The organism is Paenibacillus sp. FSL K6-2441, from assembly GCF_037964765.1.
In the GTDB taxonomy this organism is placed as follows: Bacteria; Bacillota; Bacilli; order Paenibacillales; family Paenibacillaceae; genus Fontibacillus; species Fontibacillus phoenicis.
In genome coordinates this window covers 1484433-1715118 of record NZ_CP150174.1, presented here as the reverse complement: position 1 = coordinate 1715118, position 230686 = coordinate 1484433, and the positions used below count along the sequence as shown (strand labels likewise).

Genomic DNA, 230686 nt, shown 5'->3' with positions numbered 1-230686 from the left:
CTCCAAAGCCTCCCGCCGTTCTTTCGCAGCACCAAGACGCAGCAACTCTTCGCCGTCTGCAGCGCCCGCTTCGGCGAGCAACGCCTGCTCCGATTCAAGCACTTGCCGCAAGCGGTCGTCTAAGCGCTGTCCTTCCTCCTCCAGCGGTAACAGCTGGGCGGAAAGCTGGTCGTGATGTTTTTTCGCTTCGAGCGCGCCGTCCAGGTGAGATAAGGCTGCTCGCAGAACTGCCGCGGCTTGATCGGAGGTTGCTTGGTCGCCATAAGCCAAGCATTCCTGTTCAAACCGCTCGTTCTCCGCACGGAGCGCGGCCATCTTGGCCGCCAGCCCATCCAAGCGGGCCAGCCAGTCCCGGCCTTGCTCCGCGAGGCGGAACACGTCCGCAGCCGCCTCCGGGGACAGATCGGCAGACAATTTTCGTTCGGTCAGCCATGTCTCCCACTGCCCGGCCAACTCCTCAAAGGCGGCTTCGCGGCGCGCCAGCTCGCGTTCGGCAGCCGCGAGCTCATCCCGGGCGGCGGAGGCCTGGCTCAAGGCGGCCTCCGCCTCGCTCTGGAGCGCGGCGTGGCGCTGATCCCACAGCTGCCACGCCTCCATCAGCCGGCGCAGCTGCCGCTCCTCCTCGTCCCAGTCCACCGGACCGGACGAAGGGGCGGCCCCGCTGCGCGACCGGGAAGCGGCCGCGGCGCTCTGCGGATGGCGGACGAGCCGGGACAGGAGCGCGCCAAGGCGCGCTTCCGGGCCGGCGTCGTCCCCGGCGCCAAACGCGGCCGCACCGCGGCGCAGCCGCCGCTCGCCGGCAGGCGGTGCGCTGCGGAAGGCGGCCCGCGCCAGGGCCGCGTCCAGGCCCAGCAGCGCCGCCGCTGTGGCTGCGGCCGCCCAAGGCGCGTCCGCCGTCAGCCACAGGATGACGGGCAGCGCCACCGTCAGCAGGCCGCAGCCGGCGAGCAGCTTGCGGTACAGCGCACGCATCTGCGCTGCGGCCAGCGCCCTGGCGTCAGCCGCCCGCTGCTCGGACGCGAGCCGCCCTTGGCCTTCCCGCCAGCGGTCCAGCTCGCCGCGCAGCTCGCTCCAGAGCGCGCGGATTTCGCTCGGCTGCTGCGGGACCAGCATGGCGAACTGCCGCCGCCCCTCCGCCGCGCTGGCCTCAACCCGCGCGACCGCCGCCGAGGCGGCCTTCTCCGCGGTTGCCGCGGCCCGCTCCTGCTTGGCACGCTCGCTCCGCAGCAGCTCCATCTCCTTGTCGTACGCGGCAAACCGCGACGCAAACCGGCGAACGCTCTCCCGTTCGCCCACTGTCCCGGCAAAAGCGCGCAGATCCTCCGCGCCCCATGCCGGGTTGATGCTGCGCAGGCACTCGGCCAGCCGCCCTTCGAGCTGGAGCGCTTCCGCCGCCAGCTCGGCGAGCTCGCCCTGCCGGGCCTCGTAGCCCGGCAGGCGGCCGGCCAGCTGCCGCAGCGCCGGCTCCTGCGCCAGCACCGCCGCATCCGGGCGGTGCCGCGCCAGCTCCGCCTGCAGCGCTTCCCGCCGCCGGGCCCACTCGCTGCGCTCGAGCTGCAGGCGCTCGCGTTCCGCCTGCAGCGCCTGCCAGCGCGCCGCCCCCTGCGCGGGGAAGCGGGCGACCGGCGGCAGCGCCGCCAGCTCCGCGCGGAGCGCCTCGCGCTGCAGCCAATCGGCCCGGCTGGCCGCCGCCCGCTGCAGCCGGGCCGTCTCCCGGCCCCGCGCCGCGCGGGCGGCTTCGGCTTCCGCCAGCTGCGCGGCCAGCCGCTCCAGCTCCTCCAGCACGTCGTTGTACCGCGGCAGCAGCGCTTTGGCCGCCTCGGTCTCGCGCTCCAGCCGCTCCACCGCCTGGAGGAGCTGAGCGATTTCCTGCGTGCGCCCGCGCGGCCGGTACAGCTTGTCCATGTCCTGGACCAAGCGTTTCTCCCCGCGCAGCACCGCCGCTCCGCCGCCGATCCCGGCGTGGAACAGGTAGCGGCTGAGCTCCTCCGACTGCAAGGCGCCAACTTCTTGCAGCTCCGTCAACGACACGGCGAACAGCTGCTTAAACATCGCCTTGGACAGACCGCCGAGGAGCTCCCGCTGCATCTCCTCTTGCGACGCCTCCCGCACGCCGCCGCGTTCATCGCTGCGCGTGATCCGCAGCCGGTCGCCGCGTGTGCCGGGCAGGTTCCGCCCCTCCGGCGGCTGCGAATACCGCTCGATCATCCAGCGCGTCCCGTCGTCGCCCAGGATCTTCAGCACCCCGCCATGCGCTCCGCCCCGCAGCGGCTCATACCGTTCGGCCGCCGCTGCCCGGGTGGGGATGCCAAACAGCATCGCCCGGACGAAGCCAAGCAGCGTGCTTTTGCCCGCTTCATTGGGGCCGTACAGCACCGTCACCTGGCCGGGCAACTCCACGTCGAGCCCGTTCAGGCGGCCGAAGCCGCTGATCTGCATCCGTTCCAGCTTCATGAGACGCTTCTCCCTTCCCGCGACGACGGCGTATCTTCATTCAGCAAGGTAGCCGCCAGCTCCTCAGCCCGGCGTACCAGCTCCAGCTTGGCTTCCGAATTCAGCTCCTGCAATATACGCCGCAGCTGCCGGTTGTCCGCCAGCGGGGCCAACGCGGTGCCAACCAGCTCCTCCACCCGTTCAGGCTCCGCTGCCGTCCGTTCTCCTAACCGGAACAGCTCACCGAGGAAGCTGTCCTCCGCAAGCAGCCCCTCGCGGTCCAGCTCCATCCCGGTTTCCAGCTTGAAGCCCGCTGGCCATACGATTCCTTCGCCCAGCCCTGCAGCCTCGAAGCGTCCCAATTCTTTGCGCCGCAGCTCCTGCAGCAGCTCCGCCGCTTCCGGTCCTGATTGAAGCATCCCATGCAGCGGCCCGCGCCCGGTAAAAATCAACCGAACCACCGTGATCCGATCAGGCTCGGCTTCCCGCAGCTCGTCCAGCCGCTCCTCGACGCTCACCTTCAACGCTTCTTCCGTAGCCAGACCGTCGATCGCCAGGCCGCTCTCCAGCCACAACACTTGATCGAGGCGCCGAAAGGACAACTCCGCTTCTCCGTTCTCCGCAACCTCCACCAGATAGCAGCCCTTCGGGCCGGTTTCCTTTAAGCTGCGCCCTTGAATGTTGCCTGGGTACACGACCCACGGCGAGTCGCAAAGAATCTGCCGCTTATGGATATGACCCAGCGCCCAATAGTCGTATCCCGAGGCCTGTAAATCGCGAAGCGAGCATGGCGCGTAAGCGTCATGCCCTTCCTGGCCGTCCACGTTGCCGTGCAGCAGCCCGATGTGGTAGAGCGCCGAGCCCGGCTCGCGCCGATACTGGATCGCCAAATTCTCATGCACCGCCGGGGTCGGATAAGAAGCCCCGGTCAGCACCGCCACCGGCTCCCCGTCGCTGCGCCGTACAGCGATCACGCTTTCCGCCTTGGGACCAAACTGCGTCACATGATCGGGCAAGGCTAACCTGAGCCTCCGGCCGGACAAAGGGTCATGGTTCCCCCGGATCAAATATACCGGAATGCCGTGCTCCCCCAGCTTGTCCCAGCCCTCTCGCAGGCGCAGCTGTGCGCGCAGCGAAGAATCTGAAGCGTCGTAAATATCGCCGCTGATCACCACGAAATCAACGGCTTCCTCGATCGCAAGCCGAATCAACCGCTCGAACGCGGTAAAGGTAGATTCCCGCAATAACTCGCGCAGCCGATCCGGCACACCGGACATCCCCGAAAATGGGGTATCCAGGTGCAAATCGGCCGCGTGTAGAAAACGAAAGGCTTTCATCCGCACAACAACTCTTTCCTATTTGAATTGCAGGTACAGCTTCTTCAACTCGTGGACCACCCGGTTCAGCGAGTAATGAGTTTTGGCCTTCTCCGAGCCGCTACGGGCCAGCTGATAACGGTAATCCGGATCCACGATCACTTTCTCCAGCGCCTCGGCTAAGGCCTTCGGATCTTCCGGAGGCACCAGCAGACCGTTCACACCGTCCTCAATTTGCTCGGCAATCCCGCCGATCCGCGTTCCGACGAGCGCAAGACTGCACAGCGCCGCCTCGGCAAACACATTGCCAAATGCCTCCGCCCGGGAAGGCAGCACGAAGATATCAAAGAACGGCATAAATTCCTCGGGATGCAACGTATACCCGTAAAAAATCGTCTCGTCATAAATGCCCAATCGCTGCGCCAGCTGCTCCAGCTCCTGACGGATCGGACCGTCGCCGATGATGTGCAGCACATAGTTATGACCGCGCTTCTTCAGCTCCGCGCATGCATGCAGCAACGTATCCAGTCCTTTGGCCGGCACGAGACGGCAGACGGTGACGAGCTGAGCGACTTCATTTTCATGAGGGACCGGTTTAAACCGCTTCTCGTCAAACCCGTTGGGAATCACGCCGATGGCCGCAGGATCGTCCACGTACGGCGCCAAATATTCGGCAAAGGATTTCGATACGGTGAACAACCGGTCGGTGCGATGCTCCAGTTCGCGATACAGCGACGTAAGAAACCGGTGCTCCGGCCCGTTCTCCCGGATGCGGCCGTTTAGAATAAGTTCTTTTTCATAACTCGAATGAATGCTTTGGATGACCGGCGTCTGCGGAAACACTTCCTTCATCGCCAGCCCCGCGATCGGGTGATGGGCATGGATGAGATCGTACGGCTGCTTCAGTCGCAGCTTGGTCCACCACAGATAGTCGCGATAGGTTTGCACGTATTTTTGCACGATCGGGCTGTCCCCGTATTGCTGCCAATCAAAGGTATGAAAAATAACGGGATCGCTCCCCTTCGAACGGATCCGTTTTGGCAGAGAAAACAACTCCATCTCCCAATGAGGAGGATTAAACCGGTCTTGCAGGTACGGAATCATCGACGATACGCCCCCGGGCTGTTCCGGTGGAAAAAATAAAGCCTGCAGCAGTTTCATTGTGCTTCTCCTTTGCATGTCGTTACGTTTTGGCGAAAAGTCCGCTTCTTTTTCCATTATGCCATAGGCAGGAAGGAACATCCATTCCCCTTTTTTGCGAGTCATCAAAAAGTCACTGCTTTATCAACTGCCTCTTTTGTGAATAAAAAGCGATATGATAAACTGCTGAAGTAGAGATGATCCGGCCTCCGATGGCCTTTTTTAGATTTTGGAAGGAGCAACAACGATGAGTCATCCATCCCTGCCGGCCGCATACCTTGAGGCGGTAACGGCCCTGCTCGGCCCGGCCGAGACCGAGGCGTTTCTGGCAAGCTATGATGCGCCTCGCACCTATGGACTAAGATTAAATACGCTAAAAATCACCCCGTCCTCCCCGGCGGCAAACCAGCTCGCGGAGCTGTTCGCCTTGCGTCCGGTGCCCTGGTGCGGGACGGGCTATTATTACGAGGAATCCACGCGGCCGGGGAAACACCCATACCATGCTGCCGGTCTCTATTATATTCAGGAGCCGTCAGCGATGTCCGCCGTGGAGCTGCTTGACCCGCAGCCCGGTCAGACGGTGCTGGATCTAGCGGCTGCGCCCGGCGGCAAAACGACCCAAATCGCTGCAAAAATGGCCGGGCAAGGCCTGCTGATCAGCAACGAAATTCACCCGCAGCGCGCGCGCATTCTAGCGGAAAACGTGGAGCGCCTGGGCATCCGGAACGCCGTCGTGACGCAGGCGGCACCGCCGGCGCTCTCCGCCCGCTTCCCGCTTGCCTTCGACCGCATCATGCTGGATGCCCCTTGCTCCGGCGAGGGGATGTTCCGCAAGGATCCCAACGCGATCAGCGAGTGGTCGCCGGAGGCCGTGGAGCTGTGCGCTGCCCGGCAATGGGACATCCTTCAGGACGCGGTCGCGATGCTGAAGCCCGGCGGCCGGCTCGCCTACTCGACCTGCACGTTTAACCGCCATGAGAACGAGGACACCATCGCCCGTCTGTTAGCGGAGTACCCGTTCCTGCGGCTGATTGCCGAGAAACGGATCTGGCCGCACCGCGAGCAAGGGGAAGGCCATTACGTCGCCCTGATCGAACGGGATAATGACGAGAGGGACAGCGCGATCACACTTGCCGGCGCCGGACGGGCGGGGGCAGACGGAGTTCGCAGCGGCGGACGTGAGCGCGACCGCAAGCGCGGCGCCCGCTCCGGTCCGTCCGAGCGAAGCGCCGCCGCGGCCTGGGACAGCTTCCGCGCTTGGGCGGCGGACGAGCTGCCTGCCTTCGCGCCTCCCGCTGGAGGCACCCCGCTCCTGTTCGGCGAGGCGCTTTATCTGCTGCCAGCCAGCGGCGGTTTGGCGCTGACGCCGGAACACCTGACCGGCCTGAAGGTTCCACGCGCCGGGCTGCACCTCGGCGACGTCCGCAAAGGCCGGTTTGAGCCCGCCCATGCGCTGGCCATGGCGCTGAGCGCGAACGAAGCCGACCCGCGTCTGTGGACGCTGGACGAGAATTCGCCTCTCGTCGCGGCCTACCTGCGCGGCGAGACGCTCGAAGTGCCCGCCTCCTTGCGCGGCTGGCACCTCGTGACCGTCGCCTGCGGCGACGGCCAATACCCGCTGGGCTGGGGCAAAGCCAGCGGCGGACAGCTGAAAAATCACCTGCCCAAAGGATTGCGGCATTAAAATTTCGGATTTGCCTATTTGCAGGTCACTCCTGCCGGATGTCCAAACGTATACCTCCTTGGCAACATACAATGCACTATCTCGTTTTTAAACGGGAAACCATCCTGACGTAAGAGAGGAATAACAATGAGTGGAATCTACGGAGGGGGCTTCACTTCAACGGCAGCCATTCTGGTCCTTTTCATCTTGCTCGTTATCGTTTCCCGTTCGCTTCTGGTTTAATGCTGCAATGAGCCTGTAAAGCGGTTGGAATCCGGCCTGGATTCCACCGCTATTTTTTTATCCCTTGACAAGAAACAGCTGAGGATGAAATAATACAGTCATCTAATTAAACGATTATCGAATTAGCGAGGGATGAGTATGCAGCTCGACCGGTTAGTTAATTTTCATAAAGCCGTTGGCGATGTGACCCGCATCCGGATTATCGCCTTGCTTCAGAACGGCCCGTTGCACGGTCAGGCGCTGGCTGGAAAGCTTGGCGTCACGCCGCCGACGATTACCCATCATATGACCAAGTTAAGGGAGGCGGATTTGGTGTACGAACGCCGCGATAAGAATACGATTTATTTTTATTTGAACGAAAAAAGCCTCACCCAACAAGCCCAAGCGATTCTGAAAGTCGGCAAGGCGAATCCCGCAGCCGAGGACAAGCACGATGAGGCGGCACGTAAAGCTGCCATCCAGGACAACTTCTTTAATCGAGACGGTACCTTAAAGCATCTGCCGGCCCAACGCAAGAAGAAGCTGATCGTGCTTGAGCGTCTCGTCAAGGGCCTGGAGCCGCACCGCAAATATACGGAGAAAGAAATCAACGAATATATTCGGCAATACCACGAGGATTATGCTACGATTCGCCGCGAGTTTATCATGAACCATTTTATGTACCGCGAAAATGATATTTACGAGCTGAACCCGCCGGAGCTCTGGGACAAGAGCCCATCCTGATCGCAGCAGCAGCGCATCGGGTTATATCTCGCCATGCAATAAGGCAGTGCCTTTTCGCCTTGTTGCCTTTTTTCGAACTAGTAATTAGATAACTATTTAATTAGATTGATATATAAAAGGAGTTGGCCTCATCCCATGAAATCTTTACGAATCCTGCGCCAGGAACCCTCCTATCGCCGTCTGTTTGCGGCTGGTCTGGTCAACGGCATCGGCGACCGATTCAGCCAGGTTGCTGTCCTCGGCTTGCTATTATCGTTGACCGGCTCGGGTCTGGCCGTCGGCATCACCTTTGCGGTTCGCCTGGTTCCCTACCTCGTCTTCGGACCGCTTGGCGGGTGGCTCGCCGACCGTTTCACCAAAAGAACGATCATGCTCTTCACCGACGCGATCCGGATCTTCTTTGCGTTAACACCGCTTCTTGTCCACGATGCCGGAGACGTCTGGATCATCTATGTCAGCTCGTTTGCCTTGTCTGCGGGCGAAGCCATCTACGCCCCGGCCCGCATGTCGCTGATTCCCCGGCTCGTCCGTCGGGAGAACTTACTAGCAGTAAACAGCTTGGAGCAGGCCATGGTGGGCTTTGTGCTCATCGGCGGCTCTGTCACGGGCGGCATCCTAGCCGCTGCGGTTGGCAGCCAGGTGTCTTTTGTGCTTAACGCCCTGTCCTTCCTCGTCTCCGGCCTGCTGCTTCTTCGTTTGAATCCTGCCGAGCAGCCCGCAGCACGGGCAGACGCGACAGCAACGGATACCGCTGAGCCAAGCCCGAAACCCGCGATTCACCCGTCCACCGCATTTCGCCGGCTGGTGAGCCAATCCTTCTTTTTGCGAATCATGCTGATTGTCTTTACCATTTGGCCGATCGGGGACGGGATCTTTAACGTGCTGATCAGCGTATACGCCTCTGAAGTGTTCCACATGGGAGACGTCGGCATTGGGCTGTTGTATGGGGCGCTGGGGGCCGGGATGCTGATCGGTTCCGGACTCGCTGGCAAGATGGCCCGTCATATGCGAACTGCTGCGGTTCTTACACTTGGGCTCGAAGGAATCTTTCAAGTGATCAGCAGCCAATCGCCTTCATTTCTCCTGCTGCTTGGGCTGCTGGCTTTCTCAGCGGTCATCACCAGCGTAGGCAACGCCTGCAACGAAACGGTTCTGATGCAGTTGATTCCAAGCGAATGGCAAGGCCGGTTCTTCGGCGGCCTGGCCACCCTGCAAAATACCGTAATGGGCGTCGCCATGCTCGCTTCCGGTTTTCTGCTGGAAGCCGTGACCCCTAGAACGTTGGGACTCGCCGGGGGAACGTTCCTCGCTTTGCTGGGCTTTGGCCTAGGCCTCGTCTGGCTGCTGCACCGCCCCAAATCCCGTCCCCTGCCGGACGCCGAGCAGCCGCGAATCTCCCTAGACTGACCATTTATGAGCACCCAAAAAAGCCGAACCCGTTTCCGGGCTCGGCTTGATCTATCTTCATGCAGTTAGACTTCTAAACAATATTTTTCCAACGCCCGCTTCACGCCTTCCTCGTTATTCGAGGCAGTTACGGCATTGGCGGCAGCTTTCACCTCGAGCGGAGAATTGTCCATCGCCACGCCCAGTCCGGCATAGGTGAGCATCGTTAAGTCGTTATAATAATTACCGATCGCCATGACGTTTTCCGCCGGGATTCCGCGTTTTTCCGCCAGCTTCCGCAGAGCCGCTCCTTTCGAGGCCTCTTTATGCATCAAGTCGATAAAAAAATCGCCGCTGCGCAGCATATTAAACTCCTGCGTCCACTGGCTCCAGTCGGCGTACACCCGATCCAGCTCCTCCATCCCGCCGGCCGCGGTGAACTTTACGATCGGTTTGCTGAAATCCGCCCAAGCCGGCATATCCTCCGGTTCCATAAAAAATTGGTGGTACACGTCCAGAGTCTCCTGGGTCAGCCCAGCCAAATTTTCCACATACAATGCAAAGGTGGTATTCACGTCAAAATGGACGTTGTGTTTGCGGCAATACTCCATATACGGTTCCAGCCCATGCGGATTCATCGCAAATTCGTGGACGACCTCCTCGGTCCGCACATCCACCGTGGCCGCGCCGTTATGGCAAATCACGTAACCGTCCAAGCCAATTTCGCGCATATACGGAATCGAGCTCCGAGGAGCCCGGCCGGTGCACAACACGAACTCCGTCCCTTGCTCCGCGATGGCGCGGATCGTCTCGATGGTTCCCGGCGTCAGAACATGGTCATCCGTCAGCAGCGTGCCGTCTACATCCAAAGCAATCAGTTTATATTTCATGTATGGTGGTGTCTCCTTTCTGTCTCAACCCTCCCCATCCCTCCCTTACCGTAAGGGAGGGGGCCCGAGGGCCTGCTGCCCTCTGGTCTCCCGCAATGGCGAGGAACGTGGGAGGCACAGAGGCGCTCCTGCACGCTCTCCCCTTTGGGGAATCGCTTAGGTTGGCTCGTGGAACGCTTTTCCCCCTTCGGGTACGTCTTACTTTTGGCGCTCCCGGGTACCCTGGTAAACCGTGCTGCTCAACTCTGCTTCTGTCGGCGCACCCGGGCAGACTTCGTGCGTTTAGCCGCTTGTCGCCCTGCGGGCACGCTCTGCTTGGGGCGCTCCTGCTAACTGGCGAACACTGCGACGTAGGGCTTTTTATCCTTCTACTCCGTGCAAACAAACCGCTGTCCCTTCGGGATTCGCTTACTGTGGTGCAAACCGCTGGTTTGTTGATGCTACTGTGTGCTTCTTTCCCTCATCCCTGCTAACCCGGCGCTCTCCCTACGGGATTCGCTTACTGTAGCGCAAACCGCTGGTTTGTTGGGGCTACTACGTGCTTCTTTGCCTCATTCCTGCAAACCCGGCGCTCTCCCTGCGGGATTCGCTTACTGTGGTGCTAAGTTTGAGTTACTTTGAGGGCTACTTTTTTGTCGCTCCGGGGCTTTTGTATGTTCGCAGCGACTGTAGCTCGGACTCGGTCAGCTCGCGGAAAGCACCAAGCGGCAGGCTCTCGTCGAGCACGAGCGGGCCCATCGATAGGCGCTTGAGGTAGGTGACCCGCGAGCCGATGGCCTCGAACATCCGCTTTACCTGATGGAACTTCCCTTCCGAGATGGTCAGCTGGACGCGCGAAATGCGGGTTCCGTCGGCATCTACGCTGTGCTCCAGCACCTTCAGCTCGGCGGGTAAGGTGACATAACCGTCGTCGAGCTCTACGCCTTCCCGGAACCGGGCGGCTTCCTCATCGCCGACATGGCCGAGAACAACGGCTTCGTACGTTTTAGGCACATGCTTGCGCGGAGATAACAGGTCGTGTGCCAACTGACCATCGTTGGTCAGCAGCAGCAGGCCCTCCGTATCCTTGTCCAACCGACCGACAGGGAATGGGGAGAACACTTGAAAATCCACCGGGAGCAAATCAATGACGGTTTTCTCCCTCATATCCTCCGTAGCTGAGATGACGCCGGGCGGCTTATGTAACATCAAATAGACGAATTCGCGGTAAAAAATCTGCTCCCCGTCCAGCTCCACAACATCGACATCAGGATTGCATTGAATGCCGCTGTCCTTGACAACCACACCGTTGATCGTGACCCGGCCTTGTTTGACGTATTTTTTAATCTCCGATCGGGTGCCATAACCAAGATGGCCTAAAATTTTGTCCAGCCGCTGCGTCTTCTTGCCCTTACTCATCTTATGTCCACCTCCACCCGGCGGGATATTCGTTCTTCAGCAAGCCATCCTGCCATTTGCCCCAGCCCAGCGAATAGCCGTCGACCGTGACCAGCACGTAGCCTTTGGGGCTGGCGCCTTCCCGGCAGCGAATCCGCTCCTTGTCCACCTGCAGCGTCTCTCCCTTCAGGTATCGGATCACCTCGCCGTCCGAAGAAGGGAGATCCAGCACCCGCACCGCTTCGGTTGGCGACAACGCCGTTGCCAAAGGTTGTCCAGGCGTCAAACGCCCGTTTTTCACAGTTCCCACATACCAGCCGGGGCGCACGACTTTTAAGCCGTCCAGCCGCTCTTTAGCCAGCGGGGACAGATAGACGTTGCCGCCAAATAGCAACGGTTCCCCCGGCAATTCCGCTCCATCGAGTTGTTCCTGGGCAAAAGTCCGCCAGCTCTCCAGCACCTCCCGATCATCCACAGCCTTCGAATCACGACCAGTACCGGGACGGGACCGATGGGGGTGACGGGGATTCCGTTTATCTCGAGCGCCCCCTCCCCATTTCGAGGAGACGTTACGATCTTCTTCGGCTTCCTTCTGGAACTTCTCCGCCCCATGCCGCTCCAGCACAGCGAGAAAATGTCCCTCGCCCTCCACTTTGTGCGGCCAGAGCCTGCCGCAGCCGGCGGTTTGTGCGGCGATTTCCGGCGGATACATCTTGCCCTCACCCCACTCAGCGAGCCAAGTGAGCCACTCCGGCCGCCCGGGGGCGATGCCGTCATCTAAGCGCAAAGGCACAACCCGAAATTCCGGGTGCTCCAGCAGGAACTCGGCGATCGTCGCTTCATTCTCTTCCGGCGCAAACGTGCAGGTGGAATACACGATTCTCCCGCCCGGCGCCAGCATCGACGCAGCCGATTTCAAAATCTCCTGCTGCATGCCGGCATATTTCCGAACCCATTCCGGTTCCCAATGCCGCGCCATATCCTCGTCCTTCCGGAACATGCCCTCGCCGGAGCAAGGCGCATCGATCAGAATTTTATCGAAAAAAGAAGGAAACGCCCGCGCGATCCGCTCCGGCGACTCACCCAGCACGACGGCGTTTCGGACGCCGTACAGCTCGATGTTTTTGGCCAACGCCTTCGTCCGCTCCGCGTTGATGTCGTTGGTGACCAGCATACCGCGTCCGCGCAGCTTCGCCGCGATTTGCGTTGACTTCCCGCCGGGGGCCGCGCAAAGGTCGAGCACCCGCTCCCCGGGAGTGACGTCCAGCAGCTCCACCGGCGCCATCGCACTCGGCTCCTGAATATAATATAGCCCGGCATGATAATACGGATGTTTGCCCGGCTTTGCCTGCTCCTCGACGTAGTACCCTGTCTGGCACCAAGGGATCGGCCGCAAATCAAACGGCACCACCGCCTTAAATGCCTCCGGATCGATCTTCAGCGTATTGACCCGGATTCCTGCAAACCTGGGACTGTCATAGGAAGCGTAAAAGTGCGCAAACTCTTCCTCGCCCAACAGCTCGCGCATCCGTTCTATAAATTCCTTTGGTAGTTGTACCGCCATGCCTGTCCCATCCAATCTTTATCTCAATCCTATTGCAGCCTTGCGCAAACGGCAAATAGCAAACAGCATACGGCATACCGCAAAACGCCCGTCTCCCCAACACCGGGGGACGGGCCGCTCTCAGCCTTGTTCACGCGCTTTCCTTTGCTCCAGCTTCTGCTGTCGTTCCTCATGCTTCTCCCCGCGCTGCGGCGTGCGCCGCTGCGGAATGTTCGGGGCGATGTTTTTCGAGGCCTCCGCCACCAGGCGAACCAACTCCGGGTCCAGCACATGGATCGTGAGGTCGTAATAAGTAAAGGCTTGGGGATCCCCCTCCGTCAGCTGCCGGACGTACACTTCCGTGTCCCGGCGCAGCTTCCCCAGCTCAATACCAAGCGTGTGTTCCGGATAGGGTGCTAGCCGCTCTAAAGCGGAACAAAGCATCTTCCGCCCGCCGGACAAATTGCCGCGCCGCGCATGGAACAAGCCGACAGCGACCTGCAGCAGCCCCTTGTACAGCGGATCATGCCCCTGCTCCAGCCACAATTCCTCGAGCACCTCATGGCACTCGAAGTAATCGCGGTCACGGTTGAAGTAAACGAGATACGCCACAAACAGCGGCTCATAGCTCATCCCCGGGCTCCTCCACTTTTTTGTGCAGCTTGATCAGATCCTTCAGTTCGACCTGCAGCTGCTTCAGCCCATCAAAATCCTTCGCCTCCCACAGCCGGTTAAACCGATCCTGTGCTTCGATGGCTTCTGAGACCAGATGGTAAAAATATAATTGATGAATCGACGCAAGCACGGAGGAAACCACGTTGGATTCATCCTCGAAGCTCTTCTGCGCCTGCAAAATCTCCTGGCGGATGCTGGACATTTCGTTATCCAGTACGAATGCAGCTTCGGCAGCCTTTTTGAGCCGGCCCCGCATTTCTTCAGGCAGACTTTCCCGATACTTGTAGTTCAAAGAATGCTCAATCGTCGCCCAAAAATTCATCGCCAGCGTACGAATCTGAATTTCAGCCAGCACTTGCTTTTGACCCAGCGCGGTTTGCACCGGGTATTCCACGATCATATGGAAGCTGCGATAGCCGCTTTCTTTGTAGTTCGTGATGTAGTCTTTTTCGTAAAGAACCTTAAGATCCTTACGCATGCGAATATATTCCGCAACCCGGCGGATATCCTCAACGAACTGACACATAATGCGAATGCCCGCGATATCCTCGATCCCGGTCTCCAGATTCTCCATCGACACATTTAACCGTTTCGCCTTGTCCAAAATGCTGGAGATTTTCTTGACCCGTCCGGTCACGAATTCGATCGGTGCATACTCTTCGCGTTTCTTCAGCTCGGAGCGCATCGTCTTGAATTTAACCTTCAGTTCTTCTACGGCTTGTTCATATGGAAGCAAAAATGTTCCCCAATCCCTACTGTCCATCCTTATGCCTCCTGTCTTCTGTCCCCCGGCTTAAATCTATGCCGGCCCGCTTATCGGTGATCCGCCCCAACCGCCTCGGAGATATGGCGATAGCCGTCCCGGCGCAGCAATTCCCGCAGGCCGCGATGCAGCTTGCGATTGATTTCCGGGCCTTCGTAGATCAACGCAGTGTAGATTTCAACCAAGCTGGCCCCAGCCCGGATTTTGGCGTAGGCATCTTCCGCCGTGAAAATCCCGCCCGATCCGATGATCGGCAAGCGGCCTTCCGTTTGCCGATAGACGCGCGAGATGATCTCCGTTGACCGCGCGTTCAGCGGCTTCCCACTTAGGCCTCCGGCTTCCCGGGCGTTCTTGTGTGTGATCCCGTCCCGCGACAACGTCGTATTCGTGGCGATTAAGCCAGAAACGCCGCTGTTGCGGATGGTGTCGACGATATATTCCAGCTCATCAAAGCTCACGTCCGGCGCGATTTTAACCAGCACTGCCTTCGATTTGCCATGCCGCTTTGCTTCGGCCGCCATCCGGTCCTTTACAGCAGTCAGCAGCGAAGCCAACTCATTACCATGCTGCAATTTACGTAAGTCCGGCGTATTTGGTGAACTGATGTTCACAACGAAAAAATCGGCGTATTCATATAAGTCCGAAATGCATTTCTCGTAATCACGGTAGGCTTCTTCGTTGGGCGTGATTTTATTTTTGCCGATGTTGACGGCGATCGGAATCGGGCGGTGCTTCAGCGCCTTCAGACGCTGTGCCATCGCCTCTGTTCCGCGGTTATTAAAGCCCATCCGGTTAATCAACGCTTCGTCGGAAGGCAAACGGAACAACCTTGGACGGTCATTGCCGGGCTGTCCCAGCGGCGTCACCGTACCCACTTCCATAAATCCGAATCCGATCGCGGAGAAACCTGGCACCGCGTCGGCATTTTTATCAAGACCGGCAGCTAACCCCACCGGGGAAGGAAAATGAATTCCAAATAAGTCCGTCGCCAGTTCCGGCGCTTCCGGCACGCCGTACATTCCGCGTAAGAGCGGCAACACTCCAGGGACGGCAGCGGCAGTATGTAATCCGTTGATAACGAGATGATGGGCATTCTCCGGATCCATCCGGAAAAACACCGGTTTTCCCAATGCGCGATACAACACGTTGTACAATTCACTCCGATCTTACGCTTTGCATTTTTGCTATTATCAGTTTAGCTGTTTCTGTTAGAAAAGAAAAGTTTAACCTAAACCGCACGTGAAAGAAACAACAAGGTGATGGAATTTTGCCGTGAAAGCCGTTACAATAAGGGAGAAAGCATCTCTAATATCGCTTTAAACTAGGCTAGAGAGGGGAAATGTTCATGTCTGCCAAGCGCAAACCGCCTACACTCCAGAAGAAAAAGGACGAAGTCAACAAGAAAGCGCTCATCTGGTCCATTTCCATCGTTGCCGCGCTGGTCATCGTGACTACCGTCCTATTGATCGTAACCTAAGCTAGTTCAGCCAATGGTAAGTGCGGTGGGGATTAGTCTGATCCTGTCTATCGCCCAGGGCGAAACGCTCCGCCGGGACGTTCTTCAGCTTCGGCAAAATCCCCTTCCCAATCCTCACCCTCGTCCCCTTCGGAACCAGATCAAACAGCTCTTCCACATCCTTCTTGCCCATCCGGATGCAGCCTAGCGACTCATCCTTTCCAATACTGTCCGGCTCATTCGTTCCGTGAATCGCGTAGTTTGTATCCGACAGCTGCATGCCGCGGCTGCCAAATTCCCCGCTATCCCTTCCGTTCGGGTTGATCACTTTTTCGGAGATGACAAACGTGCCCTCCGGCGTTCGCGAGCCGCCCAATCCAACCGGATAACTCCGAATCAAGACGTTCCCGCTGACCACCGCCAATGTGTGCGTTTTCGTATCGACGATAATTTCATAAGGTTCGGCAAAAAAAGGCCGCTGCCCCGGAGCCATCCCCTCCGCGAGCACTTCTTGCGCATTCGCATTTCCCGTTGCGCCTGTACCCTCGCGTTTTAATTGCGCAAGCAGCGGTTTAAACGCCCGCACCATGGTCGGATCGGTCCCGGCAATCCAGTTGTCGGGATACGGCCCGGCCAGGTCTTGCAGGCTAGCAGGCCATACACCGTTAGCCTGCTTGTAGTGGATCATCGCCGAGGCAAGCACGCCCAGCGATTCCTGCTGCGGGATCCACTGCCGCGCGCGCTCCTGCAGCGCGGCCGAATCCGGCGGCGCGCATTCGCACGCGCGCGCATCATAGGCTTGGAGCGCCGTCCGACCATCGGCCGGACTCTGCTCCAAGCCAAACGCGACGGGCAGGTCGTCCGACCAGACCAGCCAGTCGCCAGCCTGCTCCATGCCCAGCGCTGCGGCATGGAGCAGGGGGACGGCGGTTTGCCGCTGCAGCGCGAGCAAACCGCCCAAGGCCTCCGCCTGCGTCCCGGCAGGGTCGCCGCCGAAGCCGATGGCGGTGAACGCCGGCTCCGAGAAGGCCGGCGTCCCCGCAGGCGCACCTTCGCCCGCCTCATCCCCGGCGGGCTTCTGCGCTTCCGCCGATGCCTCCCCGAGGTCGGCATCGTCACCGGCACCTGCATCGGCGGCGTTCACGGGCACCGCCGCCTGCCGATCCCCCGGCGCATGGGCGGAAGGAATCCACACCAGCAGCGCAATCAACAGCGCAAGACTGAGCTTGCGCAGGAAGCGGCTTCGTTTCTCCTTCCGGTGTGACTCCTGCAACAGCCCTTCCTTATAGCCGGCCAGCACTTCCTCCGGTAGCGGAATTTTGCTGGATTCAAACGCCTCGTACACGTTGCCCGCCTGAATATAACAATAGTGGGCTTTCCCCGCTTGCCCGTTCGCTTCATATTCTTTGCCCAGCAGGTACCAGGCCATTTTATTGTTCGGGTGGTTTTCCACGTATTTTTTAAGGTAAGCCGAGTTCCCCATCAGTTCCTCCAGATTAGAGAGTAGTTGAGAAATCCCCTTTCATTACTTATATCGGCAAAAAAATCCGCGTTCCTAACCCAATTCTCGCCAATCCCGCAATTTTGCGACTTAGTACCTACCAGCAGGTCGGTATCAAGGTAAAAACGCCGCCGTTCCTCAGTCGTATCACTGCACAGCTCTTTGCATGATTATCCCTTTCGTTCAGAACTCATCAGGACCCAACGGGATAATCCCTCAAAGAGCCGCACAAAGCGACCTGAGCCAGCGGGATAATCGTGCAAAGGGGGGCAGCAGAGGTAGTAGACCCCAGCCCCCGATCGCGATCACCGCATCATCTAATAAAAAAGAGCACCCCCGCCAAAATCGGCGCAGGGTGCTCCTTATCCCAGTTATTCCAAAGGTTTAGCCTTCTTTATTAAATGGCTCATCTGCAACTTTGATGGAATCCGTTGGGCAGCCGTCGCAAGCGTCTTGGAGATCGTCGTACAAATCTTCCGGAATCTCCGTGATCCCGCGGTTGCCGTCATTACCGTAAATCACTTCGGCCAAACCCTCATCGTCATAATCGTAGATATCCGGTGCTGTTGCGCCGCAAGCGCCGCAAGCGATGCATGTGTCCTTCTCAACCCAAGTATATTTCGCCATCTCTTATCTGCCTCCTGAATAAACGGTACGAGTCCGGTGCTTTTTATATCACCATGACCAATATAATATAAATAGTTTACAATTTCAATGCGTTTTCCGTATTATTCCAATTCCAATACGTGATCATTCCTACTCCGAACGTGGACCGTCCGAATCGTCCCGGTTCTGGCGAAGAAAGTCGGTTTGCAGCGAAGTCCCGCGAATGCGATGATTGCGGATCAATGCCGATGGATCATCGGTCAGCATTCCTGCCGTCAGCACGGCGTCTTCCCCGAACTTGTCTCTTAGCATGTCCATTGTGCGCGTTAATGACTCTTTTTTGGGCTGCCGCTCATAATCAAACAGATCGAGCTGCAGCGCGGATTCCTCCTTTGGAACCAAATTTTGTAAAGTGATCCCTAGGAGACGAACCGACTTGTCTTCGCTCCAATGGCGGCGGTACAACTCACAGGCTTCCCGGTAAATCACCTCCGCCTGCTCGGTTACCGTATCCAGACTGTGCGAGCGGGTGATCGTCTTCATGTCCGGGGTGCGGATCGTAATTTGGATCGTCTGTGCCATCAGATTTTGCCGCCGCAGTCGGCGCGCGACTTGATCCGCGATGTTCAACAGCACGCGTTGCACGTCCTCCATCCGGCTAATATCGCGCGGCAGTGTGGTGGTGTGGCCAATCGATTTATTTCGCTCGCGCTCATCGCTCACCGGCGAATCATCCCTGCCGTTCGCCGCCTGTTTCATCCAAGAACCGGCCACCCCAAATCGCTCGATCAGCTTGCGCTCGTCCGCAGCCGCCAGCTGCCCGATCGTATAGATCCGCATCGACTTCAGCTTCTCGGCCGTCTTTCGGCCGATGCCAAACAAGTCGCTGCACGGTTTGTCCCAAAGGAGCTTCGGCACGTCCCGGATGCGCAATACGGTGATGCCGTTTGGTTTTTTCATATCTGAAGCCATCTTGGCTAACAGCTTGTTGGGAGCAATCCCAATCGAACAGGGAAGGCCCAGTTCGTGACGGATCCGCTGTTGGATTTGACTCGCAATTTCGAGCGGGGTTCCAAATTGCTTGGAGCCGGTGATATCGAGATAACATTCGTCGATGGAAACCGCTTGAAGGAGCGGCGTGTATTCGTACGCAATGTCCATAAACGCCCGGGAATATTTGCGGTATAGATGGAAATCCGGCTGGATGACGATCAGCTCGGGACATTTCTTCAGCCCTTGGCTGACGGTCATTCCGGTCGACACTCCCATTTTACGCGCGGTATACGAGCAGGTGACGATCACTCCTTTGCGCAGCTCCACGCTTCCCGCTACCGCCGTAGGACGGTTCCGATATTTCTCCGGTTCTTCCGCCTCATGGACCGAACAATAAAAGGCGTTCATATCGACATGCAAAATGACTCTTCCCCGCGCAGGGTAAAAATCAGCGGTATCTCTCATTTCCTACCCCTCGTTTATCATACGTTACTCCTAAGTTCAGCATACCTGTCCCCGGAAAGACGGTCAATATCGCCTGATATCTTAAAAAAGCGTGTTCCATTTAACATGTTGATGTTATAATTATTAATTAAAAACTAAACATTCGGGGAGAGCTAACCACCCTCATCCACGGCTAAAGGGGGATACTTCGATCATGTCAAAGCCAATATCCATCTTCGACACAACCTTACGCGACGGTACCCAAGGCGAGGGCATCAGCCTGTCGGCGGACGATAAGCTGAAGATCGCCAAAAAGCTGGATTACCTTGGGGTCCATTATATTGAAGGTGGAATTCCGGGCAGTAACGGGAAGGACATTGAATTTTTTAAGCGGGTCATGGAGCTGAAGCTGCAGGCCAAGATTACCGCTTTTGGCAGCACACGCCGAAAAGACAGCCTAGCCGAACATGATGCTGGTCTCAATAAGATGATCGAAGCCGGTGTTCCAGCGGCGACGCTGGTCGGAAAATCGTGGGATTTCCATGTGCATACCGCGCTGCAAACCACGCTAGAGGAAAACCTCGCCATGATCTCCGATTCGATCGCTTATCTGAAGCGGCAGGGGCTGGAGGTCATTTTTGACGCGGAACATTTTTTTGACGGGTATAAAAACAATCCGGAATACGCCCTCTCCGTCTTACGCAAAGCGGAGGAGGCTGGTGCCGACTGGCTGGTCATGTGTGACACGAACGGCGGAACGATGCCGCATGAGGTGTATGATATCGTCAGCGCATTGTGCGAAGTGATTCCCGGCTCGAAGCTGGGCATCCATACCCACAACGACTGTGAGCTGGCCGTCGCCAACTCGCTTAGCGCCGTCCGGGCCGGCGTAACCCAAATCCAAGGGACGATGAACGGGTACGGGGAGCGTTGCGGCAATGCCAACCTTTGCTCGATTATTCCAAATCTGCAGCTGAAGCTGGGCTACGAAGTGCTCGAGCCCGACCGGTTAAAGCAGCTGACCAATACCGCCCGTTACATCAGCGAGATCGCTAACGTGCACATGCCGGTCAACCAGCCGTATGTCGGGAACGCCGCGTTCGCCCACAAAGGAGGCATTCACGTCTCCGCCATCCTCCGCGATTCGCGGACATATGAGCACATCGCTCCCGAATTGGTCGGTAACCGCCAGCGCGTGCTTGTCTCCGAGTTGGCCGGGCAAAGTAACATCCTGTCCAAGGCGCAGGAGATGGGAATCGAATTCAATCCGGAGAACGAGAACACCAAACAAGTGATCGCCAAGATTAAGGAACTGGAGCATCAAGGGTATCAATTCGAAGGTGCGGACGCCTCGCTCGAATTGCTGCTGCGTCAGGCCAATGGCGATATGAAGGAACTGTTCGTCTTTGAATCGTTTAAGATGCTCGTTGAGAAAACCGCTGACCGTCCTGTCGTTTCCGAAGCCTTCGTCAAGCTGAAGATTGACGGAGTCAGTGTCTACACCGCTGCCGAAGGCAACGGCCCGGTTAACGCTCTCGACAATGCGCTTCGCAAAGCCTTGATCACTTATTACCCGGGCTTGAAGGATATGCATCTGTCGGACTACAAGGTGCGCGTTCTTGACGACAAAGATGCCACCGCTTCGAAGGTACGTGTACTGATCGAATCCCAGGATTATCACAACTCCTGGAATACCGTTGGCGTGTCCAGCAACGTCATTGAAGCGAGCTGGGAAGCGCTCGTTGACTCGATCCGTTACGCGCTGCTGGGGCAGACAAAACGGGAGGACTATGAAGAGATTCCTTCCGCCGGATGGGGACTCGTCAACCATTAAGCATCACCTCTTAAGCGAAAAGCCCAAATCTCCGTTACTGACGGCGATTCGGGCTTTTTACTTGTTAAATCAGGCTTTTAATCTTGGCTTCCAACTCTTCCGGCGAAATGACACCAACGATGACGTCGCGAATCACGCCTTGCTCGTCGATCAGCACGTTGGTTGGAAAGGCAATCCCGTTATATTTCCGGTAAAGCTCCTCCTTTTCGTCCAAGAGGACCGGGAAGGTGTAGCCATATTTTTTGACGAAGGCCTTAGCCTCATCCAGATTATCGTACAATGTAACGTTCACGGCATAAATGTCCAGCGAATCCTTGTATTTCTCAGATAACGCCTTCAGCTCGGGCGCTTCCTCCTTACACGGATCACACCAGGAAGCCCAGAAGTTCAGAAGCAGCACTTTATCCCGCTTGCCCCCAACCTCATATGTCTTGCCATCCAATCCTGTCAACGCGAAAGTTGGCGCAGCCGTTCCCGGCTTTGGAGCCCCTTCTGCTGCCATAGCGCTAAGCGAAGGTTCGTTATTGTCCTCCTTGGAGCCGCTGAGGAAGCTGCCAAACCAGCCCTCCTGCCCCCCGCGGTCCAGCAAGGCGATAACCAGCAACACCAGCAACCCGGCGAGTATCCATCGATTACGTTTCATCTTTTGCCCGTCCTTTTATGACCTCATCTGGTTTTGAAGATTTAGGTTTACCGTAATTATTGTACCCTTTTTTAACGATTTGTTACAATGGATCGAGAAAAAGGTGAACTCTATCATTTCATCGACGGGAGCATGCAAAATGAATCAATCCTGGATATTGCCGCCGGATATTCGTGACGAAATGCTGCAGGATGGGCAACATCGTTACCCGGAGGAAGCCTGCGGGCTGTTGCTCGGAACATTTGACGGCCGCATCGGCAGAATCGAACGTTATTTCCCCGTGGCGAACCATTCGCAGACTCCGTTGCACGCTTTTGAACTCGACCCGGTCTCCTGGGTCCGAAGCTGCTTTGATCCGCAGTTGATCGGCGTCTATCATACCCACCCCAACTCACCGCCGCGGCCTTCGCCAGAGGATCTGCGCCAGCTTCCGAATTTTGCCGATCGCCTTCGCTTGTACCTGATCGGTGGTCGGATGCACTCGTTCAACGACAAGCCAAACGCAAATCCGTCAAACGATAAGCCGCCCGGCGAACCGGACGGCTTCACGCTTCAAGCATATGGTATAAGTGCTCATACAGGAGGTTATAGTCTGCTGCCCGTCAAGCTTCGGGAAGACTAAGACGGCAAAGGCTTACGTTCTGCTTAAAAAAGTGTACAGATCACCCAAAGTAATCACGTTTTGTTCTTTCAACCGTGCGATTAACGCGGTCCACAGCTGAGCCGTCATCTTGGAGTCCTCCAGCGCGTGATGGCGCTGGGCCACTGGAATCCCATACACTTCCAGCCATTCGTCCAGGCTGCCGGAGATCCGCCGATCCGGTTCCAGCTTACGGGCGATCATCATCGTGTCCAGCACCCGATGCCCGAGATGAGCTTTGCTTGTTTTCCATAACGCCACGTCCAGAAAAGCTTTGTCATGCGCACTGCCGTGGGCAACAAGCACCCGGTCATCCACAAATGCCATAAATTCGCGCAACGCCTCCAGCAAGGATGGAGCCGACTGGGCCATCTCCTGCGTAATTCCGGTTAGATCTATAATCCGCTCAGGAATTTGGCAAGCGGGTTTGGCAAGCGAGTAATACACCTCATCGGTGATCCGCTCCCCTTCCACTTTCACGGCTCCAAAGGACAAGATTTCATCACCATAATGGTAATGAAATCCTGTTGTCTCCAAATCGAAGACGGCCGTTTTTAATTCAGCCAGCGGAACGTGAAGCGTCTCCGGACGGCGCTGTCCTTTGGTTAATGAACGAACGAAAGCGATCTGCTGTGCGCTGGGAGCACCAAGCATCGAGGCGATCCTTGGCGACACTCCGCCGCCCTTAAAAGCATCCCAAAAACCACCATTTCCCTTCATCGGTTCTTTCATAACCATTTCCTTTCCGCATACCGGTGCTGCCTTTGGAGTGTGCGGTACATGACCTTGACCGTACTGAGCGATTCCCGCAGCTCGCGCCGGAGCTCTTTCTGTTTTAGCATGTCTTGGGGCAAGTAGTGAGAACCCGTGAGCAAGCCGTCTTCGATAACCGGCGATACAAGCGATCTCAACTTGACCGCCGTGTTAAACGCGCGACTGCACGATTCCAGCCACCGCGTCGGAACAGCCTCAAGCTGAAGCAGTTGAGCGATCCGTTCCCAGGTGTTCGAGGCTTCGATCCCGTATTGCAAAGCCAAATAACGCACGGCGTTCACGATCGGGATGTACAGCCCGTATTTCACGTCAAATTCCCCGGCATGTTCACCGCTTTGCTCTGTGATCACTTGCCCCAACACATTTAGTGCCGCTTTGTGACGGACGGTATTACGCAGAATTGCCGCCACCACATCGCGTTCTCCGCCTTGATCCGCCTCCATAATCCGCTTCATGGTCTTGCGCAAGCCAGCGGTTAGCTCCGCATTCCCGCAGATATGGCGCAAATCGGCGGCAATCATCAAGTAGCGAACCTGTTCCCAAGCCAGAATGTCCCGCCATTCCAGCAGTTGCTTCTCCCACGAAGCGAGGTTGCCGCGCCATAACGGATTGGACACCATGACCCTGCCCGGGCATGGGGGATAACCAACCTGCTCGAGAATCTCTGACAGCTTCTGACCAAAGATCTCAAAGTAGACTTCCAGCTGATCCGCATCACCATCCCCGTAGATCAAACCGTTATCCTGGTCGCTCCATAACGTGGGTTCCGCCCGACCGGCGCTTCCAAACGCAATAAAGGCATAATGCGAAGGAGGAGGGCCGAAGCCCTCCTGGATCATTTCTTCTTCACAGCATCGGCAAGCTTGGGTCATGACGGCATCATGCAGGTCCGAGACCTCACGGTTCCAATCCTGAATCGGCATCGATGTCAGCTTGCTATACAAGCGATTCTGCTCATCGATTCTGGCCGCTCTTAGCAAACCGGGAGTTGCGGCGGACCGGATCTCGCTTAAATTTGCGTTGTTCATGGCCGTCTCATGACTCATAAGCCCAACTTCCTTTCTCTTCCGGACGCCTCACGTCAGGATATCAATCTTCAATTATTCTGCAGGAATACCAGACGAAGTTGTTTTATTCAGTAAGCTCATTTGCTCCGGATATCCGTAAGTACCGTGTTCGCTGATATCCAGCCCCATCGTTTCTTCTTCTTCCGTGACGCGCAGCCCCATCGTCCATTTCATAATTCCGAGAATCAGGAACGACAGTACCAATACGAAGGCGAAAGTCCCGATCACGCCAAGCAGCTGAACCCCTAATTGTCCAAAACCGCCGCCATAGAACAAGCCTGCTTTACCTACACCTGTAGTCTCAGCCAGCTCCGGCGTTGCAAAGAGACCGGTAGAAATCGCCCCCCATACCCCGGCGATCCCGTGTACAGAGAAGGCATAAATCGGATCATCCACACCAGCGCGTTCAAACCATCTAGCCGTAAAGAAGGTCAAGATCCCAGCAACCGCACCGATGATGACGGAAGCCCAAGCATCAACGAACGCACAAGAACCAGTAATCGCTACGAGAGCCGCCAGCACACCGTTCAGCATGCTTGGAATATCCGACTTGCCCAGAACTGCCCAGGAAATGAGCAGTGCAGCAACTGCACCAGCTGCAGCAGCCAGGTTTGTTGTCATCAACACATAACCAAAGAATCCATCACCCAAAGGAGTTAATGCACTACCTGGGTTGAAACCAAACCAGCCAATCCACAAAATGATCACACCGAGTACCGTCAACACTTGGTTGTGACCTGGAATGTTGTTCGGTTTACCATCTTTATTGTATTTGCCAAGACGCGGTTTGAGCAGAATGGTTGCTGCAAGCGCCGCTGTAGCACCAGTTAAGTGAACTACCGTCGAACCAGCGTAGTCTTGCATCCCCAAGTTACCAAGCCAGCCGCCGCCCCATACCCAGTGAGCGACAATCGGATAAATCAGAACGATAAAGATCGTGCCGAAGATAATATAAACGCTGAGCTTCGCACGTTCTGCCATCCCGCCGCAAGCGATCGCCAGCGATACAGCAGCAAATGCCATTTGGAACAGGAACATCAGATTTAACGGTACGCCAATTTCAGCAAATACGCCGAACGAACCGATATCCCCTTCGCCGCCGAACAGGAACCCGGTTGTACCCAGGAAGCTGTTGCCGTCGCCAAAAGCGAAGCCAAAACCAAATAGCCACCAAGCAAGAATAGCAATTCCCAAGGTGAGGACGGTTTTGCCGGCAACGTGTCCGGCGTTCTTCATCCGAACCGTACCTGCTTCAAGAAGAGCAAAGCCTGCTTGCATGAAGAATACCAGCATGGCTGCGACGAATACGAAAAGCGAGTTCAGGCCGAGCTCCAGAACCGGAGCGGTAACCTCTCCCTCCGCTGCGAATGCCGAGACCGGAAACGCAAACGATGCAAGAAAAATGAGTACTCCGTAAAGCCATTTCTTCTTCATTTTGAACACTCCCCTAATGTTAAGTTTCCTAACACATAATGAATTGTTAATGTGATTATAAGAGAAAGCTTCAGGGATGACAATACTTTTTTCAAAAAAAATCGCTAAATTGTATGTATTATTACATTGAATGTAATGTTTTTTAATGAATCCTCCTTTAACGAATCCTCCTATAGTTACTGACAAAAATAAAGTATGACGTTTGACTGTATGCTTGTTGTTAAGTATTATGGGGATAAATAGAATAAATATAGAACTCAATCCTTTGGAATTGTCGGGAGAGGTGATGAACTTGGAGTAAAGAAACTGTACCGGATCGGAGAGTTAGCGAAGGCAGCTGATGTGAGTGAGCGTACAATCGATTATTATACGAAGCTCGGGCTGATCTCCCCGGAGAAGCGAACCCAGACAAATTATCGTTTATACAGTGCTGAAACCTTGATCAGGCTGGAACGTATTAATCAATTGAAACAGGAGAAATATACGTTGGAAGAGATCCGTGAGAAGCTGGACCAGTGGCACCGAGTTTCTCCGGAAGAACAAGTGACGGAGAAGCTAAGCTCATTAGAGCTCCATATGCAGCAGCTGGAACGCGAAGTCAAAGAGCTGGAGCCGCTCATTTCCAGCTTGCAGCCCAACCAGGCCAAACGCGCCTTCGCGAATTTGCTGCCGCAAAGCTTGGCCTGCATGGAAGCCATCCGGCTGTTATTGAATCACGGACCCTTTTCCTAACTTTTACTCCTGAAACAACCTCAGTTACTTCTTTGATAACTAAATCATATGGAGGAATGATTCATGTATTCAGACGTGATGCTGATCCCCATTCTGCTCGCATTTGGGTTGTCCCTGTGGGCGCAGTTTCGGGTCAAAGGCACATTTAACAAATGGGCGAAGGTCCAGAACCTCTATGGCTTAACCGGCCATGATGCCGCAAGACGTATGCTGGATGCGAACGGTCTCTATGATGTCCCGATCGAGCCTGTGCACGGCGCCCTGACGGACCACTACGACCCGATTCACCGCGTGGTCCGCTTGTCAGAGCCGGTGTATTATGAGAGCTCCATCTCTGCGGTAGCCGTCGCTTGCCACGAGGTAGGACACGCAATCCAGCACAAGCAGAAGTACCCGATGCTGGTGCTGCGTCATCGGATGTTCCCGGTGGTGAACTTCGCCTCGGGGGTTGCTCCTTTCTTGCTTCTGGCTGGTTTCCTGTTCGGCGCGCTGAACCTGATCGGTCTGGGGATTATCTTCTTCTCCGCGGCCGTTTTGTTCCAGATCGTGACGCTGCCGGTCGAGTTTAACGCCAGCAACCGGGCCCGCAAGATCATGCTTCAACAAGGCTTTATTTCGCCTAATGAAGCACGCGGAGTTGGCAAAGTATTAAACGCCGCGGCTTTGACTTATGTAGCTGCCGCTTTGATCTCCATTTTGGAGCTGCTGCGTTACATCCTGATTTTCACAAGCAACCGCGAATAACAAGTAAACCAAACAAAGAGGCTGCACGGTACCGAGCCCATGGGCTCGAGATCGTGCAGCCTTTTTTTTCGTCCCCACATCTCGGAGAACGTTCCATGATGATTCAATTACTGCTGCTGGTTTGGCGGCGTATCCACCTGAAGCCCAAAGTATTCCAGCAGGAACATTCGGAACGATTGGGCTACCAGCGGCAGTTTCTCGTCGACCCGATGAATCAGCCCAATGGTACGGGTGACCTTAGGTTCCGAAATCCGCACACGGATCGGCTGAAGCGTAAAGCTCTGAAACAGCGCCATTTCCGGCAGCAGACTTACGCCCATCCCAGCCGCAACCAGCCCCCGGATCGTATCGGTCTCTTCGCCCTCGAAGGCGATTTTTGGCGTAAACCCTGCCTCCAGGCAGGCATGCCAAACGATTGGCCGCAAGGAATAGCCTTTGCTGAACAAAATAAACTTCTCGTCCTTAAGCTGGCTGAGCTTGATGCTTTGCTCACCAGCCAAAGGATGCCCCGGCGGAAGGATGGCCACCAAATCCTCGGTTAATACCACATTGCCGGTGACTTGATCATGATTTTCCGGAAACGGAGAAATAAAGGCTAAATCCACTTCCCCTGAAACCACATCCCGAATTAACGTAGGATAAGTGCCTTGCCTAAAACGAAACTTCACATTGGGATACAGCTTGCGGAATTCCGCCACCACGCTGGGAATCATATGAATACCTAGGCTATTGGGGAAGCCTAAGCGAATTTCCCCTTGCTCCGGATCGAGAAATTCGTGCACCTCGCTCACGGCCCGGTCGAGATCCTTCAGAATCATCTCCACCCGGCTGCAGAATAGCTGCCCCACAGCGGTAAGGTGGAGATTCCTGCCCTTCTGCATAAACAAATTAACGCCAAGCTCCTGCTCGAGCTGGTGAATTTGCCGGCTTACCGCCGATTGGGCGACGTGCAGTTCCTCGGCAGCCTGAGTCACGTGCTCTTTCCTCGCCACTTTTACAAAATACTGCAGTTGTCTTAATTCCACGAATCTGATCGCTCCATTTCGCATGTGCTACGAACATCGAACATCTTCTGATGACATAATACTCTAAATTTAATGTACCATTTACAATCCATTGGTTCAACGCCGTTTTAACAAGCGGACAATGAGTCCATAGATAAAAAAGCCGCCGACAAGCCCGCCAAAATGAGCGGCCAGGTTGATCTTGGGAACCAATACCGAATAGATCACCCCGATAATGAGAAGGCTGTACAGCGTTTTTCGCGAGCTTTCATCCATCAGGTGACGCTGCAGCAAGGCAATGTAGAGAAACGCGCCATACACACCATAGACAGCGCCTGAGGCCCCAACCGAGATATGAGGGACCGAGCTAAACTGGTACACCCCCATACTGATGAGGTTTCCGACCAGTCCGCTGCCCAAATAGACCAAGGCATATCGCCACCAGCCGAGCAGACGCTCCAGCGGCGGCGCAAATACCAGGATCGCAAACGAGTTGGAAAACAGGTGATCAAACCCGTTGTGAAGAAACATCGCCGTAAACAACCGCCAGCTTTGTCCGGCAAAGGGCTCGATGTCGCTCATTGCCCCGAACCTTAGCAGGGTGAGCCCGTTCCTCGATCCCCCATTCAGCGTAAGCACGATAAACATCACGATGTTGGCCGCCAGGAGCAAGCAGGTAACGGGATAATATCGCAGGTAACTTCGCCAGTTTTCGTATCGTATGAAAATCATCGGATCCCTCCTTACCGTTGTTTTTCCTAATGTTGGACATTTTCTTTTCAAAACGATTATAATTAAATTTGATTGAATAAATCCATCTGACTAGGAGGAAATAAACATGGCCCAAGAACGCGCAAATGTAGCTACATTTAAAGGCAATCCGATCACGCTGATCGGCCCGGAACTTAAAGTTGGCGATACGGCTCCGGATTTCCGCTTGAATAAAAACCTGCTGGAAGAAGCCACACTCCAGGACTTCGCCGGCAAAATCAAACTGATCAGCGTGGTTCCTTCGCTGGATACAGGCGTCTGCGACGCGCAAACGCGCCGGTTTAACCAAGAAGCTGCCGGCCTTGGCGATGACGTCGTTGTGCTGACGGTCAGTGCCGACCTGCCTTTTGCCCAAGCCCGCTGGTGCGGCGCCGCTGGCGTGGATCGCGTCATCACGTTGTCGGATTACAAAGACAACTCCTTTGGCAAAGCCTACGGCGTGCTCATCAAAGAGTTCGCGCTCGACATGCGTGCCGTGTTTGTCGTCGATAAAGACAACAAGATCCAATACGTCGAAGTATTGAAGGAAATGACCGAGCATCCGGATTATGAAAAACCGGTGGCTGCCGTTAAAGCGCTGCTTTCTTAATCGAAGGCCCTTCGGCACAAACGAAAAGCGAGTAGGAGAGGAATCTCCCTGCTCGCTTTTTTTTGTCGTAGTCAAGCGGATTTACTGGTTCGAGGACACTTTATAAGCCGCCAGCTTCTTATCCAGCACAGAGAAAAGTTGAAGAATGTTACGGTAATTTGCGCCGAGATCCCCCATCGATCCACGTGTCGCCGAGTAAATATCAATCGCGCTCCGTACCGGCCCGGTGCCCACGATCGATACGGTAATGTCCATCACGCGTCCGAGGCTGGTCCGTTTCTCCAGCGTAATCTCGCCGACGGACGGCACTTCATGCAGCACCTTATAGCCCGGAATTTTCTTTAAGGTTGAGGAAACTTCCTCCCAGCATTTCTCTTTGGATAATTGATAATATCTTGTTTTGAGTTCGGGCATCTTCGCACGGTCGCTGGTCCCTTCTTGGCTGCGGAAAATGCCGATTAACGTTCGCTTGAATGACAACTGTTCTTCCTCCTTCACGATCCTGCCCCATGTGACTTGGGTATGCGTTTTCTTAATTTCTAGTTTAACATTCTTGGCAGACAAACAAAAGCGAGGCTGAACATTTTGGCACAAACAAAAAAGCACCTTGTCCCTTTTCTCAAGCGAAAAGAGTACAAGGTACCATTCTCATGCTTCATCATAGACCCGCCTATGCCGTCCGATTACATTATCTCGAACCTGCACCCGCAGGTGGGTGACCGCAACGACGCTTTTGAAGTCCCCTCATCCGATGGATAGGGCCTTTCAGCGGCGGCGCAATGTAGGTCTCCCGAGATAACTGTCATTGGTTCAAAATAACGGAAACCGAAACGCACATCGCAGGACGTACACCTATTATACGGCTTCATTAAGCAAATGTAAACTCATCTAACAAGGAAGATGATGGCAATTTAAGCCATTTTTCAATCCTTCTCTTTTTCCTCACTCGAAGGAAGTTCAAGCGCCAGGTCCTCGTCGTCTTGCTGGGTGCTACCATTATTCGAAGCGTCTTCGTTTTGGCGCATCCGCTCCACCTTCTCCTGGATCTTGTTATAAGCGATGTAGAAGTTATAAAACGCCACGAAGGCAGTTAAGCTGCCGAACCCGAAGAAGATCAACCAGCCGAAGCGTAAAGTCAGAAAACCAAGCACACCCGCGCAGATCAGCGTGGACAAGGTCCGAAACGGCCGAAGAATTGTAAACAGGATCGCATTCTTGATCAACTGAAGCGCACCCAGATGGTAATGCGCCACCAGCGAGAAGAAGTTAAACAACGACAGGGATAAGATCAACAGGAAGAACAGCATCACCATGCCAATCATCTGCAGGTTGTTCATCTGGTTCATGTAGACTTCATAGTCCACATACATAATCGCGAACAGGATCGTATAGAAAATACCGCCGACCATGCTTTGCTTGTAGTTCTCTTTGTACCCTTTGAAGTAGACTTTGATAATACTCAAGTCGCTTTCCCCCATCACCCATTTCCGAGTCACGGAAAATAAAGCGGCGGTTGCTGGAAACAGTGTAAACGGTGCCAAAACACCCATAACCCAAATCGTCAGCGTCTCCGGCTGAGGCGTCGGTGATTGCAACACCAAGAGCAGCTTCATCGCAAGGACGATCATAAATGGCGATGAGCACAGCAGCCACAGCAGGTTACTGCCGGCAATCCGCATAATCCATTCGGTAATTTTATAAAATCCGCCCATTAAACCTTTGTATTCCAAGTAAAGTTCCCCTCTCAAGCGTTGTATAGTGGATCGCTCTGCCTATATTAACTATACATGATTCGTCCAGCTCGTTCCAGCGCCTAATTTGTACTGCTTTGGGTAAGCGTCTAATCTCAACAGGCCGCTGTGCCATAGTATATACCGTAACTTCAAACCATCAACATCATCAAAGGAGGTTATCACATGTCCGGCGTAGGATATGGCGGTGGATTCTGGACTTCCACGGGTACGATTCTGGTTCTGTTCATTCTGCTCGTAATCGTGAGCCGTACAATTCATCTGTAATGAACAAACAAGAAGAAGACGGAGGTTCCTCCGTCTTCTTTCATTAATAGGATATTCGGACAACCTCCAGGATCCGCTTAATTGTCGAACGAGGAGTTGTCGTCGTATTTCGAAGGTCTGCGGTCTCCGCCGCCCGAGCTGGTACGCGGCTTGCGGTCGGAGGAACGATAGTCACGGCCGTCGCGGTTGTATCCGCCTTTGCCATAACCTCCGCGGCCGCCTTGGGAATCACGCCGGTATCCACCGCCGCGATTGCCGTAACCTGACGGTTTCCGCCCGCTGGAGCGGATGTCCGGGTTGCGGCGTTTCACGCGGATCGGTTCTTCCGGTGTCAGCTCGATGCTAACTTTCTCATTCTTGTCACCCGTGATCAGCTTAAACGCAGCCGCCAACAGGTTCACCGAATCGTATTGCTCCAAGAGCTGGATCGCAATGCCCTTGTTCTCGTTCAGTTCACCGTTCTCCACCAGCTCGATCAAGCGTTCCGCAATAATCCGTTGCTTGCCTTCGATCGCTTCAGCAATACTTGGCAGCGGCTTGCGAGCAATCTTATGACGGGTAATCCGTTCGATAAAGCGCAGGTGATCCATTTCGCGCGGCGTCACGAAGGACCACGCTACCCCTTCTTTCCCGGCACGGCCCGTACGGCCGATCCGGTGAACGTAACTTTCCGGATCCTGCGGCAGGTCGAAGTTCACGACATGGGTAACCCCGGAGACGTCCAAACCGCGCGCAGCCACGTCGGTTGCAACGAGAACGTCGATGCTGCCGTCACGGAATTTACGCATGACGTTGTCACGTTGGTTCTGCGACAGGTCCCCGTGCAGGCCGTCGGCGGAATAGCCTTGCTTCTGCAGCGCTTCGGACAATTCATCGACGCGGCGCTTCGTCCGGCCGAACACGATCGCCAGCTCTGGCGACTCCATATCCAGCAACCGGGTCAAAGCATCAAATTTCTGCCGTTCATGAACCTCGATGTACGCTTGATCAATGAGCGGCGCGCTGACCTGTTTCGGAATAACGGACACGTGCTCCGGATTTTTCAGGAACTGCTGAGCCAGCTTCTGGATATTAGCCGGCATAGTTGCGGAGAATAGCATCGTTTGACGATCTTCTGGAACCAGCTTCAGGATCGATTGAATATCGTCCATAAAGCCCATGTCGAGCATTTCGTCAGCTTCGTCCAGAACGACGGTTTTCACATCGTCAAGCTTGATCGTTTTCCGGTTGATGTGGTCAAGCAAACGGCCCGGCGTACCGATAATAATTTGGGGCTTCTTCTTTAATGCGCGAATTTGGCGTACGATGTCTTGTCCGCCGTAGATGGGAAGAGAGCGGGTACCCTTAAAGCGGGACAGCTTGCCGATTTCTTCAGCGACCTGAATGGCCAGCTCCCGAGTTGGGGTCATAACCAGCGCAACGATACGGTCTTCTTCCTTAGGGATCTTGTTGATCAGCGGCAGGCCGAAGGCCGCGGTTTTCCCCGTACCCGTCTGGGCTTGTCCGATTAAATCGCGACCGGACAATGCGATCGGGATGGATTTCGCCTGGATCGGTGTTGCTTCTTCAAATCCAAGTTCCGTAATAGCTTGCAATACTTTAGGCTCTAGGCCGAAATCTGCAAATGTGTTCAATGTATCATACTCCTTCTATATAGTGGACATTCCACCAGCTTAACGGTATTCTTAAGTAGCGTTTAGTCCTGCTTTGCCCACACTCAAAACCTGACCTCGGGGACCTTCAAACGTATATAGGCTGTCCAATCCGCCTGTAAATTTTACATAGTACTAGCTTGGTACTAGCTTGAAAAATGGAAAAGAGTACCTACTCAAGAATATCTCAAACATTATAGCACAAAACATAAATGGAATACCAGCAAGCAGGTTGGGATACTTCCTCTATTTTCGTGAGGTGAACGATGGTGTTAAAGGAAATTCGAAATGCGGTTGTCATTGTACTCGGGGCGGCTTTGATCGCTGCGGGTTTTAATCTGTTCCTTGTACCGCTTCATTTGCTCAGCGGCGGCGTGTCGGGGTTAGCGATGCTGACAGCCTACTTCACTCCACTCGATATTAGCACGATGTATCTGGCTTATAACGTGCCGCTCCTGATCGCCGGATTGTTTCTGCTAGGGAGACGATTTATCGGACTTAGCATCCTGTCGGTTGCCGCCACGACCTGGTTCATCGCCTTGATCCCGTCGCCGGACAAGCTGCTGTCGTCGGATACCCTGCTCTCTGCGGTATTCGGCGGCGTGCTGGTCGGCATCGGCAGCGGGATCTCGTTCCGCGTCGGCGGCTCGTCCGGCGGGTTCGATATCGTGGGTTCGATCGTGACCCGTTTCCGCGATTTCCCCGTCGGCAATGTGATCGTCGGATTAAACGGCTTCGTCATCCTAGCGATGGGGTATCTCGAGGGCAACTGGGATCTGGCTTTGGCTTCCATGGTCTCCATTTATATTACCGGCAAGGTCGTTGACCTGATCCATATCAGCCATATCAAAGTCACGTTGTTCATTATCACCGACAAAACTGAAGCGCTGCTGGAACGACTGCTGACGCTGCCGCGCGGGGTAACGCTGATGAAAACCCAAGGCGCCTTTTCCCATAAGGAAAAAGATATGCTGATGACCGTCACGACCCGTTATGAGCTGGCTGAACTGCGGGAAATCATCAAGCAAACCGATCCCGCTGCCTTCGTCAATATCGTGGAAACGGTCGGGGTCATGGGCTCGTTTCGCCGTCATTAAGTGTTTTCTTGAAAGAAGCGGTCGTTTTCAAACAGCCGCTTCTTTGTTATAATAGTCACAGCGGTTCCTTCACAATTTCAAAGGGTTCAGCTTTACCCCGTATTTCACAGGCTTTTTGCTTTTCCGATTTAGGATTGATTCCGCGGCGAATGATTCTGAAAGGAAAGGGTGATGGATGTGGAAATGGAAACGGTAAGACTGGAACAAATCGTAAAGAAATGGTTTCCGGATATGCTGCCTTTTCTGAACCAAAAGGAACTGAATTCTACGATTCTCCTCCGGGATGGCCTGACCATCTTGGAACCGCAGGATGCGCTGGAGATTATTCAATTCAGCATCTGCGAGCATCAAAACCCGGCGTTGCTTCATTAATATGTAACGCTTCCATGCAGGATGAGTCGTTTCTTCTGCTTATGCAGGGGAAACGACTTTTTGCGCTTTATCGTCTATGAAACTCTGAAACTTTTTACCAATTATGACATTCCTGTTCCCTCTGAGGGCCGCTCTTCCGATATAATTAACAGCGAGTGCAAACAAGGGAGAGATATCATGTGAACATCATCTGGACATTACTACTTCTGGCCTTGGGAACAGGCAGCGGAGCAGCGCCTCAGGAGCAGGCAACGGGGAACGAAGCCATACAGGCGGACACGATGTGGGCATCGGTCGCTCACACTTTTAAGGTAAATCTAGCAGAAGGCCGCCTGGACAATCCGATCAAACCATCGGAACTGAAAGTAAACCCGCAGGTGGATGCCCCTAAAGTGAAAGGCATTTACGTTACAGCTTATAGTGCCGGGGGATCCCGTATGGATCAGCTCGTTGATCTCGTCGACCAAACCGAGCTGAATGCGATGGTCATCGACATTAAGGACGATTTGGGATATATCACGTACAAGACCGATAATCCCGAGCTGAACAAATGGGGGAAACCGCAGCCGTTCATCCGTGACATCGATGCGTTAATGGCCCGATTGCAGAAGCATGATATTTATCCAATTGCCCGGATCGTCGTGTTTAAGGATACGATTTTGGCCAAGAAGCATCCGGAGCTCTCCTTCCGCCATAAGGACGGATCGGTATGGAGCAACGGTAAAGGAGACAGCTTCGTAAATCCTTATAACAAAGAGGTCTGGGATTACAATATCGCAATCGCGAAGGAAGCAGCGGAACTAGGCTTTAAGGAAATCCAATTCGACTACGTGCGTTTCCCGGAAGGCTTCGAGAAGCGCGCAGACAGTCTGAGCTATACGAAAAATGAGATGAGCCGCGTCGACGCCGTCTCCTCGTTCGTCAAATACGCCATGGAGCAGCTGGAGCCGTTAGGGGTTCGAGTATCCGTTGATATTTTCGGGTACGCCGCATCCGTGCCTTCGGCCGAAGGCATCGGCCAGGATTTTGTGAAGATCTCCGACAACGTGGATGTTATTTCTCCGATGATTTATCCTAGCCATTATACAACCGGTTGGTTTAATGCGAAGGACCCCGACAAAGCACCTTATCAGACCATTAAGGGTGCGGTGCAGGATACACAAACGAAGCTCGCGGAACTAGGCGATAAGCAGCCGATCATTCGTCCGTGGATTCAGGACTTTACCGCCAGCTGGCTGGGAAGCGGTCATTATATCAAATACGGCAAGCATGAAGTGGAAGAACAAATTCGGGCGCTGAAGGAAATGAAGGTGGATGAGTTCCTGCTCTGGAACGCCTCCAACCGTTATACTTCCGGCGTCGATTATGAATAATAAAGCTGCACCGCCGTCAAACCCGGGCCCGCTGCCCGGGTTTGACGGTTGGTTGGGCTTGTACTCAAGTAACTAAATGATCGGAGTTAAGTTGGTTTATGAAACAAACGCATACGCTAAAGCAAAAATACGCTCAATTTTTACGCATATTGGTTCCGATTCTGATCACCCAGGTCACGATGTCGTTGATGACTTTCTTCGATACGATGATGTCCGGCCATGCGAGTCCGGCAGACCTGGCCGGCACAGCGATCGGTTCAAGCCTGTGGATTCCGGTGCAAACCGGACTCAGCGGCATCCTGATGGGCATCACGCCCATCGTTTCTCAGCTGATTGGTGCCGGGGCGAGGGACAAAGTAGGCTATCACGTCATCCAGGCGTTATGGTTATCGGTAGCCGTGAGCCTGGTCGTCCTGCTTGCCGGTGCGCTGTCCGTCTCCCCCGTGCTGAATTCGATGGATCTGGAGCCTAAGGTCCACCATGTTGCTTTCTATTTCCTAGTGGCGATTTCCTCGGGAATCGTACCCTTGTTTGGTTACATCGTGTTGCGGTCGTTTATCGACGCGCTGGGGCAGACCCGGGTATCGATGATGATTACGCTGATCTCGCTTCCGTTAAATGTGGGCGCCGGATACTTGCTTATTTTTGGCCACGGCGGCTTCCCACGTCTTGGCGGCATCGGCTCCGGGATCGCTACGGCTTTTACGTACTGGTGCATTTTTCTCATCGCCTTGTGGATCGTGCATCGGCAAGAACCGTTCGCGGCGTACGGCGTCTTCCGCAAGCTGCATCGCGTCTCACTGGCAAAATGGCGTGAGCTGATGCGTCTCGGCGTCCCGATCGGCTTCGCCATCTTCTTCGAGACGGCGGTCTTCGCCGCTGTGACGCTGCTCATGAGCCGGTTCGATACGGTGACGATCGCCGCCCACCAAGCGGCGAACAATTTCGCCTCAACGCTGTACATGATTCCGCTCAGCATCTGTCTGGCGCTGACGATCCTCGTGGGCTTCGAGACCGGAGCCGCCCGGCTGAAGGATGCCCGGCAATACGCGGCGCTTGGCATCGGCACCGCCGCCGCTATGGCTTTGGCCACCGCCGTCCTGCTGATGCTGTTCCGTCAAGGCGTCGCCCAGCTCTACTCAAGCGAACCCGAGGTCGTATCGCTGATCAAGCACTTTCTGGTGTACGCAATCTTCTTCCAGATGTCCGATGCCATTGCAACGCCAACCCAAGGCGTGCTGCGCGGTTACAAGGACGTCAGTCCCGGCTTCTGGATCTCGCTGCTCGCTTATTGGATCATCGGACTGCCGCTGGGGTTCGTCCTGGCCAACTACACCTCGCAAGGCCCTTACGGATACTGGATTGGTCTCATTACCGGTCTGGCCGTCGCCGCCGTTCTGCTGCTGTATCGCCTGATCGTGATCCAGCGCCGCCTGGCCAGCCGTCAGATTCATCCTGCGGAAGCGCAATAAAAGCAGAGAAGCCCGTGACCTTCATTCGGTCACGGGCTTCTGTCATTAGCGCGGTTCGCCGATAGCCACCACGTACCCGGCCCCGGGCACGATCCGCTTCTTCTCCACAATCGACAGCTCCGTGATTGTGGGAGCGGGCAGCACCTGCCGCTGCAAATGCTCTTCCGCCGCAGCAAACGCCTTCTCCTCCCCTTCGGCAGCAATGATGATCGTAAACGGACCGGCGGAGGTGTCGGCCTCCAAACGATACAGGTACATGTGAGATCCTCCTCTGACCCTTAAGCTCAACTTATTATAGCAAACTTCCCCATATCGTGGAGTTTCATCAACGGGCATCAAGAAGAGGCCGCCCCAACAGGGAGCGGCCTCCTTCATCCATATCGGTTACTTGGCATAGGGATTAAATTCGTTGGTATACAGATCCTCCGGTTTCAATTGCCCCTCCTTCAGTTCACCCTCGTTAACCAACCAATCGATCCAGCGCTGGTATTCCTCCGGAGTAATCACTCCTCCTTCCGTAGCAATCCCTGGACTCTTCCAGTATTTCAGATTCAGGCTTGCGTCCTTGCCGTCTCTCTTCTCTACGATGCTTTCCATTCGCTTGATCACTTCTTCCCGCGGCGTGGTGCGTTCCCATTCGATCGCTTTTGCGACGCCTTCAACGAATTGCCTTACCGTGTTCGGGTTATTCTTAATGTACTCCTCGGTAAAAAGTAATCGCCCGCCGTAAACTCCGTCTGATAAACGTCGATATCCCTGAATAATTCCACGAGGCCGCCCTTTTCCAAAGCCCGGTCTCTGGCCACGCCGCTCAATAGGACGACTTCGATCTGCCCGCTGCGCAAAATTTGCTCCGCGTTTCCAGAGGGCACCGTAACCAAGGTGACTTGGCTGATTTCTTTCTCGGTTAATCCGCCTAGACGCAAGTAATCCTTGGTCATAAATTCCAAATGCGCGCCTAACGTGTTCACTCCGACCTTTTTGCCGATAAAATCTTTGGCCGTCCGGATGGAGCTGCTCTCCAGCACATAAGCGCCGATATACGTATCTTTATCGCTGCCGTACGAGCCGACCACGGATTTGATCTTTACGTTCTGGGCCACCGATTTAATGATCGCCCCGTTAAAAGCCGATCCAAAATCGGTCTGCTTCGTCGCCGTTAATTGAATGCTTTCCGGACCACCTGTCGTACTCCCGATCGACTCCAGCTTCACATCCCCCAGATAGCCGAGGTCCTCTGCCAGCTCCGGGAATGACACCGTGCCTGGGGACGAATTGTATTGGAGGACCTTATCTTCTCCTCCGTTCGCCTCGGCCCTGCCCCCAGCGCAACCCGCCAGCAAGGCCCCGGCAACCAGCACCACCGCCAGCAGCGTTATGGATTGTCTCCTTGGTTTATGCATTTACTTACACCGACCTTTATTTTTCGTTTGGATTTAGATCAAAGCGGATGGCGCTTCTTTGCGAGAGGGATAAGCGGGAACAGATAACCCTAGATTGCCGCGTAATGTGGTGCTCTCATATTCCGTGCGAAACAATCCGCGCCGCTGTAGCTCCGGAATGACCAGTTCGACGATATCCCGAAATCCTTCCGGGAACGTAGGCGGCATGATGTTAAAGCCGTCCGCCCCTTCATTCAGGAACCATTCCTCCAGTTGGTCCGCGATCTGTCCCGGCGTGCCCACAATTTCCCGGTGCCCCCGTGCTCCCGCAATATGCTCATACACCTCGCGGATCGTAGTTAACCCTTCACGTTCGGCCAGCGCACGGATCAGATTGGAGCGAATCTGCGGATTCGTCTTGTCCTCTGACGCCGCAAATTCCGGCAGCGGTGCATCCACATCATAGCCCGTCAGATCCGTCCCGATGAAGTTGGATAAATACTCCAAGCCGACTTCAGGCAAAATGTAGCTGTTTAACTCCTTCCGCTTGGCGATCGCTTCCGCTTCCGTCTTCGCCACCGTAATGAACACCCCCGGCATGATCTTCAGATCGTCCGGTTTACGCCCATATTTCGCAAGGCGGCCCTTCACATCCCGATAGAACGTTTGGGCTTCCTCCAGCGTTTGCCATGCGGTGAAGATAACCTCTGCGGTTTTGGCCGCCAGATCTTTTCCCGCCTCCGACGATCCCGCTTGTACGATGACCGGATGCCCCTGCGGCGTCGAAGGTGCGTCAAGCAGCCCCTGAACTTTAAACCACTCGCCTTCAAAATCCAACGGGTGGAGCTTCTCTACGTCCAGGATTCGGCCGCCTTCCTTGTCAAGAACAATCGCTTCCCGTTCGATGGAGAGCCAGAGCTTCTTCACGACTTCCACAAACTCATCCGCCCGTTCATATCTGCGGGCATGCTCGAGATGCTTGGGCTTTCCGAACAGCAGTGATTCCCGCTCATTGGCAGAGGTGACGACATTCCAAGCCGCACGCCCCTTGGATAAGTGATCGATCGCCGCAAATTTGCGTGCCACTTGATAAGGTTCGTTATAGGTCGTCGTCAGCGTCGCGGTGAGGCCAATATGTTTCGTGACGGACGCGAGCGCTGCGAGAATAATCAGCGGATCCAGCTTGAGTGCCGAAGCGGCCTGGTTACCGGAAGGGCGCAAGCCAAGGACGTCGGCGAAGAAGATCATATCAAATTTCCCCCGCTCAGCTAACCGCGCCAAATCCTGCAAATACTCGAGGTCGAACGTACGGTGAGCCTCGGTTTGCGGATGCCGCCAGCTCGCCACATGATGCCCTGGCAAATTAAAGAAAGCTCCCAATTTCATTTGCTTGTTTGACATCGTTCACCACTCCTAGTTTTCCAATTTGTTTAGTCATATTTTGACTACAAGAAAAACGTCGATTGACGTTATTCCAAACCCTAAATCTCGCCAATTAACTGTTCGTCTGCGTATTCCATTTCGATAACTTGTGCTCCAAACTCACTAAACCGTAGTTAATGATCAGACCAAGCAAAGAGATGGCGAGAATCCCCGCATACATTTTAGGAATTTCGAAATTGTACTGCGAATACGTGATCAGATACCCAAGCCCTTCCTTCGCCCCGACCATCTCGGCGGCAATTAATACGAGAATCGCCCCCGTCCCCGCCATGCGGATACCGGTAAAAATCGTTGGCACGGAGGCCGGTAAAATCACCTTCAAAAACAGCTTGGAAGAGGATAACTTCATTGACTTGGCGGACTTGATGAGCAAGGGGTCAACGTTACCAACGGCCGCGATCGTATTCAGAAGGATCGGCCAGGCGCAAGCGAAAAGGACAATCGCGATTTTGGAAGTCTCCCCGATGCCGAGCAGCAGCATAAACACCGGAAGCAAGGCCAGCGCCGCGGTATTCCGGAACAGTTCAAGGATGGGATTCAGCAGTTCTCGGGCTACCGGATACCAGCCGATGATTAGTCCTAGCGGAATGGCCACAATCAGTGCTAACAGAAATCCGGACAGCGAACGGACAATACTCGCCGAAAAGTGTTGGAGCAATTCTCCCGAAGTAATCAAGTGAACCAGCGATCGGATCACATCAGTGAATGGCGGCAAAAATGCCGGATCCACCAGCCCCAACCGGGGTGCTGCTTCCCATAACAGAAACAAACCAATCAGAACAATCGATTGCCGTACCAATTTGCGCAGACCTGCAACAAGAGCCACTTTTATATTCCTTGCCGGCAGGCTTGCAGGGACGGACTTTGCGGTTTCCATTCGTACCCACTCCTTTTTCGTTTAGATATAAGCTCCTTGATACACCGGCTCGTGAAGCAAATTCCAGACTTCATGACGGATCTTTACGAAATCGGGATGAGAGCGAACATCCGCATCGTCGAGTCTCGATTTGAGCGGTACATCAACGATATGTCTTACCGTACCCGGGCCCGGTGTGAGAACGACAACGCGTTCCCCCAGATAAACGGCCTCATCAATCCCATGGGTGATAAAAATAATCGTCTTTTTCGTTTGCTCCCAGATTCTCAGCAATTCCCCCTGCAAAGATTCCCGCGTCTGAGCATCCAATGCTGCAAACGGTTCATCCATAAGCAGCACATCCGGGTTAAACGCGAGGCTGCGAGCGATGGCGACACGTTGCTTCATCCCGCCGGACAGCTCATGCGGATATCGGTCGCCGAAGGAAGCAAGCCCGACAAGGGAGAGGAAATGATCGGCTTGTTCCTTCCGTTCCTGCTTGGGTACCCCTTTGGCCTCCAATCCAAACTCGATGTTGCCCCGGGCCGTCTTCCAAGGAAATAAGGCATATTGCTGAAACACGATGCCGCGATCTAAGCCGGGACCTGTAATTTCCTCGCCGTCCATCAGAATTCTCCCGCGGGTCGGAGCGGACAACCCGCTGATCATATCCAGCAGCGTAGATTTTCCGCAACCGCTTGGCCCGACTAGCGTTAGAAATTCCCCTTCCCTGACGGTGAAGTTCAAATCTTTGACCGCCGTAAACAGTTGAGCTGCCCCGCTTTTTTTAGGGTCACGGACGGTGAAAGTTTTCGTCACGTTCTCGAACCTGATTTTTGCGTTGTCTGACATCCCATCTACCTCCCCACAGTTTTTTGGAACAAAAAAAGAGCCAGGTTATAAACCTGACTCCCCTTAGTCAATTAGGCCTAACTCTGAGCAATCCGTGCGGATGCTTACTGCGACAACCGCGACGCCAGCTCGTACAGTTCCATGTTAAACGGCTTCTTCGTGCTGACAACCTTCTCGATGTCGGTCAATACCATTTCGCCGCCGATCACGCCGCAGGCTTTGTTCGATTCGCCGGCAATGAGGCTGCGCACGGCGAAGTCACCGAGACGGCTGGCCAGGTTACGGTCAAACGGCGTTGGCGATCCGCCGCGTTGAATGTGACCAAGAACCGTCGCGCGCGGTTCAACGGAAGGTTGGCGCTGCTTAATCGCCTGCACAACGTCCTCGCCGCTGCCAACGCCTTCGGCTACGATCACGATGCTGTGGCGTTTCCCTTTTTCAAAGTTTTGCTTCATGCGGTCCGCTACTTCGTCCAGGTCAAACGGTACTTCCGGTACAAGGATCGTCTCCGCCCCCGCAGCCAAACCGGCATGCAGCGCGATATCGCCGCAATGACGGCCCATAACCTCAACGACGGAAGCCCGTTCGTGAGAGGACATCGTGTCGCGCAGCTTGTTGACCGCGTCCACGACGATGCTTACTGCGGTATCAAAACCGATGGTGTAGTCCGTAAAGGAGATGTCATTGTCGATCGTCCCCGGCAGTCCCATCGTCTTAATGCCCAGCTTGCTCAGCTTCTCTGCCCCTTGATAGGAGCCGTCGCCGCCGATGACGACAAGGCCGTCGATGCCGTGCTCACGCAAAATTTCCGCGCCGCGTTGTTGGCCTTCCGGTGTCTTGAACTCCAGGCAGCGTGCGGATTGAAGAATTGTCCCCCCGCGTTGAATGATATCGCCAACGCTGCGGATGTCCATTTGGAAAATGTCATTATTCAGCAAGCCTTGATAGCCGCGTTGAATCCCGTACACTTCCAGGCCGTAGTACAACCCGCTCCGGACAACGGCGCGTACAGCTGCGTTCATCCCCTGGGAGTCTCCTCCGCTGGTAAGCACTGCGATTTTTTTAACTGCTGACATGATAATTCCTCCTAATTCAGTTGTAAGTAAGTTAACAATGCACTAAATCTTAAAGATGCTTGCGAATCCACAGGCTGTTAGCGAAAAAGAACAACCGCATCAGCGGGCTCCGGCGCATCAACCGTTTGGATACCTCGCGGATTTCGTCCTGCTGGCTGACCTTCGGATCAGATAAATACAAGGCCAGCAGGCCTTCAATGATCATTTTATGAAACGAGGAAGCCGGCAGCTTCCGGATATCCTGCCGCGCTCCCTCGACGATCAACGTGATTCGGCTCAACATCGTTTCCTTGCTATCGTAGTAACTGCAAAAGTTCAAGTCCCCGCCAAGCTCATCCTCCGCTTGGTCAATCAAGTAGTCCAGCAGGATATGCAGCCCGCAGACATGCGGAAAATAAGCCGCGTGGATCGTTTGTGCGCTTCGTTCATCCAGCCCTTTGTGGCTAGACGCCAGGAACAACATAAACACCCCAAGGGTGGAGCCTGTCGCTGCCGCGAACTCATTCCATCGCAAATGCGGGGCACGGTGCTCGTGCTCAGCCCACCAGCTCAGCAGCTTCGCTTCGCGTTCCTGCGGATCGATGTGCTTGTACACCTGCAGGTCGGTATAAAGTCCTACAAGATCAACGATGTACGGCATGGCAGCCGGGTAACCCTGCAGCTCGGCAATTTGCGTCTGACAAGTCTTCACCAGCCGGTGCAAATAACCTCCATCGTCCTGCTCCTCGCGAAGGGCGTAGTAATTTCGCAGCTGTGCCGCTGGATTCACCGCGTCGAGCATGCTCTGGTGCAACAGCCGGAAATCCTCAGGATCCTTGGAGGTGCTTCGGTCGCATAAATTGTCCAAATAATCGCTGATCGTTTGAAACGCAACGATAAGCGGAATCAAGACGTGACGCATCGGTAAATTGGCGGCCGCATACACGGAACCGCCCTGGCAATGGAACTTCTTCGTCGCGATGCTGGCCAAAGCCTGTCGCCTTAGCTCAGGATCGGGAATCGCATCGGCATCCTTCCGCCAACGCTCCAACTCCTTATGGACATCCGGCAAAATAAATTTATAAACCCGACTCATCAGCCGGAGCGGCTCCTTCGGGAATTGGTTTCGGCTTTGCTCAAGTTCTATCAATGGCTTGCCTCCACTGCGTTGTTAATACGGCCTGTCTGAAAACCATTCTATATTATAATATGATCCAACTTTAAGCACAAATAAACAAAATCACATATGTCTTTTGGCCGAGGGCTCTTCCTGGACCGTACGGTACCAAATCAGCAAATCGTTGATCCGGCTGGCCAGCTCGGCAATCTCCCCATTCAGACGGCAGCTGCGCTCAAAGTCGGTCTCCTCGTTCATTTCGTTCAGCTTGTGCTCAATGGACTGTTCCAGCACCATCACTTTCGTTGGAATCCGGCCGCGGACTTCCTCCCAGTAGGCGATCATCGCCAGCCGTTCATCCAGCTCATATTCGTCAAAAGGGCGCTCCAGCATCGGCACATGGATATCCAGCCGCTCATCGTATACAAATCCTTCGATCATGGCGTTTCGCCTCCTTCTTAAGATTTAGTATAAAGGATTTTCGTCAATGAAAAGGAATTTTTATTGCCGCCGAACCTCTGGATTTCTGGTATACTTGCTAGCATAACGCAAAAAAATGATGTGACTGCAGAAACGGAGTACGTAAACCCCATGAATCGGAAAACCACGGCCCGCATGGATATCGCATGGCTGCGCGCCTTTACCTTTACAATATACGGAACAAGTGTCCTTGTTTCCTCCTACTTCCCGCTGTTTTACGCCCAGCTGGGATTTTCGACCAGCCAGATCGGCTTGCTGTACGCGCTGGGACCCATGATCTCCGTCGTCTCCAATTTGCTATGGAGTCTGGCCAGCGACCGTTATCAAACGATTAAGAAAGTCCTGCTCATCCTGTTGATCGGGCAAATTGCGCTGACGTTTCTTTTATCGGCGTCGACCTCGTTTTCTCTCATCATGGCGGTTATTACGTTGTTTTACTTTTTCTTCTATCCGGTCTTTCCGCTGTCGGATACAATCTCGATCACAACCGCCAAGCAGCATGGCATCCATTTCATCTCCATCCGGCTGTTTGGCTCGTTTGGATATGCTTTCTTTGCCTTGCTTATCGGTTACGTGCTCGCCCGGATCGGCTCCTCCAATACGATGTGGGTGTCGATTGCCATCGCCGGACTTGCACTCGGGTTCATCCTGTTCGTCAAGGACCAGCCAACAACCGTGGCGAAGATGGACCTGTCGGGCATATGGGGCATTCTGCGGCAAAAAGAGCTGCTATGGTTCTTTGGCTGCGTCTTCTGTCTGGCGATCGGCATGCGGATGAACGAAGCGTTTATCTCGATCAGCCTGAAGGAGCTGGGGGCTAACGAGAATCTGATCGGCTGGGCGATGCTGGCCTCGTCGCTGTCAGAAATCCCCGTATTCATCTACCTCAGCTTCCATGGGGAAAAATATAAAGAGCTGCCGCTCCTGCTGCTAGCCAGCCTGCTGTTCGCCGTCCGGTTCCTGCTGATGGGGCTGACGGGGTCGCCATACGGCATCCTCGCGATCCAGGCGATGCACGGCGTGACGTTTGGCATCTTCTATGTCACGGCTATCCGCATGCTCACCCGGCTGATCCCCGACGAATTTCGGGCAACGGGCATGGCCTTGTACACCATCGTCTGGTCGAGCCTCGCCGGACTGCTCAGCGGAACCTTCGGCGGCGTGATGTTTGAGCAGCTCGGCCGACAGCCGTTCTACCTGACGGCGATGGGAGCGGCGCTGGTCGCGTGCGTCGGGTTCGCCAGCCGTTATTTTCAGAAGGGGCCGGGAGAGAACACCCCCTCGAAATTCGAGCATAAAGCCTAATGAATCAAGGCGAAGTGCCGTCACGGCGCTTCGCCTCTTGTTTGTCTCTGTTCAAAGGACAAGTCTTCCTATATAATAGTTATTATCAGATGATAGTACCTGGTGTTAAATTTGATAAAGCAGGTGAAAACGCATGGATTTCGCTTTGTTTCGGGACATCCTTCAAACCCGCCGCAGTATCCGGGAATTTACCCAAGAGCCTGTCAGTGTCTCCGATATCAAGGATCTCATCGACTGCGCTCGCTATGCGCCCAGCGACACGAATTCGCAAACCTGGGAATTCATCGTCGTCATGAACGCAGATAAAATCAAGCAGATCGAGGATTTTACCTGGGAAAGCCTGCATGAAATCGCAGCACGCGCCACAGAACAGGGGAAGGATCGGGAAGCCAAGCTGCTTGTGAAATCGTTTGGTCCTTATGCTACCGCTTTTTCCGGCGCTCCGGCGTTAATCGTAGTTTTGTCTGCGCCGTACACCTCGAAGTTCCGTGAGCGAATTTTTGACCCGATCTCCTTCGTCACTCCTGAAATTTGGGACGAAGAAGGCCTCAAGAGCAGCTGTCTGGCCGCGCAGAACCTGATGCTGGCCGCGCATGCCAAAGGCCTCGCCACTTGTCCGATGACCGGTCCGGTACTGCTCGCGGAAGATAAGCTGCGCGAATTCCTCGACATTCCTGCCGATCGCGGAGTGAATATGGTGATCGCACTGGGCCATCCGGCGATCTCACCGAAGCCGGTGCCGCGGAAGGAAGTATCCGAGATTTTGCGGATCGTTGAGTAAAGTCCATACATGAAGAGGCTCTTTCCAGCAACATGTTGGAAACGAGCCTCTTTCTAATCTGGCTTAGGACAAGCGGCCGTAAGCCTTCAGCGTCTTCAAATTCTCTATGGTCAGCCAACCGCGCCATTCCTGCTCGCCCGCCGGGCTTACTGCCGGAAACGTGAGCGCCCAACCGCCATCCTCCTGCTGCGTGCTTATCAACCAATTCAAGTGCTTCTCGATGTCTTGCTCCGAGATGAGCTTCGCCGCGTAACTCTCCGGCGTTGGTGCGTAGTCCAGCACTTTATGGACGTACCCCTCCGCCAGCGGATCCCGCTCAATCCCGTTTGGTCCGGTCAGCCAGGCATCCAACCTGGATAGCGCCTTCGCCGCCCGCTCCTGATCTGGCACATGCTGCAGGAAGGAAATCCACTGAACCGCGTCATGATAATCCTCGGGAAGGCCTTGCTCTACACATCCCCACAGATAGGCGACATTATTTTGGAACCAATCCTCACGGAAAAAATCGGTGCGTTCCTGTTGCCCCAGCAGCATGCCGATGATGCTTCCCGTCGGGTTGATCGAGGGGCCCCCGTCCTGCTCGGTCGTCCACCACGGCGCATGCGGATATCGATTCACTTCCGTCGTTGCCCGCGGCAAGCCGCCTCCCGGCAGTGTCAAACTGCGCAGATAACGGATCACTCCGTCCAGCAGATCCGACCCGAATCCGCCCACCTCGCGAATCACCAGCAACGCCGTTTCGGTTGCCACCGGCTGGCTATGCGGACCGCGCATATCCGGCTCCAGCGCATGACCAAATCCGCCATCCCCGTTCTGGTACGGGCGAAGCGCGCGAAGCACCTCCTCCGCGCTCCCTCCTTCAAAGTGGTAAGCAAACCGCTTGCGATCCAACAGCCGGGCATGCGAATAAATAAAAGTACTGGCCCGTTCCAATACGTCCCGTTTTTTCATAAAATTCTCGTCCCCTTCGCCACTCAGGCTTCGAATACCCATTCAGGATTGAAGACAACCTCCCACAAATGCCCGTCGGGATCTTGAAAATATCCGGAGTACCCTCCCCAAAACGTATCGTGAGGCGGAACCACGATCTTAGCTCCAGCTGCTTTCGCTTGCCCCATCACTTGATCCACTTCCGCTTTGCTCGCCACATTATGACCCAGCGTAATTTCCGTTGGACTTGGGGCATGAAGCGTTAGACCAGTGTCATGGGCGATATCCGCCCGCTTCCACAGCGCCAGCTTCAGTCCCGCCTGCAAATCGAAGAAGGCAACCGCCCCGTGCTCGAACTCTTGACCTACGATCCCCTCCGTCGCCCAGCCAAGGCCATCTCGATAAAATTGCACCGCTCTTTCCAAATCCTCCACACCAATCGTTAACACCGACACTCTAGGTTTCATGCATTCACCCACCGTTCTTCTTCGAAATAAATAGGTCTAAGCTAAGCGTTCAAGTCGGCGGTATCAGCTTAAGTCCGGTACCGCTCGGCCAGCTCCAACGCGCGCTGATGCAGCTCCTCGCGCATCGCCTGGGGCTCGAGGACTTCCGCATCCCGGCCAAGACCAAAGAAATAGGAAACCGCCCAATCCCATTCCGAACCCGGCAGGGTGCAGTCGAGCTGCCACTCGGCCTTCTCCACCTGCTGCACCTCCTGACCAAAATGCGGATCCTGCTCCGCCAGCAGCGAACCGCGATACGTCAATTTCACGCGCAGCCGGAAATCCTCTCTCCCGGTTGCCGCCCGGGGAGGAGTCCCTTTGGCGGCCTCTCCCCTTCCGGCACCCGCACCCGGTGGGGGAGACGTCTCGGCCGCCTCGACGAAGCGATCGACGCGGAACGTTCGCTTCTCCCCATGCTCCAGCGACTCGGCTTCGCAGTACCAGAAGCCATGCGCGGCGTACACGCGCAGCGGCTTCAACGTCAGCTGCCGGCGATAATTCAGCGAGCGGTACTCTGCTCGGATCCACTTCCCGCCGGCAGCATATGCCATCAAGGCGCTGAGGAACGGCGCCTTGATGCCGCGCTCCGGCACCTCCATTTCCACGTGCCGGAGCAATGGAGCAATTTGCCCTAGCATTTGCTCGGGCAAAGCGGAGCGGATCTTGTCGGCGACAGTCCTTTTCGCCTCGCGAAAGGGGCTGTCGGCGTATTTGCCGATGCCGTCCAAAGCCAGCAGGACGGTCAGCGCCTCGCCGGCGTCAAGCTGCAGCGGAGGCAGCCGAAAGCCGTCCATGAGGCGGTAGCCGCCGCCCGGTCCTGGAAGCGCAACCAAAGGAATGCCGATTTCCGCCAAAGCCTGCATATCGCGAAGCACCGTCCGCTTGGACACCTCCAGCTTGTCCGCCAAGGATTGTGCGGTCTCCGGGCGCTGCTGCAAGGCTATCACAATCGCCATCATCCGGTCCATTCGCTTCATCGCGTTTGGTTCCCCTCCCGTTAACATCACTATAGCAGAGTAATGGTGACAACAGATTGTCACCAATTAATTTTATTCTATCTATGTATACAAAAAAACACAGCCCTATAAAGAGCTGTGCCTTTCATTATCGCGCTTAGTACCAAACTTTATAAGTGATCCGCTAATACGGAAGTGATCTTATAATTTGATTACGTTAGCAGCTTGAGGACCACGGTTGCCGTCAGTAATTTCGAACTCAACGGCTTGGCCTTCTTCTAGAGTTTTGAAACCTTCGCCTTGAATAGCGGAGAAGTGTACGAATACGTCTTCGCCACCTTCAACTTGGATGAAGCCATAGCCTTTTTCTGCGTTAAACCATTTAACTGTACCTTTCAAATGAACAACCTCCTAAAAATAATCGCCATCATTGACGAATACCCATATTATACTCTATGCCCACCGACAATGCAACGTGTCAGTTCGCCCATAACTTTTCGCGCCAAAAACCGCCGCCAGAATCGTATGGTTTCATTTGCTTTCCTCGGGGGCGTGAGTTATCATTTTACATAAAATATTCCCAATATCCCGCGGGTTTCATACCTGTGGTGCAAAGCCAAAGATTGGAGAACGTCAGAGATGATCAAAAAACACGAAATATACAAAAAAGACAAATGGAATATGATGACGGTAGAGGTTCAAGGCAGATACATCGTTCTCCGCGAAATTTCCGACCAATGGGGCGAGGAATCGCATACGTTCCTCAGCCGCCCTGCCATGATGGATTGGGTGAAGCGCCGGTTCCCAAAAGAGGAATATGCCGGCAACGAGGCGGAATGGAATGAAATTATGAACGCGTTTAAGCAGGTGTAGCCCGCCGTCCAATCTCGTACGAAACGGAGCATTGATTTTGATGGACACTTCCAATCTCTTGATCTTCATCATTTGCGCTTTTGCGCTGGGCGTCGTGGTCATCCTGAACAAGGATCGGCTGGAGCCGCGTCTAAGGCGCAGTCTGGCCTTGGCCTCCGTCGTGCTAATTGCACTGGCGTTTGGGCTGATGATCTACAGCTTCCTTGCTTGATCCCCTATATTTCCCGCAGCAGGCGGCCATACTAGGAAAATGCCCAAAGCGAACCGGACCCTAAGGTACGAAAATCGCGTTGGGCTCCCGACATCCATAAGGGAGGTTTTCTTGGTATGCGACCTAAGCGCATCTCACGTGCGATTCCCCTGTTGCTCACCGGCGCCCTGCTAGCTGCCGCATTCCCTGGCAGTGCTGCGATGGGCCAGCCGGCATCATCATTTTACCCAGTCCAAAGGAGGATTCCGATGAGCACCGTAATGAAACGTTCTGAAGTACCGAAGGAGCACACATGGCAGCTCCAGGATTTATTCCCTGATCAAGCCGCTTGGGACAAATCGTATAACGACCTCAAGGCGCTGAAAGACAAAGCCGCCGAATTCGAAGGCAAACTCACGGATGCACAACATATCAAAGCCGTTTTCGAGCTGGAAGATGAACTCTCTTTGCAAATTGAGCGGCTTTACGTATACGCCCATCTTCATCACGATGAGGATACGACCAACCCTACATATCAAGCCCTTGTGCAAAAAGCGAAAAAGTTAAGCGTTGAAGTCAGCGAGGCCTTGTCTTTTATTACGCCGGAAATTTTGGCCCTGCCGGAGCAGGAGCTCGACAAGTTGATCAACGACCCTGTGCTGGCGGATTACAAGTTCACCTTGCAGGAAATCAAACGCGAAAAGGCGCATGTCCTGAGCAAAACGGAAGAAGCGCTGCTGGCCCAAGTAGGCAATTTGTCGCAGGCGCCTCAGCAAATTTTTGGCATGATTAACAATGCCGATATGAAATTCCCGAAAATCAAAGACGAAAACGGGAACGAAGTGGATTTAACCCACGGCAGCTACATCCAGTTCCTGGAGAACCCCAACCGCGAAGTACGCGAGCGGGCATTCAAAGCCGTCTACGAAACCTATCGGAAGCAGAAGAATACCATCGCCGCTACACTGAGCGCGAACGTGAACAAGAACATGTTCTACTCGCGGGTCCGCAAATATCCTTCCGTGCTGGAAATGTCCCTATATGGCGACAACATTCCGAAGGAAGTGTATACGAACCTGATCGACGCGGTGCATGAGAGCTTGCCGCTCCTGCAACGTTACATGAAGCTGCGCAAGAAGCTGCTGGGCGTTGACGAACTGCATATGTACGATTTGTTCGCTCCACTCGTTGAGGAATATAAGTGGGAAATCCCTTATGAAGACGCTAAGAAAATGGTCGAGGAAGGGCTGAAGCCGCTGGGCGAGGAATACCTGAAGGTCCTGCGTGAAGGCTTCGAAAACCGCTGGATCGACGTGTACGAGAACGAAGGTAAACGCACCGGCGCTTATAGCTGGGGCGCTTACGGCACCCATCCTTACGTGCTGCTGAACCATAAGGACAATCTGAACAGCATGTTCACCTTGGCGCATGAGATGGGGCACGCGTTGCATTCCTATTTTTCGGATGAAGCCCTGAAGTACCGTGATGCCCAATATACTATCTTCCTGGCTGAGGTCGCCTCGACGACCAACGAAGCGTTGCTGATGGATTATCTGCTCAAGAAATCCACCGATCCGAAGCAGAAGCTGTACCTGCTGACCTACTACGCCGACCAGTTCCGGACGACGTTGTTCCGGCAAACGATGTTCGCCGAATTTGAGAAGCTCATCCATGAGCGCGCGGAAGCCGGCGAATCGCTCACACCGCAGGAGCTGTCGGAAATTTATTACGACTTGAATGTGAAATACCATGGCAAAGACATGGTCGTTGACCAGGATATCGAAATGGAATGGGCACGGATCCCTCATTTCTATACGAGCTTCTACGTCTACAAATACGCTACCGGCTTCTCTGCAGCGACCAGCTTCTCGAAGCAAATTCTTGAGGAAGGCAAACCGGCGGTTGACCGTTACCTCGGCTTCCTAAAGAGCGGCGGCAGCGACTATTCGATTAACATTCTGAAGAAAGCCGGGGTCGACATGTCCTCGCCGCAGCCGATCCGTGAAGCGATGAGCGTGTTCGAGAACGTGATCGAGCAAATGGAACAGTTGACGAGTTAACATGTCCTGGGCCATAGCGACTACAAAATCCCTTGCTCCAAGCGGACAAGGGATTTTATACTGTCCTAGAAGGAGGTGTACCCTCATGAAAATCCAATGGTCCCTAATTCTGGCTTTGTTCTTTGCCTTGATTACCGCCGTATTTGCGGTGATTAACGTCGATCCGGTGCAGGTCAATTTGCTGTTTGGCTCCGTCAGCCTTCCGTTGATTTTGCTGATCCTTGGCAGTACGCTGCTTGGCGGTATTATCGTCGGGGCGTTTGGCATTTACCGCGGTTACCGGCTGCAGCGTGAAGTCAAAGGCTTGCATGCCAAGCTTGTACATATCCAGGAGGCTACCGGCTATGTTTTCCCGGAACCGGAGAAGCCAGAGCGCGGCAAGAAGAAGAAATCTGCCGGCAATGAAGCTGAAGCTGAAGCTGGAGCGGGAGCCGAATCGGCGGAGGAGGACTCCCCCATCCAGCCTTAACGCGTAATGAAGAGTCCGACCTAACCCATAAAGGAGGTTTCCCATGAATATCCAACCGAATGAAACCTATATTTTAAATTTGCTCAAATCCTTGCTGGACACCCCAAGCCCAAGCGGGTTTACACACAATGTCATGACGTTCATCGGGCGTGAGGCCGAAGCCTTGGGTGTACCTTGCAGCTTTAATGAAAAAGGTGGAGCGATCCTGACCGTGCCTGGCCGCGATTCGTCGCGGCGCATTGCACTCAGCGGCCACGTTGACACGTTAGGCGCCATGGTGCGCGCCATCCGTTCGAACGGTACGCTGGCAATCACCTCCGTTGGCGGGTTCATGATGAACAGTATCGAGAACGAATACTGCCAAATTCACACCCGCAGCGGCCGAGTATATACCGGCACGATTCTGTCGACCCATCCTTCCGTTCACGTCTACAGCGATGCCCGCGATTTCAAACGTGAGGAGAAGAACATGGAGGTCCGGATCGACGAGGTTGTGGAAAGTAAAGAGGACGTGCTGAAGCTTGGGATCGGGGTCGGCGACTTCATTTCGTTTGATGCCCGCGCCGTGATCACGCCAAGCGGATTCATTAAATCTCGCCACCTGGACGACAAAGCCAGCGTAGCGGCCATGTTCGGGCTGATCGAATCGATCCGCCGTGAAGGCTGGACGCCGAGACATGATCTGGTGTTCCTCATCTCCAACTACGAGGAAGTGGGGCACGGCGCCTCCTGGATTCCGGACGGCGTGAACGAAATGATCGCCGTTGACATGGGCGCTATGGGCGATGATCTGAGCTGCAAAGAGACCGATGTCTCGATTTGCGCGAAAGACTCCAGCGGCCCTTATGACTACGAGATGACCACCCGGCTGATCGAGCTTGCCAAGGGCCTTGGCATCCCGCATGCGGTTGATATTTATCCGTATTACGGCTCCGATGCCTCGGCTGCCCTGCGCGGCGGCCACAATATCCGCGCTGCGCTGATCGGACCGGGCGTGCACGCCTCGCACGCCATGGAGCGGACACATAAACTGGCGGTCATTAATACGACCCGCCTGCTAGCCGCTTATGTTGCCGATTAAGGGGCAACGCTGGGGAATCGCCATGGCTTCGGTCATGGCGATTTTTCTCGTCATCCTGCTGATGATCGGTTGGGGCAGCCGCTACCTGCTCCCCCGCCATTATGAATATCATGAGACTACCGCAGCAAACGGCGTCAAACTGCATGCCTTAGTTGTAGATCCGGAGCGCATTGAACTGCGGGCGGCGGATCAGCGGCTGGGACGTTACCGCGTATATGGGATGAACGGCGGATTCTTTTACAACGAAGCCGTATTGTCGCTGGCGGTGAACAACGATCAGCCGGTCCAAGGCACGGCCGGCGCCTACGGGTCCGGGTGGTTCAACGCTAAATACGCCCGCGGCACGCTCGTGTGGGACGGCGCCACGGGCAGCTTCTCGGTGCAAGTGGTATCCGCCGCAAGCGAGCTGGCCGTTACGGACCGCACCCGCTATTTTGCCCAAGGCGGCGTCAGCATGAAGCTGCCGGATGACGCCGGATGGCGGGCTGCGGCGGTGGAGGCTGAGCACCTGCCGAATCCCGATGAGAACCGGCTCCGCTCCGGTCTCGCGTATGACGCGAACGGCCAGCTGTGGCTGATCGTCACCCCCACCCGCTGCACCGCCGAAGCGTTCCGCACCGCCGTCAAGGCGGCGTTAGCCGACGGCCAGCTCGTCGACGGCATCTTCCTCGACGGCGACGGCTCCGCGCAGCTGAACGCCGCCGAAACCAAGCTAAACGGCGATTCCCGGGATTTGCGGCAGATGATTGTGATTCGGTAAAAGAAAAAACGCCTGTTCGTTAAACTTAACGAATAGGCGTTAACTCTAATAGTCTCTTATGTAAGTTTTTTATGCGCCACCATTTTGAACATAAGTAGTGTAAGCAGGTTGATCTAAGTGAATCGCGCTAGGAGCAGTAAAAACTAAAGAAAAAAGTACCGCTAAAATAACAACGACTTTAGATTTCATAAACCTCGTTTCACCTCACTTACAATATTCTTAAAATTCTGACAGATCTCTACTGAAGCCATGTGCCTATGAAGTTCAAATAATATCATAAAATCTAGAAGGCCTTCCTTATTATTTATTATAACTGAATTCTCAAGGCCTTGCAGCAAATAATTAAACCCCAGTCTGTAATCTTTTTTACGTAGATAGTAATTGGTAAGATCATACAAAAATTGATTGTAACTATTAGGTAGAACCTGGTCTTTATATAAGTCATTCGTTTGTTTACGATTGATATATACCTCAATTTCCGACTTAAATTGATCTAGAATATGATCTACATTAATATGGTATCGGTTCGCAGCATACATCACATTCGAAATCGAATGTATGAATTCATCAGGGTTTTCTACCATAAACTCTACGTATTCAGGTAGATATTCGATTTCACCGCTCTTGAGTCGATTGACACAGATGTTGGCCCTCGACCATTTTTGGAATAAACTTAACCAATGCTTGGTATCCTCATCCGTTTCTCGTACCCAGCTCAAATCAGCATATTGATAAGTGTACTCCAACGCTTTAGCATAATCTTCTCTACCATCATACACTTCTGCACATAATAGTTTAGCATAAACAATGTATACAAACATCGGTCTGCTAAGCCGACGTTGCATTTCGTAAAATTCCTTTTCTGAGCGTCTGTTGCTGAAATAGAGGAGGCGTGCCTTGCGTTCCATCTCGAGAGCTAGAACCTCAAGCCGGTCCCACTCACGAAGCGAGCGGTACAGGTTAGCCAAGTCCTTTAATGCGTCCAACTGCGTAACCTCATCCAGCCGATCTACGTAGGGTTCAAATTGGTAAGCAATTTTGAGATTGTGAGCCTGGTCCGACCCAATCCGAATCTTAAACAGCCGATACTGGCATAAAGCTAACCGCTCAGAATGTTGCTTTGTTTCGCTCATGGCCACATTTTCATACAGAATCTCCGCAGCACCATATAATCCCTTCTCATAAAACTCCTCGGCCAGCTCGAATAAGGACGTAGAGTACGTCAAATTATCCAACAACATGCATATCGTTCTGCGAATGCAATCCAGCTTGTTCAATTCAGCACATTTCCGAAGGAAAGGGGCCACTCTCCGCCAATCTGGATTTCTCTCTTGGAGATAATCGTTAATATAATGCTCATAATAATGCCCCATGGGTAAGCCCATGACCTCTGAAATCCGATCCAAATGATCGATGGTCAAGGTACGGTTACCGTTTAAAATATAACTTAACGTACCCGCATTAATATTTAACTTTGCCGAGAATTGACTTAAACTTAGCTCATTTTCTTTCATAAAGGAGTGAACTTCCGCCAGAATCGTAGCTGTACTCATTGGCTTTCTCACCACGCATTCTTTAGATAAAATGAGTTTGGAATTATATGTATGAAATAAATATATCTTCTTTTTATACTGCGGTCAATTTTGCATTTAATAGGAAGTAAAAAAATCCTTACTCTCCCTGTTTAAGAGATGGCAAGGATTTTCTAATTCTATGAAGTTATCCTAGTTGGCGTAAAAATAGCCCTTGTTTCCTTTAAATCTTAGCGCGTATTACCCTAACTTACTTTTAAAAACTCTACTCGCAAAGAAATATGCGATAACCGTGATGCCTACACACCAGGCAAGCGCGATCCAGATCTCATTCCCAACCGTCCCCTTGTACAGCAAGGCACGAACGGCATCGACAATGGAGGTAACAGGCTGGTTCTCAGCGAACGCGCGGATCACTTTTGGCATGGTTTCGGTGGGAACAAAAGCCGAACTAATAAACGGCAGAAAAATCAGCGGGTACGAGTAGGCCGTCGCCCCTTCCATCGATTTGGCCGTCAAGCCAGGAATAATGGAAAGCCAGGTTAACGCCAGTGTGAACAGACCTAGTATCCCAGCTACCGCAAGCCACTTCAGAAGAGAGGCGCTGGAGCGGAAGCCCATCAAGAGGGCGACCAAGAACACCACCACGAGCGTTAACGCATTGGAAAAGAGCGAGGTCAGCACATGCGCCCACAATACCGACGAGCGCTTGATCGGCATGGTGATGAAGCGCGACATCAGTCCGCTTTTGATATCATTAAACAGCCGCAGCGAGGTGTACGCGACGCCGGAAGCGATCGCCATCAACAGGATTCCCGGCAGCAGATAATTCACGTAGTTGTCCGTACCTGACTCAATGGCGCCGCCAAATACGTAGACGAACAACAGCATCATCATGATGGGCGTAATCGCCACCGTAATGATCGTATCCGGACTGCGCAAAATGTTGCGCATCAAATTTTCATTTTATATGAAAAATCGAACAGAATTCTCCCGTTTTGGGGATTTCGACGAAATGTATATGAAATTTCATATAGATTTCGGCTTCCGAAGGACAAATCCCTCAATTCTATATGAAAAATCGAATAGAATACGGGTTATCGCCGCAAAAGGGAACAATTGTATGCGAAAAATCGAATACAATGTTGTTGCTCTCATTGCTGTACCTGCCGCAAGTGTAACATCCAATGCTGAATTGCATCGCCGCATCCCGAAAAAGTTGCAACCACCCTCACCCGTTCCGCTGGGCTTCGATCTTCTCCGCCAGCTCGTTCAGATACGTCCAGCGCTCCATCAGCCGGTCCAGCTCGGCCTCCGCTTCCTGCTGCTGTTGCATCAGCTCCTGCAGGCGAACGGCATCGCTCGCCGCAGCTTCCATTTCCTCGGAAATAGCGGCAAGACGTTGCTCGGCTGCTTCGATGGTCGCGTCGATCGTTTCGAACTCCCGCTGCTCGTTATAGCTGAACTTCAGCTTCTCGCCACGCCCTGAATTGCGGTTGCCAGTGTTGGCTTGGGAGGCTGAATCTCTGGCAGCCGCTGAGTCCGAAGAACCTGCCTTCCGCGAGCCCGAAGCCGCTGAACTACCTTCGCTCCCTTTACCCGCGCCATTCGCACCGCTCTCCTGCGTCCGTTCCTCGTAATCGCTATAGTCGCCCACATGTACAGCAACGACTCCGCCGCCCTCAAACGCCATAATCTTGTCCACGGTCCGATCGAGGAAATACCGGTCATGGGAGACAACAAAGACGGCGCCGGGGAACTCATCCAAATACGCCTCCAGCACGGTCAACGTCTGGATATCGAGATCGTTAGTTGGTTCGTCCAGCAGCAAAACGTTAGGCGCTCCCATCAGCACACGCAGCAGATACAGTCGCCGCTTCTCACCGCCCGACAGCTTGCCGATCGGCGTCCATTGCATCTCCGGCGGGAACAGGAACCGCTCCAGCATTTGCGATGCGGTAATCCGCGAGCCGTCCGCCGTCGTCACAACCTCCGCTGCTTCCTTGATATATTCGATCACCCGTTGCTGACTGTCCATTTCCCGATGCTCCTGAGTAAAATAACCCAGCTTCACCGTCTGGCCCAGCACAATATGGCCGGCATCCGGTTCGATTCGACCGGCGATCATGTTCAGCAGCGTCGATTTCCCGCTGCCGTTAGGCCCCACGATGCCCACGCGGTCGCCCGGGACCGCCGTGTAGGTCAGATCCCTGATGAGCAGCCGACCTTCAATTGATTTACGCAGCCCTTCGATCTCCAAAATTTTGCGCCCCAATCGAGTTGAAGCCACCGAGATTTCGAGGTTGTCGCTTTTGTATTCCGTCTTGGCCGCTTGCAGCTTCTCAAACCGTTCGATCCGCGCCTTCTGCTTGGTCGAACGTGCCTTGGCTCCGCGGCGAATCCAAGCGAGCTCACCCCGCAGCAGATTTTGCCGCTTCTGTTCGGAGGCGGCTTCACGCTCCTCACGCTCGCTCTTGAGCTCCAGGAAACGGCTGTAATTCGCCTCGTAGCGGAACAACCGGCCGTGATCGAGCTCCAGCATCACATTGCAGACGCGGTCCAGAAAATAACGGTCATGCGTAATCAGGAGCAACGCCCCGCGCCGTTTCTGGAGATACGTCTCCAACCAAGCGACGGATTCATTGTCGATGTGGTTGGTGGGCTCGTCCATAATCAATAGCTCCGATGGGAGAATTAACGCTGAGGCGAGCGCAACGCGCTTCCGCTGACCCCCGGACAAGCTGCCCATATTCTGGGTAAAATCGGTGATGCCCAGCTTGGACAAGACGCTTTTGGCCTCGCTGACCAGGGTCCATGTCTGCAGTCGGTCCATCTCCTGGGACAGCCGCGCCAGTTCCGCTTGCCGCCCCGCATCCCCCGGTTCCCGTTCGATCGCTTCCTCTGCCTCCATATAAGCAGACACCAATTGGAGCTCAGGCCCGCCGCCTTGGAACACGCCGCGCAACACGGAGATGTCCGGATCATAGTCGGGATTTTGCGCCAGAAACGTCACGCGGACGTCCCGGTTGATGGCGACTTTGCCGGAATCGGCTTGTTCCAGACCGGCGATGACCTTCAGGAACGTGGATTTGCCCGTTCCGTTGACGCCGATGATGCCGATTTTATCGTTTTCGTCCATGCCAAAGGAAGCGTCCTGAAACAACACTTTCTCCCCATAGGTTTTGGTCAGATGCTCCACCGTTAATATGTTCATGCTCGAATCCCTACTTTATCCTATCATCCCGATTCCCCAAGCCAGCAAACCCGCCGCCAGGGAACTGAGTAAATTCACCATATCATTATCCATCCAGCGAAAACCTCGCAGCACCACGGTCTCCTGACCGCAATGCGTCGCCACCTCAACCTCTTTGCCGCAAACGACGCAGCGATGCATATATTGAACCGTCGCGCCCAGCCAGGAGTCGGCAAAAGCCCCGGCCAAGCCGGAAATCCCGCCGATCAGCCCCCATTTCACCAGCGCAAGCAACGCGGAACCTACTCCGGCATAAGTGTCATCTCCGGTCCACATGCGCAGCAGCCATGCAGCCCCGCCGATGCATACGGCCCCGGCCAGCGCCGCCGTGCTACCCAGCATCGTCACCCCGCCCGATGTTCCCGGAGGAACCCGGCGGCCGTTCAGAATCGAACGCGGCACGCTTTTGCTAAGGCCGCCCCATTCCGTTGCCCACGTGTCCGCCGTTACTGCGGCCATCGTGCCTACGAAGAAGTAGGCCCACGCCGGATCCGGCCAAAACAGGTTGCCAAGGCAAGCTAGCATCCCCAGTCCGCCGTTCGCCAGCACCTGCCCCGCGTCCCGGCGGCCGCTCTTGGCATACGATTTTTCTAGCTCCGCCTTACGATCCCCGCGAAAATGCGAAAAGACCGACGAGCTGACGAAAAATAGCAGCAAGATCCCAAACCAGAACAAGTTGCCGGCCCCGTAGTATACGGTTCCCATGATCCATGCGGCCAGCATGCCGGAGAGCGATAACGATCGCTTCTTATAGGCGGCTGCAGACACGATTAGGGCGCAAAGCGCCCCAATAATCCAATCCATCATCATTTTGCCGAAGGACCGACAGCCACTGTGCAGCTGCCAAGCACTTTATCGCCGTAGGACAGCTCCAGCTTGTCCCCTTGATATACCGGGCCTACCCCTTCAGGCGTTCCGGTGAAAATCAAATCGCCTTCGCCCAGCCCATAATGCTCAGCGATATAATCAACGATTTGCTGCAGCGGGAAAATCATCCGGCTGATATTGCCGCGCTGCACAATCTCCCCATTCTTCCGCAGCACAAAATCTTCATTTGCCGTCTCCACCGCGCCGGGGAAAGCGATGTATGGCGTGATTGGCGCCGATTGCAGGAAGCCTTTGGCCGGCGTCCACGGATTGCCCTTGTCTTTGACGATGTTCTGCACGTCGCGCAGCGTGAAGTCGATCCCAAACGCGATCACATCCACCAATTCGTCGACCGTCATCCCCGGCTTATAATCGCGGGCGATACGCAGCACCAGCTCAGCTTCATAATGCACCGAGCCCCGGTCCGCCGGAAGCTCCAGCCCCCTGCCGTCCATGGCGGTCACCGCATGGGACGGTTTCAGGAAGATCATCGGCTCAGTAGGCACCTCATTGCCAAGCTCCTCGGCATGTGCCCGGTAATTTCGGCCTACGCAATACACATTAGCGATTAATTTGTTCATCGTCATCTTCTCCTCCAGGGGATTGTGATTTCCCAATCGAATTTTTCACTTTCCCGTTACCGATCGCTTGGCGCCAGACATCCGGCCGGTTCGTGCATAGCAGGATTTCAGGATGCATCGCCGCCACCTTCCGCAGCGACTTCACATCATCCATCGTCCAAGCCATCACCTCAATGCCGTGTTTAAACGCTTTGGCAGCCATCTCTGCGGTTAATGCGCGATAATAAATCGATAAGAACGAACAGTGCAACAGCTTCAGCCGCAGCAGCAAATCTTTGGGCTGCCGGTCGATGATCAGACCCGTGCGGATCCCCCGGCCGATCTCCTTGATCTTCGCCAGTATCCGTGGTTCAAACGAAGTCAGTACAACCTCGTGCTCCATATGCCGCCGTTTGACCGCAGCGACCACCTTTTCCTCCAGCCCCGGGTACATATTCCCTTCGGTCTTGATTTCCAGATTAACCCGCAGTCGTCCGGCAACGGCATCCAAAAATTCATCAAGGCTTGGCAGCCGTTCCCCACGGTAGGCCTTGGATTTCCAGCTCCCGGCATCCAGCGTTTGCAGCTCCGCCCAGGTTTTATCCTTGACCGGTCCCTTTCCGTTTGTCGTGCGGTTCAGCGTAAAATCATGAATCAGCAAAGGCACGCCGTCCTTTGAACATTGTACATCAACTTCGATCCAGTGGACATCCTCCTGCTCCATGGCGAGCTGGACCGCAGCCATCGTGTTCTCCGGGGCAATTCCAGAGAAACCGCGATGGGCAACGCATGGGTTACGCATGCTCTCGCCTCCTTCTTATCGGAAACGAACCTTCCACTTATGTCCGGTCATCCGCTGACAGCGAAGTACCGGATTCTTGAATCCGCCCGGTCTTCGAGGCGCTCACATCTCCGTCCTCCGAGATCCGTACCCCCGGCGAGAAGCCTTCGATTTCTTTCAACAGTTTATTTCCGTCCTCGGCGCTCATCGGCACGGGCTGGCCCAGTTCTGTACGAAACGGGATCAGCTTGAGATCGCAATCCCCGTCGCGTGTGCAGGAAGCGGCAAACACTGCAGTTTCCCACGTCTTCGGATCCTTTGATTTCGTAAAAATAAAGTTACCCGTACTGTATGCAATCCATTTGCCTTTGTATTGCTCCAGCCCTTGCATCACATGCGGATGACCGCCGATGACCAGATCCGCCCCGGCATCAATGAAGGCGTGCGCCAGCTCTTGCTGGTGCTTCTCCAGTTTGGTCGTCCGCTCCTTGCCCCAGTGGGCGATCACGAACACAAGATCTGAGTTCTTGCGGGCCGCCTTAATGGCGTTCAGCGCAGCTTCCGGCGCATACACGGAGGCTACCCCCGGTTTGTTTGCTCCAGCGACCCACCCTGGCTCCGGGACGACCCGGCTAAAGCCAAACAGGGCGATCTTGATTCCTCTACGTTCGAGATAAACCGGAGCGTACGCTTCCTTGCTGTTCTTGCCAGCCCCGACATACATCACGTTTTGCTGCCGCAGAGCTTTCATCGTATCCAGGAGACCGGGAACGCCTTGGTCCAACACATGGTTATTCGCCAAATTCACCGCGTCCACGCCGGCCTGAACCATCGGTTCAATCGCCTTTGGCGGCGACTTAAACACATAGGTTTTATCCTCCGCCGGCTCCCCGCCGGTCGTCACAGGCGTCTCTAAATTCAGTACGCTTAAATCGTCGTTCTGGAACAATCCCCGCACGTACTCATACGGGAGCTCGTATCCCGCTTTCTCTAACCGCTCCTCCACTTTGCCGGAGAACATCGTATCCCCTGCAAAATGAACCAACAGCCGAGCCGCATCGCCGCCTGCCTCGCTTAAGTCTGCACCAGCATTGGATGGCAAATTCGTTGCTCCATCTTCATCCTCGTTACCTGTATCGGTGTTATTTTCTCCGGATGAGTTCTCACCTGTATTCGTTGGATTCTGCTCGCTCTCGTCTTCCGTTTCCGTCGACGCAGCATCGCGATCATCCGGCTGCACAATCGGCGTCTCTCCGGTCGTCGGATCGCCAACATCCGATCCGGTGTCGCTCCATGCGCCTGGCAGCTGCTGCTCCGTTCCCGAGTCCAATCCAGCCTGCCCGGTGCGTTCCTCCAAATAAAAGTAAGCTCCCAGCACGAAAATTAAAGTGATGAGAGTCAAGTTTAACGTCAGCCAAATCCGGTTTTGACGCCGCTTTTTTTCCTGCTGTTTCTTCTTGTATTTTTCCGATCTTGATGGGTACATTACGGACTCCTTTTTGCATAGATCTATCGTTACGATGGAAGGCGCTGTCTCCATTCCTTCGTGCTTAAAAGCCGACCGTTTGATTTTATTATATCAGGTCTCCGGAAATAAATAGAACCCCTCGCCTATTTTGCGGGCAAGGGGTCAGGAAGTCCTATGTCAGGCCGTTTAGCCGGCCTTTGGCTTAAGCTTGAGCGACCTTCAGCTGGTCTGCCATCTGCTCCGCCAGCTCCTTCGCTTGCTTGATACAGTCGGGCAGGCCAACGCCGTAAAATGCCGCCCCCGTCGCATATACGCCAGGCAGCTTCTCCTCCAGTTGGCTGCGCAGCTCAGCAACCTGCTGCAGATGGCCCACCGGATACTGCGGCATCGATTTTGGCAGGCGGGTAATTTCTGTGAACAACGGCCGGGCCGTGATGTTCATCAGCCGCTTCAAATCGCCGAGCACCAGCTCCAGCAGTTCCTCGTCAGGCAAAAACGTTTTCTCCTCGTCGCCGGAACGGCCAACGTAGCAGCGCAGCAGCATTTTGTCTTCCGGGCTCGTGTGCAGCCATTTGATGCCGGTCCACGTGCAGGCGGTGATGTTCATGCCTTCCTTGCGCGGCACGAGGAAGCCTGAGCCGTCGAACTGGCCGGTGACATCCTTGCGATCAAAAGCCATGACAACGTTAGCCACGGACACGTAGTTCACTGCGTCCAGCGCGGCCACATCCACATGCGGCCGCAGCAGCTCGGCGGCGGCAAACGCCGGCACCGTAACGATCACGTCATCCGCCGGGAGCGATTCGCCTGAGGCGAGTACGACCTCGTACGCGTCAGTTCCGGTGCGGCGAATTTCCACCACCTCGGTCCGCAAGCGGCAGTCCACATCCGACAGCGACTCGACCAGGCCGTTGACCAAGGTCTTCAGCCCTTTGCGGAACGTGAGGAAGGCGCTGCGTTTTGTGCCGGTGTGCGTCTCCGTGGGCTTCTTGCCGGACATCATGCCTTTAATCAGGCTGCCGTATGCCCGTTCCACCTCGCCAAACTGCGGGAAGGTCGATTGCAGGCTGAGGTTGTAAGTGTCGCCCGCATAAATGCCGGCGAGCAGCGGCTCGGTGATGTTTTGCAGCACCTCGGCACCCAGCCGGCGCTCGATAAATGCGCCAAGCGACTCATCCTCTTCGCTTTGCCGTGCCGGCATCACGAGGTCCAACATCGCCCGGGCTTTACCGCTCCAAGAGACAAGACCGCTGCGCAAGAACGGTCCCAGCTCGGTCGGGATGCCAAGCACCAGCCCCGAAGGCATCGGATGCAGCTTCCCTTCGCTGACGATGTACGTCTTCTTAGCCTCTGGGTTCATCGACACGAGCTCGCCTTCCAGCCCCAGCTCCTTCGCCAGGTCAATCATGGCCGTCTTGCGGGCCAGGAAGGAATCCGGACCTTTCTCGATCACGAAATCGTCCTTCTCCAACGTTTCAATTTTGCCGCCGAGGGTGTTCCCCTTTTCCAGCAGCGTAATTTGCGGGGTCACGCCCCGTTCTTTGTAGAATTTACGAACGTAAAAGGCCGCAGACAGACCGGTCAGCCCCCCGCCGATAACGACCACTTGACGTGAAGAATCACGCATGCCCTCTCATCTCTTTTCCCAAGATTTGATAATGACGTCGCTGAGCGCTTCCATATACAAAGGTTCGGTGTTCAGCGATTCGATCCGCTCCAGCCGCATATCCAGCTCTTTGGCGATCGTTTTGGCTTCGATGTCCAGATCGTACAGCACTTCCAGATGGTCCGACACGAAGCCGACCGGAGCGACCAGGACGTCCTCTACCTGCTCCTCGCTTAATTCCTTCAGCGTGTCCAAAATATCCGGCCCGAGCCACGGATCGGCGGTACGCCCGGCACTTTGCCACGTAAACTGCCAGTTCTTCACGCCGGCTTTCTCGGCGACGGCTTGGGAGGTCTCCAGCAATTGATCCCGGTAAGGATCGCCCATTTGCAGGATTTTCTCCGGCAGGCTGTGGGCGCTGAACAGCACTTTCACCTCATCCCGCAATGCGCCGGCTTCCTCGAACTGGTCCAGCTTGGCGGACACACGCTGGGCAAAAGCCTCGATCAGCTTCGGATGCAAATGATAGCTCTCCACGAAGCGTGCCGACACTCCCAGCTCCTCCGCTTTTGCTTGCGCCCGCTTGATATACCCGCCGATGCTCATTACGGAATAATGCGGTGCGAGCACGATGCCAATCGCCTCACGGATGCCGTCCTTCGCCATCTGCTCTACACCATCTTCAATAAACGGATAAGCATGCTTTAATCCTTGATAGCAGATGAATTCGACGTCCATGTCCGCAGACATCCGGTTCAACGTTTCCTGCAAAGCAGCGACCTGCTTATCGGTATTGGCACGCAGCGGGAACACTCCGCCTACAATCGCCTCATACCGGCTGACCAGTTCCTGAAGTTGTTCCGCGGTTGGGGGATGTCCACGCCGAATATGCGTATAATACGCCTCGACCTGGTCCAAGCTCTGCGGCGTGCCGTAAGACATCACCAAAACTCCGATTTTTGTTTTCACGATATCAGTTCACCTCAAGTTGAAAGTTGTGTGTCCTTCATCCAATGCGGCTTATTCTTACGCACGCCGTACAGGTTGATGCACGATCGCTTCCGCAGAATATTCGTGCACGAATTCCGTCAGCTCGCGCAGTTTATCCAGCGAGGCCTCCGGGAACAGACCGTGGCCCAGGTTAAAAACAAATCCAGGGGCGTTCAGGCCGTCATCGATAATTTCCTTTGCCTGCGCCTTAATGACGTCCATTGGCGCGGTCAGCACATACGGGTCCAAATTGCCTTGCATTGCAAACTTTCCGCCCGTCCGGCGCCGGCCTTCCGAGATCGATACCCGCCAATCAAGACCAATGGCATCGGCAGCGATATCCGTTAACGTCGGCAGCAGCTCTCCCGAGCTGACGCCAGGAAAATAAATTTTAGGTACATCCAAATCCTGAAGTTCGGTAAAAATACGGGTGATCGTTGGGAGTACATACCGCTGAAAATCTTTTGGAGCGAGCGCGCCCACCCAGCTGTCAAACAGCTGGAACGCCTTGCCTCCACTTTCCACATGGGCCCGCAGGTAGGTGATTACCATATCGCCCAGCTTGTCCATCAGCTTGAACCAAGCTTCCGGATCGCCATACATCATCGCTTTGGTGCGGCTGTAGCTCTTGGACGGCCGCCCTTCGATCAAGTAGCTGGCAATCGTAAACGGCGCGCCGGCAAATGTGATCAGCGGCACATCCAGTTCCTTGTCCAAAATCGCGATCGTCTCCAAAATATGCGATAAATCCTTGTGAACGTCGATAGGCCGAAGCCGCTCAATATCCGCAAGCGTACGGATCGGTTGTTCGATGACCGGACCGATATTTTTGACGATGTCGAATTTGACGCCCAGCGAAGCAACCGGATTCATAATGTCGGAATACAAAATAGCCGCGTCCACGCCAAGCTTACGGACGGGCATCATGGTCACTTCCGCCGCCAGCTCCGGCTGCCGGCAAATTTCCAATAAGCTGTATTTCTCTTTGATTTTCCGGTAATCGGGATCATACCTGCCCGCCTGGCGCATGTACCAAACCGGAAAGCGATCCACCTCCTGCTTCCGCAGGGCCCGGATCAAGCGATCATTGTAAACCAAACCGCACGCCTCCAATACTCGTAGAAACCAAATTTTGATAACAAATCATTAAAGCTACACTATAAACATTCTAATTTACATTATGCCCTACTTAAAAATAAGTAACAACTATCACAACGTGGCGAACCTATGACAATCGGATGAAGATGCTATGAAGAATGCCCCGGACCCGGTTTTCAATGGTGTATACTGGTATAACTCTGATCTGGTTTCTCGCATCCTAGAATCCCAGCGAAAGGAAGTGAAAGCACAATTGAATACCTGGAAGATTAATCTCATTGTGCTTTGGTTCGGGCAGTTTCTGGTCAACGCCGGGATGACGATGATTACACCGTTTCTCTCGCTGTACCTGGCGCGGGATTTGCACGTGCAGGGAGAGCAGGCGATTGGGCTGTGGGCAGGAATGATTTTTGCCGCTAACTTCGCGACTTCGTTTATTTTTCAACCGATATGGGGGAAGCTCGCCGACAAATACGGCCGCAAAATTATGCTGCTGCGCTCCGGCTTCGGCATGGCCATCGTCATTACGTTGATGGGCTTCGCCACCCAACCGTGGCACCTACTTGGCCTGCGGCTCCTGAACGGGACGATCTCCGGCTTTAACCCGGCTTCCGTCGCGTTGATCTCAGGTACGGCGCCGAAGGAGCGGATGGGCTTTGCGATGGGCACGATCCAGTCCGGCAACGTGGCCGGTACGATCCTCGGACCTTTGATTGGCGGGCTTATGGCGGAGCAGATTGGATTTCGGCCGATTTTTTACATTACCGGGGTGCTGCTGTTTATCGCATCCATGCTGGCGCTCCTCTTCGTACGCGAGAAGTTCGACCGGGAGGAGGCGCTGCATACGCCGCAGCCTTCTGTGTTGCAAGGTTTCCTGGAGCTGAACAAAACACCGCAGCTCACCGCGTTGTTCGCCGTAACATTCTTGCTGCAGTTCGCCATGCTGAGCCCGATGTCGCTGCTGCCTCTCTATGTAGAGAAGCTGCATGGACAAACCGCCGATGTGGCATTCTGGGCCGGGTTCGTCAGCGCCGTCACGGGCATTTCCAATATGATTACCTCGCCGGTTCTCGGCAGAATCAGCGACAAGCTGGGGGCCCACCGCATTCTGACCTATTGCCTGATTGGAGCGGCGGCCACGCTGATCCCGCAGGCGTTCGTGCAGACGGTATGGCAGCTGATCGCCGTTCGGTTCCTGATGGGCGTGTTCATGGGCGGATTGCTGCCTAGCGTCAATGCGCTGATCCGCTATTATACCCCGGACGGCATGGAGAGCCGGGCGTTTGGTTTCAACAGCAGCACCCTCGCCCTCGGCAACATGATGGGCTCGCTGATTGGCGGCTTTCTCGCCGGGTACATCGGCATCGAGGGCTTGTTTGTGATCTCCGGCATCCTGCTGCTGATTAATATGCTCTGGGTGCGCGTGAAGCTGTACGCCCGGCCGAAGGTGACGGCGCCGAGGTAAGCTGCAGATTTGCAGGCTGCCTCCCGGCTTATGTTTGAATAATATCGGTTGCCGATCTCTTTGCTCGGGGAAATGAGACAACTAACTGGAAATCCTACTGTTATTTTGAAGCCAAACCGCTGTTTTAGCTTAATTAACTGGAAAAAGTAACGTTATTTCAGGCGGTTTTCCCCAGAAGTGCACATTTCCTCAAAATTAACGGTAGGATTTACTGTTATTTTCTGAATACGAGGAGAATGTTAGAAATTAGCTGTAGGATTTACAGTTAAGCTTCCCACGTAAAAAAAAGCCGGGACATCTCCCGGCTTGACTACTAAATGTAAGATTATTTTCGCACCGTTACATTATACTGCCTGATCTTCTCGGTAATTTGCTTGGCGGCGTCTTCCAGCGCCTGCTTCGGAGCTTTTTGTCCGTTCAGCACTTCCTCAATTGCCGCTTCCACGAATTGCCGCGCTTCCGGGAAGACGCCCATCAACGCACCGGAGGTTGCTGTAGATTCGGTCGACGCATGCAACTGATCTACGGCAGTTTGGAATTGCGGATATTTCACCATATTATCCTTCAGCACCTGCTCGTCGTAAGCCGCCTTCGTAATCGGGAAGTAGCCGGTGTTTACGCTCCATTTCGCCTGCGCAGCCGGGGAGGTTACATATTTGATAAATTCCCAGGCCGCTTTTTGCTGTTCTTCCGATTTGTTGTTCATGATATACAAGCTGGCGCCGCCAATGATCACGCCGCCTTCTTTGGCGCTGGCTGGTCTTGGCAGGAAGGCGGTGCCTACTTCGAATTTGTCGCCAACCGCTCCCACGATGTTACGCAGCGCCGCAGTTGAATTTAGGGTCATGGCCACTTGGCCTGCAGCAAAGGCGGCGTCCGTATCATCGGTTTTGCGGCCCAGATTGGCTACCACCCCATTGTCCACCATCCTTTTCCACCATTCCAGTATGTTCACGCCCGCCTCCGATGCGAGCAGCGACTCGGTGGCATCCCCTTCACGCCCATTGCCGTTATTCACGTAATCGGCATTTTGGCTAGCAAACCACTGCTCGATGAGCCAGGCATAAACGGCGATCGCAGCGCCTGGCTGCCCCTTCTTGGTCAATGCGGTAGCTGCCGCTTCAAACTCCTCGAACGTTTTCGGCGGGTTTTTAGGATCGAGTCCGGCCGCTTTGAAAGCGTCCTTGTTGTAGTAGAGAATCGGGTTGGAAGTATTAAAAGGCATTGCGTTTAATTGGCCGCCGATCGTGTAGTAGCGAATAATGTTAGGCTCTAACTGCGAGAGGTCGTAGCCATCCTCATCAATAAACTTCTGCACCGGCGTGATCGCCTTGGAGTCGATCATAAATTTGCTGCCGATCTCGTACACCTGGATCAGGTCCGGGCCGCTTTTTGAGCCAAGTGAAGCTTTCAACTTATTTAAGCTTTCGTCGTAACTTCCTTGGAATACCGCTTCGACCTCAATATCGGATTGGCTGGCATTGAAATCCGAGACTAGCCCGTTAATCGCCTTCTCCCCAGCCCCCGACATCGAGTGCCACCAGGTTAGATGCACCGGCTTCTTCCCAGAACTGGCGCTGGCCGAATCTTCACCGCGAGTATTGGTTCCCCCTGTTGCCGTGCTGCTTCCTGCGTTATTCGTATTCCCGCCGCATCCGGCTATAACGATCAACAACGCTGCCATGAGCAGCAGAATACTTTTGAAGCGAAAGCTTTTCATTATTCGAATCTCTCCCTCATCAAATGATTTGGATATCCCTTATCCTTTCAGCGCTCCCGCCGCCATCCCGCGAACGAGCTGCTTGAGTCCAAACACCAATAGCAGCAAGGACGGCAGAATGACCAGCGTAATCCCCGCGAATACGAGGTTCCAGGAGGTTGTCTCCTGGAATTCCAGCATGGAGATACCGATCTGCACCGTGCGCATCGATTTGCTGTTTGTGATCAGAAGCGGCCACAGATAACTGTTGTACATGCTCAAAAAAGAGTACACCGCCAACGTTCCAAGCGCCGGTCTAGCCAGCGGAAGCACATGAAACAGGAAGTACCGGACATGCCCGCAACCATCGATCTTCGCAGCCTCGAACAGTTCCTTCGGCAGCTGCAGGAAAAACTGACGAAGCAGAAACGTCCCGAAGGCGGTAGCCAAAAACGGGACGATCAGCCCCTGGTAGCTGTCCAGCCAATTTAAGCTGCGTACGGTTAAATAGTTGGGAATCATCGTCACTTCCCAAGGCACCATCATCGTGGCGACAAACAAGCTGAACATCAGGCCTTTGCCCTTGAACTCCATTTTGGCGAAGGCATAGGCTGCCAGGCTGGAGGTGATCAGTTGACCGACCATCACAATGCCGGAGACCAGGAAGGTATTCCCGATAAACACGGCGATCGGAACGATACGAAGCACCTCGGTGAAGTTGGTCAAATGCAGCGAATGCGGCACCAAATGCGGTGGATAGGCGCTGGCTTCCTGTGGCGTCATCACGGACATAAACAGGCTGTAAACAATCGGATAAAGCACAAGTACGGCGGCAACGGTCATGAACAACAGAACGACAATTTGGCTTAAGGTCAGCTTGTTCATTGATAGTGAACTTTCCTTTCCACCCAATTGAACTGGATCAAGGTCAACAGCAGGATTACCAGGAATAGCAGAAGCGCTTGGGCGCTGCCCGTTCCAAACCGGAAGTTCACGAATGCCTCCTGGTAGATCGTGTAGACGAATACGTTCGTACGGTTCATCGGCCCACCCGATGTCAGAATGTTGATCTGCCCAAACGACTGGAAAGCGCTGATGATGGACACAACCAAGAGGAAAAATAACGTTGGTGACAGGAGCGGCAGCGTAATTTTGCGAAACGTTGTCAGCGGTCCGGCTCCATCGATCTTGGCACTTTCGTACAGCTCGTCGGGAACTCCCTGCATCCCGCTGGACAGGATGATGTAATTAAAGCCCATATTCATCCAAACGGTCATCAGCGACACGGACCACAAAGCCCAGTCAGGACTGATCAGCCAAGGTACCGGACGAATACCGGCCAAACCAAGCAAGTAGTTAAGCATGCCTAATGTAGGGTGAAACAGAAACTTCCAGATGACAGCCGCTGAACCAACGGAGAGCACCAACGGCAGCGAGTAGGCGAACTGGAAAAACCGTCTTCCCCGCCGAAGATGATGCGTTAATGCCGCGAGCACCAAGGCGATCAGCATTCCAGTCGGCACGGTGAATAAGGCAAAGAGCGCCGTCACCTTCATGCCGCTGGCAAACAAGCCGGAAGTAAAAAGGCTAGTAAAATTGTCGAAGCCAACAAATGAGGCGATCCGGCCAGTCGGGTCGGTGCTGTGTAAGCTCAAGTACACCGACTTTAGCAGCGGGTAGAACAAAAATACGCCGAACAGGAGCAGCGATGGAGCTAGAAACGTGTAGGCCAGCGCATGTTCTCGATATTTCTGTTGTCTTAAGGTTGCGGCATGGGCAGGGCGACGAGTCGCAGCAGAGGCAGACGGCACGGAATGGCCCCTAGATGGCAGACTCACCTGGTGATCCAGCTCGCTCATGACGGAAGCCTCCTTTTTTGTGCAGGTTGATGTGGGTTTGTTCGAATTCCTCTGCCAGTGTATAGCTTGGATGTCAGCGGAACGTTAGGCATAGATCAAGGGGGCATCAAAATCGTTATCGCACGGTAAAGAAAACGCAAAAAAGCCGCCTCACGCGCGTTTGCGGTGAAGACGGCTTATAAGACAATGGACTTTTTCATCATGCTTTGGATTCGCTAACGATCAGCCGGAGTGAACCTGTCATGGCGGGCATGGTTCGGTAAGCTCCGTATTTGCGGTCCCATTCCCCGGATTTCAAAGCGTCGGCCAAGTGTTGGACAAGCCGCTCCTCCACGATGGAAGGGGCTAGATGGAATGAATTTGCATGCTTTACGGCTGTTTCACGTCATTGCAGAGACGGGCAGTGTGACGCGCGCTTCGGAGCTATTAAACATCAGCCAGCCGGCCATCTCTACCCAGATCCGAAAGCTGGAAAAAGAGCTGGGGTTGCCCCTGCTGAAAGCACAGGGACGCGGCATCGCCTTAACCGACGTCGGGAACAAGCTGTTTACATACAGCAGACGCCTCTTTGCGGTAGAGCAGCAAATCGAGCAGTTTTTACAAAATTACAAAATGGGGGAGCTGGGTCATATCCGGCTGGCAGCCACCTATTTGCCCGCGCACTTCCTCGTCCCGACCTGGATCGCGAAATTCAAATCGCAATACGAGCATGTGGAGATGAGCATCAACACCACAAATTCGACGGATGCGCTAAAGCAACTGCTGAATTTGGAGGTGGATTTGGCGATCTACGGCGGATTGCCGGAAGCTCACCCCGAATCCGTTTACGCGGAGGAAATGTTCCGGGACGAATTGTGGTTTGTGGTCTCCCCAAAACACCGATATGCGGGACAACGCGTCTCCTTACACGACATGGTCAAGGAACCTTTTGTTATGAGGGAGATCGGCAGCTCGACGCGGGAGCGATTTATGGCGTTATGCCGTACCTACAATGCTCCTGCGCCACGCATCGCCTTGCAGTTTAACGGGTTAAACGAAACCGTCAAAGCCGTGATTGCCGGGTACGGGGCCAGCTTCGTTTCAGCGCTGGTGGTGAGGGAATACGTGGAGCGCGGACAACTGAGCCGCGTCTTCGTTGAAGGCGTGGACCTGATGAATACGATCTCGGTCTATACGCGAAAAAATGAACCGCTGTCTCCAGCGGTTCAACGTTTTGTCGATTTGATCCGTGAGCATCCGCATGGTTGACGCCCGGTATTTTTCATTACAGCCCTTGTTTAACAAACTCATAAAATGTGAGCGCATCCTCCCAGCTGCTGAATCCGGCCTGTGCCAGCTTGTCGCTGCCGCCGCCTTTGCCTCCGTATGCAGAGAGATGCTCCTTGAAGAATGCGCCGCAGGACAGCGAACGGCTGCCGTTATGGGCCAGCACCACCTTCTGCTCGGCTTCCGTTGCCAGCAGGACCGCTGCATCACTATGCGCCGTCAGCTTTTGTGCGAGGATCTGCAAATCCTTCAAGGACTTGTTCGCGAAAATTTGCGCAATGATCCCGCCTTCCCGCTTGGTAAGCAACTCACGAACGGTCATTTCGTCCATCGCTTCTTTTAACGTATCGAACTCCCGTTGCAGTCGCTTCTGCTCGTCCTCCCATTTGTCGAGGCGCTCTAGAATGCTGTCCCGGCCTGTTCTTAATTTGGCGGTGATGGAGCCTAAGATGTGTTGCTGCTCCTGAAACTCTCTTAAGGCTCGGTATCCACATTTGAAAAAGATCCGGACATTCCCTTTCTGCTTCTCGGTCTTCAGCAGCTTAATCATCCCGATCGCGCCGGTCGCCGCCACATGCGTACCTCCGCAACCGTTGTACTCCACATCTTCCATCTCGACGATGCGGACGCGGTCCACCGCCTTCGGCGGCTTCACGAGCGGCAGTCGGGACGCCTCCTCCTGCGTGACAAAGTAGCCGGAGATTTTGTGATTCAAATAGATATGGCGGTTTGCTTCGCGTTCAATGGCTTCCAGCTGTTCCGATGACAGCTCGGGCCGGTCCACATCGATGGTGCAATAATCTTCACCCAGGTGAAAGCTCAAGGTCATCGCCTCATAAAGCTCGCGGCAAACCGCAGATAACAGATGTTGTCCGCTATGCTGCTGCATATGGTCAAACCGGCGGTTCCAGTCGATTTCGCAGCGCACCTGGGCCTCCTCTGGGAAACGCTCCACCTTATGCAGCACCTCATCGCCTTCACTAATCACATCCAGAACAGGAATCCCGCCAATCCTTCCGGTATCGTTGGGCTGTCCGCCCCCATGGGGGTAAAAGGCGCTCTCTTCCAGCACGACGTAAACGCCGTCCTCCCGCTCCAGCTTGTCCTTGACGCGGGTGGTCCAATCGGTTAAATAGGCATCGTCAAAATAAAGTCTTGTCGTCATCACTTGGTTCCCTCTCTTTTAGGTAACGGTCTATAGGATCCTCATCACCAAACTTCTTCCATCTACTATACCGAATTATCGCCGGACTTTACACCATCCCCCACTCATATAATGAGGTGACAGGTAAAGGGAGGGAGCAAGGATGGCACTGAGCAACGGCGAGATCCGGGAAGAAATACAACGATTATCCGAGGAACTGATTCAGCGGCAGGAGCCGGACGGTTCGTGGCGCTTTTGCTTCGAAAACGGCATCACGATTGACGCGTGCACGATCATTCTCCTTCGCACGTTAAATGTCGACAAGGAGGAATTGATCCGACAGCTGCACGATCGCATCGTCGCCGCCCAGCAGCCGGAGGGCTGCTGGCGATGGTATCATGACGACAAGGAGGGCCATTTGTCCGCTACGGTTGAGGCATACTACGCCTTGCTGTGCTCCGGATACAGCCGGCCGGAGGATGAACCGATCCAACGGGCGAAACGATATATCCTGGATCGGGGCGGCATTGGTCAAGCGCGAAGCCTGCTCACCAAAGCCATCCTGGCCGCCACTGGACAAAGAAAATGGCCGGCCTCCTTATCGCTCATCCCCATCGAAATCCTGCTGCTGCCCGAATCGTTACCCCTGAACTTTTATGATTTCTCCGGATATTCGCGAGTTCATCTCGTGCCGCTTCTGATCATGGCCGAGCGAAACTTTCGCACCAGATCGGTGCGGACGCCCGATTTAAGTGAGCTGTTTCTCGACGCCCGCAACGGGGAGGAAGACCCGCTCACGCTAACCCCGGAAAGCCGGGAACCGCTGAAGCTCATCCAATCGGGGCTGGCGCATCTGGTAGGTACACCCCAGCGCATCCGGCAAGCTGCTGTAAACCGAGCCGAGCAATACATGCTGGATCGGATTGAAGGCGACGGGACGCTGTACACGTACGCCAGCTGTACTGTGCTGATGGTGTTCGCCTTGCTGGCGCTGGGATACGAACCGCAGCATCCGGTGATCCAACGTGCGGTTGAAGGGTTATCTCAGATGAAGTTTACGGTGGACAGCACCGGCCAATGGGGAACCCGCTATGTCACGATCCAGAACTCCCCTTCCACCGTTTGGGATACCGCGTTGATCTCCTACGCTTTACAGGAAGCAGGGGTTTCATCTTCCCATCCGGCCATTCAACGGGCCGCCGATTACCTGCGGAGCAGTCAGCATCGCCGCCCCGGCGATTGGCAGATTCATAATCCGGGCATCGTACCCGGCGGCTGGGGTTTCTCGGAGACAAATACGTTCGTCCCTGACGTTGACGACACCACCGCCGCCCTCCGTTCCCTATCTGCCTTACACGGCAGCGAACCTGCGGTCTTAGACGCATGGAACCGCGGGCTCAACTGGGTCTGGTCGATGCAAAATAACGACGGCGGCTGGCCCGCTTTCGAAAAAAACACCAACAAAGAAATGCTCACCTGGCTGGCGATTGAAGGGGCGAAATCCGCAGCCACGGATCCTTCCGAAGCGGACTTGACCGGAAGGACGCTGGAGTATTTGGGTAACTTCGCCAAGCTGAGCGTTCGGCAGGATTGGGTTGCCCGCGGGGCTGACTGGTTGCTGAGCCATCAGGAGGCGGACGGCTCTTGGTATGGTCGCTGGGGGATCTGTTACATCTACGGGACCTGGGCGGCACTCACCGGGCTGATGGCCGTGGGCATGCCCGCCGATCACCCGGGCATCGCCAAGGCGGCTAACTGGCTGATCCGCATCCAAAATGCAGATGGCGGCTGGGGCGAATCATGCCGCAGCGATCAGGTGAGACGGTACGTCCCGCTCCATGCCAGCACGCCGTCCCAAACCGCCTGGGCGTTGGATGCGCTGATCGCCGTCCACGATCGGCGGGCGCCGGAGATCGAGCGAGGCGTTGCCCGGTTGATCGCGCTATTGCATGAGGATGACTGGCCCTCCACTTATCCAACGGGAGCCGGGTTGCCGGGTTATTTTTACGTGCACTATCACAGCTATCGATATATCTGGCCGCTTTTGGCCCTTTCGCATTACGTCAACAAATATGGGGACAGTTCGCCTTAGCGGTGAATCTGTCCCTCACGACACAGGCTGCGAATAAGATAGTTTCCAAGACGTCTTCTGCCAGGTATAATGGCCATAAGACGAAGAACGTCCCGATCCATTTAGATTGATGGAGCCGGGGCGTTTTCTTTTTTTCCTGGGAGGGATGGAATGATGGGAACGGAGATGGCGTTTGAACAAGCGCACGCCGCATTTATTGAGGAGCACCTGAAGCGTAGGACCGGTGAACACAAAGGACGTTTGGAACGCGGGCATCGAGAGGCCGAAAAGCTCTTTTGCCGAAAGGTGTGGTGGGAGGTTCAAGGTAACTTCGAGGGGCTGCACCCGGAGTACGAAGTGTTGGACTGGAGGGGATTGTCCTATTTTTGCGATTTCGTTTGGTTAGCTGGGCCGGTCAAGCTGGTTATTGAAATTAAAGGCTATGGCCCCCATGTCAAAGATATGGACAGGCAAAAGTATTGCTATGAGCTGAACCGGGAAACGTTTTTGGCCGCGATGGGGTTTCAGGTGATTTCTTTCGCCTACGATGATGTCGCCAACCGGCCGGAACTGTGCGTCACCCTGCTTCGTATGGTGCTCAACCGCTACTTGCCGGCCGCTTCCCCAGCCGATCCGCTTACGCTAAGGGAGCGGGAGATTTTGCGCCTAGCCTGCACGCTTGCCCGGCCGCTGCGACCCGTGGATGTTGAGACCCACCTGGGCCTCAATCATCGGACCGCTGTACGTACGCTGCAATCGTTAAGCGCGAAAGGGGTTCTCCTCGCAGTCGCGGGACCGGAAGGAAAGCACGTTACAAAGTACGAACTCCATAAGGATGCGATTTTGCGGTTATAGGGGGAGATTGAGGGGAGTACCCCTCCCTCCCTGCAACTTTCATCACTGGCAGGCCGCCGAAGTATAAAACTGCAAAAGATTTTTGCAGTTTTATGGAGGCGGCAGAAGCGAACAGCCAAGCAGCCAGTTCTTGGATGGAGGGTCTCCTCCCTAGATGGATCACTTCATAAACCACCGAATCACGGCCATGATTATAGAGAACACGACACTGAGCACGATACACGTTACGATCGGGAAGTAGAACCGAAAATTGCCGCGTTCGACCGAAATATCCCCCGGAAGCCGCCCCAGTTGCACAAACCTCCCCAAGAACATCCACAGCAAGCCAATCACGATAAGAACCGCACTGGCAACGATCAGTATTTTCGGAACGTTACTCATGACCTGTCTCCTTTAATGTAAATGCTGTTTTGACCTCATGATACAAACCGTCTGCCGAAAATGCAAACCCGAGGGCTCCTATAAGATTCCCCAAAACATACATATCAACCAGATTTCAAACATAGATATTCTGTAGAAGCAATAGCGCCTATACATCGGAAAGGCAGGGAACAACATGGCGGTTTCTTATATGGATTTCACGTCACCAAACGCACAGTTCACGTTCGACGTCAACCGGAACACGACATTCCGCAAGGATCAACGTAACTTCATCAACACACTATCCATTCAGCAGCTAAATACGCTGGGCAATATGTCGTTATTGGATACCTACCTCGACAAAGGTAACGTCATCGAAATGCATATTCACCAAAACGCCTCGGAGCTGGTGTATTGCATTTCGGGTGAAGTCGTCGTCTCGATCATCAACCCGTTTACCAAAGAACTGAAACACTACCCCACCCGTCCCGGTTGGGCGACCAGCGTCCCGCAAGGCTGGTGGCATTATGACACCGCGACGATGGATGGGACGCGTTTTCTGGCTATTTTTGATCAGCCGATTCCGGAGATCATTCCCGCTTCCGATATGTTGCGGCTAACTCCGCCTGAAGCGTTCGCCCACACCTATTGCCTGGATGTTGAAAAAGTGAGAGCCGCGTTCGCACCGCTGAATCAAACCGTAATCATCGGTCCTCCGCTAGGCTGTCATCAACCGAACCCGCAATTCCAGGCGCAACAGACTTCTGCGTCACATTCCTATCATCCGCCGTATAACCAGGGTTACGGGCTGCGGCCTTACCAGCAAAGCGACGGCAATCCCCGTCGTCCGCAGGTCATTGGCAACGGCTGGGCGCATTTGTACCACGACGGACCCTAAAGGCAGCGGAGAGAACTCCAAGCATTCCATCAAATTTCTTAGTGTGGATAACAAGACCCCCAAGCGAAACTTGGGGGTCTTAATCTTGATATACCCTAGGTTTAGGGGTTCCGGGTTTATCCAATCTTCTCAATACTCACCTGCGTCCGAAGCTCCTCGATCAGCCCGCGCTCGGCCAAATCGTCGGAAAAAGCGGTGGCGCTGCCCGAGGCAACGCCGGCCCGGAACGCCTCCATCAAGTCTCCGCCCAAGGCGAGCATCCCCGTAAATCCGGCGATCATCGAATCGCCGGCACCAACCGAGTTGCGCACCTTGCCGGGTGGGACGTTCGCATGGTAAACCTCGTCGCCGCTGATCAGCAGAGCGCCTTCCCCGGCCATCGAAATCAACACGTGCTGTGCCCCTTCTTCCAGCAGCTTGCGGCCGTAAGCGATCAACTGCTCCCGGGTCTCAATCACGACGCCAAACAGCTCGGCCAGTTCATGATTGTTCGGCTTCACAAGCAGCGGGTGGTACGCCAGCGCCCGGCGCAGCGGTTCACCCGTGGTGTCGATGACGAACTCAGCCCCTTGCTTTTGGCACATCCGGATCAGCTGTTCATAGAAATCACCGGGAAGCGTTGAAGGCAGACTGCCGGCCAAAATGACCAGGTCGCCTTCCCTCAAGATGGACAGCTTCTCCACCAAGGCATTCGCTTCTTCCGCCGTGATAGGCGGCCCTCCGCCGTTAATCTCGGTTTCCTCGCCATGCTTGAGCTTAATATTGATACGGGTCTCTCCGCCGCGAATGCGTACAAAATCGGCAGGAATCCCCTCCTTCTGTAAAGCTGCTTCAATAAAATCACCGGTGAAGCCGCCAAGAAACCCCATAGCGGTCGTGTCCGCCCCAAGCCGCTTTAGAACGCGGGAGACGTTAATACCTTTCCCGCCGGGGTGCTTCAGGTCCCGTTTCATACGATTAAGTCCGCCGAGCTGCAGGTCGTCAACCTCCACGATATAGTCAATGGAAGGATTTAAAGTGAGGGTATAGATCATCATGGGTTTATCCTCCAATTAGGTTTGTGATTTCCGTGATGGGCTTGCGCCAGCGTTCCGGAACCTGCTCCGTAATAAGCGTCGCCCGCTCCAACTCGAACATCTTGGCAAAGGCAATGTTCCCGATTTTGCTGGAATCGGCAAGTACATACGTTAGGGAGGACTGCTCATGAGCGCGGCGTTTTAACGCAGCTTCCTCCGGATCCGGCGTCGTATACCCCGCATCGGGATGAACCCCATTCGCCCCAAGGAAACACCGGTCAAACCGAAAATGTGCCAATTGCTCCAACGCCAGGTGGCCGACTAGGGCTTTCGTGCGTTTTTTGGCCAGACCTCCGAGCAGATAAGCCGGAATGTCCGCCTCCAACAGCGCCTCCACTTGCGGCAAGCCGTTCGTCACGACGGTGATCGATTTCCCTCGCAGATAAGGGATCATGGCCAACGTCGTCGTTCCCGCATCCAGATAAATCGCCTCCCCGCTGCGTACCAAGCCGGACGCCATTTCAGCAATTTGCTGCTTTTGCGGGAGATTGACGGCGGACTTCTCCACCATCCCCGGCTCCAAGCCTCCGGGCATCATCGGGAGCGTCGCACCGCCGTGCACTCTGCGAAGCAGCCCCTGTTCTTCCAAATCGGCTAAATCGCGCCTTACGGTGGATTCGGACGCTTCAAGCAAGACGCAGAGCTCCTGAAGCTTAACGGTGCCTACCTCCTGCAACCGTCCCAGAATCCGGCGATGTCTTTCTTCGGTTAACATCGTTCCCCCTCCCAACTCCAACCATCGTATCATATCCTACGCAAAAATCAATCATATTCTATCATAATCAATCATTTTCAATCAAATTCTATCATCCTTCATCACAAGTTGTGAACGCCGCTTCCGTTCCCCTGCAAATCCGACATATGCAATACCTAGCCCGATCCCCACCATCGTAGCTGCCAACCAAGGGTGGAAGTGAAGCGTCGATACCTGCTGGAACAGCACTCCCCCGGTCCCGGCCCCCGCAGCCAAACCAATATGGGTCATGGACGTATTGATGCTCAGTGCCATACCGGAAGATTCAGGCGAACGTTGAATAAAATAGCTTTGGATCGCCGGCCCGGTCATAAACATGGCTACAACCATCAAACCGATAAAGCCAATCCCAGGAAAAACCGCTCCCGCCGTGAAAGGTAAAACGGTCAAAGCCGCGGTTTGTGCAATTAGCCCTGCCGCAATCGTGCGGGTTGCTCCCCAGCACCTTAAACTGTTGAAAATAAGGTACAGGCGCATCCCCTTCTATAGGTGGCAGCAGCTTGGTAATCAACCAGGCGACTCCGGCGCTGATCAGACCAAGCAACAAGAAGATCGCTTTCCAGTTCAACCAATCGGCGATGGCGATCCCAATCGGAACGCCCAATATCATGGAAAGACTGAAACCCAGAACCAGGGTGCTGATGGCACTTCCGATTTTGTACGGAGCGATGTTTTTGGCAGCCGCCGCAAAGGAAACGACAAGGAACACGCCCGAGCTCGCTCCTAAGATCACGCGCGAGATCATCAGCACGGCGATATTCGGGCTCACCCAAGCCACGAGGCAGCCGGCGATAAAGGCAAGCTGAGCATAGAGAAGCAGCTTTTTGCGATCCCAACGTGACGTGAGGGAAATCAGCAGCGGGGTCCCGATGGCATAAGCCAATGAGAAAACCGTGACCAGTTGCCCGGTAAGGCCTAATGTAATACCAAAATCCCCCGCAATCTGGCTGATCACCCCTGAGACGGTTAGCTCTGAGGTCGCGGTTAGAAAGACGCCAAGCGTTAGCATCCATATCGTTAAGTTTTGGGAACGTAACGACGACGAATTCGGCAATATCTGCTCTGTGCTGCAAATTCTTGGGGCGAAATGGTCGTTTCTTGTCATGTTCGAGCTGTCTAAAGGACCGAAACGGTTCCAGGAACTTCGGCGCGCCTTGTCCATCGTCCGGACGCAGTCATTGACCGACACATTGCGTCATTTGGAGAAGAGCGGCATCGTTCACCGCCAGGTCTTCCCCACCGTCCCCGTCACGGTTGAATATTCACTAACTCCTAAAGGCCTCGATTTCCAGAGTGCGCTGAAGGAGATGGAAAATTGGGCAGCCAGATGGAATAACCCCCCTGTTCAGCACCATGACAACTAAATGTCCGGCGAAAAAAAAATCCCTCGGCGGCAAGCCGAGGGATTTTAGGTTATTCAGGTTATTTCAGCAGCCACAAAGCCGGTACGTTCGGCGGCTCCCAGCCTACTAGGGAAGTATGGGCCTGGCGGCATTCGTAGATCGCCCCGTTGTAACTGACCAATTCCCCTACCGCATAAGCGGTATTGGGGGCCCAAGGCTGCGCAGCGGGGGCTGACGCTGTCGTCACTTGCACCGCGTTGCTGGCTGCCGATTCGTTGCCGGCCGCGTCAATCGCACGAACGGTGAACGTATACGAAGTCGCAGCGCTAAGTCCCGTTACCGTAAAGCTGGTCTGCGTCCCAGGCACAGTGACGGACAAGGTGGATCCGCGATAAATCCGGTAGCCTGTTACACCCACATTGTCACTGGAAGCATTCCACATTAACGTCACGCTGGAGGACGTAGCTGTCCCCATGACATGCAGGTTGCCGGGAGCCGAAGGAGCCTCGGGATCGTTAGCGGCCGGGCTTGTCGTCACCGTCACCGAATTGCTGGGCGAGGAGCTGTTGCCCGCTCCATCCACCGCCCTGACGGTAAACGTGTAGGACGTGTTCGCATTCAGCCCGGTCACGGTATGGCTAAGCGTCGATCCCGATACAGTGGCGACCAGGTTGCTGCCGTTATAAATCCGATAGCCGGTGACGCCAACATTATCACTGGAGGCGTTCCAGCCCAGCGTAACCGAGTTCGAGGTGACCGCCGTAGCCGTCAGACCAGTCGGCGCCGTTGGAGCGGTCGTGTCCCCTGAATTGCCGCCGCCAAAATCCACGTCAATGACGTTGTAGAAGGCATTCGCGGTATCGGCGATCTCCCAAACGGCTAAGATGACATGGTACCCTGTCCGCGCCGGTACGTTGCAAGTATGCGAATACGTAAACGGAGGCTGCACACCGCCATAGTTAACCGTGCAAAACGGTGTCAGATCAAAGGAATTGCGCGTTAACGGGGCATTAGGGTCCCAGCCCGGCTTCGTCATGTAATATTTCCAGTTTGCCGTAGCATGGGGAGCGGTAAATTTCCAGGTGAAGGTGTTCGTACCAGCCGAGATGTTCACTTTGGTCCAGCGGTTAGCCGACTGCTCATCAAGTTTGGGGAAAGCTCCATTTGCGCTGGCGATCTTCCCATCCGCCGGGCCGGAATTGGGGAAGCCCTTGGGCGCTTCCAAGCTTTGAGGCTCGTACACGATCGCACCGCAGTCCGTATTCTGGCCGTTTTTGCACAAGATCGCCCGGCTTGCCGGCCCGTCCACCCAGCCGTGGGCCGAAGCTTGTTCCGATAACAGGATCATTCCGATTCCAGCAATCACCATGACCAACAAAGAAGTAAGCGCCTTCAAAACTAACGATTGTGCTAGCCGTGTTGAAGTCATGCTTGTCCCTCCTTTGAAATTGGAAATGTGCCTTGTGTCTGATCCTTGGCTGTGCATTTCAGATTCTACCTTCTACATACCTTCTGCAGGAACCCTAAACGCCCCCCTTTCTGAAGGAAGTATATATAAACCCCCAAAGGAGCTTATACCGTAAGTTCATTTCGCCGTGAGATCATGAAGGGAATTAACAAGAATAGAAGAGGATGTTAATTATGGGGAATATTGCTGATGTCCAAATTATACACGATTTGCTGCATTTTTGTGAACAATTATTTATTTTTTTGTAAAAAATAGTGCATTCTTGGCAACTTGCCACATCAAAAAACCCGCCATTCCAGCAGGTTCTTGTCTATCTTATGTTTCTTGTCGGATGCCTTATTTCACCATCGCCAGCGCCAGCCCGTCATACGCCGGCAGCAGCGTGCTGATCAGCCGCTCGTCTCGGGCGATCATCTCGTTGAACCTGCGCATCGCCTGCACCGACGGCCCGTTTTTGTCCGGATTTAACGTCCGACCGCGCAGCAGGATATTGTCGCCGGCAATCAGCGCCCCCGGTTTCGCCAGCTTGATCGCATATTCGAGATAGTTCGGGTAGTTTTCCTTATCCGCATCAATCAAAAAGAAATCAAACCGCTCCCCCCGTTGCTCCAAGGTATGCAAGCTGTCTAGCGCGGGGCCTACCATATATTCCACCATCTGCCCGAATCCAGCTTCTTGCAAATTGCTCCGCGCCAGCTCGGCGTTCTCCTCCTTCAGCTCCAGGGACACGAGCCGCCCGTCCGCAGGTAATCCCCGCGCCATGCAGATGCCGCTGTACCCGCCCAGCGCACCGATCTCCAGCACGGATTTGGCTCCAGCCAGCTTAACTAACAGCGTCAGCAGCCGCCCATATCCCGGTGCAATCGACACATCCCGCATCCCATGGTTTGCGATCGATTCGGTCACCCGTTCCAGCACTTCATCCTTGGCATATAATTCATCACCGTATTCTTCCGGTGTCAGCATGGATTAATCTTCCTTTCATCCGTTCATTCCTTAATCGAAGAACCGTTTGTAACTTGTTGGACATTGGCCTATACTGAATTGTATGGTTTTTCCGCTATTCTCACAAGTCTATGCGAAGCTGGAGTGATTGACGTAAATATGGCTGGACCTTTGCAACTGATCGCAACCGCCCCGATGGGCCTGGAAGCCGTGGTGGCGCGTGAATTAAAAGAATTAGGTTATGAAGATACGGCTGTGGAGAACGGCCGGGTGAATTTTACCGGAGATTTGATCGACATTTGCCGTTGCAATTTGTGGCTCAGAACCTCGGACCGCGTCCTCATCAAAATGGGCGAGTTTACTGCCGTCACCTTTGACGAGCTGTTTGAGGGTACCAAAGCACTGCCTTGGCAGGATTTTATCCCGGCCAACGGGGAGTTTCCGGTGGAGGGCCGCTCGCACAAATCGCAGCTCAGCAGTGTGCCGGCGTGTCAGGGGATTGTTAAAAAGGCAATTGTCGAAAAGCTGAAGCAATCCTATCATACCGAGTGGTTCGAAGAAACCGGACCGCGCTACGTGATCGAAGTGAACCTGCTCAACGACAAGGCGCTGCTGACACTGGATACCACCGGTCCGGCGCTGCATAAGCGCGGCTACCGCAAGCACGCGACCGAAGCACCGCTCAAGGAGACGATGGCGGCGGCGATGATCCTGCTCAGCCGCTGGAATCAAAACCCGGTGCGCCCGTTCTACGACCCGTGCTGCGGTTCGGGGACGCTGCCGATCGAGGCGGCGATGATCGGCTGGAACATCGCGCCGGGCTTGCGGCGCACGTTTAACGCCGAGCTTTGGCCGGTTGTACCGCCAGAGCTGTGGCAGCAAGCGCGCGACGAGGCGATTGACGCGGTACGGGATGACGTGCCGCTGAACATCGCAGGCAGCGACATTGACCCGGCCGCGATCGAAATCGCCAAAGCCGCGGCCAAAAGCGCCGGGCTGGCGAACGAAATCCGGTTCGCCTGCATGCCTGCCGCCAAGATCCAGCCGCAGGGCGATTACGGCGTGATGATCACCAACCCGCCTTACGGAGAGCGGATTGGTGAAGAGAAGGAAGTGCGCAAGCTGATCGCCCAGCTTGGGAGAGTGATGGCCGGACTGCCGACATGGTCCTTTTTCGCGCTGACTCCGACCAAGCAGTTCGAGCACGACTTCCAGCGCAAAGCGGACAAGCGCCGCAAGCTGTACAACGGGCGTATCGAATGCCAATATTTGCAGTATCTTGGGCCCCTTCCTCCGCGCCATTAGGTGCAGAGGGAGGGTCTCTCCCTTTTACACCTTTGCAAGGAAAGGAGCTGACATGTCGTCATGCTGCGTTTGACATCTCCTCGCGGTTTCGGCAGTCGATTCAGCATTCGGCTGCAGTACCGCCATTTCGTCTATTTCTTTTTTGTGGCCGCCATCTTCATGAAACTTGTCATTTTGCATAATAATCTGCACGCCCGCTATATCGACATGAACCTGCTGGACGATCTGATCGCCGTCGGTTCCATCCTACTGGCTTCGTTCTGGACGTTGTGGCTGCCCCCGCGTGGCAGAGGGATCGCGTTAGGCGTGCTAAACGTGCTGCTCACCGTACTCATCTTCGCCGATTTGATCTATTACCGCTATTTCGGCGATTTTCTGACCGTGCCCGTCCTGCTGCAGGCCGGACAAGTCGGGGATCTGGGCGGAAGCATTCGCGAGCTGATCCGCGTAGCCGATCTGTGGCTTATCGCCGATTGGGCCGTTTGGGCGGCGTTTAAGGCTGTCCGGCGCTTGATACGCGGTGGCGGAAGCCGCCGTCAATCAGGTTGGCTTCGCAGCTCCGGCGGCTACAACGCCTACACCGGCCTGGGCGGCGGCTCCTTCGCGCCCGTCTCCTTTGGCGGCACCGCCCGCCGCTCGGTCGGCTGGCGCCGATTCAGCCGCCTCTATACGGGGATCGGCGTCTTTGTGCTCGGCTTTGCGCTCACGATGGGGCCCATTCGCTTCTATACCCAAACCTGGGCGGTGGGGCTGTTCGAAAACAACTGGTGGAACGTCTCCTTATACAATGTGACCGGCTTGCTAGGCTTCCATTACTATGATACGAGCCGGTTCCTCAAGGAGCATCTCGGAGGCGTCCAAACGGTCAGCGCCGAGGAGCAGGATGAGATCCGCCAGTGGTTCAGTGAAGCCAGCCAGCGCCGCCATGCGGATAATGACCTGTTTGGGGCGTACGCCGGCAGCAATGTGATCGTCATTCAGGCCGAAGCCTTTATGAATTTCATGATCGGCAAGACCATTGGCGGCCAAGAAATCACGCCGAACTTCAACAAGCTAATGGATGAGAGCCTTTATTTCTCGAATTTCTATCATCAGACGGGTCAAGGGCGCACCTCGGATGCGGACTTCTCCTCCAACAGCTCCCTGCATCCGTTGCCAACAGGCTCGGTTGCTGTCCGTTACCCTAACCATACGTTCGACGTGCTGCCGCAGATTCTGAAGACGCAAGACGGCTATACCGCCGATGCTTTTCATGCGTACGAGGGCAGCTTCTGGAACCGTAACAATATGTATCAAGCGATGGGCTACGACCGGTTTTTCAGCAAAAAAGATTTCCAACTGGACGAGCCCCTGGGCTGGTCGCTGGGGGACAAATCCTTCTTCCGGCAGTCGCTCACGATCATGGCTCAGGAGAAACAGCCCTTTTATTCGTTTATGATCACCTTATCGAGCCATCATCCCTATTCGCTGCCGGCTGCGGTACAGGAACTGGATACCGGTGAGTTCAAAGGCACTATTTTCGGCGATTATTTGCAGGCCGTGCATTACGTGGATGCCGCGCTTGGGGAGTTCGTGGAGGGCCTAAAGCGAGAAGGCTTGTGGGAGCATACGATCTTGGCATTTTACGGGGACCACGACAACTCGATCACCGACAAAGCGGTGTATGAGCAGTTCTTCGGCAAGTCGCTAAGCGATCTCGATATGCACCAAATCATGAATCAGGTGCCGCTGCTCATCCATCTGCCGGACGGCCAGCACGCCGGCGTCTACGAGGAGCCTGCCGGTCAGCTCGACTTGGCGACGTCGCTGCTGCATCTGCTGGGCATATCCTCGGATTCCTACTACATGATGGGGCATAATCTGTTTGCCGGCACCGGAAATGACCACGCGCTGGATCGTTTGGTCGTGCTGCGCTCAGGCGCGTTTACGGACGGCGAGCGGTACTACATTCCGTCCGACGATAACTTGTTCACGAATGGCAGCTGCTACGACTTGACCAGCCGGAACGCTACCGACATCGAGGCATGCCGCGCTCCGCACGAAGAAGCGATGAAGCGCCTGCGCATCTCAGACGAAATCATCACTTCCGATTTGATTGCGACGTTCCGCAAGGAGGATTAAGGGGCCGCGCGGCGAGCAACGCGAGCGAGTGGAATAGCGGTAATATAGGGCGTTATTTCGTCCAATTGTTGATCATATCGCGAAATAGCGCCCTTTTATGGTGTTATTTTCGTGGACAGTTGGCTAAATCGCCATTTGGAGCTATACTACCGTTAGATAGAGCCAAAAAAGTCCGTTATTCTCGGTCAGTTACGTAAATTGGCCGATATAGCGAACTTTTTTACCGTTATCGGGAAGAACGAAATGGAGTGTCGCCAGCGTCGCTCTTTCCCGCTTTAAGGCCTTGGATGATTTATGGATTATCGGTAGGTCTTATTTGGGCTGCCCATCTTTGGAGCCAGTTTAGATCAATGGCGTTCGGGGTTATATTTTCGGAGGGATAAGTATTAAAGTGCTCTGCCCCTATCTCTTTATCATCGCGGCAGCCGGACTGCTGTCCAGGGTCGAGAAGAATGAGGGGTACGGGAAGGCTTTAGGGAAAATCATTCTACTCGGTGTCCTTCCTTTACTGCTGTTTGCATCCATTCCGTCGTCTGCAAGCCTTCTGCTATATGCCGCCACGTTCACCTTCATGTTAGCCATCTCCAGGTATGCACGTCCCTGGGCAGCCGCTTACCTGGCATTCGTCACAGCGGCCTACCTCTTGCCGATGCTGCTAAGCGAACGCAGTCACGATCGGCTGCTCGGATTTTTGCTGCGCCAGCGATACTTATGGGAAAATGCTCATTTCCGGACTTGGAGCTTTATTCTGGAGCATGGGCATGTCGCTGGGATTGCTCCCGATTTCTGCAGTTTCGTTTCCTTTTCTTAGTTTTGGAGGAAGCCAGTTGTTGGCTCAGTTAGCTGCCATCGGCCTCATCTACAGTGTCTATCGCAGGAAAGACATGATTAGCTTAAAAGGCAGAATCCGAAACGGCTGATACCCTTAAAAAAACCGCCGGAGCCCAGCTCCGGCGGTTTCAATTCCTTCCCTTACTTCGGTTTCTTCACAAAAGGCGCAGCCTTCGCCAGCACCTCGTCCTCTGTCGGTGCGCTGACGTATCTGCCGTTGATATATACGAACGCTCTTTTGCCGCACGGACCGCAATACGATTTGCAGCCGATTTTGATCTCGGCATCCGGCGCGAGCTTTTGCAGCTTCGGTACAAACGTCTTCATGCGGATATGATTGCATTTATCGCAAATCCGAATATCGTTAGCCATGCCAGGTCCCTTCTTTATCGTTAGCTAAAGCTTAGCTTAGTGATCCCCGTGATTGCCTTTGGAAGGGTTGGTAATCACGAAGCCTTCCTCCGGAAAATACAAATAATCGATCTTCACGCCATCCAACAACGGATCCGTTCCTTCCACGATGACATCGATGTCCTTATCGGTCTTGACGATTTGGTCGTTCTCGGTAGGCTTGACCAAATCCAGGCCGTAGTGAGCATGGTCGCCATGAGAATGGGTGATGAATACCTTCAGCGTCAACCCTTGGTTTTCTTCCTTGGCCAGTTCCTTTTGTATCACTTTCGCCGCATTGCGGGTAATTTTGACTCTCATATGATCTCTCCTATCGCACAAAATGGCTTCCCCTAACATTCCTATTGTAAAGAAACACAGCTCAACAAGCAAGGCTCAACGCTAAGCACCCGGATATTTCCGCTCTGCCCGGGTCACAAACCAATCCATCAGCAGCATCGTCACCGCCATGTCGTCGATCGGAATCCACGGCAGCACATCCGGCAGAACCCAATAAGCAAGCGCCGGCACGACCAGCAACAGCTTATCGGTAAGCGGAATGTTGCCCGAAGTGAGCAGCGGGAGAGTCCGGCGAAAAATATGGGACCAACGACGAAGCGACCACCAGCTTTTCCATTTCATTTCCATCCCTCCCGTTTCGGCGTAAGTATTGCGCTGCTACTTAGGATACCCTATTGTACCATGGTTCATGGCCCAATAAGAAAAACGTCTATCGACGTACATTCAATGTAGCCAGACCGCGTTTAGCGGAAGTTTTTCTTGCGATATCAGGATGCCGATCCCCCGAAGTTTATACTTTCTGATATCTTAAAAAAAATCCGAGAAAAACCCCGGATTTTTCCACCCCCAAACTTGGCTCCATTCTCTCTTTACAACAGGTACACCAAGATCGCCAGCACCACTAAATGCGCAGGATAAAAAGCTCTCCACACCCAGCGGGGCAGCCGCCAGGCTTCGAGCTTTCGCCACAGCCCCGGCCCGTAGGCAATCACCAGCGTCGGCAGGATGCTGGCCAGCTGAATCACCCAGCTGTAGGCGAACAGATACACGAGGTTCAGGAGCAAGTGCATCGCCACCGCTTTTCCTTGATTGGCAAATTTGAAGATCAGCACCAGCAGCAGGCCGTAAGCGCCATAATCAAACGGAAGTACCTCCATGATCACGCAGACACCGGCGATAATGATCGCGGACAGCGGCCCCGGTTTCGATGAATCCAGCATGCGCAGAACCAATAAAGAGACAAACAAGGTCGCCACAACATTTAGACCGTTCGTATCGAAGGCTAGCTGATAAGGAATTTGCGAAAGTACAGCAATCAGTAACAACCGTAAAGCGTACTTCCGGTAATTGGAAGTGTGTTGATAACCCTGGACCAGCGCGTAGGCATAGATCGGGAAGGCAATTCGTCCGATAATCCGCCACAGTACATCTCCGGGAAAAAACAGCAGCCCAACATGGTCGATCAGCATGGTGATCATGGCGATCAGTTGCACGGCCTACACTCCTTTCGTCGATCGACAGGGGTTTAAAAAATTTTGATTTTCATTTTTTCCAAACTTCAGTAGACTGAAACTATGCCAAATTGGTGTTGCCATCATAGATAGGGGAGTCATCATGTATTTGTTTATCGTCAATCCAAATGCGGGTAACGGCGAAGGCCGCCGGGGTTGGAATAAAATCAGCAAAAAGCTGCAACGGCTTGGTATTCCTTACGAGCACGTCTACACAACAAGCGCCGAGCAAGCGCATACATTCCTTCAGGCCAAGCTATCCGGGGAAGTGCCTTGGCGCGCGGTGGGCGTAATCGGAGGCGACGGCACGATCCATAGCCTGCTGCCCGCAATGCGCCACTCCGGCGTGCCGCTGGCCGTATTCTCCGCCGGGTCGGGCAATGACACCGCCCGTGGATTCGGCATCCCGCGCCGGGTAGGCGGCGCACTGAAGGTGCTGCTGAGCGGCCGGTCAACGGCGGCCGATCTCATCTCCATCGATGGAGACAGCACATTGACCGCACTGGCTGTCGGCTTTGACGCTCAGGTTGCCAACAATGTCAACAACAGCCGCTACAAAAAAATATGCAACGCGATTGGACTTGGCAGGTTAGCTTATATCATCGGCATTTTTCATACCCTTCTAACCTATCGTCCCGGACCGTTAACGCTCGAATGTGACGGAACTACTTACCGGTTCGAGTCAGCCTGGCTGACAGCAATAAATAATGTTTCCAGCTATGGCGGGGGAATGACCATCTGTCCGGACGCCAAGCCGGATGACGGAATGCTCGATCTGTGCGTCGTGCACGATTGCTCCAAGCTGAAGCTGCTCCTGTTATTTCCAACCGTATTGTTTGGAGGTCATACGAAGCTCTCCTTCGTAACGATGCTGAAGGGCCAAAACATTACGATTTCCAGCTCTCTGCCGCGCCTTGCTTTAGGTGACGGGGAGCACGTGGCAACCACGCCGCTTCGCGCTTCCTTGGAACCCGGCTCCATTCGGATCATTCGCCCGTAACGGGAACGGTACAGCGTGACGAACTATGACGTGGTTCAAAAAAACCTTTGGGCGGGATTTTTAAGCTCCCCCAAAGGTTTTTTGATTGTTTACCTCACCGGGCTGGATACCTGCCAAACGATGGGACTCAGCTCGACTTGCTCGCCCAACCACTGTCTGGCGATCTTGCGGAACATTTCGGCATCCCCGCTGCAGAAGAACTGATGCACGGGAGTACCGTTGCCGCGAGCTAAGCACCCCCGTTGATGCAGGATGGTGCTGATTTCGCGGGCGGTTTCATCCGCAGAACTGATTAACTTCACGTTCGGCCCCATGACACGTTGGATGGGGTCCTTCAAGAACGGATAATGGGTACAGCCTAGAATCAAGCAGTCCATAGGCTGCTTCTTCATCTCCCGAAGAGATCTCTCGACCACATGCAGCGCTTCCTTCGTTTCATACAACCCATGCTCTACCAACGGAACAAATTCAGGACAAGCTTCGCTGACGATTTCGGTTTGCGGATTCAACTCACGTAACGCCACCGTATAGGCCCCGCTTCGGATCGTACCCACCGTCCCGATGACGCCAACCTTTCCGGTCTTCGTCTCGCTAATCGCTGCCCGTGCACCAGGATGAATGACGCCAATTACAGGGATATCAACCTTGGCCTTGATGAAATCGAGTGCAGCCGCTGTTGCAGTGTTGCAGGCAATGACAATCATTTTCGGATGGAACTGGATTAAATAATCGACGATTTGCTCGGTAAACAAGCGGACTTCCTCGGGCGACCTTGGACCGTAAGGAGCCCGGGCCGTATCGCCGAAGTAAATGATTTTCTCTCTGGGAAGCTGCCTCATCACTTCCTTGCAGACGGTGAGGCCTCCCACTCCCGAGTCTAATATGGCGATAGCTTGCTGCACGAACATACCGCTTCCTTTATGTTTAGTGTAAAATCCTTCTCATTACTTTATGACTTCGCATCACAGAGGGTACCTAAATCTTAACTCAATTTGTAGTGCAAGAAAACCCGCAAGGGCGGAGAAAACGGGAAAAAGACCCGGGAGCGGGTCTTTTTCGGGCGATCGCTGTGGACAGCCGATCGAATTATTGGCCTTCCTCGTTGTCGGAAGTTGCCGCCGCTTCCAAAGCTGCAGCCACCGGTTCACCGGCTTCCGTCGTTTCTTCTTCCGATACGACGCCAAGGGCCACTGTCTCTTCTTCGGCCGCAGTCTCCTCATCCTCATCTGCAAATTCGGAGACTTGAGCAATTACCTCATCTTCATCGGTGGTCTTTTCGGAACGACGGCTTTGGATTTCACTGATCAGCACTTCAGCGGCTTCCTTCACCTTACCGACAAGAACGGTGCTTTGCTCCGAGACTTTCTCGGCAACCTCTTGCGTCTTCTCTCCGACTTGACGAGCCCCGTTGGCAATATCCTTACGCAGCTCTTTCCCGGCTTTAGGGGCAAATAACAGCGCCGTTACCGCACCGGCAACCGTGCCGATGGCTGCCCCCCATATCCAACCTTTGTTTCCTTTGCTCACGACTCATCTCTCCTTTTTGGCTTTCTCCGCGAATGCCCATATCGATAATGTATTATAAGCAGCAATGGTCTGTCCGGTCACACTTGTAAGGAATAATTTTTGGGCTTGTCCGTCTTAGATTAGACGCCTTCCTGATCCAAATACTTCAGCACATTTGCCGAAAAATCCTGCAAAGCCTCGGGCAGCCGCCCCCTTAGTCCTTCGACCTCTTGGCGATCCCAAGCAAAATATTCCTGAACTAACGGTTTCCGCAGCCGAACCAGCTCGATGAGCGTAGCGTGCAGCTTCGCATCAATTACGGTTTCATCCAAGAGGATGTCAACAATGTCTTCATAGCTGCTGGCGTCACGCATGATAAACCCGTCGATTAAATAGCTGCCGACGTCCGTCACGATTTCCAGAGCCAAATGCAACGCCCGCTCCTCCGCATAACGCCCCAGCAGGGATGAGCTTGCCTCCGCCGATTCACGAAGGGCTTGCAGCAATTCCGGCAGCATGTCCAGTCTGCGTTCGATTTGTTCCCGGTTTACATAATACACGGGGGTTCCCTCCTTCGGTCCAGCCTAAAATTCGAAATCGACTGCGACCTGGCTCTCACGTACTTCGTTCATGTGCTCAATCACTTTCTTGTGCTCCGGATGAACTTGATATCCTTCCAAATCCACAAGCGAATCAAAGGTAGCAATGAGCGCAATGTCATAGGAACGGGGGGAACGGATCACGTCGGTGCCAACCTCAAGGCTTCTGAGCTGCTCCACTTTGCCCTGCATGCCGCGCAGCACTTCAACCGTACGTGCCACAATTTCCGGGGATGCATCCTTCAATTTAAACAATACGATATGCTTGATCATAGTTCATCCTTCTCCTTATTAACGATTCCGTATCTCATTTCAGCATAACATAAAGGGTATCCGCCGGAAAGTAAGCCCCACCCGAAACTCTATCAATCTAGCTTCATATGATATATTGTCTCATTTACTAGAGACGAGAATCAGAGGGAAAAGAGGTGAATCGCAATGACCCTCCTGCGCTTTCTGCTAAATGAACCGCTGCGAAGGCGAATTCGCCTGCTGCAAGCGGAACTCGAGCTGCTAGCCAGCCGGGTGGAGCATCTGGAGCAGGCGCTTGAGGCCGCCTCCTTCCCGGATTCGGCGACCCGGCAGCAAATGAAAGCCTCGATCGGACTCAGCATCACTATTGAGACGACGGGCTCCGTCATACAAGGCACATTGGTCACCGTGCATAACGATGCCCTGGAAATGATCGATGAGTCAGGTCGGCAGGTGATCGTCCCGGTCGCCAAAATCACGAGCATCAAATTGTAAACCGCGTGAAACCGGCGTGGTCCTCCCATTCGGTAACCGGGATGGCTGGATGGGAGGAGGAACACATTTTTTCGCTGAAGGGATATTGACAGCTTGACTACGTTTTTATACAATAAAGAAGTCGCTCATACGGGGCCTTAGCTCAGCTGGGAGAGCGCATCGCTGGCAGCGATGAGGTCAGGGGTTCGATCCCCCTAGGCTCCACCATACATGCAAATATAACAGTCCATTCGGGGCTGTTTTTTTAATTCTGTGGCGAAAAACGCCCTGAGGATCCTGATTCAAGATTAGGAATCCCGGGGCGTTTTTTTCCTCACTCCGTACGAAAGCGTGTTAGCGATTACCGCGCCATTGCCATAGAGTTTACTTCCCCTCAAAAGCCCGTTGCAACTCCGAGAGGTCAAACTTCTTCATCTTCAGAAACGCCTGCGTCACTCGATTCCGTTGTTCCAAGGTTCCCTGGGTCAGCATCTCATCCAAGGCGGACGGAGTGATTTGCCACGAGAGGCCATACCGGTCTTTGAGCCAACCGCATTGTTCGGCCTCAGGAACGGCGGAGAGACTTTCCCAATAATGATCAATTTCCTCCTGCGTGTCGCAATTCACCAAGAAGGAAATGGCTTCGTTGAAGACGAACCCATGAGCGTGCGCACTGTCCATCGCTGCAAACCAGGTATTCTCCAGCATAAAATCGGTGAACATGACCGCCCCTTCCCGGTCCGGTTCTTGTCCGGGGCCATACTTCACGATCGTGCCCGGTTTCGCATTCCGGAAGACGGAGAGATAAAATTCACGTGCTTCTTCCGCTTTGCCACAGTTATCCTCTGTGAACATCATGGACGGAACAATCGGTGGACGCGGCTCCCCCTCCGGATTCGTTAACATCAGCTGCCACGTAAACCCGTACTTGTCCTGAATCCAGCCATACCACTCGCTGAAGGGGTATCGATCCAACGGCATGAGCGCAGTCCCGCCGTCAGACAGCTTGTTCCACACTTCATTCAGCATTTCTCTGGCGTTAGGGTCTCTAGAAGGGTCGAAATTGACGATGCACGAGATCGAAGGATTTAGCTTGAAGTACGGTCCAGCCGAAATCGCCATAAACGGAAAACCCCAAACGGTAAACGAAACCATTTCGGAATCACCCGAAGGGGTATCGTTTAGCGTCGTAACCCCCGTGATTCGGGACTCCGGAAATACGGAGCAATAGAACTCTGCGGCCTCCTTCGCCTGTTTATCGAACCATAGATGCAAGCTGATGGATGTACTCACCTTTTTCCTCCTCTGCATGAATAAGGATATTCTTCTTCATTCTAACATAGTTCATTCCCCTTGGCCTGCGGGTGCTGATGAGTGCTATGAGTGCCTAGAGGTGACTTTGAGTGCCTGCGGGAGCATCCTTTACCTCCTAGTGCTTGCGGGTGCATCCTTTACCTCCTAGTGCCTGCCGGTGCTTTCTTTTACCCCCGTGGGTCTGCGAATCCCCTCCGATTAACCGCTAACGCTTGCCACAGATCTTATTTGCTCCAAAAAGGACACTTTGCGATTCTAACGCTTACTACAGAGCTTATTCCTCTGTTTCCCCCTATTTTTCTCGATTTTCACCTTAATAGAGTGTCTCATCGTCGTTAGAATTTTTTCGAGAGCAAATTTGCCTTAATAGCGTTGCTCACAAGCGTTAGAGTTAGTGTTATGTTAGCACCAGTAATCGCATTAGCACCAGCAATGGCATTCGCACCAGCAGCATTCACACCAGCAACAGCCTCAGCACCAGAAGTGGATTTAGAGCTGGCCTTAGCCCCAGTTACATCCTGCCATCCGAGCGCCTTGCCCCTAACGCGCGTTCGGAAGCCGGAACGTTCGATACCGTTGTCTCCCGCCTACGACCTCCAGCAACTTTCGGTTGTGCATAGCATGTAGAATTGCTCGTGTATGCTGCTTGGATAGACTGAGATGATCCGCGAGCTCTGCCGGCGTAAAGGGGCGCATCAGTCGTCTGGCAAACCTTAAGGTTTCCGCTTCGGCCCAATGAAGGTTAGAAGGTACGGCGTTGGACAGGAACTTACCAACAAAGGATAAGACCAGCTGCTTGCAAACTCCCGGGTCTTCCCGAATGGATAGATAGGCAATCGGTAGGAACAACCAATCGTCTAACGCCAGCAGAGCTTGCTTCATACACAAATCCTTAAACCGCCCGGCCTCGATATCCCGAGCATGGCTTCGATAATCCTGAATCTCGATACATCCTTTGGCGTTGCCCGGTCGATAGGCCAAATCGAGGTAGCGGAAGCCATTATTAAAGTCGCGAACCTCATACTCAGGATAGAGATCATTGAGGTTTCCAATGGCGGGATACCAAATGTACCGCAGAAAATCCGTTGTCCCCCGGCTTTATCCCTTTTTGAGAAACTCCTTTCTTCTTGGGTTGGTCTCCTCGTCGATCTGCCGTTCCAGCCACTCCAAGTAAACATCATCGAACTCACTCATCATGCACACTCCCTTTCCGAGTCAATAAAAAAAACCGCCCCGTTCCCCCTTGCTCCAAGAGCAAGTCAGATCGAAGCGGTATGTGCTTCATACCGAAACATTCATTATGAAAAATAATGTATCATAAGACATATCTTCAAGCAAGTCGTTGCCCGAATTCATCTCGCAGCATGTCCATGCAAAGACATCTTCACCAAATACCGTGGCCTCATCCAGGAATAAAATTTGCAGATGGGACATATACAATTTCCGCGACGACATGCCCACCGTTTTTTCGCACAGCTTAACTAATGGAATCGGCACGTACCGAGAATACGAACGTAGGCGTACGCTCGCTCGATTGCTTCCGCGACATCTGATTTGGATTCACGACCTGGAAGCTGACCTCGTAAAGGTCATCCGCTTTATCGATCCCCATGGCTAGCACGATCGAAAGTTCATTTAATTCATTGCGGTTCCAATAACCTGACAGCAGCAGGATCATCGCGAGGGATATGGGGACAAGAACAAATCGCTTTACCTGTCGGTACACAGGGATCATCTCCTTGATTTCTACGGTCCTTTAGCTCCAGGTTGGTAGGGAAAGCGAAGGATGGCATCCGATTGCTTCCGTGCCTTGTAGGGAGCGACGGGCGATAAATAAGGAACGCCAAAGGAGTGGAGCCCGCTTAAATGCACGACAAGCACAATAAAAGCGACGGTCAGCCCATAAAGCCCCAGGGTTGAAGCAATCGCCATGAACCCGAAACGCAGCATCCGGATCGGGATCGACATGGAATAGGACGGAATGGCGAAACTGGATATGGCCGTAATCGCTACGACAACCACCATAACGGTAGAGACGATGCCCGCTTCGACCGCCGCTTGTCCTATGACGATAGAACCCACGATGGACACAGCTTGACCAATCGATCTCGGTATCCGCAGCCCGGCTTCCCGCAAAATCTCAAAAACGACTTCCATGATCAACGCTTCAAGGAAAGCTGGAAAAGGGACCCCTTCACGTTGGGCCATTAAGCTCAATAACAATACCGTCGGAATTAAGATACGACTGATAATTATCCTCGGCGGACTGAAGAAAGTCGACGAATAAGGTTGGGGCAAGGAGAACGAATGGCGTTCCGTCAATAAAGATGGCAATTCGGCCTTCCATTACGCCCGCTGCGATCGTATCTGGACGATCGGTGTTGTACAGCATAGGAAAAATCGTAAGCTTGTTATCCTGATTCAGAACTTCTTCAATATATTCACCCTCCAGCACGCGATCCACCTGGAGGTTGTTTAGTTTTTCAGTCAACTTACTTACGATCTGTTGATCCGCTAATCCGTGCATGTACATGATAGCTAGCTCTGTTTTGGTTTTATCGCCTCCGTGAATGCGTCCTGAGGCCCCCGAATATTTGGATAGGCCTTCGATTCGGCAATCGCGCGTTCCTCTAACCCGGGAATTGAGACAATCAAACCATCCATATACCCATCGATCAGGATCAGCGCACCGCCAGACAACAATCCGTTGCACGCATCCTCATAGGTGGTCACTGAGCTAACGCCGCCGACGTTGACGACCTTGTCCTTAACCTGAGTTGGCGTCATCTCCCCGTCTGAGGAGGTCTTCAGAATCGGGCGAATCACATCCTGTTGCAAGAGTTGATTGTCGATAAGTCCTTCGATGTAAACGATAGCGAGTTGCGTACAGTCCGCCGGCAAAAGCTGACGGAACACGACATCCGAACTGTTCCCGAGAAGCTCGCGAAGACCTTCCAGGTTTTGCTGCAGTTGTTTCGATAAACTCGTCCGGTTGTTGCATGTCGCTAGCCCCTTTGTTCTGATGGAAGTAGTAAGAGTATGACCAAAATTTTCTTCTCCTACTCTAGAAGTCGGGCTCGTGGGTTGATATTGGGGAAGTCCAGGATTGACATTCCAAATTAAGCGGATATAATAATACAAAATATCCCACATTCGACGATTGGGAGAGTAGCTGGCTGTTCTAGTCCAAGCGAGCCGGGAGGGTGGAAACCGGTACAGGGCTTCCAGTGAAACGGACCCATGAGAATGGTTGCTGAACGTGAGTCGAGTAAGCAGCCACGGCCCAAGACCGTTATCCTTCAGAGTGGTTAAACATGAAGTTTAACAACAAGAGTGGTACCGCGAGCGCGTAATGCCTTCGTCTCTTTGATGAGATGAAGGCTTATTTTTTTGCCAGGGAGGAGTGGATTTTATGATCAGCAGTTGGATGAAAAAATATCTTGAATTGTCCGTACGACAAGTCCTTTCAAGGCTTGGCCACAGCACCGAGGAGCTCCCGGACATTGTGATCGAGCGGCCCGCCCGTGCGGAACACGGGGATTATTCGACCAACATCGCGATGCAGCTGGCCAAAACGCTGCGTCAACCACCGCTGCATATTGCCGCACAACTGAAGAATGAATTGGAACAAACCGGCCGGATGGAGGGGCTATTCCACCAGATCGAAACCGCGCCGCCGGGCTTTCTGAACTTCCGCCTGGATTGGAACGAATGGGCCCGCAAGGATTTTCAACTTCCGCGGGCAGTTCGCGAAAAGGTCGTGATCGAACATACTTCCATCAATCCGAACAAATCCGCTCATATCGGTCATCTAAGAAACGCCTGTATCGGCGACTCGCTGGCGCGGCTGCTCAAGAGGGCCGGATACCAAATCGAAGTGCATAATTACATCGACGATCTGGGTAATCAGTTGGCAGACACCGTCGTTGGGCTGCTGAATGTGGATCATCAGGCTGCCCACGTGAGATTCGGCGATTTCTGTTGGGACATCTATTCCCGGGTTAACAAGGAATACGATGATCAACCGTCGCTGTTGGAGCAGAGAACGAAGGTGCTGCAGGCGCTGGAAGCTGGAGACGGGAACCTGGCTTGGGTTGGCTTGCTTACGGCAGAGCGTATCGTGCGGGAGCATCTGGAGGAAATGAAGGCGTTTGGGATTGATTATGATTTGTTGGTCTGGGAGAGCAACATTGTCCGGCAAGGGTTCTGGGACACGGCCTTCCGTTTGTTGCAGCAGACCGCACTCTTCCATAAGGAAACGTCCGGTAAGCTGGAGGGCTGCTGGGTCCTGAAGCAACCTGCAGCAGAAGATGTGGAGTCTGAAGCCGAGCATCAGGCCGATAAGGTGCTCGTTCGGTCCAACGGAATTTTGACGTATACGGCCAAGGATATCGCCTATCATCTTTGGAAGTTCGGTTTGCTGGGGAACGATTTCAGGTACAAACCGTTTGCAGATGGGCTCTGGACAACCAGTGCAGAAGGTGTCGCCGCCGATTACGGCAAGGCAGATCTCGTCGTCAACGTGATCGACCACAGGCAAGCGTATCCGCAGGCGATGGTGAAGCAAGCGCTGGAGGCGTTAGGCTTCACAGCCCAAGCGGAGAAGCTGCGCCACGTCGGTTACGGCGTCGTATCGCTAAGCCCTGGCGCAGCCCGGGAGCTTGGCCTCGACACCTCGGACGGCAAAGCCTCGTACGCTATGTCCGGCAGACAAGGGATCGGCATCAAAGTGTCCGATTTGCTGGACCTTATGGAAGCGCAAATCGAAGCCAAGCGGTCCGATTCCGAAGGGTTGTCCAGCCGGCTGATCGCAGCAGCGGCGATCCGTTATTATCTGCTGCGATTCGCCTTGCCGACTGAAGTAGTATTCGACATTCAGCAGGCCACGGAAACCACCGGCAACACCGGCGTTTATCTGATGTACGCGCATGCCCGGGCCGCCAGCATCTTAGCCAAAGCCCAAGCCGACGGGCTCCCTCGGATGGAGTCGCTGCCGGAGGACATCGCACCGCAGGAACGTGCCGAACACGCCCTGCTGAGGCAAATCGCAGCATGGCCGGATACGCTGAGCACTGCGTGTGAGGAACTTTCTCCTACACCGATCTGCCATTTCGCGTATGAGCTCGCCACCTTGTTTAATCATTTTTATACCGCCTGTCCGATCCTAAAAGCCGAGCCCGAGCGGCAACCCTACCGTCTGTGGCTTACTGCGAAATTTAAGGAGACCATCGCGGAGGCGCTGGATGTCATCGGATTGCCGGCTCCGGATCGCATGTAAGCAAGGCAAGTGTTTCGCCAAGCAAAAAAGAGGCGCGACCGGATCAACCGGCCGCGCCTCTTGCATGGGCGTTCTAACCGCCACTCGTGCAACGATCAAACGTTTAGTTCTCTTTTGCGATAAGCCGCATAAGTGACAACAACCAGCACCGCCACAAGGAGGAGGGATAGCGCGACAATCCCCGCATGAAGGCCTTCTCCGTTTAAGATACGCTCATAGCTGAAGTATTTGAAGGGAGAGAGCACGTTCAGTGCGTTTAGCTGATCTGTCAAGTCCGTAAGTTTGGAAATCGCAAAGCTTCCCAGCAGGACCGCGTGAATCGCGACCGTCAGCTCAATATACAAAAACAGCATGGCAAAAAATCCACTGATCTGCGTGACTTCAAAAGAGCCGAATACTTGCTCATTCCGCTGACAACTAGCAAGAACATGCATACGCTCCAGATGATCAAGCCTCTAAGGTAGGCCTTAAGTGCGAAATATTTGAAGGGCGAGATGAAGCGGATCATCTCTTTGTCCTCCCCGCTTGCGAGCAAGGCGCCGATCAGATACAATCCGATGACCACGCCCAGCGATAACGGAAGGACGCTCCGGAGTTTGGCAAAAAACACGGACGACGCCATACCAATCGCCAAAAACATCAACTGAACAAAAAATAACGTCATATGGATCAGCAGAAACAGCTTTTGGCTGAAATCCTCCGTTTTGACTCCGTTTGCGATGAGAAACGCTGCTGCATAGAAGACGATATTCGTCGCGATCAGGAGGAGCATCGCAGCCAGCAGCTTGGAGCTGACGATCTTGGCCCGCGAAACTGGTTTGACCAGCAGGAAATCCGCGGTTCTCTCCCGCGATTCTTTCGTCAAGATGGACACGCCAAGATTCATCGCCTGAATCGCCCCGCACAGGACGATAAAAGAGAAGATCATGGAATATAACCCCAAAATCGAGGTAATCCTATCCAAATCAATGCCTAAAGCCAAAGATCTCCCCCTCCTTCACCTGAAGGTTCACGTCAGTAATCCCTCTGGCCTTGCCCTATCGCTTCGTGAGGTTTCTTAATTCGATCACGCCCATGGAACCCCCTTGTGATTTCCTCGATATCGAGTTTGTTCTCCCTGGACATCTGGTTGGTGAACCCCTCCGCCATCTAAGTCAACATGTTCATGAGAAGCTTCAGATCAATGCCTTCCTTAAACTTCGATTCATCCACGCCGGTCAAAGCGATCCGGTTCCGAACCTCCTCCCCTTTGGCCAAGATCGCCTTAATTTCCGGATGAACCTCCTCATTCGTTTCAAAATAAACGCTGGTCAAGAAAGACAGTAACGCCGGATGCTTATCGATCATCGCGACCTGATGTTCGCGGCTTGTTTGATTCGCTCGAAGAAATCCGTCACCGTGTGATCGTATTTCGCATACTTCCGTAAACCGATTCGGTCAATATTTATTCGTGGAGTTTTTTTGAATAAATTGCTCCTTCGGCAAGTATGTTTTACTGGAAGGGATGTACACAGTATTTTTTTAATGCGTTAAACCATCGGGTTGAGCTCAAAACCCGAATAAGACTACTTACCAGGGAGGGATCACAGCATGGCATTTATGAAAAAAAGAAGTTGGGCCATCGCTTCCATGTTGTTGTGTACGGCTTTAGGCGGGGCGCTGCTAGCCGGGTGTTCCGGGTCGGGCGACAAGTCGGGCAGCTCCGGAAAAACGACGATTACGGTGACCTATCGGGATGACGGAGCCGGAGAAAAAGGCACGTTGTACCGTTGGTTGACAGAGATCGCTGCCGCTTACCCGAACAAGGATGTCGAGATTAAACCAGCACCGATTCAAGCCTCTGAAGGGGACTATTTTGCGAAAGTCGCCTTGTCTCTGAAATCCAAAGACACCGCTCCGGATATCGTGACGGAGGACACATTCATCCTCAATTCGGACGCCAGCGCCGGTTATCTGGAACCACTGGATGAGCGGCTGAAGGACTGGGAGGATTGGTCGAACGGCTCGTTTATCGAGGCGATGAAGAAAGGCGTTACCGCCAGCGACGGCAAAGTGTATGGCGTACCGTACAACACGGATTCCCGTGGCTTTTGGTACAACAAAGAGATCTTTAAGCAGGTCGGCCTTCCCGAAGAGTGGACGCCGAAGAACTGGGAGGAAGTGCTTGATGCGGCTCGCACGATTAAGGAAAAAGCCCCGGACATCGTCCCGATCTGGATGAACATGGGCAAGGCGACTGGGGAAGCCACCTCCATGCAGACGTACGAAATGCTCCTTTACGGTACCGGCGAACGACTGTATGACGATGCAAGCGGAAAATGGATCATCGAAAGCCAAGGTATCTTGGACGCATTAGGGTTTATTGAAACCGTAAACAAGGAAAAGCTCGGACCGCCTCTCTCCAAGGTTCTGAACGGGCAGGCCGGTAACACCGCTTCCCGTGAATATTTGCCTCAAGGCAAGTTGGCCATCTCCCTCGACGGCTCCTGGATTACCGGCAACTATCTGGAAACCGGTGCTTCCCCATGGCCGGAATACAAGGATGTGCTGGGCTTTGCTCCGATGCCGACGAGCCAAGGTCAGGCACCGGGGACCATTACCCTTGCCGGTGGTTGGGCGCTGTCCATTCCGAGCAACGCCAAGCATAAAGACGAAGCCTGGGAGTTTATCAAATACGCATTAAACAAAGAGAACAGCAAGAAGCTCGTCACCTCCTCAGGGAATATTACTGTGCGAGCCGACGTCGCCAAAGATCCGGAATACACGCAAATGCCGTTTAACGAAATCGCTACGGAATATCTGCAGAACGCCGAGTTCCGGCCTGCTCAGGATAAGTACCCGGAAGTATCGACACAAATTCAGACGATGGTTGAATCCGTCGCCACAGGCACCTCCCCCGCAGAGGCAGCTCAAAAATACGCCCAAGACGTCACCCGCATCGTAGGCGAGGACGCTGTCATAAGAAAATGACCAATCATAACAAGCGGCAAAGCAATGCCTTCCGGAAGGAGAACGAACCATGAGCAGCATGACGGCTGAAGGATATTCCAGAAAACGAAATACGTACACGTGGCTGTACTTCTTGCTCCCTTCGATTGTGATAATGCTGGTGTTTTTTATCACTCCGGTCTTCCTTACTTTCTTCTATTCATTTACGAACCTGGCTTTAACGGGGGAATCGGCAAGAGAGTTAAAATTCGTTGGGTTTGACAACTACCTTCACATGTTCAAGGACCCGACGGTCAAGATCAGCATTTGGAACACGCTGGTCTTCCTGTTTGGCTCCGCGGTGATTGGCCAGCAGCTGCTCGGCTTATTCATCGCCCTGCTGATGAAGCGCAGAAACCGGACGTTCCGGCGGGTGATCGGCACGATCGTCCTCGCCGGCTGGGTAACCCCGGAAATCGTCTGTGCGTTGTGCTTGTACAGCTTCTTCGGCGACGAGGGGACGCTTAACTCGATCATCACCTCATTGGGGATTCCGGCAGTCACCTGGCTGTATACCGTTCCGATGCTGACGATCATCCTCGCGAACATCTGGCACGGCACCGCCTTCTCAATGCTCGTCTTTCAAGCGGCTCTCGACGACGTGCCCAGCGAGGTGGAAGAAGCGGCGGTGGTCGACGGAGCTTCGAAATGGCAGGTACTGATTCGGATCATCATCCCTTATATCAAAGATTCGTTTATGACCAACATGATGCTGGTCACGTTACAGACGTTGGGCGTGTTCGGTTTGATTTATGCCATGACCGGCGGAGGCCCGGGAACGTCTACGACCACACTGCCGATCTTCATGTACAACCAAGCCTTCGTGAACTATCAACTGGGGTACGGAACCGCGATCTCCTTGCTGCTTCTGCTCATCGGAATCGTGCTTAGCCTGTTCTATACCCGCTCGTTGAAATAGTCCAAGAGCAAGGAGAACTCCTTATGAACGCAAAACAACGGAAACTCATCTACCGGATCTTGCCCTATACGATCCTCACGATCATCGGCATCTGCTTCGTCTTACCCTTGCTTTGGGTGATGGTTGCTTCGGTTGATCCCAATGCCATGCAGACGCTGAAAATGCCGCAGCGGATCACGGCGGATAATTATATCAACGTGATCACCAGCCGCGAGAACCAGCGCGCTTTCCTGATCGGTTTGATCATGTCGCTGGGGCAGGCGCTGCTCGTCGTCCTCTTGGCACTGTTAGCCGCCTATCCGTTGTCCCGTTATCAAATGAAATACAAGAAGCCGTTTATGTTGACCATCCTGTTTATGACTTCCTTGCCGATTACGGCGGTGATGGTCCCGGTCTACCAGCTGTTTCTAAGTTTGAAGCTGTATGACCAAATCTTTGGCGTTATCCTGTTCTATGTAGCTTCATCCATGCCCTACGGCATTTGGATGCTAAAGAACTTCATGGATTCCGTCCCTCTGGATCTGGAGGAAGCGGCATGGGTCGACGGGGCCTCGGTATTTACGGGGATTCGCAGAGTCGTAGCGCCGCTGATGGTGCCGGGCATTTGCACGGTGGCCATCTTCACCTTCTCGGGCAGCTGGGGGAACTTCTTTGTCCCGTACATTTTGCTGCAAAATCCGGAGAACTTCCCCGCTTCCCTGAAGTTATACCAGTACTTTGGTCAATACGGGATGATTGAATACGGCAATCTTGCGGCCTTCTCCATCCTGTATGCGATCCCGTCCATCGTGCTGTACATCTTGTCCCAGCGGTTTATGTCCAAGGGGTTTGGTTTACAAGGGGGAACGAAGGGGTGACTTCCACCATTCGTCCGATCAGGACATCCGGCTCCACAATCGTTAGAGCTTTCCCATACGGAAGCAAGTAGTAAGGCACATAGGTATGCAAGGAGGCGTCCTCCAGAGATTCCGGCAATAACTGGAAATAGTTGCTGCTTTTGTGACCGCCTGGCCCAGTTTAGGCGAGGGGCTCCATCCCTGGCTCGATCCACGATTCGTAGGTTGGCCCGTAAATATCAGGAACTCGCAGTCCCGCCTGACGCATCAATACCGTCATTTGTCCCCGATGATGCGCCTGATGCATCAGCGTAAACCGGAGCGATGCCCCGTTTGACCAGGGTTCACCTTGCGATCTCCGTTGTGTTCAGGAGCTGCTCGTCCGTCCATTGCGTGCGGATCGCCTCGATGAGTGCCCCGCTGATCCGCTGGTACTCCTCTGCGATTTGCGCCGCTGCCGGGGCTTTAGAGCAATTGTCTAACAAATGCAAAAATGAACAAAGGCCCTGCTGCAGCAGGGCCTTTGCATGAGGTACTATTCAATTAAAAGATAAACGCTTTGGAAACAATGACCAGCAGGATGAAGAGAACCAGAATCGTCCCTGTGGAAGTCCAGAAACCACCATAACCTACGCCACCTACGCCATTTTCATATCCCGACATTGATTTTCCCTCCTTTTTAAATATAGAACATCATATTACAGTTCGTTAGCGAACGATCGGGACATTCGCGGAGAGAGGCAAAAATGGGTATACGTTCACCAGGTACCCATGCTGAATATGAGACGGCGGCTCTAGCCTAGCTCACGCCTAGTCAAGCCAATAGCCATTTGCATAAGATGAAACAAGTAGATTTAAAAGCAGGTGGTGTTCTTGGGAGGAAAAAAGAGGCGTCAATACCAAAGAATCCAAGAAAATGACCTATCCTCGGACGACTTGGCCATTATCGGTGCCGGGTTCACCGTGCTTGGGGATCTTTTCGATTTGCTCTCCCTGTTGAAGCTGAAGGAGGAAAAGGGGCAGAACGGCGGTGATACTGAGGAGACGCTGCTTGACGAGTTCATCTTGCACCAAAGCAAACCCGAAAATAAAAATAAAAAGCGGAAATAAATAAAGGCGCCGGAGCCAGCTCCAGCGCCTTTGAGGTATTACCGGGACAACTTGGCTACCTTCAGCCTCCATCGCCGCCATTTCAAATACACGAGCACCAACAGCAGCGCGCCCAGCCCAATAAAGAAAAACTTTAAATATTTCTCCACCAGGTCGATGGCAACTTGCCACTGTTCGCCAAACACCAATCCGATGCTTACAAAAACAGTCACCCAGAGCGCTGCTCCTGTGTAAGCATACAAGGCAAAGGTTCGAAAAGGAATGCGCATAATGCCAACAAAGTAACCAAAAAACTGCCTTACACCCGGCACAAAGAAACTGATAAGCAGCATTCTATTGCCGTATTTCTCGTAGACCCGCCTCGTTTTGTCCAAATGTGAGGGCTTGACCATAATCCACTTGCCATAGCGTTCGATCAACGGCACACCGACCCGATGTCCGACGAAATAGGTAATCGTCACCCCGATCACCGCCCCAGCATATCCAGCGAAGAGTGCCGGCAGGAAACCTAGCACGCCTTTATATGCCAAATATCCCGTATAGGTCAGAGTCGTTTGACCCGGAGGCAGCGGCAGCGCGATAAAGTCGATGGGAAGTCCGAGCAGCAGAACAAAATAGCCGTAATGCTCAAACATCCTTTCAATCCAATCCAATACGTCCATCATCCAAATCTCCTTTAGCCATTGCAGGCGCTGCCCACGCCAATCAGTCCACTCTTTATGTTATCAGTATATACGGAGATTTTCCAATCTAAAAGGGACCGCGAACGGGGCGGTTCCCCGCCCCGGGTCCAGCCCTGTTCCTAGTTGGCAAAAGGAGAGACGTATCTTATCCGAACCGGCCGCTGATATAATCGTCTGTCCGTTTCTCGGACGGATTGGTAAAGATTTTACTCGTATCGCCGTACTCAACCAGCTCCCCCATGAGGAAGAACGCCGTTTTTTCCGACACCCGAGCCGCCTGATGCATATTGTGCGTGACGATGATAATGCAGTATTCCTGCTTCAGCTCGGCGATCAGCTCTTCAATTTTGGCACTGGATACCGGGTCCAGGGCCGAGGCCGGTTCATCCATCAGGATGATGCTTGGATTGACCGCAATCGATCGGGCGATGCACAGTCTTTGCTGCTGGCCGCCGGACAGGGCCAAGGCGGAGCTGTGCAGTCGGTCCTTCGTTTCGTCCCAAAGGGCCGCTTTGGTGAGCGATTCCTCAACGATCTGATCCAGCTTCTTCTTGTCCCGAATCCCGTGGTAACGCGGTCCAAAAGCGATATTTTCATAGATGGACTTATGGAACGGGTTTGGCCGCTGCCATACCATGCCGATCTTTTGGCGCAGCAGCACGACATCGGTCTTCGGATCATTGATATTGTCGTCCCCGATCCAGATTTCCCCCGTGATCTTCGCCCCGCGGATCAAATCGTTCATCCGATTCAGGCTGCGCAGGAATGTGGACTTGCCGCAGCCCGAAGGGCCAATCAAGGCGGTTACCTGCCGGGAAGCGAAATCGAGCGATATATTTTTAACGGCTTGTTTCTCTCCGTAATAGACGCTTAAGTTTTTCGTAGATAGTTCAATATTTGACACTTGGCTTCGCCCTCCTATTTCGTCGCCGTAAATTTCTTGAGCATCACGCGTCCGAGCCAGCGAGCCAGCAAGTTAAACACCAGCACGGTCAAAATCAGGACGGCCGACGCACCGGCGGCAATTTCAGGCGCATCCGGCGCCAAGCCTTCGGAATTGATCTTCCAGATATGAACCGCCAGCGTCTCCGCCGGACGGAACGGATTCAGCGGGGACGTAGGGCTCAACGGATTCCAGTTGCTAAAGTCGAGGCGCGGACTGCTCATCCCGGCCGTAAACAACAGGGCAGCTGCTTCGCCGAACACGCGGCCCGCCGCCAGGATCGTCCCGGTCAGAATCACCGGCATGGCGATCGGCAGCATCACCGATTGGATCGTTTTCCATTTGGACAAGCCCAGCGCCAAGCTGGCTTCCTTTTGCGCCTGCGGCACGCTGGCTAACCCTTGCTCGGTAATCCGCACCATCAGCGGCAGGTTAAAGATCGTCAAAGCTAACGCCCCTGAGAACAGGGAGAAGCCAAAGCCAAACAGGTTCACGATCACGAGCAAACCAAACAAACCCACGACAATCGATGGAAAAGAGGACAATACCTCAACGATCAAACGGATAAAATCGGTAATTTTCCCCGGTTTAGCGTATTCGCTCATATAGACCCCCGCGCCGATACCGAGCGGAATCGTGATGATCATGGTCAAGACCAAGAGGAACAAGGAATTAAACAATTGCGGGCCAATCCCGCCACCTGCCTTAATCGTTTCAGGAGGTGACGTGAGAAAATCGAAACTGATATGACCCAGCCCCCGGACTAAAATAAAGCCGAGTAACCCCGCCATAATCAAGACAATTAAGCCAGCTAAAGCGATAATAACAACTGTTGCGATTTTGTCGACGGTTTTGGCGCTCATCGTTTTGCTCTCCTTTCCAGCCAACGCACGATAAAGACGAATACAAACGTCATCAGCATCAAGATTAGTGCCAGCGTCCAGAGGACGTTATTCTGCGTCGTGCCCATGACCGTATTCCCCATGCTCAGCGTAATGACGCTGGTCAAGGTCGAGGTGGATTCAAAGAGCGAGCGCGGGATATGCGGCGCGTTCCCGATAACCATCTGCACCGCCAGGGCTTCCCCGAAAGCCCGAGCCATGCCGAGTACAACCCCGGTCAGCAAGGACGGTAAGGTCGTCGGCAATACGGTCCGTGACAAGGTTTGCCAGCGCGTAGCGCCAAGGGCGTAGGAACCTTCTTTCAAGCCGGGAGGCAGGGCAGACAGGGCGTCGGTGGCGATCGACGTGATCGTCGGCAATATCATGATCGACAGTACGGTCGCTCCCGCCAAGATCCCCAGACCTTGTCCCGGAAAAATATCCCTGTAAAAAGGTACGATGATACTAAGCCCCACAAAACCATACACGACCGAAGGTATCCCGGCCAGCAGCTCGATGACCGGCTGCAAATACTTCTTGCCGAACTTCGGCATAATTTCAACCATAAACAATGCTGCGCAAATGCCAAGCGGTGCTGCGATCAGCGCCGCCAGAATCGAAGTGCTGAACGAGCCCAAGATAAACGGCAGGGCGCCAAACATCGGCGGCTCCCCATCCGGCTTCCAGTTCGTGCTGCCGAAAATTTCACCTAGTGAGATTCCGTCTTGAACAAAAGTGCTTAACCCCTTGGTTGCTACGTAATAAACCATCGAGAAGATCGTAACCACCAGCAATACGATACAAAATGAAGCGTAAATTTTGCCGGTCCATTCCTCGACGATATGCGGTTGTATTTTTTTTCTTCCGCCGGACTGAGCCATGAAACCTCTCCCTTTAAGAACAGCACAGAAAGAGGCAGAACCGTCCGCCTCTTGCCGCACTGATATGATGTTATCGAATCTGCTGGTTATTTCTTCGTGATGTTGCCGTCAACATCGCGTTCCACTTGCATTTTGCTGATCGGAATATAGCCAAGCTCTACTACGTCGCCGTTGTCGCCTTGAACATCCGAGGAAACCATGTAGTCCAAGAAGGCTTTCACGACATCGTTTGGCTCGCCTTTCGTATACATGTGCTCATAAGCCCATACCGGATAAGTTCCGTTTGCTACGTTTTCTTCCGTTGCGTCCACGCCTTCGTACTTCACAGCTTTGACCGTATCGTCAAGGTAGGACAAGGCCAGATATCCGATCGCCCCCGGCGTTTCGCCAACCAGTTTCTTTACCGTACCGGAGGAATCTTCTTGGATCGAACCTTGCAGGTCCTCCGTTTTCGTACCCAACGCGTATTTCTCAAATGTGGCGCGAGTCCCGGAGCTCGACGGACGGTTTACGATTTGAATCGCTTGGTCCGGACCGCCAAGATCTTTCCAATTTGTGATTTTACCCGTGAAAATTTGGACCAGTTGGTCTTTTGTCAAATTGTCGACAGTGATGTCCGGGTTAACGACAGCTGCCATCGCGACGACAGCAACTTGGTGGTCAACCAGTTCACCAGCTTGAGCCGCATCCAGCTTCTCTTCTGCGAAGACGTCGGAGTTCCCGATGTCCGCTTGGCCTCCGGAAACCTGCGTCAACCCGGTGCCGCTTCCGCCGCCTTGAACTTGTATAGAAACATTCGGATTCTGATCCATGAATTTTTTCGAAACTTGGTCTACCAAAGGTTGTAAAGCCGAGGAACCTACAGCCAAGATCGACCCGGAAAGTTCCGATGTCGCTGCATTACCCCCGTTGCTCGCGGATGCTTCATCCGCAGTGCTTCCGTTGGTGCCGGCCGTGTTGTTTGGTGCCGCGTTGTTTTGACCGCATGCTGCCAGCGCGAAGCTCAGCACCAAAGTCAAAATCAATAACATACTCTTTTTCATTGTTTAGGTTTCCCCCTTAATTGATTTACAGTTTGATTATAGAAAGCGAAGATCAATGCTGTGTTCTCGTTTTGTAAACTTTGTGTAAAATAAGAGGGCACCTTAGTCTTTAGGTTTATTCTATGCAAAAAATAAAAAAACACTCCCGCGCCGGCCGGCGAAGAGTGCTTGAGAAGTGAACTATTCCGTGACCCCTGTATTTTTGGACAGCAGGCCTTTGAGTTCTTTCATAAACATGTTGATATCTTTAAATTGACGATAAACCGAAGCAAACCGTACATATGCAACCTCGTCCACCGGATAGAGCTGCTCCATCACCAATTCGCCGATTTGCCGGCTCTCTACCTCGGCGTTCGCCGAGTGGCGCAAGGAACGTTCCACTTCGGATACGATGGATTCCAGCTGTTCGACGGAAACCGGACGTTTCTCGCAGGCTCGAATCAGACCTCGCAGCATTTTCTCCCGGCTGAATTCCTCGCGGCTTCCATCCTTTTTGATCACAATCAACGGCACTTCTTCCACCATTTCAAACGTTGTAAACCGCCGGTTGCATTTCTCGCATTCACGCCGGCGGCGGATCGAACGGTTCTCGTTCGCCGGTCTCGAATCAAGCACTTTGGTGCCTAAATAGTCGCAATAAGGACATTTCAAACTAGAACACCTCCCCTCTAAATGACGTCATCACGGCCTGTCTCACCGGATGGCAATAAATTACTGCAAATTCATGTGATTGAAATTCCTAGTCCAGCACATAATACTGTTACCAACCACAAGGAGGTGAACAAATCATGGCCCAAAATAATAACTCTTCGAACAACCTGGTGGTTAGACAAGCATCCGGAGCTTTGGATCAAATGAAATATGAAATCGCTCAGGAGCTTGGCATCTCTTTCCCACAAGACGGATATGCTGGTAACCTGACTTCTTACGAAAACGGTTCGATCGGTGGTTTCATCACGAAACGTCTGGTGACCCTGGCTGAACAACAGCTGGCAGGTCAATTCAAATAACCGATCAACTGAAGAGAGCATTGGCTGGCGTAAGGTCGGTCAATGCTTTCTTTTGTTATAACCTTAGGCCCCCTTAAAAATCATCATATATCTTTAAATATTGTTTGTAATAGTGGGATACCCGCTGGACGTAATGCCGGGTCTCGCCAAAAGGAATATTTTGCACCGTCTCCAGTCGTCCGTCCCATCTCCCGCTCTTCAGCCAATTTTTCACATTGGTTGGTCCGGCATTATACGCTGCGATCATGGCGATGGTGTTACCGTCAAATTGCTGGGAGAGCGATCTCAGATACCAGGTGCCGATCTGGATATTCGTTTCCGTCTCGTTGCGGATGTCTTCCAGCGTTGTATTGGGCAACTTCGCTTTGGAAATCACCCACTCCGCCGTATCGGGCATGATCTGCATAATTCCGAGCGCGCCTTTCCGGGACTCCACGCCCGATTTGTAGTTCGTCTCCACCTTAATGATCGCTGCAACAATAAACGGATCCAGGCCGTTGTTCTTGGCATGCCGCCGGATTTCTTCTTTATAATAAATCGGGTAAAACAACGAAAGCCATGCCGAATTAAAAAAGATGAGGATGATGAAACCGATAAACAACAGAAGCAAGACTCTTTTTTTGCGAAGCCACCTCATCGTAGTCCCTGATCCCGCCAAAAGTCATCTATCTGCCGCTTCGTTTCCTCAAGTCCACCGCTGTTATCAATCAAAATATCCGCCCTCTCTTTCTTGATTTCGATATCCATCTGGGCGCTGATCCGCTGCTCGGCCGCCTCCTTCGATAACCCGTCCCTCAACATCAACCGGGTTAACTGTACCTCGCGGGGGACGTAGACAACCATAATTTGATCGTATAACGGATCAAGACCCGATTCATAAAGCAGCGGGATATCCGCCACCACCAATCTGTGAGGATCCGCTGCTTCCAGCTCTTCCATGCGCCGCTTCATTTCAGCGCGGATCGCCGGATGCGTTAGTGCCTCCAGCGCCTTACGCTCCTCCGGATTCGAGAAGACGATCTCGCCTAGCTTCTTGCGATTCAGCGTTCCATCGGGGTGCAGCACGCCCGGGCCAAATCGTTCGCTAACGGCGGCCAATACCGGATGGCCCGGCTCCATAATCTCCCTGGCGATCACATCCGCATCGATGATGGCGGCCCCACGCTCGGCCAACAATCGGGAAACCGTGCTTTTCCCGGTCGCAATGCCTCCGGTCAGTCCGATGTTCATAACCCTATCCACCTCACACTCATAACTTGGAGCCTCGTTCTATCTCGTTAGCCGTTGCTTGGCGCGTGCAGACCCGCTTGTCCGATAAGGCGGCTGACAATTCGGGCAAAAATGCGTGCCCCGCCCCCCTACAACGGTCTTCATCACCGGCTGTCCGCAGTTCAGACAAGGCTCACCTTGGCGGCCGTACATCCGCAAGGAATGTTGAAACATCCCCATTTCACCTTGCCCGTTCACGTACGATTTGATGGAGGAGCCACCAGCTTCTACCGCTTCGGTTAACGTCTCAACGATGGCGGTATGAAGCTGCTCCAGCTGCCTCTTGGTCAGCTTGTCCGCCGGATATTCCGGGTGGATGCCTGCCCGAAACAATGCTTCATCTACATATATATTCCCCAAGCCAACGATGTATTCCTGGTTCAGCAAGGCTGGCTTGATTTTCGTGGTTCGCCGGGAAATTTTATCCTGGAATGCTTGAAGGGTAAACGACTCCTCCAGCGGCTCCAATCCCAGCTTCACCAGCGGCTTGTTCGTAAACTCCTCCCCAGGAGCAAACAGATGCATCGTACCAAACTGGCGTACATCCTTGTAGCGGAGTTCCGTCCCGTCCGTAAACCGGAAAATGACATGGGTATGCTTCTCCACCTCTTCTCCGGGCTGATACAGCCCGTAACGCCCTTCCATCCGCAAATGGGAGACGAGCACCAGCCCATCCATGATAATCCGCAAAAATTTTCCGCGGCGGCCAATCTCTAAGATGGTATGGCCGGCAAGTTCGGCTTCAAACCGTCGGATATCATCCGGCCGTTGGATGATGCGCGGCAGAAACACATGAACACTTTGGATCGTCTTGCCCACGATCAATTGGGTTAAGGTCCGTCGGACCGTTTCCACCTCCGGCAATTCCGGCATATCCTCTCACCTCGATCTAAGTTGTTGTCATGCGCAGAGCTTACTTCGCTTCGTACCAATTTAATCCGCTGGATACTTCGGCTTTCAGCGGTACAGAGAGCTCCAACGCTTTCCCCATCGTCTCCGGAACCAGCTTGCTCATGAACTCCAGCTCCTCCGGCGGCACCTCAAACACCAATTCGTCATGCACCTGAAGCAGCATGCGGCTCTTTAATCCGTGCTTATGCAGTTCCTCATCCATGCGCACCATAGCCAGCTTGATGATATCCGCCGCTGTCCCCTGAATTGGCGTATTCATCGCCGTCCGTTCCGCGAAGGAACGCAGGTTGAAATTCGAGGCGTTGATCTCGGGCAGATAACGGCGGCGCTCCAGCAGCGTCTTAACATATCCGTCACGCTTAGCTGCCTTCACGATCTCATCCATGTAACGCCGAACCCCTTGGAAGGCATTAAAATATTGCTCAATAAAGCGAGCAGCCTCCTTCCGCGTGATGTTCAGGTTCTGGGACAGGCCGTAATCGCTGATCCCATAGACGATGCCAAAGTTGACCGCCTTCGCGGAACGTCGCATATTGGCGTCCACCTGATCCGGTCCTACGCCAAACACGTCCATGGCCGTCTTCGTGTGGATGTCCATATCGTGCAGGAACGCTTCCTGCAGCCCTGGATCCCCGGAAATATGCGCTAACACCCGAAGCTCGATTTGCGAGTAATCCGCGGACAGAATAAACCAGCCTTCCTCGGACGGCACAAACACCTTGCGGATTTTGCGGCCTTCCTCCAGCCGGATCGGGATATTCTGCAGGTTCGGATACTGGCTGCTCAAGCGTCCGGTAGCGGCAATCGTCTGCCGGAAATACGTATGCACTTTGCCCGTTTTCGGCGAAATCTCCTTCAGCAGCCCCTCGACATAGGTCGATTGCAGCTTGGCCAGCTGGCGGTATTCCAAAATAAACTGCACAATCTCATGGTAAGGCGCCAGCTTCTCCAGCACTTCCGCATCTGTGGAGTAGCCGGTTTTCGTCTTCTTGATGACCGGCAGGCCCAGCTTATCAAACAGAATTTCCCCTAACTGCTTCGTGGAATTGATATTAAACTCCTGGCCGGCGATCTCATAAATACGCGCAACCAGTTTATTGATTTGGGCTTCAAATTCCACGCCCAGCTCTTTCAAGGCTTCCTTGTTGACGGCAACGCCTTGCTTCTCCATGTCGGCCAAAATCCGAGATAACGGCATTTCCAGCTCATAAAATAACTTCTCCATCTCGTATTTCGCCAAATCCTCACGCTGCAAAGGCAGGATCCGCAGCAAAGCATCCGCCTTGCGAGCCAGATGACGGCTCAATACATCCGGCTCCGGCACTTTGAATTTCGCGCCTTTGCCATAAACTTCATCGTCTCCGGGAACCTGCGGCAGCTGGTATTTCGCGGCCAGCCCGCTGATCGTCTGGTCGCTCTCCGTCGGATCAAGCAAATAGGCCGCCAGTTGCACGTCGTGCTCGGCTCCGGCAAAAGCAACGCCATGCCAGAACAGCACCAAATCCGCCCGGTGCAGATCATACCCGCGCTTCGGCACCTGCTCGTCCGCCAGCCAAGCGCGCACTTCCGCCGCAGCCTCCGATTGCAGCACGTCAAACGACAGGAAGTAGTGGCGGCTGGCCGTAGACAGCACCATGCCCATCATTTCGGCCTGATGCGGGTTCTCCCCGTGGGACTCCACGATGATTCCTTCGATGTTTGGCAAATCGGCCGTAAGCTCCTTAAGGTTGTCCAAGTCCACCGTGGTCACCTGGATGTCAACCTGCTCCGCGCGAGCCGCTTCGCCGGTTGCATTCTCGCCGCCGGCAAAGGACATCCGCTCCAGCAGCGACTTAAACTCCAGCTTGCGCAGCATCGGGACCGCGGTTTCCTCCGGAATGCCGTCAAACTTCATCTCCTCCCAGGACCGTTCAATAGGAACCTCGCGGAAGATGGTTGCCAGCTGCTTGCTCATGCGGGCGTCCTCTGCGTGGTTGACCAGATTTTCCTTCATTTTGCCCTTCAATTCGTCGGTATGGGCCAACACTTCCTCAACGGAACCGTATTGATGCAACAATTTCAGGGCTGTCTTCTCTCCGATTCCCGGCACTCCCGGAATATTGTCGGACGTATCGCCCATCAGGCCCTTCAAATCGATGATTTGCAGCGGCTTCAACCCATATTTCTCTTCGATTTGCTGCGGGCCGTAAGGCTCGACTTCACTGACACCCTTGCGCGTTAGCGCCACTTTAACCCGATCGCTGACGACCTGTAGCATATCCTTATCGCCGGTCACGACCAGCACTTCATGACCGGCCTCTTCCGCCCGTTTGCTCAAGGTGCCGATAATGTCGTCCGCTTCGTACCCGGACAGTTCAAACCAGGCGATACCAAAGCTCTCCAGCAGCTCGCGCATCAGCGGAAATTGCTCGGACAGCTCCGGCGGCGTTTTGTCGCGTCCTCCTTTATACTCCTGATAGCCTTCATGCCGGAACGTCACTTTGCCCGCATCAAAGGCAACCAGCATATGGGTAGGGCGCTCCTCTTGGATCAGGCGCAGCAGCATATTGGTGAAACCGTAAACGGCATTCGTATGCAACCCGCTGGAGTTCGTGAGCGGCGGCATCGCAAAAAATGCCCGGTAAATGATGCTGTTCCCATCTATAAGAATCAATTTTTCCATACGACACCTCGTCCACAGTATTCTACCTTATCTTATGATAACACAGGGGCCATCCCGATAACACCAAAGCCGTCCTTGGAAAAGAAAAACCGGTCGCAGCCTGCGTAATTTCGCCAGCTGCGACCGGTTGGACGCACGAAAAACTTCATTTCAAAGTTATTGGTTCAGGTCAGGACGATGCCCGGTCACCAGGTAAACGGCGCTTTCCCCGATATTGGTTGCATGGTCGGCGATTCGCTCGATGTATCGGCCCACCAGCGTCAGCAGCATCGCCTGCTGGAGGGATTCCGGGTTTTCGATCATAAACCCGTACAACTCTTGAATCATCTGGCTGTACAGGTGATCTACCTCGTCGTCATCCTTGGCCATTTTGTAAGCCAGATCGGTATTCTCATCCAAATACGATTGCAGCGATTCCCGCACCATCAGTATGACTAGCTCGGACATCTTCGGGATATCGATGAGCGGCTTGATTAACTGCTGGCCTTCCAGCCGCAGGGTGACCTTCGCGATATCGATCGCCAAGTCTCCCATCCGCTCCAAATCGCTGGAAATTTTAAACGCCACGATAATCCGCCGCAGGTCCTTGGCCACCGGCTGCTGAGTCACGATCAGGCGCGAGCCGAGGTCCATCACTTGCTCTTCCATCCGGTTCAGCTCGACATCGCGTTCAATGATGGTTTTCGCTTTGGCCGAGTCCAGGGCCTGCAGGGCGCTGATCGCCCCCGTCAAGGCATCCTCCACATGCTCGCCCATTTTTCTCAGCAGCTGCCGTAAATCCTCCAGATTCTGATCAAATTCCTTTCTTTGAATCATCTTGCTGCAGCCTCCTTGTTATCCGAAACGACCGGAAATGTAATCTTCAGTGCGTGGATCCTGCGGCGTGGAGAAGAGCTTCTGCGTATCGTCCGCCTCCACAATTTCTCCGTTCAGGAAAAAGACCGTCTTACCCGAGATGCGCGCCGCCTGATGCATGTTATGGGTGACCATAACGATCGTATAGCTATCTTTTAATTGCTGCACCAGCTCTTCAATTTTGAGGGTAGAGATCGGGTCCAGCGCTGAAGTGGCTTCATCCATTAGCAAAATATCCGGCTGCACAGCGATCGCCCGGGCGATGCAAAGCCGCTGCTGCTGTCCGCCGGACAGGCTCAGGGCCGACCGATTCAGGAAATCCTTCACCTCGTCCCACAACACGGCCTGGCGAAGGCTTCGTTCCACGATCTCGTCCAGCTCCGCTTTATTCTTGATGCCGTGTAACCGCGGGCCATAAGCCACATTGTCATAAATCGATTTCGGAAAAGGATTCGGCTGCTGAAACACCATCCCCACCCGTTTGCGCAAAGCCTCCACTTCAACATCGTCGCCGTAAATGTCGGTGTCGGCAATTTGGACAACCCCTTCGATCCGCGTGCCCGGAATCATATCGTTCATCCGGTTCAATGTGCGGAGAAGCGTCGATTTGCCGCAGCCGGAGGGGCCGATGAAAGCGGTAATTGCTTTTTCCGGAATATCCAGAGAAACGTCTTTTAACGCATGGAATCGGTCATAATATAAGTTTAATTTTTGAATCCGGATGATAGGTTTCATTGCAGTTCTCCTTCACCAAAATACGTCTAAGCCACCGGCCGCAGCCTCTAAGCCGTTACGGGCCGGGGAATGCCAAGCAAGCTTGAAGCACGGTACCCGCCTTCCCGCGAGCCCGTGCCAATTCTACATCGATTTAGCTAGTATACGCATATTCGCGAATTGTCTCATGTCAAACAATTGTATTCTATCGCACTTATGTAAAAGCACATGAGCTACATTGTAAACGTGGTGTAAAATTTTACGAAAGTGATGTTAAATGTTGTAACTCCCAGAGCACGGTTCTCGTTCGCTCGGCCGCCGTTTCCGATGAGCGGAACATCTCCTGGCTGCGCTGCTCTGCCGCCCGGGCGGACTCCACCAGCGCTTGGAACGTCCCGTCCGCGTTACCGACCCGTTCGTGGCTTTCCGCCATCTCCTCCGCTGTTGAGGAGACGGTGGCTGCCGTTTGCTGAATCAAGTGATTCACCACCCCTAACGTGTCGCCAATTTCCTCCGAGAATCGCTTGGTCTGCAGTGCAAGCTTACGAACCTCGGAGGCGACGACCGCAAACCCGCGCCCGTGCTCGCCGGCATGTGCCGCTTCGATTGAGGCGTTCATCGCCAGCATGCCGCTTTGGTCCGCGAGACTGCGGATATGATCCGCAACCGATGAGATCTGCTGCATCTGCTCCAGCAGCTTGGCCATTTGCTTCTCTTGGGAACGGGCCATCTCGAGCACGCGGGTAAACGACGCCTTCACGGCCTCCAGCTCTTGCCGCCCCTCCAACGATAAATCATTCATCCGCTCGGTCTCCTGCAAGCTTCGTTTTGCCGATTCCGCCACCGCTGCAATCGACTGCTCGATCTCTACGACCCGGTCGCGGCTGTCACGCACCGCCGCCTGCCTCGCTTCATCCGCCTCCCGCTGCAGCTCCCGGGACATCTGCATCAGATCCTGAATCGTCAGGATTCCGTAATATTTCCCTTGATCGGTTAAGATCAGACCATCGTAGAAGGAGGTTCCCTCCCTTCCCAACGCCAGATCCAGCAGTTCACCAGCAGGCGTATCACCTTCGCAAATCAAAGGTTGCTGCTCGGCAAACTGAAACGATGCGACTTCATAAAATAGATCAGCGGCAAACCGCCCCGCCAAGTGGCGGAAAAACCGATCCCGCATCAGCAGCCCCAACGATTTGTGATCCTCATCACAAATCACGATGCACGGAAGCTCAGGCTGCCTTTGAAACTCCCCCATCACCTGGCGACAGGGAACCTCCGGGCCAATAACCGGAACCTTGCGACAGAAGGAACGGGCTTCAACCGTTGTTAGCCCCCTACTTCCTGCACCTGCCCGCCCTCCATTCGAGCGATCCTCTTGCCTCACCAACACCGCACGGTGAATCTCGCCTACTTCGCTGCTTGCTGTCCCGCTCCCTGTCTCTTGATCTGTCGAGCTTTCCAGCAGTGCTATGGCCTGTTTTCCCAACCTGCTTCACTCCCCCATATGTAAACGCTGCGTTCGATCTAATCATAGAGGGATAATGTTAAGCTTATGTTCCCAGGATGTTAGCCCTATGTAAAAAAGAACGTCCACCATAAAAGTTACATGATGGACGCTTGCTTCTTATTCACAACCAGTTTATAGCCAACACCGCGAATGGAATCGATATGCACGGACTGCGGATCCAGCTCAAGCTTCTTGCGCAGCGAACTGACGTGCACATCCACCGTCCGCTGTCCTCCGATATAGTCAAATCCCCACACGGCGTTCATCAGATCGTCTCGGGTCATCACCACGCCGGGCTTGCGAGCCAAGTACAGCAGCACCTCAAACTCCTTAGGTCTCAGCGTGATTGGTTCCCCGTTTAACGTGACCTCGTATTTCTCGGGGTAAATCGTCAAGGCGCCCAGCACGATTTGTGAATTATCCTGCTCAGCCGGCTTCTCGCGTTCTTCCTTGCCGGTGGAACGGCGGAGAACGGCGGCAACACGAGCCAACAGCTCCGCAACGCCAAACGGCTTCGTGATATAATCGTCAGCACCGGATTTCAAGCCCTGGACGACCTCTTCCTCCGCATTTTTGGCGGTCAGGATAATCACCGGCGTCTTCACACCCTCGCTGCGCAGCTTCGACATGATCTCAAAACCGTTCATGCCCGGCAACATCAAATCCAGCAAGATCAAATCAAAATCCTGCCGCAGTGCGGTTTCATAACCGATTTGCCCGTGATCCTCTACGATAACTTCATAGCCTTCGTTCGTCAGGTTGTAAGACAAAAGCCGGGATAACGTCGGTTCATCTTCGATAACCAATAGACGTTGAGTCATAGTACCCTCCATTTGTTTGCGGTACAAGTTCATCTCTGAACCAATATCACTTTAATGACAAGCCCAGCATATCACGGCAATGTTAACGTAGTGTAAAGTTAAACAAAAAACGGTTTACATTTTATTTTTATGATCCCCGGACCGATCCTAATCATCCAGGGAATGCATCAGGGGCAGTTCCAGAATAAACGTTGTTCCTTCGCCAACCTTGCTCTCCACGCGGATCGTGCCGCGGTGCAGATCCACGAGGTGCTTGACGATGGACAGGCCAAGTCCTGTCCCACCTGAGCTGCGGGATCTGGCTTTATCTACCCGATAGAACCGTTCAAAAATTCGCGGTAGATCCTTTTTAGGGATGCCGATACCCGTATCGCTAACGAGAATACGCACCTTCTCCTCGTCCCCGCCTTCGCCTATGATGCTTGCGGAAACGCGCACTTTCCCGCCTTCCAAGGAATAGCTGATCGCATTGGACAGCAAATTCATAAAGATTTGCCGCAGCCGATCCTCGTCCGCTTCGATAAATAAATGCTCGGGCACGTCATGCGACATCGAGATCGACTTCTTCTCCGCAGCCGGGAGAAGCACTTCATAAAGACTGTCAAACAGCTCGCTTAACTGCACGGGCGCGTACTCCAGCGGCACCCGCTTCGATTCGATTTTGGACAGCTCAAGCAGGTCGCCAATCAGCCGGTTCAACCGGTCGCCTTCATCATAGATGATCTGCAGGAAGGAACGGGTGGTCTCCTCGTCCTTCACCCCGCCGGCGAGCAGCGTTTCGGCAAAGCCTTTGACCGCGGCAATGGGCGTCTTTAATTCGTGGGATACGTTGGCCACGAATTCGCTGCGCATCCGTTCCAGCTTGCGGATTTCGGTGACATCCTGCACCAGGAACAACATGCCGCGATAGTTGCCGTTATCCTCAAACATCGGCACCCCGTCGAAATGCAATATTTTCTCCTCGGGATCGTAGACGTTGCGTTCTTCCTGTACCGCTTCTTTCCGGGCGATGCCTTCCTCCATAAATTTAACGAATTCGTAATTTCGCTTGAGCTCCTGATACGGTTTGCCTAACACCAGCTCGCCCTTGGTATGGAGGATGCGTTCCGCTTTCCGGTTAATCAAGGCGATATGCTCGGTGGCATCTACCATAAGAATACCGCCGGTCATATTTGCGAGGACGCTTTGCATCAAATCCTCGTTATCCCGGATCCGCTTGAGCTGCTGCTGCAAGCTGTCCGCCATTCCGTTTATTGCCATGCCCAGTTGACCGATTTCGTCCTTACGGGCCAGCTTGACTCTCGCGTCGTAATCAAATCGAGAGATACGGTGGGCTACGCGAGTAATTTGTTCCAGCGGCTTCGTTAACCCCGCCGCCACCCGGTAACTCACCAGCCCCGCGATGAGGAATAGAACAAGCAACGCGCCAAACAGCCACATCCAGGCTTGGGCTAGCCCCTCCTCCACGTCAGCCAAACTCATCGAAAGACGGATATAGCCGTCAAATTCGCCGGCGGTCACGCGCTGGGCGACGTACAGCATATTTTCGCCGATCGTTTCGCTGTACCGGATCGCACTCCCGACGTTCCCGCCCGCTGCAGATTCAATCTCCTGACGATGGGCATGGTTATCCATATGCTCAGGATTGGATTCCGAATCGCCAACAACGTTCCCGTCCAGGGTAATGAACGTGACTCGGGAACCGGTCAGCTCCTCGAATTGCTTCGCTTGACGTTCGTAGTAGGCCTGGGCCTCGGGATTCCCTTGGGCGGAAACGAAATCCACGGTAGCTTCCAGCAAGTTAATTTCCCGGGCCATATTGTCCTCCAACGCCCGAATATGCATATTCTTAAACATCTGGGCCATCGCCAGGCCGGCAGCCAGCATGGAGATGCCCAGCAAAATCATCAGGATGAGGGTTAGGCGCGAGCGAAAGGTTTTCATGTTTATTTAAACACCGGATCCTTAAATGCGGCGAGCTTCGCCAACGAATCTTTCTCCACGCCTTCATGCAGGCTGTCCCCGTGCGAATCCATCGTTACGATCGCCGCAAAACCTTCGACCTCGAGATGCCACATCGCTTCCGGAACGCCAAATTCCAAGAAATCAACGCCGTTGACTTTCTTGATACATTCCGCATAGTACTGCGCTGCCCCGCCAATCGCATTCAAATACACGCCGCCATGCTCTTTCAAGGCAGCTAGCGTCTTCGGCCCCATGCCGCCCTTGCCGATCACGGCGCGGATGCCAAATTTCTTCATGATATCCCCTTGATACGGTTCTTCGCGGATGCTGGTTGTTGGTCCGGCCGCCTTCACGTGCCAACCTTCCTCGTCTTTCAGCATGACCGGTCCGCAGTGGTAAATGACCGCACCGTTCAAATCCAACGGGGCGTCGTGATCCATTAAATATTTGTGCAGAGCATCCCGTCCAGTGTGCATTTCCCCGTTGATGATCACCACATCGCCCACCCGCAGGCTGCGGATTTGCTCTTCCGTCACTGGGGTTTGCAGCACAACTTCTCTGCTGGCTGGCGCTGGAGTCCCTTCGGCAGCTGCTCCTGTTGCAACCGATTCAAGCTCGCCGTCCACCGGCACCTCGCTGCCGCGTTCATAAAGCCATTCACGGATCGCCCCGGTTGCCGGATCGATCTCCACGCCCTGACGGCGGAACGCCCAGCAGTTATAAGCAACGGAGACAAAGAAACTTGCCGGAAGCCGGTTAATCGCCCCGATTTTGCAGCCTAAGAGAGTGACTTCCCCGCCAAAGCCCATCGTTCCGATACCCAACTGGTTGGCGGTTTCCATAATATATTTTTCAAGTCGGTCCAAATCCGGATTTGGGTTCACGTCATCCAGCGGGCGGAACAGTTGCTGTTTAGCCAGCTCGTATCCCGTCGTACGGTCGCCGCCGATGCCCACGCCAAGAAATCCTGCGCTGCAGCCTTGCCCCTGCGCTTGGTACACGGCATGCAGGATACATTTACGGATGCCGTCGAGGTCCCGTCCGGCACGGCCCAGCCCCTCCAGCTCGGTTGGAAGGCTGTACTGGATATTTTTATTTTCGCACCCGCCGCCTTTTAAGATCAGCCGGATGTCGATCGAGTCCTGCTCCCATTGCTCGAAATGAATGACTGGCGTCCCTGGGCCTAAATTGTCTCCGCTGTTCGCTCCTGTGAGCGAATCTACCGAATTGGAACGCAGCTTGCCTTCTTCCGTGGCGCGCTTCACCGCGGCGTGAATCGCCTTTTTCATTTCAATTTGATTCGCCCCTACCGGCGTGTGTATCATAAACGTGAGCATCCCGGTATCCTGGCAGATCGGTGAAACCTGCTCCTCCGCCATCCGAATGTTCTGCGCGATGGTCGACATGGCCAAACCGGCCCGTGTCGCCCGGTTTTCCAAGGCACGGCCCCGATTCACTGCACGCCGAACGTCGCCCGGCAATTTCGTTGAAGCTTCCACAATCAATTCGTATACGCTTTCTTCAAACTGGTGCATGATCCAAGATTCCCCTCTCCCTGCCATCTTGTTTGACCCTTTGGCGCGTAATATCCTTCATCACATGGTGTCGTTAACCTATCGCATTCTTCAGATTAATAATAACATAAGAACTCGTTTCGGTTGACGATTTCTGTCCAAAATCAGCTCCGAAATGAGTGAGAATTATCACTGAAGAATTCCTTTGAAAGGCTGAATCGGCGAAAAATACGGAAAGAACCCTCAAGCTTGTTCGGTACTGTGCCGAATCTCTTGAGGGTTCGATTGCATGGGTTGATCCAATCTCAGAATCTCAGCCCGAAGGCTAGCCGTTTACAATCTCACCGCCGTTGATATGCAACACCTGGCCGCTCATATACGAGGAGTCGTCCGAAGCCAAGAATACGTAAGCCGGAGCCAGCTCCTCCGGTTGACCGGGACGTTGCATCGGCGTTGTTCCTCCGAACTCGGATACCTGCTTCTCATCAAAGGTAGACGGGATGAGAGGCGTCCAAATCGGTCCAGGGGCAACGGCATTCACCCGGATGCCTTTGCTCCCAACGACGTTCATCGATAACGCCCGCGTGAAGCTGACAATCGCCCCTTTGGTGGCGGAATAGTCAATGAGCTGCGGGTTGCCTTTATAAGCCGTTACCGATGCGGTATTAATAATCGAGCTGCCCTTGCGTAAATGCGGCATCGCTGCCTTGGTCAAATAAAACATGGAGAAGATGTTCGTCCGGAATGTCTTCTCCAGCTGCGCCGACGTAATGGCTGTAATGTCCGGCTGCGGATGCTGCTCAGCAGCATTGTTCACCAGGATGTCCAAGCGCCCGAGCTCCTGTACCGTCTGTTGTACAGCCTTCTCGGCAAACGCTTCGTCGCCGATGTCACCGGCGATCAACAGGCATCTGCGCCCTTCCTGTTCGACTTCCTGCCGAGTCACGTTCGCGTCCTCGTGCTCATTTAAGTAGACGATGGCCACATCGGCACCCTCTTTGGCGTAAGCTACGGCCACAGCCCGGCCAATGCCGCTGTCGCCTCCGGTGATCAGCGCTACTTTGCCCGTCAGCTTGCCGGCAGCCTTGTAATTCCCCTCATAAACCGGGCGCGGGTGCATCTCGGCTTCGATGCCGGGCTGATGATTTTGATGCTGAGGCGGCAAGGTTTGCTTCGCTTGTCCGTTACCTGCCATTGCTGCATCCTCCTTTACGGTAATTGGTGAAATAGGTACGAACGTACCTGTCCACTCACTCACCTCTTAGGATAGCCTGACAGCCCCAGCTTATCCGTCTACGATTTCCAATGGATCCCGAATCGCTTAAACAACCACTCTGCATCGCGCTTCCGCAGGGAGGCAAATTTCTCCTTCCGAGCCAAAGCCCGTTGGCTGAGCTGGTCCGCTTCCAGCAGCTCTCCGCCAAACGCTTGACTCACCTGTTCCCGGCAAACCGAGATCAGTTCATCCCCAAAATGTAAATTAGCAAGGGTCATTAGATCCACACCCCACATTTCCCGGCTATTGTCATAGGGGAAATTCTGACGGAACACCTGCATTAACGTCACATCCGGGACGATGCGACAGGTTCCACCCTGCAGCCAAAGCCTCAAGGAAAATTCAGCCGTCTCCACATCTTTGCCGAAAAAGCCGTCCACCATCCCCTCCATCTCCCGAAACGTATCATGCCGGACCGCAAAGCATTCCCAGGACAACCACGGGATGTCCAGATTCTGACCTGCACTCTGGATCGGGTAGCGGCGCAACAAGCCAATCATCCCTCCGACGTCCTTACCGGCCGGGGCAGTAGAGCGTTCACTCTTCTCAAACGCAGGTGACACGGCATCGGCTTGTCCCTGCATCAGCGGCTCCAGCAGCCGCTCCATCCATCCGTCATCATAATATAAATGAGAGCCGCTGAAGATCAGGTAATCCCCTCTCGCATGCGCTGCGCCGAGATTGCGCGCCGATGTTCCGGGCTCTCCCTTGATCCGTTGAATCGGCCGATCGAACCGGTAATTCATCAAAAAATCACAGCACCCGTCAATCGAACCTTCATCAACGATAATCACTTCATAAGGCAAGGTCGTATGCGACACTTTCAAAGATTCCATCGTCGTGTACAAATCGATTCCGTTATTCTTGACAGCGATAATAATTGAAACTGAAGTTGATGAGGAAGACATACATGATCTCCTTATATTTAGTTAGAATAAATAATAGGATATAATTTAAAAAATCCTGTAATTCCATAATAACCCAATTCGTACTTGCAGTAAATACAAACAAAACCTGTAGTTTATTATCTTTCCATCAGGTTCTAACTTAAGGTAAATACAGGAGGGGTAATATGGATTACGAGGCATTGGGGAAAAGGCTGCGTCAAGAACGGCATAAAATGCACTTGACCCAGGAAAAACTCGCCGAACGCATTGAAGTTTCGGACGCATACATAGGACAAATCGAACGGGGAGAACGCAGTTTGTCCCTGGAAACGCTGGTGAAATTGGCGAATCAATTGGGCGTTACCGTTGATTATTTGCTCCACGATTCGATTGAGATCAGTGACGACCATTTCTTGGATCAGATCCAACAGATCGTCATGAACCGTTCTACGAAAGAGAAACAACTGGCGCTCGATATTTTAAAATTAATGTTCACCCATTTGGACGAGTTAAAAAAAGCGAATCAAAGTCCTTCCTAACCAAGCGCCAACGCGGCTTAAAGCTGCGTTCAGCAAAAAGACCTGCCGGTAAATCTACCGGCAGGTCTTTGAACTTTTCGATTAAATAATGGTGCTGAACACCATAAAGAACGAAATAAGCAATACCGTCACGGAGAGCAGAGCGCTTAATGTACGCAGCTTCCCTTCCTCCGCCGTCACGGTTTGATTCTTACGAATTCCTTCCAGCGCCAAGCGCAGCGGCTTGGCCATAATTCCGCTAAACGCGCCGATCGCCAGGTACAAGATGACGATCACAATCATCCACGCGACGGAGTAAGTGCCTTGTCCAATCAAATAACCGCCCGTCAACAATTGGATGATCAGCCCGATTTGCGCGTACCGGTTCAGGGAGATCACTGCCGATACCGTCCCTTCCTGAGCCGCCAGCGACAATTTGCCGATTCGGCCGAGCACAAACGGCAGAACCAGATAGAAGCCAAGCGCCAATGCGCCGACAATATGTAGGAATAACATGACTTGGTACATGACCTAACCGTCCTTTCGTGTCAATTACATTTATTATAATCTATTTTATTTATGGATGGAAACAAAGGATGGAAACCAAAGAAATCGCTGAAGGACAAGGCAAAAAAAGCCCTCCCTGCCAAACGCTAGGGAGGGTCTACATCAACGGAGATTGCCCTGCTAAAGCTTAAAATGAACGATTACATGTTTTTGATGACATGATCAGCAAACTCGGAGCATTTCACTTCCGTTGCTCCGTCCATCAAGCGGGCAAAGTCGTAGGTCACCGTTTTGTTATTAATCGAAATTTCCAAGCCTTTATAGATCAGATCCGCCGCTTCTTGCCAGCCCAGATGCTCCAGCATCATGACGCCCGACAGAATCACAGAGCCCGGGTTCACCACGTCGAGATCCGCATACTTCGGAGCTGTACCATGCGTTGCTTCGAAGATCGCATGTCCGGTGACGTAGTTGATGTTAGCGCCTGGCGCGATACCGATGCCGCCTACTTGCGCTGCCAAGGCGTCGGACAAGTAGTCGCCATTCAGGTTCAACGTAGCGATGACGTCAAAATCCGTCGGCCGCGTCAATACTTGTTGAAGCGCAATATCGGCAATTGCATCTTTCACGATGATTTTGCCTTCGGCTTCTGCCGCTTTCTGCGCTTGGTTCGCTGCATCCACACCGGACTGTTCCTTAATCCGGTCGTATTCGGCCCAAGTAAACACTTTATCGCCGAATTCGGCTTCCGCCACTTCATAACCCCAATTCTTAAACGCGCCTTCCGTAAACTTCATGATGTTGCCTTTATGCACCAGCGTAACGCTCTTACGGCCATGCTTGATCGCATATTCAACCGCTGCGCGAACAAGACGCTTCGACCCTTCTTCCGAAACCGGCTTGATACCGATACCGGACGTTTCCGGGAAGCGGATTTTCTTCACGCCCATTTCGTTTTGCAGGAAGGCCAGCACTTTCTTAACTTCCTCGGAGCCTTCTTTATACTCGATGCCGGCATAGATATCCTCCGTGTTCTCGCGGAAAATCACCATGTCCACGAGCTCAGGATGCTTCACCGGAGAAGGCACGCCTTGGAAATAACGGACCGGACGAAGGCAGACGTACAAGTCCAGCTCCTGACGGAGCGCCACGTTCAGCGAGCGGATGCCGCCGCCGATTGGCGTAGTCAACGGTCCTTTAATGGCCACAATATATTCACGGATCGCCGTCAGCGTATCCGCTGGCAGCCACTCCCCGTATGTATTGAAGGCCTTTTCGCCGGCGAACACTTCATACCACGCGATTTTCTTCTCACCGCCGTAGGCTTTCTCCACGGCGGCGTCGAGTACGCGTTTCGAAGCTTTCCAAATATCACGGCCAGTCCCGTCGCCCTCAATAAACGGAATGATCGGGTTGTTAGGCACCTGGAGCTTCCCATTCTGAATCGTAATTTTCTCGCCTTCAGTAGGAAGATCAAACTTTTCGAGTTTCAACATTTTTACGTTTTCCTCCTTCAAGTCTGTTTGCTGCATCTCACGGTCTCCATTTTACCACAATGTTCCTTGGAGCTCCCGTATTGCTGTTTATCTTAATTCGATAGGAACGTATTTCTGATTGGTAGCACCGGTATATTCCGCACGAGGACGGATCAAGCGGTTATCTTCCAACTGCTCCAGAATATGAGCTGTCCAACCGGACAAGCGGCTGATGGCAAAAATCGGCGTAAACAGGTCACGCGGAATGCCCAGCATCGTATATACGGAAGCGGAATAGAAGTCAACGTTCGGCTTCAGCCCTTTTTGCGCGGTGACCAGCTGTTCCACTTTGACGGACATATCGTACAACGTGGTATCGCCCTTCAGAATGCTCAGCTGACGGGACATATTTTGCAGGTGTTTTGCGCGCGGATCGCCGTTTTTGTATACCCGGTGGCCAAAGCCCATAATTTTCTCCTTATTGGCCAGCTTCTTCTGAATATACGGCTCTACTTGATCGAGCGTCCCGATCTCGGCCAGCATATTCATCACCGCTTCATTGGCGCCGCCGTGCAGCGGTCCCTTCAAGGTGCCAATCGCGGAGGTCACTCCGGAGTAAATATCAGACAGCGTTGCAATCGTTACCCGTGCAGAGAACGTCGAAGCGTTCAACTCGTGGTCGGCATGCAGCACCAGCGCTTGATCCAAAGCGCGAACGGCAATCGGATCCGGTTCCTCGCCGGTCAGCATGTACAAGAAGTTGTGTGCGATCGATACGTTCTTCAGCGGAGCGACAGGCTCCTTACCTTCCCGGATCCGGGCAAACGCGGCAATCAGGGTCGGTATTTGGGTTTGCAGCTTAATCGCCTTTAATTGGTTGCTTTCGCGGGAGTTGTCATTGGCGTTCTCATCATACAAAGCAAGAGCCGATACGGCAGTACGAAGCACTGCCATCGTGTTAGCAGTCTGCGGATACAGCTTCATCTGTTCTAGCACCGCTTCAGGAACTTCGGCGTAATCGCTGAATTGCTGCTGCAGGCGGTCCAATTCGGCTCGATTAGGCAATTTGCCGTACCACAACAAATAAGCTGTTTCTTCAAAACTCGCACGTTCCGCCAATTCGTCGATATTGATACCACGATAAGCGAGAACGCCATCATGAATGGAGCTGATCGAAGAGGTTGCCGCAACAATGCCTTCCAGGCCTTTCGTAGCTGTCATGATTCATCTCTCCTTTGTTAACATTTTGTGAGCAAACAAGCCCATGAAACACTCTCAAAATTGAAAGTTTTAAATTTTCGAAGTTAACCAATAACGGGCCTATAATTGCAAAAATAGAGCTCCACCGCTTACTTCTTCATCATACTGGATTTCCGAAAACATGGGAACCGCTTCAGCACCGCCGGGTACATTAAATGATTTTATCACAACAATAAAGAAATTTTGTAAACGATTGCAGTTGTGCAATGAATTATATCACAACTTCCAAAAAATGTGCACTGCGGAATATTCGAGGTGGACAAATCATAGAGTTGAACTAGGACAGGTTTCTGGGAAAAAGGGGAGATGCCACTTGGATCACGTGATCGTCAAGCGCGTGCTGCGCGGCAGCTGGATATGCATTGTCCTCATCGTCTCCGTCCTGGCGATCTACTGGCTCCTCCCGCTCGGTTATCCATTTCTTATCGCCTGGCTGATCGCCTACGCGATGAATCCGTTGGTCCTGTGGTTCCAAAGACACTTGCAAGTGCCTAAATGGCTGGCCGTGACGCTTTCATTGTTCATTTATGTAGGCAGTGCAGGAATCATTGTGTCAGCGGCCTTAACGCGGCTGGTCAAAGAGCTCATTCATTTCGCCGAATCCTTTGATCACCGGATCGCCGAGTGGAGGAATCTGCTCATCTCATGGACGCAAAGCGAAGGCATTCAGTCGATCATTACCGAAATCAACCGGTTTATTGCGGATAACCCTGGCTATGAAAATACGATCCACAAAAACATCGACAATACCGCTGAAAGGTTCGGATCGTTTGTATCCCGTCTTATCAATCACGTCTTGGAAACGATCGTCAACCTGCTCTCCTCGCTCCCGAATTTAGGGGTGATCCTCGGGGTGATCCTGCTGGCCACCTTTTTTATCAGCAATCATTGGGAGCGGGATATGCGATTTCTGGCCGCCTCGGTCCCTGCGCCGTTCCGCAAAACCGTAGGCGCCATCTGGCGCGACCTCCAGCGGGCGTTATCGGGTTATCTGCGCGCGCAATTTATCATGATCTCGATCACCGCGTTTATCGTTCTCATCGGCTTGCTCATCCTCGGCGTCGATTCCGCCTTCACCTACGCCCTGCTGATCGGCCTTGTCGACCTGTTGCCCTATCTCGGTGTCGGTACAGTGATGATTCCTTGGCTCATCTACGCCTTTGCCACCGGTCACGACACGCTGGGGATTGGACTGGCCGTCTTGTACGGCGTCATCCTGCTGGCCCGTCAGCTCATTGAACCAAAGGTCCTAGCCAGCAGCGTAGGACTTGATCCCCTGCCCACGCTGATCGCCATGTTTGTTGGGCTCAAGCTGTTTGGCGTATTGGGACTGATCATCGGTCCGGTGACGCTGGTCATCCTGGGTGCTGCCGTCCGTGCAGGTGTTGTCCGGGATTTGCGGAACTATATTTTGCATGGTCGATTGAGATAGAATTAGCTTCACGCTTGAAAAAAAAAGGCATCCCGTCCCTCCGAGACGAGATGCCTTTCTTGACTTGTTTAGGGGCTGCCTGCCACCAGAGTTAACGGCGGAAATACGTAATCGTTCCGTCCTTGATCTTCTTGCTGACCCATTTCATCAGCGGGATCCGATAGAGAATACGCGTCAGCGGAAACACCATCGTAAACCCAATGATATCGGTAATGAAGCCAGGGATCAGCAGCAGAATCCCGCCGGCAAATACGCATAAGCCATCTAGGACCATTCGTCCCGGAAGTTGGCCGCCGCTCATCTGAGCTCGGGCATCCGCGAGCACCTTACGTCCTTCAAATTGCATCATCAACCCGCCGATGACCGAAGTCGCCAGCGTCAAAAATATCGTCTTCCCAACGCCCAGCTTCTCTCCGACGTACATATACCCCCAAAACTCAACAATCGGAATCAACACGATGAGAGCGGCTATCCATTTACGCATATCAGGACTCCTTTATCACATTCCTGTACTTGTATTTTACCGCCTCCGCGTCACATAATCAAAATTTTACGGTTTTCGGGCTTCCTCCAACGCCGCGTACCATTCCGGGAACACCTTCTTGAACTGCACCGGTTTGAAATCCTCGCGGCGAACGACATAATGCGAAGAAGAACCCTCGACGCACAACGTGCCTTCCCCGTTATACACCTCATATCCGTAGGCCGTTTTGACCCCGTTGTTCTCAATGACCCGGGTCTTAAGCAGGACGGTATCCCCGTACCGGATCCCGCGTTTATATTCTACTTTCATTTCGTGAACGGGCGAGATATACCCCGCCTGCTCCATATCGAAATAATCGAAGCCGAGATTCCGGCTCAGATGCAGCCTCCCCTGCTCGAACCACTCGATATAACGGGCATGGTAAATGATCCCCATCATGTCAAACTCCGAATATTTCGGCTCAATAGACAGTTCGCATACGTACACGATTCTCCGCTCCTTTCTGATTTGCCTGATGCTGCCGCAGGTACAGTTCCCGTTCGGCGGCAAAAAAAGCAATGGTCCCTCAGCGGGCCCCATTGCTTTCTTTGTGACTTGAAGTCGATGTATATAAACCTTAAGCTACTTGCGGATTTGCCCGATTTTCACCAGATTCGTGGAACCGGAACGTCCGAGCGGTACCCCGGCAGTAATGACTACGAGGTCGCCTTCCTTCACCAGTCCGGAATCCAAGCCGCCCTTCATCGCTTTGTCGAACATTTCGTCCGTCGTGCTGGCGATATCGCCTTTCACCGGCGTTACGCCCCAGTTCAGGGCCAGGCGGCGCAAGGTTTGATCTTCCGTCGTCACAGCGATAATTGGTGCTTTCGGACGATATTTGGAGACCATCCGTGCCGTATAACCGGTTTCCGTCGAAGTAATGATCGCTTTCGCGTTCAGCTCCAGCGCCGAGTTGGCAACTGCTTGGCTGATCGCTTCGGTTACGGTCGTTTGTTGGGCATTGCTTTGCTTCAAGAAGATTTCACGATATTCCAAAGCGGATTCTGCTTTCTCTGCGATGCGGGACATCGTCAGCACCGATTCCACCGGATATTTCCCGGCAGCCGTTTCACCGGAGAGCATAATTGCGTCCGTACCGTCAAAAATCGCGTTAGCCACGTCGCTGGCTTCTGCGCGCGTAGGTCTTGGGTTGCGTTGCATGGAGTCAAGCATTTGCGTAGCTGTGATGACCGGTTTGCCAACACGGTTACATTTCTCGATCATGCGTTTTTGCACGAGCGGTACATCTTCCGCAGGAATTTCCACGCCGAGGTCACCGCGAGCAACCATCAGGCCGTCAGATACTTCCAGGATTTCATCAAGGTTGTCCACACCTTGTTGGTTTTCGATTTTAGAGATGATTTGAATATGAGTTGCGTTGTGTTGCTCCAGCAGTTGACGAATTTCAAGCACGTCGCTCGCTTTACGAACGAAGGAAGCGGCAATAAAATCGATGCCTTGCTCGATCCCGAACTTAATGTCGTTAGCGTCTTTCTCAGTGATGCCTGGCAGGGAAATGTTTACGCCGGGTACGTTCACGCCTTTTTTGCTCTTGATCGTTCCGCCATTGACGATGCGGCATTTGATTTCCGTTCCTTGAATGTCAACGACTGTCAAACCAATCAAACCGTCGTCGATCAGAATCGTCGAACCGACTTCCACATCTCCAGGAAGATCTTTGTATGTGATGGAAATCCGGTTCTTATCGCCGAGAATTTCTTCGGTCGTCAAGGTAATGAATTCATCCTGTACCAGCTCGATAGGCTCTTCTTTCAATTTACCGGTACGGATTTCAGGACCTTTGGTGTCCAACAGTATGGCGATCGATTTCCCCAGCTCCGCACTCGCTTGACGAATATTCTTGATCCGGTTCCCATGCTCTTCGTAATCACCGTGGGAGAAGTTCAAGCGAGCGACGTTCATTCCGGCCATGATCAGCTTCTTGATGTTTTCTAACGATTCACTAGAAGGACCGATAGTACATACGATTTTTGTTTTGCGCATTTGGGTTTCCTCCGTTTAAAATAGTTCTCTCTATATAATCTTTTCCAACAACTAAATTTACTACAGTTTTGTCGATTTGTATAGGAAGTTTATCATATTGTAACGAACTATCCATGATTACGCGCCTAACGACTTGGCTAAGCGCAGGGATTCTCGGCATCTAAACTTCCAGTATTTCCCGAAAACAGCGAAAATAACCTTACCGCAGGTCCCGTAGGTTCCCCCGTAAGGTTATCGCTGTGAAACTTTAACTTGGCTTGGCAGTTTGAACTTTCGAAGCCGCCTCCGGTTCGCTTGGCGCTTCTGAAGACTTCTCATCCTCAGGGATGCCGGCGACCTCAGCCACCGTTTCCGGCACCACAGTTTCCTGTGCCTTCGGCTCTTCTGCCTTGCCTGCCACCTGAAACTCGCCGATTTTGCGGAATTTCCGATAACGGTCCTCCACCAGCTCATCGGGATTCAAGTTGGACAGTTCTTCCAAATGACGAAGCAACGCCTCTTTGATCGAGGCGGCTGTCGAATCGTAATCCCGGTGCGCGCCGCCGCGCGGTTCGGGAACAATCTCTTCAATGACGCCCATCGCGAGTAGATCTTGGGCGGTGATCTTCATCGCTTCCGCCGCCTGATCCGCCTTGGAGGCATCCTTCCAAAGGATCGAGGCCGCTCCGTTTGGCGAAATAACGGAGTAAATGGCATTCTCCAGCATCAGCACGCGGTTGCCTACGCCAAGGGCGAGCGCGCCGCCGCTTCCGCCTTCTCCGAGAACAACGCAGATGATCGGTACCCGCAGCATCGACATCTCGCGCAAATTCCGAGCGATCGCTTCCGATTGCCCGCGCTCCTCCGCCGTAATTCCCGGATAGGCGCCCTTCGTATCGATAAACGTAATGATCGGCCGCCGGAACTTGTCCGCCTGCTGCATGAGTCGCAGCGCCTTGCGGAAGCCCTCCGGATGAGCGCTGCCGAAGAAGCGGGCGATATTATCCTTCGTATCCTTGCCCCGCTGCTGTCCGATCACCGTTACCGGTACGCCGCCCAGCTTGGCGAGCCCGCCAACGACGGCCAAATCGTCACCAAACACCCGGTCCCCGTGGAGTTCGATGAAATCTTCAAAGATCAGGCCGATCATATCCAGGGATGTCGGTCGCTGATGATGGCGGGCCAGGTGCATCTTTTGGGAGGGAGAAATGTTGCTGTAGATCTCTTCCTCCAGCTGCCGGTAACGCTCTTCCAAGCGCGCGATTTCTTCTGTAAAATCGATTCCCTTCTCTTTGCCAAACTGCTCCAATTCGGAAATCTTCTCACGCAGCTTCACAAGAGGCGTCTCAAAAGGCAATTCGCCTGCCATTTATACTCCTCCCTTCACGCCGTGCAATTCTAGCAATTTCGCCAGCGTCGATTTCATATCCTTGCGGTGCACGACAAGATCGATCTGACCATGCTGCAGGTTAAATTCCGCCGTCTGGAAGTCGTCCGGAAGCTTCTGACGGATCGTCTGCTCAATAACGATTCTTCCGGCAAAACCAAACACGGCCCCGGGCTCGGCCACAATAATGTCGCCAAGCATGGCAAAACTAGCCGATACACCACCCGTCGTCGGGTCTGTAATGACTGAGATATATAAACCGCCATGTTCGCTTAATCGGGCCAAAGCGGCGCTCGTCTTGGCCATCTGCATCAAACTGAGGATACTCTCTTGCATCCGCGCTCCGCCAGATGTGGAGAAAATGATCATCGGCAGGCGTTTTTCGATGGCCGTCTCGATCGCACGCGTAATTTTCTCCCCTACAACCGATCCCATGCTCCCGGTGAAGAAATCGAAGCTCATCACGGCTGCCACAGCTGGATAGCCATGGATGGTCCCCTCGCCGGTCACCACCGCTTCGCGTAATCCCGATTTCAAAGCCTGCTGCTCCAGCTTGCTGGCATACCCCGGGAACTTCAGCGGATCGACCGAGATCAGGTCGGCATCGTACTCCGTAAAGCTGCCTTCATCAAAGGTATAGCGAATCCGATCCAGAGCGTTCAGCCGCATATGGTGTCCACAGGAAGGGCACACCATCAAATTCTTCTCCAGTTCTTTGCTGTACTGAATCGCGCCGCAGCGGCCGCATTTATTCATCAGGCCTTCCGGAATTTCGCGTTTGGGGCGATCTGCCTGCGGCGAGCCCTCTTCATTGCCGGTTCGTCCTGAGGGAATGGTCGCGTACTTCCTCTTCTTCTGAAACAAATCTTTGAACACAACTACACCTCTTCAGCCGTTTATTTATCGTAGCAGTTCCACAAAGTCTATAAAAACCCAGACGACCCTATATGAACCCGCACTTCTAGGCCTCATCTGCACTAGGAATCTCGAATCCCTTTGCTATGGATGCAAAATCGAATTCAACACTTCTTGCACTTCTTCCAGTTCCCCGGAAGGTACTAAAATCTCATATTGCTGTTTGGATAAATTAACAGGACGTGTTTGGACAAGGAAGCCTTCTTCGGTGAGTTTCGTCTTGATCATGTCCGCAACTTTCGCGGTAGGCGCAATATACATAACAGTCCACATGCCCTTTTCAAAGCCCCCTAACCTAATCTTTGAGCCCGTATAATAGAGTAATGATAACATAATTTTCAAAAATCCCGCAACAAAAGGAAACCCGCGCCGAAAGCGGCTCGCGGCACGGATTTGCCGCAGAGCCCGGCGCTAGGATCAAAGTTACAGGGGGCATTTCTCTGTAAGCTGTTATCAGAGGAAATGGGTTAAGGGCGTTGGATTAGGGAGGCATCTCGTCCAAAGGCAAGCTGCTCTAGTTCGTTTAAGAGGGACTCGATGGGTACGTAGCGGCCTGTTCATGCTTATGGGCGATCCGGGCGGAAGCTGCGGCAGCGAGACCGGCGACTAAATCGTCGAGAAAGACGTGAATCCGTTCGCCGCGATTGTTCAGCTTCCCAATGATCTCCGGTTTGACCTTGTCCAAATAGCCGAAGCTCGTCAGGCCAATCATCCCAAACACGCTCGTTATGCCGAGCGCCATCGTCTCATCCACGCCATAGAGCGGTTCGTCGGCCTCCATGATCGCCTGCAGCGGCTCTGGAAGCCGCTTCTGTTCGGCCAGCTCATCGAGGGCGATTCCCGTAAACAGGGTATATTGAACCTCTCTCTTCTGCAGCACGGCTTTGACGCTCTCCAAGCATTGGTCCAGCGTCAGATCGGCATGATACGCCGTTTGCAGCGAATGCACAATTTGAGCGATATCCTCCAGCTTCACTCCGCGGCGCAGCAGCTGCGCTTTCGCCAATTCATATGTCATCGTATCTTCCTCCCTTGATCCCGGCGCAACCGCCGCTGCCGGTATTTGTCGCGATGGGGTTGTAGTCACGCTGCGGGGTGCTGTCCATCTGTCGATTGTCTACGCGTTGTGAACGTAACTTCCAGTTGTTGATGTCAAGCAGGTGCTGTTGCAAGATAGTTGCTAGTTGCTGATGACCGATAGTTGCTGACATCAGACATGTGCTGGCGTCAGAAAGGTGCTAGCACCAGACAAATGCTGGCGTTAATCAGGTGCCAATGTCAATCAAGTGCGAGCGTTACTCAAATGTCAACGTCAAATAGCCGACGCACCTCTTGAGCAGCGGTACCTGCTCATTTACTGATTCCAATCGATGTGGACCGTTGTGGCCAGTTGTGGAGCCCCCGCTTGTTGACGATGCCGGAATTCATTTCATGATCGATTCTTGGTCATTCGTGTTCCTAAGTGTATGCACCACCCTCCGAAAATGTTCGTTAAAACTTGTCCCTTGCTGCGGATCTGCTCACCAAGCGCTAATGGCATGTCCCTTTCTCCCGTCGCCCACCAACCGCTCCTCGCCAAGACGAAGCTTACCGGCGCTAACGGACCTCAGCGACGCTATTTGCCCATTTCCCGCACATTTCCCGATGTAACGGACTCCACGGTCGTTATTTAACTCTAAACAGGAGATTCCAGGCGCTATGAGAAGAAATAAGGTCTCTCAGGTCCGTTATTTTGCCTGTCTTCTCGTAAATGCTGGAATAACGTCGCTGGAGTCCGTTGCAACTGATGTGGGGGTCCGGCAAATTAAAAACCCGGCACTGCACACATGTGCAGAACCGGGTTTTGGCAACCGGGTAATGGCGACTCTAGATTGGCAGATCGCCGTCATTTGATTTTGACCGTGTCGGGGCCAAGCATCTGCTCCATTTCACGGATCAAAGCGGGCGAAGGCTTGATGCTGTAGCGCTCGTTCAAGGCCAAGAGCTTACCGGTGCTTTCGTAGAACAGCACCGTCGCGATCGGGCCGGGATGCCGCTCCAGCAGCAACTTGAGCCGCTCCAGCAGGCGCGCGTTCTCCGCCGCGGCCGTGATCTTGATGAAGACGCGCTGCGCCGGCGTCTTCTCCCGCTCGCGCCGCGCGCCCGACGCGGGCGCGGCGCCTGCGCCTGGGGCGCTGGCGGGGCGAAGCCCGCCCGCAGCGCCCGCAGGCGCTCCCTCGGCCGCGCGGGAGCCCGCGGCCGCACCGCGTGCGCCGCCGGTGCCACCGGCGGCGCTGGGCCCGCGCCCGCGCGCAAGGCCGCGGCGCAGCCGGGCCAGGCTTTGCTCGCTCAGCGGAGCCACTTCGTCGGCCAGCAGCTTAAAGCCTTCGTCCTGCTGCTGGACGACGCCGCGCAACGCGAGCAAAGCCCCCTTCTCGACGTGGGCGGCCGAGCGCCGCCACACTTCGGGGAACAACACAACCTCGCAGCGCTCGATCTGGTCCTCCAGTTCCATGAACGCCATCGCTTTCCCCTGCTTGGTTGTGATCGTCTTCACGGACACGACCATCCCCGCCACAACGGTGCGGGTGTCGTCCGGCGCTTCGGCCAAATCCATCAGCCGGTCGACGCCTTCTCCCTCCAGCAAGGCGTCGAAATCGTCCAGCGGATGGCCGGACAAATACAGCCCGAGCAGCTCGCGCTCCAAATCCAGCTGCTGGGCTGCCGTAAACTTCGGGACATCCGGGTACTCGATGTCCCAGTTCGGCGATTCCACGAAATCAAACAGCTGGATCTGCAGTTCATCCCGCTCCTTGCGCCACTTCAGCGCCGCCTCGACCGTCTCGTCCAGCATCGCCAGCAGCTGCGCACGGTGACCCGGCAAGGAATCAAACGCCCCGCCTTGGATCAGCGACTCGATCACCCGCTTGTTGCATGTCCGCAAATCCACCCGCCGGCAAAAATCGAGCAAGCTGTCGAACGGACGCTCCTTCCGCTCGCGCAAAATGCTTTCAATCGCCTGCGTGCCGACATTTTTGATCGCGGCCAAGCCAAAGCGGATCACGCCAAGGGCCGGCGGCTCCTGTCCGGATCCGGCGTGTCCGTCCTTCGCATCGCGGCCCTTAGCTTCACCCGAAAGGGCTGCATCCGCAGAACCAGCCCCTACCTGCGGCGTAAACAGAACGCTGCTCTCGTTCACGTCCGGCGGCAGCACGACGATCCCCATCCGCCGGCATTCCACGATGTATTCCGCCACCTTGCGGTGGCTGCCCGTAACCGCGGTCAGCATCGACGCCATAAACTGCACCGGATAATGCGCCTTCAGGTAGGCCGTTTGGAACGCCAGCACGCCATAGGCGGCCGCATGGGCTCGTGCGAAGCCGTAATCGGCGAACCGGACGATCATGTCATAAACGACGTTCGCTTCATCCTCAGTGTAGCCTTGCTGCACGCTGCCGCTGACGAAATGTCCGCGCTGCTCGTCGAGCACCTCACGTTTCTTCTTGGAGACGGCACGTCGCAGCAGGTCCGCTTCGCCCAGCGAGAAGCCCGCCATGCGAGAGGCGATCTGCATGATCTGCTCCTGGTAGACGATAATGCCGTACGTATCCTTCAAAATCGGCTCCAAATCCGGATGCGGATATTCGACGGTGATTTGCCCGTGCTTGCCGGCGATGTATTTCGGAATAAACTCCATCGGCCCCGGGCGATACAACGCCAGCAGGGAGATGATGTCCTCAAACACCGACGGCTTCATCTCCTTCAGCACCCGGCGCATCCCGGTGGACTCCAGCTGGAACACGCCGGTCGTTTCCCCGCGCCCCAGCATCTCGTATGTGGCCGGATCGTTATCCGGGACCAGCCGGAAATCGGGGGCGTCCCCCGACTGCTCCTTAATCCAGTTCATGCAGCGCTCGATGATGGATAAGGTGCGAAGGCCGAGGAAGTCCATTTTCAGCAGACCGATCGCTTCCAGGTTTTCCATGGAATATTGCGTTAACGCCGTATGCTCGCTGCCTTCCTGCAACGGAACGGCATCGGTCAACGGATCGCGCGAAATAACCACCCCGGCGGCATGGGTCGAAGCGTGCCTTGGCATGCCTTCAACTTTCATCGCCATGTCCAGCAGCCGCTTCACCCGCTCGGACCCGTCATACATCGCTTTGAGATCCGGGCTTTCCTTTAACGCGCGTTCAATCGTCATGCCCAGATGGCCCGGAATCAGCTTCGCCACTTTGTCCACTTCGCCAAACGGCACATTCAGCGCCCGCCCTACATCGCGGACCGCCGCGCGCGCCGCCATCGTACCGAAGGTGATAATTTGCGCGACATGCTCTGCCCCATATTTGTCGACCACATAGGCAATGACTTCATCCCGCCGCTCGTCGCTGAAGTCAATATCGATATCCGGCATCGTCACCCGCTCCGGGTTCAAAAACCGTTCAAACAACAAGTTATATTTGATGGGATCCACGTCGGTGATCCGCAGCACGTATGCCACCAAGCTGCCCGCCGATGAGCCCCGTCCCGGTCCGGTGGCGATTCCGTTCCGGTGAGCAAAGGCGATAAAGTCCCACACGATCAGAAAATAATCGGAGAAGCCCATGCTGGCGATGATCTCCAGCTCGTACCGCAGCCGCTGCTCCAGCTTCTCTCGCTCGGTCAGGTCACGCCAAACGTCCAGCTCGCCGTAGCGGTCCACCAATCCTTGTTGACACAGCTCCGCCAAGTAGCTGCCTGCAGTATGCCCCTCCGGGATCGGACGGTAGGCCGGCAAAATATGTCGGTCAAACTCCAGCTCCAACTCGCAGGAATCGGCAATTTTCGCGGTATTAGCATACGCCTCCGGCAAGTGAGGGAACAGCTGGGCCATTTCCTCCGCGGTTTTCAGATAGAGCTGATTGGTGTGCATTTTGAGCCGGTCCTCGTCGTCCACCGTTTTCCCTGTCCCTACGCAAATGAGCACGTCTTGGACCTCGGCGTCTTCCTTGCTCAGGTAATGTGCGTCATTGGTGACTACAAGCTCGGCACCGATTTCTCCAGCCAGCTGGACAAGAAGCGGATTTACCTTTTTCTGCTCGGGGATGCCGTGATCCTGAAGCTCCAGGTAAAAATCCTCGCCAAACGCCGCTTGATAACGCAGCGCCGCTTTCTTCGCTTCCTCGTAATGACCGCGCAGGAGATGGAACGGGACTTCCCCGCCCAAGCAAGCGCTAAGGCAGACCAAGCCCTCGCGATGCCGCTGCAGCGCATCCCAGTCGATTCGCGGCTTATAGTGGAAGCCTTCGAGATGACCGATGGAGCACAGCTTCATCAGGTTGCGGTAGCCCGTCTCGTTCTTGGCCAGCAAAATCAAGTGATGGATCGGCTGATCCTGCCGGCTTCCCCGTTCCTTGCGCGAGCCTGCCGTAAAATAGACCTCGCAGCCGATGATCGGCTTGATGCCGTGTTTTTTACACAATTTATAAAAAGGAACCGCGCCGTACATGACCCCATGATCCGTCAGCGCCAGCGCCTTCATGCCGGAAGCCGCCGCCTTGGCGACGAGATCCTCAAGCCGGGCTGCTCCGTCCAGCAAGCTGTATTCGCTATGTACGTGCAAATGAACAAAGCTGTCCATGCGATCCCTTCCTTTCAATCGGTTTACCTCTAATATTTTATCATACATAGGCATTGCCCGCCCATAGAATGGTAGAAAGACCGGACAAACCTCGGAAAGGGGCAAGCGCGCATGAGCACGTTTTTGACCAAAGCGGTCATGGATTTCTTTATCGCCTTCGGAATTGTGGTGGGGGGCGCCATGGTTGGCGGCATCGGCGCAGTCGTTTCACTGCAGCCTCCGACGCAGACGATGCTGGACATTGCCGACCGCATTAAAATATGGGCGCTGGCTGCTGCAGTTGGCGGCACGATCGACCCGATGCGGGTCATTGAGAGCAATTTTTTTGACGGGAACCTGTCTCCGGCCATCAAACAGATCTTGTACCTGTTGTTCGCCTTTCTCGGGGCGCATATGGGTTCGGAATTGGTGCGCTGGATGTGCGGGGGAGGACGGGGATGAATGAAGAGGCGAAACAACCGAAGCTAACGGGCTTTCGCAGGTTTATGCAATTCACCGCCGTGTTTATCCTCGGCATGGTAACCGGAAGTATCGTGTATAACGTCATTTATCAGACCAGCTACAATTTGCTGTGGATCCAGAACAAAGACCTGACCATCCAGTTGCATCAAGCCGAAGAGGACATTCGGACGCTAAAAAAATACAACAACCGTTCCACCGTCATCAAAGAGATCAAGGTGCGCGTGGAGGAACGCGATCCGCCGCTCGATTCGCTGGCGGTGAAGGAGGTCGCCGAGCAGCTTCACAACGAATTAGAGGTGCTGCGGGGTCGAAATATTTTTGATATTGACTCGGATGCCAAAATGGCCCGCACGCTGTTAAACCGAAAAATCTATGTCGTTCGCGACAAGGAATACGCGATTCAAATCAAGACGATGCTGGTGAGTGACGGGGTGCTTCAGGTTTGGGTGGACATGCGGCCCTATATTCGTCTCTAGCAAATCATGCTAAAATATGAGGTAATTCACTTGAGACGGCAAACAAAACTGTAAAAGTGCAGGAATTTTCTCCATTTCAAGAGCATGTGGATTGAATAACTGTTTTTGCGATTAAAAACTGTATTTTTGCAGGAATTCGACGTTCTGTTGCTGCTCAAGCGCGTATCCACTCTACGATTAAAGGAGCTACGAACCTCTCATGATCCAAACGATCCAATCCATTCTTTACGTGATTTTGATCATCAGTTGCGTGGGCTCGGTCTTCTTCAGCTTTAAGTCCCGGCGTTCGCTCGATCCGAAGACGCGGGGAATGGCGGCCGCCAAAATGAATATCAGTATGGGCGTGATGCTGATCGTTCTGGCCCTCATCCAAATGTTCCTGTTCAGCGGCTCGACGCTTCGCGTTGTCATCGGCGCTGTGTTTATGGTGCTGGGGGCGTTTAACATCTTCGCCGGCCTCCGCAACCATGGCTTATATGCCCGGCAAAAAGAGGGATAACCTCGCGGCCCCAGGCCGTTAGGCTATCCCTCTTTGCATGCAGGATCCCCGCTCCGCTGCTTAGGCATGGTCGATGGACTGCAGCGTCATGACCGCCTTCGAAACCAGCGAATCCTGATAGGTTAACATAATTTCCAGCTTGCAAGCCCGGCGGCTCATCTCCAGTAATACGGGGGTGATAACCACCGGGTTTTCAATTTGCACCGGACGGACGAAATAGGTCGTCAGGTTATCGACCACAAAGTCGCCGCCGCTGGCGTCTTTGGCCGCGCGAAGTCCGGCTTGGGTCATCAGCGAGGTCAGGACCCCATGCGAGATCGTCCCCAAATCGGTCGCCATCTGCGGCGTAATCATTCCGCGGAAGAACAATTTCCCCTCTTCGTCCCGTTCCTCGGCAAACCCGTTCCACATTAAGTGCTCAAACGTTTCGCCCAGCTGCGGCTGATTCCGTACGTCCCGCATCGCTTGCAGCACCTCGCGGCGCGTCACCGACGAGACCAGCTTCCGGTTGCGGTCCACGACAGGCAAGAAGTCGATCCCTTCCCAGACCATGATTTGCGCTGCCGAAGCGAGCGATGTCTGCAGGCCAACGGTGATCGGATGGCGGGTCATGCATTTCTCAATCGGCTGGTCGCCGCTCAGCTCTTCGACGTTCTTCCGGCTGACGATCCCGATGACCCGGTTCCACTCGTCCACCACCGGAAAATGCTGCTGCCCCGTCTCTAAAGACAACTGATCAAAATCGGAAATGTTGCTGGTCGCCTTCAGCATGCTCACCCGCGGTTTGCGGCTGACGATGTCTTCCACCAGCATGATTTTTTTCTTAATCAAACGGTCAAATAACGCCCGGTTAATCATCGATGCGACGGTAAACGTGTCGTGACGCGAGGAGATGATCGGCAATGCCAGCTTGTCCGCCAGCGTCTTCACCTCGCGGCTCGTCCCGAACCCCCCGGTGATCAATACCCCGGCGCCTTGCTCCAGGGCAAGTGAATGGGCATTATCGCGGTTCCCGATGATCAGCAGGCTGCCGGCGTCAATGTATCTGGCCATGGCATCGATTTTCATCGCGCCAATGACATACTTGTTCAGCGTTTTGTTCAATCCTTCTCCGCCGCCCAGCACATGACCTTCGACGATCTCAACCACATCGCCAAAGGTGAGCTGGTCCGAGATGTTGCGCGGCTTCTTCTCCACGCGAACCGTGCCGATCCGTTCCTTCGTAATGACGATCCCGAGATTCTCCGCTTCCTTCACCGCCCGGTAGGCGGTACCTTCACTTACCCCCAGCGCTTTGGCCAGCTTGCGCACGGAGATTTTCGTTCCAATCTTGAGTCCTTCGATATGTTGGAGCAGCTGTTCGTGTTTTGTTACGCTTTCTTCCGGTCCCTCCAACTGTTATACCCCCTGCCCGAATCTGTACTATTCTGTATTCATTATACACATTCAGGCGTAGGTCATCCAGAAGGCGGCAAGAACAATAACAGAATAGACAATTTCCAGCATGCCGGACTGCTTGGCGGTAATCCCCGTCCGCGGGAACCAGACCGCTCTAGCCAGCAGGATCAATGCGGCGATCCACAGCGCCGGAGAGAGCAGCCATACGGCCAAGATCATCAGCATAACGTGGTAGGCTACGGAGTAGCAATAGAATCGCTTATTATTCCGTTCGCGGATGATGGTTTTCACGTAAAAAGCGGTCCCTACAAAATACAACGTGCTGATCAGGAACAGTTCCGTGGCGAGCCGAAGATCGGTTCCTCCTCCAAGCTGATACGAGATAAACACCATCAAGCTGAATTGCACGATCGCCGCGATGTCGTTCAGCAGAGCGCGTTCGCGCTTCTGCTTGGCATAGAAGGCATTCACCCCAAACAGCGGCACGAACAGGAGAGCCAACTTCAGCACCTCGGGGCGAAGCAGGACCAAAGTGAGCGCCGCAGGGACCAGCAACGCACCGTAGAGCAGCAAAGGCTTGCGGTATCGGTCGGCTTTGGCTTTGGTCTTGGCTTTTCCCCTCCGAATCCATTGCAGCAAAGGAAACATAAACAGATAAATGAGAAGCCAGCACACAAACAACAAACCGTGGATCGCCCCGGGGGTAGAGGCGAGCATGCCAAACAGAAACGGAACGATCAGCATGGCCCAGGCTCCATGTTGATTCGGGATGTAATCTCGGACGCGCATGTTATCGGTTCCTCCTTCTAATCGTGAGCCATCAAATTCAAATTACGCACATTATAATCGTCCGGCATCGGCACCCAAGTGACAGAAATCACTTGATTCATGGCAGCTTCCGGACAAATCCGCCGAGAAATTTTTGACGGTTTCGCATCTTGTGACTGATATCACAATCCCGCTCAAGTCCGTTGCTATAATGGGGGCGAATCGTTAAATTCTAAACATTTAGGAGGACTTCCCATGAGTCAATTCAAAGCTACTGTCAACGCCACCGAATATCCGCCGCAGCTCAAGCATAAGACCATTTTTGCAACCTTTAATTCCCTGGAGCCGGGGGAAGCGATGCTGCTGATTAACGACCATGACCCGGTACCGCTCCGGTTTCAGTTCGAGGCCATGCATCCCGGCGGTTTCACTTGGGAGTACATTGAGCAGGGGCCAGAGATGTTCCAGGTGAAAATCGGCAAAAACTAAGCAGGGGGAATGCCCTATGGCAATGATTACGGTTGTCGATGAGAAAACGATTAAGATTGCCGTCGAGCTCGAGGATGCGTTGCGGATGATTGAGGAAGCGGAAAGCAATCTGGAACGCTATGCCAGCGAGGTCCTCACCATCGCGGAAAAAATGCCGGAATTCCAATACACCTATTTCTGTTTCTATGCCTACGATACTTCCGCTTTGTTTGAAAAAATGCTGGGGATCGATCCAAAGCAGTATTTGTCCTTCTCGCTGGATGCGCCGGACTCGTTCTTCTATACGCTGTACGGCGGCATGAAGGGACTCAGCGGTGCAGCTCGGCTCTGCCAAGCATTTGCCGCCGAACGGACGGACGTGGAGGTGAATCCATAAATGGCAAACCAGATCGTTGAACTCGACGTTCGGCCGATTCTTCGCCGCGGCGAAGAGCCGTTCAGCGTTATTATGGACACGGTTGGGAAGCTGCAGGAGGGTGACAGCCTTGTTCTGCACGCCACAATGAAGCCCGTCCCGCTCCTGAAGGTGCTTGAAGGTAAGGGCTACCGTCATGAATGCGAACAACTGGCAGCGGATCATTGGAAGGTGACATTTGAACCGATTCAAGCTTAGGTTTTTCAGAAAAGAAAAGGAGGCCTCCAGCCTCCTTTTTATGTTGTGCAAGTGGGACACCGTCGTATTGATCTGAATCGGGATATCCAGCTGCTGCAAATACCCAATTCCTTTCATCGTCATCTCAAAAGAACCCCGCGTCCCCCGGAAATGATCATGAATCTCTGCGGACGAGCCGTCGAGGCTAAACACCCAGCGGGAGAGACCGACCTCCTTAGCCTTACTTACGGCGGAAAAGGTAACTCTTGGCGTGGCGCTCGGGGTCATGGACACAGGCAGGCCTTTTTTATGGATCGCATATCGTGCCAGGTCAAACAAATCCGGACGCATCAAAGGATCGCCGCCGGTAAATACAAACAGCGGATCGTCCATTTTCGCGATATCGTCGATCAGCTGCTTCCCCTCCTCGAAGGTCAGCTGTCTGGGGTCAGGGCGATATTGCGCTTCCGCACGGCAATGCAGGCATTTCAGCGCGCAAGCTCTCATCACCTCCCAGATGACAATAAACGGGTTCTCGTTATAGTCCTTTAATTGAATTTGCTGCATCACCGTTCATCTCCTAACCCGGTTAACATCGCTTCCGCCGATTCCTTGCCTTGACGAATGCAATCGGGAATGCCAACCCCGCCGTATCCCGCACCGCACAGCAAGACGCCGGGCATCGTCCGCTCCAGCTCAACGCGCAGCTCTTGCAGACGCTCCACATGACCATCCGGATATTGCGGCATCGAGGCAGGCAATGACGACATTTCGCAAAAGAGCGGTTCAGCCTCGATCCCCATTAACTCCTTGAGTTCAGCAGCTACGCGCCGACGGACCTCCGGTTCGGACAGCCGGGTCCAGGCTTTATCCCCCAAACGGCCGATATACGTCCGAAGCAGCATCCGATCTGCCGGCGCTGAGTGCAGCCACTTGGAGGACGTCCAGGTGATTGCCGTAATCATCCGCCCTTCGCCGCGCGGGATCAATACGCCGGACCCGTTCAAATCATGCTGGATCTCCTCGCGCCGGTAGGCAAACGCCAAATTTGCCACCGAAACATAACGGATTTGCTCCAAATAGACCGCAGCGGCGATCTGATCCTGTAGCAGGCGAGCCGCCGCATAAGCTGGAGTCGCCAGGATGACGGCTTCCACCTTGGTCCGCTCATCTCCACTGAAGGTGACCCTGCCGTGTCAGTCCAACCACCGCTTGTCCAGTGATCACACGCTCTTCCTGTAAGGCCGCGGCCAAAGCGTCCGTCATCACGGTTAATCCGCCCTCCAACGTCAAAAATAGGCTGTTATACGCCACCTTCGGCACTCCCTCCCGCGGCTTCGGAGCGGGTTGTTTCTTGCTCGCCAGGAGGCCGAGGATCAAACTGCGATGTTTCCGCCCCATCTCCCTAAATTGCGGGAACGTCGCCTTCAAGCTAAGCTCCGCCGTATCTCCGGCATAAATGCCGGCGAGCAGCGGCTCCATCCTGATGGAATTTAACGTACGGGGGGAGCAAAACGTCTACCCGATGGTCCCGCACGGAGCCAGCAACGATCAAATGCTGACCGGCGAAGACGAGAGGTAGTGCCATACAAAATGAGCCGAGGACGAAAAAAAGGGACTGTTCCGGAAGATCATTACACTTCCGGAACAGTCCCTGTCCATTTTTAGCACGGGCTTATGCCTTTTCACCGTGTTTTCCGTCCGCTCCCCATTGGAGCTCCCATTCCCGGTATTTTTCCCGCCGGATTCGGTCCAGCTCCCGCTGCTTCTCTTCATTGACACCAAGAAGGAAATGCAGGTGAGCCCCGATGACGAGGAAGGCAAACCCTGCCCACACCGCGCCAAATACCGACACCCAGCCGGCTCCAGGCTCAAACGAAATCATCGGCAAGGCATAAACGAGCATCGCTAATGCCAGAATCAGATAAACGGCATGCTTCCATTTGCTTGGTTTTCTTACGACTTTCATCCTCTGCAGCTCCTTTATTTTCATAGATTACGAGATACGTTGATGAGGTCTTCCCCTTGTCTCTTCTATCTCTATGAACGGGGCTGCAGGAATATGATAGAAACTTGTGAATCAAGAAAGCGTGCGTAACAGCGCGAAGTTAGATCCCCGCGCCGTACAGGTGGGCCAGGCTGTCCGTAATAATCTTGTTGACGTCCTGAATGATCACGCTAAGCCGGCGTTCGGCGTCAAACAGACGACGGATATTCAAGTTCAGACTCAGCACCTCGAACTGTTTCTCCATTTGTTCCATTTCCTCTTGCGTCGGCATCTCTCCAGCCATCATTCGCTGCTGGACTTCATTTTGGCGAACCCGAAAATCGTCGAGCATCCGTTTGCTTTCGGGATCGGCCTCCACCAGCTTCATCGCTGCCGTGATTTCGGCTACCTCCTGGCTGTCCTTCAAGGCTGCCGCCAGTTCATGTGCTTTGTCATAAATGTTCATTAAGTTAAACCTCCAAATTTGATTTAGTGTAGTCCAAGCGGGCGTAAGACGAGCCTGTCCCCTGCTTGCTTTCCAGTTTGCTTTCTAACTTGCTTTTTAGCTTGCTTACTAGCTTGCTTTCTAGCTTACTATCTAACTTCCGTTCTAGCTCGCTTTCTTGCGTTCTTGTGCTAACGCTGATCAAGAAGCTTATTTGCCCAAAAAACGAGGAGTACAATTTTTAACGCTGATCAGAAAGCTTATCGAACCGAAAATACCGCTGTTTATCGCGAAAAACAGGAAATAAGCTCTACAGTAAGCGTTAGAATTTCATTTCCCTCTTTTCGGCACCATTAGCGCTCCTCATAAGCGTTAGAGCAAGTTGCGTGGCCCATAGCCCACGACTGTAACCCGGGCGGGCGGTTCAACCGTCAAGCCCTCGCCCGTCAGCCTAACCCAACCATAGCAGTAACAGCGACTGGAACAAGCCGATGATTCCGCCAAGCAATACGCCAAGCCAAGTAATGGCGCGAAATTCCTTGCCGGAGACGCTGAGGATGACCTCCTCCAGCCGTTCGATCGGGAATCTCTGCACCTGTTCCTCGACGAGGCCCGGCAAATCCACCGCCTGCATCGCCGCCGGAATGCCCTTGGCAATCAAGCGCAGTAGCCGCTCGGTCAGCACCGGAACGAAGCCCTGCACCGACGCTTTCCACGGCTCGATCAACGAGCGAATCGGTCGGTTCTCCGCTTGCTCCAGCCAACGCTCCAGCGGCAGCTGCTCCAGCTTGCCGCTCAGCCAGCTTAGCGCCTCTTCGCCGGTTAAGAGCGCCAGCAGTTCCGCCACCGGCTTCTCGCCGTACAGCTCCAGCCGCGTCTCGATCGCTTGGGCGGTTTTGCTTAAAGCTTCCTCGCCCCGCAGCGCCTGAACGAGCGCTGGGGTCATTTTTTGCACCAATTTGTCCTCATCCACAAAAATCGCCGCCATCGTGCCAAGGAATCCGCCGGCCCGGTCCATCAGCCCCGCCGCCATTTTCGACAGCATGCGCTGTCCGTTGGCCGACAGCAGTTCCTCTTCCACGACGCCCAGTAACGCACTGGCCAGCGCAGCGCTCCAGGCTTTGCGGTTCTCCTCAGACCAACCGGGAACAAGCCGCTTCACTGGCAGGCTGCTTAGGTCCGCATGTTCCCATAGACGCGCCAGCCCCCGCATCGCCGTTGCTCTAGCCCCAGCCGCCAGCTTGGACTTCAGCGCCTCGAACTCCTCCTCGCTCCACACCCGGAGTGCCGCTTGCCGAAGCGTTAACTCGCTGGAGCTTACGCGTTCCACGAAGCCGCGCAAGGCATTCTCCGCCTTGTTCCGGAACGCCGGACGCTGCACGGTTTCCTGCAGCCCTTCGGCCGTCACCAAATACTCGGCCACCACCTGACCCAATGATTCGGCGATATCGTCACGGCGTTTCGGGATCAGTCCCGGTGTAAAGGGAACGTGAAATTTGCCGATATGTATGGGCTTGCGCGGATGAAACAACATTTTAATCGCAAAATGGTTGGTCACGCCGCCGACAAAAGCAGCCACCGCGACGCTCACCAACACGTAAAGCCAATCGGGCACCCTCTCTTCCTCCTTCTTTCTCTTAGGCTGCTGCCCTAACTATCTTCCGCGATATCCGTCTTCGGCCCGCGCCTGGCAAGGAGTAAATCGCTTTATTCCTTCGCCCGGAAGCCGCCGAAAACGGGCATAGGTTAATCACCAAGGATTCTATGTCCTCATATGATGCATTACATGCATTTTACGCAGATGATCTTTACTTGCATCCAAGACTCTAGCTTAGCTTGGAAGGAGATCCGCATTCATGCCCTCCAAAAAAATTACGGTACAAATCATGAGTCCGGGCATTCTTGAAGACGACATTCTCGTGCTCGGAGACATGCTGATCAAACAGTGGAAAATCCCAACGCATCTTCCGCTTCTACTCACCTTCGGATCATTTCGGCACCGCGTGAAGGTCATTCCCTTATCCAGATCCGACGGAGTTCGCATGAGCTCGGGTCTGGCTAGAAAAATGGGAATCCAACCGCGGTCGCCGCTGCGACTCATCTATCGGCCGCATTCCTCGACCCTTCAACTGGGTCCGCTGTTAGGAGTTCTGCTCAGTCAGGATTTCCCCGGTAATCCGGAACGGCCGTTTGGCCAAATGACCAAGTTCTGCAAAGAGCTCGTGAACGCCTGCTCGCGCCAAGGGGTATTCGTCTATTTCTTTACCCCCAATCATATCGGCACCAGCACAAGCCAGATCTCGGGCTGGGTCTATGGCAACGGGTGGAAGCAAACCCAGCTGCCCGCCGCAGATGTATTCTACAACCGGCTGAATTCGCGGAAATTGGAGAACAAACCTAGCGTACAGCATTTTATGAAAGAAGTAAAATCCCGCTACGGGAGCCATTTTTTCAACGAGAAATATCTCGACAAAACCGAAGTGTTCGACGCGCTTAGCCGAGATGCCTCCGTGCAGCGTTATTTGCCGGAATCGCATCTGTTTCGCAATTACGCGATGTTGAAAGCGATGTGCAGCAAATATCCCGTCGTCTTCCTGAAACCAATCAAGGGAAGCTTGGGCAAAGGCATCATCCGTATCTCGCGGCTTGAAGGCGGCGCCTTCCAGACCTTATCGACCCAGGTTGGTGGCGCACAGCGCCAAGTATATCCGAGCCTCGCTAAGCTGTTCACCGCGTTATCCGGCAAAATGAAAACGACTCGCTACCAAATCCAGCAGGGGCTTCACTTGATCGAGGTGGATCATAGGCCGGTTGATTTTCGGGCGTTGGTCCAGAAGAACCTGTACGGCAAATGGAATACGACTTCCATCGTGGCCCGGATCGCCGGGAACCATCATTTTGTGTCCAATCTGGCTCGCGGCGGCACGCTGAGTAAGGTGAAGGACGCGATTGCCCGCAGCTCGCTGCCGGCTGGAATCAAAAGCAAACTCGCCTTAAAGCTGAAGAAGGTGGCGCTGGACGTCGCCCAGAGTGTCGATGCGCAAATCCCGGCCCACTTCGGGGAGTTCGGGATTGATTTGGCGGTGGAAACGAGCGGCCGGGTGTGGTTGCTGGAGGTCAACTCCAAGCCGTCCAAGAACGATAATACTCCGATCGGCGAAGACAAGATCCGCCCTTCGGTCAAGCAAATGATCGAATATACCCGCTATTTGTCCGGCTTTTAGAGGTTGCCCTTGGAGGGCCTCTTGGAAGGAGGGAATCAGCCATGTACAAAACATCACAAGGGAACGTTGGCATCCTGGTCTCCGAAAGCAGCGGTCCGCTCCCCTTCGCGGAAGTTGCGTTCTGCCGCAGATTATGCCGCATCGGCGCAAGGCATGGGCTTCACGTGTACGTCTTCTGCCTCAGCTGGATCGCTTTGGGGAACGCTGCCGGCATTCCCGCCTACACCTTTGAACACGGAACCTGGATTCGCAAATGGTGCCCCCGGCCGGACATCATTTACGACCGTTGCCTGATCCATGACCGCAAGCAGCAGCTGCGCAAGCATCGTTTGCTCGAACGGCTGGCGAAAGAGCATCCCTTCGTTTATTTGGCCCGGGGTCTTGCGGGGAAATGGGCGGTATACCAAGCTCTGCTTGAATGCCCGGAGGTTACCGAATATTTACCGGAAACGGCGCTGTACCAAGGGCAGGCTCAGCTGGACCAATGGCTGCAAGCCCATGACGGAGAAGCCTTCCTGAAGCCGCGGAACGGTACGCACGGCAAACGGACGCTGCACGTCAAATGGCATCTGCCGCGTGATGAAGTCAGGGTTGTCGGCCGGAGCGGGCGGAATACGGTCTTCCGGCGTCGCTTTTCCACCAAGCGAGCAGGGCTGGATTGGATTGACCGCTTTACCGGGAGACAGCCGTTCCTGGTTCAGCCGTATTTGCAGTTGAACAGCTCGGACGGCGAACCCTTTGATGTCCGCGTCCTCATGCAGAAAGACGCCAAGGGCGAATGGAGCTTGACGGGGATGGCGGTCCGCGCGGGCCGCAAGGATTCGCTAACCTCCAATTTGCATGGAGGCGGTACCGCCCATCGGGCACTGCCTTATCTCATTCGCGAACTCGGGGAGTCTGAAGGCAAAGCCGCTGAAGCCGCAATCCGCAAACTGTCACTCTTGATTCCGGCCTATCTGGAGACCCGTTTCGGCAGGCTGGCGGAGCTGGGCCTTGATTTCGGCGTTGACCGCCAAGGCCGTGTATGGGTGCTGGAGGTCAACTCCAAACCGGGGCGCTCCTCGTTCTTTCGGATCGGCGATCCGGAAACCGCCAGAAGGTCGCTGGAAAATCCGATAGGCTATGCCCGCTATTTACTGCTGAGCAAACCCTGATCACTTTTAGGAGGATAAAATCCATGAGTTTGACTTTTTGCAACGTCCATTTCACGCAAGCCCCCGACCGGGTGGTTTACGTGTCAGGGGCTCTTATGAAGAATCTGAAGCTGTCCGGAAAAAAGTTGGTTCATCTAAGACTCGGGGGAGATCGGGTCCCCGCCACCATCAAACGGATTAATAAAGCGGGAAACCACTTGTACCTTGCCAGCGGCGTTCGCAGAGGCATTAAAATCCCCAAACCCGGCGGCGTCTACCTCCGCAGCCAGCAAGAGGGAGAAGTGCAGATCGGCCCGCTTATCGGCGTGTTGTCCGACGGCCCCACGTCCTCGCCAACGAACCCGTTTGGCTCGCGCACCGCATTCATCAAGCAACTCCTTCGGCAGGGAAGCCGGATATCCTATATCTTCGCGTTCACCCCGCGGGATATCCATTGGGGAGACGAAACGGTGAACGGCTACTTTCTGAACGAAGCTGGGCGGTTCGTGCGGAAGCGGGTACCGCTGCCCGACGTGGTGTATAACCGCCTCCCCAGTCGCCGAGCCGAAACGACCAGCTCGATCAGTCAGCTTCGGGACCGGTTCGTCCGCCGGAGGATTCCTTTCTTTAACTGGAGTTTTTTTAATAAATCCGATATTTACCGCCTGCTGGAGAAAGACCCGACGGTGGGACGCTACGTGCCCGAATCGATTATGAGTCCGACGCCGGAGCAAATTAAGGAGATGCTGGACCGGCATTCCCTGGTTTATTACAAGCCGAACAGCGGCAGTCTGGGCAACGGGATATATCGCCTGTCCTACATCCCGAGAAGCGGTTATTATGCCAGGTATCGGAAAAATGGCCGGAACGCCCTGCTGCGCTTCTCTTCCTTCAACAGCCTAATGCGCACGCTGCAAGCCAGACACGGCCGGGCGCTCCGCGGATACGTGGCCCAGCAGGGGATTCGTCTCATCGAAATCGACAACTGCCCGATCGATTTCCGGTTTCACATGCACAAGAACGGGAAGAACCAATGGGTTGTCGTTGGCATCGGCGCGAAAAAAGCCGGCAAAGGCAGCGTAACCACGCACTTGAAGAACGGCGGCTCCCTGCTCACTCCAGAGCAGGCGCTCACCCGAGCATTTGGCTCGCGTGCTGAAGAGGTACTGCGGAACGCGAAAGCCGTTGCAATCACCTTGGCCGAAGCGATTGAATCCCATCAGCAGCATTTGATCGGCGAGATCGGATTTGATATCGGGATCGACCGGGAAGAGAAAATTTGGATGTTCGAAGCGAACGCCAAGCCAGGCCGTTCGATCTTTAAACACCCTTCACTTCGGGCAGAAGGGAAGGCGTCAGTAGACCACATCCTGGATCATTGCCTCTACTTGAGCAAATTCCGGAGGAGAGATGGCTCATGAACAATCCAGTATTGAACGAGAAGAAGCCCGTCGTCGCCGTGCTGACCGTGGATGATAACGTCCGGCTATTCCGCGGTAACCGCAGCAACTTCAGAGACCTCGTCAAAACCGGGCAAGAGCTGGATTGTCCCGTATATGTCTTAACGGCCAAAGACTTGAAGCTTAGCGCCAAACGCGTCCAAGGATATTTGTTCCACCCGGAGGAGAAGACGTGGAAGAAGCATTGGTTCCCCTTGCCCGACGTCATCTACAACCGCATCCCCCTCCGGGAGGATGAGAAGAAGCCGGAGGTGCGCCGCAAAATCGATGAGGTGATCCAGCATGAATCGATTCATCTGTTTAATCCTTTTTTCTTCAATAAACGGCGACTATTTGAATGGCTGAAGAAAGGCCGGGCGACCAAAACGCTTGTGCCGGACACGAAAAAAATGCTAGGACCCAAAACGCTGACCGCGATGCTGGAGAAATACGGCTCCCTGTACCTTAAGCCTGAGGGCGGAAAAGCCGGAAAAGGGATCATGCTGCTGCGACTGGACGTGGATCATCCGAGACCTTACCGGCTGACAATCCAAGGGAAGAAGCGCCGAAACATCATTTATCGAACCGCCAAACTGCCCTTGTTGTGGAGGAGAATCAAAAGAGAAGCCGGGATGACGCCCTACATCATGCAGGAGGGCATCGAGCTGACCTCCTATCGTGGACGCCACTTCGACATGCGCGTGCTCGTGCAAAAGAACGGCAAAGGCATTTGGATGGTGACCGGGATCGGCGCCCGTCTGGCCGGACCGAAACGGATTACAACCCATGTTCCGCAAGGCGGCAGCATTGAAGACCCGGAGAAGATGCTTCTCCCCGCCTTCGGGTCCGATATGACGACACTGCTCCTCAGCCGGATTAAGTCCAGCGCCCTCTTGATCGCCAAGCAAATCGAGAAGGAATCGGGCTTCCTGCTTGGGGAGATGTCCATGGATCTTGGGGTGGACACCGACGGACGCCTGTGGTTTTTCGAAGCGAACGCCAAGCCGATGAAGTTCGATGAGCCGCATATTCGCAAGAAATCGCTGGAGCGGATTTTTCAATACAGCCAGTATTTATACCGCCAGCCGAAACACAAACCGTGAAACGAACTACGACCAACACGAAAGGAGGACGGTCGTGATGGAGATTCGAGCCGTGACCTTGGAGGATGGAGCTCCTTGGGAGCCGCAGCACAGTGAAATATTAGCTTTCATCCGAAAATATAACTCCGGCCGCGTTCCGCCCACCGTCCTCCGGAATCTGCTCCGGCTGACGCCAAGCGACTTGAAGCGGCCTGGCTGCTCCTTGCTCGTTGCCCGCATCCGAGCGGAGGACGGGGAGCGGCTGGCCGGCGCCTCTTGCGTCATGGATTACGGCCGCAAGCTATGCGTCGTCGTCGTCCATCCGCTGTACCGCGGCCGCGGGATCGGCGCGGGGCTGCTCCAAGCCCAGCTGACTCGGCTGGGGCAGCTTAGCTTCCGGGTGGCGTTGAGTCAGATTCAGAGCTTGCGCATGTGCTTTCGTGCAGGGATGTACGCTTCGGGCCTGACCCGGGATCCGAACGGGAAACCGCTGCTTCTGCTGGAGACCCGGCCCGTTTCCCCAACGCCTGCAACGTCGGTCTCCCATACCAGCAAAGAAGGTGATATTATTGTCACAACCCGTCCTGGGCATCCTGACCTTGTACCTCAATGACAAGAAGCTGCTGGAGGAACGCCATATCTACCAGCGCATGATCACTGAGGGAAAAAAAATGGGCCTGGACATATTCGTGTTCACCCCAATGGACGTGATTGACCAGAAAAAGCAGATCCTTGCCCTCGAGTACGATCCAAAGGGCAAGAAATGGTTCCGCAAATGGCGCAGCTTCCCAGACCTGATCTTTGACCGCTGCCGGATCCAGCGCAGCAAGCGGTTCGAGCAGCTGCTGAAGTTTCGGGCGCGTTACCGTCATCTGACCTTCCTCAACCGGCCGCTGCGCAATAAGTGGACGATATATCAAACCTTGTCCCGCAAAAGCCGATTCCGGTCCAACCTGCCGGAGACGGTGTTATTTCAAAGCAGCAGCGATGTGTTTAACCTGCTCAAAAAGTATTCCGCCGTCTACGTCAAACCGATTAACGGCACGGGAGGCCGCGGCATCCTGCGGGTAGAACGCCTGGACAGCAATCTCTTCCTGATCCAGGGACGGAGACAGAACCGCAATATCATCGCTCCCCAGAAAATCCACAAATCCCGGCTGGGCACGTTCCTGCTGGGCTGGAAAGGAAGCGGACGCTTCATCGCCCAGCAGGGCATCCAGATCAAGCTGCCCAGCGGCCGCGTTCACGACTACCGGATGCTGGTGCAGAAGAACGGTCAAGGCCAATGGGAAGTGACCGGCTGCGCCGGAAGGGTGGGTCCTCCCCGCAGCGTCACCTCCAATCTCCACGGCGGCGGTCATGCCGTGGCGATGAATACGCTGCTGAAGCAGTGGATCCCAAGCGAGGAGCGGCAGCAGGAGGTGCGCCGGGCGGCGGAGAAGCTCAGTCTGGAGGTCGCAGCCTACCTCGAGGAGACGTTTGGGGCCTTGTGCGAGCTGGCACTAGATTTGGCGATCAACCGCCATGGCCAGATCTACCTGCTTGAGGTGAACCCCAAACCTGCCCGCGAAGTGTTCCATCAATCGGGCGACTCCCAAGCGTACCGCGCAGCGATCATTAGGCCGCTGGAATACGCGTTATGGCTGCATAAGCAAAAAGCCGCTTCCCCCTCCAATTAGGAGGGAAGCGGCTTACTGCTTGTTATTTGCCTATTACGCTTCCTCCGCCGCCTGATCATACAAGGAGATCAGTTCATCGAAGTTGCGAATCCGCACGTCGGAGCCGGCCAGCTCCCGGTCATCCCCGAAGCCGGCATAGGCGCAGCCGATCACGGCTAGCCCGTTCCGTTTGCCCGCTTCAACATCCGAGGAGCGGTCCCCAATCATCCACGCGCGGGTGATGCCATGCCGATCTAGGAGCAACTTGACGAGATCGACTTTGGTCGCCGTTTGAAACTCCCCTGCGCTAAAGAGCCCTTCAAACAGCGGAGCAATTCCATGCGCCTCGGCCACTCCTTTGACATAATGCTCTAGCCCGTTGCTGGCAACAAACAGCCGTACGCCCCGTGCTTTGAGCTCCTGCAACGTTTCCGGCACTTGCGGATACAACTCGGTAGCCAGCTGCTGCAGCCCTTCCAGCTCATATTCCAGCAGCAGTTCATCGGCCCGGCGATGCACCGTCTCGCTATGGTTCGGAATCACCCGGCGCCAGATGTCCGGCAGCAGCATCCCCAAGCAGCTCAGGATCAATTCTTCCGGCGGCGTCTCCCCGGCATACAACCCTTCTTTTCGCAACTGGTCAAACACCTTATGAAAAACCGGTATGAGCAGCGTTTCTGTTTTGAATAACGTCCCGTCCATGTCAAAGATCATCGCTTCCGGCCTAGAAAGCTTGACAGCCTGTCTCTCCATCTCCACATTCCTTCCGTATGTATGATATAGCCTCATGATATGTCAATCAGCATTCCTTGTAAACCGAAGCATGATCCTAATTTCGCCCGAGTTCCCCAACGTCTCTTGATCTCGGCCCCCAGCAGCAACAAGATTGGAAAAATAACCTGAAATGGAAATGCGTAGAAGTCATAGGTCTTCATTGCAAAATCCCACATCTCCATAATGTTGTTGTACAACGAGTAGGCCTAATACGTAATCAAGAGTCCCAATTACGGTGTGCGTATTGACCCGGATTTCGACCGCTGATGATCCTTCAGGCTAATCATCGGGAGTATGCTGCTAATGCCAGGTGTATTCACCGTATCGGCGAAATCAAACAATTCCATGACCGGGGCGGTCGACAAATTGGTAATCAACGTTTCGGTAAACCCCTAGGGTGGCCCAATCACCGACTTTTCCACTGACCTCGATGTTGAAATTTACGGAATTTAATAGTGGAATCGCCGGGAAATATCCGTTTGAATAATGCGATGTTCTCATCGACTGAAGAATGAAGGCGTTCCTTGATCTGCAAGGGATTTCCTCCTTTCACCAAAGGGTGTGGATATGTTATTCCCAATTTAAGCAAATTTTATCAATGAAATCCCGTTCGGAAGTTTTTCTTGCGATATCAGGATGCCAATGCCCCGAAGTTTATACTTTCTGATATCTTAAGAAAAACGCCTATCGACGTACATTCAAAGTAGACAGACCGCGTTTAGCGGAAGTTTTTCTTGCGATATCAGGATGCCAATCCCCGTAGTTTATACTTTCTGATATCTTAAAAAAGACAACGGGGACGTATACACTTCCCCGTTGCCTTTGTCTGAGCTTCGGCTGCCATTACTGGGTAATCAGCCAAAAGGCTTCCCAAGCGCCCCCAACCTGATCCCGGTTAGCCACCAGTCCAGCTCCGTTATTCAATTCCACTGTCACGTACTTGTCATTGGCCAAGGCGAACAAGGCGATCGCCCCGTCGGCCAGCTGTTCCTTCCGGAACTTCTCCCATAGTTGAATGCTCTCGCCGCGGGCAATCAGCTTGCCGCCGTCGTTCAAGTCCGTGGTGACGTATTTTCCATTGATTTTGGATTTCAACGAAATCGTTCCATCACTGTTGTTGATGATTTCGAACAGCTCCCAATCCTGGGCTGTATCGCGATTTGCGACCAGCGGAGCGCTGCCGGCGTTCTCCGCGCTGACGATCTTCTTATTCGCTTCCGAGATCAAATAAACGAACCCGGTAGGCGTAGGAGGCGGGGTTGACCCGGTCGTATATTTTTTCACCAAATTTTGCAGTGTGGTGTTTGGCCGAAAATTCTCAGTATTAAATTTGCTCCATTTAGCGGCGATCGTCGCCGGGCTGTCGCTTAAGATGTTTGGCACCGGATTTGGGTTGTTGTTGAAGTAACCCCAGTTCCCGTAGTTCGAGCTGACCTTATACGTCCAGTTCGTCCAAGAGATATTGGAGGCGTTCATTCCAGCCAAGAACTTCTCCCACAGATCGGTAAAATCAAACAGGCAAAATTCTCCGACATACACCGGCACGTTCCACCGGGCTTGGTGATCGCGCAGTCCTTGCAAAGCGGTGTTCACCAGATTGTTCTGCACATTCCAATCAGAAGCCTCGTTGCCGGCCATCGCGTAATAGTGCATCTCGTACACCACGTTAGTCCAACCAAACGTATCCGGGTCATAGAGCTGGTTCCAGTTCCAGGCCGCTTCGATGAAGATCGTATGATCGGGATCGATTGCGCGGATCGCCTTATAGAGTCGGTCATAAAAAGCGTTCAACTGCTCCTTGCTCACCCGGTCAGGTTCATTTAACAGATCGTAACCTGCCACGGTCGGATTGCCTTTAAAATGGGCTGCAATCCCTTCCCACAACCGGACGGTACGATCCTGATACTGCTGGTTCTTCCACAGCTGCGGATCCGAGTTGACCTCGCCCGAGTTATCGAAGGTGTTCTGGGCCCCAAACGTACCGTGCAGATCCAGCAGAACGTAAATGCCCCGATTCCCCGCTTCGCGGACGAGCCAATCCAGCTTGCTCCACGGATCCGCCTTCCAATTGCCGTACTTGTCCATCAGCTCCAGGTACAGAATAGGCACGCGGACCATATTCATCCCCATGTTTTTGATATTGTCCAAATCCCGCGTAGTCAGCCAAGCGTCTTGATACGTTTTGATCAGGCTTTCCGCCGTTTGCGCGCCATGCAGGCTCGTCAACGTTTCACGCAGCGTCCATTCGTCCTTCACGCCAAGCGGTGACATCCAGCTCTCCTGCAACAACCAACCGCCTAGGTTGGTCCCCCGCAGATTGACGATATTGCCTGTGCCGTAGTTGTCCCGCAGCACCGTACCGTTGGCTTTCAGGAAACCGCTTTGCTCAATTCTCGACACATTCATGCCGGAATCTCCCTCTGCGGCTTGGGCAGAAGGAACAAACATGGAGTTACTTAAGGTCAAAGCAGCAAGAATCATACAGAGTAGGAAAGTGCGGAGTATTCTCTGGATGTCACGGACAGCATTGGGTCGGATCATGATCATCACAAATCCTCCTTTATTACAATAATGGTTTATATTTCCTTTTTAAACATAAACTATTATTGTAAGCGCCGTCAATAGAAAGATCATTTCATCGATTCTTTCAGATGATCGCTTCTAGCAGATGTGCGATCCGGGCCGTAACTGCGGCTTCAATCCATGCCTGTGGAATCCGCGCGAAGCGGCACTCACTGCTTTGTAAATAACGGTAGATGATCCGAGCCTCATCTATTTCATCTCGGGTAGGTTTGCCCGTCAGGGGAGGAGAGCTATGGCTTAGACAGGCCAATGCCTTCTCCGCCATTTTCAGAGACAGAGAGGCTCGGGAGCTTCCTTCTGAAATTTCAACCTTCCGGCTATACAGGATCGTATTTCGCCGCAATATGAACCACTTGGCCTTCCGCTCACTCCAACGTTCCAGGACCACGAAATTCCCGTTCTGCTCAACAAATCCGGCGATCTCCTCTTGTCTCGCAAACAGATCGATGGCATGAAGGGCATCCCTGAGTTTGGCTGCGGCTTCAAAATCAACCCGTTCGGAAGAGTCCCGCATTCGTCCCTCCAACTCTTCCCGGAGGCTGGAATCCGAGCCATCCAGCAGCGCAGCAAAGCGGTTCATCACGCGGTTGTTGAGTTCAACCGCCTCCCCGCCCAAACATGCGCCGAGACATAAGCCCAGCGAATGGTTCAAACAGGGTACTCCAGTGGGAGCGGAACGGGGACGGCTGCAAGCGATACGCAAGGCTTCGCGAACGCTCCGGACTGCCGCCTCCACAGAATGTCGGCTCGCCGAATAAGGTCCGTAAACTTGGCGGATTCCCGGGGCCTCCGGCACATCTACGACCTCCAGGTCCCAAATCCCGTCCGTGTCGCGGATCACCAAATAGACATAACCGTGCGGACTCTTCATCTTTTTGTTATACATCGGCTTCAGTTCTCGAATCAGCCGGCACTCCAGCATCAGCGCTTCGAATTCGGTGTCGGTCCTGAGGATCTCCAAATCCTTGACGTTATGCGCCAATCTCTCGACCTTCTTGGAGCGGTGACGGGAGGCATGAAAATAAGAGCGCACTCTTTGCTGCAAGTTCTTCGACTTGCCGACATAAATGACGCCTCCCGCCGCGTCCTTCATCAAGTACACCCCCGGCGCGGCCGGGAGGGTGCGCAGCTGCTGTTCGACCCGTTCGTTTGTCATGGAGCAAACTCAATCCGTTTGATGATCTCCCCGGCAAAATCCTTAACGATAAACGCCCCTGCCTTCAAAATGCCATAGGAATTAGGGAAATTCTCCTTCGGCAAGGCGATGGACCCCGGGTTCAGAACATAAATGCCGTCTTTGACGTCAGCCACTGGCACATGCGTATGTCCCTGAATAAACACGTCACCCGGCGCTAGCGGCGGAAGCTGCTCGATGCTGTATCCGTGCCCATGCGTGACGTAAATACGACGTCCTTCCAAGTAGAGCATGGCATAATCCGCCATCATCGGAAATTCCAGCAGCATTTGATCCACTTCTGCATCGCAGTTCCCGCGAACAGCGATCAGGTTATGCTTATGCTCGTTAAGCGTTGCCGCGACCTGCTTCGGATCGTATCCGTCAGGCAGCGGATTTCGCGGCCCATGATACAGGAAATCCCCCAGCATGATCATTTGATCGGGCTGCTCCTCTGCCGCTTTGGCCATCGCCCGATCCAGCCAAGCGCTTGACCCGTGGATATCCGAAATCAACATCAATTTCATCGAAACCAACTCCTTACCTCTTTCGTTTTAGTATAAAGGAAGAAAGAACGTCTGGCGAAACACACTGAAATTTATCATCGGAGATACCTAGTATGAAGTCCATCAAGAAATGGGTAGTGATCCTTCTAGTCTTTTGGGGGATGTGGAAAATCTTATTTTTCCTACTAAGAGACGTTCTGTTTGAGGTGCTGACGTTCCCAGATCCCTATGCCAATATCCTTCAGACAGCGTCTGATAAGCAAATAAGACAAGAAAGACGTCCAATCGCTTGAACGTCCTTAGCCTTCTATTATTCAACCAGCGTGTACTGCGGATCTGTCACCTTAAACGAATTTTTGATACCGGACGTGACGTAAACTTTGTTGTCTTTTGTTATAAACATCGCTTCCGTCCCGTCATTCAAGTCCTCGATGTATTGCAGCCCTTCCTCCAGGCCCATCACATAAACGAAGGTCGACAGCGCGTCCGCGTCCGTTGCGTTATCCGCCAGAATCGTGACGCTCTTTAGATTATTTTGCGCCGGCACGCCGGTTCTCGGATCCAGGATATGGTGATACATCACATCGTCCTCGATAAAGTAACGTTCATAGATTCCGGAAGTATCAATGACTTGGTCGCTTAAACGGATCGTTCCCATGGTCGTGCCCCGCGAGCTATCCGGATCTTGTAGACCGACGTTCCAGCTGTCTCCATTAGGCTTGTTTCCAATCACGATGATGCTGCTGCCGCCGAGGTCGACAAGCGCGCTCTTGACGCCTTCCGCCCGCAAATAGGCCGCAACCTCGTCCGCCGCATACCCTTTGCCGATGCCGCCGAGATCCAGCACCATCCCAGGCCGTTTCAGAAAGACGGTGCGCTTGGCTTCGTCGACCACTACGTCTTGATATCCCACCAGGCTAAGTTCCCGCTGCAAATCCTCCGGAGCCGGAACATGGGCTCCTTCATGGCCGATATCCCAAAGATCCACCAGCCCGCCGACCGTCGGATCAAACAGCCCGTTCGTCTCTTTGGCGTAATCAAGCGAGCGTTTCAGCACCTTCATCGTATCCTCCGACACTTCAACCGCCTGTTTGCCGGCTTCCTGATTTACTTTGTAGAGCTGGCTCGTCTCCAAGGTCCGGCTTAACTCCTGATCCAAGGTTTTTAGCATCGTATCGATATGATCCAAATGTTCCTCAGCCTTCGGGTCATCATACAATTTGATGTTAACCACCGTATCAAAAATATAATATTGTTTCGAGGCCGGCTCCGCGGCCGTTGGTTTCTCCTTGTTCCCTGCATTCCCCCCGCAGCCGGAGAGGAGGGTCATCAGCATTGCCGTCAAGCCTAAGATCACGGCCCGTTTGCTCCATTTCTGTGTTCGTTGCATCATTTCACCTCATTTGAAAGTTCACGCAGCTTGTTGTTAACTTCCCGTATTGTATAATTTTCATCACACTTCGTCTAGGAAGTACATCACGATCAGCTGGGTACTGCAAGATAAAATGAGCATGAAAAAGAAGCGAGATCGATCTCGTTCCCAAAATGGTCAACTCCAAGCCAAGGTTGAAAAACCAGGAACAACACCAACAAAATTCGGTAAGCTAACGTAAAAGGACCAGTAGCAAAATTCTCCTCGAACGCCGCGATAACCTTTCTCCGGTTCGATCAGCCATTACCGGGAAGGGAATATGAAGCTGCGGCCCGGGGGGGCGTCGGCTTAACCGTTGCAGCGGGAGCGTGGATCAGCTCGGGCTGGTCATCCCTGATCCCCGAAGAGCAGCTGGGATATTTGACCTCCGGGATGCTGTTCGCTTCCGGATTCGCCCTGTGGTTTCGAATGGCCTATGTCTCCCGGCGGCCGAAGACGCCCGAGATCATGGACGCCTCATCCGGCAAAGGCTGGCGCTTTGGGGTGAATGCACCGCTCGTTGGCTTCATTACCGGCGCTTTATCGGGGCTGTTCGGAATCGGGTCGACCCCCTTTATCCAACTGGGGCTGATGCTGCTCCTTGGAATGTCCATGCGATACGCCGCCGGAACAACCATGCTGGTCATTATGCCAATTGCCCTCGCCGGAGGGGCCGGTTACATTACCATCGGGTACCTGGATGTACAATTGCTCGCCACCGTTGTCATCGGCACGATGACCGGCGCGTATATTGGAGCCAAGCTCACGAAGCGCGTGCCTGCGGCTTGGCTAAAAACGTGCATGGTGCTCACCCCGATGCTGGGCGGCGCAATCCTCTTGTTCTAATTATCGATCCAAAAAAAAGGACCCTTCTGATGAGGGTCCGTCATTTTTATACGTTTAGCACTAGCTGAGCTGCAACGAAGTAATGCAGGTTTGATCTCCATCAAATGTGGAGATTTCCGACTCGGCGGTTTTACCGTCATGACTGACTTGAATCCGGTAGGTTTGATTGCGAGGCAGCCACAAGTCGATAAATCCGTTCGCCTGGGACGTCATCTTTTGGTCCAACACGGTATTCCCATTCGCATCGGTGACGTTGACTTGAAACTCTTGCTCCGTCATCTCGCCGCGGCATCCGGTCAAGCTATGAATCTCGCAAGGATGTGTCTGATTCTCGTAAGGCGCGATCGAGACGAAAAATTCGTCCTTCGGCAGTTCATACGTCTTCGAGTCCGCCGTATCCCCGTCCACGATCAAATGGCTGGACGTAATCGAAGCAGACTTAGCGGTAAGTTTACCCACGCTGTAGTCATGAACCATCTGCTTGATGCTCTGAGCGTCTAGAGCTTTTGATTCCGTTTGCTTATCGGCTTGTCCCGTGATAAGAAAATAACTTCCCAACGCGGCAACCACAATGAACCCGGCCGCCGCCAAGATGGTATTGCGTTTCATTATCGGCACCCTTTCGCTACCTAGTATTCGATTGCTTGTTCCTTTCTGAACAATCCAATTATAGCATAATCCTCACAATGTTTCCCATTGCGACCGGAGGAACAGCTTGTAAATCCGCTTCCAGGCAATTTTTAACAGCATATACACCGGGATGACGATCAGCATCCCAATGATGCCAAACCAATTGCCGCTTCCCAAAACGAGCAAAATGGTCGTCACCGGATGGATGTCCAGCTTTTTTCCGAACACGTAGGGTGAGATCACATTATCCTGAATCTGCTGCGCCAACAAAATGATGACCAACGCCCAAATGCCGGTAGACGGAGACTCGATGAGCCCGATAATGACAATGGGAATGGCGGAGATAATCGCCCCAAACAAAGGGATGAAATTCATAATAACCGCAATCGTCGTCAACAACAGCGCATACGGCAGTCCGATGATCAGGAAGCCGATAAACATCAGTACGCCCAACGCTGCGTTTACGATCACCCGGCCGATAATATAATCGTTCAGCGCCTTGTCCATTTCAATGGCAGCGCGATACACTTCTTTCCGATAACGGATGGGCGAGAGCTTGACCAGGCTGCGTTTGAAGCGATGCCCTTCCTTGAGCATGTAGTAGAGCAGGATCGGGAACGTAAACATCACGATCGCGAACTGGGACAAGAAAGAGAAGAAACCGCTCAAGTAATTCGTCAAGAAGGAGATTCCCTGGCTTAAATATTCCGAGAAATTGTCGGCTAATCCGGAATCGGAAGGAAAAATGGACGCAAGGAAAGGCAATTCTCCCCATTCCTTTAGTCGCTCTTCAAGCAAGCTTATAAATTGGGGGATGTTTTGCACTAAATTGATCAGTTGGGCTTGCAACATCGGCCAGACCACCGCGATAAAGGCCATGGCCAAGATCGCCATAACGACATAGAGGATAAGGATCGCCAAGGACCGACGAATCTTATGCTTTTCCATGTACTGGACCACAGGGCGGAGCAAATAGTAAAAGAAACCGGACAGCAGGAGCGGAATCAAAAGGGCCCCGATGACGGCCTCCATTGGGCGAAAAAACGGCCTCACTAAGGAGAACACATACACGATGGCCAGCAGAATCAAAACAAATTTCGCTCCGCGCGTCCATCTCTCCAGCAAATTCATTCTCATCATCACCTCACTTTGTATAATTCGTCGAATAAAAAAGATCTCTATTCTATATTATTGGTTTTCAGATCAAAAATAAAATTCAGCGGGTTTCCCCCAGCTTATCGAGGTATGGAGTCCGTTGCGTTGCTGTTTAGCGGTAAAAAAAGGCCTTATTTCTCACACTCGCTTCCAAATCAAATGTGGAAATTGATTCAAGGTCAAAAAAGTTAAAAACCTAGAGTGGACTTATTATGCTTGGAATGCTTAAAATATCTATAGCCCTGCTGTGGGCCAAAAAACCAGCAATATGTATTTGATGAGAAATAGACATAAACTTCGAAACTTATTTTTAATACTCGGGGTTCTATTTACACTGAATTCTGTATTACTTCTTTATGGATATCTTCAAACGATGCAAGGAGTAACAGACATTAGCTAGAAGAAGAATCATAGACCCTGAAAGAATGCGATAACGTAAAAACAGGAGAGAAGCGGAAATTCGCCGTTTCTCTCCTGTTACCTCGTACCCTACTGACTCCTTAACTCAACCCGCCTGCTGGCCTGCTGCATCAATTCTTGCCTGCGAGGCGTTCGAGCAATTCTTGCAGACTTTCAGCTGTTGCCCTGCACTTGTGTTTTTGACATACAGCAGCTTGATTCGCGTGCTTCCGCACACTGGACACGTTCCACGACCGCGCGAAGGTAAGTTCCAAAGCGATTTTCCACGTTTATTTTTGGCCATGATCAGATCCCCTTCAACGATAAAATAAGTTCATTTCAAAATTAGAAGAATTTCTTATGCTCCCGATCCTCTTTCAGAATTTCTACCGCTTCACGGAACCGCAAGCTGTGCACGATTTCGCGTTCGCGCAGGAACTTCAGGCTGTCCTGGATATCCACGTCGTCGGTCATGTCGATGAGCCACTGATATGTAGCCCGCGCCTTCTCCTCGGCTGCGATGTCCTCGTACAGGTCGGCGATCGGATCGCCTTTCGCCTGGATGTACGTCGCCGTAAAAGGTACCCCGCCCGCGTTCTCGTAAAAGAGCGCCTTGTCGTGGTTCACATAATACGGATCCATCCCGGCCGCCTTCAGCATCTCCGGCGTCGCGTCTTTGGTCAGCTTGTAGACCATCGTGGCGATCATTTCAAGATGGGCGAATTCTTCTGTCCCAATGTCGTTCAGGAGCCCGATCACCTTGTCGGGAATCGTATATCTCTGATTCAGATAACGCAGCGCTGCTGCCAGCTCCCCATCAGCACCGCCGTATTGCTCGATCAGCAGTTTGGCCATCCGCGGATCGCATTTGCTGACGCGTACCGGGTATTGCAGCTTTTTCTCATACACCCACATATCGCCTGTTTAACCTCCTTTAGCTTCCCGTCACAGATGGAAGGCAGGTTGCTACACCTGCCAAGGCCAAGGGCTTTTCGACCATTCCCACGGGAATTTCGAATACGCGCGCCCGAAGTTTTGCAGCGGGCCATACAACTGTTGAAAATGATTTGCGTGCTGCGTCCGCTCCTGGGTCAGCTGATTAAATTGCTGGATCGCGGCAAGATCATCCGGATGCGTATCCAGATACAAATTCAGCTCTACCAGCGTGAAGTCCAGCGCCTGCAGCTTCTCAAGCTTCTCGTAAAACTCCTGATCGAACGGTTGGTTGTTGGGATTTGTCGACATGGGATCACCGTCCTTTTCCCCATTTGGATTCATAAGGGCTGTACAAAGCCGGCCATAACGTACCGTGTCTCAGGGCGTCCATCGGGCTAAACTGCGGCAAATTCGGAGGTTGAAAGTGGATAAACAGCTGCGGAGGGGTGCTGTAGGTTTTTTGCGTGATCGGCGGACACGGATCGAATGGGCCAATATACGGGGTCCACACACGTTCTTGAGGATGGTTCAAAGAAACTTCCTCCTTACTTCAAGCATTGGTCATGCAGGCAAGCCACCAAATTTTCCCTGCATCCTACCTATAACATATGACAATCGCCCAAATAATGAACCAGAAGAGACGTATTTTTACAAAAAAATAAACGCCGCCCCTAAATCCCAGGGACAGCGTTATGCAGCCGGATGAAGCTTGTCCGGCTTTATTCCTCTTCGATTTCCTCTTCCGGCTCCTCGACAACGAGGCGGATGACCTTCACGCGCGTGATGCGCAATCGGCTGGCTTCCTCAACCTCGAATAAGAAGCGGTCAACCTGTTTTCTTTTGCCTTTGGCCGGGGTGCCTTCCAACTCCTTAAACAACCAGCCACCGATGGAGTCCACTTCCTCGTCTTCAATGTCGCTGCCGACCAGTTCATTGACTTCTTCGATCAACAAGCGGCCGTCCACCGAATAGACATCATCCGTTATTTTCTCGATATCCGGACGTTCATCCTCGAACTCGTCATGGAGATCGCCAACGATCTCCTCGAGAATTTCTTCCGCGGTCAGCAGTCCGGCCGTTCCGCCGTATTCATCGACGACAAGCGTTACTTGAGAATGCTTCTTCTGCATCAAGCGAAGCACCTGGCTGATTTCCATCGACTCCGGCACGTTCAGGATCGGGCGAACCATCTCCTCCAAACGAAGCGGCTTCTCCGAATCGGGCAGCAGCAGGTCGGTAATATGTACGAACCCGATGATCTGATCCTTATCCTCGACGGCAACCGGATAGCGGGAGTGCTTCGTGTTGGCTACGATTTTCATATTATCTTCCCAGCTCAAATTCGTGTACAAGCAATCCATATCCGTCCGCGGCAGCATGACCTCACGGGCCAGCATGTCGGAGAAGTCGAAAATATTGTCCACCAGCTTCATTTCATCTTTATCGATGACGCCGCTTTTGGCGCTTTGATCCATGAGAATGCGAATTTCTTCCTCGGAATGCGCCGCCTCGCTCTCACTGGCCGGTTCAATTCCAATCAGCCGGAGCGCGCCGTTTGCCGCTGTATTCAAGAGCCAGATCACGGGAAGGAATAAGCGATAAAACATCAACAACGGCCAAGACAGCCATAAGGACGCCGCTTCCGACTTTTGGATCGCCAGCGATTTTGGAGCCAGCTCCCCCATCACAATATGTAAAAACGTAATGATCGCAAAACCGACCGCCACCGAGACCGTGGAGATCAGAGTGGGATCGGTTGCGCCCATCTTATGCATCAGCGGTTCAATTAAAAGCTCGGACACCGCAGGTTCTCCGACCCACCCGAGCCCCAGCGATGCCAGCGTGATGCCAAGCTGTGTCGCCGACAAGTAGGTGTCGAGCCGCTTATTGACCTTCAGTGCGTAATTCGCCCGGCGGTTGCCCTCCCGGGCCAGTTGAGTCAGCCGGGATTGGCGAACCTTCACGAGCGAAAATTCGGCAGCCACAAAGAATCCGTTTAAGAAGACGAGAATTAGGACGATCAGTAAGTTCCATATCAGCTTGCCGATTTCAAAATTGGTATGAGCATCGAGGGCTACCGGCATGTCATACGCCTCTTTTCTAGTTTAGTTCTACTTATAGAGCAGCCGCTTTACGCGATTTAAAATCCGTATCTTGATAATACATGTCCGCAACCAAGAGATTCGGGCCGCAGCAACCAGCCGCATCGCAGTGGCAGTTGACCTTCTGGTTTAATGGATGCTCCGTCAGCCAGCGGCTGAAGATCTCGTCCAGCTTCCCTTCCCGCACATTGCCAAAGGCCGGGATGGCAGCAAAATCCGTTACAAAGACATCCCCGGTGAACATATTCACATTTACGCGGTTACGTCCATCCGGATCATTGCGAACGGTCACGTTAGGCTCTTTCCGCAGCCTGCGCAGCAGCTGCAAGTCTTCTTCATTCCCGTTACAAGCAAAGAAAGGCAGCGTTCCGAACAGCATCCATACGTCCGGATCCCGAGCGTCCAGCAGCGAGTGGATCGCCGCTCGCATATCGCTTAACGCCAGCACAGGCAACCCTTCGGCAAAATCGGCCGCATACATCGGATGGACCTCATGTCTTTTGCAGCCCATTTCTACGATCATGCGATGAATCTCCGGCAGTTTGCGGTGCGTCCGATAGTTAATCATCGACTCGGCAGACACGAACATGCCCGCTTCGCTGAGTTTGCGTGTGTTCTCAATCATCGTCTCGTACATTTTATAAGCGACCTCCGGCTTGACCGGGTGTCCGCTGCGAGCGAATCCGATCTCATGGAAATCGCGTTCGCTTGTATAGTTAAACGAGATGTGCATCACATCCAAATAAGGAAGCAGCTTCTCGTAACGTTCATAGTCTAATGTCAGATTGGAATTGATTTGCGAACGAATCCCGCGCTCCTTGGCGTATTTCAGCAGCGGGATAATTTTCTCCTCCACGGTTTGGCGCCGAAATGTCGGCTCGCCGCCCGTGATACTAATCGTCTGCAAATGTTCAACTTCATCCAGCGCCTTCAGAATCAGCGGCAGCGGAAGCTGCTCGGGTTCCTTCAGCACGAGACTGTCGCCAACCGCGCAGTGCTCGCAACGCATATTGCATAAATTCGTTACCGTCAGCTCGACGCTGGTTAAGGCATGACGACCAAACTCCCGCAGGGACAAAATCGGGTCCCATGGATCATAACTCGGGCTGATCGGCCGAATGCCTTCATTTATCGTTATCGTCTGTTTTCTCATTATCCACTACCACCATTTCTATTCCGTCCGCTCCCGCAATCCGGATGGAGTGCGAAAGCGGACATATCTACTGTCGTAAGATGACGTTTCTCCCGTCCTCATTATAAATCTTTTTCCTGGATTTCATTCCAGCTTGAAATACTGCCCGCCCTTGAAGTGTTGTATTAACGCATAATAAAGATCCAGAACAAGGCGGCCAAAACAAACCGATAATAAGCAAAATGGCGAAGCTGCACCTTTTGGATGAGCTTTAAGAACGCCAGTACGACCACATAGGCCACAACAAAAGCAACCACAAAACCGATCAAGAAATACCCGATCGTTTCGGACGTCAAATAGCGGTACGAATCCAGCATTTCGTAAGCGGACACCGCACACATGATCGGGATGGCGATAAGGAACGAGAAGTCGGCAGCCGCTTTGTAGCTGGCACCGCTCAGCATCCCGCCGGCGATCGTCGAGCCGGACCGGGAGAAGCCGGGCCAGAGCACGGAGATACACTGATACAACCCGATCAGAAGCGCTTGTTTATAGGTCAGCTGATCCATTTCTTGCGCAGTAACCTCCGCTTTGTTCTTATTAAACCATTCGGCGAAGATCATGAATAGGCCGCCAACGACAAGCGCCCACAATACCGTCTGCGAGCTGAACAGGCCTTTGATAAAATCGCGGAAGAAAAATCCGACAGCCAGCGCCGGCACAATCCCCAGCAGAATATGGATTAAATTAAGACGGCCCTTCGGGGCGTTCAGGTCAACGACCGTTATTTTTTTGCTTAAGCCAAGCAGATTTAAGATCCGTTCCCGGTAAACCCAGGCCATGGCAAGGATCGCCCCAAGCTGAATGACGATTTCAAAGGTCTTCATCTCCGGCGACTGATCATCGTATCCCATCAGCTTGGCAGTTAATATCATGTGTCCCGTCGACGAGACCGGAATAAACTCGGTTAAACCTTCCACAATGGCTAAAATAATCGAGACAATAAGACTCATTCGTTCCTCCTGATCGAGTGTGACTTCGTGCTATAGTTATTCTACTTTTTTCCACCGGGATTGAAAACAGGTATCCACTGCGCCGGCCGTCTGCAGTTCAAAGCGGAGCAGATCGCGCAAAAATTCAGGGAGCATATAACGCTTCTCCGTCCCCCGCTTTAATCGTTCATAACCGACGCCAAAGGTGAACATATCCAGCGTGCCTACGAGATACGTCTGGTCGCTCCGCAACGGCTTGCCCGCAACGCTTGCCCGGATGATCCGCTCGAAAGGGGGAGCGTCAGGGTTGTATTCAATCTCCAATCCGTCAACGCAAATGCCGCCAAGCACCTTTCCCCGAAAGCCAAATCCCATAATGAATTTACCCCTCTTCTCCTCAAGCAGCGATTCCTCCAGACTTGCCAAAATATCTTCCCCAGACAGCCGCATCGTACAAGGGTTAATCGGCGAAGGGCAACGTTCATGCAGCATTCCTTCGCTGATCTCTCCAGCCGGCAGGCTAGCGAGCAACTGACCGCTGTTCACCAGAGAAAATTCGCTGTTGGTATGACGGCGCACCGCTTGAGCCAGCAGATTGCCAAACGGAGATTCTGCCTCGTAGGACACCGGCAGCTCGCGATCCGTCACCGCAACCGTGCGATTCAACCGGAGCTTTGCTGCTTCTCTCTGCAAGGCGATGGCCGTCTCCACCTGCTCCAGCTTCGGCCCTTCCCGGACAGGCAGGCAAACCCCGTCCATCGATAACCGTCCGGTTACGGCCTCCCGGAGAACAACAACCTTCCCTAAGTAGTTGCCGAACTTCCCTGCAGCCGTAACCATCGTTGATCCGATGCGCAGCGGCTCCTCCAGCAAATGATGGGTATGCCCGCCGATGATCAGGTCGATGCCCGGTACCGTCTCGGCCAGCTGCTGATCCATCGGCAGGCCTAAATGGGACATCACAATGACCAGATCCACCTCATCGCGCAGCTGACTTACATCCCTGGCGATCGTTTCCAGCGGATTCAGGGATTCCAAGCCCAGCAGCTCATAGAACTCAGCAAACGCAGCCGTCGCAGCCACCAGCCCAATCTTAAACCCCTGCTTGTGCACGACCAGACGGCTCTGCATCCACGCTGGGGGCCGTCCCGTCCGCATCTCTACGATATTTCCGCAAACGACGGAGCTGTGCAGGCCGGCGTAGGCCTGGCCCAACATTTCCGGCGTAAAGGTCAGCCCTTCATTATTGCCGATCGTTACCGCATCGTATCCCGTTAGGTTCAGCACGTCCACATTGGCCTGTCCTAAGGTGCCTTCGGTTTCGATCGCCGCCCGGTCCATATGGTCGCCGATATCGAGAAGGAGCGTAGAAGCCGGCGCCTCGGCACGCAACTCATCAATCATCGCCGCGATGCGCCCCATCGTTTCAAAATGGCTGTGAATATCGTTGGTGTAGAGTATCGTTAACGTTTCCTGGTTCGTCTCCGGCATAAGCACTACCTCCTTGCCCTCTCAATCTATTCGGCTTATTCTAAATTTTAGAGTTCAATGTGTATTATATACCTTAAAATTGATCGTTGTCTTGTTATAATGTATATTACTTACAAACTATTCCGAGGAGACTCCTATGAATATTCAAATTGCTCTTTTTGCCGGGTTGGCGGACCGGATCGGTACGTCAACCTTAAGCTTTGCATACCCTTATCCAGAACGTCCAATTACAGCAGCCTCGTTAAAGGAAGCGTTAGCTGAGGCTTATCCCTCAGCAGCTGCGCTGATTTCCGCCTCCTTCGTTGCGGTAAATCAGGAGTACGCTGCAGGCGATACGCCCATCCATGCGGAGGACGAGATCGCACTGATCCCGCCGGTATCCGGCGGAGAATGGAGTTCGAACGATGCTTCGGATCCGGCGGACGATCAACTGTACATCATCACGGAAGAACCGCTGTCCGTGGAGGAGATCACGGCTAAGGTTATCACCCCCGACCATGGCGCCGTTCTAACGTTTACCGGGACTACCCGGGAATGGACGCAAGGTCAACGGACCGTCCATCTCGAATACGAAGCCTATGTGCCGATGGCCTTAGCCAAGCTGCGCCAAATCGGCGCCGAGATCACGGAGCGCTGGCCAGGAACCCGCTGTGCGATTAGCCACCGGATCGGTCGCGTGGATATCGCGGAAATCAGTGTCGTCATCGCCGTATCGGCACCTCACCGGGCCGGATGCTACGAGGCCAGCCGCTACGCGATTGAACGTCTTAAGCAGATTGTCCCGATCTGGAAAAAGGAAATCTGGGAAGACGGTTCGGAGTGGAAGGGCCATGGACTTGGTCCGTGGGACCCTCGTGTACCGGGAGAACACCTCCTTTCGGGTGATTGACAAACCTAACAATTTCGTTGTCAACCCATTTGTTTCCTGATATGATTAAGAAAAACAGGAAGATTACGAGGTGTCATCGTCTTTGAAAGTACATATTATGGAGCTCAGTCCAGGCGACCGTCTCCAACATGACGTATTTAATCATTTCGGCGTTTTTGTTTTGCAGAAAGGCTGTGAATTGAGCAGCGATTCCATCGTTAAGCTAATGCAGCATGGGATCGACTACGTAGATATCGAACCGCAAACCTTAGACGCCGAATTCCCTTCGGATCCTGCCTTCCGGGCCAAGCCATATATGGATGAAGCCGTTGACGGTTTCGAGGAACTGTTCCTGAAAGCGCTAACGAACGGGACGATCGACGAAGCGAAAGTGGACAAGCTGTTAGAGCCGATGATCTCAGAACTGGATAACCAGAAGGACGTCGTCTCTTTATTGCTGATGATTGGTGACGGTGACAATTATACTTACCATCATTCCATGCAAGTCGGCATGCTCAGTTATTATATCGCCTCCTGGTTAGGGTATCCTAAGGAAGAAGCCTACAAGGCTGGGAAAGCCGGCTACTTGATCGATATCGGCAAGAGCAAGGTCCCACAGAGCATTTTATCCAAGCCCGGCAAGCTGACGCCGGAGGAATTCGAAGAAGTGAAGCGTCATTCCGAATACGGTCATGACATTATTCTCAATTCTACCGGAGACGAGCTTTCGGCCTTGGTGGCGCTGCAGCATCACGAACGGGAGGACGGCAGCGGTTATCCGCATGGCTTAACAAGCAAGGATATCCATCCGTTCGCCAAGATCGCCGCGGTTGCAGACGTGTATGCGGCGATGACCTCCAACCGGGTCTACCGCTCGAAGCAGGAGCTGCTGTCCGTGCTGCGCGAGTTAAACAGCCTTAGCTTCGGCCAGTTGAGCCCGGAGCCAACGCAAGCATTGATCCGTCATCTGTTGCCGAACTTCATCGGCAAGAAAGTGATGCTGAGCACCGGCGAGATCGGTTCTATCGTCATGACGAATCAAACGGACTTCTTCCGTCCGCTGGTCAAGACGGATTCCCGATTTGTCGACCTGTCCAAAGAACGCGAAACCTCAATCGCAGAAGTATATCTCTAATACGGAATTCTCCCGGGCCTGCACAGGACCCGGGTTTTATTTTGCCTTAAGCCTTGGCGATCGGCTCTTACGCATTCGCCCAACCAACTTATGCCTACCCGTCATACACTAGCAAAAAACAACGGGAGGCGCGCCTACATGCCCAATTACCGCATCATCGTGGATATATCGGATCGCATGCTGTACCTGCTGGATAACAACAACGTCGTACGTGGGTTTCCGGTTGGGATCGGAACCATGCTCACGCAAACCCCTGTAGGGTCGTATACCATCGTCAACAAAGCCCCCAATCCCGGCGGGCCGTTTGGCGCCTATTGGATGGGCTTGTCCAAGCCCCATTACGGGATCCACGGCACTGATGATCCTTCCTCCATCGGCAAAGAGGTTTCACACGGGTGTATCCGAATGTATAACCCGGACGTCATCGAGCTAGCCCGGATCGTGCCGATCGGAACCAGCGTAACGATCCGCCAGTAGAGCCCAACCACGCAAAAAAAAGGAGAAGTCCCGCTCAGGGGCTTCTCCTTTCGTTTGGCCTAAACTTTTAACCGATCGAGCCTTCCATCTCAAATTTGATCAAGCGGTTCATCTCTACCGCATATTCCATCGGCAGCTCTTTCGTGAACGGCTCGATAAAGCCCATAACGATCATTTGCGTTGCTTCTTCTTCGGTCAGACCGCGGCTCATCAGATAGAAGAGCTGCTCCTCCGACACCTTCGATACGGTCGCCTCATGCTCCAGCGTGATGTTGTCGTTCATGATCTCGTTGTATGGGATCGTATCCGACGTCGACTCGTTATCGAGAATCAGCGTATCGCATTTGATGTTCGATTTCGCGCCTTCCGCTTGTCGGCCGAAGGAAGCGAGACCGCGGTAAGTGACCTTACCGCCATGTTTGGAAATCGACTTCGACACGATCGTCGACGTTGTATCCGGCGCCAGGTGGATCATTTTCGCACCGGCATCCTGAAGCTGACCTTTGCCGGCAACGGCGATGGACAGCACGCTGCCTTTCGCGCCGCGGCCTTTCAAGATAACGGCTGGGTACTTCATCGTCAACTTCGAGCCGATATTGCCGTCAACCCATTCCATCGTTGCGTTCTCTTCGGCTACCGCACGTTTCGTAACCAGGTTATAGATGTTTGGTGCCCAGTTCTGGATCGTCGTGTAGCGAACGCGAGCGTCCTTCTTCACGATGATTTCCACGACCGCGCTATGCAGCGAGTTCGTGCTGTAAATCGGCGCCGTGCAGCCTTCGGTGTAATGCACGAAGCTGCCTTCGTCGGCGATGATCAGCGTACGTTCAAATTGTCCCATGTTCTCCGAGTTGATCCGGAAATAAGCCTGCAGCGGCACTTCGCATTTCACGCCTTTTGGCACGTAAATGAAGCTGCCCCCGGACCATACGGCGCTGTTCAGAGCCGCAAACTTGTTGTCCGCAGCAGGAACTACCGTACCGAAGTACTCTTTGAACAGTTCCGGATACTCACGCAATGCGGAATCCGTATCCATGAAGATAACCCCTTGATCTTCCAGGTCCTTCTGAATGCTATGGTATACGACCTCCGACTCGTATTGCGCGGAGACGCCGGCCAGGAACTTCTGCTCGGCCTCTGGAATCCCCAGCTTATCAAACGTTTCTTTGATTTCTGCCGGGACTTCTTCCCACGTCTTACCTTGTTTCTCAGATGGTTTCACGTAGTATTGAATATCGTTAAAATCGAGCTCGCTCAAATCTCCGCCCCAACGCGGCAACGGCATTTTCTCGAACTGCTCAAGCGATTTGAGGCGGAAATTAAGCATCCACTCCGGCTCGCCTTTAATACGGGAGATTTCCGTTACGATTTCACGGGTCAAGCCTTTACCGGATTGAAAGATCGCCTTGTGTTCATCCCGGAAACCGTATTTATACTCTTCTAATTCCGGTGCTTTTTTGGCCATGTTCGGCTACCTCCTCAGGGGATTAGATTTCCGCTTGGATTCCTTTTTTCAGCGCATTCCAAGCTAACGTAGCGCATTTGATGCGGGCAGGAAATTTTCTAACGCCGGATAAGGCCTCAAGATCTTCATAGTCGTCAAACTCCACCGTTTCTCCCATCATCAGCCGGGAGAACCGTCCAGCTAGCTCCATCGCGTCCTCGATCGTCCGTCCTTTGACGGCCTCAGTCATCATCGAAGCCGACGACATGCTGATGGAGCAGCCTTCCCCGGTAAAGCGGGCGTCCTTGACGACGTCTCCTTCCACAATCAACTGCAAGGAAATGCGGTCGCCGCAGGTCGGATTGTTCAAATCGACCGTCAGCGCGCCTTCCTCAAACTTCCCGCGGTTCCGCGGATTTTTATAATGATCCATTATGACACGGCGGTATAAATCGTCTAGTTGCATCACCCAAAATACTCCTTTGTTTGGATTAAAGCTTCCGCCAGTCGGTCGATATCCTGTTCCGTATTGTATAAATACAGGCTTGCTCTAGCCGTTGCGCTTGCTTCAAGCCAACGCATCAGCGGCTGGCAGCAGTGGTGACCCGCCCGGATGGCGATCCCGGAAGCATCAAGCACGGTCGCAACATCATGCGGGTGAATGTCCTGCAGATTGAAGGTGATTAGCCCTACTTCACGCTCGCGCGGTCCGTAGAGGGTGAGTCCTTCGATCTCCGACAGGCGGTTCATCGCATAAGTGGCAAGCTTGGCCTCGTGCCGGTGAATTTCCTCAAGCCCGATGCCTTCAAGGAAATCGATGGCTGCCGCCAACCCAACCGCACCCGCGATAATTGGCGTCCCGCCTTCAAATTTCCACGGAAGCTCCTTCCAGCTTGATTCATACAATCCGACATCGTCGATCATTTCTCCGCCGTATTCGATCGGCTCCATGGCTTCCAGCAGATGCTTCTTTCCATAGAGTACCCCAATTCCAGTTGGTGCGCACATTTTGTGGCCGGAAAAAGCATAAAAATCAGCATCCAGCTCCTGTACGTTAACCTTCATGTGCGGGGTGCTCTGCGCGCCGTCAACAACCATAACCGCCCCGTTGCGATGAGCAATCGCCGCGAGCTCCTTGACGGGATTAACAACGCCCAGGACGTTGGATACGTAGGCGGTCGCCACGATCTTCGTCTTGGGAGTAATCGTCTTCTCCGCATCCGCCAAATCGATATGACCGTCCGGCTGCAGCGGGATATATTTCAATACAGCTTTCTTCTTCAACGCCAATTGCTGCCAAGGAATCAAATTGCTATGATGCTCCATCGGAGTAATGACGATTTCGTCGCCTTCACCGACATTCGCCGCTCCGTAAGAGGATGCAACCAAATTCAGCGACGTCGTTGTGCCCCGGGTAAAAATAATCTCTTCCCGGCGCGCAGCCCCGATAAATCGGGCTACCTTCTCGCGGGCGTTCTCGTAAGCATCGGTCGCCCGGCTGCCCAGCGTGTGGACGCCGCGATGCACGTTCGCATTATCCCATTCGTAATAATGCTTTAATGCTTCGATCACGACGGCCGGCTTCTGCGAGGAAGCCGCGCTGTCGAGATAAACGAGCGGATGCCCGTTTATCTCTTGCTGCAGAATCGGGAATTGCTTCTTGAGCTCTTCAGCATGGATACTCATTGTCCCAGCTTCCTTTCCACCAGACCTTGCAGTTGCTTCTGCAACGGTTCCAGCGGGATATCCGAAACCACCGGCGCCAAGAAGCCGTAGATCACCAAGCGTTCCGCCTCTGCACGGGTAATCCCGCGGGACATCAAGTAGTAAATTTGTTCCGGGTTCACCTGCCCAACGGAAGCGGCGTGTCCTGCGGAAACGTCATCTTCGTCAATCAGCAGAATCGGGTTGGCGTCACCGCGGGCTTTCGGGCTCAGCATGAGCACTTTCTCGGTTTGCTGGCCGTCCGCTTTCGTGGCACCTTTCTCGATTTTCGTGATCCCGTTAATAATCGCCGTAGCTTCTTCCCGCATCACCGCGCGGGTAATCATTTGGCTGTTCGAGCTCTTCCCGTAATGTACGGCCTTCGTCGTATAGTTCAAACGTTGTTTCCCCGAACCAACGGCGATGACCTTCGCATCAGAGTTCGAGCCGTTCCCTTTCAAGATCGACAGCGTTTCGCTTGCCGAATCGCCATTGTTCATCTCGCCGATGATCCATTCGATGCTGCCGTCATTCTCAACAACGGCGCGGCGATATGTCACATCCGTCGCTTGCTCGGCCAAATGGTGCACCGTAGCGAATTGGACTTTGGCGCCCGGCTTCACGATTACTTCGGCTGCACCGTTATGCACGATGCTTCCATTCAGATTCACAGAAATATAGTTATCCACGTAGGTGACTTGGCTGTTCGTGTCCGCCACGATCAGGACGTGAGGCGTGAACGCAGAACCTGCATCATCCAACAGGAAAATCGTTTGCAGCGGCGTATCAATCACCACGTTCTTCGGAACGTACAGGAAAACCCCGCCATTCCACAACGCGGCATGCAAAGCTGCCAGCCGATTCTCGTCCGGCTTGATCACGCTGTGCAGGTGCGCCTTCACCAGATCCCCATGCTCCCGCACGGCGGTCTCCAAATCGGTGAAGATCACCCCTTGGCTCGCCAGCTCCGGTGCCAACTTAGTAAATACGGTATCTGCATTCCGTTGAACAAGCAAATTGCTCTGCTCAGTCAAGTCCACCAACGATTGGATGCTGTCAGGCAACTGCTGCGGATTTTCAACCCGAGCTTCAGCAAGCGTTCCAAAGTTGCTCAAATCCCAGCGGTCAATCCGCGTCTTCTCCAATTGAGGCAGTTCCAGTTCCGCCGCCAGCTGCAGCGCCTTCGTCCGGCTGTCCGTCAGCCAGTCCGGTTCGCCGCGCTTCGCGGACAGTTGTTTCAATTGCTCCGCTTCTACCGGAAGTACGGTTTGTGTCGTCATTCTCTACTCCTCCTTCCGTTTAGGCTTCTTGACCAACTGTTTCGTCCACGATACCCAGCTCTTCCTTGACCCAATCGTAACCTTCCGCTTCCAGGCGCTCGGCAAGCTCAGGACCGCCGGATTTCACGATGCGGCCTTGCATCATCACGTGAACGTAGTCCGGTTTGATATAGTTTAACAGACGTTGGTAGTGGGTAATAATCAAGAAGCCGCGGTCTTCGCTGCGCATGGAGTTTACACCATTCGCCACGATCCGCAAAGCGTCGATGTCAAGACCGGAGTCGATTTCATCCAGAATGACGATCTTCGGATCCAGCAGCAGCATTTGCAGTATTTCGTTCCGCTTCTTCTCCCCGCCGGAGAAGCCTTCGTTCAAATAACGGTGCGCAAACTCTGGATTCATCTCCAGCACTTTCATTTGCTCTTCCATTTGACGAATGAATTTGATCAGGGAGATTTCGTTCCCTTCGCCGCGGCGGGCATTAATGGCACTGCGCAGGAAGTCTGCATTCGTTACGCCAGCGATTTCGCTAGGATATTGCATCGCCAGGAACATACCGGCGCGGGCGCGTTCGTCAACGGCCATCTCCAACACGTCTTCCCCGTTCAGCGTCACTTTACCATCCGTAACTTCATACTTCGGATGGCCCATCAGCGCAGAAGCCAGCGTACTTTTCCCGGTTCCGTTTGGTCCCATAATGGCGTGGATTTCCCCGCCTTTTATCTCAAGGTTAATCCCTTTCAGGATCTCCTTCTCCTCGATTGTTGCTTTCAAACCCTCAACTACAAAATGCGTTGCCATGTAACTGCTCCTTCCATTCACGAAAATTAACGTTATTTGCTTAGGGCCGCCGCCCTTGTTCTTGCCATTATATCATAACAATTATCACATTAGAATAATTCTAAGTGATTCTCACTGATTCTCACTTCATTCTAACCTACTTTATTGGCATAAGCAACGTATGGCGGCGGATGTTCACCGTTATGCAATATCGTTGTCACAGAATGCAAAAGGACCCGGCCCGCGTTTGCGGCCAAGCCCTCTTGGAATGCGTGCTGTCTTCGACTCCGGTAAGAGCTATCAATCCAAATACGCCCGGAGCATCCACATGTGTTTTTCCCATTTGCCAAGATAACCGGTTAACAAATCGCTGGTGACGTTATCCTCCACCTGATCCGCGAGACCAATCCCTTCGTTGTACGCCTCCGTTAAGGTCGCCAGGTCCTCAAGCACATGCTGAACCATCGCCTGCGGCTCCTCCTTCCCGGTTGCCTCCTGAATGGTGGCCAGGTCCAGATACTCTTCCAGCGATGCTGCCGGGTTCCACTTCAGCGCCAGCATTCGCTCGGCAATGGCATCCATTTGTTCAGTAACTTCATTATACAACTCCTCAAATTTGGCGTGCAGCCGAAAGAAATTTGTCCCTTTCACATACCAATGATAGTTGTGCAGCTTCACATAAAGCACGTTCAGGTTGGCAACTTGTTCGTTCAGCAGTTGCTCCAGGCTGGATTTCTTCGTATTCTTTGCTGGTTTGGCTGCCGATTTGGCCATCCTTATCCCCTGCTTTCTTCAATAAAATGTTGTCATTATCTTACCCTGATTCAGGCGGGGTGAAACAAAAGATCCATAGATGTATAGATTTGTGTAAATTTCTTGATGTTTGGGCTATGATTGTTGTCATAGTGGTGCTATTATTATTGAGGATTTTCAACAGAAAAGGATGACCTTTCTCTGCCTAACTTGAAATCACTGTGGGGGAATTATGGAAAATCAAACCGGTCAACATCATAATCAAGAAGAAGTGGGCTATTTATTTAACGTCGAAATTCTAGTCAAAGGGACAACGAACCCGCTGGCTCTGCAAGCGCTGTTGAAGCTGCTGAACGACAGCCCTGACATTATAGATTACCGCATCAACTCCGGAATCGAGCTGGGACGAATTATTGAATCTACCTTAGCTTCCCGCACGCAGTCCCGCATCGAAACCGCCCAAGCCGTCAAGGCTAAGAATAACGGCAAAGAAACGTCTAAACAACCCGCTGTGGTGGAGAAGAAGAAAAGCGAGCCGGCTTCGAGCAACTTCAAGGAGCTGGCGACAAGCGATGAATTCCAAGCCTGGATTCAAAGCTATATTACAGGCAATAAGCTTGTCCGTTTGTACGTCAATCGTAACGGTAAGCGGACGAGTATGCCGTGCCGAATCTTAAATTTCCTTCCGGAAACCTACGCGGTGAGCGTATACCACGTCGACGAGAAGCAGGTATACACGCTAAAGCTGAGCGAGATCATCGACTTTTTGGATACGTAAATCATTTCATTATAAAAGCAGCAAAAAGGGCTGGCGGTTCCTGCAGATGCAGGTTGCGCCAGCCCTTTTAGGGCTTGAATCTCCTTAAGCTTTATGCTCCAGCCCGAGGTGCCGCCTTCCAGGCTTCCAGTGCGAGCAGCAGCCAGCCTGCTAGAAATGATACGCCGCCAAGCGGTGTCACCGGACCAAGCCATCGTAAGTCCAAGGTGGCAAGGCCATATAAGCTGCCTGAAAATAAGATCACGCCGATCAGGAATAACCGTCCGCTCCACAGCAGCCGCTTGGAATCTCCCCACTTCACGGCAAATAACGCGGTCAGCAGCATGGCGATGCCATGAATCATTTGATAATGGACTCCGGTCTCAAAGGTGCCGATTGCTGCCTCCCCGATCCGCTCTTTCAAAATATGGGCGCCAAACGCACCAAACGCCACGGAGAGAAGCATGACAATCGCTCCGATCCCCGCATATTTACGCTGCACTATCGATTTCGCCCCTTTCTGATCATGTCCCATAGCCTTCGTGTCCATCATACCGCAGGGTTTAGCCTGATTTCCACCACCGTTTCAACCAAAAATATCCTTGCAATTTTCAGGAGGATATTTGAAGATGGTCTTGAATAGGTTTACATTACTGTCTATAAAGGAGTTTTGGGATGGATTATCGTCAATCGGAGCAAGATCCTGTATCACCCTATTTTGCCCCCCACGAGCCAACAAACCGGATGAAATTCTCCGGCCCCGGCATCGCCTCCTTCGTACTCAGCTTACTTGCCGTAATTGGCTATATCGCTGCGCTGGCACTGATTATTTCTACAGCGATGGATCTCGTGGACCAGCCTGCGGAGGTCATCGCCGAAGACCTGATGCAGCGAAGCGGGACCGTGCTTGGCGTTCTGCTGTTCCTGATTTCCGGCTTATTGGACTTGATTGGATTGATTCTGGGCATCGTAGGCTTGGCGATCCGTAATCGGAGGAAAGTGTTTGCGATATTAGGCACGATTTTTTCGGTCTTGCCGTTCGTTCTCTTCATCTTGCTAATCGTGCTTGGAAGCCTCACGGCCTAGGATAACGCGGTACCATGTAAGCTTTCCCTCGAATCGGCGGCGTCCATCGCGGACAGCTGCCGAAAGCCCTAAACCCCGCGGGTCTTTGGTCGGTCTTGGGGCTTTTCCTTGTCTTGTTCTTTTTGATAGAATGTATGAAAGTTCATCTTTTACATTACATGTGATTTGCATCAACTACCCAAGGAGACTGCTTATGTCTAAAGTGAAAATTTTTGCGGATAGTACCTCGGATCTGCCAGCCGGTTGGATCGAACGGTATGACATCGGCCTGGTTCCACTTTACGTCGTATTCGGCAATGAAACGTTCCGGGACGGCATCGACATTACCCCGCTCGATATCTATCGCCGAGTGGAGGCCGAGGGACAATTGCCTAAGACAACAGCACCGTCCCCGAAAGATTTTATGAGCGCCTTTGGCCCTTACATCGATCAAGGAATGGACATCGTGTATATCAGCTTGTCGTCCAAGCTGTCGTCCACCTATCAGAACGCGCTAATCGCAGCAGCGGAATTTCCCGAGGGCCGGATTCACATTGTGGATTCCTTGACCCTGTGCAGCGGAATCGGAATGCTCGTCATGAAGGCCGTGCGCCTAGCCGAGAAAGGATGGGGAGCCGCAGAAATCGCTGGACAAGTTGCCGCCTTACGCCCCCAAGTGGTGACGCAGTTTGTCATTGATACGCTGGAATATTTGTACAAAGGCGGTCGCTGCTCCGGCATGCAAAATTTTATCGGCAGCCTGCTGCAAATTCGGCCGGTACTGAAGCTGGTGGACGGGAACATCATCCCGGCTTACAAAGTACGGGGCCGCAAGGAGAAAGCCGTGCAGCTCATGCTTGATCATGCCCTGGCCGACAAGGATCACATGGACGAGGATCTGATCCTGGTCGCGCATACGCTCGCGGAGGAGGAGGCGCATCGGTTGGCCGTGATTTTGCGGGAGCAGACCGGTGTGCGAGAAGTTGCCGTTGCGGAAGCCGGCTGCGTGATTTCGAGCCACTGCGGCCCCCATACCGTCGCGATTATGTATACAAGAAAATCGGCGGCTTCATAAGTCCCATAGATAACCATGACGTTTAGGAGGATTTATATGGGTTCCATTAAAATTTTTGCTGACAGCACTTGTGATCTCCCCGCTGAATGGATTGCGCAGTACGACATCGGCATTGTGCCTCTGTATGTTACGTTTTCGGAACAAACCTACAAGGACGGGATCGATCTGACGGTGCCCGAGCTCTACCGGAAAGTCGATGAGACGGGCAAGCTGCCTAAGACGGCGGCACCGTCACCGGCGGATTTTATCGAAGCGTTTCGTCCCCATATTGAGGAAGGCCGGAGAATTCTCTATATCAGCTTGTCCTCAGAGCTGTCCTCAACTTATCAGAATGCGCTGATTGCCGCAGACGAATTTGCCGAAGGGATGGTGACGGTGTTCGATTCCCTGAATTTATCGACCGGCATCGGTCTGCAGGTGATGAAAGCCGTTAACGCCGCTGCAGAAGGCAAGAGCGTTGAGGAAATCGTTGCCCTGCTGACGGCCGTTCGTCCGCAGGTCGAGACCGAATTTGTCATCGATTCGCTGGATTATCTGTATAAGGGCGGCCGCTGCTCCGGTATGCAGAACATCGTTGGCAGCCTGCTGAAAATCCGGCCCGTCATCAAGGTCGAGAACGGAAAAATGACTCCGGCTTACAAAATCCGCGGCAGCCGGGAAAAAGCGCTGGATCAGCTGTTAAACAATGCGCTTAGCCATCTATCCGAGATGGATAAAGATCTTATCTTCGTGACGCACTCTTTGGCAGATGAGGACGCGAAGGTGCTGAAGGAAGCGTTAGAGGCCAAAACGAACGCCCGCCAGGTTGCGGTGTCCAACGCCGGCTGCGTCATCTCCAGCCACTGCGGCGCCAAAACGATCGGCATTTTATACACGAAGAAGCTCGCCTAGCGGAATATTAAAAAAGGGATGGCCAGAGGGATTCAGTCCTTCTGGCCTTCCCTTTTTGCGTGTGCCCGACAGCAGCTCCCGCAGCAGCTGAAGGTCCCGGGTCAAGGCAACAATCATGTCCTTCAGCTGCGTTTGAGCTCCAGCGCCTTCTCCTGTTCCCCCCTACTCAGGCAGCGTGCGAGCAGCTCCGTTAGTTCCTTGGCCTCCTCCAGCACCGCTTCATGAATTAATGCATGGCTGTCCACGTTTCTTAAAGAGGATCCCGATCTCATGCCTACTCCTCCTTTTGGGGTTGATTTTTATTAGGGTTCACTGTGCATTTCCAATTTATTCCGACCTTGGGGCATAAGAAAAACGTCTATCGACGTACATTCAAAGTAGACAGACCGCGTTTAGCGGAAGTTTTTCTTGCGATATCAGGATGCCAATCCCCGTAGTTTATACTTTCTGATATCTTAAAAAAAACGTCTATCGACGTACATTCAAAGTAGACAGACCGCGTTTAGCGGAAGTTTTTCTTGCGATATCAGGATGCTAATGCCCCGAAGTTTATACTTTCTGATATCTTAAAAAACCGGGACTCCCAGCAACTACGCTGGAAACCCCGGCTATCATCCTGCACTTATCTAGTTATAATAGCTTGCCTCCTACCGATTGCTGGAACTCCTCAATCGCCGGCAGCTGCGGTTCTACACTGCAGACAAGTCCAAACCCTGCGATCACCGATGCCAGCTCGTCCAGCACTCTGGAAGTACGGGCCACAAGCCGCATCGGCATCACTCTATACGTCTCGATCAACCCCAGCAGACCATCCGCAAGGTTCTCGGACGCTTCCGCCTGTTTGGTCAACCCGTAATGCAGGATCTGCCCGGTCTCTTGATCCGCAATCACGTTCATCGTCGGATAAAACGGACGTTCCTCGTCTTCAATGGGCATGGGGATAAAAAAGCTGTCTACCTCCCAGACCCCCGCATCACCGCTGACTGCACGCCTTGCTTTGACCATGCGCAGCTCGTCCACCATGACCGCTCGTCCGGCTGGCTCCAGCGGCCGATCCGCCTGGTCCGGCTTGAGCCATTCGCTGATCCATTCGGTCGTACCCGCACCCTCCCCGGTAACGGGAATCCGCACGAGAAAACGTTCCCCGTTGCCTTCCAATAGAGCATCGGGATCCTCCCGATAGGAAAGACTCACTTCCATCGCTTGTCTGAGGATCTCCGTCAAGAAGACAATATCGTCCCGGTCCGTTATCGGCCAAGGCACGTAACCCGGCTCGTAGAGACGGAAGGACGGCCAGGCAGTTTTGCCGCGAAAGGATAAACCTAACTCCTTCACCCGTTCATATTCCTCCGGGTACAGCTCGTCCCGGCTGCCAAAGGACAGCATATAACAATGCTGCGCAAACAGCGGATCGCCTATGAATTCCCCATTTAACATGTCAAGCACCGTCTGCAGGCCCTCCGTTCCCAAATAAACGGCCATACCAAACACTTCCTTGCCGCTCCCCATCACGCAGCAATATCCGATACGGTGATCCCATGGACTGCGAACCCCAAACAAATGAACGTCCGAAAGCCATTCCCATGGCTTCAGCTTCTTAAATTGATCCGCGGCTTCATATAGCTCCAGCCAAACCTGATTCATCGGCACCAATTCGTGACCCCCTTCGCAAACCTAACCTAATCTAACTGTTATTAGCTTAACGGGAATCTCCGCCTTTTTCCAGCCTTATTGTTTCCAAACCGGCGCAAGCTCCCTCACATATCGCCCCTCTCCGTGAATATACTTTATTTACATCCACAAATATAGCGTTCCGGGAAATCCCGATATGGAGGTGTTCATCTATGCCAACGCCTGATCGATATCACTTTGTCGTCTCCAAAGAGGACTGGTCGCTGCACCGGAAAGGGTATCAGGATCAACAACGTCATCAGGAGAAAGTGAGAGAGGTTATTAAGCAAAATCTGCCAGATCTCATCACCGAAGAAAATATCATCATGTCAGACGGCAAACAGATCATTAAGGTCCCCCTCCGCAATTTGGAAGAGTACCGCTTCATTCATAACTACCAGAAACATAAGCATGTCGGCCAAGGCGACGGGAGCAGCGAGGTAGGAGACGTGCTAGGCCAGGACAGTCCGAAGGACAGCGGAAAAGGCGGGAAAGGCGGCAAGGCCGGCGATCAGCCGGGCTACGATTACGTGGAAGCGGAGATTAGCATCGAAGAGCTGGAGGATATGTTGTTCGCAGAGATGGAACTGCCTTATATCCAGGATAAAGACAAGACAGAAATGGAAACCGAATCCATCCGTTTTAACGATATCCGCAAAAAAGGCCTCATGTCCAACATCGACAAGAAACGCACCATCTTGGAAAACCTGCGCCGTAACGCCACCGCCGGGACCCCCGGCATTCACGGCATATCTCCAGACGATCTCCGCTACAAAACGTGGGAGGAGGTCGTTGTCCCCCACTCCAACGCGGTCATTCTGGCGATGATGGACACATCAGGTTCGATGGGGGCGTTCGAGAAATACTGCGCGCGCAGCTTCTTCTTCTGGATGACCCGGTTCCTGCGGCGGCAGTACGAGAAGGTCGAGATTGTGTTTCTTGCGCATCATACCGAGGCCAAGGAGGTCAGTGAGGAAGAATTTTTCACCCGCGGGGAAAGCGGCGGCACCATCTGCTCTTCGGTATATCAAAAAGCGCTGGAGATCATCGACACCCGTTACCCGCCGTCCAGCTACAACATTTATCCGTTCCACTTCTCCGACGGCGACAACCTGACCTCCGATAATGAGCGCTGCGTCAAGCTGATTGGCGAGCTGATGAAGCGCAGCAACATGTTTGGCTACGGGGAAGTCAACCAGTACAATCGCGGCAGCACCTTGATGTCCGCCTACCGGACGATCAAGCAGGAGAAATTCATGTATTACGTCATTAAGGAAAAAGGCGAGGTTTATAACGCGTTAAAACGGTTCTTCCACAAGCGCGAAGGGGGTGCGGCCAGTTGAGCAGCGAATTAGAACAGCTCGAATACGCCATCGCGGAAATTATGGAAATCGCCGACTCGTTTGGACTTGATTATTATCCGATGCGCTATGAAATTTGCCCCGCCGATATCATATATACGTTTGGCGCTTATGGAATGCCAACCCGGTTTTCGCATTGGAGCTTCGGCAAAATGTTTAACAAGATGAAGATGCAGTACGATTTCGGGTTAAGCAAAATCTACGAGCTCGTCATTAACTCGAACCCGTGTTACGCCTTTTTACTGGAAGGCAATTCGCTGATCCAGAACAAGCTGATCGTCGCTCACGTGCTCGCCCACTGCGATTTCTTTAAAAATAACGTGCGGTTCTCCGCCACCAACCGGGATATGGTGGAGAGCATGGCCGCCACCGCCGAGCGGATTAGACGTTACGAATTGGCCTACGGTGCGGAAACAGTAGAGAGCTTCATCGACGCTGTGCTGGCGATCCAAGAGCACGTCGATCCGCAGTTAATCAAGCCGATGCGTTATGACAAACGGCGGCAAATGGAAGAGAAGCTTCGGCGGGCGAAGGAGGGGCGGCAAGGGCCGGTGAAGACAGGGACTTACGACGATCTTTGGACGCTGGATGAACATCCGGGCGGACGCACCGAGGAAGCCAAAGAGGTCACCGTCCACTTCCCGCCCGAACCGGAGAAGGATATCGTTTGGTTTATCCAGGAATATTCGGAAGTGCTGGAAGATTGGCAACGGGATATTATGAGCATGCTGCGGGAGGAGATGCTGTATTTCTGGCCGCAGATGGAGACGAAAATCATGAACGAGGGGTGGGCTTCGTATTGGCATCAGCGCATCATCCGCGAGCTCGACCTGACCAGTGACGAAACGGTCGAATTCGCCAAGCTGAACGCCTTGGTCGTTCAGCCGTCGCGGCAAAGCCTGAACCCGTATTACCTCGGGCTCAAGATTTTCGAGGACATCGAGCGCCGCTGGGATAACCCGACCGAAGAGGAGCGCCGCCGCTTTGGCCGTGAGCCCGGAAAAGGCCGGGAGAAAATCTTCGAAGTGCGCGAGCTCGATTCGGACATTTCCTTCCTTCGCAGCTATTTAACCAAGGATCTCGTCCGCGATCTGGACTTGTACATTTTCGAGAAGCAAGGTCCAGAGTGGAAAATCACCGACAAATCGTGGGAAAATGTCCGCGACCAGCTGATCGCCTCCCGCGTCAACGGCGGCTCGCCGTACATCGTCGTCCAGGACGGCGACTACCTGCGCTCCGGTGAGCTGTTGCTGAAGCATCAATATGAAGGGATTGAGCTGGACCTCAAGTATCTGGAGCATACGCTACCCTACGTTTACAAGCTGTGGGGCCGCCCCGTGCACCTAGAGACGGTGGTGGAAGAAAAGCGGGCGCTCTTCTCCTATGACGGGCAGAAGCATACTCGGAAGATGCTTTGAGTTACATGACTTTTAAAGCGAAATAGAAATCGCTTTGGCCTTGACCCATCTGGAATGAATGGCCTGCTGGACATCGGAAGGATCCATCGGCGGTCTCTGCCGCAGGCCAATCGCATAACCGGTCCAGAAAGTGCACGCTAGAATCGCGATTGCAACTATGGTTAACATGAGTTGATCACTCTTTGCCAAGGTATCGCCCCCTATTGTTTCTTCTATTAACTAACTAACGTTGTTGATTCCTTGGATGTTTCAATCTGGAAGAAGAGCCGCACGGATCAATTGATCTGGCGGCTCTTGTCTGTTCTGGGGAGCACTTAGGAGCAGCGTGCTGGTGTGTTGAGCCAGACGGAGCAGGTTCTGGTCTGCGAAGCACTTCGCCTTCGTGCATCCATTCTTTCCTGCGGGTTCTTCAGGGGAGCGTGCTGGTCTGCGGAGCTCTTTAGTGCAGCTTCCTTACCTACGGGCTCCACAGGGCAGCATTCTACTTTGCGGATCCATCAGGACAGCAAAGCGATGACCAGCAGTTCGTAGAGAACCAGCGTTAAAATGGTCTCATCGCTGGGACTTAGCCCCCAATAAGGAGCGCCAATGGCACGCTGCCCCCCTTGCCGCGGAACAGCCAAATGCAGTAACCCGCCTTGGCAGCCAACGATTCGACCAACATGCACATGACCTTCCATCGTTTCAATGCGCACCCGCTGATTGATATGCTGCCGGCAGATGTCGTGTACCCGGTCACGAACCGTCCGCAAATGATGGACGTGTTGCGGATCAGCCTGATAAACGATACGATGCTGAGGATAACCCCATGGTTGAACACTCATTCGTTATTCGCCTCCAACGTTTCAAGTTCAAATTATCGTATGCGAATACCCAGTAGGCGGTGAAGCTTGGCGTGGGAATCCGGCTCCTCTTGCCAAATGCCTTCGGGCGGCGGAATAAGTTAGTTAGGAGGTTCGACGCTTGGAGTTCGGAGCTCGGACGGGAATTAGTTGTAAAAACTACTGTTAATTTTGCTCATTTTGCACTTAGGAGAGGATTAGCTGTAAAAAGTAACGTTAATTTTGGCGGTTTCGCGGGTTTGGCGAGTTTGATGCGAAATTAGAGGTACTTTTTCCAGTTAATTTACTCAAATGGCCTTCTCGGCTCGAAATTAACGGTAGAAAATCCAGTTAGTTGGGTGGAGGAGCGCGACGGGCGGGAGGTGAATCCAGTTCGTTGGTGGGGGAACGCGACGTGGAGGGACATGAATCCAAATAAGTTAATGGGAGAGCACGACGTGGTGGGACGTGGAGTGACGTGATGCACACCCAAGCACGCCAAAAAAGGTGGAGGGATCTCCCCCCACCTTACAGCTGCCACGCTTTACCGGTTCAACAAACTGCCGACATAACGCAGCAGCTCGTTGGCGCACACCGGGCAGTAGCCGTGCTCGTCGATCAGCCGCTTGCTGACCTCGTTGATGCGTTTCAGTTGGTTTTCGTCCGGCGTTTTGGTTGAGGTTGTGATTTTGACGATGTCCTTGAGGTCGGCGAACAGCTTCTTCTGGATCGCTTCCCGCAGCCGGTCGTGGTGATTATATTCAAATTTCTTCCCTTTACGCGAATACGCAGAGATGCGGATCAAAATTTCCTCCCGGAACGCCTTCTTCGCGTTTTCCGAGATGCCAATTTGCTCTTCGATCGAACGCATCAACCGCTCATCGGGATCCAGCTCCTCGTCGGTAAGCGGGTCGCGGATTTTCGTCCAGTTGCAGAACGCCTCGATGTTGTCGAGATAGTTCTCGAACAAGGTGCGCGCCGATTCCTCAAACGAGTAAACGAACGCTTTTTGCACTTCTTTCTTGGCAATCTCGTCGTATTCCTTACGGGCAATGCTGATGAAGTTCAGGTAACGCTCGCGTTCCTCCTTCGTGATGGAAGCATGCTGGTCAAGACCATCTTTGATCGCCCGCAAAATATCAAGTGCACCCATGCAATGCAAGTCCTGCTTAATCAGCGCGCTGGAAATCCGGTTGATGACATAACGCGGATCCACGCCGGACATGCCTTCTTCCAGGTACTCGTTTTGCAGCTCCTTCAAATCGGCGTCCTTGTAGCCCTCGACTTCTTCGCCGTCGTAGAGGCGCATTTTTTTCACCAGATCGACGCCTTGCTTCTTCGTCTCCTTTAACCGGGTCAAGATGGAGAAAATCGCTGCGGACCGCAGGGCATGCGGAGCAATATGAACGTGATTCATATCGCTTTGGCCGATCAGCTTGGCGTAAATTTTCTCCTCCTGTGACACCTTGAGATTATAGGGGATCGGCATGACGATCATCCGCGACTGCAGTGCTTCATTTTTCTTGTTGGCAATAAACGCTTTGTACTCCGCTTCGTTGGTGTGCGCGATAATCAGCTCATCCGCCGAGATCAGCGCAAACCGCCCCGCCTTGAAATTCCCTTCCTGGGTCAACGACAAAAGATTCCATAGAAACTTCTCATCGCATTTCAGCATTTCCTGGAACTCCATCAGGCCGCGGTTGGCCTTGTTCAACTCGCCGTCAAAGCGGTAGGCCCGCGGATCGGATTCTGAACCATATTCGGTGATTGTGGAAAAATCGATGCTGCCGGTCAAATCGGCGATATCCTGGGATTTCGGATCCGACGGGCTAAACGTGCCGATGCCAACCCGTTCCTCTTCGGACAAGAGTACCCGCTCGACCCTGACATTCTCGATGTCGCCGCCGTATTCCGTCCTCAGCCTCATCTGGCAAACGGGGCATAAATTGCCCTCAATTCGGACGTTCAGCGTTTTCTCCACCTCCGGCCGGAGCTCATGCGGAACGAGGTGAAGCGGGTCCTCATGCATCGGGCACCCGGCGATGGCGTACACCGCCCCTTTATCGGTCCGGGAAAACTTCTCTAGCCCACGCTTCAACAGCGTCACAATGGTGGACTTGCCCCCGCTGACCGGCCCCATCAGCAGCAAAATCCGCTTGCGTACGTCGAGCCGGCGGGCGGCGGAGTGAAAATACTCCTCGACCAGCTTTTCGATGGCCCGATCGAGCCCGAAGATTTCCTGCTCAAAAAATTTATACCTTTTCCGGCCGTCTTCCTCTTCGATGCCATAGGATTTAATCATTTCATAGACCCGGGCATGGGCGGTCATCGCCGGCGAAGGGTCTTTGGCCAACAGTTCAACATAATCTTTAAATGTGCCGCTCCACGACAAGGAGTCGCTTTCCGCCCGATAAGCCGCTATTCGCTCAAAAATGTCCATGTTAGGTACCTCCTGTACTCCCGCTTTAGGGGTTCTCCCGCGTCCCCATCTTTAGAACTGACGTGACCAGATTATGGAGCATCCACGATAAAAAAGTGTATTACATACCTATGCGCCGGTGAGGGAGAAGTTGACCGTTTTTCCGATGAAAATATTCAGATGGAAAAAGTAGGAATTCGGCTTTGTGATATAATCTTGAACAGGATCATGGGAACGATGAGGAAAAGGGGATCGTCATGGCGGTACAGCATGAGACGGAATTGTACGCTCCGTTGAAGGCTTTTTTTGAGGAGCGAGGGTATGTCATTAAAGGGGAAGTGCGGCATTGCGACTTGGTTGGCGTTCGGCCTGACCGCAACGAGCCGCTGATTGTGGAAATCAAAAAGACGTTTAATCTTCCTCTGCTGCTGCAGGGGTTGGAGCGCCAGCGCCTGAGCCCCGAGGTGTATCTGGCCGTGGAGCGGAACCGCGCCAAAAAGGGGGCGCACAACCAGCGGTGGAACGAAATTACGATGCTTTGCCGCCGGCTGGGACTGGGGTTGATCACGGTAACCCGGTATAAAACGAAACCCGCCTTCGTGGAAGTCCTATGCGAGCCGGGGGACGGAGCCTTATACATGCCGGGGCCGAAGGTGGTTAAACGCCGAGTGGATAAGCTGCTGCACGAGTTCCACGAACGCAGCGGCGACTACAACGTCGGCGGCAGCACCGGCACCAAGCTGGTGACGGCCTACCGCGAACGGGCGCTGCGCGTGGCGCTCGCCATCGAGGAGGGCGGCGGCGAGATGTCGCCCAAGGACGCGCGCGACCGCAGCGGCGTTGGCAGCGCCGCCGCGATCCTACAGCGCGACTACTACGGCTGGTTCCGCCGCGTCGTCCGCGGGCGCTACGCGCTGACGCCGGCCGGCGCGGAAGGGCTGCGCCAGTACGCCCACGTCGTGGACGGGTGGCGGCGGACGGCGGCGACCGCAGAAAAGAAACAGGAGTAGGCACCTTCCCTAGTGGAGGGACCTTAAATAAGCTCAGGACATGTTCCTGAGCTTATTTATTTTGCGCTGGCTCTGGGATGGCAGTCATTTTCAGTCTCGAATCTGCCCGTTTCACTCTAATCCTTATCGCTTGGCTCTTTCGGGTCCGGGATTTGGCTAAGCCCTCTCATGAACAACAGATACACATAGATGGCGAGCCCGATACCGGCAATAAAAAGAACGAATTTACCGATTGCCCACAACGTCTCCATGGTTACTTCTCCTTTGGTAGGATTGGGGTGGTCTGGTTCTGGTTTAGTCCGCAGAGCGCGCCGTGAATTCGGCGAGGGCGGCGGTGAGACGCGCCAGCCCTTCGCGCAGCCGCGCAGGTTCATGCGCGGCGACAGTGAGCCGGATGAAGCGATCATCCGGCTCTTTGGCATAGCACAGCGTCCCCGGCAGGAACGCTGTGCCCTCCAGCAGCGAAGCGCGCAGCAGCGCTTCGCTGGAGACCCCGGCGGGCAGGCGCAACCAGAGGAACAGCCCGCCGCCGGGGTCTTCCACGCAGGCGCCGCGCCAAGCGGGCGCCTGCAGCAGCTCCAGCGCGAGCGCGCGCCGCGCGGCATACGCCGCCGCAGCTTCGGCGGCGGCGGCGCGCCCGCGCCCCGGCGGCTGGGCGAGCCAGGCGTGGAGCCGCCGGGCTCGCTCGGCCACGGCCGCACCCGCGGCGCTGGAGCTGCCAGGCGATGGAACATGGCGCAGCCGTTCCATCGTTTTCGCTTCGCCGCGCAGCCAGGCCAGCGGCAGCTGCGGCGTCAGCGTCCGCTCCAGGGAGCCGAGGCTGAGAATCTCGGCTCCCCACAGTCCCGCTTGCTGGCGCAGCACATATAGCGATGTGGTGGTGTCCGCGCCGGCCCCAGCACCGTCGGCCAAGTACTCAGCCCGGTTCTTTTCCTGGGCTTCTTCACCCTCGAACAGGCTGACTGCCTCGCTCTTGCCATCATCTCCTTCTGCTTTCACTCCACTCGGTTCAGTCCTCGGGTCCACGTCCGGTTCCCCACGTTTGCCTCTGCTCTTGTTGTCCTTCTCACTCCTATTCACCATCTCGTCCTTGTTCCCGGCTTCATTCCAATTGCCCACATCGTCCGCCTGGCTGCTGCGCTCCTGCCTGGCCTCTCTGTCCTCTGTGCTTCTTCTCTCACTCGCCGCACCGATCACTGCTTCCTTCTTTTGCTGACGCTTTGATGCATTATCCTCTAGGATGGATTCCACCTTAGACCCAGCCTTATCCTCGCGTTTGGTCGTCTCCACTACTTGGATATACTCCTGCTTCTGGCTTCCCCGCTCGCCGCCTTCGGGTTGCGGACTTGCCTCTGCAGCGGAACCCCCCATCCGCTTCATCCCGTCTGCCCTTCCTGAGGCAAAAGCCCCCTCCGCGAGCGGCACCAAACACGCCGTATCATCCTCGACGATCGGCAACCCCAACCGCTCGCTGATCTCCAGCAGCGCCAGCTTGCGCTGCCGGCTCCACACCCGGCCGGACGGGTTGGCATAATGCGGCGTCACGTACACGAAAGCTGGCCTCCCCCCGGTCGGCTCACATTTCCGCCGCAGATCGTCCGGCAGCATGCCGTCCCGGTCACAGGCCACCGGGACCGCCCGGATTCCGCGGCGGCGCATCAGCTCCAGCGCCTCCGGCGCGGCCGGCGTCTCGACGAGCACCGTGCCGCCGCCCGGCACCAGCACCCGCAGCAACAGATCAAGCGCCCCGTCGGCGCTTTCAGCCAGCAACCATTGCTGCGGGTCCGTGCGGATGCCTTCGGCCTCTTCATAGGCCTCAGCCAGCCATTCCAGCAAGGCGCCAGCACCGCGGCGCCCTGCCTTCGATCCGCCTTGTCCTTGGCCGTCCGCAGCGGATTCCCATTCCAGCCGCACGCCGCCCCCGTTCCCTTGCAGCCCAGCCAGTGAAATGAGGCGGCCTCCCCGCACCCCGTCTTCGATTTCCCGGGCGAAGACCGGCGGCAGCCGGCGTTTTAGCATTTCCAAGCCCGTGTCCACAAGAACACCCCGCTTCCCATTCGCTTGTATCTGCAATTGTACTGCAGGACAAATTTTCCAGACAACAGGAGCCAACCCCTGCATCGTGCTTGATTTTGACGAAGGATTGCCAAATCTATCATTTTTGCGAACCTCGTGTCGACATGATAGAATGAAAGCTGCACGAAAAGCGCATGAAAATATGTTTAGAGGTGATTTCCCATGCCTTACTCTACGGAACCTGCAACCGTCACCGAACCAAGTCGCAGCAGGAGAACACGGCGGCCTTCCGTAGCCCTGATTATACTGATTTGGATTCTGCTGATCGGTGCCGGCGTCACTGCGGCCTATATGTATAGCAACCATTTGAAGCAGTCGATGATTGACCAGCTGGACGCCAAATGGCAAAGCGAAGCCGAGCAGATGAAAGCCGATTATACAGCCCAGCTCACCGCTTTGTCCGACGAAGTCCAGGAATTGCAAAACAAAGTGCAAACGTTCAACGAATTGCTCGAATTCACCAAGGACAACACCAGCGAAAAAACGGATAACAGTAACAAATTGTTTTCGCAATTAAGCGAGGTCAAGGAGCAGTTGGCCGCGCTTCAGAAAAAGATGGATCTGCTGAAATGATCACGCCAGTTAAACAAATCAACCGTTTTTTCCTGCTGGCTACTGGACCCTTGATTGGATTGCTGATCGCTCTCTTCATCAGCGGGGCCGCGATTGATTGGAACCGGTCACCGCACCCCATCACGCCCGAAGCGGACGTCTTCCAAACCACCGCCTCCATCTCGGAAGGATTAACCAAAGCGGAGAAAGACGCCAAGACGACCATTTCCTCCATCCGAAAGACGGCCGAGCTCTACCAGAAGACCACCCAAACCATGAGCGACATCGTCAAAAATGCCAGAACCGCTTCCGCCAAACCCGAATCCATCTACGATCGGCGGATCACATCCAAGTTAGGCGTACCTTTTGAGACGATTCAAAGCGACCGGATTCGCATCGAGCTCTACAAAGTGAACCCCGGCACGTACCGCGGGTATGCGATGAAGATTCGACTCAAGTCGCCGGATGCCATGAAAATGACGCTGGGCAAAGATCGGCTGGGCGGAGCGGAAACGACTATGCAAGCGGTGCAACGCTACGGCGCGGTTGCCGGCATTAACGCCGGCGGATTTGCCGATTCTCGCGGGCAACGTTACCCCTTGAGCACCACGATCCTCAATGGGCAATATGTGAACGGCTTTGATCCTTCCTATAAGGATTTATTTTTCGTTGGACTTAATCAATCGGGGCAACTGATCGGCGGCAAATTTCAAAACAAAGAGAGCCTGGACAAGCTGAAACCGAAGTTCGGCGCATCTTTTGTCCCGATTCTGCTGCAAAATGGAGTCAAGCTCCCGATCCCGGACAAATGGAAGACATCCCCGCTGCGAGCGCCGCGTACGGTGATCGGAAATTACAAGGATGATCAGCTGCTGGTGCTGGTCGTCGATGGCGATAACGAAAAGGGCCGTTCCGGCGCAACGCTGGAAGAACTGCAAGACAAGCTGGCAAACCTGGGCGTACAGGACGCCTACAACCTGGACGGCGGAGGCTCCTCCTCCCTGGTTGTCAATGGCCGGGTGATCAACCACCCGTCCGACGGTACACTTCGTCCTGTGCCAACGCATTTCTTGTTTTTTAAATGAGTCGCTACCAACCGTCTTCCTCCGATAACAACTCGTCTATGAAATCCATCACATTTTGATTTATTTTTGGACGATAGCCGGGTATAATAGGGGAAGGAGTACAACGTGGAGGTGTTCGGCTTGTCATTCTCTTTAACATTCTGGATTATTGCACTCGTTATGGCGATGTTTTTGTGCGGGATTTTGACTGCATCCTATAACGACGATAAAACCAAAGGCCTTTAAGAGGTAACTCAAAAAGGCGGCTTCCCATCACGAAGTTATTCAAAAGAAGAAGGCTCGGCGTCGAATCTTGAATTCAGCCGGGCCTTCCGTTGCTCTCGTAGCACTTTGCTACGCTCCGCTACTCAGTCCCTAAGCTTCATCCAACCTTCTCGGTGCTGAAAACCCGCTCTTTTGACTCTCAATTGAACCGGTAACTCAAAAGGGCGGCTTCCCATCACGAAGTCATTCAAAAGAAGAAGGCTCGGCGTCGAATCTTGAATTCAGCCGGGCCTTCCGTTGTTTTCGAATCGTCTCAAGCAACGCCCACTCTCCCCCAGCTAACGGACATCAGAGACGTTATTGCTCCCATCGGTGGACTTACCGAATTCTAACGGACTGAGAAGGCCTTATTTTGAAGAAAATACGCATCATCTCTGCTCTAAAAGGCCAATAAGGTCATTGGAGTCCGTTATATTGGGAAATAACCGGGAAATCGTCAAATAAGGTCGCTACGGTCCGTTAGGATCAAAATTCCACCATCCTCCGCCCCCTCTGTGGAGACCGACCCCGTATGAGCAAATTCGACAAAATAAATAAGCTTCCCGCACGGGAAGCTTATTTAGGCTTATGCTCTGAGGCCGTTAAACGCATCAAATGTCCTGGATGGAGACTAGGACAGTTGGCTCATTTCGACCAGGCATTGATTGCAAATGGACCGCTCTTTGAAGTCGCTTACGCTTTCCATCGATCCGCAGAATACACATTTCGGCCGGTAACGCTCCAAAATGATGTGATCCCCTTGAACCAAAATCTCGACGGGATCTCCCTCGTTCATTTGATATCTCTTGCGAAGTGACTTAGGCAACACGATTCTCCCGAGTTGATCCACTTTACGGACCACACCAGCAGGTTTCATAAAATTGTACACCTCTCCTGAAAAATAGTTATGTAAGAATAGAACCAAATACCTAATCTATTATATTTCGCTATTTTTTTTGGGATTCCTGCTACAGTTCCATGTTTTTAAATTTTTTCCGGGAATGCCTGCAATGACAACTCCTTTGGCACTCCGCCAATGGCTATTGCGTCGGCCCATTCCCCGCTTGATCGCCAGCAGTTATGCCGTGGGAAAGAGATCAACATTTCAGCTGCCAATCCCTGCAACTTTGCTCTAGGTTCATCATCTGTCCTCTATCCTACACCAAGTTGCATGTCAGCGAAGGTTGATTCTTCCCGCATCAGCCTGCGGGCCCGGGAGCCAAGCAGCCGCTGGCTCCGCGTCCCCCATGCGCAGCCCCTTCCCCGCGCTGCTAATCGTATTTACTGCATCCCTGGAAAATCAAGCTGCCGCAGCGCCTCATACACAATAATCGCCGCCGAGTTGGACAAGTTCAGCGAACGAACCTTGTCGGTCATTGGCATGCGCATCGTCGTGTCGGGATGGGCTTCCAAAATCTCCGGCGGCAAGCCCTTCGTCTCTTTACCAAAGACAAAGAAATCTCCGTCCTGGAACTTGAAATCCGTATACCGCTTCTTGGCTTTGGTCGTGGCAAAGAAAAACCGGCTTCCCGCGTACTTCTCCTCCACTTCCTGAAACGAATCGTGGTATTCAATATGCACCGCATACCAATAATCCAAGCCGGCCCGCTTCAGCGTAGCATCGTCTGTCCGGAACCCAAGCGGACGCACCAGGTGCAGATGTATGCCCGTCGCGGCGCACGTTCTCGCGATATTTCCCGTATTGGCCGGAATTTCCGGCTCCACCAGCACAATATGTAAGGCCATGATGATCGAACTCCTCGTCCTAGAAAAATAAACCCGGCCCGTCATAGACCGGACTTGATCATTATATCAAATTTTGACTGTAAAAAACCCCGAACCGCCTGCGAGCAGGCGAGTTGGGGGTTCTCAGGAATAGCAGGGGTCTTCCAGCGGAAGCCCCGCTGCGATCTTTATCCGTGCGTTTTTTGGAAGTGTTCCATGAATTCGACAAGAGCCTGAATGCTGGCTTTCGGAACCGCGTTATAAATCGAAGCGCGCAGGCCGCCGACGCTGCGATGGCCTTTGAGTCCCACGAAGCCTTCCTTCTCCGATTCCTTCACGAACAGCTTCTCCAGCTCATCGTTCGCCAGACGGAAGGTCACGTTCATGATCGAACGGCTCTCCGGCCGGACACAACCACGGTAGAAACCGCCGCTAGCATCAATCGCTTGATACAGCAGATCGGCCTTGTCCCGGTTCTTCTTCTCGATCCCCTCAAGCGAACCTTGCTCTTCAATCCATTTCAGCACTTCGTTCACCATATAAATCGAGAAGGATGGCGGAGTATTGTACAGCGAGTTGTTCTCAGCATGCGTATCGTAACGGAACATCGTTGGCAGATGCTTTGGCGACTCCCGCAGCAACTCCTCGCGAGCGATCACCACAGTTACGCCAGACGGTCCCAGGTTCTTCTGCGCTCCGGCATACACCATGCCGAACTGGGTCAAATCAAACGGACGGCACAAAATATCGCTGGACATATCGGCGATCAACGGAACGCTGCCGGTGTCCGGGAACTCGCGGAATTGCGTGCCTTCGATCGTTTCGTTGGAAGTGACATGCAAATACGCGGTATTCTCCGGCAGATTCAAGTTGCTCAAGTCCGGGAGGGACATGTACTTATCTTCCTCCGAGGATGCGGCAACAAACGTCTCGCCGATGAGCTTGGCTTCCTTTATCGCTTTGTTCGCCCAGCTGCCCGATTTCACATAACCGGCCGTCTTGCCTTCCGTAAGCAGGTTCATCGGGAGCATGGCGAATTGGGTGGAGGCCCCGCCTTGCAGGAACAGCACCTGATAACCGGACGGTTGGCCGAACAGCTTCAGCAACCGTTCAGCTGCCTCGTTATGAACCGACTCATAGACGGCTCCCCGGTGGGACATCTCCATAATCGACATGCCTGTCCCGCGGAAATCAACGAACTCGGCCTGGGCCCGTTCCAGGACCTCCAGCGGCAACGCGGCTGGGCCCGCATTAAAGTTATAAGCTCTGTTACTCATTTCTCCCCATCCTTCCCTTTACAATCGATGTCTGGTTTCGAATACAATTATCGATTATCATAGCAACTATTCGATCTCCCAGCAAGCCGTTATTTCGCAAAAATTCACTATTTTGCAGAATTGACACATTAACGCTTCATCAAGGGAAAGGGGTGATCGGTTTTTCCAGGTCTTGCTGCATCGCTGGCCATGTGAACTTCACTAAGATCGATCACTCAAGGAATCTCACTAAACTCATAACTTCGCGTCCAGCTTTGCCGTTCCCCTGGTGCCACATGGACCGTAACGAACATTTCCGGGGAAATGACATGGCCGTGCCCCCAAACAGCGGTTGAGCTTAACGGAAGCTTGCTCCGCTCACGTACAGTCAGTCCGCTGGGCCGATGCTGCAGCTCCCACAGCCAAGGGGTTTCACGCCCGTCGAAGGGGGTCATTCGGAAATAGAAGTCCTTCTCTGGACGGCGCTCCCAGGTCACTTGATCCCCCTCAAACACCAAGCCCTCCAGCGTCGATGGATCATCGCTCCAGATCTCCGGAGCAAACGGCAGCTTCAGCACGTAATCCGGCCCGACCGCATATCCGTCAATACCGAGAAAGTTATGGCTGTATTCGTCGGTCATAATCACTCGGCTCCCAGTGTTCTCCAATATGTAAGTGACGGACAGAAGGTTGCCGGAGATTTTGATGCTTTTTTGCATACGCATGGCGTATCCCCGGCATTCCACAGGCTCGGTCGTAAAACAAATCTGCTGCTCACCACTTTGCTCCACCCGAGTCTCAAAACGCTGGCAGGCGTAATCCCTGTAAAAAAAGTACTCCGCATCATCCGGCCGTGTGAGCAAGCCTACACCCAGCTTGGGGAACCGTTCACCCACCTGAGTTTCCTCATACCCAATCGCTTCCTTGATGCCAAATTCGCTGCAAATTCCAATGCCTCCTGTTCCGGTTCCGGGTGTCAGGCTTTCCGGCACGCAGAATTGATGTTGTCCGTCCAGCTTAACGCCTGTGATGATTCCGGCCCCGTCGAACCGGGTGCCTTGGTACACTTCGCCGAGTTCGGCAATTTCAACGTGCAATCGGTCGTTTTTTAAATGATAAGCCATGGGTTCCCTTCCTAATCTATTACGCGGTTAACGTAATTTCTATCCGGTGAACGGCTCCTTCCTGCAGCGCCTCGATCTCTTGACGCGGAATAAGGCAGCCCCCCTCACGAGAGCTGGAATCCAGCGATACGCCATTTACGGTAACGTGACCGATTCGATACTTCCCGTATTCGGCACGCTCCAGGTTACGATAAACGATCTGCAACTTACGTCCGGCGAAGCTGGTGATCACCGACGCTTCTCCCGCTGCATCAAATTGCTCTGCAGTCAGCTTCGGTTCCAGACGCAGATCTCCGTAATCGCCTTTGACCCCATATACTTCCGTCAGCAGCGTCAACAGCAGCCAGCTGGCCGATCCCGTTAAATAAGTATACATGCCGCGGCCCCGTTCGTTAATATATTCCGGAATCCCGGGATACATCCGACTGCGTTCAAAATCCGCGGACAAGCGGTAAACGGAATCCAGCACCTGCTTGCCAGCCTGGACGAATCCGCGCTTATAGAGCGCATTGGCGTACATCACCGTCATGTGGCTGAACATCGCCCCGTTTTCTTTATGGCCAAAAGCAAACCCAAACGCCCGCCCCAGATTCTGTTGAATTTCACCAAACCGTGAGTTCAGCCGGTAACCGATGCGCTCATCCTTGAGATACCGATCCACCGCTGCTGTGATTTTGCCAACTTGCTCCTCGGTCGCAATGCCGCCCATGATTGTAAACACTTGACCGGTTAACGTCATACGTACCCCGTTTGGATGGTCTCCTTCCACCCGTACGGCATCGTTGTTGTAATATCCGTTAAACCACTCGAACCCTTCCGCACTGCGGATCCATTCCTGCTTCCGTAAATGTTCAAACGCCCAATCCGCTTTCCGCCGAAGATCCTCCGCCACCTGCTGCACGCTAAACTTCCGCTTCCGCCCGCTGACGGCCGGCACAACGGAGTCAAAATAACGTTCCAGCAGCTCCTGCTTCGCCGGAATGCTGTCGTAGTTAATCGGCGTTCCCAGGCTATCCAGCAACACAGCGATTTCTTCGGCAATCTCGATCGTATCCGTTCCGCCCGGCGCTTGTGCTAACCGAGGAATCAACTCGGAGAGCTCCAGCAAATTGCTGGCATAAAATGCTGTAAACGCAACGCTCTCTCCACGTGCCGGCGCCATATCCAGTCCGTCGTTCCAGTCCGCGCCTTCCAGCTTAATATTGCCATTTTCGCCTACGTTAAAGAACGCCACGATATTTTGCAGCAGAATATGCTCCAAAATGCTCCCTTCGTAAATACGCCCATCTTGCGACAACAGCTTGTTCCCCTGCTCCGGCGTCCAGGCAAGATCACGTTCCTTACAACGTTTGGTGAAAATATCGCGGAAATACGTCTGCGGCTTCAGCAAAAAGCCAAGGTCCCCGCTTTGATGAATATACAGTAGCGTCGTTAACAGCGGCCAAGCCCCATGGTCCATCCATACCCGCGGAATATTGTTGCGGTCAGCGATAAATTCGCCCGGTTTCGCGCCGATAATCGTCGCATTACTGCCGTCGATCCGCACGCCGGCATAGTTGTTGTAAAGCAAATGCCCCACTTCATCCGGCTCCATCACCAGCAAGGCCAGACAGTCCTGCCATAAATCGCGCCAGCCTCGTCCGCCGCGCCCATAATCGTGATACGGGAGGAACGAGTTTCCATATAAACGGCGTAAAATCGGCTGTAGCGTCACCCACTTCAACCAAAGATCATGTTGTTCATCTCCGGATTGAAAAGCGAGCGTATCCAGCTTGCCCCGCCAGTAAGTTTCGTTTTGTTCCAGCAGTTCATCAAATCGGGCCTCTGACAAATATGCTGCAGCAATGCGCTTCGTATCGATCCGGTCATCAGCGATCATCATGGCTACAACATAGGACACCGATTCCCCCGGCGCTAGCTGGGTTGTGGCAAACTTGAGCGCACCAACCGCTTCATACCCCTCGATTTCGGCGCCTGCTTCAACATCCGGCTGACGATTGGCGACCACCGCCTGCGGCCAGTCTAAAGCCCCGCCTTCGCCGATGAAGTCTTCGATCACCGGGAAGAATCCAATCGGAGCAGTCCCATCCTGCGCGGCTCCAAATACGCCGTAGGCCGTTTTGTTCACGCGATGCCCGCGCTCATCGAACGACAGTGCCGGTTGAACCTCTACGCCGTGAGCGGAGGTATATATCCGGTGGAGCAACGAGGTAACATGCCGGTGATCCCGCAGATCGTCAGCAGAACGCGCATACAGCGGAATCGCCGCGGTAGGTGTAATGGTGAGTTCCGTATCCCCGGTATTGGTCAGCCGAACCTTCATCAGTTCGATTTTATCGTCCGTCACGGGAACAAAGCTGGTGCTTTCGGCTCTCAAGTTCAGATTGGCACTTTCCCGCGTGATCTTATGCCATAAGAACCCGGCCTCCAGCAAAGTCTTCTCTTTCTCCTCTGAAAATAACGCCGCGTTTTGCCGCGCCGAATTCCCCGTCACGGACCAGGCCCCATAACCATCAAGATAGATCCAAAAATTCCGCGCCGCTTTAGAGTTATGCAAACTCTCCACCGAGATCGGCTCCAGCAGAAATGAGTTATGCCCCGTTGTCGCTTGCCCATGCAAATTCGGTGATACCGAGGACATCATCCCCGCATCATTAACCAAAGGAAAATACAAATAACTGCTTAACTCAGGCTGTTCAAGCCGAAACACACCCTCCTTCCCATGGAATTTCCAGCCGCTTGTCGCCATTTCCCTCATCCTTTCCGTTGAAATCAGATGTTCCGAAATGATTCGGAACCCCAAATCATCCAAGAGTTCAAAAAACCAATTTCATAAAGCAACGAAACCGGTTTCGATATCTTCATTATCTGATCTATTCCTCGGTTTGTAAAGGGTTTCAGTTCGCAAAAAAATAAACCTCCCCATCCAACGGATAGAGAGGTTGTTCGTATGATAGCTACTCGGCTTACAGATCGTAATAAAGACCAAATTCGTAAGGATGTACACGAACTGCAACAGCTCTGGCTTCGGCGCGTTTCATTTCCACGAAGTTGTCGATGAACGCTTTCGTGAAGACTCCGCCTTGAGTCAGGAACTCATAATCGCTTTCCAAAGCGTCCAGCGCTTCGTCCAGGGAGCCCGGAACGCTGCGAATCGATGCTTTCTCTTCATCCGACAGCTCGTAAATGTTCTTGTCGAACGGTCCGTAGCCCAGTTTCACCGGATCGATTTTGTTCTTGATGCCGTCGAGGCCAGCCATCAGCATAGCGGAGAAGGCCAAGTACGGGTTAGCCGTGGAGTCTGGCGTACGGAATTCGATACGGCAGCCTTTTGGCGTTACGGCAGCAACCGGAATCCGGATAGCAGCCGAACGGTTCCCCTTCGAGTATACCAGGTTTACTGGAGCCTCGAAGCCAGGTACCAAGCGTTTAAACGAGTTCGTGCTTGGGTTCGTGAAGGCGATGATCGCCGGTGCATGGTAGAGGATCCCGCCGATGTAGTTCAGGGCGATTTCGCTCAGGTTAGCATAAGCACCTTTTTCGTAGAACAGTGGAGTATCGCCGTTAAAGATCGATTGGTGTACGTGCATCCCGCTGCCGTTGTCACCAAACAGCGGCTTAGGCATAAACGTTGCCGTTTTACCAAATTGAGCGGCGGTATTATGCACGATGTATTTGTAAACCATCAGGTTGTCAGCCGTTTTCAGCAGCGTGTCGAAACGGAAGTTAATTTCCGCTTGACCGGATGTTGCTACTTCGTGGTGGTGACGTTCAACGCGAATGCCGGCTTCTTCAAGCAAACGGCACATTTCGCTGCGGATGTCTTGTTGCTTGTCGGTTGGTGCTACCGGAACGTAGCCGCCTTTAACCGGCACTTTATAACCCAGGTTGCCGCCTTCTTCTGTACGGCCGGTGTTCCAAATCGCTTCCTCGGAATCTACCGAGTAGAACGTTTTGTTCATACCGCTCTCGAAACGAACATCGTCAAAGATAAAGAATTCGGATTCCGGAGCAAAGTATGCCGCGGTACCGACACCGCTTTGTTTCAAATACTCTTCTGCGCGAACCGCTACGCTGCGCGGGTCACGCTCATAACGTTCGCCGTCCGGCGTATAAATATCGCAAAATACGTTCAACGTCGGATGTGCGGTAAAAGGATCAACAAATACAGAACCATGGTCCGGCATCATCACCATATCCGATTCTTCGATACCGCGGAACCCAGGGATCGAGGATCCGTCGAAAGCAACGCCGTTTACGAAGGTGTCCTCATTCACTTCTTTCGCCGGAAGCGTAATGTGATGTTGACGTCCCGACAGATCAACAAAGCGGAAATCTACCCACTCGATTTGCTTTTCCTTGATTGTTTTTAAAACGATCTCTGCTGACATACTCTTTCCTCCCAAAATCACGAACATTAAATCTTATTTTTGCGTTTAACGTTCATCCTTTAGTATGATTATGTCGTCATTATAGGACTATGAAGGCGAAGTCGTCAATACTTATGTAAGGTATTTTTACATGCGATATAAGGTATTATTACGCATAGTACAAATTAATAGACAAATAGTATAAAAGCCCACTCACCGCATGGCGAATGGGCTTTCGGATTTTGTCTATTCTGTGAAAGCGCTGCACATGTCCGTCTATCTTACACGCGAAGTGCAGCTTTTGGGGTATCAAAACGTTTACCTACCAATGGTGCCAATTTCTCCAAATCTTGCAGTAATGCAGCGAATTGATCCGGGAACAAAGACTGTACGCCGTCACCGGTCATCGAGTTGTCTGGATCGGTGTGCATTTCGATAATTAGACCGTCTGCCCCGGCAGCCACGGATGCTTTTGTCATCGGTTCCACCAGCTCACGGCGGCCCGTGCCATGGCTCGGGTCAGAGATTACCGGCAAATGGCTCAAGTTCTGCAGCACCGGAATGGCCGACAGATCCAGCGTATTGCGCGTGTACGTTTCAAATGTACGGATCCCGCGTTCGCATAACATAACGTTCGGGTTCCCGCCCGCCAAAATGTACTCGGCCGCGTTCAGGAACTCGTCATAGGTTGCGCTAAAGCCGCGTTTCAATAGAACCGGCTTGTTGCAGGTGCCCAGCTTGCGCAGCAAATCGAAGTTCTGCATGTTGCGCGTACCCACCTGCAAAATGTCCGCATATTCAGCACACACATCCACGTATTCCGGCGTCATGACCTCCGTAATGGTCAGCAGACCGTGCTTCTTGCCGGCCTCCGCCATCATGATGAGGCCTTCCACACCGATGCCCTGGAAGCTGTAAGGACCCGTACGCGGCTTAAATGCACCGCCGCGCAGCACCTGTCCGCCGGCTGCTTTCACGAGACGCGCAATCTCGTCGATTTGTTCCGGCGATTCTACGGCACAAGGGCCGCCCATGACAACCAGCTCGTCTCCGCCAATCTTAACGTCGCCGATCGAAATGACCGTATCCTCAGGATGGAAGTCCCGGCTAGCCAGCTTGTAAGATTTCGAAATTTTAATGACGTTCTCAACGTCCTTCATTTGACGAAGGTGCTCAGCAAGCTTTGGTTCAATCGTACCGATCAATCCGATCACAGTCCGATCTTTCCCACGAGATACATGAGTCTGCAGGCCTTCCTTCTCGATGACAGCGATAATTTCCTGAACGCGCTCCTCTGGGGTTTGGTTTGAAGTAATAACGATCATTTCGATCCCATCCTTTCTCCTATTAGGCGATGCGTGTACGAGCTAAAAACAAATATTCGAATGCACAATCACTGTTTCGCTTGAACGCTTGTGCGCTTTTAAGCTTTTAACCACTAAAGTAACTATAGCCGAATTTACCTCGCCCGTCAACCCTAATCGGCGTAGGTATATGTGGAATAAACTGAGCTTTCGCGGAAACTCCTTCATGTTTCAGACTCTTTTACCCCATTATCCCGTTTAATCCGCGTAATCAGATGATCCAGGAAGAGGCACAACACGGAAAACACATCCTCCTTCGCCAATCCATTTCTGGCTCCCTTATCGAAAGGGATAATGGTGTAAAAAGGGGGCGGCGAGCCACTCCCCCGCCTCGTTCTCAGCCGCAACCGCACATAAAAAGGCCGGAGAACAATTCTCCGGCCTTTCGCTTATATCCTTATCTTCCTACGAACTCCTGTGCCCAATACCCATTGTAGTAGCCAACCCCAATCAGGTTGTAGTTGGCGTTCAGAATATTTGCACGGTGTCCTTCACTGTTCATCCAAGCTTTTACGACTTCAGCCGGCGTTTTTTGCCCCATGGCAATGTTTTCGCCTGCGTAGCTGAATTGAATACCAAACTTCTTCATCATGTCAAATGGCGAGCCGTACGTTGGAGACGTATGACTAAAGTAGTTGTTATCGCTCATATCCTTCGCTTTAGCCAATGCCATCTTGTTCAGTTCCGCGTCACCGGTGAGCGGCTTAAGGCCTTGCTTCGCGCGCTCCTGGTTCACCAGTTGGATAACCTCCGTTGCAAATTGCGACTTGTCGGTTACCGCACTTTGCGTATTACCGGTTGTGCCTTGCGTAGTACCTTGAGTTGTTCCTTGAGTCGTACCTTGCGTATTTCCGGTTTGCGTCTGGCCGCCCGTAGTGCCTTGGTTACCGCTTTGGACTGGCTTCGTTGGATAATATAGATACCAAGGAATTGTAAAATAGTTCGTCCAAGTATTCGTATTCGTGCCGTAAGTTGTATAAACCTTATATGTCGTATAAGTTTTATTCGTCGTCGTATTCGAGGCCGCCGAGGCCGATGCTGGTACAACAATTGCTGCTGCCAACATAGCAGTAAGTCCACCTGTCACCAAACGTTTCAGTCGATTCGATTTCATTCTGTCATCTCCTTCGTTGTAGTTAATAGCTTAGTTACATTTTTGTAACCTTTCTACAACGAGTATAACATGAATCGACTCCTATTGAACCCCGCAAATGTTGGTAAATGCGCGAAAACCGCGATGGGACGCGGTTTTCAGCTCTATAAATCTATGTTTTATTCTCCTCTGCTTCGAGCTCCGACCTTCACTGGAGGTAACAACTTCGCTAGATTTACCGTACGAACGATTTCCCAAGTTGCCGGGTCTTCCGGATCATATTGTTCCAGATATTGAATGACTTCCTTCGTAATTGGCGTCGGCGTTGATGCCCCCGAGGTGACCGCTACTTTGCGGACCCCTTCCAGCCACTCGCGCTTCAACTCCGTGATATCCGCGATGCGGTACGCCTTCACTCCAGCAATCTCCTCAGCCACCTGGGCAAGCCGGTTGGAGTTGTTGCTTCGCGGATCGCCGACAACGATCACGAGGTCAGCCTGACCCGCCTGTTCCGCAACCGCCTGCTGGCGCAATTGGGTCGCTAGACAGATCTCATTGTGCACCTCTGCGCCCGGATATTTCTCCAGCAATTTTTTCATAATATGCTTAATATCCCACTGGCTCATCGTCGTTTGGTTGGTAATGACGATTTTGTCGGCGGTCAGATTAAGCCGATCGATCTCTTCTTCCTTCTCGATCAAGTGTACCTTACCTGGAGCCACCCCCATCGCGCCTTCCGGCTCAGGGTGTCCTTTCTTGCCGATGTAGATGACCTCATATCCCTCGGCAACCTTCTCCTCGATTAACACATGGGTCTTGGTGACGTCCGGGCAAGTGGCATCCACTGTGGTGAGCCCTTTCTCCCGGGCCAGCTTGCGAACCTCTGGAGACACCCCATGGGCGGTAAAAATTACCGTCCCGCTCTCTACCTTATTCAAAATCTCCAGGCGGTTCGGACCGTCCAGCGTAATAATTCCCTCGTCCTCGAAGGAGTTCGTGACATGGCTGTTATGCACAATCATGCCAAGTATATAAATCGGCCGCGGCAGATCCAGGTTCTGCGCCGCCTGACGAGCCAGAACCATCGCGTCTACGACCCCATAGCAATAACCGCGCGGTGAAATTTTAATGACTTCCATCAAATATCCCTGCTTTCTAATCCCCCAGATTCCTGACGGAGGGGAGCCTCTCTATTATAAACTATTCCGGCAGGGCATTAAAGACAATGGGAAGCCAGATGATAAACGTCGTCCCTTCGCCGCGTTTGGTCAACACTTCCACCGAACCTTCATGCTCGTCGATGATCCATTTGGCGATCGATAAGCCCAATCCGGTCCCTTGAATCATCCCGCGAGACGGATCCGCCCGATAAAAGCGTTCAAAAATATGCGGCACCTCGCTGCGGTCCATTCCGATGCCCGTATCCGCAATGCGGATGCCGATCTGTCCCCCAGATCGAATCGCATCGATGGTGACGCTGCCCTGCTCGGTATATTTAAACGCATTTTCAATAAAAATAAACAGCATCTGCTGCAAATAATCCTTGCTGCCGTTCACTGTCACGCCGTCCAGCGCTTGCAGATCCCCCTGGACCCACTCCGCTTTCCTCGGCAAAAATTGCGCCCGGCGGACCACTTCCTCCACGACCGGGGCCAACTGGATCGGTTCCTTCGTTAACGTTTGCCCGGCATCGGCCCGGGCCAGCGACAGCAGATCGTTCACCAGCCGGCTCATCCGCTCGGACTCCGCAGCGATGTCGTTCACCGCCTCCAATGAGAAGCTGCGAACCCGCTCCTCCTCGCTTGGATCGCGCTGCTCCACATCCTGGGACCACATCCGTTTTAATAAATCAACATTACCGCGAATGGTCGTAAGCGGCGTCCGCAATTCGTGGGAAGCGTCCGACACGAACCGGCGCTGTGCAGAATAAGCTTCATCCAGCTCCCTGTAGAAGCCTTCGGTTCGGGCCAGCATGTTATTGACGGTCCCGATCAGTTGGCCGATTTCATCGTTCGGCCCCTCGTAGTCAATTCTTACACTCAAATCATTCCCGGTCTGGATGCCATTCGCTGCCTCAATGACTTTACCGATGGGTGCCATCGATTTGCGCGCAAGAAAGTAACCCAACGAGCTGGCCGCCAAAATGGTAACGATGGAGCCAAATAACAATACGGTACTCATCCGGCTCATCAGCTTGTCTTCGGCGCCCGTATACGCCGCTAACTGGATTAAACCAATCAACTGGTTATCGAGGGTAATTGGGAGCTGGTACAGCAAGAAGGAATGATTATATAACTGCACCCGTTTAAATCCCGCAATTTTGCTCGCCGAATCCCCGGTGGGAACCGGAAATTTCATATTCCAATTCAGCAAATTTTGCGAATACCGCGTGTGACCGTCCGTATAATTGTGAATCTGCACAAACAGCTGTGCGTCCTCCAACCGATTCGCCTGCATCGGATCCAAATACAAATCCAGTCCCTGGGTGATGCTGTAGCTTTGGGAGTTCTTGATCCGATTGGCCTGATCCTCCAACCGGTTTCTCACTTCCAGATACGTATTGTATCTGACCAACCCATAAATCGAAGCGCTGAACAGGATCAGCGTTACGGCCAAAATTCCGGTATACCATGCAGTCAGCCGCAGCCGGATCGACATACTTAAGCCTCTCCTCTCAGGATGTAACCGGCCCCGCGGATCGTCTGAATAACGCGCTTGCCGCCGTGTTCCTCGGTCTTCTGACGAAGCATGGCAATATATACCTCCAGCACATTCGATTCCCCGCTGTAGTCGTAACCCCAAATTTTATCCATAATTAAATCACGTGTGAGCAGACGTTTCGGATTTTGCATGAACAGATGGAGCAGCTCGAATTCCTTCGCCGTCAGCTCCAAACGCTGACCAGCCCGCGTCACTTCACGGGAGTCCAGATCCATGATGATGTCCTCAAAAATCAAACGCTGGCTGCCGGATCGGCTGCCCGAGTCCTTACGCCGGAGCAATGCCCGTACCCGAGCCAGCAGCTCCTCCAGCGCAAACGGTTTGACGAGGTAATCATCGGCACCGATATCCAGGCCTTTCACCCGGTTCTCGACCTCGTCCTTGGCGGTCAACATCAGCACCGGTACGGTGCTTCCGCCCTCGCGCAGCCGCCGGCAGACCTCAAATCCGTCTACCTTGGGCATCATCACGTCCAAAATGATCAAATCCGGGTCGGCGCTCAGCATCATCGACAGCCCTTCCGCTCCGTTCTGAGCTGTATACACGTCATACCCCTCAAATGCGAGGCCGCGCCGCAGCATCGACGTAATTTTCTCATCATCATCTATGACCAAAATCGCCGATCTCACGAGCTATCTCTCCTTTGCCTTTCGCTTGCTGGCAGCAAGCTCTACTGTCTCCATTGTACCAAAATAAACGGTAAACCCGCATCTGGAAGCCAAAAAGGCGGCAGGCTGCTCCTGCCTGCCGCCTTTACCGCCTTGGCTGCTTCCCGTGCGAATTAGTTTACGTTGGTAAACTCGTTTTTATCGCCAATCGTAACCTCAAGGTCAATGTTCTTGCCGTTACGTACGACGTTCAACGTCACTTTCGCACCGACCTGCTGTTTCTGAATGAACTCAATCAATTTCTCTTTGGTAGCATATTTGGTACCGTTAGCCCCGACTATAATATCGTACGGCCGAAGATCAGCGTTATAAGCCGGCGATTTGAACACGATGTCCGTAACAATAGAGCCTTCTTTCACGTCCGTTTGCATTTGCTTCGCAACTTCCTCGGTCATCGTCATCAAAGTCGCGCCGATGAATGGTACCGGTTTTTGTGGAATTTTCTCGTTGTTTTTCAGCTTATCCAACACTTCGGTAACTGTGCTGGTCGGGATCGCAAAACCAATGCCCTGCGCATCCGAGCTTACAGCAACGTTAATCCCGATCACTTCACCGTTCAGGTTCAAGAGCGGACCGCCGGAGTTCCCGGGGTTAATCGAAGCGTCGGTTTGCAGCAAATGCTCGTACTCGCGGTCCTTCTCACCGTTTTCCCCGGCGATCGTGATGTCGCGTTCCTTCGCACTCAGCACCCCGGCCGTCACCGTATGGTCAAAGCCTTGCGGGTTCCCGATCGCTACCAGCCATTCCCCAACCTGCGTGTTGTCCGAGTTGCCCAGCGGAATCGACGGGAAGTTGCTGTCGCCGTCGATTTTCAGAACGGCCAAGTCAAGCTCATAGCTGGTGCCAAGTACTTTGGCCTCATAAGGCTTATCTGTGCCTTGGACCGTGACCTGCACAACGTCGGCGTTATGCACAACGTGTTCATTCGTTAAGATGTAGCCCGTTTTATCGAAAATAAATCCGGATCCGATCCCCGTCGGCACCAGTTGGCTCGAGCCGGAGGAGGAGCCGCCGCTGCCGTTGTTGCTGCCATTGCCGCCAGAGCCAAAGAAGTCATCGCCAAAGAAGTAACGGTAGAATGGATCGTTGCTGTACGGGTTGCTGCTTCTTTGCTTGCTGGCATCGGTTAACGTTTCGATTTTAACAACGGCCGGCCCAGCTTGATTCACGACTTTCGTCACCTCACCGGAATCCGTTACCGGGTACAATGCAGTGGTTGCCTTGCCGGACGATTCAGTAGTACCACTGCTATTGGATGCGTTGCTCGATGCCGGCACCGAAGAAGATGCGGCTTGATCCGGCGTAAACAGGTTCGCGCGGTCCGCATAAAACATCGCGCCGGTCATAATCAGCATGCCGGCCAATACACCGGCGATTACCGAACGAACGGAGGATTTACGCTGCGGTTTGCTGTTGTATTGCCAGTTCACACTCTTGGCTGCCGGCAAGCTGCTGCGTCCGTCTCCATTGGAACCGTTCGTTGGTTCAGCTGAGCTGCGAATCATTTCATAGGAAGAAGGATAAGGTTTCAGCGGCTGCGGTCTCGTCACTTCTACTTCTTGAGGTTGGCTTTGCGAGTAGCCGGTTGCTTGGCCGGATTCCTCGTTGTTTTTTCCATAGGATTGAAAAGGTCCGTAAGAATAATAATAGGAAGAGCTCGACTCCGAAGATTCTTGACGCTTAGGTTCATTTGCATTGGCGTTGGCGTCGTCTTCAAAAGGTTGGCCCGATTTATTTCTTTGATCATCCATATTCATTGACCTCCTTCCCCCGAGTGGTTCAGGGGTAACTTGTTTTTCTTGTTTTCTTGATTTTTATTCTGTACCAGAAACCTTAAACATACATTAAAAACAATTAAAAAGGAGATAAAAGCTAGAATTGCTGATCTAAAGCCATTTTCGAGATCTAACCGAGCCGTGCCGAAGCATCAAAAATAGCGCCCCATCAGGCGCTATTTCCGTTAAAGGCGGTCCCAACGTATGGATAACGCCTCATTTTACCGATATGATGATAAATCTATGAACGCCCTACCCATCCTTGCCGGTGGGCATAGATTGCTAGCTGCGTGCGGTCCTCCAGCTCGCATTTCATCAGCAGGTTGCTGACGTGGGTTTTGACCGTTTTAATGCTGATATGCAGCTCCTCGGCGATGTCCTTGTTGCTTTTTCCCTCGGCGATTAACAGCAGCACTTCCTTCTCCCGCTCGGTCATCCCCGAGTCATCCCCTTGTACGGTTCGCTGACGGAGGCCGCGCGTGAGCGCCTGGGCCACTTCGCCCGTCATCACCGGCATCCCGCGGTATGCCCCTTGCAGCGCGTAAATCAGCTCCTCGGCTGAGACCGTCTTCAGCACATAGCTGACCGCACCGGCTTCAACCGCCTGCACGACGAGATCATCCTCCAAGAAGCTGGTGAGGATCACGATTTTCATATCCGGAAACCGGCTCCGCACTTCCTTGGTTGCTTCTGCTCCGTTCATGCCCGGCATCATCAAATCCATCAGAATGATGTCGGGCTGCCCCTCCCGAAGTCCTCGCTCCAATAACTCTACCGCCTCACGACCATCTCCAGCCTCGGCGATCACCTCGAATCCCGGGTCTTGCATCAAATACGTCTTTAACCCCATCCGTACCATGTCATGATCATCGACGATCATCACCTTGATTTTGCTCATCCGCAGCTCCCCCTTTCCCTTCCTCAAACTTCGGAATATGCACCCGTATCGTTGTTCCTGCCCCCGGCTTGCTAATGATTTCCGCATTGCCGCCAAGCTTCTCCGCCCGCTCCTTCATCGTCGTTAGCCCGTAGGAGCCCTGCTTCTGATACGTGCTGCTGAAGCCTTGTCCGTCATCGCTGATGCTCAACACCACTTGACGCGGACCTTCTCGCAACGACAAGCTGACCATACTAGCCCCGGCATGCTTCACGATATTCGCCATCGCTTCCTGGATGATGAGGAACAGCTGATGCTCTTTCGCTTCCGACATATCTCCCTGGATGTCCATATCCTTAATCCCTTTGAGTCCGTTTTGCCGGCAATAGTCGGGAAACCACTGATCGAGCGCCTCGGCCAACGATTTGCCAACCAGCTCCATCGGACGTAACTGAGCGATGAGTGCCCGCATCTGCTTTTGCGCCGTATTCGACATCTGGATCAGCTGATTCAGCACCGTTTCTGCCTGAGTAGCGTTATTCTCCAGCACCTTTGGCAAAGAGGAAGCCGCCATATGAATGGCGAAGAGCTGCTGGCTGACGGTATCGTGCAAATCGCGGGCCAGCCGTCTGCGTTCCTCCAGCACCGCTTTTTCCGCTGCCTGCTCCTTCTCGACAACCTCTTGCTCGCCAAGCTGTTGAAGCAGCTGCATTTTTTTCTCCATGGCATCAATCATGTTGTTAAATTCCTGGTACACTCCGTTAAAGGTTTGGTCCGCCGTTTCCGGCATCCGCACCGATAAGTTCCCCTTGGCGACTTGCAGCATGTTCAGGTGTAAGTGATCGATCTTCCCCTGGATGCGCCGACCGGCGATATAGCCGATAATCAGCGCCAAAACGGCGATGCCTGCCATATCGTAAATCCACACCCAGGAATCGCTGACCACGATCACCCCGGTAGTCGTTCCGATATAGAAGGCAACCGCCGTCAGGCTGCCGGTGAGCAAGAAATAACACAACAGCTCCCACTTCGTATTCATCAAGATCCGCCGCACAATCATGGGTTACCCTACCATGTTCACTTTAACGTCGCCCACAAACACGCTGACAATCAGCTTAATCCGCTTGCTGGCTTCACCGTAATACGGAGATTCGGCGGTGACGCTGCTCATGAAGCCGCCTTGCTTCTGCGTCAGCACTTTCAAATCGCCGATGAACGCGCTGGAGGTGGCCACAATACCGATGTCCATATCGTCGGGGATGAACACTTTCACGTCGCCGATGAAGGACGAAACATTAATTTTCGTTTCCCCGTAAGGAATTTGCGCCTTGGTCAGATCAATGATCGTATCGCCGATAAAATGGGAGATATTCATCGGCTTCAGCTGGAAATAATCCTGACCCAAGTGAACATCACCGATAAATCCGGATTTCTGGATGACCGATCCATGGCCTCCTGAACCACCTTCATGATGGTGGTGCCCGAAATTAGGATGGGAAAAACGCGGTTTTTCCTGCTTAGCTGCTTCTTCCTTCTCTTTCTCCTTCTCCATCGATCCGAAAATCGAATCCAGCGGAGACTCCATCTCCGGATGGAACGTTGGTGGCGGAGGATCGAGCGGCGGCATCGGAGGCGGCGGAAAATCGTCGCGCCGTTTGCGCCGATGCGGATCACGCGGTTTGAACAAGACGAACAACCCGCCGATGATCAACATCACCGGAAAGAAGAAGCGGAAAAAGTCGCCCGGACTTAAGTCAATTAAATTCAGATTGCGGCCCAGGAAATACCCGCCGATCAGCAATAATACGACACTGCCGACAAAGTTACCGCCCCGCCAGCCGCCGTTGCTTAAGTTCACCAACCCTCCTAAAATCAGAAACAAGGGCCAGTATGTCGCGAACATTTCGCCGATGCTGAAATCGGTCACCCCGAACTGATTCAGAAGAAAAACTGCCCCGATACCGATCAGCACCATCCCTCCAATAAATCTTCCAAATAAGCCATTTCTCATCTCGTTACCTCCAATGGACTGCCTCTTACTAATGCCAGTTTACCTGAAGCGTAAGGTGATGAACAGCGGCGCGGGATGGAAAGCTTGATCGGTCCCAAGACCGAGGGGAAAGGGAATATATGTAAAAAGCGTCCCTCAAGGGACGCTCTTTTCGCTTTACGCGATCATTATTGTTGTTTGTTCACTGAAGTCGTTGCATTGCGAGAAGCTTTCGCTTTCTGAGCAACGGTTGCTGTGCTTTCTTCAGCAAATTCTTCATTAAACTTCTCGTTAGGTGTTTTGTAACCTGGAGAAGCGGCTTTCTTTTGATTTGCCATGATTCTCACCTCCCTCTCGCATACGCCGATTCCGTGAGTCGTTGGCGTTTTCGCAGCCCTCTCGTCGTGGACCACGAACCTTATTATGCGAACCGGGAAGATGAATTATGCGAGCGAAAAAGCGAAGGGGTGGCGAAGCTTAAATCGCCTTGTCCCAAAGATTTTCAGGAATTTCTTTGTTCACTTCCATCGCTTTGCCAAGCTCCTTCAGCATCTCTTCGGTCAACTTGCCGTCTCCTTTGCGAACCACCTGGACCTCAACCTCTTTTTTGCCCCATTCCTTATAAACCTGCTTGATGGTATCAAAATAAAGGTCGATTTTATGACCGCGGATCGCGGAGCCTTTATCGGCAACGACCCCGTAGCCATACCCCGGAATATAAAGGATCGTGCCAATCGGAAAAATCTTTAAGTCGGCGGCAATCGTCGAGACGGTATCTTTGTCACGCCGCACCCGAACGCCCGAATACGTGATGCCGTATTGCGGATGGTTGGGCTTCTTGCCGGTGGATTCATAGCCGGCGGTATAACCGGTTGCCAGCACTTTGACCGTTTCCACCGCTTTTTTCTTACGCTCAGGCTGAGCCTGTTGAGCCTGTTTATGTTCCGGGTTCATCATGATGACCCGTTGATATTGGTATTGTCGTGTTGTTCTTACCGCCTGCAGTTGCTGCGTTTGCTTCAGCCCCAGCCATTCTGCGTAATTCCGGTATTGCCGGTTCGCGTAAATGCTTTGCGGCTGGAAGCCCCCAACCGGCAGATCCGCCGCCATCGTAAATACAAGCAATCCTGCAAGCAAACAGCGTGTACTAAACTTGTGCCAGAAATGAAATTGGCGCATGAGAAAACCTCCCCCTTATTCGAAAGGTTTTCCACATACGCCCAATTCTATACATCCTGGCTTTTCATCACGAAGCTTTACCGAAGAGGCTTGATCGACGTCGAATCATGAATACAGTTCATTTCCGCTCAAAACCGCCGATTCAGCCAAAAACTCCCTCAATGAATTGCACTTTCCCTAAGGCCCCTTGAAATCGGGATTTTGCACATCACGCAATGCACTTTTGCAGTTGGAGCTTTTGAGGTTGGGTTAATTCAACTGGGCCTTCCCCCACACAAAAATGTTGTAAAAAGTGCAACATTTACTCCGCTCATCCGCCCGAGCGGACGGTGCAGACGAAACGCACACGAACTAAATCACGTGGTTGCGGATTTCCTCCTGCAATTGAGCAATCACTTCATCCACCGCTTTGGCGCCAAGGTCGCCTTGGCCGCGTTTGCGGACGGAAACGGTGCCGGCGTTTTGCTCGTTTTCGCCTACGACGAGCATGTACGGCAGCTTCTCAAGCTGAGCTTCGCGGATCTTATACCCGAGCTTCTCGTTGCGCAGATCGCTTTCGGCGCGGATGCCGGCAGCCCGCAGCTTGTCTTCGACCTGACGAGCATAAGCGTCGAAGTTGCTGGACACCGGAAGCACCTTCGCTTGAACCGGAGCGAGCCAGAGCGGCAGATTCCCTGCAAAGTTCTCCAGAAGGAAGGCCGTGAAACGTTCCATCGTCCCGAGGATCCCGCGGTGCAGCACGACCGGACGATGCTTCTGGCCGTCGTCGCCAACGTACTCCAGCTCAAAACGTTCTGGCAACAGGAAGTCGATTTGCACAGTCGACAGCGTTTCTTCCTTGCCAAGCGCCGTTTTGATCTGCACGTCGAGCTTCGGTCCGTAGAACGCCGCTTCGCCTTCTGCTTCAAAGAATGGCAAGCCGGCTTCCTCTACAACCTCGCGGAGCATCCGCTGCGCCGTATTCCACATCTCGTCGTTTTGGTAGTACTTCTCCGTATCTTGAGGATCACGGTAAGATAACCGGAACCGATACTCATGAATCCCAAAATCGTTGTATACCTGTTTGATCAAATCCAGGACGCGCTTAAATTCATCTTTGATTTGATCCAAACGGCAGAAAATATGAGCGTCATTCAGCGTCATAGAACGCACACGGTGCAACCCGGTTAATGCGCCGGACATCTCATAACGATGCTGCATCCCCAGCTCGGCGATGCGGATCGGCAAGTCCCGGTAGCTGCGCATATCACTCTTATAAACCATCATGTGATGCGGGCAGTTCATCGGACGAAGCACGAATTCTTCCGTATCGATCGCCATTTTCGGGAACATGTCTTCTTGATAATGCTCCCAGTGACCCGATGTTTTATACAAATCCACGTTCCCCAGCACCGGCGTGTATACATGCTGGTAACCCAGTCTTTCTTCGATATCAACGATATAACGCTCCAGCGTCCGACGAACCGTCGCTCCCTTCGGCAGCCAAATCGGCAAGCCTTGGCCGACCAGGTTGTTGAACGTAAAGATGTTGAGTTCCTTCCCCAGCTTCCGGTGGTCGCGTTTCTTCGCTTCTTCCAGCATGTGCAGATGATGATCCAGGTCCGCTTTCTTCATAAACGCGGTACCGTAAATCCGCTGCAGCATTTTGTTGTTGCTGTTGCCGCGCCAGTACGCGCCAGCCACGCTCAGCAGCTTAAACACTTTGATTTTCCCGGTCGAAGGCACGTGCGGCCCGCGGCACAGGTCGAAGAACTCGCCTTGATCATAAATCGAAATGACGCTGCCTTCCGGCAATTCGCGAATGATCTCCAGCTTATACGGATCATCCAGCTCCGTATAGATCGCTAACGCTTCTTCACGGCTAACCTCGCGGCGGGTAATCGGCAGGTTTTCACCGATGATGCGTTCCATTTCTTTTTCGATCTTTTGCAGGTCCTCTGGATTAAGCGGATGCTCCAAGTCCATGTCATAGTAGAAGCCGTCTTCGATGACCGGCCCGATCCCCAGCTTCACTTCCTTGTTGCCAAACAAGCGTTTCACCGCTTGAGCCATCAAGTGGGCGCTGCTGTGACGCATGATTTCCAGACCTTCTTGGGAATCCCCAGTAATGATCTCAACTTTGGCGCCATCCATCAGCTTCGTGTTTAAATCCACCGCCACGCCATTGATTTTTCCGGCCAGCGCATTTTTGCGCAAACCGCTGCTGATCGAAGCAGCGACATCCTCCAGACTGCTGCCTTCCGCATACTCCCGAACCGAACCGTCCGGCAAAATAACAGATACTGCCACCTTGATTTCCTCCCTAAAATATGTGATTGTTTACCGGAAGCGGACAAATCAAAAAACGCCCGTCCCGGAAAGGGACGAGCGTTAAATACCCGTGGTTCCACCCTCATTCGGCCAATCCGCAGCACTCACCCGTGCATCACAACTCGGAAACGGCCCTTAATTCGGCATTCGTTAACGGGAATGAACCGGTATTCCTTACTTCACGAAGGTTCGGGAATACAGCTACAAAGGGGTAAACCAAAAGCGAATCCGAAGGGAATTCCAGCCAAGTTCCCTCTCTCTGTACCGTTCAAGCCTTCTGGCTCATGTCTTTGTCCACGCTATTTAAGGTTGTTCACTTAATGGAAGTAATTATAATGCGAACTTCCCGGATCGTCAAGAAGCCTCTTCATTACCCTTGATCTAGACGCCGCGTCTCCTGATGGAACAGCTGGCAATGCGGGCAAAGCAAGCAGATTTCCACCCGATCGCCAAAAATCCGCGAGATCGTCGTAATCACCTGGGCATCAGGTTCCTGGGTATGAATCAAAATCCGGTCCGGGGACAGGGAGATCAAGGTGCTGACGATCACGTCCTCCATCTGCATCTCCTGATCGGCAATCCGCGCGACAACCCCGCCAGAAGCCGGCACACGAATCGGCGTAAATTGCTCGTTCAGAATCGCAAATTCATGATCGTGCTTATGCATCAAATGAACTAACGGGGTCAAAGGCTCCTGAAAATACACGAAATACTGCAGCAGCCCAATAAATTCCTCATACTGCTTGTCGAGCAAAAACTCGTCGACGGCATAATCTACGATTTCGCGCAGCTTGTCCTCGTAAGCCTTGAGGCGAAACCAGACGAACCCTTCCAGATGGAGGTCGGAGGAAGACTGCAAATACTCGCGTAGCGCTTCTTGTACCAACGCTTTGCGTTCCTCTCGGGCACAGCCGGTAACAGCTTCTTCGGCCAGAAGCCGGTCCACCATGTCATGAACCTGCTGCGCTTCCTCGCGGGATTCGAAGCTGTAATCCCGTCTCATGACTCGAGCGGCGACCTCTTCTTCCTTCTCGCTGATGATGTATTCTGCGATGCCAAGCGACAAAAGGTCGATCAGTTGTGGATCGCAAGCAGCTTGCCCCCCGCCGCTGGAGTCTGGACGTCCGATAAGCAACGCCTCCAGCATCCCGCCTTCGGCTGCTTGAAAGCTAAGCCGAACCTCGCGGTTATGTAAGCTGCTGACGGCCTCCTGTATCAAAGCTTTGAACCGTTCCTCCGATTCGGCGGAACCACAATTGACGCGTACAGTAAAAAAATCCATGAATCTGGCCCCCTTCCGCTTCCTTCTCCAAGTATATGGTGGGAAGGTAGCGGATATACGGGAACCGTTCATGGAATGAAAGGCAGTTCTGCCAGCAATATTTTATAGGAGAATCAAGTTAGTTTTGCATAATAAAATCGCGTTCGACCGTAGCTTCTTCATCAAACACACGTAAAATCTCATATTTGGTATTGCGTTGAGCCGGAACTTTGCCTGCGGAACGAATGATCGACAGGATCGATTCGATGTTCACTTTATGCGTCGCACCGGCGGACGATACAACGTTCTCCTCGATCATCGTGCTGCCGAAGTCGTTACAACCGTATTGCAGCGACAGCTTGCCGACTTCAGGACCCATCGTCACCCAAGAGGACTGCAGGTTTTTGATGTTATCCAACACAATTCGGCTAATCGCTACCGTTTTTAGATAGGCTTCCGGCGTTTGCCGTTCGGCTTTCAGGTTCGTGTTGTCCGGCTGGAACGTCCAAGGGATAAAGGCCAAGAAACCTTCCGACGGATAACCGTTCTGGATGCATTCATCCTGTGCTTCCCGCACGCGCAGCAGATGCAGCGCCCGTTCTTCCATCGACTCGCCAAACCCGATGACCATCGTGGCCGTCGTGTTCATTCCGATTTTATGGGCGGTTTGCATTACGTCCATCCAGTCTCTCCAGGAGCCTTTCAGGCGGCTGATTTTGCGGCGTGTCCGGTCGTCCAAAATTTCAGCTCCGCCGCCCGGCAACGAATCAAGACCTGCTGCATGGATTTCGCGCAAGACCTCTTCCAGCGAAAGCCCATCGGACACTTCCTTCATCTTCATGATTTCCGCAGGTGAGAACGAGTGCATCGTGATGTTCGGGAACCGCTCTTTAATCGCCTTCAATAAGTTCGTATAATAGCTAAATGGTAAATTCGGGTTGGTTCCACCTTGCATCAGAATCTCTGTGCCGCCTACGTCCACCGTTTCCTGGATTTTTTGAAAAATCACTTCGTCCGGAAGCACATACCCTTCCTCAGAACCTGGCCGGCGGTAAAAAGCACAGAACCGGCAATATACGTCACAAATGTTCGTATAGTTGATGTTCCGTCCGATCACAAACGTCGTGATCGGTTCGGGATGCTTGCGCTCCATCAAAATGTTGGCGGTATGCCCGATCTTCTCCACTTCGTCAGATTCGAACAACCGGATCGTATCCTCCAAATCCAGGCGTCCGCCCTGCAGCGCTTTGTTTAATATATCATCGATTGCAGTCATATCACTGCCTCCTCGTATAGTATCTTTAAAAAGCTCTTTTAGGTTCATTTCCATCCCCCCGGGGGATGGAAAACAGCCTCCAAATTTCCAGCTTGTTCTTTGAAAATTCCATCAGGGACTGGACTTTCCGGTATGCCTCTGGACAATGGAACGTAGGGTCCATTCGGGGAAATCCTTCTGCCTCCAGTAGCATCGTCTACTCCTTAAGTCTGTTTCTCCGGTACGCGTCTGAGCTTCTTACCCGCTGGCTGTTCCCTTCGGCATCCCATGCCCGGTTTTAGCAGATCCGGGGCAGCTCATGGCCCGAAGTGTGTCCTCATACGCGAGGGTGATAGATCTGCGCGTGCGCCGGAGGCATCCCGGAGCGTCCATTCCCTGAATCCCTAGCGAAAGGAGGAATTTCACTTGAAGCTTTTTGTCGGTATTGACGTGAGCTCGCAAGAGCTCGAAGCGTGTTTCATGAACGCTGACGGTGACAAGCTTGAGACACTCACCGTCAAAAACAATTTGAATGGCGCCTCGCACTTGCGTGACCAAATCGTCGCTGCAGCGAACAAGTTGGCCGTCACCGAGATTCACATCGGCTTGGAAGCCACTTCCGTCTACAGCTGGCACCCTGCCATGTACCTGCATCAGGATCCAGCGCTTCGAGAGCGCAAGGCCAAGGTGTTCACCTTGAACCCCAAGCTCATCAGCAAGTTCAGAGAAGCCTATGCGGATATGGACAAGACCGACCGGCTCGACGCCTGGGTCATTGCGGATCGCCTGCGCTTCGGCCGCCTGACGACCACCATCGTCATGCAGGAGCAGTATGTCGCCCTTCAACGCCTCACGCGCATGCGTTTCCACTTGGTCCATAACTTGGCTCGCGAGAAGCAGTACTTCTTGCAGAACCTGTTCTACAAGTGCAATGCGTTTACAACCGAGGTCGACAGCTCCGTGTTTGGCCATGCGCTCATGGAGATGCTCTCCGAGAAGTTCAGCCTCGATGACATCGCCGAGATGGACGTGGCCGATCTGGCCGACTATCTGCGGGACAAGGGACGCAATCGTTTCCCCGATCCCGAGCGGGTCGCCCGCTGCATTCAGCAAGCTGCCCGCGCCTCCTATCGGCTGTCCAAGGTCGTGGAGGATTCGATTGACCTGGTGCTCGGCACCTCCATCGAATCCATCCGCAGCATCCAGAAGCAGCTCAAGGATCTCGACAAAGCGATCGAGCGGGTCCTCGACGGCATTCAAGGCGCTCAGTGCTTGCTGTCAGTGCCCGGCATCGGCAAAGTCTATGCAGCCGGTCTGCTCGGCGAACTCGGCGATATTGAACGGTTCAAGGATCAAGCCGCCGTCGCCAAGTACGCGGGTCTGACGTGGCGCAGGCACCAGTCCGGCGTCTTCGAGGCGGAGGACACCGCCCGCATCAAATCCGGCAACCGATTCCTGCGCTACTACCTCGTTGAAGCTGCCAACTCGGTTAGGATGCGCGATGAAGAATTCGGTGAATATTACCGGAAGAAGTATCACGAAGTGCCCAAGAATCAACACAAACGCGCCCTCGTCTTAACGGCAAGAAAACTCGTGCGTCTGGTCGATGTGCTGCTACGCAGCGGCCAACTCTACACGCCTCGAAGGAAGGTGAATAGCGCCAAGGATTAACGCCTCCTTTGCCTTAGTCCTTCACGAATTCCCAGTAAAAATCTGGTATCTGACATGGTTTTTGGCTGGGTTTGGTTTGATGCGCCCTTTTTTCGTGACTCCGCGCTCAACAGGCACGGGAAATTTCCAATTCGATTAAATCAACAGCTTGACATCATACCGCTGGACTTAGAACAAATAAATGAATCCCAGGCGATACCTGAAAATTTAAAATGTTAATTCAATCGTAACACAGTCCGCCCAGGAAAAACAGCACCCAATCACGGCGCAGACGCCGAAGAAACGGTGACACATACAGAGGAAAATGCCAAAAAGGCCGCATACCGCGGCCTTTTTATCCGTTCACGAGCCTATTCAGCTATTTGCAAGCGCCTCGTCCAAATCGGCAAGCAAATCGTCGATGTCCTCCAGCCCGACGGAGAAACGCAGCAGCCCGTCGGTAATGCCCCGCTCGCCGCGAACTTCCGGCGGCATCGAGGCATGCGACATCATCGCCGGGTAAGAGAGGATGCTCTCGACGGCACCCAGGCTGACCGCAACGAGCGGCAGCTTCACCCGATTCAGCACCCGCTTGGCCCGCTCGCCTGAACCAACGTCGAAGGAGACCACCGCGCCATAACCGGTGGATTGCTTCTCCTGAACCTCGCGGCCGGGGTGATCCGGCAAGCCAGGATAATACACGGCCGCGATGTCGCTCCGGCGGCTCAGCCAGTCGGCCAGCTTGCGCGCGCTCACTTCGCTGTGCGCCATCCGCGCCCCCAGCGTCTTCATGCCGCGCATCAGCAGCCATGAATCCTGCGCGCCAAGGACGGTGCCCAGCCCGTTCTGCACATATTTCAGTTGACGGGCCAATTCTTCCGTCCGGGCCACCGCCAGGCCGGCCAACACGTCGCTGTGTCCGCCGAGGAATTTCGTTGCGCTGTGCAGGACGATATCTGTCCCCAGCTCAATCGGGCGCTGGTAATACGGCGTCATAAACGTATTGTCCACGATGCTAAGCAACCCATTTTCTCGCGCCCACGCGGAGATTTCCGCGATATCGGTGATTTTTAACGTAGGATTGGACGGCGTTTCCATATAGACGGCTTTCGTGTTGGCTTTCAAAGCCGCCTTTACCTGCTCCGGCTGCGTCATATCGACGAACGTCGTTTCGATGTTCATCCGGGTTAAAATATTGGACAGCAGACGATAGGTCCCGCCGTACACATCTTCGGTCACGATAATATGATCGCCGGCCGAGAGCAGCATCAGCGTTGTGGAAATGGCGGCCATCCCGCTGGCAAACGCGAAGCCTTGGACCCCGCCTTCCAATACCGCAATGTAATCCTCCAGCGCCTGCCGCGTCGGATTGCCGGAACGACTGTAATCGTGCTGCGGCGGATTAAAAATATCGTGATGATGGAACGTCGACGCCTGATAAATCGGTACACTGGACGCGCCGGTAGCCTCGTCCACCTCGCTGCCGAAGTGAATCAGCTTCGTTTCAAATTTGTTTTCCCGTTTCTCCTGCCCGCTCATGCGCCTTGTCCCCCTTCGACTTCCTGCCGCGCCGCTTCCAGTGCATTACTCAGGTCCGCAATCAAATCATCAACGTGCTCGATGCCAACGGAGAACCGCAGCAACCGATCATCCACGCCCACCGCATTGCGGATCTCCTCCGGAATGTCAGCATGCGTCTGCACTGCAGGATACGTCATCAGCGATTCCACGCCGCCGAGACTTTCGGCAAATGCAATCAGATTTAGATTGCGCAGCACCGGCTCTACGTACCGAGCATCCGTTACTTTGAAGGAGAAGATCCCCGTATTGCCGCTCGACTGCTTCCGTTGCGTCGCGTACCCTGGGTGATCCTCCAATCCCGGGTGGAATACCTCGGCTACCTGTGGATGTGTCTGCAGGAATTTGGCGATCGCCAGCGCGTTGCTTTCGTGCCGCTCCATCCGCAGCGCCAGCGTCTTCATTCCGCGCATCAGCTGATAAGAATCGGACGGGCTGAGCACCGCCCCAATCGAGTTGTGCAGGATCGCCATCTCCTGAGACAGCTCCTCGCCTTTGGTGATGATCAGACCGGCCAGGACATCGTTATGGCCGCCCAAGTATTTTGTCGCGCTGTGAACAACGATGTCCGCACCAAGCTCAATTGGCCGCTGGAAATACGGCGTCATCAGCGTATTGTCGACGATCGTCAGCAAGCCATGGGACCGCGCCCATGTCGATACCGCTTCAAGATCGGTGATCATCATCAGCGGATTGGTTGGCGTCTCAATAATAACCGCCTTTGTATTCTCTTGACGTACACGTTCGAGTGCATCCAAATCGTTCGTATCCACATAAGTTGCGGTTACGCCAAATTTGGACATGATCCGCTCCAGCAAACGGTATGTGCCTCCGTAAAGATCCAACGATACGATGAGATGGTCGCCTTGAGAAAATAACGTAAATACCGTCTGCAGCGCGGCCATCCCGGAGCTACAGGCAAACCCGGCATCGCCGGATTCCAGAGCGGCCGCTGCGTCTTCCAGCACTTTGCGGGTAGGGCTTTTCGTACGGATATAATCGAAGCCCGTGCTTTGCCCCAGACGCGGATGCCGAAACGCCGTGGCTTGATAAATCGGATAATTTACCGCGCCTGTGACCGGTTCTTCGACCGATCCGATTTGTGCCAATCTACTCTCGATGAGCCATTCCTTGTTTCTCTCCCCCACCTGCAATCCCTCCACTTTTAGATCTCATATACAAAATCGGCCGTTTGATCGATATCGTACGGTGTTTCTTGATACACATAGTAGTTTAACCAATTGGAAAATAATAAGTTTGCATGGGCACGCCACGAAGAACGCGGGGTGCGAGTCGGATCGTTATTCGGGAAATAGTTTACCGGCAGATCGATTTCCAAGCCTTTGGCAACATCCCGGTCATATTCCCATTTGAGCGAATCCGGATCGTATTCGGAGTGCCCGGTCACGAAGATCTGTTTACCGTCGCGGGTGGCGACCAAATAAATGCCGGCTTCCTCCGATTCCGCCAGAATCTGCAGTTCCGGCACCCGTTCGATGTCCGAGCGTTCCACGTCCGTATGACGAGAATGCGGCACTTGGAACACTTCATCAAACCCACGCAGCAGCTTTACCTTCGGATCGTTGACCGTGTGGGAGAAGACACCAAAGCACTTTTTCGCCAGTGGAACTTTACGAACGCCATAGTGGTAATACAATCCGGCCTGCGAGGCCCAACAGATGTGCATGGTCGAAGTGACATGGGTTTTGGACCACTCGAAGATTTCCTTCAACTCTTCCCAGTAGTTCACTTCTTCAAAATCCAACTGCTCGACCGGTGCCCCTGTCACGATCATGCCGTCAAAGCGGCGATTACGAATATCGCCAAACGTTTTGTAGAACATCTCCAGATGCTCTGCGGACGTATTTTTTGAGGTATGCGTGCTCGGATGTAGCAGGACGATTTCCACCTGAAGCGGCGTGTTCCCCAGCAAACGTAAGATTTGTGTCTCCGTCGTTTCCTTGGTTGGCATCAGGTTCAGAATCGCGATCCGCAGCGGGCGAATGTCCTGATGGTATGCACGGCTTTCATCCATCACAAAGATGTTTTCGTTGGCCAACACGTCCTTGGCCGGTAAATGGTCCGGTACTTTAATCGGCATGTGGTTTCACTCCTTTAATCGTAGCGTCATCCTTAATTCATCATCCGTTTCGAGGGGCCGTTTATACAAAAATGACCTCTCTCACGGGGAGAAAGGTCATTACGTATTCGGTATGCGCCTCTCTCATCTCTCAGAAGCCGTCCAGCGTTCGAAACGGACGGTCCTGCAAGAATTAGCACCGCTGCGATGGGTTTCATCGCCGGTTGCCGGGTATCATCGGGCTAGTCCCTCCACCTGCTCTTGATAAGATTTCGCTGTATTTAGTTATTTTCGGGGGCCTGGGCCATCGCCCGTACTCCCTGACATTCACTTTAAAGTATCCGATGGTATTCCGTCAAGAACTCTGCGAGAAAAATCACACGGTGTTCATGGACCGCTTGAATCCAGTGCACATAGTATACTTTTGGGTTGAAACATTTCATTCGCTGGCGTTATACTAGACAAGTGCCTTTAGGCCCAGACGGGCCTAGGGTTTGACGCATATTCATGTAACCTGATCATAGCGAGGTGAAACCGAGAATGGAAGGCGACCCGAGTCCGCAGAGGAACACCCAGGTCAAACAATTGCATAGGAAACCGACCCGCTGGGTACCTGCGGAACGTAAAGGGCACTTTCGTTTCCCGGTATTTGCATAAACGCCTTTTTGACCGTTGCCGGGCGAACCCGCGGTTGGTCCCTTTCCTATGCTGCAACAAGAGCATCCCAGGCCTTCAGGCCCGGGGAAAGGAGTGAAAGCATATGAAAATCCGTCATGTTCTAGCCGGCGTATTTACCCCCGTAGAGGACGTGGAGTTGACAACCACCCCTCCGGAAGAAGGCTTCTATTGGATCGACGCGGGCGTGGATGACCTTGCCCTGCTGCAGCCTTTATTTTCACTGCACGATCTGGCTGTGGAGGACTGCTTAAGCGAAGAAGAGCAACGTCCGAAGATCGAAACCTACGACAACCACTATTTCATCGTCGTGAACAGCATTCGGTATGATGACGAGGAAATTTTCCTGCGTGCATTGAACATTTTCTTGGGACGACATTATATCATTACAGTTACTAAACAGAAAATCAACGAGCTGCGTGCGGTGAAGCCGATCCTGTGGGAGCAAGAGGTCAGCGAGCCCGACCGGTTCCTGTACCTGCTGGTCGACCTGGTGGTTGATAACTACTTCACCGTCGGCGATCGGATTGAAGTGAAGATCGAGAAGCTGGAAGAAGACATCCTGATGCATACCAAACGTTCGCACCTGAACGAAATCATCGGGCTGCGAAGTGAAATTTTGTGGCTAAAGAAAGTGCTGGGTCCGCAGAAGGAAGTCATCAACATTTTGAACAAGAAAGACCTTCGTCTGATCGACGACCAACTGCAAAAATACTTCAGCGACATCTACGAAAACGCCGTGAAGATCTCCGAGAACTTCGACACGTTCCGCGAGCTCGTCGGCAACTTACGCGAGGCCTATCAGGCCGCCATCGCCAACCGCGCCAACGAAATCATGCGCGTGTTCACCGCGATTACGACGATCTTCATCCCGCTGACGCTGATCACCGGGATCTACGGGATGAACTTCGACTATATGCCGGAGACCCATTCGAAGTACGGCTACTTTATCGTCCTTGGCATCATGGCCGTGCTCGGCCTCGGCATGTACTACATCTTCCGGAAGAGAGATTGGATATAGAAAGTAAGGCCAACACGGGCTGGAGTCCGCGTTGGCCTTTTTGGTTGGGCGAGACGTTTGCTAGGAAGCCTAACCCTTTGAAGGTGCGAGATGTGTGTGCGCGGGCGTTAGGCTGACGCTTGATAATGCGCCGTTTAAGTTGCGGCTTTGGCCATTTGAGAACGGCAAGACGTATTGCACTAGCCCCTTGTTGGACGTGCGCCTGAATCCCCCTGACCGTTTAAATTAGGCGAGTCGAGCGTGAACTGCAAAAGTGCAGTTATTTTGCCGCGATCCCCCCCTAAATCGACTCTTAACTGCAAAAGTGCAGTCTTTTTTCGATAAATGGGCTGCTTTCCGCAAAATC

228 protein-coding genes, 1 tRNA gene, 1 other RNA gene, 5 pseudogenes, 1 riboswitch and 1 other annotated feature (1 of these 237 running past the window's edge) are annotated in these 230686 nt (G+C 53.6%); of the genes and pseudogenes, 70 read left to right on the top strand and 165 right to left on the bottom strand.

Annotated features, from left to right (window positions below):
- The 4 genes and pseudogenes from NSQ80_RS07630 to NSQ80_RS07615 form a co-directional block, all read right to left on the bottom strand.
- Positions 1–1479: the 5' portion of a hypothetical protein gene (locus tag NSQ80_RS07630; RefSeq protein WP_339302204.1), read on the bottom strand. The gene continues 744 nt to the left of window position 1, outside the view; only the first 1479 of its 2223 coding nucleotides appear in the window; its start codon is at positions 1477–1479; the stop codon falls past the left edge of the window.
- A 300-nt stretch (positions 1480–1779) separates the two neighbouring features.
- Positions 1780–2439, bottom strand: a pseudogene (locus tag NSQ80_RS07625) (AAA family ATPase); the annotation flags it as partial.
- Between the two features lie 11 nt (positions 2440–2450).
- Positions 2451–3770, bottom strand: a complete 1320-nt coding sequence (locus NSQ80_RS07620) for a DNA repair exonuclease (protein ID WP_339301978.1) — start codon at positions 3768–3770, stop codon at positions 2451–2453.
- An 18-nt stretch (positions 3771–3788) separates the two neighbouring features.
- On the bottom strand, positions 3789–4910 hold the full coding sequence (locus NSQ80_RS07615) for a glycosyltransferase family 4 protein (protein WP_036643689.1): 1122 nt from the start codon (positions 4908–4910) through the stop codon (positions 3789–3791).
- Positions 4911–5136: 226 nt separating this feature from the next.
- On the opposite strand from NSQ80_RS07615, the gene NSQ80_RS07610 reads away from it, so the two are divergent.
- The 4 genes from NSQ80_RS07610 (at position 5137) to NSQ80_RS07595 (ending at position 8925) form a co-directional block, all read left to right on the top strand.
- Positions 5137–6573 carry an RsmB/NOP family class I SAM-dependent RNA methyltransferase gene (locus NSQ80_RS07610; protein WP_323076270.1) on the top strand — a complete coding sequence of 479 codons (1437 nt, stop codon included), beginning with the start codon at positions 5137–5139 and terminating at the stop codon, positions 6571–6573.
- A 126-nt stretch (positions 6574–6699) separates the two neighbouring features.
- Positions 6700–6795 (top strand): YjcZ family sporulation protein, encoded by a 96-nt coding sequence (locus NSQ80_RS07605; RefSeq protein WP_260070065.1) that lies wholly within the window; start codon positions 6700–6702, stop codon positions 6793–6795.
- Between the two features lie 138 nt (positions 6796–6933).
- The gene (locus tag NSQ80_RS07600) at positions 6934–7518 is read left to right on the top strand and encodes a metalloregulator ArsR/SmtB family transcription factor (protein WP_323076268.1); all 585 of its coding nucleotides are present in this window, start codon (positions 6934–6936) and stop codon (positions 7516–7518) included.
- Between the two features lie 135 nt (positions 7519–7653).
- Positions 7654–8925: an MFS transporter gene (locus NSQ80_RS07595; RefSeq protein ID WP_339301977.1), complete on the top strand. Its 1272-nt coding sequence runs from the start codon at positions 7654–7656 to the stop codon at positions 8923–8925.
- Between the two features lie 65 nt (positions 8926–8990).
- Here the strand turns inward: NSQ80_RS07595 and NSQ80_RS07590 are convergent, their stop codons facing one another.
- The 6 genes from NSQ80_RS07590 to NSQ80_RS07565 all read right to left on the bottom strand — a co-directional run bounded on the left by NSQ80_RS07590 (position 8991) and on the right by NSQ80_RS07565 (position 15297).
- Complete coding sequence (locus NSQ80_RS07590; protein WP_323076266.1) at positions 8991–9794, bottom strand: Cof-type HAD-IIB family hydrolase; 804 nt, start codon at positions 9792–9794, stop codon at positions 8991–8993.
- Positions 9795–10418: 624 nt separating this feature from the next.
- The gene (locus NSQ80_RS07585) at positions 10419–11192 is read right to left on the bottom strand and encodes a pseudouridine synthase (protein ID WP_339301976.1); all 774 of its coding nucleotides are present in this window, start codon (positions 11190–11192) and stop codon (positions 10419–10421) included.
- Position 11193: 1 nt separating this feature from the next.
- On the bottom strand, positions 11194–12735 hold the full coding sequence (locus tag NSQ80_RS07580) for an RsmB/NOP family class I SAM-dependent RNA methyltransferase (RefSeq protein ID WP_339301975.1): 1542 nt from the start codon (positions 12733–12735) through the stop codon (positions 11194–11196).
- Positions 12736–12855: 120 nt separating this feature from the next.
- Entirely contained in the window at positions 12856–13347 is a 492-nt protein-coding gene (locus tag NSQ80_RS07575; protein ID WP_339301974.1) for a DUF309 domain-containing protein, read from the bottom strand.
- Positions 13337–14152, bottom strand: a complete 816-nt coding sequence (locus NSQ80_RS07570) for a GTP pyrophosphokinase family protein (RefSeq protein ID WP_260070059.1) — start codon at positions 14150–14152, stop codon at positions 13337–13339. The genes NSQ80_RS07575 and NSQ80_RS07570 overlap by 11 nt, the downstream gene beginning before the upstream one ends.
- Before the next feature lie 50 nt (positions 14153–14202).
- Positions 14203–15297: a quinone-dependent dihydroorotate dehydrogenase gene (locus tag NSQ80_RS07565; RefSeq protein WP_323076262.1), complete on the bottom strand. Its 1095-nt coding sequence runs from the start codon at positions 15295–15297 to the stop codon at positions 14203–14205.
- Positions 15298–15497: 200 nt separating this feature from the next.
- Here NSQ80_RS07565 and NSQ80_RS07560 point away from each other — a divergent pair, with 200 nt between their 5' ends.
- Positions 15498–15629 (top strand): hypothetical protein, encoded by a 132-nt coding sequence (locus NSQ80_RS07560; RefSeq protein ID WP_260070057.1) that lies wholly within the window; start codon positions 15498–15500, stop codon positions 15627–15629.
- 1 nt (position 15630) lies between these two features.
- Here the strand turns inward: NSQ80_RS07560 and NSQ80_RS07555 are convergent, their stop codons facing one another.
- The 3 genes from NSQ80_RS07555 to NSQ80_RS07545 all read right to left on the bottom strand — a co-directional run bounded on the left by NSQ80_RS07555 (position 15631) and on the right by NSQ80_RS07545 (position 19173).
- Positions 15631–17091: a L,D-transpeptidase family protein gene (locus NSQ80_RS07555; protein ID WP_339301973.1), complete on the bottom strand. Its 1461-nt coding sequence runs from the start codon at positions 17089–17091 to the stop codon at positions 15631–15633.
- Between the two features lie 402 nt (positions 17092–17493).
- Complete coding sequence (locus tag NSQ80_RS07550; RefSeq protein WP_009222802.1) at positions 17494–17736, bottom strand: ferredoxin; 243 nt, start codon at positions 17734–17736, stop codon at positions 17494–17496.
- A 129-nt stretch (positions 17737–17865) separates the two neighbouring features.
- Positions 17866–19173 (bottom strand): DNA polymerase IV, encoded by a 1308-nt coding sequence (locus NSQ80_RS07545; protein WP_260070055.1) that lies wholly within the window; start codon positions 19171–19173, stop codon positions 17866–17868.
- Between the two features lie 193 nt (positions 19174–19366).
- Between NSQ80_RS07545 and cimA the strand changes: the two genes are divergently transcribed.
- Positions 19367–20986, top strand: a complete 1620-nt coding sequence (cimA, locus tag NSQ80_RS07540; protein WP_260070054.1) for a citramalate synthase — start codon at positions 19367–19369, stop codon at positions 20984–20986.
- 64 nt (positions 20987–21050) lie between these two features.
- On the opposite strand, the gene NSQ80_RS07535 is transcribed toward cimA, so the two are convergent.
- Positions 21051–21629 carry a TlpA disulfide reductase family protein gene (locus tag NSQ80_RS07535; RefSeq protein ID WP_260070053.1) on the bottom strand — a complete coding sequence of 193 codons (579 nt, stop codon included), beginning with the start codon at positions 21627–21629 and terminating at the stop codon, positions 21051–21053.
- Positions 21630–21768: 139 nt separating this feature from the next.
- Here NSQ80_RS07535 and NSQ80_RS07530 point away from each other — a divergent pair, with 139 nt between their 5' ends.
- Positions 21769–22251, top strand: a complete 483-nt coding sequence (locus NSQ80_RS07530) for a M67 family metallopeptidase (protein ID WP_339301972.1) — start codon at positions 21769–21771, stop codon at positions 22249–22251.
- Between the two features lie 12 nt (positions 22252–22263).
- Here NSQ80_RS07530 and NSQ80_RS07525 read toward each other — a convergent pair whose 3' ends face one another.
- From NSQ80_RS07525 to NSQ80_RS07515, 3 genes are read right to left on the bottom strand one after another with little or no spacing between them, the layout of a single operon-like run.
- Positions 22264–23001 carry an exonuclease domain-containing protein gene (locus NSQ80_RS07525; RefSeq protein ID WP_260070051.1) on the bottom strand — a complete coding sequence of 246 codons (738 nt, stop codon included), beginning with the start codon at positions 22999–23001 and terminating at the stop codon, positions 22264–22266.
- On the bottom strand, positions 22998–24089 hold the full coding sequence (locus tag NSQ80_RS07520) for a DUF294 nucleotidyltransferase-like domain-containing protein (protein WP_339301971.1): 1092 nt from the start codon (positions 24087–24089) through the stop codon (positions 22998–23000). The genes NSQ80_RS07525 and NSQ80_RS07520 overlap by 4 nt, the downstream gene beginning before the upstream one ends.
- Before the next feature lie 54 nt (positions 24090–24143).
- On the bottom strand, positions 24144–25544 hold the full coding sequence (locus NSQ80_RS07515) for an ammonium transporter (RefSeq protein WP_260070049.1): 1401 nt from the start codon (positions 25542–25544) through the stop codon (positions 24144–24146).
- Between the two features lie 270 nt (positions 25545–25814).
- Here NSQ80_RS07515 and NSQ80_RS07510 point away from each other — a divergent pair, with 270 nt between their 5' ends.
- Positions 25815–26276: a MerR family transcriptional regulator gene (locus NSQ80_RS07510; protein WP_036643684.1), complete on the top strand. Its 462-nt coding sequence runs from the start codon at positions 25815–25817 to the stop codon at positions 26274–26276.
- Positions 26277–26339: 63 nt separating this feature from the next.
- Positions 26340–27020: a zinc metallopeptidase gene (locus NSQ80_RS07505; RefSeq protein ID WP_009222793.1), complete on the top strand. Its 681-nt coding sequence runs from the start codon at positions 26340–26342 to the stop codon at positions 27018–27020.
- A 107-nt stretch (positions 27021–27127) separates the two neighbouring features.
- On the opposite strand, the gene NSQ80_RS07500 is transcribed toward NSQ80_RS07505, so the two are convergent.
- Positions 27128–28045, bottom strand: a complete 918-nt coding sequence (locus NSQ80_RS07500) for a LysR family transcriptional regulator (protein WP_009222792.1) — start codon at positions 28043–28045, stop codon at positions 27128–27130.
- A gap of 96 nt (positions 28046–28141) precedes the next feature.
- Positions 28142–28756 carry a rhomboid family intramembrane serine protease gene (locus NSQ80_RS07495; protein WP_260070048.1) on the bottom strand — a complete coding sequence of 205 codons (615 nt, stop codon included), beginning with the start codon at positions 28754–28756 and terminating at the stop codon, positions 28142–28144.
- Positions 28757–28862: 106 nt separating this feature from the next.
- Here NSQ80_RS07495 and tpx point away from each other — a divergent pair, with 106 nt between their 5' ends.
- Complete coding sequence (tpx, locus tag NSQ80_RS07490) at positions 28863–29384, top strand: thiol peroxidase (protein ID WP_009222790.1); 522 nt, start codon at positions 28863–28865, stop codon at positions 29382–29384.
- An 81-nt stretch (positions 29385–29465) separates the two neighbouring features.
- On the opposite strand, the gene NSQ80_RS07485 is transcribed toward tpx, so the two are convergent.
- The 3 genes from NSQ80_RS07485 to NSQ80_RS07475 all read right to left on the bottom strand — a co-directional run bounded on the left by NSQ80_RS07485 (position 29466) and on the right by NSQ80_RS07475 (position 31114).
- Positions 29466–29864 (bottom strand): DUF1499 domain-containing protein, encoded by a 399-nt coding sequence (locus NSQ80_RS07485; RefSeq protein WP_016312740.1) that lies wholly within the window; start codon positions 29862–29864, stop codon positions 29466–29468.
- Positions 29865–30043: 179 nt separating this feature from the next.
- Positions 30044–30233, bottom strand: a non-coding RNA gene (gene ssrS / locus NSQ80_RS07480) — 6S RNA.
- A 74-nt stretch (positions 30234–30307) separates the two neighbouring features.
- Complete coding sequence (locus tag NSQ80_RS07475; RefSeq protein ID WP_009222788.1) at positions 30308–31114, bottom strand: DUF624 domain-containing protein; 807 nt, start codon at positions 31112–31114, stop codon at positions 30308–30310.
- Positions 31115–31300: 186 nt separating this feature from the next.
- On the opposite strand from NSQ80_RS07475, the gene NSQ80_RS07470 reads away from it, so the two are divergent.
- Positions 31301–31402 (top strand): hypothetical protein, encoded by a 102-nt coding sequence (locus NSQ80_RS07470; protein ID WP_009222787.1) that lies wholly within the window; start codon positions 31301–31303, stop codon positions 31400–31402.
- Positions 31403–31479: 77 nt separating this feature from the next.
- Here NSQ80_RS07470 and NSQ80_RS07465 read toward each other — a convergent pair whose 3' ends face one another.
- Positions 31480–33036, bottom strand: coding sequence for a DEAD/DEAH box helicase (locus tag NSQ80_RS07465; protein ID WP_009222786.1), 1557 nt, complete (start codon positions 33034–33036; stop codon positions 31480–31482).
- A gap of 287 nt (positions 33037–33323) precedes the next feature.
- Between NSQ80_RS07465 and NSQ80_RS07460 the strand changes: the two genes are divergently transcribed.
- The 4 genes from NSQ80_RS07460 (at position 33324) to NSQ80_RS07445 (ending at position 37368) form a co-directional block, all read left to right on the top strand.
- A complete protein-coding gene (locus NSQ80_RS07460) occupies positions 33324–34151 on the top strand; it encodes a YitT family protein (protein ID WP_036643866.1) in 828 nt (275 codons plus the stop codon).
- Between the two features lie 171 nt (positions 34152–34322).
- On the top strand, positions 34323–34523 hold the full coding sequence (locus NSQ80_RS07455) for a hypothetical protein (RefSeq protein ID WP_009222784.1): 201 nt from the start codon (positions 34323–34325) through the stop codon (positions 34521–34523).
- Between the two features lie 179 nt (positions 34524–34702).
- Positions 34703–35896: a putative glycoside hydrolase gene (locus tag NSQ80_RS07450; RefSeq protein WP_339301970.1), complete on the top strand. Its 1194-nt coding sequence runs from the start codon at positions 34703–34705 to the stop codon at positions 35894–35896.
- A gap of 98 nt (positions 35897–35994) precedes the next feature.
- Complete coding sequence (locus tag NSQ80_RS07445) at positions 35995–37368, top strand: MATE family efflux transporter (protein ID WP_009222782.1); 1374 nt, start codon at positions 35995–35997, stop codon at positions 37366–37368.
- A gap of 45 nt (positions 37369–37413) precedes the next feature.
- Here the strand turns inward: NSQ80_RS07445 and NSQ80_RS07440 are convergent, their stop codons facing one another.
- The 9 genes from NSQ80_RS07440 to NSQ80_RS07400 all read right to left on the bottom strand — a co-directional run bounded on the left by NSQ80_RS07440 (position 37414) and on the right by NSQ80_RS07400 (position 44514).
- Positions 37414–37626 carry a DUF3906 family protein gene (locus tag NSQ80_RS07440; protein WP_036643682.1) on the bottom strand — a complete coding sequence of 71 codons (213 nt, stop codon included), beginning with the start codon at positions 37624–37626 and terminating at the stop codon, positions 37414–37416.
- A gap of 126 nt (positions 37627–37752) precedes the next feature.
- Complete coding sequence (locus NSQ80_RS07435) at positions 37753–37965, bottom strand: hypothetical protein (protein WP_339301969.1); 213 nt, start codon at positions 37963–37965, stop codon at positions 37753–37755.
- A 74-nt stretch (positions 37966–38039) separates the two neighbouring features.
- Positions 38040–38771, bottom strand: a complete 732-nt coding sequence (locus tag NSQ80_RS07430; RefSeq protein ID WP_339301968.1) for an ABC transporter substrate-binding protein — start codon at positions 38769–38771, stop codon at positions 38040–38042.
- A 33-nt stretch (positions 38772–38804) separates the two neighbouring features.
- Complete coding sequence (locus tag NSQ80_RS07425) at positions 38805–40151, bottom strand: LLM class flavin-dependent oxidoreductase (protein ID WP_260070044.1); 1347 nt, start codon at positions 40149–40151, stop codon at positions 38805–38807.
- Positions 40152–40245: 94 nt separating this feature from the next.
- Positions 40246–41070: an ABC transporter permease gene (locus NSQ80_RS07420; protein ID WP_009222778.1), complete on the bottom strand. Its 825-nt coding sequence runs from the start codon at positions 41068–41070 to the stop codon at positions 40246–40248.
- A gap of 21 nt (positions 41071–41091) precedes the next feature.
- Positions 41092–41901 (bottom strand): ABC transporter ATP-binding protein, encoded by an 810-nt coding sequence (locus NSQ80_RS07415; protein ID WP_260070042.1) that lies wholly within the window; start codon positions 41899–41901, stop codon positions 41092–41094.
- Positions 41902–42005: 104 nt separating this feature from the next.
- Positions 42006–42977, bottom strand: coding sequence for a 6-phosphofructokinase (pfkA, locus tag NSQ80_RS07410; RefSeq protein ID WP_009222776.1), 972 nt, complete (start codon positions 42975–42977; stop codon positions 42006–42008).
- A gap of 49 nt (positions 42978–43026) precedes the next feature.
- The gene (locus tag NSQ80_RS07405; protein WP_339301967.1) at positions 43027–44106 is read right to left on the bottom strand and encodes a tetraprenyl-beta-curcumene synthase family protein; all 1080 of its coding nucleotides are present in this window, start codon (positions 44104–44106) and stop codon (positions 43027–43029) included.
- A gap of 90 nt (positions 44107–44196) precedes the next feature.
- The gene (locus tag NSQ80_RS07400) at positions 44197–44514 is read right to left on the bottom strand and encodes a hypothetical protein (RefSeq protein ID WP_323076249.1); all 318 of its coding nucleotides are present in this window, start codon (positions 44512–44514) and stop codon (positions 44197–44199) included.
- Positions 44515–44664: 150 nt separating this feature from the next.
- On the opposite strand from NSQ80_RS07400, the gene NSQ80_RS07395 reads away from it, so the two are divergent.
- On the top strand, positions 44665–45858 hold the full coding sequence (locus tag NSQ80_RS07395; RefSeq protein ID WP_260070039.1) for an MFS transporter: 1194 nt from the start codon (positions 44665–44667) through the stop codon (positions 45856–45858).
- 133 nt (positions 45859–45991) lie between these two features.
- Positions 45992–46639, top strand: coding sequence for a nitroreductase family protein (locus tag NSQ80_RS07390; RefSeq protein WP_339301966.1), 648 nt, complete (start codon positions 45992–45994; stop codon positions 46637–46639).
- A gap of 63 nt (positions 46640–46702) precedes the next feature.
- Here the strand turns inward: NSQ80_RS07390 and NSQ80_RS07385 are convergent, their stop codons facing one another.
- The 4 genes from NSQ80_RS07385 to NSQ80_RS07370 form a co-directional block, all read right to left on the bottom strand.
- A complete protein-coding gene (locus NSQ80_RS07385; protein WP_036643681.1) occupies positions 46703–47590 on the bottom strand; it encodes a prenyltransferase/squalene oxidase repeat-containing protein in 888 nt (295 codons plus the stop codon).
- Positions 47591–47613: 23 nt separating this feature from the next.
- Positions 47614–48036: a VOC family protein gene (locus NSQ80_RS07380; protein WP_339301965.1), complete on the bottom strand. Its 423-nt coding sequence runs from the start codon at positions 48034–48036 to the stop codon at positions 47614–47616.
- A gap of 68 nt (positions 48037–48104) precedes the next feature.
- A complete protein-coding gene (locus NSQ80_RS07375; RefSeq protein ID WP_339301964.1) occupies positions 48105–49052 on the bottom strand; it encodes a WYL domain-containing protein in 948 nt (315 codons plus the stop codon).
- A gap of 180 nt (positions 49053–49232) precedes the next feature.
- A complete protein-coding gene (locus tag NSQ80_RS07370) occupies positions 49233–49430 on the bottom strand; it encodes a cold shock domain-containing protein (RefSeq protein ID WP_009222768.1) in 198 nt (65 codons plus the stop codon).
- A 240-nt stretch (positions 49431–49670) separates the two neighbouring features.
- Here NSQ80_RS07370 and NSQ80_RS07365 point away from each other — a divergent pair, with 240 nt between their 5' ends.
- The 6 genes from NSQ80_RS07365 to NSQ80_RS07340 all read left to right on the top strand — a co-directional run bounded on the left by NSQ80_RS07365 (position 49671) and on the right by NSQ80_RS07340 (position 54464).
- Positions 49671–49904, top strand: coding sequence for a hypothetical protein (locus NSQ80_RS07365; protein ID WP_009222767.1), 234 nt, complete (start codon positions 49671–49673; stop codon positions 49902–49904).
- Between the two features lie 40 nt (positions 49905–49944).
- Positions 49945–50115 (top strand): hypothetical protein, encoded by a 171-nt coding sequence (locus NSQ80_RS07360; protein ID WP_009222766.1) that lies wholly within the window; start codon positions 49945–49947, stop codon positions 50113–50115.
- Positions 50116–50363: 248 nt separating this feature from the next.
- Positions 50364–52154 (top strand): oligoendopeptidase F, encoded by a 1791-nt coding sequence (gene pepF, locus NSQ80_RS07355; RefSeq protein ID WP_323076245.1) that lies wholly within the window; start codon positions 50364–50366, stop codon positions 52152–52154.
- A gap of 85 nt (positions 52155–52239) precedes the next feature.
- Positions 52240–52623 (top strand): lipopolysaccharide assembly protein LapA domain-containing protein, encoded by a 384-nt coding sequence (locus tag NSQ80_RS07350; RefSeq protein WP_050769656.1) that lies wholly within the window; start codon positions 52240–52242, stop codon positions 52621–52623.
- Positions 52624–52666: 43 nt separating this feature from the next.
- On the top strand, positions 52667–53704 hold the full coding sequence (locus NSQ80_RS07345) for a M42 family metallopeptidase (protein WP_260070034.1): 1038 nt from the start codon (positions 52667–52669) through the stop codon (positions 53702–53704).
- Positions 53705–53726: 22 nt separating this feature from the next.
- The gene (locus NSQ80_RS07340) at positions 53727–54464 is read left to right on the top strand and encodes a hypothetical protein (RefSeq protein ID WP_339301963.1); all 738 of its coding nucleotides are present in this window, start codon (positions 53727–53729) and stop codon (positions 54462–54464) included.
- A gap of 185 nt (positions 54465–54649) precedes the next feature.
- Here NSQ80_RS07340 and NSQ80_RS07335 read toward each other — a convergent pair whose 3' ends face one another.
- From NSQ80_RS07335 to hemE, 10 genes are all read right to left on the bottom strand, one after another.
- Positions 54650–56017, bottom strand: a complete 1368-nt coding sequence (locus tag NSQ80_RS07335) for a helix-turn-helix transcriptional regulator (RefSeq protein WP_260070032.1) — start codon at positions 56015–56017, stop codon at positions 54650–54652.
- 219 nt (positions 56018–56236) lie between these two features.
- A complete protein-coding gene (locus NSQ80_RS07330; protein ID WP_339301962.1) occupies positions 56237–56950 on the bottom strand; it encodes an ABC transporter permease in 714 nt (237 codons plus the stop codon).
- A gap of 277 nt (positions 56951–57227) precedes the next feature.
- The gene (locus NSQ80_RS07325; protein WP_339301961.1) at positions 57228–59210 is read right to left on the bottom strand and encodes an ABC-F family ATP-binding cassette domain-containing protein; all 1983 of its coding nucleotides are present in this window, start codon (positions 59208–59210) and stop codon (positions 57228–57230) included.
- A 15-nt stretch (positions 59211–59225) separates the two neighbouring features.
- Positions 59226–60053, bottom strand: a complete 828-nt coding sequence (locus tag NSQ80_RS07320) for a DUF92 domain-containing protein (protein WP_339301960.1) — start codon at positions 60051–60053, stop codon at positions 59226–59228.
- A 2-nt stretch (positions 60054–60055) separates the two neighbouring features.
- Positions 60056–60697, bottom strand: coding sequence for a fumarylacetoacetate hydrolase family protein (locus NSQ80_RS07315; protein WP_260070029.1), 642 nt, complete (start codon positions 60695–60697; stop codon positions 60056–60058).
- A complete protein-coding gene (locus NSQ80_RS07310) occupies positions 60678–61478 on the bottom strand; it encodes a glycerophosphodiester phosphodiesterase family protein (protein WP_339301959.1) in 801 nt (266 codons plus the stop codon). Before NSQ80_RS07310 ends, NSQ80_RS07315 begins: the two co-directional genes overlap by 20 nt.
- A 37-nt stretch (positions 61479–61515) precedes the next feature.
- Positions 61516–62943: a CapA family protein gene (locus tag NSQ80_RS07305; RefSeq protein WP_339301958.1), complete on the bottom strand. Its 1428-nt coding sequence runs from the start codon at positions 62941–62943 to the stop codon at positions 61516–61518.
- A 184-nt stretch (positions 62944–63127) separates the two neighbouring features.
- Complete coding sequence (gene hemY / locus NSQ80_RS07300) at positions 63128–64552, bottom strand: protoporphyrinogen oxidase (RefSeq protein ID WP_260070026.1); 1425 nt, start codon at positions 64550–64552, stop codon at positions 63128–63130.
- 6 nt (positions 64553–64558) lie between these two features.
- Positions 64559–65500, bottom strand: a complete 942-nt coding sequence (hemH, locus tag NSQ80_RS07295; protein ID WP_009222753.1) for a ferrochelatase — start codon at positions 65498–65500, stop codon at positions 64559–64561.
- 57 nt (positions 65501–65557) lie between these two features.
- Positions 65558–66619, bottom strand: a complete 1062-nt coding sequence (hemE, locus tag NSQ80_RS07290; RefSeq protein WP_339301954.1) for a uroporphyrinogen decarboxylase — start codon at positions 66617–66619, stop codon at positions 65558–65560.
- Between the two features lie 253 nt (positions 66620–66872).
- Between hemE and NSQ80_RS07285 the strand changes: the two genes are divergently transcribed.
- Complete coding sequence (locus tag NSQ80_RS07285; protein ID WP_036643852.1) at positions 66873–68084, top strand: MFS transporter; 1212 nt, start codon at positions 66873–66875, stop codon at positions 68082–68084.
- 325 nt (positions 68085–68409) lie between these two features.
- Here NSQ80_RS07285 and NSQ80_RS07280 read toward each other — a convergent pair whose 3' ends face one another.
- The 3 genes from NSQ80_RS07280 to NSQ80_RS07270 are packed head-to-tail and all read right to left on the bottom strand — an operon-like array spanning position 68410 to position 71642.
- Positions 68410–69804 carry an ABC transporter substrate-binding protein gene (locus tag NSQ80_RS07280; protein ID WP_339301951.1) on the bottom strand — a complete coding sequence of 465 codons (1395 nt, stop codon included), beginning with the start codon at positions 69802–69804 and terminating at the stop codon, positions 68410–68412.
- Positions 69805–69843: 39 nt separating this feature from the next.
- Positions 69844–70668, bottom strand: coding sequence for a carbohydrate ABC transporter permease (locus tag NSQ80_RS07275; RefSeq protein WP_009222749.1), 825 nt, complete (start codon positions 70666–70668; stop codon positions 69844–69846).
- Positions 70665–71642, bottom strand: coding sequence for a sugar ABC transporter permease (locus tag NSQ80_RS07270; protein ID WP_339301949.1), 978 nt, complete (start codon positions 71640–71642; stop codon positions 70665–70667). The genes NSQ80_RS07275 and NSQ80_RS07270 overlap by 4 nt, the downstream gene beginning before the upstream one ends.
- Before the next feature lie 354 nt (positions 71643–71996).
- On the opposite strand from NSQ80_RS07270, the gene NSQ80_RS07265 reads away from it, so the two are divergent.
- Entirely contained in the window at positions 71997–72890 is an 894-nt protein-coding gene (locus tag NSQ80_RS07265) for a LysR family transcriptional regulator (RefSeq protein ID WP_339301948.1), read from the top strand.
- Positions 72891–72906: 16 nt separating this feature from the next.
- Here NSQ80_RS07265 and NSQ80_RS07260 read toward each other — a convergent pair whose 3' ends face one another.
- Complete coding sequence (locus NSQ80_RS07260) at positions 72907–74073, bottom strand: DHHA1 domain-containing protein (RefSeq protein WP_339301946.1); 1167 nt, start codon at positions 74071–74073, stop codon at positions 72907–72909.
- A gap of 142 nt (positions 74074–74215) precedes the next feature.
- On the opposite strand from NSQ80_RS07260, the gene shc reads away from it, so the two are divergent.
- A complete protein-coding gene (gene shc / locus NSQ80_RS07255; RefSeq protein ID WP_339301944.1) occupies positions 74216–76144 on the top strand; it encodes a squalene--hopene cyclase in 1929 nt (642 codons plus the stop codon).
- Positions 76145–76294: 150 nt separating this feature from the next.
- A complete protein-coding gene (locus NSQ80_RS07250) occupies positions 76295–76978 on the top strand; it encodes a DUF559 domain-containing protein (RefSeq protein ID WP_009222743.1) in 684 nt (227 codons plus the stop codon).
- 159 nt (positions 76979–77137) lie between these two features.
- Here NSQ80_RS07250 and NSQ80_RS07245 read toward each other — a convergent pair whose 3' ends face one another.
- Positions 77138–77359 carry a DUF2905 domain-containing protein gene (locus tag NSQ80_RS07245; protein ID WP_339301942.1) on the bottom strand — a complete coding sequence of 74 codons (222 nt, stop codon included), beginning with the start codon at positions 77357–77359 and terminating at the stop codon, positions 77138–77140.
- A 175-nt stretch (positions 77360–77534) separates the two neighbouring features.
- Between NSQ80_RS07245 and NSQ80_RS07240 the strand changes: the two genes are divergently transcribed.
- Positions 77535–78236 (top strand): cupin domain-containing protein, encoded by a 702-nt coding sequence (locus tag NSQ80_RS07240; protein WP_009222741.1) that lies wholly within the window; start codon positions 77535–77537, stop codon positions 78234–78236.
- A 116-nt stretch (positions 78237–78352) separates the two neighbouring features.
- Here the strand turns inward: NSQ80_RS07240 and pfkB are convergent, their stop codons facing one another.
- From pfkB to NSQ80_RS07220, 4 genes are all read right to left on the bottom strand, one after another.
- Positions 78353–79270 carry a 1-phosphofructokinase gene (pfkB, locus tag NSQ80_RS07235; RefSeq protein ID WP_339302165.1) on the bottom strand — a complete coding sequence of 306 codons (918 nt, stop codon included), beginning with the start codon at positions 79268–79270 and terminating at the stop codon, positions 78353–78355.
- A gap of 7 nt (positions 79271–79277) precedes the next feature.
- Entirely contained in the window at positions 79278–80027 is a 750-nt protein-coding gene (locus NSQ80_RS07230) for a DeoR/GlpR family DNA-binding transcription regulator (RefSeq protein ID WP_323076221.1), read from the bottom strand.
- An 81-nt stretch (positions 80028–80108) separates the two neighbouring features.
- Positions 80109–80321, bottom strand: a complete 213-nt coding sequence (locus NSQ80_RS07225; protein ID WP_323076220.1) for a hypothetical protein — start codon at positions 80319–80321, stop codon at positions 80109–80111.
- Positions 80322–80331: 10 nt separating this feature from the next.
- Entirely contained in the window at positions 80332–81228 is an 897-nt protein-coding gene (locus tag NSQ80_RS07220; protein ID WP_339301939.1) for an MFS transporter, read from the bottom strand.
- On the opposite strand from NSQ80_RS07220, the gene NSQ80_RS07215 reads away from it, so the two are divergent.
- Positions 81170–81430 (top strand): helix-turn-helix domain-containing protein, encoded by a 261-nt coding sequence (locus tag NSQ80_RS07215; RefSeq protein ID WP_339301938.1) that lies wholly within the window; start codon positions 81170–81172, stop codon positions 81428–81430. The genes NSQ80_RS07220 and NSQ80_RS07215 overlap by 59 nt on opposite strands.
- 58 nt (positions 81431–81488) lie before the next feature.
- On the opposite strand, the gene NSQ80_RS07210 is transcribed toward NSQ80_RS07215, so the two are convergent.
- Entirely contained in the window at positions 81489–82838 is a 1350-nt protein-coding gene (locus NSQ80_RS07210) for a lytic polysaccharide monooxygenase (RefSeq protein WP_339301936.1), read from the bottom strand.
- Positions 82839–83213: 375 nt separating this feature from the next.
- On the bottom strand, positions 83214–83843 hold the full coding sequence (locus NSQ80_RS07205; RefSeq protein WP_009222735.1) for an O-methyltransferase: 630 nt from the start codon (positions 83841–83843) through the stop codon (positions 83214–83216).
- Positions 83844–83981: 138 nt separating this feature from the next.
- On the opposite strand from NSQ80_RS07205, the gene NSQ80_RS07200 reads away from it, so the two are divergent.
- The 3 genes from NSQ80_RS07200 (at position 83982) to NSQ80_RS07190 (ending at position 88059) form a co-directional block, all read left to right on the top strand.
- Positions 83982–85127: a class I SAM-dependent RNA methyltransferase gene (locus NSQ80_RS07200; protein ID WP_323076215.1), complete on the top strand. Its 1146-nt coding sequence runs from the start codon at positions 83982–83984 to the stop codon at positions 85125–85127.
- Between the two features lie 60 nt (positions 85128–85187).
- On the top strand, positions 85188–87248 hold the full coding sequence (locus tag NSQ80_RS07195) for an LTA synthase family protein (RefSeq protein WP_339301934.1): 2061 nt from the start codon (positions 85188–85190) through the stop codon (positions 87246–87248).
- Positions 87249–87639: 391 nt separating this feature from the next.
- Entirely contained in the window at positions 87640–88059 is a 420-nt protein-coding gene (locus NSQ80_RS07190; RefSeq protein ID WP_198136148.1) for a hypothetical protein, read from the top strand.
- A gap of 161 nt (positions 88060–88220) precedes the next feature.
- Here the strand turns inward: NSQ80_RS07190 and NSQ80_RS07185 are convergent, their stop codons facing one another.
- From NSQ80_RS07185 to NSQ80_RS07170, 4 genes are all read right to left on the bottom strand, one after another.
- The gene (locus NSQ80_RS07185; protein WP_009222730.1) at positions 88221–88451 is read right to left on the bottom strand and encodes a DUF1450 domain-containing protein; all 231 of its coding nucleotides are present in this window, start codon (positions 88449–88451) and stop codon (positions 88221–88223) included.
- Between the two features lie 36 nt (positions 88452–88487).
- Positions 88488–88790, bottom strand: a complete 303-nt coding sequence (locus NSQ80_RS07180; protein ID WP_009222729.1) for a heme biosynthesis protein HemY — start codon at positions 88788–88790, stop codon at positions 88488–88490.
- Between the two features lie 81 nt (positions 88791–88871).
- A complete protein-coding gene (locus NSQ80_RS07175) occupies positions 88872–89111 on the bottom strand; it encodes a hypothetical protein (RefSeq protein ID WP_009222728.1) in 240 nt (79 codons plus the stop codon).
- 248 nt (positions 89112–89359) lie between these two features.
- Positions 89360–89983: a TraX family protein gene (locus NSQ80_RS07170; RefSeq protein WP_009222727.1), complete on the bottom strand. Its 624-nt coding sequence runs from the start codon at positions 89981–89983 to the stop codon at positions 89360–89362.
- A 121-nt stretch (positions 89984–90104) separates the two neighbouring features.
- Between NSQ80_RS07170 and NSQ80_RS07165 the strand changes: the two genes are divergently transcribed.
- Entirely contained in the window at positions 90105–91001 is an 897-nt protein-coding gene (locus NSQ80_RS07165) for a diacylglycerol kinase family protein (protein ID WP_009222726.1), read from the top strand.
- Between the two features lie 89 nt (positions 91002–91090).
- On the opposite strand, the gene racE is transcribed toward NSQ80_RS07165, so the two are convergent.
- From racE to NSQ80_RS07145, 4 genes are all read right to left on the bottom strand, one after another.
- A complete protein-coding gene (racE, locus tag NSQ80_RS07160) occupies positions 91091–91909 on the bottom strand; it encodes a glutamate racemase (protein ID WP_009222725.1) in 819 nt (272 codons plus the stop codon).
- 178 nt (positions 91910–92087) lie between these two features.
- Entirely contained in the window at positions 92088–92528 is a 441-nt protein-coding gene (locus NSQ80_RS07155) for a YtxH domain-containing protein (protein WP_339301930.1), read from the bottom strand.
- A gap of 119 nt (positions 92529–92647) precedes the next feature.
- Positions 92648–93067: a DUF86 domain-containing protein gene (locus tag NSQ80_RS07150; protein WP_009222723.1), complete on the bottom strand. Its 420-nt coding sequence runs from the start codon at positions 93065–93067 to the stop codon at positions 92648–92650.
- 24 nt (positions 93068–93091) lie between these two features.
- Complete coding sequence (locus tag NSQ80_RS07145) at positions 93092–93379, bottom strand: Dabb family protein (RefSeq protein ID WP_339301927.1); 288 nt, start codon at positions 93377–93379, stop codon at positions 93092–93094.
- A gap of 165 nt (positions 93380–93544) precedes the next feature.
- Here NSQ80_RS07145 and NSQ80_RS07140 point away from each other — a divergent pair, with 165 nt between their 5' ends.
- Together NSQ80_RS07140 and NSQ80_RS07135 are read left to right on the top strand one after the other, a co-directional pair.
- Positions 93545–93853 carry a hypothetical protein gene (locus NSQ80_RS07140; protein ID WP_323076201.1) on the top strand — a complete coding sequence of 103 codons (309 nt, stop codon included), beginning with the start codon at positions 93545–93547 and terminating at the stop codon, positions 93851–93853.
- Between the two features lie 131 nt (positions 93854–93984).
- Positions 93985–94060: transfer RNA gene (locus NSQ80_RS07135), tRNA-Ala, on the top strand.
- A 156-nt stretch (positions 94061–94216) separates the two neighbouring features.
- Here the strand turns inward: NSQ80_RS07135 and NSQ80_RS07130 are convergent.
- The 4 genes and pseudogenes from NSQ80_RS07130 to NSQ80_RS07115 all read right to left on the bottom strand — a co-directional run bounded on the left by NSQ80_RS07130 (position 94217) and on the right by NSQ80_RS07115 (position 98299).
- Entirely contained in the window at positions 94217–95143 is a 927-nt protein-coding gene (locus NSQ80_RS07130; protein WP_339301925.1) for a VOC family protein, read from the bottom strand.
- Positions 95144–95686: 543 nt separating this feature from the next.
- A pseudogene (locus NSQ80_RS07125) lies at positions 95687–96340 on the bottom strand (transcriptional regulator).
- A gap of 283 nt (positions 96341–96623) precedes the next feature.
- Positions 96624–96872 (bottom strand): hypothetical protein, encoded by a 249-nt coding sequence (locus NSQ80_RS07120; RefSeq protein WP_339301923.1) that lies wholly within the window; start codon positions 96870–96872, stop codon positions 96624–96626.
- A gap of 20 nt (positions 96873–96892) precedes the next feature.
- Positions 96893–98299: pseudogene (locus NSQ80_RS07115) on the bottom strand (spore germination protein).
- Positions 98294–98515: a binding site (T-box leader), on the top strand. (Overlaps the previous pseudogene by 6 nt.)
- A 43-nt stretch (positions 98516–98558) precedes the next feature.
- On the opposite strand from NSQ80_RS07115, the gene argS reads away from it, so the two are divergent.
- A complete protein-coding gene (gene argS / locus NSQ80_RS07110) occupies positions 98559–100424 on the top strand; it encodes an arginine--tRNA ligase (protein WP_036646481.1) in 1866 nt (621 codons plus the stop codon).
- A 95-nt stretch (positions 100425–100519) separates the two neighbouring features.
- On the opposite strand, the gene NSQ80_RS07105 is transcribed toward argS, so the two are convergent.
- The 4 genes and pseudogenes from NSQ80_RS07105 to NSQ80_RS07090 all read right to left on the bottom strand — a co-directional run bounded on the left by NSQ80_RS07105 (position 100520) and on the right by NSQ80_RS07090 (position 101771).
- Positions 100520–100777, bottom strand: coding sequence for a hypothetical protein (locus NSQ80_RS07105; RefSeq protein ID WP_050769827.1), 258 nt, complete (start codon positions 100775–100777; stop codon positions 100520–100522).
- Entirely contained in the window at positions 100753–101352 is a 600-nt protein-coding gene (locus NSQ80_RS07100) for an ABC transporter permease subunit (protein WP_339302164.1), read from the bottom strand. The genes NSQ80_RS07105 and NSQ80_RS07100 overlap by 25 nt, the downstream gene beginning before the upstream one ends.
- A gap of 46 nt (positions 101353–101398) precedes the next feature.
- A pseudogene (locus NSQ80_RS07095) lies at positions 101399–101500 on the bottom strand (ABC transporter ATP-binding protein); the annotation flags it as partial.
- Positions 101501–101573: 73 nt separating this feature from the next.
- Positions 101574–101771 (bottom strand): hypothetical protein, encoded by a 198-nt coding sequence (locus tag NSQ80_RS07090; protein ID WP_339301920.1) that lies wholly within the window; start codon positions 101769–101771, stop codon positions 101574–101576.
- Between the two features lie 243 nt (positions 101772–102014).
- On the opposite strand from NSQ80_RS07090, the gene NSQ80_RS07085 reads away from it, so the two are divergent.
- The 3 genes from NSQ80_RS07085 to NSQ80_RS07075 are packed head-to-tail and all read left to right on the top strand — an operon-like array spanning position 102015 to position 105188.
- Positions 102015–103394, top strand: coding sequence for an ABC transporter substrate-binding protein (locus tag NSQ80_RS07085; protein WP_339301918.1), 1380 nt, complete (start codon positions 102015–102017; stop codon positions 103392–103394).
- A 49-nt stretch (positions 103395–103443) separates the two neighbouring features.
- Positions 103444–104331 carry a sugar ABC transporter permease gene (locus NSQ80_RS07080; RefSeq protein WP_009226776.1) on the top strand — a complete coding sequence of 296 codons (888 nt, stop codon included), beginning with the start codon at positions 103444–103446 and terminating at the stop codon, positions 104329–104331.
- Between the two features lie 23 nt (positions 104332–104354).
- Positions 104355–105188 carry a carbohydrate ABC transporter permease gene (locus tag NSQ80_RS07075; RefSeq protein WP_009226775.1) on the top strand — a complete coding sequence of 278 codons (834 nt, stop codon included), beginning with the start codon at positions 104355–104357 and terminating at the stop codon, positions 105186–105188.
- A gap of 160 nt (positions 105189–105348) precedes the next feature.
- On the opposite strand, the gene NSQ80_RS07070 is transcribed toward NSQ80_RS07075, so the two are convergent.
- Genes NSQ80_RS07070 through NSQ80_RS07060 form a run of 3 tightly spaced genes read right to left on the bottom strand, consistent with a single transcriptional unit; the run spans position 105349 to position 105830 of the window.
- Entirely contained in the window at positions 105349–105474 is a 126-nt protein-coding gene (locus tag NSQ80_RS07070) for a DinB family protein (protein ID WP_232282365.1), read from the bottom strand.
- 37 nt (positions 105475–105511) lie between these two features.
- Complete coding sequence (locus NSQ80_RS07065; protein ID WP_260070005.1) at positions 105512–105658, bottom strand: hypothetical protein; 147 nt, start codon at positions 105656–105658, stop codon at positions 105512–105514.
- Positions 105659–105710: 52 nt separating this feature from the next.
- Positions 105711–105830 carry a sporulation protein YjcZ gene (locus tag NSQ80_RS07060; RefSeq protein ID WP_198136240.1) on the bottom strand — a complete coding sequence of 40 codons (120 nt, stop codon included), beginning with the start codon at positions 105828–105830 and terminating at the stop codon, positions 105711–105713.
- Positions 105831–106034: 204 nt separating this feature from the next.
- Here NSQ80_RS07060 and NSQ80_RS07055 point away from each other — a divergent pair, with 204 nt between their 5' ends.
- Entirely contained in the window at positions 106035–106277 is a 243-nt protein-coding gene (locus NSQ80_RS07055; protein WP_260070069.1) for a hypothetical protein, read from the top strand.
- A gap of 38 nt (positions 106278–106315) precedes the next feature.
- On the opposite strand, the gene NSQ80_RS07050 is transcribed toward NSQ80_RS07055, so the two are convergent.
- From NSQ80_RS07050 to nrdR, 6 genes are all read right to left on the bottom strand, one after another.
- A complete protein-coding gene (locus tag NSQ80_RS07050) occupies positions 106316–106942 on the bottom strand; it encodes a DedA family protein (protein WP_332306516.1) in 627 nt (208 codons plus the stop codon).
- Positions 106943–107105: 163 nt separating this feature from the next.
- Complete coding sequence (gene pstB, locus NSQ80_RS07045) at positions 107106–107864, bottom strand: phosphate ABC transporter ATP-binding protein PstB (protein ID WP_009226770.1); 759 nt, start codon at positions 107862–107864, stop codon at positions 107106–107108.
- A 14-nt stretch (positions 107865–107878) separates the two neighbouring features.
- On the bottom strand, positions 107879–108766 hold the full coding sequence (gene pstA / locus NSQ80_RS07040) for a phosphate ABC transporter permease PstA (RefSeq protein ID WP_260070004.1): 888 nt from the start codon (positions 108764–108766) through the stop codon (positions 107879–107881).
- Entirely contained in the window at positions 108763–109665 is a 903-nt protein-coding gene (gene pstC, locus NSQ80_RS07035) for a phosphate ABC transporter permease subunit PstC (protein ID WP_323076194.1), read from the bottom strand. Before pstC ends, pstA begins: the two co-directional genes overlap by 4 nt.
- 86 nt (positions 109666–109751) lie before the next feature.
- Complete coding sequence (locus NSQ80_RS07030; RefSeq protein ID WP_339301913.1) at positions 109752–110708, bottom strand: phosphate ABC transporter substrate-binding protein; 957 nt, start codon at positions 110706–110708, stop codon at positions 109752–109754.
- Between the two features lie 180 nt (positions 110709–110888).
- Positions 110889–111359 (bottom strand): transcriptional regulator NrdR, encoded by a 471-nt coding sequence (gene nrdR, locus NSQ80_RS07025; protein WP_009226766.1) that lies wholly within the window; start codon positions 111357–111359, stop codon positions 110889–110891.
- A 137-nt stretch (positions 111360–111496) separates the two neighbouring features.
- On the opposite strand from nrdR, the gene NSQ80_RS07020 reads away from it, so the two are divergent.
- Positions 111497–111718: an alpha/beta-type small acid-soluble spore protein gene (locus tag NSQ80_RS07020; RefSeq protein WP_009226765.1), complete on the top strand. Its 222-nt coding sequence runs from the start codon at positions 111497–111499 to the stop codon at positions 111716–111718.
- Between the two features lie 73 nt (positions 111719–111791).
- Here NSQ80_RS07020 and NSQ80_RS07015 read toward each other — a convergent pair whose 3' ends face one another.
- From NSQ80_RS07015 to NSQ80_RS06960, 12 genes are all read right to left on the bottom strand, one after another.
- A complete protein-coding gene (locus tag NSQ80_RS07015) occupies positions 111792–112355 on the bottom strand; it encodes a lytic transglycosylase domain-containing protein (protein ID WP_009226764.1) in 564 nt (187 codons plus the stop codon).
- Positions 112352–112948: a dephospho-CoA kinase gene (gene coaE / locus NSQ80_RS07010; protein ID WP_260070002.1), complete on the bottom strand. Its 597-nt coding sequence runs from the start codon at positions 112946–112948 to the stop codon at positions 112352–112354. The genes NSQ80_RS07015 and coaE overlap by 4 nt, the downstream gene beginning before the upstream one ends.
- Positions 112949–112987: 39 nt before the next feature.
- Positions 112988–113860 carry a DNA-formamidopyrimidine glycosylase gene (mutM, locus tag NSQ80_RS07005; RefSeq protein WP_339301909.1) on the bottom strand — a complete coding sequence of 291 codons (873 nt, stop codon included), beginning with the start codon at positions 113858–113860 and terminating at the stop codon, positions 112988–112990.
- 40 nt (positions 113861–113900) lie between these two features.
- On the bottom strand, positions 113901–116561 hold the full coding sequence (gene polA, locus NSQ80_RS07000; RefSeq protein ID WP_009226761.1) for a DNA polymerase I: 2661 nt from the start codon (positions 116559–116561) through the stop codon (positions 113901–113903).
- A gap of 156 nt (positions 116562–116717) precedes the next feature.
- Positions 116718–117377 (bottom strand): phosphate signaling complex protein PhoU, encoded by a 660-nt coding sequence (phoU, locus tag NSQ80_RS06995; protein ID WP_009226760.1) that lies wholly within the window; start codon positions 117375–117377, stop codon positions 116718–116720.
- Between the two features lie 18 nt (positions 117378–117395).
- Positions 117396–118151, bottom strand: coding sequence for a phosphate ABC transporter ATP-binding protein PstB (pstB, locus tag NSQ80_RS06990; protein ID WP_009226759.1), 756 nt, complete (start codon positions 118149–118151; stop codon positions 117396–117398).
- Positions 118152–118389: 238 nt separating this feature from the next.
- The gene (locus NSQ80_RS06985; protein ID WP_323076191.1) at positions 118390–119616 is read right to left on the bottom strand and encodes a methyl-accepting chemotaxis protein; all 1227 of its coding nucleotides are present in this window, start codon (positions 119614–119616) and stop codon (positions 118390–118392) included.
- 116 nt (positions 119617–119732) lie between these two features.
- Complete coding sequence (locus NSQ80_RS06980; protein WP_009226757.1) at positions 119733–120458, bottom strand: response regulator transcription factor; 726 nt, start codon at positions 120456–120458, stop codon at positions 119733–119735.
- A gap of 147 nt (positions 120459–120605) precedes the next feature.
- Positions 120606–122402 carry an ATP-binding protein gene (locus NSQ80_RS06975; protein WP_036646475.1) on the bottom strand — a complete coding sequence of 599 codons (1797 nt, stop codon included), beginning with the start codon at positions 122400–122402 and terminating at the stop codon, positions 120606–120608.
- Positions 122403–122404: 2 nt separating this feature from the next.
- A complete protein-coding gene (locus NSQ80_RS06970) occupies positions 122405–123958 on the bottom strand; it encodes a fumarate hydratase (RefSeq protein ID WP_009226755.1) in 1554 nt (517 codons plus the stop codon).
- 304 nt (positions 123959–124262) lie between these two features.
- Positions 124263–125132 (bottom strand): SDR family oxidoreductase, encoded by an 870-nt coding sequence (locus NSQ80_RS06965; RefSeq protein ID WP_323076187.1) that lies wholly within the window; start codon positions 125130–125132, stop codon positions 124263–124265.
- Between the two features lie 98 nt (positions 125133–125230).
- Positions 125231–126121: a glycosyltransferase gene (locus tag NSQ80_RS06960; RefSeq protein ID WP_323076185.1), complete on the bottom strand. Its 891-nt coding sequence runs from the start codon at positions 126119–126121 to the stop codon at positions 125231–125233.
- A gap of 164 nt (positions 126122–126285) precedes the next feature.
- On the opposite strand from NSQ80_RS06960, the gene NSQ80_RS06955 reads away from it, so the two are divergent.
- Positions 126286–126639 (top strand): helix-turn-helix transcriptional regulator, encoded by a 354-nt coding sequence (locus tag NSQ80_RS06955; protein WP_009226752.1) that lies wholly within the window; start codon positions 126286–126288, stop codon positions 126637–126639.
- Between the two features lie 81 nt (positions 126640–126720).
- Here NSQ80_RS06955 and NSQ80_RS06950 read toward each other — a convergent pair whose 3' ends face one another.
- The 3 genes from NSQ80_RS06950 to citZ form a co-directional block, all read right to left on the bottom strand.
- A complete protein-coding gene (locus NSQ80_RS06950; protein ID WP_009226751.1) occupies positions 126721–127146 on the bottom strand; it encodes a hypothetical protein in 426 nt (141 codons plus the stop codon).
- 179 nt (positions 127147–127325) lie between these two features.
- A complete protein-coding gene (icd, locus tag NSQ80_RS06945; RefSeq protein ID WP_016312838.1) occupies positions 127326–128621 on the bottom strand; it encodes an NADP-dependent isocitrate dehydrogenase in 1296 nt (431 codons plus the stop codon).
- An 87-nt stretch (positions 128622–128708) separates the two neighbouring features.
- Entirely contained in the window at positions 128709–129821 is a 1113-nt protein-coding gene (citZ, locus tag NSQ80_RS06940; protein ID WP_009226749.1) for a citrate synthase, read from the bottom strand.
- 352 nt (positions 129822–130173) lie between these two features.
- On the opposite strand from citZ, the gene ytvI reads away from it, so the two are divergent.
- Positions 130174–131292: a sporulation integral membrane protein YtvI gene (ytvI, locus tag NSQ80_RS06935; protein WP_009226748.1), complete on the top strand. Its 1119-nt coding sequence runs from the start codon at positions 130174–130176 to the stop codon at positions 131290–131292.
- A 91-nt stretch (positions 131293–131383) separates the two neighbouring features.
- Here ytvI and NSQ80_RS06930 read toward each other — a convergent pair whose 3' ends face one another.
- From NSQ80_RS06930 to NSQ80_RS06895, 8 genes are all read right to left on the bottom strand, one after another.
- Positions 131384–131776 (bottom strand): FxsA family protein, encoded by a 393-nt coding sequence (locus NSQ80_RS06930; RefSeq protein WP_009226747.1) that lies wholly within the window; start codon positions 131774–131776, stop codon positions 131384–131386.
- A 66-nt stretch (positions 131777–131842) separates the two neighbouring features.
- A complete protein-coding gene (locus NSQ80_RS06925) occupies positions 131843–132262 on the bottom strand; it encodes a thioesterase family protein (RefSeq protein WP_009226746.1) in 420 nt (139 codons plus the stop codon).
- Positions 132263–132397: 135 nt separating this feature from the next.
- On the bottom strand, positions 132398–133819 hold the full coding sequence (gene pyk, locus NSQ80_RS06920; RefSeq protein ID WP_009226745.1) for a pyruvate kinase: 1422 nt from the start codon (positions 133817–133819) through the stop codon (positions 132398–132400).
- 247 nt (positions 133820–134066) lie between these two features.
- Complete coding sequence (locus NSQ80_RS06915; protein ID WP_009226744.1) at positions 134067–135167, bottom strand: acetyl-CoA carboxylase carboxyltransferase subunit alpha; 1101 nt, start codon at positions 135165–135167, stop codon at positions 134067–134069.
- Positions 135168–136061 carry an acetyl-CoA carboxylase, carboxyltransferase subunit beta gene (gene accD, locus NSQ80_RS06910; RefSeq protein WP_009226743.1) on the bottom strand — a complete coding sequence of 298 codons (894 nt, stop codon included), beginning with the start codon at positions 136059–136061 and terminating at the stop codon, positions 135168–135170.
- Positions 136062–136184: 123 nt separating this feature from the next.
- Positions 136185–136373, bottom strand: a complete 189-nt coding sequence (locus NSQ80_RS06905) for a hypothetical protein (RefSeq protein WP_009226742.1) — start codon at positions 136371–136373, stop codon at positions 136185–136187.
- A gap of 250 nt (positions 136374–136623) precedes the next feature.
- Positions 136624–137118: a phosphatidylglycerophosphatase A gene (locus NSQ80_RS06900; RefSeq protein WP_339301900.1), complete on the bottom strand. Its 495-nt coding sequence runs from the start codon at positions 137116–137118 to the stop codon at positions 136624–136626.
- Positions 137119–137985: 867 nt separating this feature from the next.
- Positions 137986–141699, bottom strand: a complete 3714-nt coding sequence (locus tag NSQ80_RS06895) for a DNA polymerase III subunit alpha (protein ID WP_339301898.1) — start codon at positions 141697–141699, stop codon at positions 137986–137988.
- A gap of 111 nt (positions 141700–141810) precedes the next feature.
- Here NSQ80_RS06895 and NSQ80_RS06890 point away from each other — a divergent pair, with 111 nt between their 5' ends.
- From NSQ80_RS06890 to NSQ80_RS06880, 3 genes are all read left to right on the top strand, one after another.
- Positions 141811–142140: a YtrH family sporulation protein gene (locus NSQ80_RS06890; RefSeq protein WP_009226738.1), complete on the top strand. Its 330-nt coding sequence runs from the start codon at positions 141811–141813 to the stop codon at positions 142138–142140.
- Positions 142137–142637 (top strand): hypothetical protein, encoded by a 501-nt coding sequence (locus NSQ80_RS06885; protein ID WP_036646464.1) that lies wholly within the window; start codon positions 142137–142139, stop codon positions 142635–142637. Before NSQ80_RS06890 ends, NSQ80_RS06885 begins: the two co-directional genes overlap by 4 nt.
- Before the next feature lie 199 nt (positions 142638–142836).
- Positions 142837–143136 carry a YtpI family protein gene (locus NSQ80_RS06880; protein ID WP_009226736.1) on the top strand — a complete coding sequence of 100 codons (300 nt, stop codon included), beginning with the start codon at positions 142837–142839 and terminating at the stop codon, positions 143134–143136.
- A gap of 60 nt (positions 143137–143196) precedes the next feature.
- Here the strand turns inward: NSQ80_RS06880 and NSQ80_RS06875 are convergent, their stop codons facing one another.
- Positions 143197–144531 (bottom strand): DRTGG domain-containing protein, encoded by a 1335-nt coding sequence (locus tag NSQ80_RS06875; protein WP_009226735.1) that lies wholly within the window; start codon positions 144529–144531, stop codon positions 143197–143199.
- Positions 144532–144582: 51 nt separating this feature from the next.
- Positions 144583–145323, bottom strand: coding sequence for a YwiC-like family protein (locus tag NSQ80_RS06870; protein ID WP_009226734.1), 741 nt, complete (start codon positions 145321–145323; stop codon positions 144583–144585).
- Positions 145324–145557: 234 nt separating this feature from the next.
- Here NSQ80_RS06870 and NSQ80_RS06865 point away from each other — a divergent pair, with 234 nt between their 5' ends.
- The 3 genes from NSQ80_RS06865 to NSQ80_RS06855 are packed head-to-tail and all read left to right on the top strand — an operon-like array spanning position 145558 to position 146404.
- Positions 145558–145791: a DUF2249 domain-containing protein gene (locus tag NSQ80_RS06865; protein ID WP_009226733.1), complete on the top strand. Its 234-nt coding sequence runs from the start codon at positions 145558–145560 to the stop codon at positions 145789–145791.
- A gap of 16 nt (positions 145792–145807) precedes the next feature.
- Positions 145808–146167: a hypothetical protein gene (locus tag NSQ80_RS06860; RefSeq protein WP_339301895.1), complete on the top strand. Its 360-nt coding sequence runs from the start codon at positions 145808–145810 to the stop codon at positions 146165–146167.
- Positions 146168–146404 carry a DUF2249 domain-containing protein gene (locus NSQ80_RS06855; protein ID WP_009226731.1) on the top strand — a complete coding sequence of 79 codons (237 nt, stop codon included), beginning with the start codon at positions 146168–146170 and terminating at the stop codon, positions 146402–146404.
- Positions 146405–146437: 33 nt separating this feature from the next.
- On the opposite strand, the pseudogene NSQ80_RS06850 reads toward NSQ80_RS06855, so the two are convergent.
- The 6 genes and pseudogenes from NSQ80_RS06850 to NSQ80_RS06825 all read right to left on the bottom strand — a co-directional run.
- Positions 146438–146950: pseudogene (locus NSQ80_RS06850) on the bottom strand (radical SAM protein); the annotation flags it as partial.
- Positions 146950–147540, bottom strand: a complete 591-nt coding sequence (hemG, locus tag NSQ80_RS06845) for a protoporphyrinogen oxidase (RefSeq protein ID WP_339301893.1) — start codon at positions 147538–147540, stop codon at positions 146950–146952. The pseudogene NSQ80_RS06850 and the gene hemG, both read right to left, overlap by 1 nt.
- Positions 147541–147550: 10 nt before the next feature.
- Positions 147551–147865, bottom strand: coding sequence for an FAD-dependent oxidoreductase (locus NSQ80_RS06840; protein ID WP_339301891.1), 315 nt, complete (start codon positions 147863–147865; stop codon positions 147551–147553).
- 193 nt (positions 147866–148058) lie between these two features.
- Positions 148059–148352 (bottom strand): hypothetical protein, encoded by a 294-nt coding sequence (locus tag NSQ80_RS06835; protein ID WP_009227034.1) that lies wholly within the window; start codon positions 148350–148352, stop codon positions 148059–148061.
- A 139-nt stretch (positions 148353–148491) separates the two neighbouring features.
- The gene (locus tag NSQ80_RS06830; RefSeq protein WP_009227035.1) at positions 148492–148836 is read right to left on the bottom strand and encodes a YlbF family regulator; all 345 of its coding nucleotides are present in this window, start codon (positions 148834–148836) and stop codon (positions 148492–148494) included.
- A gap of 430 nt (positions 148837–149266) precedes the next feature.
- Positions 149267–150430 carry a DUF445 family protein gene (locus NSQ80_RS06825; RefSeq protein ID WP_323076172.1) on the bottom strand — a complete coding sequence of 388 codons (1164 nt, stop codon included), beginning with the start codon at positions 150428–150430 and terminating at the stop codon, positions 149267–149269.
- 241 nt (positions 150431–150671) lie between these two features.
- On the opposite strand from NSQ80_RS06825, the gene NSQ80_RS06820 reads away from it, so the two are divergent.
- The 6 genes from NSQ80_RS06820 to NSQ80_RS06795 are packed head-to-tail and all read left to right on the top strand — an operon-like array spanning position 150672 to position 157372.
- A complete protein-coding gene (locus NSQ80_RS06820; protein WP_323076165.1) occupies positions 150672–152039 on the top strand; it encodes a YheC/YheD family protein in 1368 nt (455 codons plus the stop codon).
- Positions 152040–152080: 41 nt separating this feature from the next.
- Positions 152081–153193, top strand: coding sequence for a YheC/YheD family protein (locus NSQ80_RS06815; protein WP_339301887.1), 1113 nt, complete (start codon positions 152081–152083; stop codon positions 153191–153193).
- 23 nt (positions 153194–153216) lie between these two features.
- Positions 153217–154593, top strand: a complete 1377-nt coding sequence (locus tag NSQ80_RS06810) for a YheC/YheD family protein (RefSeq protein ID WP_339301885.1) — start codon at positions 153217–153219, stop codon at positions 154591–154593.
- Positions 154590–155714, top strand: a complete 1125-nt coding sequence (locus tag NSQ80_RS06805; RefSeq protein ID WP_009227040.1) for a YheC/YheD family protein — start codon at positions 154590–154592, stop codon at positions 155712–155714. The genes NSQ80_RS06810 and NSQ80_RS06805 overlap by 4 nt, the downstream gene beginning before the upstream one ends.
- Before the next feature lie 37 nt (positions 155715–155751).
- Positions 155752–156306 carry a GNAT family N-acetyltransferase gene (locus tag NSQ80_RS06800; RefSeq protein ID WP_009227041.1) on the top strand — a complete coding sequence of 185 codons (555 nt, stop codon included), beginning with the start codon at positions 155752–155754 and terminating at the stop codon, positions 156304–156306.
- Complete coding sequence (locus NSQ80_RS06795; RefSeq protein WP_036646668.1) at positions 156263–157372, top strand: YheC/YheD family protein; 1110 nt, start codon at positions 156263–156265, stop codon at positions 157370–157372. Before NSQ80_RS06800 ends, NSQ80_RS06795 begins: the two co-directional genes overlap by 44 nt.
- A 33-nt stretch (positions 157373–157405) precedes the next feature.
- On the opposite strand, the gene NSQ80_RS06790 is transcribed toward NSQ80_RS06795, so the two are convergent.
- The 5 genes from NSQ80_RS06790 to NSQ80_RS06770 form a co-directional block, all read right to left on the bottom strand.
- Positions 157406–158104 (bottom strand): HAD hydrolase-like protein, encoded by a 699-nt coding sequence (locus NSQ80_RS06790; protein WP_260071506.1) that lies wholly within the window; start codon positions 158102–158104, stop codon positions 157406–157408.
- A gap of 864 nt (positions 158105–158968) precedes the next feature.
- Positions 158969–160531, bottom strand: coding sequence for a cellulase family glycosylhydrolase (locus tag NSQ80_RS06785; protein ID WP_339301881.1), 1563 nt, complete (start codon positions 160529–160531; stop codon positions 158969–158971).
- Between the two features lie 241 nt (positions 160532–160772).
- Positions 160773–161864: a GIY-YIG nuclease family protein gene (locus tag NSQ80_RS06780; protein WP_339301879.1), complete on the bottom strand. Its 1092-nt coding sequence runs from the start codon at positions 161862–161864 to the stop codon at positions 160773–160775.
- Entirely contained in the window at positions 161861–162409 is a 549-nt protein-coding gene (gene yfcE / locus NSQ80_RS06775; RefSeq protein ID WP_339301877.1) for a phosphodiesterase, read from the bottom strand. Before yfcE ends, NSQ80_RS06780 begins: the two co-directional genes overlap by 4 nt.
- A 289-nt stretch (positions 162410–162698) precedes the next feature.
- Entirely contained in the window at positions 162699–163778 is a 1080-nt protein-coding gene (locus tag NSQ80_RS06770) for an FAD:protein FMN transferase (RefSeq protein ID WP_339301875.1), read from the bottom strand.
- 258 nt (positions 163779–164036) lie between these two features.
- On the opposite strand from NSQ80_RS06770, the gene NSQ80_RS06765 reads away from it, so the two are divergent.
- Positions 164037–164645, top strand: coding sequence for a sulfite exporter TauE/SafE family protein (locus NSQ80_RS06765; protein WP_311202291.1), 609 nt, complete (start codon positions 164037–164039; stop codon positions 164643–164645).
- A 60-nt stretch (positions 164646–164705) separates the two neighbouring features.
- On the opposite strand, the gene NSQ80_RS06760 is transcribed toward NSQ80_RS06765, so the two are convergent.
- The 10 genes from NSQ80_RS06760 to NSQ80_RS06715 all read right to left on the bottom strand — a co-directional run bounded on the left by NSQ80_RS06760 (position 164706) and on the right by NSQ80_RS06715 (position 173482).
- Positions 164706–165254 (bottom strand): CueP family metal-binding protein, encoded by a 549-nt coding sequence (locus NSQ80_RS06760; protein WP_009227051.1) that lies wholly within the window; start codon positions 165252–165254, stop codon positions 164706–164708.
- 72 nt (positions 165255–165326) lie between these two features.
- Positions 165327–166415, bottom strand: a complete 1089-nt coding sequence (locus NSQ80_RS06755) for an AI-2E family transporter (RefSeq protein WP_323076153.1) — start codon at positions 166413–166415, stop codon at positions 165327–165329.
- A 520-nt stretch (positions 166416–166935) separates the two neighbouring features.
- Complete coding sequence (locus NSQ80_RS06750; protein ID WP_339301873.1) at positions 166936–167133, bottom strand: hypothetical protein; 198 nt, start codon at positions 167131–167133, stop codon at positions 166936–166938.
- A 41-nt stretch (positions 167134–167174) separates the two neighbouring features.
- A complete protein-coding gene (locus tag NSQ80_RS06745; protein WP_009227053.1) occupies positions 167175–167744 on the bottom strand; it encodes a manganese catalase family protein in 570 nt (189 codons plus the stop codon).
- 51 nt (positions 167745–167795) lie between these two features.
- Positions 167796–168074: a spore coat protein CotJB gene (locus NSQ80_RS06740; protein WP_339301870.1), complete on the bottom strand. Its 279-nt coding sequence runs from the start codon at positions 168072–168074 to the stop codon at positions 167796–167798.
- Between the two features lie 4 nt (positions 168075–168078).
- On the bottom strand, positions 168079–168297 hold the full coding sequence (locus NSQ80_RS06735; RefSeq protein ID WP_009227055.1) for a spore coat associated protein CotJA: 219 nt from the start codon (positions 168295–168297) through the stop codon (positions 168079–168081).
- A gap of 187 nt (positions 168298–168484) precedes the next feature.
- Positions 168485–169849, bottom strand: coding sequence for a hemolysin family protein (locus NSQ80_RS06730; protein WP_009227096.1), 1365 nt, complete (start codon positions 169847–169849; stop codon positions 168485–168487).
- Between the two features lie 31 nt (positions 169850–169880).
- Positions 169881–171020 carry a radical SAM/CxCxxxxC motif protein YfkAB gene (gene yfkAB / locus NSQ80_RS06725; protein ID WP_009227095.1) on the bottom strand — a complete coding sequence of 380 codons (1140 nt, stop codon included), beginning with the start codon at positions 171018–171020 and terminating at the stop codon, positions 169881–169883.
- Positions 171021–171184: 164 nt separating this feature from the next.
- A complete protein-coding gene (locus NSQ80_RS06720) occupies positions 171185–172012 on the bottom strand; it encodes an undecaprenyl-diphosphate phosphatase (RefSeq protein WP_009227094.1) in 828 nt (275 codons plus the stop codon).
- A gap of 36 nt (positions 172013–172048) precedes the next feature.
- On the bottom strand, positions 172049–173482 hold the full coding sequence (locus tag NSQ80_RS06715; protein WP_009227093.1) for a bifunctional UDP-sugar hydrolase/5'-nucleotidase: 1434 nt from the start codon (positions 173480–173482) through the stop codon (positions 172049–172051).
- A gap of 136 nt (positions 173483–173618) precedes the next feature.
- On the opposite strand from NSQ80_RS06715, the gene NSQ80_RS06710 reads away from it, so the two are divergent.
- The 3 genes from NSQ80_RS06710 to NSQ80_RS06700 all read left to right on the top strand — a co-directional run bounded on the left by NSQ80_RS06710 (position 173619) and on the right by NSQ80_RS06700 (position 175962).
- Entirely contained in the window at positions 173619–174371 is a 753-nt protein-coding gene (locus tag NSQ80_RS06710; RefSeq protein WP_009227092.1) for a molybdenum cofactor biosynthesis protein MoaE, read from the top strand.
- Between the two features lie 82 nt (positions 174372–174453).
- Positions 174454–175485 carry an HD-GYP domain-containing protein gene (locus NSQ80_RS06705; protein ID WP_028538233.1) on the top strand — a complete coding sequence of 344 codons (1032 nt, stop codon included), beginning with the start codon at positions 174454–174456 and terminating at the stop codon, positions 175483–175485.
- 138 nt (positions 175486–175623) lie between these two features.
- Positions 175624–175962, top strand: a complete 339-nt coding sequence (locus NSQ80_RS06700; protein ID WP_009227090.1) for a L,D-transpeptidase — start codon at positions 175624–175626, stop codon at positions 175960–175962.
- Positions 175963–176029: 67 nt separating this feature from the next.
- Here the strand turns inward: NSQ80_RS06700 and sufB are convergent, their stop codons facing one another.
- The 6 genes from sufB to NSQ80_RS06670 form a co-directional block, all read right to left on the bottom strand.
- Positions 176030–177427: a Fe-S cluster assembly protein SufB gene (sufB, locus tag NSQ80_RS06695; RefSeq protein WP_009227089.1), complete on the bottom strand. Its 1398-nt coding sequence runs from the start codon at positions 177425–177427 to the stop codon at positions 176030–176032.
- A gap of 22 nt (positions 177428–177449) precedes the next feature.
- A complete protein-coding gene (sufU, locus tag NSQ80_RS06690; protein WP_036646693.1) occupies positions 177450–177872 on the bottom strand; it encodes a Fe-S cluster assembly sulfur transfer protein SufU in 423 nt (140 codons plus the stop codon).
- A complete protein-coding gene (locus NSQ80_RS06685; RefSeq protein ID WP_339302163.1) occupies positions 177872–179086 on the bottom strand; it encodes a cysteine desulfurase in 1215 nt (404 codons plus the stop codon). Before NSQ80_RS06685 ends, sufU begins: the two co-directional genes overlap by 1 nt.
- A gap of 2 nt (positions 179087–179088) precedes the next feature.
- Positions 179089–180390 (bottom strand): Fe-S cluster assembly protein SufD, encoded by a 1302-nt coding sequence (sufD, locus tag NSQ80_RS06680; protein WP_009227086.1) that lies wholly within the window; start codon positions 180388–180390, stop codon positions 179089–179091.
- 19 nt (positions 180391–180409) lie between these two features.
- Positions 180410–181192, bottom strand: a complete 783-nt coding sequence (gene sufC, locus NSQ80_RS06675) for a Fe-S cluster assembly ATPase SufC (protein WP_036646691.1) — start codon at positions 181190–181192, stop codon at positions 180410–180412.
- 279 nt (positions 181193–181471) lie between these two features.
- Positions 181472–181945 (bottom strand): DNA starvation/stationary phase protection protein, encoded by a 474-nt coding sequence (locus tag NSQ80_RS06670; RefSeq protein WP_339301865.1) that lies wholly within the window; start codon positions 181943–181945, stop codon positions 181472–181474.
- Between the two features lie 211 nt (positions 181946–182156).
- Between NSQ80_RS06670 and NSQ80_RS06665 the strand changes: the two genes are divergently transcribed.
- Positions 182157–182702 carry a hypothetical protein gene (locus NSQ80_RS06665; RefSeq protein ID WP_009227083.1) on the top strand — a complete coding sequence of 182 codons (546 nt, stop codon included), beginning with the start codon at positions 182157–182159 and terminating at the stop codon, positions 182700–182702.
- Positions 182703–182793: 91 nt separating this feature from the next.
- Here the strand turns inward: NSQ80_RS06665 and NSQ80_RS06660 are convergent, their stop codons facing one another.
- Complete coding sequence (locus tag NSQ80_RS06660) at positions 182794–183216, bottom strand: DUF423 domain-containing protein (RefSeq protein WP_050769833.1); 423 nt, start codon at positions 183214–183216, stop codon at positions 182794–182796.
- A 140-nt stretch (positions 183217–183356) separates the two neighbouring features.
- On the opposite strand from NSQ80_RS06660, the gene NSQ80_RS06655 reads away from it, so the two are divergent.
- The 3 genes from NSQ80_RS06655 to NSQ80_RS06645 all read left to right on the top strand — a co-directional run bounded on the left by NSQ80_RS06655 (position 183357) and on the right by NSQ80_RS06645 (position 185712).
- Positions 183357–183767 carry a hypothetical protein gene (locus tag NSQ80_RS06655; protein ID WP_009227081.1) on the top strand — a complete coding sequence of 137 codons (411 nt, stop codon included), beginning with the start codon at positions 183357–183359 and terminating at the stop codon, positions 183765–183767.
- A 193-nt stretch (positions 183768–183960) separates the two neighbouring features.
- A complete protein-coding gene (locus NSQ80_RS06650) occupies positions 183961–184821 on the top strand; it encodes a DegV family protein (protein WP_009227080.1) in 861 nt (286 codons plus the stop codon).
- A 36-nt stretch (positions 184822–184857) separates the two neighbouring features.
- Complete coding sequence (locus NSQ80_RS06645; protein ID WP_009227079.1) at positions 184858–185712, top strand: DegV family protein; 855 nt, start codon at positions 184858–184860, stop codon at positions 185710–185712.
- A 122-nt stretch (positions 185713–185834) separates the two neighbouring features.
- Here the strand turns inward: NSQ80_RS06645 and NSQ80_RS06640 are convergent, their stop codons facing one another.
- Entirely contained in the window at positions 185835–185984 is a 150-nt protein-coding gene (locus NSQ80_RS06640) for a hypothetical protein (RefSeq protein ID WP_260071496.1), read from the bottom strand.
- A 358-nt stretch (positions 185985–186342) separates the two neighbouring features.
- Complete coding sequence (locus NSQ80_RS06635; RefSeq protein WP_339301861.1) at positions 186343–187362, bottom strand: hypothetical protein; 1020 nt, start codon at positions 187360–187362, stop codon at positions 186343–186345.
- A 194-nt stretch (positions 187363–187556) separates the two neighbouring features.
- Here NSQ80_RS06635 and yhbH point away from each other — a divergent pair, with 194 nt between their 5' ends.
- Positions 187557–188726, top strand: coding sequence for a sporulation protein YhbH (gene yhbH, locus NSQ80_RS06630; RefSeq protein ID WP_260071995.1), 1170 nt, complete (start codon positions 187557–187559; stop codon positions 188724–188726).
- The gene (locus NSQ80_RS06625) at positions 188723–190162 is read left to right on the top strand and encodes a SpoVR family protein (RefSeq protein ID WP_009227139.1); all 1440 of its coding nucleotides are present in this window, start codon (positions 188723–188725) and stop codon (positions 190160–190162) included. The genes yhbH and NSQ80_RS06625 overlap by 4 nt, the downstream gene beginning before the upstream one ends.
- 12 nt (positions 190163–190174) lie before the next feature.
- On the opposite strand, the gene NSQ80_RS06620 is transcribed toward NSQ80_RS06625, so the two are convergent.
- From NSQ80_RS06620 to NSQ80_RS06610, 3 genes are all read right to left on the bottom strand, one after another.
- A complete protein-coding gene (locus NSQ80_RS06620; RefSeq protein ID WP_009227140.1) occupies positions 190175–190351 on the bottom strand; it encodes a hypothetical protein in 177 nt (58 codons plus the stop codon).
- A gap of 308 nt (positions 190352–190659) precedes the next feature.
- The gene (locus NSQ80_RS06615; protein WP_009227007.1) at positions 190660–190986 is read right to left on the bottom strand and encodes a hypothetical protein; all 327 of its coding nucleotides are present in this window, start codon (positions 190984–190986) and stop codon (positions 190660–190662) included.
- Positions 190987–191527: 541 nt separating this feature from the next.
- Positions 191528–193423 carry a PrkA family serine protein kinase gene (locus NSQ80_RS06610; RefSeq protein ID WP_009227008.1) on the bottom strand — a complete coding sequence of 632 codons (1896 nt, stop codon included), beginning with the start codon at positions 193421–193423 and terminating at the stop codon, positions 191528–191530.
- A gap of 236 nt (positions 193424–193659) precedes the next feature.
- On the opposite strand from NSQ80_RS06610, the gene NSQ80_RS06605 reads away from it, so the two are divergent.
- Entirely contained in the window at positions 193660–194412 is a 753-nt protein-coding gene (locus NSQ80_RS06605) for a DUF2161 family putative PD-(D/E)XK-type phosphodiesterase (RefSeq protein WP_339301860.1), read from the top strand.
- Between the two features lie 116 nt (positions 194413–194528).
- Here NSQ80_RS06605 and NSQ80_RS06600 read toward each other — a convergent pair whose 3' ends face one another.
- Together NSQ80_RS06600 and NSQ80_RS06595 are read right to left on the bottom strand one after the other, a co-directional pair.
- Complete coding sequence (locus NSQ80_RS06600) at positions 194529–194663, bottom strand: hypothetical protein (RefSeq protein WP_339301858.1); 135 nt, start codon at positions 194661–194663, stop codon at positions 194529–194531.
- Between the two features lie 43 nt (positions 194664–194706).
- Complete coding sequence (locus NSQ80_RS06595; protein ID WP_339301856.1) at positions 194707–196485, bottom strand: aminotransferase class I/II-fold pyridoxal phosphate-dependent enzyme; 1779 nt, start codon at positions 196483–196485, stop codon at positions 194707–194709.
- Between the two features lie 165 nt (positions 196486–196650).
- Between NSQ80_RS06595 and NSQ80_RS06590 the strand changes: the two genes are divergently transcribed.
- Together NSQ80_RS06590 and NSQ80_RS06585 are read left to right on the top strand one after the other, a co-directional pair.
- A complete protein-coding gene (locus NSQ80_RS06590; RefSeq protein WP_009227011.1) occupies positions 196651–197061 on the top strand; it encodes a hypothetical protein in 411 nt (136 codons plus the stop codon).
- The gene (locus NSQ80_RS06585) at positions 197058–198125 is read left to right on the top strand and encodes a phosphodiester glycosidase family protein (protein WP_339301854.1); all 1068 of its coding nucleotides are present in this window, start codon (positions 197058–197060) and stop codon (positions 198123–198125) included. The genes NSQ80_RS06590 and NSQ80_RS06585 overlap by 4 nt, the downstream gene beginning before the upstream one ends.
- Positions 198126–198999: 874 nt before the next feature.
- On the opposite strand, the gene NSQ80_RS06580 is transcribed toward NSQ80_RS06585, so the two are convergent.
- From NSQ80_RS06580 to mqnC, 20 genes are all read right to left on the bottom strand, one after another.
- Complete coding sequence (locus NSQ80_RS06580; RefSeq protein WP_009227013.1) at positions 199000–199245, bottom strand: AbrB/MazE/SpoVT family DNA-binding domain-containing protein; 246 nt, start codon at positions 199243–199245, stop codon at positions 199000–199002.
- 404 nt (positions 199246–199649) lie between these two features.
- Complete coding sequence (trmL, locus tag NSQ80_RS06575; RefSeq protein WP_009227014.1) at positions 199650–200114, bottom strand: tRNA (uridine(34)/cytosine(34)/5-carboxymethylaminomethyluridine(34)-2'-O)-methyltransferase TrmL; 465 nt, start codon at positions 200112–200114, stop codon at positions 199650–199652.
- A gap of 167 nt (positions 200115–200281) precedes the next feature.
- The gene (gene serC / locus NSQ80_RS06570; protein ID WP_009227015.1) at positions 200282–201370 is read right to left on the bottom strand and encodes a 3-phosphoserine/phosphohydroxythreonine transaminase; all 1089 of its coding nucleotides are present in this window, start codon (positions 201368–201370) and stop codon (positions 200282–200284) included.
- A 215-nt stretch (positions 201371–201585) separates the two neighbouring features.
- The gene (locus tag NSQ80_RS06565; protein WP_339301850.1) at positions 201586–202473 is read right to left on the bottom strand and encodes a hypothetical protein; all 888 of its coding nucleotides are present in this window, start codon (positions 202471–202473) and stop codon (positions 201586–201588) included.
- A 19-nt stretch (positions 202474–202492) separates the two neighbouring features.
- On the bottom strand, positions 202493–205222 hold the full coding sequence (locus NSQ80_RS06560; RefSeq protein ID WP_009227017.1) for a cellobiose phosphorylase: 2730 nt from the start codon (positions 205220–205222) through the stop codon (positions 202493–202495).
- Positions 205223–205439: 217 nt separating this feature from the next.
- Positions 205440–206864, bottom strand: coding sequence for a type I glutamate--ammonia ligase (gene glnA, locus NSQ80_RS06555; RefSeq protein ID WP_036646655.1), 1425 nt, complete (start codon positions 206862–206864; stop codon positions 205440–205442).
- A 260-nt stretch (positions 206865–207124) separates the two neighbouring features.
- Positions 207125–208168, bottom strand: a complete 1044-nt coding sequence (gene aroF / locus NSQ80_RS06550) for a 3-deoxy-7-phosphoheptulonate synthase (RefSeq protein ID WP_009227019.1) — start codon at positions 208166–208168, stop codon at positions 207125–207127.
- Between the two features lie 436 nt (positions 208169–208604).
- Positions 208605–209321, bottom strand: a complete 717-nt coding sequence (locus tag NSQ80_RS06545; RefSeq protein WP_323076128.1) for a CAP domain-containing protein — start codon at positions 209319–209321, stop codon at positions 208605–208607.
- Between the two features lie 158 nt (positions 209322–209479).
- On the bottom strand, positions 209480–210439 hold the full coding sequence (locus NSQ80_RS06540) for a 4-hydroxy-3-methylbut-2-enyl diphosphate reductase (RefSeq protein ID WP_036646656.1): 960 nt from the start codon (positions 210437–210439) through the stop codon (positions 209480–209482).
- 61 nt (positions 210440–210500) lie between these two features.
- Positions 210501–211958 (bottom strand): HAMP domain-containing sensor histidine kinase, encoded by a 1458-nt coding sequence (locus NSQ80_RS06535; protein ID WP_009227022.1) that lies wholly within the window; start codon positions 211956–211958, stop codon positions 210501–210503.
- 2 nt (positions 211959–211960) lie between these two features.
- Positions 211961–212650, bottom strand: coding sequence for a response regulator transcription factor (locus NSQ80_RS06530; protein WP_009227023.1), 690 nt, complete (start codon positions 212648–212650; stop codon positions 211961–211963).
- Between the two features lie 152 nt (positions 212651–212802).
- Complete coding sequence (locus NSQ80_RS06525; RefSeq protein WP_260071059.1) at positions 212803–214440, bottom strand: trypsin-like peptidase domain-containing protein; 1638 nt, start codon at positions 214438–214440, stop codon at positions 212803–212805.
- A 265-nt stretch (positions 214441–214705) separates the two neighbouring features.
- On the bottom strand, positions 214706–215362 hold the full coding sequence (locus tag NSQ80_RS06520; RefSeq protein WP_323076124.1) for a response regulator transcription factor: 657 nt from the start codon (positions 215360–215362) through the stop codon (positions 214706–214708).
- Complete coding sequence (locus NSQ80_RS06515) at positions 215331–216401, bottom strand: sensor histidine kinase (protein WP_009227026.1); 1071 nt, start codon at positions 216399–216401, stop codon at positions 215331–215333. Before NSQ80_RS06515 ends, NSQ80_RS06520 begins: the two co-directional genes overlap by 32 nt.
- A 3-nt stretch (positions 216402–216404) precedes the next feature.
- Positions 216405–217352 carry a cell wall-active antibiotics response protein LiaF gene (gene liaF, locus NSQ80_RS06510; protein WP_009227027.1) on the bottom strand — a complete coding sequence of 316 codons (948 nt, stop codon included), beginning with the start codon at positions 217350–217352 and terminating at the stop codon, positions 216405–216407.
- A gap of 167 nt (positions 217353–217519) precedes the next feature.
- Entirely contained in the window at positions 217520–217669 is a 150-nt protein-coding gene (locus NSQ80_RS06505) for a hypothetical protein (RefSeq protein WP_198136242.1), read from the bottom strand.
- 139 nt (positions 217670–217808) lie between these two features.
- Positions 217809–218510 (bottom strand): 3D domain-containing protein, encoded by a 702-nt coding sequence (locus tag NSQ80_RS06500; protein WP_009227028.1) that lies wholly within the window; start codon positions 218508–218510, stop codon positions 217809–217811.
- 351 nt (positions 218511–218861) lie between these two features.
- Entirely contained in the window at positions 218862–220799 is a 1938-nt protein-coding gene (gene thrS, locus NSQ80_RS06495; protein WP_339301844.1) for a threonine--tRNA ligase, read from the bottom strand.
- A gap of 391 nt (positions 220800–221190) precedes the next feature.
- Positions 221191–222102 carry a putative sporulation protein YtxC gene (locus NSQ80_RS06490; RefSeq protein WP_009227030.1) on the bottom strand — a complete coding sequence of 304 codons (912 nt, stop codon included), beginning with the start codon at positions 222100–222102 and terminating at the stop codon, positions 221191–221193.
- 118 nt (positions 222103–222220) lie between these two features.
- A complete protein-coding gene (gene mqnC / locus NSQ80_RS06485; RefSeq protein ID WP_009227031.1) occupies positions 222221–223357 on the bottom strand; it encodes a cyclic dehypoxanthinyl futalosine synthase in 1137 nt (378 codons plus the stop codon).
- A gap of 405 nt (positions 223358–223762) precedes the next feature.
- Between mqnC and NSQ80_RS06480 the strand changes: the two genes are divergently transcribed.
- Complete coding sequence (locus NSQ80_RS06480; RefSeq protein ID WP_016312179.1) at positions 223763–225007, top strand: IS110 family transposase; 1245 nt, start codon at positions 223763–223765, stop codon at positions 225005–225007.
- 354 nt (positions 225008–225361) lie between these two features.
- Here NSQ80_RS06480 and NSQ80_RS06475 read toward each other — a convergent pair whose 3' ends face one another.
- From NSQ80_RS06475 to metA, 3 genes are read right to left on the bottom strand one after another with little or no spacing between them, the layout of a single operon-like run.
- Complete coding sequence (locus NSQ80_RS06475) at positions 225362–226525, bottom strand: aminotransferase class I/II-fold pyridoxal phosphate-dependent enzyme (RefSeq protein WP_009226678.1); 1164 nt, start codon at positions 226523–226525, stop codon at positions 225362–225364.
- Positions 226522–227712, bottom strand: a complete 1191-nt coding sequence (locus NSQ80_RS06470) for an aminotransferase class I/II-fold pyridoxal phosphate-dependent enzyme (protein WP_339301840.1) — start codon at positions 227710–227712, stop codon at positions 226522–226524. Before NSQ80_RS06470 ends, NSQ80_RS06475 begins: the two co-directional genes overlap by 4 nt.
- Positions 227713–227729: 17 nt before the next feature.
- On the bottom strand, positions 227730–228665 hold the full coding sequence (gene metA / locus NSQ80_RS06465; protein WP_009226680.1) for a homoserine O-succinyltransferase: 936 nt from the start codon (positions 228663–228665) through the stop codon (positions 227730–227732).
- Positions 228666–228785: 120 nt separating this feature from the next.
- Positions 228786–228915, bottom strand: a riboswitch (SAM riboswitch).
- Between the two features lie 489 nt (positions 228916–229404).
- On the opposite strand from metA, the gene corA reads away from it, so the two are divergent.
- Positions 229405–230340, top strand: a complete 936-nt coding sequence (gene corA / locus NSQ80_RS06460) for a magnesium/cobalt transporter CorA (RefSeq protein WP_009226681.1) — start codon at positions 229405–229407, stop codon at positions 230338–230340.
- Positions 230341–230686: the final 346 nt, after the last annotated feature.

Excerpts from the sequence above, each read along its gene's own strand:
- NSQ80_RS07620 (WP_339301978.1), bottom strand. The coding sequence starts at position 3,770 with ATGAAAGCCTTTCGTTTTCTACACGCGGCCGATTTGCACCTGGATACC.
- NSQ80_RS07615 (WP_036643689.1), bottom strand. The coding sequence starts at position 4,910 with ATGAAACTGCTGCAGGCTTTATTTTTTCCACCGGAACAGCCCGGGGGC.
- NSQ80_RS07610 (WP_323076270.1), top strand. The coding sequence starts at position 5,137 with ATGAGTCATCCATCCCTGCCGGCCGCATACCTTGAGGCGGTAACGGCC.
- NSQ80_RS07605 (WP_260070065.1), top strand. The coding sequence starts at position 6,700 with ATGAGTGGAATCTACGGAGGGGGCTTCACTTCAACGGCAGCCATTCTG.
- NSQ80_RS07600 (WP_323076268.1), top strand. The coding sequence starts at position 6,934 with ATGCAGCTCGACCGGTTAGTTAATTTTCATAAAGCCGTTGGCGATGTG.
- NSQ80_RS07595 (WP_339301977.1), top strand. The coding sequence starts at position 7,654 with ATGAAATCTTTACGAATCCTGCGCCAGGAACCCTCCTATCGCCGTCTG.
- NSQ80_RS07590 (WP_323076266.1), bottom strand. The coding sequence starts at position 9,794 with ATGAAATATAAACTGATTGCTTTGGATGTAGACGGCACGCTGCTGACG.
- NSQ80_RS07585 (WP_339301976.1), bottom strand. The coding sequence starts at position 11,192 with ATGAGTAAGGGCAAGAAGACGCAGCGGCTGGACAAAATTTTAGGCCAT.
- NSQ80_RS07580 (WP_339301975.1), bottom strand. The coding sequence starts at position 12,735 with ATGGCGGTACAACTACCAAAGGAATTTATAGAACGGATGCGCGAGCTG.
- NSQ80_RS07575 (WP_339301974.1), bottom strand. The coding sequence starts at position 13,347 with ATGAGCTATGAGCCGCTGTTTGTGGCGTATCTCGTTTACTTCAACCGT.
- NSQ80_RS07570 (WP_260070059.1), bottom strand. The coding sequence starts at position 14,152 with ATGGACAGTAGGGATTGGGGAACATTTTTGCTTCCATATGAACAAGCC.
- NSQ80_RS07560 (WP_260070057.1), top strand. The coding sequence starts at position 15,498 with ATGTCTGCCAAGCGCAAACCGCCTACACTCCAGAAGAAAAAGGACGAA.
- NSQ80_RS07555 (WP_339301973.1), bottom strand. The coding sequence starts at position 17,091 with ATGGGGAACTCGGCTTACCTTAAAAAATACGTGGAAAACCACCCGAAC.
- NSQ80_RS07550 (WP_009222802.1), bottom strand. The coding sequence starts at position 17,736 with ATGGCGAAATATACTTGGGTTGAGAAGGACACATGCATCGCTTGCGGC.
- NSQ80_RS07545 (WP_260070055.1), bottom strand. The coding sequence starts at position 19,173 with ATGAGAGATACCGCTGATTTTTACCCTGCGCGGGGAAGAGTCATTTTG.
- cimA (WP_260070054.1), top strand. The coding sequence starts at position 19,367 with ATGTCAAAGCCAATATCCATCTTCGACACAACCTTACGCGACGGTACC.
- NSQ80_RS07535 (WP_260070053.1), bottom strand. The coding sequence starts at position 21,629 with ATGAAACGTAATCGATGGATACTCGCCGGGTTGCTGGTGTTGCTGGTT.
- NSQ80_RS07530 (WP_339301972.1), top strand. The coding sequence starts at position 21,769 with ATGAATCAATCCTGGATATTGCCGCCGGATATTCGTGACGAAATGCTG.
- NSQ80_RS07525 (WP_260070051.1), bottom strand. The coding sequence starts at position 23,001 with ATGAAAGAACCGATGAAGGGAAATGGTGGTTTTTGGGATGCTTTTAAG.
- NSQ80_RS07520 (WP_339301971.1), bottom strand. The coding sequence starts at position 24,089 with ATGAGTCATGAGACGGCCATGAACAACGCAAATTTAAGCGAGATCCGG.
- NSQ80_RS07515 (WP_260070049.1), bottom strand. The coding sequence starts at position 25,544 with ATGAAGAAGAAATGGCTTTACGGAGTACTCATTTTTCTTGCATCGTTT.
- NSQ80_RS07505 (WP_009222793.1), top strand. The coding sequence starts at position 26,340 with ATGTATTCAGACGTGATGCTGATCCCCATTCTGCTCGCATTTGGGTTG.
- NSQ80_RS07495 (WP_260070048.1), bottom strand. The coding sequence starts at position 28,756 with ATGATTTTCATACGATACGAAAACTGGCGAAGTTACCTGCGATATTAT.
- tpx (WP_009222790.1), top strand. The coding sequence starts at position 28,863 with ATGGCCCAAGAACGCGCAAATGTAGCTACATTTAAAGGCAATCCGATC.
- NSQ80_RS07470 (WP_009222787.1), top strand. The coding sequence starts at position 31,301 with ATGTCCGGCGTAGGATATGGCGGTGGATTCTGGACTTCCACGGGTACG.
- NSQ80_RS07455 (WP_009222784.1), top strand. The coding sequence starts at position 34,323 with ATGGATGTGGAAATGGAAACGGTAAGACTGGAACAAATCGTAAAGAAA.
- NSQ80_RS07445 (WP_009222782.1), top strand. The coding sequence starts at position 35,995 with ATGAAACAAACGCATACGCTAAAGCAAAAATACGCTCAATTTTTACGC.
- NSQ80_RS07440 (WP_036643682.1), bottom strand. The coding sequence starts at position 37,626 with ATGTACCTGTATCGTTTGGAGGCCGACACCTCCGCCGGTCCGTTTACG.
- NSQ80_RS07435 (WP_339301969.1), bottom strand. The coding sequence starts at position 37,965 with ATGGAAAGCATCGTAGAGAAGAGAGACGGCAAGGACGCAAGCCTGAAT.
- NSQ80_RS07430 (WP_339301968.1), bottom strand. The coding sequence starts at position 38,771 with ATGCATAAACCAAGGAGACAATCCATAACGCTGCTGGCGGTGGTGCTG.
- NSQ80_RS07425 (WP_260070044.1), bottom strand. The coding sequence starts at position 40,151 with ATGTCAAACAAGCAAATGAAATTGGGAGCTTTCTTTAATTTGCCAGGG.
- NSQ80_RS07420 (WP_009222778.1), bottom strand. The coding sequence starts at position 41,070 with ATGGAAACCGCAAAGTCCGTCCCTGCAAGCCTGCCGGCAAGGAATATA.
- NSQ80_RS07415 (WP_260070042.1), bottom strand. The coding sequence starts at position 41,901 with ATGTCAGACAACGCAAAAATCAGGTTCGAGAACGTGACGAAAACTTTC.
- pfkA (WP_009222776.1), bottom strand. The coding sequence starts at position 42,977 with ATGTCAGCAGTTAAAAAAATCGCAGTGCTTACCAGCGGAGGAGACTCC.
- NSQ80_RS07400 (WP_323076249.1), bottom strand. The coding sequence starts at position 44,514 with ATGATCGAAGGATTTGTATACGATGAGCGGCTGGATATCCATGTGCCG.
- NSQ80_RS07395 (WP_260070039.1), top strand. The coding sequence starts at position 44,665 with ATGAATCGGAAAACCACGGCCCGCATGGATATCGCATGGCTGCGCGCC.
- NSQ80_RS07390 (WP_339301966.1), top strand. The coding sequence starts at position 45,992 with ATGGATTTCGCTTTGTTTCGGGACATCCTTCAAACCCGCCGCAGTATC.
- NSQ80_RS07385 (WP_036643681.1), bottom strand. The coding sequence starts at position 47,590 with ATGAAAAAACGGGACGTATTGGAACGGGCCAGTACTTTTATTTATTCG.
- NSQ80_RS07380 (WP_339301965.1), bottom strand. The coding sequence starts at position 48,036 with ATGAAACCTAGAGTGTCGGTGTTAACGATTGGTGTGGAGGATTTGGAA.
- NSQ80_RS07375 (WP_339301964.1), bottom strand. The coding sequence starts at position 49,052 with ATGAAGCGAATGGACCGGATGATGGCGATTGTGATAGCCTTGCAGCAG.
- NSQ80_RS07365 (WP_009222767.1), top strand. The coding sequence starts at position 49,671 with ATGATCAAAAAACACGAAATATACAAAAAAGACAAATGGAATATGATG.
- NSQ80_RS07360 (WP_009222766.1), top strand. The coding sequence starts at position 49,945 with ATGGACACTTCCAATCTCTTGATCTTCATCATTTGCGCTTTTGCGCTG.
- pepF (WP_323076245.1), top strand. The coding sequence starts at position 50,364 with ATGAGCACCGTAATGAAACGTTCTGAAGTACCGAAGGAGCACACATGG.
- NSQ80_RS07350 (WP_050769656.1), top strand. The coding sequence starts at position 52,240 with ATGAAAATCCAATGGTCCCTAATTCTGGCTTTGTTCTTTGCCTTGATT.
- NSQ80_RS07345 (WP_260070034.1), top strand. The coding sequence starts at position 52,667 with ATGAATATCCAACCGAATGAAACCTATATTTTAAATTTGCTCAAATCC.
- NSQ80_RS07340 (WP_339301963.1), top strand. The coding sequence starts at position 53,727 with ATGGCTTCGGTCATGGCGATTTTTCTCGTCATCCTGCTGATGATCGGT.
- NSQ80_RS07335 (WP_260070032.1), bottom strand. The coding sequence starts at position 56,017 with ATGAGTACAGCTACGATTCTGGCGGAAGTTCACTCCTTTATGAAAGAA.
- NSQ80_RS07330 (WP_339301962.1), bottom strand. The coding sequence starts at position 56,950 with ATGCGCAACATTTTGCGCAGTCCGGATACGATCATTACGGTGGCGATT.
- NSQ80_RS07325 (WP_339301961.1), bottom strand. The coding sequence starts at position 59,210 with ATGAACATATTAACGGTGGAGCATCTGACCAAAACCTATGGGGAGAAA.
- NSQ80_RS07320 (WP_339301960.1), bottom strand. The coding sequence starts at position 60,053 with ATGGATTGGATTATTGGGGCGCTTTGCGCCCTAATCGTGTCTGCAGCC.
- NSQ80_RS07315 (WP_260070029.1), bottom strand. The coding sequence starts at position 60,697 with ATGAACAAATTAATCGCTAATGTGTATTGCGTAGGCCGAAATTACCGG.
- NSQ80_RS07310 (WP_339301959.1), bottom strand. The coding sequence starts at position 61,478 with ATGCGTAACCCATGCGTTGCCCATCGCGGTTTCTCTGGAATTGCCCCG.
- NSQ80_RS07305 (WP_339301958.1), bottom strand. The coding sequence starts at position 62,943 with ATGTACCCATCAAGATCGGAAAAATACAAGAAGAAACAGCAGGAAAAA.
- hemY (WP_260070026.1), bottom strand. The coding sequence starts at position 64,552 with ATGCGTGATTCTTCACGTCAAGTGGTCGTTATCGGCGGGGGGCTGACC.
- NSQ80_RS07280 (WP_339301951.1), bottom strand. The coding sequence starts at position 69,804 with ATGAAAAGCTTTCGCTTCAAAAGTATTCTGCTGCTCATGGCAGCGTTG.
- NSQ80_RS07275 (WP_009222749.1), bottom strand. The coding sequence starts at position 70,668 with ATGAACAAGCTGACCTTAAGCCAAATTGTCGTTCTGTTGTTCATGACC.
- NSQ80_RS07270 (WP_339301949.1), bottom strand. The coding sequence starts at position 71,642 with ATGAGCGAGCTGGATCACCAGGTGAGTCTGCCATCTAGGGGCCATTCC.
- NSQ80_RS07265 (WP_339301948.1), top strand. The coding sequence starts at position 71,997 with ATGAATTTGCATGCTTTACGGCTGTTTCACGTCATTGCAGAGACGGGC.
- NSQ80_RS07260 (WP_339301946.1), bottom strand. The coding sequence starts at position 74,073 with ATGACGACAAGACTTTATTTTGACGATGCCTATTTAACCGATTGGACC.
- shc (WP_339301944.1), top strand. The coding sequence starts at position 74,216 with ATGGCACTGAGCAACGGCGAGATCCGGGAAGAAATACAACGATTATCC.
- NSQ80_RS07250 (WP_009222743.1), top strand. The coding sequence starts at position 76,295 with ATGATGGGAACGGAGATGGCGTTTGAACAAGCGCACGCCGCATTTATT.
- NSQ80_RS07245 (WP_339301942.1), bottom strand. The coding sequence starts at position 77,359 with ATGAGTAACGTTCCGAAAATACTGATCGTTGCCAGTGCGGTTCTTATC.
- NSQ80_RS07240 (WP_009222741.1), top strand. The coding sequence starts at position 77,535 with ATGGCGGTTTCTTATATGGATTTCACGTCACCAAACGCACAGTTCACG.
- pfkB (WP_339302165.1), bottom strand. The coding sequence starts at position 79,270 with ATGATCTATACCCTCACTTTAAATCCTTCCATTGACTATATCGTGGAG.
- NSQ80_RS07230 (WP_323076221.1), bottom strand. The coding sequence starts at position 80,027 with ATGTTAACCGAAGAAAGACATCGCCGGATTCTGGGACGGTTGCAGGAG.
- NSQ80_RS07225 (WP_323076220.1), bottom strand. The coding sequence starts at position 80,321 with ATGGCACTGAGCATCAATACGTCCATGACCCATATTGGTTTGGCTGCG.
- NSQ80_RS07215 (WP_339301938.1), top strand. The coding sequence starts at position 81,170 with ATGTTCGAGCTGTCTAAAGGACCGAAACGGTTCCAGGAACTTCGGCGC.
- NSQ80_RS07220 (WP_339301939.1), bottom strand. The coding sequence starts at position 81,228 with ATGGACAAGGCGCGCCGAAGTTCCTGGAACCGTTTCGGTCCTTTAGAC.
- NSQ80_RS07210 (WP_339301936.1), bottom strand. The coding sequence starts at position 82,838 with ATGACTTCAACACGGCTAGCACAATCGTTAGTTTTGAAGGCGCTTACT.
- NSQ80_RS07205 (WP_009222735.1), bottom strand. The coding sequence starts at position 83,843 with ATGCTGACACCGGAAGAATACGGTGATGAATTATATGCCAAGGATGAA.
- NSQ80_RS07200 (WP_323076215.1), top strand. The coding sequence starts at position 83,982 with ATGGCTGGACCTTTGCAACTGATCGCAACCGCCCCGATGGGCCTGGAA.
- NSQ80_RS07195 (WP_339301934.1), top strand. The coding sequence starts at position 85,188 with ATGCTGCGTTTGACATCTCCTCGCGGTTTCGGCAGTCGATTCAGCATT.
- NSQ80_RS07185 (WP_009222730.1), bottom strand. The coding sequence starts at position 88,451 with ATGGCTAACGATATTCGGATTTGCGATAAATGCAATCATATCCGCATG.
- NSQ80_RS07180 (WP_009222729.1), bottom strand. The coding sequence starts at position 88,790 with ATGAGAGTCAAAATTACCCGCAATGCGGCGAAAGTGATACAAAAGGAA.
- NSQ80_RS07175 (WP_009222728.1), bottom strand. The coding sequence starts at position 89,111 with ATGAAATGGAAAAGCTGGTGGTCGCTTCGTCGTTGGTCCCATATTTTT.
- NSQ80_RS07165 (WP_009222726.1), top strand. The coding sequence starts at position 90,105 with ATGTATTTGTTTATCGTCAATCCAAATGCGGGTAACGGCGAAGGCCGC.
- racE (WP_009222725.1), bottom strand. The coding sequence starts at position 91,909 with ATGTTCGTGCAGCAAGCTATCGCCATATTAGACTCGGGAGTGGGAGGC.
- NSQ80_RS07145 (WP_339301927.1), bottom strand. The coding sequence starts at position 93,379 with ATGATCAAGCATATCGTATTGTTTAAATTGAAGGATGCATCCCCGGAA.
- NSQ80_RS07140 (WP_323076201.1), top strand. The coding sequence starts at position 93,545 with ATGACCCTCCTGCGCTTTCTGCTAAATGAACCGCTGCGAAGGCGAATT.
- NSQ80_RS07130 (WP_339301925.1), bottom strand. The coding sequence starts at position 95,143 with ATGCAGAGGAGGAAAAAGGTGAGTACATCCATCAGCTTGCATCTATGG.
- argS (WP_036646481.1), top strand. The coding sequence starts at position 98,559 with ATGATCAGCAGTTGGATGAAAAAATATCTTGAATTGTCCGTACGACAA.
- NSQ80_RS07105 (WP_050769827.1), bottom strand. The coding sequence starts at position 100,777 with ATGCTGTTTTTGTATATTGAGCTGACGGTCGCGATTCACGCGGTCCTG.
- NSQ80_RS07100 (WP_339302164.1), bottom strand. The coding sequence starts at position 101,352 with ATGATCTTCTCTTTTATCGTCCTGTGCGGGGCGATTCAGGCGATGAAT.
- NSQ80_RS07090 (WP_339301920.1), bottom strand. The coding sequence starts at position 101,771 with ATGATCGATAAGCATCCGGCGTTACTGTCTTTCTTGACCAGCGTTTAT.
- NSQ80_RS07085 (WP_339301918.1), top strand. The coding sequence starts at position 102,015 with ATGGCATTTATGAAAAAAAGAAGTTGGGCCATCGCTTCCATGTTGTTG.
- NSQ80_RS07080 (WP_009226776.1), top strand. The coding sequence starts at position 103,444 with ATGAGCAGCATGACGGCTGAAGGATATTCCAGAAAACGAAATACGTAC.
- NSQ80_RS07075 (WP_009226775.1), top strand. The coding sequence starts at position 104,355 with ATGAACGCAAAACAACGGAAACTCATCTACCGGATCTTGCCCTATACG.
- NSQ80_RS07070 (WP_232282365.1), bottom strand. The coding sequence starts at position 105,474 with ATGCATCAGGCGCATCATCGGGGACAAATGACGGTATTGATGCGTCAG.
- NSQ80_RS07060 (WP_198136240.1), bottom strand. The coding sequence starts at position 105,830 with ATGTCGGGATATGAAAATGGCGTAGGTGGCGTAGGTTATGGTGGTTTC.
- NSQ80_RS07050 (WP_332306516.1), bottom strand. The coding sequence starts at position 106,942 with ATGATGGACGTATTGGATTGGATTGAAAGGATGTTTGAGCATTACGGC.
- pstA (WP_260070004.1), bottom strand. The coding sequence starts at position 108,766 with ATGAGCGCCAAAACCGTCGACAAAATCGCAACAGTTGTTATTATCGCT.
- pstC (WP_323076194.1), bottom strand. The coding sequence starts at position 109,665 with ATGGCTCAGTCCGGCGGAAGAAAAAAAATACAACCGCATATCGTCGAG.
- NSQ80_RS07030 (WP_339301913.1), bottom strand. The coding sequence starts at position 110,708 with ATGAAAAAGAGTATGTTATTGATTTTGACTTTGGTGCTGAGCTTCGCG.
- NSQ80_RS07020 (WP_009226765.1), top strand. The coding sequence starts at position 111,497 with ATGGCCCAAAATAATAACTCTTCGAACAACCTGGTGGTTAGACAAGCA.
- NSQ80_RS07015 (WP_009226764.1), bottom strand. The coding sequence starts at position 112,355 with ATGAGGTGGCTTCGCAAAAAAAGAGTCTTGCTTCTGTTGTTTATCGGT.
- coaE (WP_260070002.1), bottom strand. The coding sequence starts at position 112,948 with ATGAACATCGGACTGACCGGAGGCATTGCGACCGGGAAAAGCACGGTT.
- mutM (WP_339301909.1), bottom strand. The coding sequence starts at position 113,860 with ATGCCGGAATTGCCGGAGGTGGAAACGGTCCGACGGACCTTAACCCAA.
- polA (WP_009226761.1), bottom strand. The coding sequence starts at position 116,561 with ATGGAAAAATTGATTCTTATAGATGGGAACAGCATCATTTACCGGGCA.
- phoU (WP_009226760.1), bottom strand. The coding sequence starts at position 117,377 with ATGATTCAAAGAAAGGAATTTGATCAGAATCTGGAGGATTTACGGCAG.
- pstB (WP_009226759.1), bottom strand. The coding sequence starts at position 118,151 with ATGAAACCTATCATCCGGATTCAAAAATTAAACTTATATTATGACCGA.
- NSQ80_RS06980 (WP_009226757.1), bottom strand. The coding sequence starts at position 120,458 with ATGACTCAACGTCTATTGGTTATCGAAGATGAACCGACGTTATCCCGG.
- NSQ80_RS06975 (WP_036646475.1), bottom strand. The coding sequence starts at position 122,402 with ATGAAAACCTTTCGCTCGCGCCTAACCCTCATCCTGATGATTTTGCTG.
- NSQ80_RS06970 (WP_009226755.1), bottom strand. The coding sequence starts at position 123,958 with ATGCACCAGTTTGAAGAAAGCGTATACGAATTGATTGTGGAAGCTTCA.
- NSQ80_RS06965 (WP_323076187.1), bottom strand. The coding sequence starts at position 125,132 with ATGGCAGGTAACGGACAAGCGAAGCAAACCTTGCCGCCTCAGCATCAA.
- NSQ80_RS06960 (WP_323076185.1), bottom strand. The coding sequence starts at position 126,121 with ATGTCTTCCTCATCAACTTCAGTTTCAATTATTATCGCTGTCAAGAAT.
- NSQ80_RS06955 (WP_009226752.1), top strand. The coding sequence starts at position 126,286 with ATGGATTACGAGGCATTGGGGAAAAGGCTGCGTCAAGAACGGCATAAA.
- NSQ80_RS06950 (WP_009226751.1), bottom strand. The coding sequence starts at position 127,146 with ATGTACCAAGTCATGTTATTCCTACATATTGTCGGCGCATTGGCGCTT.
- icd (WP_016312838.1), bottom strand. The coding sequence starts at position 128,621 with ATGTTGAAACTCGAAAAGTTTGATCTTCCTACTGAAGGCGAGAAAATT.
- citZ (WP_009226749.1), bottom strand. The coding sequence starts at position 129,821 with ATGACAGCTACGAAAGGCCTGGAAGGCATTGTTGCGGCAACCTCTTCG.
- NSQ80_RS06930 (WP_009226747.1), bottom strand. The coding sequence starts at position 131,776 with ATGCGTAAATGGATAGCCGCTCTCATCGTGTTGATTCCGATTGTTGAG.
- pyk (WP_009226745.1), bottom strand. The coding sequence starts at position 133,819 with ATGCGCAAAACAAAAATCGTATGTACTATCGGTCCTTCTAGTGAATCG.
- NSQ80_RS06915 (WP_009226744.1), bottom strand. The coding sequence starts at position 135,167 with ATGGCAGGCGAATTGCCTTTTGAGACGCCTCTTGTGAAGCTGCGTGAG.
- NSQ80_RS06905 (WP_009226742.1), bottom strand. The coding sequence starts at position 136,373 with ATGTGGACTGTTATGTATATTGCGCCTACCGCGAAAGTTGCGGACATG.
- NSQ80_RS06900 (WP_339301900.1), bottom strand. The coding sequence starts at position 137,118 with ATGACATATGAATTGGCGAAAGCGCAGCTGCTGCGCCGCGGAGTGAAG.
- NSQ80_RS06895 (WP_339301898.1), bottom strand. The coding sequence starts at position 141,699 with ATGGACAGCTTTGTTCATTTGCACGTACATAGCGAATACAGCTTGCTG.
- NSQ80_RS06890 (WP_009226738.1), top strand. The coding sequence starts at position 141,811 with ATGAGCACGTTTTTGACCAAAGCGGTCATGGATTTCTTTATCGCCTTC.
- NSQ80_RS06885 (WP_036646464.1), top strand. The coding sequence starts at position 142,137 with ATGAATGAAGAGGCGAAACAACCGAAGCTAACGGGCTTTCGCAGGTTT.
- NSQ80_RS06880 (WP_009226736.1), top strand. The coding sequence starts at position 142,837 with ATGATCCAAACGATCCAATCCATTCTTTACGTGATTTTGATCATCAGT.
- NSQ80_RS06870 (WP_009226734.1), bottom strand. The coding sequence starts at position 145,323 with ATGCGCGTCCGAGATTACATCCCGAATCAACATGGAGCCTGGGCCATG.
- NSQ80_RS06865 (WP_009226733.1), top strand. The coding sequence starts at position 145,558 with ATGAGTCAATTCAAAGCTACTGTCAACGCCACCGAATATCCGCCGCAG.
- NSQ80_RS06860 (WP_339301895.1), top strand. The coding sequence starts at position 145,808 with ATGGCAATGATTACGGTTGTCGATGAGAAAACGATTAAGATTGCCGTC.
- NSQ80_RS06855 (WP_009226731.1), top strand. The coding sequence starts at position 146,168 with ATGGCAAACCAGATCGTTGAACTCGACGTTCGGCCGATTCTTCGCCGC.
- NSQ80_RS06840 (WP_339301891.1), bottom strand. The coding sequence starts at position 147,865 with ATGGAGCCGCTGCTCGCCGGCATTTATGCCGGAGATACGGCGGAGCTT.
- NSQ80_RS06835 (WP_009227034.1), bottom strand. The coding sequence starts at position 148,352 with ATGAAAGTCGTAAGAAAACCAAGCAAATGGAAGCATGCCGTTTATCTG.
- NSQ80_RS06830 (WP_009227035.1), bottom strand. The coding sequence starts at position 148,836 with ATGAACATTTATGACAAAGCACATGAACTGGCGGCAGCCTTGAAGGAC.
- NSQ80_RS06820 (WP_323076165.1), top strand. The coding sequence starts at position 150,672 with ATGCCCTCCAAAAAAATTACGGTACAAATCATGAGTCCGGGCATTCTT.
- NSQ80_RS06815 (WP_339301887.1), top strand. The coding sequence starts at position 152,081 with ATGTACAAAACATCACAAGGGAACGTTGGCATCCTGGTCTCCGAAAGC.
- NSQ80_RS06810 (WP_339301885.1), top strand. The coding sequence starts at position 153,217 with ATGAGTTTGACTTTTTGCAACGTCCATTTCACGCAAGCCCCCGACCGG.
- NSQ80_RS06805 (WP_009227040.1), top strand. The coding sequence starts at position 154,590 with ATGAACAATCCAGTATTGAACGAGAAGAAGCCCGTCGTCGCCGTGCTG.
- NSQ80_RS06800 (WP_009227041.1), top strand. The coding sequence starts at position 155,752 with ATGGAGATTCGAGCCGTGACCTTGGAGGATGGAGCTCCTTGGGAGCCG.
- NSQ80_RS06790 (WP_260071506.1), bottom strand. The coding sequence starts at position 158,104 with ATGGAGAGACAGGCTGTCAAGCTTTCTAGGCCGGAAGCGATGATCTTT.
- NSQ80_RS06785 (WP_339301881.1), bottom strand. The coding sequence starts at position 160,531 with ATGAATGTGTCGAGAATTGAGCAAAGCGGTTTCCTGAAAGCCAACGGT.
- NSQ80_RS06780 (WP_339301879.1), bottom strand. The coding sequence starts at position 161,864 with ATGACAAACGAACGGGTCGAACAGCAGCTGCGCACCCTCCCGGCCGCG.
- yfcE (WP_339301877.1), bottom strand. The coding sequence starts at position 162,409 with ATGAAATTGATGTTGATTTCGGATATCCACGGGTCAAGCGCTTGGCTG.
- NSQ80_RS06770 (WP_339301875.1), bottom strand. The coding sequence starts at position 163,778 with ATGCAACGAACACAGAAATGGAGCAAACGGGCCGTGATCTTAGGCTTG.
- NSQ80_RS06760 (WP_009227051.1), bottom strand. The coding sequence starts at position 165,254 with ATGAAACGCAATACCATCTTGGCGGCGGCCGGGTTCATTGTGGTTGCC.
- NSQ80_RS06755 (WP_323076153.1), bottom strand. The coding sequence starts at position 166,415 with ATGATGAGAATGAATTTGCTGGAGAGATGGACGCGCGGAGCGAAATTT.
- NSQ80_RS06750 (WP_339301873.1), bottom strand. The coding sequence starts at position 167,133 with ATGGCCAAAAATAAACGTGGAAAATCGCTTTGGAACTTACCTTCGCGC.
- NSQ80_RS06745 (WP_009227053.1), bottom strand. The coding sequence starts at position 167,744 with ATGTGGGTGTATGAGAAAAAGCTGCAATACCCGGTACGCGTCAGCAAA.
- NSQ80_RS06740 (WP_339301870.1), bottom strand. The coding sequence starts at position 168,074 with ATGTCGACAAATCCCAACAACCAACCGTTCGATCAGGAGTTTTACGAG.
- NSQ80_RS06730 (WP_009227096.1), bottom strand. The coding sequence starts at position 169,849 with ATGCCGGTAGCCCTCGATGCTCATACCAATTTTGAAATCGGCAAGCTG.
- yfkAB (WP_009227095.1), bottom strand. The coding sequence starts at position 171,020 with ATGAGAAAACAGACGATAACGATAAATGAAGGCATTCGGCCGATCAGC.
- NSQ80_RS06720 (WP_009227094.1), bottom strand. The coding sequence starts at position 172,012 with ATGAGTCTTATTGTCTCGATTATTTTAGCCATTGTGGAAGGTTTAACC.
- NSQ80_RS06715 (WP_009227093.1), bottom strand. The coding sequence starts at position 173,482 with ATGCCGGAGACGAACCAGGAAACGTTAACGATACTCTACACCAACGAT.
- NSQ80_RS06710 (WP_009227092.1), top strand. The coding sequence starts at position 173,619 with ATGAATATTCAAATTGCTCTTTTTGCCGGGTTGGCGGACCGGATCGGT.
- NSQ80_RS06700 (WP_009227090.1), top strand. The coding sequence starts at position 175,624 with ATGCCCAATTACCGCATCATCGTGGATATATCGGATCGCATGCTGTAC.
- sufB (WP_009227089.1), bottom strand. The coding sequence starts at position 177,427 with ATGGCCAAAAAAGCACCGGAATTAGAAGAGTATAAATACGGTTTCCGG.
- sufU (WP_036646693.1), bottom strand. The coding sequence starts at position 177,872 with ATGCAACTAGACGATTTATACCGCCGTGTCATAATGGATCATTATAAA.
- sufD (WP_009227086.1), bottom strand. The coding sequence starts at position 180,390 with ATGACGACACAAACCGTACTTCCGGTAGAAGCGGAGCAATTGAAACAA.
- sufC (WP_036646691.1), bottom strand. The coding sequence starts at position 181,192 with ATGGCAACGCATTTTGTAGTTGAGGGTTTGAAAGCAACAATCGAGGAG.
- NSQ80_RS06670 (WP_339301865.1), bottom strand. The coding sequence starts at position 181,945 with ATGGCCAAATCGGCAGCCAAACCAGCAAAGAATACGAAGAAATCCAGC.
- NSQ80_RS06665 (WP_009227083.1), top strand. The coding sequence starts at position 182,157 with ATGGAAAATCAAACCGGTCAACATCATAATCAAGAAGAAGTGGGCTAT.
- NSQ80_RS06660 (WP_050769833.1), bottom strand. The coding sequence starts at position 183,216 with ATGGGACATGATCAGAAAGGGGCGAAATCGATAGTGCAGCGTAAATAT.
- NSQ80_RS06655 (WP_009227081.1), top strand. The coding sequence starts at position 183,357 with ATGGATTATCGTCAATCGGAGCAAGATCCTGTATCACCCTATTTTGCC.
- NSQ80_RS06650 (WP_009227080.1), top strand. The coding sequence starts at position 183,961 with ATGTCTAAAGTGAAAATTTTTGCGGATAGTACCTCGGATCTGCCAGCC.
- NSQ80_RS06645 (WP_009227079.1), top strand. The coding sequence starts at position 184,858 with ATGGGTTCCATTAAAATTTTTGCTGACAGCACTTGTGATCTCCCCGCT.
- NSQ80_RS06640 (WP_260071496.1), bottom strand. The coding sequence starts at position 185,984 with ATGAGATCGGGATCCTCTTTAAGAAACGTGGACAGCCATGCATTAATT.
- yhbH (WP_260071995.1), top strand. The coding sequence starts at position 187,557 with ATGCCAACGCCTGATCGATATCACTTTGTCGTCTCCAAAGAGGACTGG.
- NSQ80_RS06615 (WP_009227007.1), bottom strand. The coding sequence starts at position 190,986 with ATGAGTGTTCAACCATGGGGTTATCCTCAGCATCGTATCGTTTATCAG.
- NSQ80_RS06610 (WP_009227008.1), bottom strand. The coding sequence starts at position 193,423 with ATGGACATTTTTGAGCGAATAGCGGCTTATCGGGCGGAAAGCGACTCC.
- NSQ80_RS06605 (WP_339301860.1), top strand. The coding sequence starts at position 193,660 with ATGGCGGTACAGCATGAGACGGAATTGTACGCTCCGTTGAAGGCTTTT.
- NSQ80_RS06600 (WP_339301858.1), bottom strand. The coding sequence starts at position 194,663 with ATGGAGACGTTGTGGGCAATCGGTAAATTCGTTCTTTTTATTGCCGGT.
- NSQ80_RS06590 (WP_009227011.1), top strand. The coding sequence starts at position 196,651 with ATGCCTTACTCTACGGAACCTGCAACCGTCACCGAACCAAGTCGCAGC.
- NSQ80_RS06585 (WP_339301854.1), top strand. The coding sequence starts at position 197,058 with ATGATCACGCCAGTTAAACAAATCAACCGTTTTTTCCTGCTGGCTACT.
- NSQ80_RS06580 (WP_009227013.1), bottom strand. The coding sequence starts at position 199,245 with ATGAAACCTGCTGGTGTGGTCCGTAAAGTGGATCAACTCGGGAGAATC.
- trmL (WP_009227014.1), bottom strand. The coding sequence starts at position 200,114 with ATGGCCTTACATATTGTGCTGGTGGAGCCGGAAATTCCGGCCAATACG.
- serC (WP_009227015.1), bottom strand. The coding sequence starts at position 201,370 with ATGAGTAACAGAGCTTATAACTTTAATGCGGGCCCAGCCGCGTTGCCG.
- NSQ80_RS06565 (WP_339301850.1), bottom strand. The coding sequence starts at position 202,473 with ATGGCTTATCATTTAAAAAACGACCGATTGCACGTTGAAATTGCCGAA.
- NSQ80_RS06560 (WP_009227017.1), bottom strand. The coding sequence starts at position 205,222 with ATGGCGACAAGCGGCTGGAAATTCCATGGGAAGGAGGGTGTGTTTCGG.
- glnA (WP_036646655.1), bottom strand. The coding sequence starts at position 206,864 with ATGTCAGCAGAGATCGTTTTAAAAACAATCAAGGAAAAGCAAATCGAG.
- aroF (WP_009227019.1), bottom strand. The coding sequence starts at position 208,168 with ATGATCGTTATTACTTCAAACCAAACCCCAGAGGAGCGCGTTCAGGAA.
- NSQ80_RS06545 (WP_323076128.1), bottom strand. The coding sequence starts at position 209,321 with ATGAAATCGAATCGACTGAAACGTTTGGTGACAGGTGGACTTACTGCT.
- NSQ80_RS06540 (WP_036646656.1), bottom strand. The coding sequence starts at position 210,439 with ATGGAAGTCATTAAAATTTCACCGCGCGGTTATTGCTATGGGGTCGTA.
- NSQ80_RS06535 (WP_009227022.1), bottom strand. The coding sequence starts at position 211,958 with ATGTCGATCCGGCTGCGGCTGACTGCATGGTATACCGGAATTTTGGCC.
- NSQ80_RS06525 (WP_260071059.1), bottom strand. The coding sequence starts at position 214,440 with ATGGATGATCAAAGAAATAAATCGGGCCAACCTTTTGAAGACGACGCC.
- NSQ80_RS06520 (WP_323076124.1), bottom strand. The coding sequence starts at position 215,362 with ATGAGCAAAATCAAGGTGATGATCGTCGATGATCATGACATGGTACGG.
- NSQ80_RS06515 (WP_009227026.1), bottom strand. The coding sequence starts at position 216,401 with ATGATTGTGCGGCGGATCTTGATGAATACGAAGTGGGAGCTGTTGTGT.
- liaF (WP_009227027.1), bottom strand. The coding sequence starts at position 217,352 with ATGAGAAATGGCTTATTTGGAAGATTTATTGGAGGGATGGTGCTGATC.
- NSQ80_RS06505 (WP_198136242.1), bottom strand. The coding sequence starts at position 217,669 with ATGGCAAATCAAAAGAAAGCCGCTTCTCCAGGTTACAAAACACCTAAC.
- NSQ80_RS06500 (WP_009227028.1), bottom strand. The coding sequence starts at position 218,510 with ATGCGCCAATTTCATTTCTGGCACAAGTTTAGTACACGCTGTTTGCTT.
- NSQ80_RS06490 (WP_009227030.1), bottom strand. The coding sequence starts at position 222,102 with ATGGATTTTTTTACTGTACGCGTCAATTGTGGTTCCGCCGAATCGGAG.
- mqnC (WP_009227031.1), bottom strand. The coding sequence starts at position 223,357 with ATGACTGCAATCGATGATATATTAAACAAAGCGCTGCAGGGCGGACGC.
- NSQ80_RS06475 (WP_009226678.1), bottom strand. The coding sequence starts at position 226,525 with ATGAGCGGGCAGGAGAAACGGGAAAACAAATTTGAAACGAAGCTGATT.
- metA (WP_009226680.1), bottom strand. The coding sequence starts at position 228,665 with ATGCCGATTAAAGTACCGGACCATTTACCGGCCAAGGACGTGTTGGCC.
- corA (WP_009226681.1), top strand. The coding sequence starts at position 229,405 with ATGAAAATCCGTCATGTTCTAGCCGGCGTATTTACCCCCGTAGAGGAC.